A 226,309-nucleotide genomic window follows, 5' to 3' on the forward strand; every position below is an offset into this window, starting at 1 on the left:
GGATTACTGGTATGCGATGTCAGCGCGGCGGTTTTCGGCCCAAGCTGCTTCGTTGCTGCCGGTGGCCTTGGGCTTTTCCTTGCCAAAGCTCACGGTTTCAATCTGGGATTCTTTCACGCCCAGCGACAGCATCAGTGTTTTGACGGCGTCGGCACGGCGCTGGCCCAGCGCCAGGTTGTACTCGGCACCTCCACGGTCGTCGGTGTTGCCCTGAATCACCACTTTGCGGTTGGCATTCGCAGCCAAATACTTGGCGTGGTTTTGAACCACGGTACGGTATTCGCCCTTCACGTCATAGCTGTCAAAGTCGAAGTACACGCTGCGCTTGGCCAGCACGCCTTGTGGGTCGTTCAGTGGGTCCATGTCACCCGGTGTAACGGTGGGAACAGCACGGCTGTCACTTTGAGTGGTGCCAGGGGCTTTGCCGGTTTTGCTTTCAACAGGTTTGTCGTTCAGGGGAACGGCCGAGCTACAGGCTGCCAAAATGGCCACCAGAGCAGACAGGGCTGCATATTTTGCGAATGTGTGTTTCATGTGCTTCTCCAAAATCCAAAAGTGATAACAGTGTGTTCAAAAATCGGGTTTCCCAACGGGTTTAGTCGTTGGAGTACGGTCCCCAGGTGGGTTCCGCAATGTCGCCTCCAGTGCTGCTCAGCGTGTTTTTGACACGTCCATCCTTGGACACCATGGCCAGCGCACCCTTGCCACCAGCGCGGGTGGCATACAGAATGAACCGACCGTTGGGCGAGAAACTTGGGCTTTCTTCGCGTCCGGTGGAGGTCAGGACCATGTCCTGTCCGCCAGCCAGGTCCAACACAGCAATCTTAAACAAGCCATCCCGGCGAGTAACATAAGTTAACATTTTACCGTCTGGGCTGACTCTTGGCGAGATATTGTATGCGCCTTCGAACGTGACCCGTGTTGCATTGGCACCACTGGTGCTCATTCGGTAAATTTGAGGGCCTCCGCTGCGGTCAGACGTGAAATAGATGCTCTGACCATCCTGACTGTAATTCGGTTCTGTGTTGATGCCTCCGGTGTTGGTCAGTCTGTCCATGCCCGAGCCATCGGATGCGTTCATCGAGAAAATTTGTGACCCACCATCTTTGGTCAACACCACCGCCAGTTTGCGGCCATCGGCCGACCAGGCTGGTGCGCTGTTGCTGCCTTTGAAATTGGCCACAGCCCGGCGTTTGCCGGTGGCCAGCTCGTGCACAAACACCACGGGTTTGCGGGTTTCAAAGGACACATAGGCGAGTTGACGGCCATCCGGCGACCAAGACGGGGAGATGATGGGCTCCTTGGAAGCCAGCGCCACTTGGGGGTTTGCACCATCGGAGTCCGCAATGATCAGTCGGTAGCGGCCGGGTGATTTTTCAACATAGGCGATGCGTGTGGCAAACACACCTTTTTCGCCCAGCAGTTTTTCGTACACAAAGTCGGCGATTTTGTGGGCAGTCAAGCGCATGGCTGACGGGGCCACCACATAGCTGAATTTGCCCAGCGATTTTTGCTGTGCGGTGTCGTGCAGGTTGAATCGAATGTCTACACGGCCATCGGCGGTTTTGCGTACAGACCCCACCACCAACGCATCCACACCGACGGACTTCCAGGCGCTGGGGTCAATCAGCGTGGATTCGTTGAGGTCAATGTTGCTGGTGGTGTTGATGGCCTTGAAAAAGCCGCTGCGGGTCAAATCACTGTCAATGATGGCCTTGATGTCTTCCGGCAAACCCTGGTTGCCCTGGAACGGGGCTGCCGAGTAATTGATTTGATTGGCACCGACACCGGTGATGTCAATTTTCAGCTGGGCTTGCGCGGCAACGGGCAATACGAAAGCCACGGTGGCAAACAGTAAGCCGCCGAGGCGTTGCATCCAGCGAGAGCCGTGTCGGACCGAGCGAAGGCTGTGTGTGGTGTATTGCATGATGGTCGGGTTGAGATCAGTCATCGTTTTAAACTTTATTGAACGTCTTTTGGACGGAATGAGAGTACGAGCACGGGTTCAACGGAGCCATCCTCAGCCCTGGGAAGTGGACTGGCGCGTTGCAAGGCTCGCTCCACCGCGCTGTCCCACGCGGGAATTCCACTGCTTTGTTTTTGGGTAATCGACACAATCTCGCCGGTGGGCAACTGGCGAACTTCGAACACGGCTTGCGGGTTGCCATCGACACTGCTGGCCCCCGGAAACACGATTTTACTGCGCACATATTGCCGAATTCGGTCACTGTAGCCGGCCTTGTTGCGGCTGCTGCCTGCGCTGCTGCTGCCGGTGTTGGGCAGTCCGCCGGTGGCGCGGGCAATCTCTTCCTCGCGCAGTTTTTTCAGCAGTTCACTGTTGACTTGGGGCTTGGGTTCGGGCTTTTTGGGCTCGGGCTTCGGCTCCGGTTTGGGTTCGGGTTTCTTGGGCTCAGGCTTGGGTTCGGGCTTCTTTGGCTCGGGTTTGGGTTCAGGCTTGGGCTCAGGTTTTTTCTTGTCAGGCTTGGACAGTTCAATGTCCGCCTTTGGCGGCTTCACCGGCGGTGGTTCAACAGCCTTGGGTGGTTCGGGCACGGGCTCTGGCTTGGGTTGTTCCACTTGGGGTTCGGGCTGAACCTCTGGCTGCACCGCTTGCGCTGGGCCTTGCAGGTCGGAAAAAAGCACGGCTTCAAAGGGTGCGGGTTGTTCGGTCCGCCAAGCCAGGCCAATCACAAAGAAAGCAACCAGCAACAGGTGCGCCGCCAGTGACAGGCTCAATCCTGCCTTCTCGCCAGTGTGGTCCACCGGGGGTTCCAGTCGTTTGTCCAAACCGCTTTCGCGTGACATCTTCTCGAGCAGGGCCTGTTGGGCCTGGCTCAGTCGCATTTCTCCGCGTTGACGTGCAAGGTTCACGGCGGCTTATCCCTTGGGTTTGACCAGCAGCCCAACTTTCGGAATGGCTGCCCGCTGCAATGCGTCCATGGCATCCACCACGGCTTGGTATTGAATGGATTTTTCAGCGGAAATGACCACAGGGCGATCGGGTTCGGTGCCCTGCAAGCGTTTTACTTCATCGGCCAAACCGTCCAGTGTCACTTCCCGGCTTTCATTGGTTTTGAGGTCTTTCACCACCAGCTTGCCGACTTGGCGCACCGTCACCTCAATGGGGCGTATCTGCTTGGGCACATTGGTGTTGGTCATGGACGGCAGGTCGATCACCGAGGGGGTGACCATGGGCGCCGTCACCATGAAGATGATGAGCAACACCAGCATGACGTCAATGTAGGGCACCACATTGATTTCGTTGATGCCACGGCGGCTGCGTCGACCCAGTTCTTTCATGTCAGGGACTCCAGAATCAGTGCTGGCGCTGCAGGATGTTCAAAAACTCTTCAACAAAGCTTTCAAACTGGGTGGACAGGCGGTCGATGTCATTGGCATAGCGGTTGTAGGCCACCACCGCAGGAATGGCTGCAAACAGACCGATGGCGGTGGCCACCAAGGCCTCGGCAATGCCGGGGGCCACGGCGGCCAGGGTCGCTTGTTGCACGTTGGCCAGGCCGCGGAACGAGTGCATGATGCCCCACACCGTGCCAAACAAGCCGATGTAAGGACTCACGGAGCCCGCCGATGCCAGGAAGGGCAGATTGCGTTCAAGCAAATCGTTTTCGCGCTGAAAAGCCGCTTTCATGGCACGGCGTGCGCCGTCGATGATGAGGGCATAGTCTGTCAAGCCCTTTTTGTCCCGGGCTCGCAGGAATTCGCTCATGCCGGCTTCAAAAATGCGCTCCAGTGGGCCTGCTTCCATGCGTCGGCTGCTGGCGCGCTGGAAGAGGGTGTTGAGGTCGCCGCCCGACCAGAATTCTTCTTCAAACTTGTCGGATTGTTGCTTGGCCTTTTTCAGTACCGCGTATTTTTTAAAAATGGTGGCCCAGGACACCAGTGAAATAGACACGAGAATCAGCATGACGACTTGCACCACGAAGCTGGCTTCGGTGATGAGCGTGATGAAGGACATGTCGGTGGAGACTTGCATGGTGAAGAGGCCTGAAAAGAAAAAGGTCGAAAATGGACAATGTTTTATTGGGCTGTGGGCAGCAGGTGCCGAAGTTCTTTAAACACCTCGGCGGGTATGGGGGACGGGCGCAGGGTTTGGGTGTCGACACACCCCACCCGGGTTTGCCCTTCACACACCAGCACATCACCACAGCGAATCACCTGTTTGAAGACCGCTGAAACCCGTTTGAGTTCAATCAGCTCAACGGAAACCTCCAACAGGTCTTCCAGTTTAGCAGACCGGCGGTAGTCGATTTCGGTGCGACTGACCACGAACACCTTGTGATGGTGCTCCATCAGGGTTTTCATGCCGATGCTGCGTTGTAAAAACCATTCGCTTCGGGCCCGTTCCATGAACTTGAGGTAATTGCCGTAATAGACCACCCCGGCGGCATCGGTGTCTTCAAAATAGACTCTCAATTTGTATGTGAATGTCATAGGATGGCCGCGCTGGTAAACCCTTGGATCGTGGTATTGTAATGACGCTAACGGTCTTGGGCAGAGACAGGGTAGACAGGCTCAAGAATAAATACACACAAAAATGCACTCAGGAGAAGAGGGATGGCCAGAAACATTCCCGTTTTGGACGCGTCGTGGTTGTATGTGGAGTCGCGTGAAGCGCCCATGCACGTGGGAAGCATGGCGATCTTCACGGTGGAAAACGAACCGGTTCAGGATGCGATTGCCCGCATTTTGACCTGGCTTCGCAGTTCGGTGGAATTCAACCCACCCTTCAATTACCGATTGAACAGCCCCAAATTGCTGACCTTGCGCCCCAAATGGGTTGAAACCGACAAGGTGGATCTGGACTACCACTTCCGGCACAGCGCCTTGCCTTCACCCGGCGGTGAACGCGAACTGGGTGCCTTGATTTCTCGCTTGCACTCTCACCCCCTGGATTTTCACCGCCCCCTGTGGGAAATGCATTTGATTGAGGGCTTGCAAGGCAACCGCTTTGCGCTCTACACCAAAATGCACCACTCGCTGATGGACGGCGTGGGGGCCATGCGCCTGATGAGCCGTATTTTTGGCAAGAGCGCGAAAGAAAGCCTGGCCTTGCCTGCGCCTTGGTCGGTGGGCACGGTGCGCAAAGAGAAAAAATCCAAAACGCCACCACCCTTTGTGGACCAGGCCATGGAGGCCTGGAAGGCGGCCAAGTTGAACGGTGCTGCCATTTCCGTGGCGGGCAAAGCCCTGCGAGCCTTGTTTGATGAGGCTTTCAAGCCGACTGACACCGCCATCGCAACGCCATTCTCGGGGCCCAAGTCCATCTTGAATGGCCGGGTGGGTGGTGCACGCCGTTTGGCCACACAGACGTACCCGCTGGAGCGCATTCGCAAGTTGGCCGAAGCCGCCGAAGTGAGTGTGAATGATATTTTCCTGGCCATTTGTTCGGCTTCACTGCGCCGCTATTTGGTCGAGCGCAATGCCCTGCCGCATGAAAACCTGACAGCAGGTTTGCCGGTGTCGGTGCGGCCTGCCGATGATCTGGATGGTGGCAACGCGATCAGTTTCATTCTGGCAAACTTGAACACCACCGAAGAAGACCCATTGGTTCGGTTGCGCGAAATCAACCGCTCCACGCAGGTGGCCAAAGCCCACTTGCAGTCCATGCCCAAAGAGGCAATCAACAACTACACCATTATGTTGATGGCGCCCATGATGCTGCAGTTGGTGTCTGGTTTGGGCGGTTTGACTCGACCGATTTTCAACACCGTGATTTCCAATGTGCCGGGCCCGTCCCAGGACTTGTATTTCTCGGGCTGCCGACTGGCCCAGTTTTACCCCATCTCGCTGATTCCGCATGGTCAGGCGTTGAACATCACCGTGGTCAGTTACGCCGGCCAATTCAACGTGGCGTTCACGGGCGACCATGATGCATTGCCATCCATGCAACGCTTGGCGGTGTACACCGGCGAGGCGCTGGAGGAGCTGGAGGGCTTGTTGGGCGTGCCGTATGTGGATGAATCTGCCACCAAACCAGCGGCCGCCAAACCGGTGGCGAAGTCCAAAACAGCGTCGAAGCCTGCCCCTGCGCAAGCCAAGGTGGCCGCCAAGCGCAAACCGCGCGCAAAACCTGCGGCGAAAAACTCTGCTGCCAGGACTTCCGCAGGCTAAGCCATGACCAACAGCATGAAGTTTGTGGTGTTCAAGGGCGCTGCCGGTTGGGGCGATCGCCTTCAGTGCCTGTTGCAGGTGCTGAAATATGCCAAAGCGACTGGACGTTATTTGGTCGTCGATTGGCGTGACGAAGAATGGTCCCACGATGGTCAACTGGCTTTGGAAGACTACTTTGACTTCGTGGGTGTCAAATCTTTTCCTCTGCACGGTTTCCTGGAGCTGTTTCGGCGGGGCGTAACGGGCAGCAGTGTCCTCCCCAGACCTTGGGCAACGCACATGGACAATCTGGACATCCGCGCTCTGGCTTACACCGAACTGTTCCAGTTTCCAAACCATGGAGAGGCATTCAACGCGATTGCGGATTTCAAGCAGGAAGACTACGACGCAGATGTTGTTGTGTACGCTGGGGTTGGGTTTCGAGCTTTTCGTTATGCCGACTTTGCAAGCTTGCGTCCCAAGCACTGGTTCTCGAGGGATTTAAAGCGCTATGCACAAACCCGGGGCTTGAAGCCCCAACAGTACGATGTGATCCATTTGCGTGCGGGATCGAAATCGTGGGCGGGTGGCAAGGTCAGATTGAAATCGCTGGCTGAAAAGCTGGATGCGCAATTTCCGGATTTGGAGTCCTACATCACCCAGGTGCACCGGGCCTACAGCGCTGTGTGTCCAGACGCCGCATCTGCAAAGCCGGTGTGGATTCTGTCCGATTCCGCTTGGTTGGCCAGTCAATGGATAGAGAAGACCGGCATTGGTCAATTTCTGTCCCATGGCATGGACCAGAAAATGGTCGAATCAGGTATCCATGAATTGAAGGCGCAGGATCTTGAGGTACATGGGCTGACCAAGTTTGACTTGAATCTGGATAGCCTTCGAGATTTTGCAATCATGCTGAATGCACGTCACATCGTCTCTGATGGGCATTCCTTGTTTTCCTCAATGGCGAAGTCTTGCCAAGGCAACGCCCATTCACACTGGTCTTTTGTGTAAGTAATGCTGGGGTTTAACTATGGCGTTGCCCCAGCAACAGTGCCTTCATGTTGCCCTGGCTTTTGGATATTTCGATGAGCAGGTATGGGCACAGCACCATGGACCCGCCAAGGGCTGTGAATACACCGAGCAGTACACCCAGCGGGCTGTTTCCATGCCGCCATGACACCCAAATCCCCGACAGTGTGAGCAGTACCATGAAATCCAGGTTGAACTGACCGGACCATCCCATCGTGGTGATGTTGCCCACGAAATGGGAGACCAGATCAAACCCCTGGTTTTGGATAACCACCCCTGTATAAGCTGTCAGAAGCAGTAGTTCAATAACCAAGAGTGCTTTTAGTGCTTTCATGATGAACTCCTTTTAAGGATTGGACATTAGGAATGCGGCGTAGCCGGTTAGTGTTAAAACCACTGCCAGCCAGTCGATCGCAACCACCCTGGCGATGGCTGTGTTGTTCTGGCCTGTGGTGTAGGCCAGCACCAAAAACGATGTCACGCTGATGAATGCCGCAACATACGCCACCCGTTGCCAAGGGGTGTGCCATGCAGCCAGCAGCAGGTAGGCGCCCAACAAGGCAAACAAAACGGCCCTGTGTCGCAGCAGGATTTCCAGGTTGGGTTCATCCACAGGGACACCATACAGTTGCGTGAGGCGCGATGCGCTCAGCATGCCCACGCCCGGCAGCAGGTGGATGATGCCCAACAGCGTGAGGCAGATGGAGGAAATGACCAGGCTCATGGTGTGAGCCTCTTGGTCAAAGATGATTGGGCATTTAGGTCGAATTCCCCGGAAAGAAAGGCATGGTGTGCAGCCGCATTGACCGGGTACAACAGTTCAACTCGGAGCGACTCCACTGTGATGTCGATGGGCGTTCCGAAGGTGGTGATGGTGGTCATGAAAGCCAGTTCCTCTCCGGTTCTGGAGCGAAATCGAGTGACCAGAACCGGGGTGTCGATGGCGGGTAGTGCACGGGCCTTGGTTTGCCAATCATTGGAAATACTGGCCAAAAGCGCCCCCAGGTGAGGCAGGTGGGCAGCCTCGGATTGCAGGCGCCGGACCAAATACGGCAGCACTTCATCGAGGTTGATGATGTGTTCCATCAGGCCTTCCGGACTCATCATCCACACCAGCAAATTGGGTTCGTCTTGCAATGCACTGGCGGGTAGTCCCAGCATGTTGAGTAGTCGAAGCACCCCGCCATTGAAACGAAGCAAATTCCAGTCGGCATTCAGTACGATGGCGGGGTAGGGGTCATGCTTGCTCAGCATGAGATCAATCACCTGCGAAACAGGTGCCAGTGCACGGTCTGACAGTGGGCGCTGCGGATGCGCTGGCGCGTAGCCAAAATGGACCAGGCATTGGTTGCGTTCGCCCAACGGCAATTCAAGTGCATCCAGAATGGCGGTGAGCATGTCCCGACTGGGTTGTGCCTTTGCCGTTTCAATGCAGCTGAGGTGGCGTTGTGAAACACCCACCCGGTGAGCCAGCTCCGCCTGGCTGATTCGTTGCTGCTGGCGCAGGTGTTTCAGTGGGGAAGGTCGGGTGTCCGAACGCATGGGTCATCTCCTGTTTTTTGCCAGTGTGCCACCAACGAAAACTGAAGACGATGACCTGCGAGGTCAAATCAGATGTTCAAATCACCCTGAGCGGATTGACCCGGATTGAGCAAACCCTGCGACAGGTGGCTGGGCGCCACCAAACCAAAATGCTGGTAAGTGTTGAGTGTGGCAATGCGGCCGCGCGGTGTGCGTTGAATGTAGCCCTGCTGGATGAGGTAGGGCTCCAGAACATCTTCAATTGTGTCGCGTTCTTCGCCGATGGCGGCGGCCACGTTGTCCAGTCCAACCGGGCCACCATTGAAGCGGTGGATGATGGCTTCCAGCAATCGCCGGTCCATCGGGTCCAAGCCAATCTTGTCCACGTCCAGCATGCCAAGCGCTGCATCGGCCACATCGGCGGTGATGACACCTTGTGCCTTCACCTGCGCATAGTCGCGCACGCGGCGCAGCAGCCGGTTGGCAATGCGGGGTGTGCCGCGTGAACGGCGGGCAATTTCGAGGCAACCGGCTTCATCGAATGGCATGTTGAGCAACCCTGCGCTGCGTGCCACGATGCGGGCCAACTCGCCGGGGGTGTAAAACTCAAGACGCGAGACAATCCCGAAGCGGTCACGCAGTGGGTTGGTGAGCATGCCGGCGCGCGTGGTGGCTCCCACCAGCGTGAAGGGTTGAAGGTCGAGTTTGACGCTGCGTGCGCCCGGGCCTTCACCGATCATGATGTCGATCTGGTAGTCCTCCAGCGCGGGGTACAAAATTTCTTCCACCACCGGTGACAGGCGGTGGATTTCATCGATGAACAACACATCGTTGGCTTCGAGGTTGGTGAGCAACGCCGCCAGGTCGCCCGGGCGCTCCAGCACGGGGCCCGAGGTTTGTTTTAAGTTAACGCCCATTTCACGGGCCAGAATGTGCGCCAGTGTGGTTTTGCCCAAGCCGGGTGGACCAAACAGCAGCACATGGTCCAACGCTTCTTTTCGAGACCTTGCCGCCGCAATGAAGATGTCGAGCTGGTCGCGGATTTTTTGTTGCCCCACGTATTCGTCCAGGTGCTTGGGGCGCAGGGCGCGCTCAAACGCTTCTTCAGAAGACGTGGTTTTGGCGGGGTTGATGAGGCGGTCCGGCTCGATCATGCGTGGGCGAGAAGGGCAAATGTGGCGATATCAGCAGTGTAAACCAGTGGCATGCTGCTCAGCCTTTGGACAGGTTGCGCAGTGCCAGTTTCAGGCCGTCGGTTACCCCCATGCCATCGGGCAGGCCCTTGCAGGCAGCGGCGGCTTCTTTGTCGGAATAACCGAGCGCGCACAGCGCCGCAATGATTTCGTCTTGCGCGCTGCCAGCCACCGGCGAATGACCAATGGCCGACATGCTGACACCCATGGCCGGACCGAGCGTACCGATTTGCCCTTTGAGTTCAAGCAGCAAACGCTCGGCGGTTTTTTTACCGATGCCCGGAATTTTCACCAAGCGCGCGGTTTCCTGACTTTGAACCGCCAGCAAAAATTCTTGCGTGGAAATGGAGGACAGGATGGCCAGTGCTGTGCGTGGCCCAATGCCCGACACCTTGATCAAGGTTTTGAACAGGGTTTTTTCATCGGCTGACGCAAAACCATACAGGCTATGCGCGTCCTCGCGCACCACCAGGTGGGTATTCAAGGTGCAGGGGGCATTCAACTCGGGCAGGTTGAAAAAAGTGCTCATGGGAACTTGCAGTTCATAGCCCACGCCTTGCACATCGAGCACAATCCACGGGGCATTTTTCTCGGCCAGGGTGCCCTTGAGGCGTCCGATCATTGCAGTTCTCCAAGCGGTTGATGTCTGTCAGTATACTGGACAAAACCACAGTTACAAGGGAAATGCAGCGCAGTTCAGCGCCAACTGGTGCGCCCCTTCCGAGTGCGGGTGCGCAGGGCACCGGCGGGCAGTTGGCTGGCATGGCCCATGGCATTGATCATCTTGCTGCTTTGCGCGTGGGTGAGCGCCGCGGCCAGCGCATCTGCTGCGTCGGCCGAGGGGGCCGCCGGCAATTTGAGCAGGCGTTTCACCATTTCCTGCACCTGTTCTTTCTTGGCTTTGCCCTGGCCGACGATGGCCTGCTTGATTTGAAGCGCTGTGTATTCCATCACGCTCAAGCCCGCATGGGTGAGTGCGGTGAGCACCGCGCCGCGCGCCTGGCCCAACAACAGGGTGGATTGCGGGTTCACGTTGACGAACACGATTTCGACCACAGCGACCTGGGGTTTGTAGAGCTCGGTCAGTTCAGACAGGCCTTTGAACAGGGTGTGAAGGCGGTCGGCCAGTGGGGCATCGGCATTCGTGCGAATGACGCCACTGGCCACATAGGTTTGCTGCCCATCAACCACATCGACCACGCCGTAACCGGTGATGCGCAAGCCCGGGTCGATGCCAAGAATGCGCACGGTTGGCGAGGCCGGTTGAGTTAGTGGCGGAAGTGACGGATGCCGGTCAGCACCATCACGATGTTGCGCTCGTCTGCTGCAGCAATCACCTCATCGTCGCGCATGGAGCCACCGGGTTGAATCACGCAGCTGGCACCTGCATCCACCACCACATCCAGCCCGTCGCGGAACGGGAAGAAGGCATCCGATGCCACGGCGGAATCGGCCAGTGTGAGGCCAGCGTTTTGGGCCTTGATGGACGCAATGCGTGCAGAGTCGACACGGCTCATTTGGCCGGCGCCCACGCCCATGGTCATGCCGTCTTTGCAGAACACAATGGCATTGCTTTTAACGAACTTGGCACAGCGCCAGGCGAACATCAGGTCATTCCACTGCTGCTCGGTGGGCTGACGCTTGGAGACCACACGAATGTCGCCTTGCTGCACATTGTGAATGTCGGGTGTTTGCACCAGCAAACCGCCGCCCACGCGTTTGTAATCAAAGCGGTGGTTGCCTGCATCCAGCGGAATTTCCAGCAGTCGAACATTTTGTTTGGCTGCAAACACGGCACGGGCACCATCGTCAAACGACGGCGCAATCAACACTTCCACAAACTGCTTGGACACGGCTTCGGCTGTGGCCTGGTCCACGGCGCGGTTGAAGGCGATGATGCCGCCAAAAGCCGATGTGGGATCGGTTTTGAAGGCTTTGCCATAGGCTTGCAGCGTGTTTTCGGCCACAGCCACACCGCAGGGGTTGGCGTGCTTGATGATGACGCAGGCGGGCGCCTCAAAGGTTTTGACGCATTCCCAGGCAGCATCGGAATCGGCGATGTTGTTGAACGACAATTCCTTGCCCTGCAACTGCCGATAGTTGGAGAGCGAACCCACCGGTGCCTTGGCTTCGCGATAGAAGGCGGCGGTTTGGTGTGGGTTTTCGCCATAGCGCATGTCCTGCACCTTGTGGAACTGCATGGACATGACTTCGGGGTACTCGATGCGCGCGGGCACATCATTCAAGTCGCCATCGGTGCCTTGAAGGCTGGTCAAGAAGGCGGCAATGGCGCCGTCATAGCGCGATGTGTGCGCGTAGGCTTTGGCAGCCAGCGCACTGCGTGTTTTCAGGGTGGTGGCGCCATCGTTGGCTTTCAGTTCATCAATCACTTTGCTGTAATCGGTGGGGTCCACCAGAATGGTCACGCTGGCGTAGTTTTTGGCCGATGCGCGTACCATGGCCGGGCCACCGATGTCGATGTTCTCAATCGCGTCTTCAAGCTTCACATGCTCAGCAGCCGTGGCCTGGTCGAACGGGTACAGGTTGACGGCCACCAGGTCAATGGGGCCAATGCCGTGCTCTTCCATTGCATCCAGGTGTGTTTGCAAATCACGCCGGGCCAGAATGCCACCGTGAATTTTCGGGTGCAGGGTTTTCACACGGCCGTCCATGATTTCCGGAAAGCCTGTGTGGCTGCTCACCTCTTTAACGGCCACACCTTTTTCAGCCAGCAGTTTGGCTGTGCCGCCTGTGGAGAGAATTTCAACGCCGCGCTCGGCCAGCGCTTTGGCCAGTTCGAGAATGCCGGTTTTGTCGGACACGCTCAGCAGCGCGCGTTTGATGGTGTTGTGTGTAGTCATGACAGTGGGCTTGCCGAAGCAATGTGAAACATTAAAAAAATCAGATGAGACCGTGCTGTTGCAATTTTTTGCGCAAGGTGTTGCGGTTAATGCCCAGCATTTGGCTGGCAATGGTCTGGTTCATGTTGGCTTTTTCCATGACCACTTCAAGCATGGGCCGTTCAACGGCGGACAGCACCATGTCATACACCGCGTTGGCACTCTCGCCTTCCAGGTCATCAAAAAATTTGTCCAGGTTGCTCCGGATGCAATCGGAGATGGTCACTGGGGCCGAGTTACGATCGTTGATGCTCATGCTGCCAATCTTGTGTGTGTTGGTTCGTTGGAAAGGTTTGAATCACTGGGCGTGAAATAGGTTTCGCCCGTGTTTCTCCAGGACATGAAAAACTCATCCACGATGCGCACCTGCGCCTCGGTGGTTTGGGCGACCATCAATTGGTCGACGATGGGGTGGTTTTTACCGGCTGGGCCGCAAAGATACCATTGCAGGTGCTTGCGTGCGGTCAGCAAGCCTGTTTTTTCGCCATAAAAAGTGTGGTGGTCCCGCAGGTGGTGAAGCATCACGGTGTGGGCTTCTTCCAATGTGGGCGGCGGCAGATGCGCACCGGTGCGCAAGTAGTGCAGCACCTCGCGGAATATCCAGGGGTTGCCCTGTGCTGCACGGCCAATCATGAGGCCATCAGCACCGGTGTAGTCCAACACAAAGCGTGCTTTTTCGGGAGTGGTGATGTCGCCGTTGGCAATCACTGGAATATTCACGGATTGCTTGACAGCACGAATGGTGTCGTACTCGGCGTGGCCCGTGTAGCCACAGGCGCGCGTGCGGCCATGCAGGGTCAGCAGTGACACACCAACGGACTCAGCCATTTGCGCAATCGCAATCGCATTGCGATGCTCGGGGCTCCAGCCGGTGCGGTACTTCAGGGTGAGGGGCACACCGCGCTCTGCACACACTGCATGCACCGCGCGAAGAATTTTTTCAACCAGGGTTTCGTTTTGAAGCAGTGCGGAACCGGCTGCCACGGCACACACTTTTTTAGCGGGGCAACCCATGTTGATGTCGATGATTTGCGCACCCCGTTCAATGTTGTACGCGGCAGCATGCGCCATCATCTCGGGGTCTGCACCGGCAATTTGTACAGCCACGGGTTTGGTTTCACCGTGGTGGTTCAGGCGGCGGGTACTCTTGTCAGTTTTCCACAATTGCGGGTTGCTCGCAGCCATTTCCGACACGGCATGCCCAGCGCCCAGTTGTTTGCACAACTGGCGGAAAGGCCGATCTGTCACGCCTGCCATGGGCGCGAGAAACAGATTGTTTGGAAGTGTGAAATGGGCGAGTTGCACGATTGCACAAAATTTGAGCAATTTTCGAGCAGCCCATTTTAGCGAGGGTGGGGTGGAAATTCGACCCTGATCGCCCAAAAAAAAGAAAATTTTTTACTTGACTTTTGGGTGTCAAAATGGGCGCTCAAGCCTCACCGGGCTTGAGGCTGGATGCCCCAGAACGGAGCATCCAGTCCGATTGTGCACTTACAAAGTGCCGCGTTGAATCAGTTCGATTTTGTAGCCGTCCGGGTCTTCCACAAACGCGATGATGGTGCTGCCACCTTTCACTGGGCCTGCCGGGCGCGTTACTTTTCCACCAGCGGCGGTGATGGCATCACACTGCTTGTAGGCATCTTCCACTTCAATGGCGATGTGCCCGTAAGCGCCGCCCATTTCGTAACTGTCCACGCCGTAGTTGTAGGTCAACTCCAGTGCGGCCTGCTCAGACTCAGGGCCATAGCTGAGGAATGTCAGCGAATAGCCTTGGTCGGGGCGGTCGGTGGTGCGCAGTACATGCATGCCCATCACCTGGGTGTAAAAGTCAACAGAGCGCTGCAAATTGCCAACGCGAAGCATGGTGTGAAGAATTCTCATAGTCGGGGTACCTCAGATGGACTCAGTTGTGAGAGCGCTTTGTGGGGCTCTCGGTAGTTGGGCATTAATTGTTCAACAATCGCCCAAAAACGGGGGCTGTGATTCATCTCTTTGAGATGAGCCAGCTCATGTGCGATGACATATTCAATCATCGGCAAGGGGTAGTGTACCAGCCGCCAATTCAACCGGACTTCGCCACGGCTGTTGCATGAGCCCCATCGCGCATTGGGGCTGGACAGGCGAATTTGAAAAGGGGGCAATTCCATGCGCTGGGCCAGTGTTTGGGCCATGTGCGTGAACACTTCCTTGGCATGGGTTTTCAACACTTTTTCCAGCGATTTGAGTTGTGCTGGTGGTGAATGGCGAACGCTGCCGGGCAGGGTGATGTGCTGTGTCCAGGGGTTGAGCATGGGCCGTGCAGTGCTGGTGTGCACCACTTGAAAGGCCTGGCCTCGAACAGGGATGGCCTGCCCTTGGGCCAGCAGGTTTTCCAGATTGGTGCTGTTTCTTTTGCGGCTTTGCCAGCGCGACAGGCTTTTCTCAATCCAACTGGATTTGCTGGCAATGATGCGTTCGATTTCAGCCATCGCCACGCGGTGTGGCGCTGAAATTTGAAGCCCTTCATCGGTGATCAAGAAACCGATGCTGCGGCGTTTGCTGCGCTTGAGCCCGTAGCGGCAGGTGCCCCACGGCAACTCAATCGCACGTTGCTCAACGTCGGTGCTGCTGTCTGGCATTGCTCACTTTTTGTCCACCAAGGGTGTTTCGGCGCTGGTGTAACGGTGGGGAGAAATTTGATGCATCTGGCCTTCAATCCAGTCTTCCACGGCTTTCATCAGGCTGTCGGCATTGTGGCCTTCCGGTGAAATGGGCTTGCCAAAACGCAAGGTGACTGTGCCTGCTTTTTTGAAGAAGCCCTTGCGTTTCCAGTATTCGCCGGCATCGTGCGCCACAGGTACCACCGGTGTGTTGGTGGCGACTGCCAAGCGGGTGCCACCAGTTTTGTAACGGCGCTTGTAGCCCACCGGTACACGGGTGCCCTCCGGGAAGAACATCATCCAAGCCCCTTGGCGCATGCGTTCACCGGCCATTTTTTTCACAAACTCAAAGGCTTCAACCCCATTTTTGCGGTCCACCGGGACCATGCGAAGCACCCACAAGGCCCAACCAAAAAACGGTACATATTGAAGCTCGCGTTTGTAAATCAGGCAGAGGTGCCTTGGCAACAGCAGCACTGGAATGGCAAAGGTTTCCCAGGCCGATTGATGCTTGGCCAATACAATCGCACCGGTGTTGGGCAGGTGTTCCATGCCTTCAACCTTGAATTGAATGCCGCACAGCCACTTCAACATGTGGATGTTGATGGCATTCCACCAGCAGGCAAACACATAGCGATTGCGAATACTGAGCACAGGGCTAAGCAGCAACAGCAACGTGGCGTGGATGGGGGTGTAGATCACCACGTACAGAAAGAACAGGATTGAGCCAATGACAGACCTCACCACATGCCTCCGAACAATTGTTGTGTTTTATTTTCGATTGTTTGCAAACGGGTCAGCCGGTACCAAATGCGCAGCCAAGGCTGCAAGGTCGGCAAATACCAGTGTACCTGCGGGTAGCTCGTCCTTTTTCTCGGCAGTTTTTTTACCCTTGCCTGTTTTGACCAAAAAAGGCTTGCAACCCACAGCAGCGCCTGCCTGCAAGTCTCGCAGTGAGTCGCCCACCACTGGCACGCCCTCCATGGGCATGCCGAGGCGTGCCGATATTTCTTCAAACAAGCCAGGTTTGGGCTTGCGGCAATGGCATTTGTCTTCCGGTCCGTGGGGGCAGAAAAAAATGCCATCGATGTGGGCACCCGCTTCGTTGGCCAAATCATGCATTTTTTTGTGCATGGCTGACAAGGTTTCGAGGTCGAACATGCCGCGTGCAATACCCGACTGGTTGGTGGCCACCACCACGCGGTAGCCACCTCGGTTCAGCCGCGCAATGGCTTCCATGCTGCCGGGGATTGGAATCCATTCGTCCGGCGATTTCACATAATCGTCCGAGTCCTCGTTGATGACGCCATCACGGTCCAGCACGATCAGTTTGGTATGGGTGGGCATGGGCGTGCGCTCCGTGGGTTTACTGCGCCAGTTGAGAAATATCGGCCACCCGGTTCATCAGGCCATGTAACCACGACAGCAGGGCAATGCGGTTGTTCTTCAAGGCTTCATCGGGGTCGTTCACCATCACATGGTCAAAGAATGCATCCACGCTGGCTTTCAATGGCGCCAAGGTCAGCAGGGCTTGCTGGAAATCGCCTTGCTCAAAAGCTTGGGTGGACGCTGGGGCAACTTTGTTCACCTCTGCAAACAAGGTTTTTTCAGCATCCAGTACCAAGCGGGCTTCCACAAGCTCAACCGGTGAGCCTTCCACCTTTTTCAGAATGTTGGAAATGCGCTTGTTGGCAGCAGCCAGTGCGGTGGCCTCGGGCAGTTGCGAGAATGCGCGCACAGCCGCCAAACGTTTCGGCAGATCGGCAAACTCGCTGGGCTGGGTGGACAATACACTGTCCACTTCGGCGCTGGAGTAGCCTTGGTCTTTCAGGTAGCTGCGCAGGCGGTCCATCATGAAACCAGCAATGGCTTCGGTGCTGGGCTTGAAGTCTGGGTAAGCCGCAAACAGGCTGCTGCCTTGGTTCAGCATGGCATGCAGGTTCAACTGCAGGCCTTTTTCAATCACCATCCGAATCACGCCAAGGGCATGACGGCGCAACGCGAAGGGGTCTTTGTCGCCGGTGGGCACGAGGCCGATGCTGTAGATGCCCAGCAATGTTTCCAGTTTGTCGGCCAGCGCCACGGCCAGGCCAACCGGGTTGCGGGGCAACTGGTCGCCGGCAAAACGCGGGCTATAGTGGTCGGCAATGGCTTGTGCAACCTCGGCAGTTTCACCATCGTGGCGGGCGTAATGTTCGCCCATATTGCCTTGCAACTCGGGGAATTCGCCGACCATGTCGGTGAGCAAGTCGGCCTTGCACAGCAGGGCTGCGCGTTTGGCTTGCTCGACGGATGCACCGGTGATGGGCGCCAGCCACTCAGCCAGTTTCACGAGGCGTTCATTGCGGTCTTTTTGGGTGCCCAGCTTGTTGTGGTAGACCACGCTGGCCAAGCCGGGCAAGCGGCTTTCCAGGCTTTTTTTACGGTCTTGGTCGAAGAAGAATTTTGCATCGGCCAGGCGGGCGCGCAGCACGCGTTCGTTGCCGGAAGTGATGAGGTGCGGCGTATTGGTCAGCAAGTTGGACACCAGCAAAAACCGGTTTTTCATCTTGCCGTTTGAATCGGTGATCGCGAAGTATTTCTGGTTGGCCTGCATGGTGAGAATCAGGCATTCCTGCGGCACTTCCAGAAATTCTTTTTCAAAGCCCGCTTCGTACACCACAGGCCATTCCACCAGCGCACACACCTCGTCCACCAGGTCTGCCGGTTGAACAACCTGGTCACCTTGGGCCTGTTCGGCCAGTTGTTGCTCAATCGCGGCTCGCCGTTTGGCAAAGGATGGGATGACCTTGCCCTCTGTTTCCAGTTGCGCTTCGTAGCCGTCGGCTGTGGCAATCTCAATGGGCCCTTTGGACAAAAAACGGTGGCCCAGTGTGGTGCGACCGGATGTGAGACCCAGGGTTTGAGCATCAACCACAGTGCTGCCGTGCAAGGCCACCAGCTTGTGGGCCGGGCGCACAAAATGAACGGTGCTGCCATCGGGCCGCTGGTAGCTCATCACCTTGGGAATGGGCAGTTTGGTGGTGGCGGCTTCCAACGCTTTGTTCAGCGATTCAGGCAGGTGTTTGCCAGCCATGGTGCGTTCAATCACCAGCACATCTTGCTTGCCATCACTGATGGTTTTGAGCGTGGATACATCCGTGCCTTCCAAACCCAGTGAGACCAACTTTTTGAGCAATGGTGCGGTGGCTTGGCCTTGCGCGTCCAGGCCAATCTTCACGGGCAGCAGCCGCTCCTGCATGTTTTTTTCGGGCGATGTGCTGGCCACGTTGGTGATGTGGCAACCGAGACGGCGGGGGCTGGCAAATGCAGTCACCACGCTGTGTTCGTTCAGGTGGCCTTCGTCACGCAATGCTTGGCTCAGCAGTTGGCTGAAAGCTTCCCCCAGGCTGTTGAGGGCTTTGGGTGGGAGCTCTTCGGTAAAGAGTTCGACCAGTAAGGATGGGTTCATGGTGTGGGGTCTTGTTCGGTTATTCAGGCGGCCTGGTTGCACATGGGGAAACCCAGCTTTTCGCGGGAATCGAAGTAGGCTTGCGCCACGGCGCGGGACAAATTCCGGATGCGGCCGATGTACGCAGCCCGTTCGGTCACGGAAATGGCGCCTCGGGCGTCCAGCAGGTTGAATGTGTGCGCTGCTTTCAGAATCATTTCATAGGCAGGCAATGCCAGGTTGGCTTCGATGAGGCGTTTGGCTTCGCCTTCATATTCGCCAAAATGACGGAACAACATGTCGGCGTTGCTGTGTTCAAAGTTGTAGGTGGACTGCTCCACCTCGTTTTGGTGGAACACGTCGCCATAGGTCAGTACTTTCTTAACGCCGTTTTCTTCACGCTCGGTCCACACCAGGTCGTAGACGTTTTCCTTGCCTTGCAGGTACATGGTGAGGCGTTCAATGCCGTAGGTGATTTCGCCCAGAATGGGCGCGCAATCCAGTCCGCCCACTTGCTGGAAATAGGTGAACTGGGTCACTTCCATGCCGTTGAGCCACACTTCCCAGCCCAGGCCCCAAGCGCCCAGGGTGGGGTTTTCCCAGTTGTCTTCCACGAAGCGGATGTCGTTCTGTTTGGTGTCGATGCCCAGTGCTTCCAGGCTGCCCAAGTACAGGTCAATGATGTTTTCGGGCGAGGGCTTGAGCACCACTTGAAACTGGTAGTAATGCTGCATGCGGTTGGGGTTTTCGCCGTAGCGGCCGTCTTTGGGGCGACGGGAGGGTTGCACGTAGGCCGCGTTCCAGGGCTCGGGCCCCAGGGCGCGCAAAAAGGTGGCGGTGTGGCTGGTGCCGGCGCCCACTTCCATGTCGAACGGTTGGAGCAGGGCACAACCTTGTTGGTCCCAGTACTGTTGCAGGGTCAAAATGGCCTGTTGAAACGTCAGCATGCGTGCTGTCCTTCGCAATTAAAGCAGTGCAATCAAGAAATGGCCCTATTGTAAGGGCTACAGCCGCGTTTCTCGCGGGTGCAGCCCTTGCTTCGTTCCAATTGCATGCGTGGGGGCCTTCTGGCCCCCGTCAGGGAGATTATTGAACGCCGATGCAGAGGTATTTGATTTCCAGAAACTCTTCAATGCCCCACACCGAGCCTTCGCGGCCCAGGCCAGACTGTTTGACACCACCAAAGGGGCCTACTTCGTTGGAGAACACGCCCACATTGATGCCGACCATGCCGTAATCCAAAGCACGGGCCACCCGGAATGTGCGGGCGGTGTTTTCGGTGTAAAAGTAGGCCGCCAAACCATACGGGGTGTTGTTGGCGTTGAAAATGGCTTCGGCTTCGGTGTCGAAGGGGAAGACTGCCGCCAATGGGCCGAAGGTTTCTTCCTGGGCCACCAGCATGTCGTGGTTGGCATTGTTGATCAGCGTGGGCTGGAAAAACCGGCCACCCAAAGGGTGGCTTTGGCCACCCGCCAGCACCGTGGCGCCTTTGGAAACCGCATCGTCCACATGGCGTTTTACTTTGGCCACCGCCTGGTCGTCGATCATGGGGCCCACACTGGCGGAGGTGGCCAGCCCGTCACCCACTTCCAGTGCGGCAACCTTGGCTTGCAGCTTACTGGCAAACGCTGCCTGAATACTGCGGTGAACATAAATGCGGTTGGTACACACGCAGGTTTGACCCGCATTGCGGAATTTCGAGGCCATCAGGCCGTCCACCGCTTTGTCCAGATCAGCGTCTTCAAAGACGATGAACGGCGCATGGCCACCCAGCTCCAAGGAGAGCTTCTTGATGGTGGGGGCGCACTGTTTCATCAAAATGCGACCCACCTCGGTGCTGCCGGTGAAGGTCAGCTTGCGCACGGTGTCGCTGTCGCAGAGCACCTTGCCCACTTCAATGGAGCGGTCTGAATCCGCAGTGATCACGTTCAATACCCCCGCTGGAATACCGGCTTGGCGGGCCAGCTCAGCCAATGCCAATGCCGACAAAGGGGTTTGCTCGGCGGGTTTGATGACCACCGTGCAACCCGCAGCCAGTGCCGGGGCCACTTTGCGGGTAATCATGGCAATGGGGAAGTTCCAGGGCGTGATGGCCGCGCACACGCCAATGCCTTGTTTGAGCACCAGCAGCTCCCGCCCAGCTTGCGGGCTTTCCAGCACACTGCCCTCAATCCGTTTGGCTTGCTCGGCAAACCATTCCACGAAAGAGGCACCATAGGCCACCTCGCCTTTGGCCTCGGCCAGGGGTTTGCCCTGTTCCAGCGTCATCAGCGTGGCGAGATCCCCAGTGTTGGCCACAATCAGGTCGAACCATTTGCGCAGCAATTGCGCCCGGCTTTTGGCGGTGGTGTTTTTCCAGCTTTGGAATGCCTTGTCGGCGTGTTCAATGGCCTGGCGGGTTTGTTCCACGCTGGCGTTGCCCACCTCGGCGATGGTGGCACCCGTTGCCGGGTTGTCAACGGGGAAGGTGTGGCTGCAAGCCACAAACTCGCCATTGATGAACGGTTGGGTTTGAAAAAGGGCCGGATTGGACAAAACAATGGAGCTGGACATGGCGTGAATTCCTGTACTGCTTGGAATGGTGGTGTTGAGGAATTCTTTAGTGTAACCGGCCAACGGGGGCTGTGTGGCTTGGGGTCAACCCGCTTGTTGTTCCAGCATGCTCAGGTTGTGAATGTGGATGAGTTTGGCGGGCTTGCTGTTGTGCAATACATTGGTGATGAACAGTTCGGCTCGGCCCCGGCTGCCATCTTCCTTCTCCAGTTGCACATCCAAGCGTTCAAACTGGCCGCTCTCCTGGGTTTTTTGCAGTGCCGCCAACACGCGAATGCCATCATCGGGCGACACAAAGTCCACAATACTGGTTTCATCGAGTTCAATGCTGTGGGTGGACCCCAAGTCAATCAGGGCCTGCGCATTGCAGTACACAATGGTGCCGGCCTGCTCAATGACCGCACCAAATGGGCTGTTTTCAATCAACAGTTTGTGCTGCTCATCATTTTGCCGCATGGATTGCTCGGCCCGGTATTCCAGGCTGGCATCCCGGAAAATCAATACAGCACCCCGCACCTCCATGCGTCCGTCATAAATGGGGGCCGAGTTGTGGCGAACGATGCGGTTGCGTTCGCGATCCACTTGCAACTGCCAGTAGTCCGGGGAAATGACAGGCAGGCCGGAGGACAGGGTTTGTTCAACGATGTGCTGGTCCACCACGGGATGGCCGCTGGTGGGGCGCACCCGGTAGACATCGAGCAATGGTTTGCCGATCAGCAAGTCTTCCTGTCGGTTGAGCAGTCGCTCCGCCATCGCGTTGACGGAGGTGATCAAACCGGCTTTGTCACACGTAATCAGGCCTTCCCCGATGGAGCTGAGTGTCAGGCGCAACTGTTCCTCATGGTCTTTGAGGGCTTCTTCAGCCTGTTTCCGGGCTTTCAGTTCCTGTTCGAGGTCTTGGGTGCGCTCGCCCAATTTGCCCAGATACTCGGCGTTCCTGCTGGCACTGCCGAGCAAGGTGAGCACGGCCAGCAGTACCCCAAACACGCAGATTACGTAGGCAATCCGTTGTTCATTGCGTTGGGCGGTGCCCATGCCCGGTGGGTCCTGGGCCAGCTCCAGGGTCCACACCCGTCCGCCAAAATAGATTTTCCGGTTGAGTCTCACCGTGTCGCCAGATCGCAAGGTGCTGCGAATGATCAAGCGCCGATTCGGGCCTTCGGTCGTGATGTCGGACAGCCGGAAGCGGATGTGGCCATCCATGGCCTTTTTCTCCAACGGGTTGAGCAGGGTCCGAACGTTGAAGAATGCTGCAATGTAACCCTGAAGCTCAGGTTGTCCGCGTGTGCTGGTGGCTTTTTTGACCGGGATGAAAACGATGATGCTGGACTGATTGCTGCGGATCACTTGAACCGGGTTGGTCGCCATGGGCTCATTTTTGAGGTCTGCCAGTGACATGGCAAAACGCCGTTCGACACCGCTGGCATGGTTCAGGCCCAGCACGTCCACGCTGGGCTGGTTTTTTGATTCGGTGAACAGGGTTGGGTAGAGGTATTCAGTGGCTTTGGGGGTTTGTTGGTCCAGGTGCCAGATTTTGTAGGGGCGACCATACAGGGTTGAGGCCTTGGCTTCGAATGTGGCTTTGTCGGCATAGGGCACCCGCGGTAACCAGTCAATGGCGTCCACCGGGCCGTTGCTCACAAAAAAGCGGACGAAACGCTGAAACTCGTCCAACTCCACGCTCTGGCTGGCATTGAAAAACCGTTCAATCGCTTTGAGGGGTTCAATCGCTTGGGGCAGCGGTGCGAAGGTCAGGTCTGCCAGGTCGTCCATGTTGCGAACCTGTTGCTGGTTTTCCTGAAATTCAATGTTCTGCTGAATTTCCAGGTTGGCCAGCAGCACCAGACCACCAATCACCGTGACTGGCACCGCCATCCGCATTGCCGACTTATAGCGGAACTGCCATTTGCGATTGCCGGGCCACACGCTGTAGGCAATGGGGGCAATCAGCAACATGCCCAATGAATTGGCCATCCAGCATCGGGAGAATTCAATGGAGGCCCACAGGTCCATGATGGGAGGAAACCCTTTGTCCAGCCACAGGTTCAGGCTGCTTAGCAACAGCGAACCCAGCGGGCCGATGATCATCAATATCTTGAAGATCGTCCAATCGGGGTGGGTGCGGCGTTTGCCGAGCGTGTAGCGGGCCACCACCTTGACCAGCATGCTGATGTAAGTCACTGTGATGAGCGCGTGCAGCAGTTGGTGAATGCTCAGGCTTTGGTCTGTGGATGCATAGGGCGCGAGCCAGTAGGCCAGTAGCAAGCCGGGCAGCATTTTGCGGCCCAAGCGATAACAGGCCACGTAGGCCAACCCCAAAGAGGGGTTGATGTACAGGAGGGCCGGGTATGCATCACCATATTGCTGGGTGATCAGGTTCAAACCGGCAATCAGTAGGGCAGTGAAGGCGACAACGCCATATTGAGCCATGATGGCAGGTCCAGAGTCGTGCAGTATCGAATCAATGTCTCAGTGTAGCTGTAACTCAAACGTTGCAAAGGTTTAATTTTATGGGTTTTTTGGCCTTATTCGGGCTTTCGGGGTTTCAGCGGGTTTGCACACACCGTGTTCTGCACTTGTCCGGCTTGGTAGGCTTGTTGCTCGGTGCCCACTTGGCTGTAGCCGCTTCGCTGGATGTGGGGAAAATATCGCGCCGTGTGCAGTACGCGCCCGAGGCGGACCAACAGCTTGCCCTGTCCACCGCAGCGGTTAAAACCTTGCTTCGGGCCCAAGTGGATGGGGCCAAGGCCGATTTGATCAACTATGGGCAACTGACCACCGAAACACCGCAGGCCATGCAAAACGCGCTGGATGAACAGTTGCGGGGCGTGAAAGACTTGGACCCGGACGAAGCCAAAAAACTGCGCGATGAAAACCGGCGTTGGCAACAGGGCATGATGGACGCTGCCATCGAGCGCAGTCTGCAGTTTCACACCACCGCCCCCAATGGACTGAGCAGTCGATGGTTGTGGTTTTGGACCAACCACTTCAATGTGTATGGCCCGAAGGACAGGGTGAGAATCTTTCTGGCGCATTACGAGTCCCGCGCGATTGCTGCGCACGCGTTTGGATCATTCCGGAATTTGCTGAGGGCGGTGGTGCTGCACCCGGCCATGCTGGTGTACCTCGACAACCAGAACAATCAGCGGGATCGCATCAATGAAAACCTGGCCCGCGAAATTCTTGAATTGCATACCCTGGGTGAGGGTCAGGGCTACACCCAGTCAGACATCAAGGCACTGGCCAGGGCATTGACCGGATACACCTTGCCGCAGCCTGGTCGCCCCCGCAAAGCGGGGCCTTGTCGTCGGCAACATTGCGTTCAAATATCGGACTCAGGCTCAGTGTTTGAGCCCGATTTGCACGACATGGAAGCCAAGGTGTTTTTGGGCCACTACTACCCGGCCCGCAGTGATGGTGCTGAATTGTTTGACATGCTGGATGCACTGGCTGCGCACCCTGCAACTGCGCGGCACATCGCCACGCAATTGGCACAGTATTTTTATGGGGACGAGCCTCCTGCAGATCTTGTAGAGGCTGCACAAGCCACCTTCCTTCGGACAGGTGGGGCATTGGACGAAGTGCTTCTAAGGCTGTTGCAACACCCCCGCTTTCTGGATGCGCGCCAGCGCTGGGTGAGCGACCCTTTTGCACATTGGGTTGGCATTGTTCGCCAGCTTCGTGAGGCTGGTGTTGAGTTGCCGGTGGAGCAGTTGACCAAGTGGTTGAAATGGAACGGTGAGGGCCACTTCAATCGTGTTTCGCCCGACGGGTACCCGTTCATCTCCACCTTTTGGGACGGCGCAACGACACTGTCCACCCGATTGAACATCGCAGAGTCTGTGGCCTCCACTGTTCAACAACAGTTGAAGCAAGCCGACGGGGGGCTGGCCGGGCAAATGCCGCGCCTGGTGGCGCGGCTAAAGCCGAATTTGGGTCCCAACAGCGCGCAGGTCCTGGAGCCGTACGAAAAGACCCCTGTCCGCTGGTTGACCTTGTATTTCGTTAGTCCAGAAATGCTTTATCACTGATTGAGGTGGAACATGAGTCGCCGTGCGTTCCTGAAAACCGTGGTTGGTGGTGCTGCAGGCCTGGGCCTTGGACAGGTGCAATTTGCGCTGGGCCAGGCCAATGCCGTGCAACCCGTGCCCAAATTGCTGTGGGTCATGTTGCGTGGTGGCATGGATGCAGACAGTTTGTTGTTTCAACCCGACAACACTTACTACCATGACGTGCGCCCAACGCTGTCGCTGGGTCGAAACGGCCTGAGCGATGAAGCGCAGCGAATAGACGCCAATTGGGCAGTGCACCCGGCCCTTGAGCCTTTGTATCCCTGGTTGCAGCGAAAGCAATTGGCCTTCGTGCCATTCTGCGGCACTGGCGACAACTCCCGCAGCCACTTCAAGGCGCAAGAGGTGTTGGAACGGGGGTTGAATGACGGTGAGCGCTTGCAAACGCAGGATGGGCTGCTGAACCGGGTGGTCAAGGTGCTGGCCCGGGATTTTTCAGGTTTGGGTGGTGCCAACTTTGTGCAGGGGTCGCCCTTGATGTGCGCAGGCAGTCAGGACATCCCTTTTGTTGAATTGCGGCCTCAACCCACGGCCAAAGCCCAGCGAATGGATGACTACATGCAGGCATTGGAACGCATGATGCAGGACCCGGAAACCCGGGAGCGCCTAAAAATCATGTCGGCTCGACAAAGCGGCGCCCGCGAGGCGCTGCGGGGCCAAATGGACATGGATGCGCAACACGGCGCAACCGCGCGAAGCCAACCGGCGTTTGTCACCCAGTTTGAGCAAATGGCGCGGCTTATGCGGTCTGGCCCGGCGTACGCTGTGGGCTTCGCCGAAATCAACGGATGGGACACCCACCAAAACCAGGGCAACGAGAACGGCCAACTGGCGGGCAAGTTTTCCGCGATGGCGCAGGCATTGGCCGCTTTTGCACAAGGCATGGGGCCGGAATGGGCACGCACACAGGTGGTGTTGATGTCCGAGTTTGGGCGGACCTTTGCTGAAAACGGGACCCGAGGCACCGACCACGGGCACGCCACCACGGCCATCTTGATGTCGGGTCGCGGGTTTTCGCAGACGGTGCTGGGTGAGCAACAGGTGTGGTCACCCCAAAACCTGCATGAGCAGCGCGACCAGCCGGTGTTGAACCCCTATCGGGATGTGTTGCTGCGCCAGGTGTTCATGCCCATGGGGTTGTCACGAGGCGATGCACTGGCAGCCCTCAAGCCAGTCTAGCGTTCACGCCAGGGGTTCAAGGCCCAGCAAACCCGTGAGTTGGGCCAAGCAGGCCATGCCAAAGGTTTCCGTGCGCAACACACGGTTGGAAAACCGCAGGCATTGTGCGCCCAGTGCCATTGCTGTGTCGATTTCATCGGGCGTCCAGCCGCCCTCCGGGCCAACAGCAATCACCAATGGGGTGTTGCCCTGCGCTGCAGGCCCCGCCAGCCAGGTGCGCAGGTGGGTGTCAGCCTGTGGCGTAAACAGCAGCACCTGTGCATGGGGCAGTTGCTCGGCCAGCACCTGCAGTTGTGCGGACAATCCGCCCACCGGTGCAACCACCGGCAACATGGCCCTTTCACTTTGAACGCTGGCCGCCAATGCCACCCGGTCCCAGTGGGCATGCCGTTTTTCGGCCCTCTCGTCACTCAGTTTGACCACACTGCGCTGGGCCTGAACCGGAAAAAAGCCCTGAGCGCCCAGCTCGGTGCATTTTTCAATCACCCAATCCATCTTGTCGCCTTCGGGCAGCCCCTGCAGCACATACACAGCGCGGGTCAATTCACTGCCGGTGCAGGGGTGTGCAGGGCTGTTCAGGCGCACTTCACCCAGCTTTTTGCTGAGGTAATGCACGGTGCCATCAAATTCGGCACCAGCCCCATTCCATGCGCGCAGTGGCTCACCCTCGCGCAGGCGCAGCACCCGCGAGGCGTAATGCAACAAATCGTCTTCCAGCGGCAACACCTGGCCTTGGGCTTTGGCCTCTGGCAAGTAAAAACGGGGCACCCGGCGCGAGGCCACGGTGTGGTGGTGATCGGACAGCGGTGTGTTGGGTTCGGTCATAATTCGAGGGTTTGCTCGCTTGCGGGTGCGCGAGGGGCATTGCTTTGATAAAATTCGGTTTTTCCCGAACTTTGCCACAAGCAAAACTCAAAATCCCCAATCCTATGTCTTCTTCCTCCAAGAACATGGCCAACGCCATCCGCGCACTCGCCATGGACGCCGTTCAAGCCGCCAAGTCCGGACACCCCGGCATGCCCATGGGCATGGCTGAAATTGCAGTTGCCCTGTGGGCCCGCCACCTCAAGCACAACCCCCGCAACCCGCACTGGGCTGACCGTGACCGTTTTGTGCTGTCCAATGGCCATGGCTCCATGCTGATGTATGCGCTGCTGCACCTCACGGGCTACGACTTGCCGATTGAAGAACTGAAGAACTTCCGCCAACTGCACTCCAAAACCCCTGGCCACCCCGAAGTGGACATTACGCCGGGTGTTGAAACCACCACAGGCCCGCTGGGGCAGGGCATTGCCAATGCCGTGGGCATGGCGCTGGCCGAAAAGCTGTTGGCTGCCGAGTTCAATGAGCCGGGCTTCCCGGTGGTGGACCACAATACCTACGTGTTTTTGGGCGACGGTTGCCTCATGGAAGGCATTTCGCACGAGGCCTGTTCGCTGGCTGGTACGCTGGGCTTGTCCAAGCTCATCGTGATGTACGACGACAATGGCATCTCCATCGATGGCGAAGTGGAGCATTGGTTTGGCGACGACACCCCCAAGCGCTTTGAAGCCTACGGCTGGAATGTGATTGCCAATGTGGATGGCCATAACGTGGATGCGGTGGACGCCGCCATTGCGCAGGCCAAACAGAATGCAGCCTTGGACAAAGGCCCAACACTGATTTGCTGCAAAACAAACATTGGCCAAGGCTCACCCAATTTGGCTGGTACCGACAAAGTGCACGGTGCCCCCTTGGGCGATGCTGAAATTGCCGCCACCCGCGCTGCCATTGGTTGGGAGCACGCCCCATTTGTGATTCCTGCTGAGGTTTACCAGCAGTGGGATGCGCAAGTGGCCGGTGCTGCCCGCCAAGTGGCTTGGGACAAATTGTTCGATGCGTACAGCGCCAAATTCCCGGCCAAAGCAGCCGAATTCAAGCGCCGCATGGCCGGTGATTTGCCTGCGCAATTTGAGCAAACTGCTGCCCGCCTGTTGGCCGAAGTGGCCGCCAAAGGCGAAACCATTGCCACCCGCAAGGCCAGCCAAAATGCCATCACCTTGTTGGCTGCTGAGTTGCCGGAATTGCTGGGCGGCTCCGCCGACCTCACCGGTTCCAACCTCACCAATTGGCCCAAGTGCGTGGCTGTACGCCGCAACGCCGAAGGCTTCACCGCTGGCAACCACATCAACTGGGGCGTGCGTGAATTTGGCATGAGCGCTGCGTTGAACGGTGTGGCCCTGCACGGTGGTTACATTCCGTTTGGCGCCACCTTCCTGACTTTCTCGGATTACAGCCGCAATGCACTGCGCATGGCGGCCTTGATGAAAAAGCGCAATATTTTTGTATTCACCCACGATTCCATCGGTTTGGGTGAAGACGGCCCCACCCACCAACCTGTTGAACATGCTGCAACGCTGCGCCTCATCCCGAACATGGATGTGTGGCGCCCTGCGGATTCGGTCGAGTCCATGGCGGCCTGGAATGTGGCGGTGATGCGCAAGGACGGCCCCTCGTCCCTGTTGTTCAGCCGTCAAAACCTGCCGTTTGTGCCGCGGTCTGAAGCGGTGTTGAACAACATCGCCAAAGGCGGCTATGTGCTGCTGGACAAAGCCAATGCGCAGGTGACGCTGGTGGCCACAGGCTCAGAGCTTGAGCTTGCATTGGCAGCCGAAAAGGCTTTGGCCGAGCAGGGTGTGGCCGCGCGCGTCGTGTCCATGCCTGCCACCACTGTGTTTGACCGACAGCCAGCCGCCTACAAGGCCGAGGTGCTGGGCAACAAGCCCATCGCGGTGATTGAAGCCGGTATCACCGACGGTTGGTACAAGTACATGGTGCAAGCGGGCGTCAAGGGCACGGTGGTGGGCATGAACAGTTTTGGTGAATCGGCCCCGGCTGGTGCCCTGTTCAAGCACTTTGGCATTACAGCAGAACACTTCACCCAGGCCGCGTTGGCCTTGGTACAGGCATAACAGTTTACTTTCAAGGAGCTTTGTCATGACTATTCGCGTCGCGATCAACGGCTATGGCCGTATTGGCCGTAATGTGCTGCGTGCCCATTACGAAGGTGGTAAAAAGCACGACATTCAAATCGTGGCCATCAACGACTTGGGCGACCCCAAGACCAACGCCCACCTGACCCAGTACGACACCGCCCATGGCCGTTTCCCCGGCACCGTCACTGTGGATGGCGACTACATGGTTGTGAACGGCGACAAAATCAAGGTGCTGGCCAACCGCAACCCAGCCGAATTGCCTTGGGGCGAGTTGGGTGTGGACGTGGTGATGGAATGCACCGGCTTTTTCACATCCAAGGAAAAAGCCTCTGCCCACCTGAAAGGTGGCGCCAAGAAAGTGATCATCTCCGCCCCCGGCGGCAAGGATGTGGACGCCACCGTGGTGTTTGGTGTGAACCATACCGTATTGAAAAGCACCGACACCGTGATTTCCAACGCCTCTTGCACCACCAACTGTTTGGCACCACTGGTCAAGCCACTGAACGATGCCATCGGCCTGGAAACCGGCCTGATGACCACCATTCACGCCTACACCAACGACCAGGTGCTGACCGACGTGTACCACGAAGACCTGCGCCGTGCACGCTCTGCCACCATGAGCATGATCCCCACCAAAACCGGTGCAGCTGCGGCAGTTGGCTTGGTATTGCCCGAACTGAACGGCAAGCTGGACGGCTACGCCGTGCGCGTGCCGACCATTAACGTGTCGATGGTTGACCTCTCGTTTGTGGCCAAACGCGACACCACGGTTGAGGAAGTGAACAGCATCCTGAAAGCCGCGGCCGAAGGCCCGCTGAAGGGTGTGCTGGAATACAACGATGCACCCTTGGTGTCCATCGACTTCAACCACAACCCCGCTTCCAGCGCGTTTGACGCCACCCTGACCAAGGTCAGCGGCAAGTTGGTGAAAGTGTCCAGCTGGTACGACAACGAGTGGGGCTTCTCCAACCGCATGCTCGACACCACTGTGGCACTGATGAACGCCAAGTAAGCAATCCGCACTCAGCGGATACCCGAAAGCCGGTCCCTGTGACCGGCTTTTTTATTGCACCACTGGAATGCCCGTGCACCCCTATTTGTGGGGGTTGCCCCCTTTTGTGCACTCTTTAAAGCCCTCCACCAGCCGATCTTTCTGAGGTCGGTCCATTGCCCAATCACCAGGCCTTTAGAGCTGTGCTGAAAAGTAGACTCCGTTCTGCATTCTTTTCTCCGGATGGTGAATGCATCAAGACCGATAGCCTTGTTCGTAATCTGTCTTGAGAGTTCAGCAATGTTGACATTTCGCTCAGCCAAACATCATTTGAACTGGAATCGGCTCCTGGCCTTGGTGGCTGTGGTTCTTGCCTGGTTTCTGCTGGTCAGCAATGCCCATGCACAGCAGACTGGGGGCGCTCAGTTCATCATCAAACTGAAAAATGCGGTTGAGTTGAGCGCCACGCCGAGTGTGCGTCGACTTGAAAAAGACGGTGAGGCATTGTCTGCTGTGATGGCTCGCAACAACGTGGATGCGACTTGGGTGCGGGCCGGTACGGTGGGCACACAAGTCATGCGTTTTGGGCCCACTGTACGCCCATCCGATGTTCAAGCCCTGCTGAACCGCTTGGCCAGCGACCCCGATGTGGACATGGTCATGCAGGATCGGCCTGTGCGTATTCAAGCCACCCCGAACGAAAGCACCTACACCAACCAGTGGCATTTGCAAAGCACCAGTGGGCGGGGCGGCGCAAAGTTCAATCTGGCTTGGGACTTGATCAAGGGCAGCTCGAACGTGGTGATTGCCGTGCTGGACACGGGTGTGGTGTTTGAAACGCCGGACCTTGCCGGCCGCTTGCTGTCGGGTTACGACTTTGTGTCGGATGTAAACACGGCCAATGATGGGGATGGACGCGATGCCAACCCCGCCGACCCTGGCAACTGGATTACATCGGCCGAGTCTCAATCGGGCCCTTTTGCAGGCTGTGCGGTCAAGGACTCGTCCTGGCATGGCACCTTCGTCGCAGGCGAAATTGCAGCCAACACCAACAACAGCGCTGACATTGCCGGCGCAGACTGGAACGTGAAAATTCTGCCTGTGCGCGTGCTGGGCAAGTGCGGCGGTTATCTGTCGGATGTGTTGGACGCCATGTTGTGGTCAGCGGGTCTGGATGTGCCAGGTATTCCGCACAACAACACCCCAGCCTCGGTCATCAACCTGAGCTTGGGCAGCGCCAATACCTGCAGCTCGCTGGAGCAGGATGTGGTGAACCGCGTGACGGCTGCCGGTACTTTGGTGGTTGCGGCTGCTGGCAACGGTGGTGGTGTGGTGGACTCGCCCGCCAATTGCAGCGGTGTGATGGGCGTGGGTGCGATTGACCGGGATGGCAGCCGGGCTTACTACAGTGCGTTGGGCACCGGTGTTGCCTTGATGGCCCCGGGTGGTTATTACTACGGCTTGGTGGGGTTGGGCAATTCGGGTACTACCACACCCGCTTCGTCCACCTTGGTGTCCAAAACCGGCACCTCGTTCGCAGCGCCCTTGGTGGCGGCCACAGCCGGCTTGATGAAGGCCGTGAATTCAGCGTTGACGCCTGCCCAAATTGCCTCGGCCATCACCAGCACCACGGCCCCATTTTTGTCGCCAACAGGCCAAACCTGCCAAGCCAATTCCGGGTTTGCCACCTGCAATTGCACAACGTCCGTTTGCGGTACCGGCATGCTGGACGCCTACGCTGCGGTCAATTCCATTCGGGGCACCAAGCCGCTGGCCAATGCCTCGGTCACCGCCAATGGCCTGGGTACCAGTTCCTACAACGGCACTGCACCGCAGGAAAGTGCCAGCGCATCCAACCCTGTGTTGCTGCGTGGCTCGGCCAGCACGGCTCTGTCGGGCCGAACCATTGCGTCTTACTTGTGGGAGCAGGTGTCCGGTGCCCCGGTGATGAGTGGAACACGCTCCACGGCTGATGTGGATTTGCCGGCGGCCAACAGCACATCTGACCTGGTGTTCAAGCTGACCGTGACCGACTCTGTGGGCGAAAGCCGAAGCACTTTCACCGCAGTGCGCGTGGTGGCCAGCGGTGACAGCAGCAGCGCACCGACCAGCATGGGATCAACCACGCCCCAGAGCACAGGCTCAACCACGCCAGTGTCATCCGGTGGTGGTGGCGGTGGGGGCGGCGGTGGTGGTGGGCTGGGTTTGCTCGGTCTGCTCATACTGACCGCAGCAATGGCGCTTCACCGCGCGATACCCCGTCGAGCCAAGGCAGGGGCTGCTGCCCAATAAGCCAGCACACCTCCCAAAGCACCCCCCCGGTGGGCTTGTATGGCAATGTGGCCGCCCAACCAGGCATCGACCGGCATACCGGTGGATGCCTGTTTTGCTTCCAGGGCCAGTTTGATGAACAAGCCCACGGTGAGCAGCAGCAAGGGCCAGGGTGGGCGCGCGTTAACCAATGCAGCTTTTCCAGCCCGCCATTGTCGCCAAGCGCACAATAGCCCCACGACAAACACCGTGTGCAGCGCACCGCTGAGCCCCACATACCAATCCAGCGGTTCAACCCAGGTCAAATAAGCAGGCACAGCCAGCAGCCCCCACAGCAGGCCAAACCCCAACAACAGTGCAGGCGCAGTGCGCTCAAACCCCCAAAGCACCACACCCAAGCCAAGCAGGTTGAGGGTCAGGTGTGCCCACCCCAGGTGTACAAACTGCCCCAGCAGCATGTTGATAAAAAATGAATTCGATAAATCAAGGCCTTGCCCTTGTGCCGGCCCCCATGCCCATTGCGCAGCCAAAGCACACAAAGCCACGGCAAACCAGAGTGCCCACACTGTGAGCAAGGGCTTGACCGGTTTATAATTCGGGATTGTTTTCAATCAACCTTCCTTGCGAGTGTTCAAGCGATGCTGCGTTTTCTGCGTCTGACCGATCAAGCCGTCTCCAATCAACGTGTGCTGATCCGTGTTGATTTTAACGTTCCCGTGGATGCCGAAGGCAACATCACTGAAGACACCCGCATTCGCGCCTCCCTGCCCGGCATTGAATACTGCCTGAAAAACAATGCAGCCCTCATGCTGACCAGCCACTTTGGCCGCCCCACCGAGGGCGAATATGACGACAAGCTGAGCCTGGCCCCGGTGGCCAAACGCCTGGGTGAGTTGCTGGGCCGCGACGTGCGGCTGGTCAAAGACTGGGTCAACGGCGTCAGCGTGGCCGCTGGCGAAGTGGTGTTGCTGGAAAACTGCCGTTTCAACAAGGGCGAGAAAAAGAACAACCCCGACCTGGCCAAGCAAATTGCCGCCCTGTGCGACATTTATGTCAACGATGCCTTTGGCACGGCCCACCGCGCCGAGGCCACCACCCATGGTGCCGCCCAGTTTGCCAAGGTGGCCTGTGCTGGCCCTTTGCTGGCCGCCGAACTGGATGCCCTGGGTGCGGCTTTGTCTGCCCCCAAGCGCCCTTTGGTCGCCATCGTGGCGGGTTCCAAAGTGTCCACCAAGCTGACCATTCTCAACAGCCTGGCCGAAAAGGTGGACCAATTGATTGTGGGCGGCGGCATTGCCAACACCTTCATGGCGGCGGTGGGTTTGCCCATCGGCAAGTCTTTGGTGGAAGCCGATTTGGTGGGTGAGGCCAGGCTGATTATTGAAAAACTGAAAGCCCGAGGTGCAGCTGTGCCCATCCCCGTGGATGTGGTGGTTGGCAGCGAATTCAGCCCCTCGGCTGTGGCCACCACCAAGAAGGTCGAGGACGTATCGTCCACCGACATGATTTTTGACATTGGCCCCGAGACTGCTGAAGGTTTGGCCACCATTTTGCAAAACGCCGGCACCATTGTGTGGAATGGACCCGTGGGTGTGTTCGAGTTTGACCAGTTTGGCCACGGCACCGAGCGTCTGGCCCGTGCCATTGCAGCATCGTCGGCCTTCTCGATTGCTGGCGGTGGCGACACCCTGGCCGCCATTGCCAAATACAACATCGGTGAACAGGTCAGCTACATTTCCACGGGCGGTGGCGCATTCCTGGAGTTCCTGGAAGGCAAAGCCTTGCCTGCTGTTGAAATCCTCCAGCAACGCGCAGCCTGAGCCTCAACACCATGAGCACCCCCTCCATGACCCCATTCGCCGTTCGTCAAACCAAAATTGTGGCCACACTCGGCCCGGCCAGCACCTCCCCCGAAGTGCTGGAAAAAATGATTGCTTCCGGCATGAATGTGGTGCGGGTCAACTTCTCGCACGGCACGGCCGACGAACACATCGGCCGGGTAAAAACCGTGCGGGAGATTGCGGCCAAGCTGTGCAAGGACGTCGCCGTGATGGCCGACCTGCAGGGCCCGAAGATTCGCATTGGCCTGTTCGCCAACGGTTCAACGGTGCTGACGGAAGGGCAGGAGTTTTTGCTGGACGCCACCTGCAAGGAAGGTGACGACACCCGTGTGGGCCTGGATTATCCCGAACTCGTGAATGATGTGAAAGCAGGCGACACCCTGTTGCTGGACGACGGCAAGATCGTGCTCAAGGTGAAAAAGGTGGCTGGTTCGCAAATCACCACCGTGACCGAAGTGGGCGGCGTGTTGAAAAACCGCAAGGGCATCAACAAGCTGGGCGGGGGCCTGTCTGCCCCAGCACTCACATCGAAGGACATGGAAGACATTCGCACGGCGGTGGCCTTCGAAGCCGACTACATCGCGGTGAGCTTTCCCAAAAGTGGTGCCGACATGTACATGGCCCGTGAGTTGTGTCGTGCCGCTGGTGGACATGCCCTCATGATTGCCAAGGTGGAGCGCTGCGAGGCGCTGGAAAATCTGGATGACCTGATTCGCTCCTGCGATGGCCTGATGGTGGCCCGTGGCGACTTGGCGGTTGAAATTGGCGATGCGGCTGTGCCGGCTGCCCAAAAACGCCTCATACGCGCGGCCCGCGAACACAACAAACTCACCATCACCGCCACTCAGATGATGGAGAGCATGATTGAAAGCCCGGTGCCCACCCGCGCCGAAGTGTCGGACGTCGCCAACGCCGTGTTGGACGGCACCGACGCGGTCATGCTGTCGGCTGAAACCGCTGCGGGCAAGTTCCCGGTAGAAACCATCAAGGCCATGGCACGCACTTGTGTGGAAGCTGAAAAGTCTGCGCCAGTCAGCCTGGATGCCGATTTCCTGAATCGCAAATTCAAGCGGGTGGACCAGTCGATTGCCATGGCAGCGCTGTTCACCGCGCACCACCTGGAAGTGAAAGCGATTGCCGCACTGACGCAATCAGGTTCAACCGCGTTGTGGATGTCCCGCTTGAACTGCGGTGTGCCGATTTTTGCGTTGACGCCCGAAGAAAAGACCCGTCGCCGCCTCTCGCTGTACCGCGATGTACGCACGGTGATGTTGCAGTACGAAACCGAAGACCGCGAGCAGTTGTTGGCCAAGGCCGAAAAGGCGTTGCTCGATGCCAAGGTGGTGGAACTGGGCGACCTGATCGTCATCACCATTGGCGAGCCGATTGGCAAATCGGGCGGTACCAACACCATGAAAATTGTTCGCGTGGGCGAGCATATCGGACTATTGAACTGATTATTTTTGGAGACACACCATGCCACTCGTATCGATGCGCCAATTGCTGGACCATGCCGCTGAACAAGGCTACGGCATTCCCGCTTTCAACGTGAACAACCTGGAACAGGTGCAGGCCGTGATGGCTGCAGCCGATGAAGTCGGCGCGCCCGTGATTCTTCAGGCCAGTGCCGGTGCGCGCAAGTACGCGGGCGAACCTTTCATCAAGCACCTCATTCAAGCCGCTGTGGAAGCCTATCCACACATTCCCCTCGTGATGCACCAGGACCACGGCACCAGCCCCAAGGTATGCCAGGGCGCCATCGACCTGGGCTTTGGTTCGGTGATGATGGACGGCTCCCTGATGGAAGATGGCAAAACACCCGCCAGCTTCGACTACAACGTGAATGTCACCAAAACCGTGGTGGAGATGGCCCACAAAGTGGGTGTGACCGTGGAAGGCGAACTGGGCTGCCTGGGCAACCTGGAAACCGGTGAAGCCGGCGAGGAAGACGGCATTGGTGCTGAAGGCAAGCTGGACCACAGCCAAATGCTGACCGACCCCGAAGAAGCCGCCGTGTTTGTGAAGGCAACCCAACTGGACGCCCTGGCCATTGCCATTGGTACCAGCCACGGCGCCTACAAATTCAGCCGCAAGCCCACGGGCGACATTTTGGCTATTTCCCGCGTGAAAGAAATTCATGCCCGCATTCCAAACACCCACCTGGTGATGCACGGCTCTTCCTCTGTTCCCGCTGATTTGCTGGCCATCATCAACCAGTATGGCGGCAAGATGAAAGAAACCTACGGCGTGCCCGTCGAGGAAATTCAGGAAGCCATCAAGTACGGCGTGCGCAAAATCAACATCGACACCGACATCCGTTTGGCCATGACCGGCGCTGTGCGCAAGTTCCAAGTCGAAAACCCAGACAAGTTTGACATGCGTGAATGGATGAAGCCTGCCCGCGAAGCAGCCAAAGCCATTTGCAAACAGCGCTACCTGGAGTTTGGTTGTGAAGGCCAAGCCGGCAAGATCAAGGCGATCAACCTGGTGGACATGGCGGCCAAGTACGCCAAGGGCGAGCTGGCGCAAATCGTTCAGTAAATCCGGCACTGCCAGCCTGAATGAACACACCACGCGGGGTTACCCGCGTGTTTTACTTTTAAGATTCGGAAGTTTTGTACATGAGCACTGTGTTTGAAACCAAGCTGACCTCTCTGCCACTGCTTCACCGTGGCAAAGTGCGTGAAAACTTTGCGGTCGGTGACGACAAAATGTTGATCGTGGCCAGCGACCGTCTGTCCGCCTTTGACGTGATTCTCGACCAGCCCATTCCCGAAAAGGGCATGGTGCTCACGCAGATGGCCCAATTCTGGTTCGACATTCTGCACGACGTGGTGCCCAACCACCTGACCGGTATCAAACCTGAAGAAGTGCTGACACCCGACGAAGCCAAAATGGTGCGAGGCCGCGCCATGGTGGTGAAAAAGCTCAAGCCCCTCCCGATTGAAGCGGTAGTGCGTGGCTACATCATTGGTTCAGGCTGGAAAGACTACCAGGCCACCGGCGCTGTGTGTGGCATTAAGCTGCCAGCTGGACTGCAGATGGCAGCCAAGCTCGACGAACCCATTTTTACACCCGCCACCAAAGCGGCTGTGGGTGAACACGACGAAAACATCGACTTCGACACGATGTGCCAAACCATTGGCCGCGACTTGGCCGAGCAGGTTCGCCGTGTGTCGATTGCCCTGTACACCAAGGCCAGCGACTATGCGGCCCGCCAAGGCATCATCATTGCCGACACCAAGTTTGAATTTGGTCTGGATGAAGCGGGGCGCCTCACTTTGATGGATGAAGTGCTGACCGCAGACTCCTCGCGCTTTTGGCCCGCCGACCAGTATCAAGTGGGCATGTCCCCACCGTCCTATGACAAGCAGTTTGTGCGGGATTACCTGGAAAGCGTACCCGGCTGGAACAAGAAGGCACCTGCCCCCACATTGCCGCAGGACATCATTGACAAAACGGCAGCCAAATACCGCCAGGCCTACGAAGCGCTGACCGGCCGTGTTTGGCTGGGTTAATAACAATAAAACAACCACAGGGAACACTGCGCCATGGACGAAATGACCAAGATGCACACTTCAGACCATCCCAAAGTGGGTGTGGTCATGGGCTCATCTTCCGACTGGGAGGTGATGAAAAACGCCGTGCAAGTGCTGCGGGATTTTGGTGTGGATTACGAAGCCCGCGTGGTGTCCGCCCACCGCATGCCGGACGAAATGTTCACGTATGCAGAAACTGCGTTGGGGCGCGGCATTCAAGTCATCATCGCAGGTGCGGGCGGTGCGGCCCACTTGCCGGGCATGCTGGCTGCCAAAACCACACTGCCGGTGATGGGGGTGCCTGTGCCATCCAAGTATTTGCGCGGTGAAGACTCGCTGTTGTCGATTGTGCAAATGCCCAAGGGCATACCGGTGCACACGTTTGCCATCGGTGAAGCCGGCGCAGCCAATGCAGCCTTGGCTGCAGTGGCCATTTTGGCGCTCAACGACAGTGCCTTGCAGAAAAAACTTCAGGATTTCCGCGTCAGCCAGTCCAATGTGGCCCGTGAAATGGAACTGCCCCCTTTGCGGTGAGATGTTGGTATGAGCACACACAAATCGGTCGAGTTTAAAACGGCGCAACCCAACCAGTGGTTGGGTTTGCTGGGCGGTGGCCAATTGGGTCGCATGTTTTGCATGGCGGCGCAGCGCTTGGGCTACAAAGTGTTGGTGCTGGACCCCGCCACCAACAGCCCTGCAGGCTCAGTGGCCGATGGTCAGGTGTTGGCCGATTACCTGGACGATGCAGGCCTTGCCGAGTTGGCCCAGCGCTGCGTGGGCGTGACCACTGAATTCGAGAACGTGCCCGCACTGGCCATGGAAACGCTGGCGGCCAGCATTCCGGTCAGTCCATCTGCATTTTCCGTGGGTGTTGCCCAAAACCGGATTGAAGAAAAGTCGTACATCAGTGGTTGTGGCGTGCCCGTGGCACCGCATGCACCCATTCGCAAGGCCGAGGACATCACCAGCGACCTGGAAACCCTGTTGCCCGGCATTTTAAAAACAGCCCGCCTGGGCTACGACGGCAAAGGTCAGGTGCGGGTTAAAACCCTGGATGAGGTGAAAGCCGCATTTGCCAACCTGAACCAGGTGGAGTGTGTGCTGGAGAAGCGCCTCACCCTGTTGAAAGAGGTGTCGGTGATTGTGGCCCGCGACCACAAGGGCGAGTGCGTGACATTCCCGGTGGCCGAGAACCACCATCGCAAAGGCATTTTGGCCACAACGATTGTGCCGGCCCGCATCGATGATGTCATGGCCTCGCAAGCGCGCGCCAGCGCCATTTCCATTGCCCGTGCGTTGGACTATGTCGGTGTGCTGTGTGTGGAGTTCTTCGTGGTGGAAGGCATGGGTCTGGTGGTGAACGAGATTGCACCGCGCCCTCACAACAGCGGCCATTATTCGATTGATGCCTGCGTGACCTGCCAGTTTGAGCAGCAAGCCCGCATATTGGCTGGTTTGCCCTTGGGCGATACCCGCCAGCACAGCCCGTCTGTCATGGTTAACCTGTTGGGCGATTTGTGGTTTGATGCGCAAGGCAATGAGCGTGAGCCCAACTGGCCCGGTGTGTTGGCCATGCCCGAGGTGAAGCTTCACCTGTACGGCAAAGAGCAGGCCCGCGTGGGCCGCAAAATGGGGCACATCACGGTGGTGGCCCCCACGCTGGACCGCGCGCTGGAAGTGGCCGAGGCTGTGCGCAGCCTGCTCGGCATTGGCGATGACGACGATTAATATTCGGCACTGACACAGAACCCTCATGGCCAACCGAACCACATTGCTCAAGCCCACGCACGGCAACATTGAAGAATGTGCGCAGGCCTTGCGGGTGGGCAAGCTGGTGGCCTTCCCCACCGAAACCGTGTTTGGTCTGGGTGCCGCAGTGTCGTCTCGGGAGGGCATACGCGGCATTTTTGCAGCCAAAGGCCGCCCGGAAAACCACCCACTGATTGCCCATGTGGCGCCGCATGCCCGGCTGGATGGTTGGGTGGCAGAAGTGACACCGACCATGCAGCGCTTGATGGATGCTTTTTGGCCCGGACCGTTGACGCTGGTGGTGCCCAAAGGGCCGAACATGCCGCTGGAAGTCACCGGTGGACAAGACTCGGTGGGCATCCGCTGCCCATCCCACCCGGTGGCCATTGAACTGTTGAAGGCTGTGGGTGTGCCGGTGGCCGCTCCGTCGGCCAATCGTTTCGGAAAGGTCAGCCCAACCCGGGCCAGCCATGTGCTGCAAGAGCTCGACGGTCGAATTGCCTATGTGCTGGACGGTGATATTCCGGCCGTTGGCATCGAGTCCACCATCCTCAGCCTGCTCAAATCCACCCCGGCCATTTTGCGGCCAGGGGCCATCACGGCCGAGCAGATTGAACAGGTGTTGGGTGTGGCTGTGCAGCGCCATGCCCAGGCCTTGCAGGCCCCCGATGCCCCCCGCGTGTCGGGCGCGCTTGAAAAACACTACAGCCCGGACGCAAAAGTGCTGGTATTGCCGGCCCAAGCAATGGGCCAGGTGGCTTGCGAGCAGCCGACCTTGATTGTGGGCTGGGGCGAAGCCTTTCTGGATGAAATCTCAGAAGTGCAGTTGCGCAGCCCCGTGAAGCCGATGTTGCTGGCCTTGGCACCGCATGCGGAGCAGGTGGCGCAGCAGCTGTACCTGATTTTGCGCAAGGCCGATGAAGATGGCTATGCGCAGTTGATTGTTGAAGAGCCCGAGGCTGTGCCGGAATGGGAGGGGGTTGCCGACCGCTTGCGGCGTGCATCGGCTGGATAATTCCCGGCACATACCAACGGATTCATCATTTCATTCGAACTTCCAGTCGGGCCGATGGTACATAGGCGGTTCTCAGTTTATTGGAGTTTCGAATGCCAGCAGGTTCAGTTGCTTCCATGTCAAGCGCAGTCCAGCCCTTGAATGGGCAGGTTGACCCCGTCGCCGATCAGGCATCAGCGCCATCAACACCGAGGGGGCAGCCGGTTACTCCAACTCAACAGGCCGATACACCTTTGTTCAGCAAGAAAACAAAAACCATTGCCAAATGTTTGTTGGCGGCAGGGGGCGCTGTTGCTTTGGCGGTTGCCACCGCCAAAAGCACGGCCCTCGCCACAGCCCTATCGACGGCGGCCGATAAAGTGGGCGGCGCTTTTTCAGGTCTGTATGCCAGCGTGGGGGTCAATATGGCTGTTTTTGGTGGTGTGGCTGCGGTTGCGGGTCTTTTGCACACCATCCAAGGCGTGAATACATCCCGTCGCGGCAGCAAGGGGCTCGAACACCTGAAGGCAGACTATCGGGCCAACAGCGCCCAACGAGACCAAAACGCGTTTGGTCGTTTGAAAGTTTTGTACCGGCAGGTTCGTGCGCGGGGCCGTATCCAAGCTGCTTTGGGTGTTGGAATTGCCGTGGTTGGTGTGGTTGCGTTGGCAGGTGCCATGTCCAACCCCATTGGTTTGGGTGTGGTGTTGGGTACAGCCTTGGCCTTGGTTGTGGCTGTGTATGCCCACAAATGGTATATCAGCAGGAAAATGAAAATTGCCGAAAACCAGTACTATGTCCAAGGCGCCCAAAGGCCTCAGGCCGCGTTGATTCGTCCTTGATCGTTTTGGTCGAATTGCGTCGGCACGGGCGGCGGCACAACAAAAAAGCGCCTTTCGGCGCTTTGTTTACATCTGCTGCGTCGGGATGTGTCCGCGCTGCTCGTTCATCTGGTTGTTGTCATCGACAAACACCAGCTTGGGCTTGAAAGTTTTGCACTCCTCGTCGCTCAGGGTGCCGTAGGCGGCAATAATCACCAGGTCGCCTTTTTGGGCACGGCGGGCGGCTGCGCCATTCAGTGAAATCATGCCGCTGCCACGCTCGCCCTTGATGGCGTAGGTGGAGAAGCGTTCACCGTTGTCGATCACATAGATGTCGATGCGCTGGAATTCGATGATGCCGGACGCTTCCAGCAGGTTTTCGTCAATGGCGCAGGAACCCTCGTAGTGCAGCTCACAGTGGGTTACTTTTGCTCGGTGAATTTTTCCGAGCAACATTTCGCGTTGCATCACTCAATCTCCAGGTTGTCGATCAGCCGGGTTGTGCCCAGCTTGGCCGCAGCCAAAATCACCAGCGGCGTTTGATCGGACAGGTTTTCATCGGTGGGGCGCATCAGGTCAGCTTGCCTGCGCACCTCGAAATAATCGGGTTTCCAGCCCCTTGCCACCAAAGCCTCGTGGCATTGGCGTTCGAATTGTACCAACTGGTCCAGATTCGGGCGACCCGATTTGACCCGATTGGAGAGATCCTTCAAAAGTTGAAAGAGAAAGGGGGCTTCGGCCCGTTCCTGCTCGTTCAGGTAGCGGTTGCGGGACGACATGGCCAGGCCATCCGGGTCGCGGATGGTGGGCGCAGCAATGATCTCGATGGGCATGGCCAGCTGTTGCACCAGGCGACGAATGATCATCAATTGCTGGTAGTCCTTCTTGCCAAACACCGCGACCTTGGGCTGCACGCAGTTGAAGAGCTTGGTGACCACGGTGCTCACGCCCTCAAAAAAGCCAGGGCGGAACTCTCCTTCCAGGGTATTGCCCAAGCCATCGGGCGGGCGAATGCGGTAGTCCTGGGGCTCTGGGTACATGTCGCGCTCGGTGGGCGCAAACATCACGTACACGTTTTCCTTTTCGAGCTTTTGGGCGTCTTCCTGCATGGTGCGGGGGTATTTGTCGAAGTCTTCCGCCGGCCCGAATTGAAGGCGGTTGACAAACACGCTGGCCACCACAGGGTCGCCGTGCTTGGCGGCAATGCGCATCAGCGACATGTGGCCTTCATGCAGGTTGCCCATGGTGGGCACAAAGGCCACACGGTTTTGGCCGCGAAGTTGGTCCCGCAGCTCGGTGATGGAGGAAATCTGTCTCATAGCCCGATTTAAAAGGTGTGCTCAGGTCCAGGGAAGGTTTTGCCTTTCACAGCAGACACATAGGCCTGAACCGCCGCCTGGATGGAGGGCTGATTATCCATGAAATTGCGCACAAATTTCGGTTTTTTGCCCGGAAATACATTCAACATGTCATGCAGCACCAGCACTTGGCCGTCGCAATCAACCCCGGCGCCAATGCCGATGGTGGGCACCGTCAGGCTTTTGCTGATGTCGGCCCCCAGTTTGCCGGGAATCAATTCAAACAGCACCATTTGGGCACCGGCATCCTGCATCAGCTTGGCGTTGGTTTTCAATAGTTTGGCGGCTTTGGCGTCTTTGCCCTGTACCCGGTAGCCGCCCAGTGCACTCACCGACTGCGGGGTCAAGCCCAGGTGGGCACACACGGGAATATCCCGCGTGGTGAGGTAGTTCACGGTGTCGGCCAGCCAGGCGGTGCCTTCCAGTTTCACCATGTTGGCACCCGCGGCCATGAGGCGGGCGGCATTGCGGTAGGCTTGCTCGGGGCTTTCCTGGTAACTGCCAAACGGCATGTCGGCCAGTACCCAGGCGGTTTTGTTGCCAGCCGCCACACAGCGGGTGTGGTATTCCATCATGTCCGTCGTCACGGGCAGGGTGGAGGGCATGCCACCCAGCACCATGCCCAGTGAATCGCCAATCAGCAACACATCCACGCCGCTGGCATCCAGCACACTGGCAAAACAGGCATCGTAACAGGTCAGCATGGCAATTTTTTCGCCTCGCTTTTTCATGTCGAGCAGGTGAGGCAGGCTAACGGCTTTGCGGCTGCCAGTTGCAGTGGTGGTAGGCTGGGCACTCATGGTTTAAGGCTCCCTGGAATGGGCGTTACAACAAGACAGGCCAACTATTCAGACCAGTTGAAAAATTCACGGCGGCCCTTCATGGTTTCAATCTGGTTGAGCAGCAGATCAAAATCCTCCGGATGGTCCACCGGGTTCAAGTGTTCGGTATTCACGATCAACAGCGGTGCATCGTCGTAGTGGTAGAAAAAGCGGCTGTACGCATCACTCAACTGAGACAAATAGGCCTCGGTGATGTTCATTTCATAGGGTATGGCGCGTTTTTGCACACGCTCAATCAATGCTTGCGGTGAGGCTTGCAGGTAAATCACCAAGTCGGGCACGCTGGTTTGCGGGCTTTGGTGCTGGTATATCTGGTTGTACAGCTTCAGCTCTTCTTCATCCAGCGTGAGCGCCGCAAACATGCGGTCTTTTTCCAGCAGGAAGTCGCTCACCACCATGTTTTCAAAAAAGTCGCGCTGGGTCAGGTCGCGCAGTTGCCCAATGCGCTGAAACAGGAAAAACAACTGCGTGGGCAGCGCGTAGCGTGCAGGCTCGCGGTAAAACTTGTCCAGAAAAGGGTTTTCGTCGGGCTTTTCGAGCAACAACTCGGCGGTGAAACGCTGGGCAATCAGGCGGGCCAGCGAGGTTTTGCCCACACCAATGGGCCCTTCAATCACGATGTGTCTGTATTTGTTGGCAAGCATGGGCGGGTGTTTTGTGGGTGTAGGGGCACAGTGTAGCGCAGTGCCCGTGGGTGAATTGGAAAACAGGCTCAAATCCGCGTGCAGACTTGGTCTTGAGTATTTGGCAGAAACTGTTGGGCTGCGCCCAGGCCGGGTATTTCAATCCATGGGTTGAGGTCCAGCAAGGGGGCCAGCACAAAGCGGCGCAGGTGCATGCGGGGGTGTGGCACGGTGAGGTTGGGTGTTTGAATACGCTGTTGCCCAAACAGCAGCACATCCACATCGATGAGTCGGGGTGCGTTGCGCACGGTGCGCACCCGGCCTAGGGCTGCCTCGGTGGACATGCAGGTGGCCAGCAATTCGTCGGCCGTGCCTGTCCAGCCCAGCTCTAGCACCGAGTTGATGTAATTGGGTCCGCTGGAGTCCACCGGTGCGCTTTCATAACGGGGCGATTCCCGGTGGTGCTGGCAATGCGCATGCTGTGCAAAGTGGGCAATCACTTCGTCGAATAGGCTGACCGGGTTGCCCAGGTTGCCACCCAGGCCCAAGTAGCAGCGGGTGGCTGCGTTCAAGGGCTTATTCACCGGCCTGCTGGCCGCTGTTTGCAGCGCCTGTGGAGGCGTTGCCGTTCGGTTTGCGCTTGCGGCGGCGTTTTTTCTTGGGCGCAGCCTCGGCTCGGCCTGCCGGGGTTTCGCGCAGTTGGTCCATCAGGTGCTGGCGGTTGTTGCTTTCACCATCACTGAAAATGCGCCACCAGCGGGCCACCTCGGGGTCGGCATCGCCGGTTTCGGCGCGCAGCTCGTAGAAGTCCAGCGCAGCACGGAATTTCTGTTGCTCCAGCATGCGGAAGGGGGCTTTGCCCGCACGCTTTTCAAATCGGGGCTGGAAGGCCCAAATTTCACGCATGTCGCCGGTCAAGCGGCGGGGAATGGCGGTGCGTTCGGCTTGCTCGGCCAACACTTCATCCATGGCGGCAAACAGGGCTGGAAATTTGACTTCCCCACGCTCCACCTTTTTTTCCCAGTTTTCCAGCACCAGGTGCCACAGCAAACAGGCGAACAGAAAACCGGGGCTCAAGGGCTTGCCGTCTTTCACACGCTGGTCGGTGCGGGACAGGGCCTCGGCGAGGAAGGCTTCTCCGCGTTCCTGATCCATGATGGCGTCCAACAGCGGGAACACCCCATGGTGCAAACCGGCTTTGCGCAAGCCTTTCAGGCAGGCCAGGGCCGATCCGCTCATCAGCAGTTTCAACATTTCGTCAAACAGGCGCGAAGCGGGCACGTTTTTCAGCAAGTCGGCCAGGTCGGCAATGGGCGCGTAGGTGGCGGGCTCAATCGTGAAGTTGAGCTTGGCTGCAAAGCGCACCACCCGCAGCATGCGGACCGGGTCTTCGCGGTAGCGCTGGCTGGGTTCGCCAATCATGCGCAGTGTTTTGGCCCGCAGGTCTTCCATGCCGTGGTGGTAGTCCCACACGGTTTCGGTGCTGGGGTCGTAGTACAGCGCGTTGACGGTGAAGTCGCGGCGGGTGGCGTCTTCGTCCTGTCGGCCAAATTCATTGTCGCGCAGCACGCGGCCATGCTCGTCCACCTCGCTGCTGGAACTGGCCAGGGCGCGGAAGGTGGAGGTTTCGATGGTTTCCGGGCCAAACATGACATGCACAATCTGGAAACGGCGCCCAATGATGCGGGCCCGGCGGAACAAGCGCTGCACCTGCTCCGGGCTGGCGTCAGTCGCCACATCGAAATCCTTGGGTCGCATGCCCAGCACCAAATCGCGCACGGCACCGCCCACCACAAAGGCTTTGTAGCCCTTGGCCTGCAGGGTTTCGCACACGCGAATGGCGTTGTGGCTCACCAGGCGGCGGTCAATTTTGTGCTCGGCCAAGGTCCACACCTTGGGCTTGTGCACACCATAGGCCGAGGGGGTTTTGCCACCATGGTTCAGGTGGGTGTGGCTTTGCTTGCCGGGAATGTCTTTGCTCAGCGTGGGCTTGGCCAGCAGGCGTTTGAAAAATTTGCGGATCATTGGAACAGCTCCAGAATGGGCCACTGTCGCTCACGGGCAATACCGGCCAGTGTGGGGTCAGGGTTGGCAGCCACTGGGTGGCTGACACATTCCAGCAGGGGAAGGTCGTTGATGGAGTCGCTGTAAAAATGCGAGGTCTCGAAGCTTCGCCAATCCATGTCCCGGGCGTTTAACCAGTCGTTCAGACGGGTCACTTTGCCTTCCCGAAAGCTGGGCAATCCACTCACGCCGCCAGTGAACTGCCCATCCTTCACCTCGGGTTCGGTGGCAATCAGGTGTTCGATGCCAAATGCATCGGCGATGGGGCGGGTGATGAAACTGTTGGTGGCCGTGATGATCATGCACAGCGCGCCCTCGGCCTGGTGTTTTTTCACCAGTGCAACAGCGGCGGGTTTGATGTTGGGTTGAATCACCTCGGCCATGTAGCGTGAATGCCAGGCGTCCAACTGTTGCCGGGTGTGCATCTTCAGTGGTCGCAACTGGAATTCAAGAAAGGCGTCGATGTCGAGGCAGCCGGCCTTGTAGTCTGCGTAAAACTGGTTGTTGCGGGCTTCAAATTCACCACGGTCCAACACGCCCAATTCAATGAGGAACTGCGACCAGCCGTGGTCGGAGTCCATGGGGAGCAGGGTGTTGTCCAAGTCAAAAAGTGCAAGTTTCATGTCGATTGTCGTTATTGTTCTCGAATCACCAGGCTTTCCCGGCGTTTCATCCAGTGGCGCAGCAGGTTTACGCTCACGGGTTTGTGTTGTTCCAGCGAGAAGCGGTCCAGGCTGTCGATGACGGCCATGAGCGAGCCCATGTCACGCTGAAAGTACCGCAGCGCATAGTCCACCACTTCGGGGCTGAGCTCCAGCCCGCGGCTTTTGGCCACCGATTGCAGGGCATGGTGCTTTTCTTCGTCGCTCAAGGGCTGCACCCGCAGGCAAAGGCCAGCCTGAATGCGGGTTCGAAGGTCGTCCCGCAAAGGCAGTTCTGCAGGGTGGTGTTCGCTGGCCAGCACAATGGCTGGGGGTTGCCGGTCCGCCAGTGCCGAATTGAACGCATTGAACAGTTGCACCTGCGAGTAGGGCGTGAGCGCCTCGATGTTGTCGATGACGAGCGCTTGGTCGGCAGGCTTGAAGACAAAACGGGTTTGACCCGCCAGCACGGGTGTACCCAGCAGGCTGGCCATGCTTTTCAGCAGATGGGTTTTGCCACAACCAGCCGAACCGTACAGCAAAATAAAGGGGCTGGCCGATGTGCCGCGCACCAGGGCCTGCAGTTCATGGACCACCGGCGCATTTTGGCCCACGATGAAGTTCGCCAGGCTGGGCCTGGGTGGGGTGAACACATCGAGAAGCAGTTGTTGCATGAACATTGCGTGGGTGGACTGGATGGGCTTGCCTGCTGGGGATGTGTCCTTTTGCCTGGCGTCAAAAAGGCAACAAAAGGTCACAAAAAGGCCAAAACGGCAGCCTTCAATAATAACTCCGAAAGGCGCGATTGGGCTTGGAGTCGGTTAAAATACACGGACTTGTGAGCAGTGTGCGGTGCTTCGCCGCGTGAATCTGCCGCCCTTCTTGCCCATTTTTTCCGGATTGTGTAACCATGAATTCTCCCTTGACCTACAAAGACGCTGGCGTTGACATTCAAGCGGGGGACGACCTGGTCGAAGCCATCAAGCCGATGGCCAAGAAAACACTGCGCCCGGGCGTGCTGGCAGGCATTGGTGGTTTTGGTGCGCTGTTTGAGGTGCCCAAAGGGTACAAAGAGCCTGTGCTGGTGTCGGGCACGGATGGCGTGGGCACCAAGCTGCGCCTGGCCTTTGACTGGAACATTCACCACACGGTGGGCATTGACCTGGTGGCCATGAGCGCCAACGATATTTTGGTGCAGGGCGCCGAGCCCCTGTACTTTCTGGACTACTTTGCCTGCGGCAAGCTGGATGTGAAGACGGCTGCCAGCGTGGTTGGTGGCATTGCCACAGGTTGCGAACAAGCTGGTTGCGCGCTGATTGGTGGCGAGACTGCTGAGATGCCTGGCATGTACCCCGAAGGCGAATACGATCTGGCGGGTTTTGCGGTGGGCGTGGTTGAAAAGTCGGAGATCATCGACGGCAGCAAAGTGGCTGCAGGCGATGTGGTCATCGGCTTGGCCTCCAATGGCGTGCATTCCAACGGGTTCTCGCTGGTGCGCAAAATTCTGGACCGTGCTCAGCCCGACCTCAACCAGCCTTGCGATGGTGTGACTTTGCGTGAGGCGATCATGGCCCCCACCCGAATGTACGTGAAACCGGTGCTGGAATTGATTCGCAAGCTGCCTGTGCATGCCCTGGCCCACATCACGGGTGGTGGTCTGGTTGAAAACATTCCCCGCGTGTTGCCAGAAAGCCTGACCGCCGAGTTGAACCGCAGCAGCTGGCCCGAAACCGATTTGTTCAAGTGGTTGCAGCAAAACGGCCAGGTGCCGTTTGATGAAATGAACCGCGTGTTCAACTGCGGCATCGGCATGGTGATTGTGGTGCCGGCTGCACAGGCAGATGCGGCGCTGGCGCTGTTGGCGGCTGCGGGTGAAAAGCCGTACCGCATTGGTGCCATTCGCGGGCGGGCAGCGGGTGAAGCGCAGACGATTGTGAAGGCTTGAACCCGGCCTTTCGTTAGATCCTGTATTGGGGCACTGCGCAGTCAAGCCCCTTAGCCAAACTGGGTTGCGTCACTGCACGGTCACACCCCTTCGCGACGGCCAATCTGTTGTTCAAAACCTGAGCCTCGCGATCGCTGAGTCCGCCCCTCCAAACAGCGAGTCGGGATCGGCCTCTGGGTCAGCCAGAAGGCTGAGCCCACCGCGCCTGCTTGTCACGGTTTTGCAGATTGTCCTGACTGTCGCTGCAGGGGAGGTGAACCGCGCAGGCCGCCAACCGACTCGGTGCCATGCCCCCAGCAATACCGGTGTGCCCGGCGCCGAACAGTCAGCCCCCCGATCGGCTTGACCCGCACAGCATTCGAACACACGGACCGAGATGTTTGAGCGCCATAGGCGCGAGTTATCGGTCCAGTTCGAAAGCGCGGGGCAACCTTTACATTCTGGGGGCGTTCGGCACGGGCTACCGGTGTTGCTGGGGGCTATCAACAAGCACTTTGCCCCACTTCGATTACAATCCAACCAACACTCACCGCAGTTCAAACCCATGCCCAAAACCTGGTCCGCCGGCCGCTTCAAGCTCACGCCATCACCGCACAGCCCCTTGATCATGGGTATCGTGAACGTCACGCCCGATTCATTCTCGGATGGTGGTCAACACCACACAGCCAACGCCGCCATGGCCCATGCAGAACGCCTGCTGGAAGAGGGGGCGGACATTCTCGATTTGGGCGGCGAGTCCACACGGCCCGGCTCGCAGGGTGTTTCGGTGGAGGAAGAGTGGGCCCGCTTGGCGCCGGTGCTTCAGGCCTTGGTGGGTTTGAATGTGCCGTTGTCGGTGGACACTTTGAAACCCGAGATCATGCGCCGTGCAGTGGACTTGGGTGTGGACATTCTCAATGACGTGAACGGCTTTCGCGCGCCTGGGGCAGAGCAAACGCTGGCTGCTTCAAACGCAGGTGGTGTGGTCATGCACATGTTGGGTGAACCACGCACCATGCAGGTGGCGCCCCAGTACACCGATGTGGTGAGCGAGGTTACGGCATTTCTCCAAGACCGGTTGAGCGCCCTGCAACAACAGGGCGTTGACCCGCATCGATTGCTGGTAGACCCCGGTTTTGGATTTGGTAAAACCCTGGCTCACAACGTGAGCCTGATGCAGGCCACGGCTGCCTTGTCGGCACTGGGAGCTGGTGTGTTGATTGGCGTTTCACGCAAGCGGATGATTGGCGAAATCACCGGGGTTGATCGTCCGCAAGACCGCATTCATGGCTCTATCGCAGCCGCCTTGTTTGCAGCCCGTGAAGGCGCTGCCGTGGTTCGCGTGCACGACGTGAAGGCCACGCGGGATGCCCTGCTTGTGCAAGCGGCATTGCTGGCCAGTTGACACCACCTATCAAGGCCTTCAGCTATACTGGGCTCTGCACCCAGCGTTGACTGTTGTTGCCTTTATTGCTGTACCGAACCCGTTGCGTTTATTCAGGATTATTCCGCATGAAGATCATTCCCGTTGTGTTGTGTGGTGGTGCTGGTACCCGTTTGTGGCCAGTTTCGCGAAAAAACCATCCCAAACCATTCCTGAAGGTGGGCGGGGAGAGCCTGATTGCCCAAACCGTTCGACGTGCAGTGGCCGTGGTGCAGGGCGATGTAGCGGCCGATGTGCTGTTGGTCAGCAATGAGTCATATCAATTTTTGCTGCAAGACGAATGTTTGCCGGTATTGAACGCCGCCGCTGCAGGGGCACGGTTGCACCAAATTCTGGAACCGGCTGGCCGCAACACCGCACCTGCGATTGCGCTGGCTGCGTTGTGGGCACAGGCCTTGCACCCCAAGGAGCCTGTGGTGTTGCTGGTGTTGCCGGCCGACCACCTCATCAGCCCGGTCAGCACCTTTGTGGAAACTGCGCACAAGGCGGTGGCCAGCGCGCTGAAGGGCAATTTGACCTGCTTTGGTATTCAGCCCACCGCACCAGAAACCGGCTTTGGCTACATCCAAAAGGGCGCAGCATTGGCCGATTTGCAAGGTGTGCATGCGGTGCAGCGTTTTGTCGAAAAGCCCAGGCTGGACGTGGCCATGGAGTACTTGGCCAGTGGCGAGTACTTGTGGAATGGCGGTATGTTTGCCTTGGAGGTGGGCTCATTCCTGAATGCACTGGGAACATTTGCGCCCGACGTACACAGCACGGCGCAGGCCGTGTGGGCCCAGGCCAAGTCGCGAGACGACAAGGCGTCGGGTGGAAAAATCGTGCAGTTTGACGCAGCTGAATTTGCCCGCTTGCCCGACATCAGCATTGACTACGCCGTGATGGAAAAGGCGGCCAATGTCGCGGTGGTACCTGCCAGCTTCCAGTGGAGTGACATTGGCAGTTGGGCTGCACTGGCTGAGCAGGCCGAGGCAGATTCTGCAGGCAACACGCAACAGAGGGAAGGGCGTGGAGAGTTGATTTCGATTGAATCGCAGGGCACCCACGTGCGCGTGGGCGACCGCACCGTGGCCACATTGGGTGTCAGCAATTTACTCGTGATTGACACCCCGGACGCCTTGTTGGTGGCGGACAAAAGCCGACACCAGGACGTGAAAAAAGTGGTGGATGTGCTGAAGGCCAAAGGCAGTGAGTTGGTGAACGTTCACCCCACGGTCCACCGTCCGTGGGGCACTTACACCGTGCTGGAAGACTCGGCTGGTTACAAGATCAAACGGATTGAAGTGAAGCCCGGTGCATCGCTGAGTTTGCAGATGCACCACCACCGTAGCGAACACTGGATTGTGGTGACGGGAACAGCCGAAGTCACCAATGGCGAAGCCGTGTTTTTGGTTCGCAAAAACGAGTCCACCTACATACCCGCTGGCAACAAGCACCGCTTGGTCAACCCGGGCCGCATGCCCTTGGTCATGATTGAGGTGCAAAGTGGCGATTATTTGGAAGAAGACGACATTGTGCGTTTTCAGGACAATTACGGCAGGGCCTGAGCAGTCACATCCAGCGTGCCGGTGAATGTCTCGCCGGGCGCAAGTGTCGTTGGCCGGTGAGCAATCACCGGCTCAATGCACACAAAATGCTGCCAGTCGCCTTCGGGCAGGTCAGGCAGCTGTTGGGCCAGCAAGGGCCCCGGGTTCCACACCATCCATTCGGTAAAGCCATTGCAGCGCAGCGTCAGTTGGCGCTTCAATACCGGATCTTTTAACACCACCGTGGGGTTGCCCAGGTAAAGCCGTTCAAACTCTGCGGCTTTGAAACGCAAGGCCTGCTTGGGCGCGCGCAGCAACTCGGGGTCAAATTTGTCCACCACGGGCTGCTCGCCCAAGCCTTCGACTTCAATCTCTGTCAACTGGCCAATTTGAAAATACGGGTGCAGGCCACCGGTCCAGTCGAAGGCCTCGGTGCCAGTGTTGGTGACGCGAAATGTGCCGTGAATGAGCTGCGGGCCCTCGGATTCTTCCCATTCAAGCCGTGCTGCGTAGGGCCAGCCTGGCCAGTCCCCAGGCTGAACGTCCAAGTGACTGTGAGTTTGGGACTGCTGGAATACGGAGTCACGAGCAAACCCGTGCTTGCGCAGCGGACCGCGGTCTGCAAACTGTGGGAACAACAAGGGTATGCCACCCCGAAGTGGTTTGCCGGGCAGGCGAATGGGCGATTCGTACAACAAGGGGGTGGGGGCTGGTTCTGTGGGCTTGCTCATGGTGTTTGGGGTGATGTTCAACACGCAGCTTAGCATTTGTAAGACAATCACTATCAATAGAGCATCCACCCTACACACACCATGAGCAGACAATATTTCGGAACAGACGGCATTCGCGGCACGGTTGGGCAATCGCCCATGACGCCGGATTTCATTCTCCGTTTGGGGCAAGCAGCTGGTTTGGTGATTGCCCGGCATGAGCAGGGCAAGCGCCGCCCCACCGTGCTGATCGGCAAAGACACCCGCGTCAGCGGTTATTTGCTGGAGTCTTGTCTGGAAGCGGCTTTAACCTCGGTCGGCGTGGACGTGGTGCTGGTGGGACCCATGCCCACGGCTGGCATTGCCTACCTCACCCGGACTTTGAACCTGTCCGCTGGGGTGGTGATTAGCGCATCACACAACCCGTACCCAGACAATGGCATCAAGTTTTTTTCAGGCCAGGGCACCAAGTTGCCCGACGAGTGGGAGCTGGAGATTGAACAGCAGTTGCAAGGCGAGTTGCCCTGCAATTCTTCCGTGAACCTGGGCAAAGCCAAACGGCTGGACGATGCGGCTGGGCGCTATATTGAATTTTGCAAAAGCACCTTCCCTCGGGGGCTGGACCTGCGCGGACTAAAAGTGGTGGTGGATTGCGCCAACGGTGCTGCTTATCACATTGCGCCAGCCGTGTTTCGTGAGCTGGGGGCTGATGTGGTGGTCATGGCCGATCAACCCAATGGTCTGAACATCAACGACGGGGTGGGTGCGACGCACCCCGAATCAGTCTCGAAAGCGGTGCTGGCCCACAACGCCGATTATGGCTTTGCGCTGGACGGCGATGCAGACCGCTTGATTTGCGTGGACAGCAGTGGCCGAATTTTCAATGGCGATGAATTGCTGTTCGTGTTGGTGGCGCACCGCTTGGGAAAAGGTCAAGCCGTGCCGGGTGTGGTGGGTACCTTGATGACCAACATGGGCCTGGAGTTGGCGCTGAACCGCTTGGGTATTCCCTTCGAGCGGGCCAAGGTGGGTGACCGCTATGTGTTTGAAAAATTGCAGGAGCGCAGCTGGCAATTGGGAGGTGAAAGTTCTGGCCATTTGTTGGTCCTGGACCGCCACTCTACCGGGGACGGCATTGTGAGTGCCTTGCAAGTGTTGGGTGCTGTGCAAGCCTTGGAGCAGCCTCTGGCTCACATCTTGAGCCCGGTGGTCATGATGCCGCAAGTGCTTAAAAATGCACGTTTGCCAGCCGACTACGTGTGGACCGACGACAAGGCTTTGACCGCAGCCTGCGAACAGGTGCGCGCAGAGCTGGCTGGGCAGGGCCGTTTGTTGATTCGACCTTCGGGAACGGAGCCGGTGCTGCGGGTGATGGTGGAAGCCACGGACAAAGCGCTGGCTGAGCGAATGGTGGATCGTTTGTTGGCGGTACTGCCCAAACTGTAAAAATCCACAGGCCGATGGGCGAGGCTTTTCGTCATCTTCTGCGGTGCACGCCGGTGCGTTTTGAACTCATTCCGATGGAACCCCACCAATGTTCAGAGGGTGATGGTCTGAAGAGGGTTACTCACCTGAGGTTGTCCAAGCTCGATGCCGTCAGGTGCAGGCTTCCTGCGGCATTCACGCGCTAACATTTTTTTAGAAGAGTGAACATGACACGCAAAGTTTTGGTCGTCGGCGGCGCCGGCTACATTGGCTCTCACATGGTGAAATACCTGCTGGACCAAGGGTGTTCAGTCGTCACGCTCGACAACCTCTCCACCGGCCATCGCGATGCGGTACTGGGCGGTGAGTTCGTTTGCGGTGACATCGCCGATTCACGCTTGCTTTCCCAATTGTTTACGGCGCATCGGTTCGATGCTGTCATGCACTTCGCCTCCTACATCCAGGTGGGTGAATCGGTCGTCAAACCGGCCATGTACTACCACAACAATGTGGCCAATACCCTGAACCTGTTGCACGCCATGGCCCAGCATGGGGTGCCGCATTTTGTGTTTTCATCCACAGCAGCCACTTTTGGTGAACCCGCCTATGTGCCCATCGACGAGCACCATCCTCAGCAACCCATCAACCCTTATGGGCGCGGCAAATGGATGATTGAGCAAGCCTTGCCCGACTACCAGCACGCCTATGGCCTGACCGCTGTGTGCCTGCGTTATTTCAATGCCGCCGGGGCGCATCCCGGGGGGTTGCTCGGCGAACGCCATGAGCCCGAAACACACTTGATTCCCTTGGTATTGCAAGCTGCATCGGGTCGTCGGTCTCACATTTCGGTGTTTGGCACCGACTATCCAACCCCCGATGGCACGTGTATTCGCGACTATATTCATGTGACGGACTTGTGTGATGCACATTGGCTGGCCCTGCAGTATTTATGGAATGGTCAGCCAAGCCAAAATTTCAACCTGGGCAATGGGCAGGGTTTTAGCGTTCAGGAAGTGATCGACACCGCACGTGAAGTCACTGGCAAAGCCATCGAAGTTCAGGTTTCACAACGCCGGCCCGGCGACCCGGTCAGCCTGGTGGCTGACTCGTCTCTGGCGAGGGCTGTGCTGGGTTGGAAGCCGCAGTTCACCGACCTAAAAACCATTGTGAGCCATGCGTGGGTTTGGGAAACTCGCACATAGACCATGCAAGGGCGGTTTTACGCCGCCATGTCCAATCGGTTTTGAATGTGATTTCTGCGCGCCTGTACCGAAATTGACACGCAATCTGTGCATACTGCGACATCTTATTTAAAGATTTTTGCGAGTCGCATTCATGACCAAAATCGCCATCGCAGGCACCGGCTATGTAGGTTTGTCCAATGCTGTGTTGCTGTCCCAGAACCATGAGGTTGTTGCGCTGGATATTGTGCCCACCAAGGTTGAGCAATTAAACCGCCGGCAAAGCCCGATTGAAGACCGGGAAATCGAGGAGTATCTCTCGACGAAAGCGCTTAACCTGACCGCCACCACCGACCCGGTGCAGGCCTATTCGGGTGCTGAGTTTGTCATTATTGCCACCCCAACCGATTACGATGCTGAAACCAACTACTTCAACACCCGCTCTGTTGAGGCGGTGATTGAACAGGTCAAGGCCATCAATCCCGATGCGCTCATGGTCATCAAGTCGACCATCCCGGTGGGTTTTACCCGCCACGCCCGCGAAAAGTACAAAACCGCCAACCTGATTTTTTCGCCGGAATTTTTGCGCGAGGGAAGGGCGCTGTACGACAACCTCTACCCCTCCCGAATCGTGGTGGGTGAGCGGTCCGCACGCGCTGAACGCTTTGCTGCCCTGCTGCAGGAAGGGGCCATCAAGAAAGACTCGCCTGTGTTGTTCACCGGCAGCACCGAGGCCGAGGCCATCAAGTTGTTTGCCAACACGTACCTGGCCATGCGGGTGGCCTATTTCAACGAGCTGGACACCTATGCGGGCGTGCATGGGCTGGATGCCCGGCAAATCATTGATGGGGTGTGTCTGGACCCCCGCGTTGGACCGCACTACAACAACCCATCGTTTGGCTATGGTGGCTACTGCCTGCCCAAAGACACCAAGCAGATGCTGGCCAACTACAACGAAGTGCCGCAAAACCTGATTCGGGCCATTGTGGACGCCAACTCCACCCGCAAAGACTATGTCGCCTTTGACATCATCAAGCGCAATCCCAAAGTGGTGGGCATTTATCGCCTGGTGATGAAGGTGGGGTCAGACAATTTCCGCTCCAGCTCGGTGCAGGGCATCATGAAGCGCATCAAGGCCAAAGGCATTGAGGTGGTCGTGTACGAACCGGCCCTGCATGAAGCGCACTTTTACAATTCCAAGGTGTATCACGACCTGGATGCCTTCAAACGGGATGCCGATTTGATTGTGGCCAACCGCATCACGCCCGACCTGGCGGATGTGCTGGACCGTGTGTACACGCGGGATTTGTACCAGCGTGATTAATTTTGTCGCACCACGGTCCAAACCCGTGTGCCGGGCTTGACGAAACCTGCTACACCCCTTAGAATTCCGCTTCTTTGTCGGGGCATAGCGCAGTCTGGTAGCGCATCTGGTTTGGGACCAGAGGGTCGTGGGTTCGAATCCTACTGCCCCGACCACCCGGTTTCGATGCAAAATCCTGCGCCGGGCCCCGTTGAATGCGTTCAATGTGCTGCCCGTAGCTCAGCTGGATAGAGCATCGGCCTTCTAAGCCGAGGGTCGGGGGTTCGAGCCCCTCCGGGCAGGCCAAAAGAATTTTGAAAGGTTACCCTGTGGCGGGGTTAGCTCAGTTGGTAGAGCAACGGATTGTGATTCCGTGGGTCGTGGGTTCGAGCCCCATACCTCGCCCCAAATAAAACAAGGACTCAGCGTATTTCATCCGCTGGGTCCTTTTTGTTTTGGTCGCTCCAAAAAATCCAGATGTGCCCAAGTGCCTGTATCAGTCAAACACGGACAGCGCACGGCTTCATGAAAACTGACATCAACATGCGGGCATGGTATTGGCGCCACGGCTTTTTGCTCGGTGCCCACCGCTACGTGTTGAAGCGCAGCAAGCGGCCCTATCGGCGGTTTTCGGCCACCGTCATCATAGGGCTGTCGGGCGATGTGCAGGTGGAGATCGGCGACGGTGTGTCCATCACCACACGCGCCATTGTGCTGGCACCCAAGGTGATGCGGCTCAATACGGTTGCGCTGGACAGCGATGTGGTTATTTTGGACATCCATGTCTCCGCGGTTGAATTTCCCTTGTTGGAAGCTTTGCTGGGCGGGGAACAGTTCAAAGTTCTCGATCTGGCCTTGCTTGCTCCGGTTCAAACCGAGTTGATGGGCGCTGTGACAGGCGCTTTGCCTGCCGGCCGTGTGTACCCTTTGGTACAACAGGCTGTCGCTTTGCTGTGCGGGCAGCAGGCGCTGGTGCAGGTGGACTATCCTGCGCCTGTTAAAAAAGTGATCAGCATCCTTGAGGCAGGTCCCATGGACCAGGTGTCCGTCAAGGCACTGGCCCAGCAAGTGTGTTTGTCGGAATCCCGACTCAGGGCCGTGTTTTCAAAGCGGATGGGCTGCACCATCAGCGAATACATGCGGTGGTTGGCGGTCTGGAAAGCCATCTGGATGTGGTCGGCAGGCCAGCCCTTGATCGAGGTGGCGGTTGAAATCGGCTTTTATGATTTGGCTCACCTCAACAAGGCATTCAATGAAATTTTCGGCATGAATCCGTCGGATGTGTTTAAGTCCGAGCATGTCGAAGTACTGCGATGCGACGCATGAACCGCATTCGAGCGTTTTGTACAAGCATGCAAAGCCCGTTCCCTTGGATACTCGGTTCACAAAAAAACATCGAGACAATCATGAGACACGGTTTGGCCCTGTTATGGTTTGGGGCACTTTGCACACAGTTGGCGTCTTGTGGATGGGACGGTGGGTCGTCCTCCACCTCGTCCACCCAAACCAACCCGGCAGAAGTCAACTTTGTGCCCAGCGAAAACACCGTGGCCTTGCAACCCGGTTGCGACAGCCAGCCCGGGGCCACCCTGGCCCTGACCCCATCGGTTGTACCCCAAGCCTGCCAGGTCGATTCTTGGCTTGCCGGAAGCACAGCGATCTGCAAAGGGCGACTCATTTACCGGGACTACCTCTACGACGATCATGGGGCCGACACTGGTGGTTTGGTGGCCGACAGTGCATCGCCCGCTGGCGACAAAACATACCCCGCTGGCGCAGAAAACACCGCTGACCTGGTGCAACTGCAGCTGTGGACCCACAACAACCGACTGTATATTCGGGGCGAGCTCAACACTTTGCTGCAAGCCGGGCAAGCGCAATTGGCGGTGGCCATCGACACTGACAACAATCCGCGCACGGGGGGTGGGCAGTGGTGCAGTCTGCCTGTGTCCAGCAACGGTTGGGATGTGCTGCAGGTCTTTCGTCAGGGCGATGTTCAAAGCAACGTGATTGAGGGCAGCATGCCGATGCCCCAAGGCAACACCTGGCGCATTCAGGCGGTGGTTGCCCAGCAGGATGGCACGGTGATGAATGTGGCCTACCGGGGCATCAATGAACAGTCCGCCTGCAAAACCAACACAACGGGTGGCGGTTGTTTTTTTGAGGACAAACAGGCAGCTGCATTGGCCAAAGGCAACATCAGCGAATTTGGACAGGTGGTCTCGGTGGCCGATCTCCGCCCGTCCGTCAATCAGCCCGCAACCGTCATCACGCCGGGTTTGCATTCCTGGGTGTACCAGTCCAAGTTCAGCCTGGGTGAAGGCCTGGGCAGCATTGCCGGGCGTGGGGATGGCGCACTGGTGCCGGTTGCTGCGCAAAAGTTTGTGTTTTTGGGCAAATACCAACCCTACGGTATTTATGTGCCAACCCCCAAAACCGATCTGTATCCCTTGCAGATGGTGTTCCATGGCTCGGGCAATGTTCACAGCAGCCTCATCAGCCAGCCGGGCATGCAGCGCGCTTTTGGTGACCAGTTTGGTCGCTTGCTGGTGGCGCCGTTGGCCCGTGGGGCAGACGGTTACGGGTCCGACATTTCTGAACGCGACTTGTTGGACGTGATGAGCGATGTTCAAAAAAATTTCCGGATTGATCCGTCCCGAACCATCGCCAGCGGTTATTCCCAAGGGGGGTACATCACCTATCGGATGGCGATGCTGTATCCCGACAAGTTCGCTGGCTTTGTGAATTGGGTGGGCTTCACCGGCGATGTGGTCAACGGCCTTCTGGATGGTGACCCCATTCACGCCACAGCCGGGGCTGTGGGCAATGTGCGGGATTTTGTGGGCAACCTGCGCAATGTGCCCGGTGTCATGGTGGTGGCTGGTGCGGATGAACTGGTGCATGCCACCAGCACCTACAACATGCAGCAAACCTTTGCCAGCACGGACAACCGCTACAAGTGGTACATGCACCCGGTGGCCGATCATGCCATTTTTGCAACCTTGGACCAGTGGGACAAAGAGGCCGCCGATTCTGCCAACTGGACATTGGAAACCAACCCGGTTCGGGTGACATTCCGCCACGATCCCACCTTGGGCAATGTGGAATATGGCATTGCCCATGACAGGGCTTACTGGGTGTCCAACATTCAAAACAGGGTGGTGGGCAAAAGCCAACTGAACAAAGTCTATGGGGATGTGGACATCCTCAACCGGGCATGTGGTGGCTCTGTGGCGGTGAGTGAAAAGAGAAACAACACCGGAACTGGCCCGCTGCCTTGGTTCTCGCTGGAGCGGGTCCAGCTTGGGCAACAAGCGGTAATGGCTGACAAGTCCATTGAAGGCACATTGAAAAACATTGCCTCGCTGACATTGGATGTCGAGAAAACCTGCCTGAAAGGTGTGCCCGTCAAATACACCCTTTCAACCGACGGCCCGGCCAATGTGTTGTTGAGCGATGGTCGGCAATTGGTGCTACCGGCCGCCGGAAATTTCTCGGGCGTTTTGAACTGAAGAATGGGCTGACGCCTGCCTCATTCACCTTATTCGGCTTTCACCAACAGGCCATTGAATTTGTGCATGAGCGCGGTGAATGCATCGCCTTCCACCGATTCAACCCGGTGCGCCCGAAGATTGGCCACCTCTTCAAACGTGAGGGGCTCGGCCTCAATCACACCCATGGTCCAGTTGGGAAACAGGCGTGTGCTGGTGGGCGTGATGTGGATGATGCGGCTGTCCGTGTGCCGCTTGTCGTCCAGTATTTTGACATACAGGCGAAGCACCACCGCTTCCGGGCCCTCCAGCACTTGCATGAACATGCCGCCGCCGTGCACCAGCACACCGGTGATGTTCAAGGCTGCGTTGTTTTTTCTGGAGGTGAGCAGGATGTCCTCCAGCAGGTCGCTGTGCGTATCGGGTTTGGCTTGGCTGGAATACAGAAGTCGAATCATGTGACCTGTCATTGAAAGTTCATGAAGAACGCCCAACTGCATGCATCCAGTCTGTGCGTTGCCTGGGTATTAGTGTAGTCCTGAATCTCGGTGAACACCCATGCTTTTGTCCAAGTTTTCCCGGTTTGCATTCAATACCCTGCACCGCAGCCTTGGGCTGTTGGGCATGGCTACAGCACTCACTGCCACGCTGGGCCTTGCGGCCTGTAACAGCGATACCACCTCAGTGCCCAACGCGGTGCGAACTGCACCAGCGGGCGTGTCTGCCGGGGCTTCAGCCTGTGCCGCAAAAACAGTTGACCCCAACAACCCCATGAGCGCGGTGTGCAATGTGTTTGTGATTGTGCTGGAAAACAAAGACTTTGCTGCCACGTTTGGCGATGCCAGTGTGGCACCGTACCTGTCCAAAACATTGACCAGCCTGGGCGCCTTTGTGCCCAACTATTACGGTGTGGCCCACAACAGCAACCCCAATTACCTGGCCATGATCAGCGGGCAGGGGCCCAATCCACAAACCCAGGCCGATTGCCAGTTGTACAGCGACTTTGTTGGCAACAGCAACTTGGTGGACCCCAACGGACAGGCCATCGGCACTGGCTGTGTGTACCCCGCTTTTGTAAAAACGGTGGCTGACCAGCTGGACGAAAAAAAGCTGAGCTGGATGGGTTACATGGAGGACATGGGCAAAGACAAAAACCGGGAGGCGGCCACCTGTGCACACCCTGCCATCAATGCGCAAGACAACACGCAAAGCGCCACGGCGGCCGACCAATATGCCGCACGCCACAACCCCTTTGTGTACTTTCACAGCATCATCGACGACCAGGCCCGTTGCGACCAACACGTGGTCAACCTGGACCGCTTGGCTGCCGACCTTCAGTCGCCCGACACCACAGCCAACTTCAACCTGATTGTGCCCAACCTGTGCAATGACGGCCACGACACAGGTTGCAAGAACGGCGACCCCGGCGGTTTGGTGTCGGCAGACGCGTTCCTTAAACGGGTGGTGCCCACGATTTTGAATTCGCCGGCATTCAAGGCCGGTGGTCTGTTGATTGTGACCTTTGATGAAGCAGACCTCACTGGCAGCCCGTCCCCGGCTGGGTTCAATCCACTCACAGGCAAGGCTGCAGCCTGCTGCAGCACCGTGCCCAATGTGTCACTCAACAGCCCTTTGCCCGGCATTGTGGGCTTTGGCGGTGGTCAGGTGGGTGCGGTCATGGTGAGCCCGTTCATCAGGCCGGGTACTGTCAGTCAAACCGCCTATAACCACTACAGCCTGCTGCGCAGTGTGGAAGACGGCTTTCAACTGGCCCACCTGGGGTGGGCCGGGCAGGCCGGGTTAAGCACTTTTGGCAAGGATGTGCTTAACCAGGTGCATTAAATACTGGCACCCAAGCGCACACCCTGATTGATGGCCCGCCGGGCATCCAGCTCGGCAGCCACATCAGCGCCACCAATCAGCGTCACCTTGAGGCCGAGTGCCTCCAAGTCCGCTTGCAATTCGCGGCGTGGCTCTTGGCCGGCGCACACCACCACATGGTCCACCTTCAGTGTTTGCGGCTCACCGCCCACTTCAATGTGCAGACCTTCGTCGTCCACGCGTTTGTACTGCACGCCGGGCACCATCTGAACTTTCTTTTTCACCAGGCCTTCGCGGTGTATCCAGCCGGTGGTTTTGCCCAGGCCACTGCCCACCTTGCTGGCTTTGCGTTGCAGCAGCACCACCTGGCGTGGAGGCTCTTCCACATGCTCGGTGGTTAAGCCGCCCACATTTTTGTACGTGGGGTCGATGCCCCATTCCCGGTTGAATTTCTCCAGGTCCACGCTGGCCGATACGCCTTCGTGGGTCAAAAATTCCGACGTGTCAAAACCGATGCCGCCTGCACCAATCACCGCCACACTTTTGCCCACCGGTTTGCGTTCACGCAGCACGTCCAGGTAGCCCAGCACTTTGGGGTGGTCTGCACCGGGAATGTCCAGCTTGCGCGGCACCACGCCGGTGGCCAGCACCACCTCGTCATAGCCCCCTTCCTTGAGCATGGCGGGGGTGGCGCGGGTGTTCAGGTGCACCTTTACTTTTTTCTGTTCAAGCTGGCGCTCGAAGTAGCGAATGGTCTCGTGGAATTCTTCTTTGCCGGGAATGGTTTTGGCGATGTTGAACTGCCCGCCCACCTGGCTGTGTTCGTCAAACAAATGCACTTCATGACCACGTTCTGCGGCCGTCACGGCCAGGCTCATGCCTGCAGGGCCTGCACCCACCACAGCGATGCGTTTGCGTGTGGTTGTGGGCTCAATCACGATTTCTGTTTCGTGGCAGGCGCGCGGGTTGACCAGGCATGAGGTGATTTTCAATTGGAAGGTTTGGTCCAGACAGGCCTGGTTGCAACCAATGCAGGTGTTGATGTCGGCACTGCGGTTTTCCGCGGCTTTTTTCACGAACTCGGCATCGGCCAGGAATGGGCGGGCCATGGACACCATGTCTGCACAGCCATCGGCCAGCACTTGTTCGGCCACCTCCGGCGTGTTGATTCGGTTGGTGGTCACCAGTGGAATGTTCACCTTGCCTTTCAGGTTTTTGGTCACCCAGGCAAAAGCGGCGCGGGGCACTTTGGTGGCAATGGTGGGAATGCGGGCCTCGTGCCAGCCGATCCCGGTGTTGATGATGGTGGCACCCGCTGCTTCAATGGCCTGGCCCAATTGCACCACTTCGTCCAATGTGGAGCCGCCTTCCACCAGGTCCAGCATCGACAAACGATAAATGATGATGAAGTTGGGGCCAACCTGTTCCCGAATGGCGCGAATGATTTCAATCGGCAAACGGATGCGCTTCTCGAACGAGCCACCCCACTCGTCGGTGCGGTGGTTGGTGCGTGCGGCAATGAATTGGTTGAGCAGGTAGCCTTCCGAGCCCATCACCTCCACACCATCGTAACCAGCCTGCTGGGCCAGGCCCGCGCACCGCGCAAAGTCACCAATGGTGCGCAAAATGTCGTCGTGGCTGAGCGCTTTTGGGGTGAAAGGGTTGATGGGCGCCTTCACCGGGCTGGCCGACACCAGGTTGGGTTGGTAGCTGTAGCGCCCGGTGTGCAAAATCTGCATGGCAATGCGACCACCTTCGGCGTGTACAGCGTCCGTGATGATGCGGTGCTCGGCCACTTCGTGTTCATTGGTCAGCTTGGCGCCACCGGCAAACACCACGCCATCGTCGTTGGGTGCAATGCCACCCGTCACAATCAGGCCCACACCACCCCGCGCACGCTCTGCATAAAAAGCGGCCATGCGATGAAAGCCGTTGGGCGCCTCTTCCAGTCCCAAATGCATCGAGCCCATCAGCACGCGGTTTTTCAGGGTCACAAACCCCAAGTCAAGTGGGGCCAACAGGTGGGGGAAGGGTGTGCTCATGCGGTCTGCTCCAATGAATGTATTTTTGTGCAACTGGTTGCAATTTATAGCGTAGTTGGGTTTTTAATGCAACTGGTTGCATAAATAACTGCTCTGCACGTAAGATGAAGGCCTTGCCATTGATGACCTTCACTCCATCGTGTCTTTGCCCCATGCCTTGTTGACCTCGCTGCTGGAGAAGCCCAGCAGTGGCCTAGAGTTGGCCCAGCGCTTCAGCAAATCCATCGGTTATTTCTGGCAGGCCTCGCATCAGCAAATTTACCGCGAGCTGGTGCGCCTGGAAGAAGCCGGTTGGGTGCAATCCCATGCGGATGAAGGCGCACGGGGCCGCAAGCGAACCTACTCCGTATTGCCCGCTGGCAAAGCGGAACTGAAGCGCTGGATGGCGCTGCCTTCCGAGCACAAAAACCTGCGGGATGAAATGATGATCCGCGTGCGCGCTGCCGCCGTGGTGGGCGCCAAAGGCTTGTCAGACGGGGTACTGGAACGCTTGAACAGCCACCGCGAACAATTGGCGCTTTACAAAGCCATTCGGAAAAAAGACTTTGAGGGCAAGCCCGAAACCCGGTCCATGGCGTTGCAACGGCGCATTCTGGAGGCGGGCATTGAGTACGAACGTCTGTATGTGGCGTTTTGTGAGGATGTACTGAAAGAGTTGGAGTAGTTGCGCCGGTTAATGTGCCCAGCGGTATTGACCTTGGGTGTACTTTAAATAACTCGGGCCGGCCTCCGTGGGTAATTCAATCGCATACTCACCATTTTTGAACACTTGTTTCCACAAGCCCTTGCCCACTTGGTCAACCTGAAAAATTGCAATGTTGCTGACGGTTTCCCCACTGCTGTCATGGTCGGTCAACAGATCTCCCTGGGTTGAGAACACATCGGCGGTGGCGCAGTCGTAAATCAAGAGGCCGCGTAGACCATAGCTCAGCGTTTCAGGGCTAGCGTGTGCATGGAACACATTGTTGATACAGCGGTTGACCGTACAGGCTGCTTTGGGGTCTGTGATGACAACCTCATGAACACATTTCTCTGCACTTTGCGATGTTCTTTTTCCCAGTAGCAGGCTTTGGGGTGTCACGCCTGCAAACTTGGCAACACCGTAGCCAACAGCTTGCTCACTGGCCGCAGCAGCAAAAGCTGTGGTTGAGTTCAGGTAGGCCGAAAATGCCAGCGAAATGGCGGTGATCAGAGTCTTCATTCCGGCTTTTTAGCAGTTTCCACCGAGAATACAAAGCGAGCACTTTCTTGTGTCACTCACTTGCAGCATAGCGAGTGGACTAATCACTGACGGAACACCTCCACCAACAAATCCGCCATCAATCGCACCCGGGGCGAGCGCCGCACATCCGGGTGCATCACCAGCCAAACCTGTCGCTCAATGGGGCAAGGCAGGGTGCTCACGGGTTTCAAGCCTGGGTCGCTTTCTGCCAAAAAGTGGGGCAGCACAGCCAGGCCCAAGCCAGCCCGCGCGGCCTGTTGCAAGGCCATCAGGTCGTTGCTTTTGAACACAGAGGGCCGTTCCCCGGCCACCTTGTTCAGCCACTGTTGCTGGGGCACTTTCACGTCACTGTCGTCATAGGCCAAAAACTCCCAGTGCTGCTGTGCTCGCCGTGTGTAGGCTGGTGCAGCATACAAACCGTAGCCAATCAACCCAATCGGTTTGGCCACCAGGCCCGGTGCGCTCGGTCTGGACATGCGAATGGCCATGTCCGCCTCCCCACGGGCCAGGTTGGCGTCCCGTGCATCGCCCATCACCTCCAGGTCAATGTGCTGCCAACGCGCGCGCAAAGCCGCCAGCTTGGGCACCAGCAGGTGCCCGGCCATCACGGGCGGTGCCGAAATGCGGACCCGACCTTTCAGGGCCGCCACACCCATCACAGCCCGTGAAAAGGCCTGCACTTCCTGTTCAACCTGGGCCGCATGCTGCGCCAGCGTCTCCCCCTCGGGTGTCAACACCCAGCCTTTGGCGTAGCGGTCGAACAAACGGATGCCCAGCGAAGCTTCCAAGGCGTCGGTCCGCCTGGCCACCGTGGAGTGTTCGACACCCAGGCGTCGAGCCGCAGCGGACAGGCTGCCCGCCGTTACCAAGGCATTGAAATACCGAATGTCATCCCAATGCGGTGCCAAATGCTTGTCTGTGTTTTTTTGCACAATCTATGTCCATGAATAGGCGATGGTGGATTGATTCTGCGCATATTAAGCTCAAGCCTCAACTGTTTTTTCAGTGCCTTTAGCGGAGGTTGGTATGTCGCATTCAAGAAAGGTGGCCCTGGTCACCGGCGGTGGCACGGGCATTGGTCGTGCGGTCAGTCTCAAATTGGCAGCCGAGGGCTGCGCGGTGGCGGTGGTGTATTCCAACAGCGCTGCAGAGGCTGCGCAGACTGTTGAACACATCGTTCAACAAGGTCATGAGGCCATGGCCATTCGCGCCAATGTGGCCAGGCGCGACGAGGTGCAGCAGGCCCTTGCGCAGGTGGTATCCCGCTGGGGCAGTTGAATTACCTCATCAACAATGCGGCCATTACCCGGCAACTGCCGTTTGAAGAACTGGATTTGATCACCGACGAAGTGTGGGATGTTCTGCTGTCCGTGAACCTCAAAGGGACGTTTCACTGCTGTCACCTGGCTGCGCCTTACCTGCGCCAGCAGTCCGAGGCGGCCATTGTAAATGTGGGCAGCATTGCCGGTGAAACCGGGTTTGGGTCGTCTTTGCCATACGCTGTTTCAAAGGCGGCCGTTCATGGTTTAACACGTTCATTGGCCCGCGCCCTGGCTCCCCACATTCGGGTCAACTGCATTGCGCCGGGTGTGGTCGACACGCGGTGGTGGAATGGCCATGAAGACAAAATACAGAAAATTTCCGGCAACCTGCCGCTGCAGCGCATGTCCACCCCCGAGGATATTGCCGAGTCCCTGTATGGCCTGTTGACATCCCGCTCCATCACGGGGCAAGTGCTGAGGGCCGACAACGGTCAAACCTTGTAGGCCTGTTCAAACAAACCGGGCCAACACGACAGCGGCGACAACAATGTGCGCCAGCGTGACCACCACAGACAAACCGTGCAGCATTTTGAAGCGCGGTTTGTTGCCCGCATCCGTGGCGGCATTGATGGCGGGCATCAGCACTTGCCGGGTGGGCAGGGTGGTGATGGCAATTCCAGCCAGCAGGTAGGCCGACATTGGGTTGCCAGTCCACAGCAGCGCTGCACCCACGGCCGATGTGACCACGACAAACAAGTAGAAATGTGGGAACACGCGGCGCAGGGTTGCACCCGCCTGTTCCGGTGGCAGCGTGGTGAACAGGGCTGCTGCAAAGCCGAAGGAATACAGCACTGTGCCGCCAAACAGCAGGGCCACAGTGAGCAAAGCCAGGGTGTTCATGGTGCGTCACTCCGGGTGGTGTTGGTGTCCAGCCGGCGGGCCAGGTGTTGCAACCGTGGGCGAATTTTCAAAAACCCACGGTATGCAAATTCCATCACCGTCAGCATGCCCGGCAAGCGGGCAACAAAAGCCAGCCAGCGCCAACCAGGCAAGCGTTCCCACATGGCCACAAAAGCGGCTGCACCGCTGAGTCGTGTTCCATCGCTTAACTCAACATGAAAACGGGTCAGCAGGCGGGCTTGTTCGGCTGCCAATGCGGGGTCGGTGGGGGCAGGGGTACTCACGTCCTGAAAGCACAGGCCAGTGTTGCCCTGGCCATCGGCCAGTCGCTTCACATGGGCAATTTCCCGCTGACACAGCGGGCAGGCACCGTCGTACAGCACGGTGAGTGGGGGTTTGGGGGTTGTCATGTGGGGCACCTCGGTACTGCAACTACAGCACCAAGGTTACCACAGGGCGCCCCTGCTGTTCTTCAGGCTTTGTGGCCTTCAAAACTCAGTCCTTCGTCAGCCACCGGACCGTGTCGCAGCACCTTCTCGTCAAAGAAGTAGTTCATGTTCATCACCCAGGGGCGGCGCACGCCCTGCTTGGGCAGGGTCGGTAAGGCGCGTTGAATGTAGCCAGCGCCGAAGTCCAGAATCGGCCGGGTTTCCATGCCGTCTTTGGGCAGGCGTGGCGTGCACACGGCTTGGCCAGTCTCATCCATGTGGTTGAGCAATCGGCAAAAATGCTCGCACAGCAGCCCCACTTTCAGCGTCCACGATGAATTGGTGTAACCAATCGCGAACACGAAGTTGGGCACATCGTTCATCATCATGCCTTTGTAGGCCACGTGGTTGCCGGGTGACAAGGCTTTGCCGTCTACACTCATTTGCACGCCACCCATCAACTGGATGTTCAAACCCGTGGCCGTGATCACCAGGTCGGCCGGCAGTTTTTCGCCGGATTTCAGTTGAATGCCATCGGCGACAAAATGGTCAATGTGGTCGGTCACCACCGAGGCCTTGCCCTGCCGGATGGTGCGGAACAGGTCACCGTTGGGCACTGCACACAGCCGCTGGTCCCAAGGGTTGTAGGGCGGGTTGAAATGCTTGTCGATGTCAAAACCCTCGGGCAAGCGCTTGGCCACGTGTTTGCGGATGTATTTGCGCGCAGCATTGGGAAACTTTTGGCAGTACAACCAGAACAAACGCTGTAAGGTAATGTTTTTGCGGCGCACCCAGTGGTAGGCCATTTTTTCAGGCAACCATTTTTTGAAGAGCTCGGCCAAGGGGTCCTTGGCGGGCAGGCTCATGATGTAAGTCGGCGTGCGCTGTAACATGGTGATGTGCGCTGTTTTGTCGGCCATGGCCGGTATCAACGTCACGGCCGTTGCCCCGCTGCCAATCACCACCACCTTCTTGCCGGTGTAGTCCAGGTTTTCAGGCCAGTGTTGGGGGTGCACCACTTGCCCTTTGAAGTCGGCCAAACCCTTGAATTCGGGCGAGAAGCCTTCTTCATACTTGTAATAGCCTGCTGCACAAAACAGCCATTTGGCCCGCATGGTTTTGGTCGCGCCGTCGGCACAACGCACGTCCACCAGCCAGCGTTGCTCGGTGCTTGACCAGTTGGAGGCCAGCACCTTGTGCCCAAACCGAATGTGCTGGTCAATGCCGAATTCACGGGCCGTTTCGCGAATGTAGTCCAGAATCAGGTGCGCATCGGCAATCGACTTTTCATGTGTCCAGGGTTTGAACTCATAGCCAAACGTGTGCAGGTCGGAGTCGGACCGAATGCCCGGGTAACGAAACAAGTCCCAAGTGCCGCCAATGCTGTCCCGGGCTTCCAGAATGGCAAAGGTTTTGTGGGGGCAATCCCGCTTCAGGTAATAGCCCAGCCCAATGCCGGAGATACCCGCGCCAATCACCAAAACATCCAGGTCTACAGTCGTTACCGTGTTCATTGTCTACTCCGCAGTCTTGTTGTTGTGGGCTCACAGGGTGAGCCTGTGTGTTTATGTCAGGTCTTTGTAGGGGGCTGGGTCCAGCGCCGGTTTCATTTGCTGCCACAGCACATGCCGCATTTTCTTGAATGGCAGGAAGCGCGAGCCCCACCAAATGCGGGCGGCGTTGTTGCCATACACAATGCGGGGCTCGTTTTTCAAAATACCTTTGCGCACCTGGTCCACCATGTCTTCGGGGGGCGTGGTTAAAAACTTTCTGGCAAATTTTTCGTGTTTGGCTTCAGACGCAATGTTGGTGTTAATACCGCCTGGATGCACCAGGTGGACCTGAATGTTGCTGCTGCTGAGTTCAACAGCCAGTGACTCGGTAAACCCACGCACGGCAAACTTGCTGGCGCAGTAATCCGAATTGTTGGGGGTGCCCACCAGCCCGAATACGCTGGACACATTCACAATCGCCCCTTCTTTTTGGGCCATCAATTGTGGCAGGAAAGCCCGGGTGCCATACACCACACCCCAGAAGTTGATGCCCATGACCCGTTCATAGCTTTGATCGCTCATGGCCCACACGGGCGCCCCTTCGCCACTCACCCCCGCATTGTTGATGACCACGCAGGCTGGCCCTAGGGCATTTTTCACGTCATCGGCAAAGGCGTTCACGGCGCCTTTGTTCGACACATCCACCACGGCACTGTGAATGCGCACCCCGGGGGTCTGTGCCTTGGTCAGACGAACCGTTTCGGCCAAGCCATCGGCTGCATAGTCGCACAAGGCCAGGTGACTTCCTTCGCGCGCAAACATGAGCGCATAGGCGCGCCCCATGCCAGACGCAGCACCTGTCACGACCACCACCTTGTCTTTGAAATTTTTCATGTTTTTTGTCTCCGGTTATTGCCTGATTGTAATGACCGCCGCGCTGCGGGGTCTAGGCTTGTACACGCCAAGAAAGGAACAAAACACGACACAAGAGGCGTTATATGCATATTGCGGAACTGTTGTTCAGGGCTGGTCCATTCGGTGATAGGCTTGAACACCTGTATTTCTTGCAACACCGAACAAACGCCACACAGGAGGACACCATGGGCCTGAGAATCAACGACATTGTTCCAAACCTCGAACTGACCACCGACCAAGGCAGCTTCAAACTGCATGACTTCATCGGCGACCAATGGACCATTCTGTTCAGTCACCCCAAAGACTTCACGCCAGTCTGCACCACTGAATTTGGTGCGGTGGCTCAATTGGCCGATGAATGGAAAAAACGAAACACCAAGGTGATCGGCTTGTCGGTGGATGGTGTGGACGAGCACTGCAAGTGGAAGGGGGACATTGAGTCCTATTCGGGCGCCAAAGCCACGTTCCCGATTATTGCCGACAAGGATTTGGCAGTGTCCAAGGCCCTGGACATGCTGCCCGCCAATGCGTATTTGCCTGATGGTCGCACCGCTGCCGACACCGCCACGGTGCGTGTGGTCTTTATTGTCAGTCCCGACAAGAAGCTGCAATTGCAGATGACCTACCCGATGTCGGTGGGCCGCAACTTCGCCGAGGTGCTGCGTGCGTTGGATGCGCTGCAGGCGACCTATGGCAAACCCATCGCCACCCCGGCCAACTGGACCAGCGGTCAGGATGTGATTGTGGCCTTGTCGCTGGACAATGAGGCGGCCAAAGCAAAATTCGGCAGCATTGACATCAAGCTGCCTTATTTGCGCACCACGAAATACCCCGGCTAGACGCCTCCTGCACTGTCGGGTAACGCCACCCATCCCTGCCGATCTACCCCATGCAGTCTGCCGCAAGGTGGAATGATTCGGGAAATCCGGGATGGGTTTGAGTTGGAAAGAATGGAGGACATTGATTTGACGGCCTAAAACCGATATGTTACCGACACATATACTCGATAAGCGTGCACGTTCAATTATCAGGCCCGTGCCATACACCCCACATGATCATCAATGAATTGAGTCAGGATGTCCAACGCATGGGCAAAAGGGACTGGCTGGCGCTGGCGGGTGTGCTGCTGGTGTGTGCGTTGCTGTCGATCTTGGCTGTTCATCGGTTTCAGTCGGTGAACAATGAGCGCTTGACCGAATTTTTCGACACAGAGTTCAGCGATGTGTCAGTCGGCATCAAGGAGCGAATCGGGCTCTACGAGTATGGCATTCGGGGTGTGCGCGGCATGTTGGTCGCGTTGGAACCCGGGGAATATAGCCTGTGGTCGTTTCGCAATTACATGGCCACTCGGGATTTGGAACGCGAGTTTCCAGGTGCCCGCGGGTTCGGACTGATTTTCAATGTCCCCAGTGAAAAGCTGGAGCGCTTCCAAGCCACAATGTCGACTGAATACGGTGAATTGAAGCCCATTCGAAACCTGGACCTGGTTACCGACCAGCATTTTGTGATTCGTTACATCGAACCCCTGGAGCGCAACCGGGAGGCGGTGGGGCTCAACATTGCGTCTGAGCAAAGCCGCTATTCTGCGGCCATTCAATCCGTGATGGATGGACAGGCCCGGTTAACAGCACCCATCACAGCCGTTCAAAAATCCACCGATGCGCAGTCTGCATTCCTGATGTTGTTGCCGATTCAACGGGCATTCAAATCGGGTGACGATTTCAATGTTCGCTTGAAAAACACCGAAGGATGGGCTTATGCGGTGTTGGTGATCGACGAGATCATGTCCAAAATCAAGTTTGATCATCGCCACATGGCGGTGCGGCTGAGTGATGTGACGAATCCATCGACACCAGTGCAGTTTTATCAGTCAGCCCAAATGGATGGCCCCGATGCGTTGCAGCGCAAGTCGACAGTCTTGAACGTCTATGGACGGCAATGGCGGCTGGATGCGGCGTTGCTGCCCAGTTACAACAGCGATTTCAAGCCTTACAACATGGCCTGGATTGGTCTGTTGACCTTCACAGTGTCGTTGGGTGTGTTGCTACTGGCCGCTCAATTGATTCGTGGACGCAATCGCGACATGGTCGCAAAGTTATACCAACTGAAACTGACCTCGGCCATTATTGAAGGCTCTCCGTTGGGCAAGGTGCTGGCTGACTTGAACGGTCGCATCGTGGATGTCAACACGCGGTTGCTGGACATGTTCAATTACCGCCGGGAAGAGATTATCGGAGAGGCGGTTGAGGTGTTGGTGCCGGAGTCTGTCCGTGCGCGTCACCGTGAGCACCGCAAAAAATACGACTTTGCAATGCGCTCCATGAATGTGGGACGCATACTGGCAGGGCGGCGAAAGGATGGTTCGGAGTTTCCGATTGAGGCCACTCTGAACACGATTGAAGTCGGGCAGCGCCGGTTTGTTCTGGTGGGCATCAACGACGTCACTGAACGGGTGGGTTTTATTCAGGAAATTCAGCGCATCAACACGGAGCTGGAATCCACTGTCCAGCAACGCACGCAACAGCTGCGTGAAGCACAGGACACGCTGAACAAAATCGTCGATTCTGTGCCCGTCATGATCGGATACTGGAACCACCACCTTGACATGACCTATGCCAACCAGCGCTTGCGGGTGTTTGTCGATCAGTTGAAGAATACGGCGCAATATGAAGAGTTGTTTTCGGCGGACAGTGCGCATGTGCAGGCGGCACTGTCTGGAACAACCGAGCGATTTGAGTATGCGGTCGCTTTACCGGGCGCGGGTCAACAGTATTTGCTGATTGACTACATTCCGCACAAAGAGCAGGGCCAGCTTCGCGGCTTTTTCAGCTTGATTCAGGATGTTTCAGACCTGAAGCAATTGCAGATGAATGCGGAGCTGACATCCAAACAGAAATCTGCGTTTTTGGCCGTGATGAGCCATGAAATACGCACGCCACTGAATGGTGTACTGGGCTATGCCAGCTTGTTGCGTGACCGGGTAGAGGATGAAAGCTTGCGGGCGGATCTGGAGGTTTTGCACAGCAGCGCGCAAACCATGACCATGATTCTGAATGACATTCTGGATTTGTCAAAAATTGAAAGTGGTCAGTTCCGGGTTGAGAAAATTCCATTCGTGGTGTTTGACCAGATCAAGACTTGCATCACCTTGCACGCCATTCCAGCCCACGACAAGGGATTGCGACTTCTGGAGTCGTATCAAGGCTTGGGGCGCGATGATTATTTTCTGGGTGATCCCACGCGATTCAGGCAGGTCATTCACAACCTGATGTCCAACGCGATGAAATTCACGGAGTCTGGTGAGATTGAGGTATCCGTGTGTTACACACCCACCCATCAAGCGCAGGGCGTGTTGCGGGTGTCTGTTCGGGACACCGGGATTGGTATCCCGACGGACAAACAAAAAGACATTTTCAAACCATTCTTCCAAGCGGAGGATTCAACCTTCCGGAAATATGGTGGAACAGGGCTGGGCTTGAGCATTGTTCAGTCGGTGGTGCTGTCCATGGGCGGAAGTGTCTGGTTTGAATCGATGCTCGGGGAAGGCACCACATTTCACTTTGAATTGCCCATGGATCGGGCGCCGGTTCAAACCAACCCGGCCAAGGTTGGCCGCCAGTTGAAAGTGCCCAGTCAATCCATTTTGATTGTGGATGACATGCCCATCAATTTGAAAATATTGCGCAAACTACTGGAAAACGACGGGCACCAAGTCACCAGTGTGGCCAGTGGTGAGGCGGCTGTTGAGGCTTGTCAGTCTGCGGTGTTTGACCTGGTTTTCATGGACATTGGCATGCCCGGCATCAGTGGCTATGAGGCCACCCGACAGATTCGAATGACTTGTCCACTGAATGCCGAGACGCCCGTGGTGGCGCTCAGTGGACACGCATTTGACGAAGACATTCATCAAGCGTCCGAGGCGGGCATGTGCCTCCACCTGTCCAAGCCGTTGGACATTGAGCGGGTGAGGCTGGCGGTGGCCAACCATGCACGCAGCATTCCTCACGATGGCCTGGAGAAGTGACTGAGCAAAAGGTCAGCCAACAAAGGGCTGACCGACTGGGAAATGTAATGTCCCATGCCCGGTATGACCAAATGGCGAGCGCCATCAATCGCATCGGCCGTGGCGTGTCCACCACTGGGGTGCACCAGCGGGTCGCGATCACCGTGAATCACCAGCGTTGGCACGGTCACCTGTTTCAATTTGGCAGTGCGGTCGCCACTTTTCAAAATCGCCCCAATTTGGCGTGAAATACCGGCGCCAGCGCGTTTTCCTTCCAGTCGGTCCCAAGCCTTGCCAGCATAGTCCACGGCCCAGTCTGTTTCCACCGTGTAGCGCTTGCCTGCAATGTAGCGGGCCTTGTCCAGGTAGGCGGCAATGGCCTCGTCCCGCGTGGTGGGTGGTTTGCCCAAAATTTTGAGCTTGCCGCCCAGTGAGGGCTGTCCCACCTTGCGGTTGCCGGTGGTTGAGAAAATCGATGTCAGGCTCAGCACGCGAGCCTGATGGATACAGGCCATTTCCTGCGCAATCATGCCACCCATGGACATGCCAGCCACATGGGCCTGTGCAATCCCCAAGTGATCCATCAACGCCACGGCGTCATTGGCCATGTCGGTCAAGGTGTAGGTGGTTGCATGGGGTTTTGCAAACAAAATCTGTTTCATGCCCAACGGGGGGGATGGATGCCGGAATGAACGGCCAATGTCCCGGTTGTCCAGCACCACGACCCTGTAGCCGGCCTGAATCAAGGGCATGACCAGTTCCTTGGGCCAGTAATGCAGTTGCAGGGTCAAACCCACCACCAGCATCACCGTGGGGTGGTTGGGGTTGCCATAGCTGCGGTAGCACATGCTCTCGCCAGTGGGCAGGCTGAAAAAAGCATCCTCCTCGTGCATGAAGGGTGTGCTGGACAGGGCTGAGTGGGTGTGTGACATGGTGTTGTCCGGTCAAAAACAGTGATTGAGCATAAATCCAGCCAGCCCGTTTTGTACACCGTTCAGGCTGTTTACATGTCGGCTTTTTGGCTTTGGCGCATGCGCGTCAACCTCCTGGTGTGAATTTTTCAAGACAGTGCACTGTGCATAATCTTCCGTTAATTTTCACTGCCTACGCTGCGGGGCTGTTGATCATGATTTGGCATCCTGCATGCGTGCGATTGTTGAAACCCGGGCAAGCACTCAGGCCCCAACCAGTGTTTGGTTGTTTTGGGGCACGCTGGTCGCCTATTGGCTGGTTTCCCTGCAATTCAGGGCGCTGATTCACCCCGATGAAGGCCGCTACGCCACCTTGGCCATGGGCATGCTGCAAAGCGGCGACTGGATTACCCCCCGGCTCAATGGCCTGTTGTATTTCGAAAAGCCGATTTTTCAATATTGGGTGAGTGCCGTTTTTTTCGGGCTGATGGGTTTCTCGGAATTTGCCGCACGCCTTTGGCCTGGCTTGAGCGGGTTGATGACGATTGCAGTGGTGGGCTTTACCGCACGGCGGTTGTGGAGCCCGACAACAGGCCACCATGCAGCGCTGGTTTGCACGGGCACCCTGTGGATGTATGCCAACAGCCATTTTCTGACCTTGGACATGGGGGTGACCTTCTTCCTCACCTTGGCCTTGTGCGCATTCCTGTTGGCTCACCAGAGCACCACCGATCATCCGTCCAGTCGCCGCTGGATGTTGCTGGCCTGGGCCGCCATGGCAGGCGCCACGCTGTCCAAGGGTTTGATAGGTCTGTTGATTCCGGGTGGAACATTGTTCCTGTACTGCCTGACCACACGCGAATGGCGACTGCTTGGCCGCATGCATTGGTTGGCGGGTGTGGTTGTATTCGCACTCATCACGACCCCATGGTTTTGGTTGGTGAGCCAACGCAACCCGGGGTTTGCCCACTTCTTTTTCATTCATGAACACATTGAGCGTTTTCTGACCACCGAGCACCACCGGGAAGGGCCACCGTACTATTTCATTCCGATTGTGTTGGCGGGTTTTTTGCCTTGGACCAGTTGGTTGCCACGCATGCTGCGTTCTGCGTGGGCAGACCATTCGCACTCGATTCAGGTGGGTCGATTCCTCATCCTCTGGTCGTCGTTCGTGTTTGTATTTTTCAGTCTCTCAGGCTCCAAACTACCGTCCTACATTTTGCCCATGTTTCCTGCCATGGCCTTGATGTTGGCCCGCACGCTGGATGAAGCAAAGTCTGGCAGCATGCGCCGTCATTTGGTGTTGCCCGCTGCTGTGTGGGTGGTGTTGTTGGGCATTGCACCCATGGCCCACCGTTGGGCCAGTGCTGAATCGCCAGCCGCCGTGCTCAACGCCTTTGCTGTGTTTATTGCGGTGGCTGCACTCATTGGTTTGTTGGGCGTCGGTTTAACGTGGGGTTTCTTGCGCATTCAGAACACCACCGCAGCATTGCAGTCTTTGGTGTTGTCCACCGTGCTGGCCACCGGCATCGTGTTTTTGGGTCACGACCAATACGCCACCCTGAAAAGCAGCAAGGAAGTGGTGAGCTGGCTGCAGCAATACCTGGAGCCCGACACGGAAGTTTTTTCGGTGGGCATGTACGAGCACACCTTCCCCTTTTACCTGCGCAGGCCCGTCACGCTGGTCGCTTACGTGGACGAATTTCAGTTTGGGGAAACTGCAGAGCCGCAACGCTGGATTCCCACGTTGGAGGCCTTCAAACAACGCTGGTTGGCAACGCCCAAGGCCATGGCCATGACCAGCCCCGAAGTCTACAAAACCCTGTTGGCCTTGCAAGTTCCGATGCGGGTTATTTACCGCGATCCCCGCCGACTGGTCGTCATGAAACCGGAGTGACCCAGATGCAGACCAACCCCATTCCCATGACACGCCCCAGTGTGGACGAAGACACCATCGCAGCGGTGGCCGAAGTGCTGCGCTCTGGCTGGTTGACCACAGGGCCCAAATGCCGCGAACTGGAAAAGGCCCTGTCTGATCGCGCAGGCGGTCGACCTGTACGCCTGGTCAATTCGGCCACTGCAGCGCTGGAATTGGCCCTGCGGATTGCGGGCATTGGTCCGGGTGATGAAGTGATTACCACGGCGCTAAGCTGGGTGGCCACCGCCAATGTGATTTTGACGGTGGGTGCAAGGCCTGTATTTGTTGACATCGACCCGCGCACGCGCTTGATTGATCCGGATTTGATTGAAGCTGCCATCACGCCTCGCACCAAAGCCTTGATGCCTGTGGATTTGGCCGGTTTGCCTGTGGACCGTTCTGCGATTTATACCCTTGCGCAACGTCACGGCTTGCGCGTGATCGAAGACGCAGCACAGTCCCAAGGTGCCCGATGGAATGGCCATGAAATTGGTTCCATGGGCGACCTGGTGGCCTTCAGCTTTCACCCCAACAAAAACATGACCACGGGTGAGGGTGGGTGCCTGGTGATGAGCACCGAGGAAGAGACTGAACTGTTTGAGCGTCTGCGGCTGCAGGGCGTGAAGCGCAATGCAGACGGCACTTATGGCTGTGATGTTCTGGGCGGCAAAAGCAACATGACCGACATTGCTGCAGCCATTGGCTTGGGGCAACTCAAGCAGCTGGATGCGTTCAACGCGCACCGCAAAACCTTGGTGCGCCACTATTTCCAACGCTTGTCTGGCACTGGTTACGGGCTTCCAGTGGCCGACTTTGAGAACAGCAACTGGCACATGTTCCAAATCCTGATTCCGGAAAACTTCCCCATGGTGCGGGCTGAATTGATGGCTCGTTTGAAATCGGCAGGCATCACCACGGGTGTGCATTATCCGGCGATTCATCTTCTGGAACTGTTCAGGCAGCAGGGCTGGACCGAGGGCCAGTTGCCCCACACCGAGTCTGTGGCACGGCGCATTCTCACCTTGCCCCTGTTTTCCAGCATGACCCTGCAGGAAGTGGACCGGGTGTGCGATGCCGTGGTTCTGGAAGGAGGGGCGTCATGACTCAGCCCCTTGTGTCAGTGGTTATCCCGGTCTACAACGAAGAAGCGGGTCTTCAAGCCCTGTTTGACCGCTTGTACCCAGCCCTGGATGCGTTGGGTCAACCGTATGAAATCGTGTTTGTGAATGACGGCAGCCGAGACCGTTCTGGCGCGCTGCTGGCCAAACAATTTGAACGTCGTCCGGATGTAACCCGGGTGGTGTATTTTGCAGGCAACTTTGGTCAGCACAGGGCCATTCTGGCTGGCTTTGAACAGGTGCGTGGCCAGCGCATCATCACGCTGGATGCAGACCTTCAAAACCCGCCCGAGGACATACCCGTGTTGTTGGCGGCAATGGACCGTGGCTTTGACTATGTGGGTTCCATTCGCCGCCAGCGCAAAGACAGCCTGTGGCGGCACTGGGCCAGCCGGGCCATGAATGGTCTGCGTGAACGCCTGACGGGCATCCGCATGACAGACCAGGGCTGCATGATGCGGGCTTACAGCCGAACCATCATCAACCTCATCAACCAGTGTGGCGAAACCCACACCTTTATTCCGGCACTGGCTTACTCGTTTTCTGAAAACGCCACCGAGGTGGTGGTGGGCCATGAGGAGCGATTTGCGGGCGAATCCAAGTATTCGCTCTATAGCCTGATCCGATTGAACTTTGACCTCATGACAGGCTTCTCGATTGTACCGCTGCAATGGTTCTCCATGTTGGGCATGTTGGTGTCGATGGGCTCTGGTGTGTTGTTCCTCTACATGCTGGGGCGGCGCATCGTGATTGGGCCGGAGGAGGGCGGTGTGTTCACCCTCTTTGCGCTGGTGTTTTTCCTCATCGGCATTGCCTTGTTTGGCATTGGTTTGCTGGGCGAATACATTGGCCGCATTTATCAGGAAGTGCGACAACGGCCACGCTTTGTGATTTCGCATGTGCTTCAGCAGGCTGGAGAGCAGCGATGAGCAAAGTGGTGGTGTTTGCGTATCACGCTGTCGGTGTGCGCGGCTTGAAGGCTTTGCTGGCACTGGGTCTGGATATTCAATGCATTGTGACCCACCCTGACGATGCTGCCGAGACGGTTTGGTTTGACTCGGTGGCCCAGTTGGGGCGGGACTACAACATCCCGACCTTGTTCTCGGACTCGGTCACCGAACAGGATTTGATTGAACGCTTGCAGCACCTGCAACCCGATTTCATCTTCAGCTTTTATTACCGGCAGATGTTGTCACAGCGCGTGCTGGACTGCGCAGCGCGTGGGGCTTACAACCTGCATGGGTCGCTGTTGCCCAAGTACCGTGGCCGGGCACCCGTCAACTGGGCCATTCTCCACGGGGAAGCAGAAACCGGCGTGACCTTGCACGCCATGACAGCCAAACCCGACGCAGGCCATGTGGTGGACCAGGTGGCTGTGCCGATTTTGCCCGATGACAACGCACACGAGGTGTTTTCAAAAATTGTGGTAGCAGCCGAGCAATGCCTGCTGCGCGCGGTGCCTCGCCTGCTGAATGGCACTGCAGTGCTTCACCCCCAGAACCTGGCAGAGGGCCATTATTTTGGTGGCCGAACGGCTGATGATGGCCGCTTTAAGCTCAACTGGTCTGCCCAGCGCATTCACAACCTGGTGCGTGCGGTCACCCGGCCTTATCCCGGTGCATTCATCGACACACCTCAAGGGCGCCTCAACCTTTGGAAAACCCGTGCGCTGCCCGGCGAACTGCCCGTTGAATTGCCACAGCGCGACACGTTGATGGTTCAAAACGGCCAACTGTGCCTGCAACCGTCTGGTGGTGGCCTTCTTCTCATTCTTGATGCAGACCTCAACGGCCAAGCCTTGACCGCCACGTCTGCTGTTTTACCCATGGTGCTGACATGAAGAAAATTCTGATATTGGGTGTCAATGGTTTCATTGGCCACCACCTGACCCAGCGGATATTGAACACCACGAACTGGGAGGTGTACGGCATGGACATGCACACCGACAAAATCCGAGAATTTCTGGACAATCCGCGATTCCACTTTTTTGAAGGTGACATCACCATCAACCAGGAATGGATTGAATACCATGTGAAGAAGTGCGATGTGGTGTTGCCTTTGGTGGCCATTGCCACGCCGTCCGCCTACGTGAAAGCGCCGTTGAAGGTGTTTGAGCTGGACTTTGAGGCGAACCTGCCCATCATCAAATGGTGTGTGAAGTACCGCAAGCGCGTGGTGTTTCCGTCCACCTCTGAAGTGTATGGCATGAGCACCGATGAAGCCTTTGACCCGGAAAGCTCGGACTTTGTGTATGGCCCCATCAACAAGCCGCGCTGGATTTATGCCTGTTCAAAGCAACTGATGGACCGTGTGATTGCTGCCTATGGACAGCAAGAGGGGTTGGACTACACTTTGTTTCGCCCTTTCAACTGGATCGGCGCCGGGCTGGACAGCATCCACACACCCAAGGAAGGCTCAAGCCGCGTCATCACGCAGTTTTTGGGACACATTGCGCGGGGTGAGCCCATCAAGCTGGTGGACGGTGGTTCCCAAAAGCGTTCCTTCACATTCGTTGACGATGGCATTGATGCACTCATGAAAATTCTGGAGAACGCCAACGGGATTGCCACCGGAAAAATTTACAACATCGGCAACCCGGCCAACAATTATTCGGTGCGCGAGTTGGCGGAAATGATGCTGACCATGGCGGCCCAATACCCTGAATATGCCAGCCGTTTGAGTTCAGTCCAATTGTTGGACACCACGTCTGGTGAGTACTATGGGCAAGGCTATCAAGATGTCAAAAACCGCGTACCCAAAATCATCAATACCGAAGTTGAATTGAACTGGCAGCCAAGCACATCCATGCAGGACGCCCTCCGGAAAATCCTCGAGTTTTACCGCGATCAGGTTGCGGTCGTTCGGGATTTGACACCCGCATGAGCCGGTTTCTTGCCCTCAAAGTCGATGTGGACACCTGGCGTGGCACGCGCGAGGGTGTGCCGCAACTGATGAAGTTATTCGACACGCATGGCGTGCGCGCCACCTTTCTGTTCAGCCTGGGGCCAGACCACACGGGCCGTGCCATCAAACGGGTGTTCCGTCCCGGCTTTTTGGGCAAAGTGAGCCGCACCTCGGTGCTGGAGCATTACGGTCTGAAAACCTTGCTGTACGGCACGCTGTTGCCGGGCCCAGACATTGGCAGACGCGAGGCCGCGTTGATGCGGGGTGTGAAAGCCGCTGGCCATGAAGTGGGTGTGCATTGTTGGGACCACATTCGTTGGCAGGATGGTGTGGCACAGGCCGATACAGCGTGGACAGAGCGTGAATTCAACAAGGCCATGGAACGCTTTGCAGACATTTTTGGATGCCGCCCAGCGGTGCATGGTGCTGCTGGTTGGCAAATGAACGACGCAGCGTATGAACTGGAGCGGCGATGGGGGTTGTTGTACGCGTCCGATGGTCGGGGTACGCACCCGTTTCAGCCGGTGAATGCGCAGGGCATGCCGATGGGTGTGCCGCAATTGCCCACCACCTTGCCCACGCTGGACGAGCTGATCGGCCTGGATGGCTGGACTCCCGACAACGTGCATGAAGCCCTGCTGGGTGTAACGCGGGCCAGTGGTGATGCTCTGCACGTGTATACCCTGCATGCGGAGCTGGAAGGCTTGCGTTTGTTGGACGTGCTGGATCGGTTGCTGCACGGCTGGAAAGCCCAGGGCTACACGCTGGGCACCTGTCTGGAGGTCTTCCGTCAACTCAACCTGGCAACCCTGCCGCATCACACCGTCGATATGGGTGAAATTGCCGGGCGTAGCGGTGCGCTGGCACTGCAAGGGCGTGCTGTGGGTACTGCACTGTCGAGTTAGATCTCCACAACAATTCACAGCCTTGTGGCAATATTGGGTCGCCTGACCCATTTCGGTGTCATGTCCCTTGAATTGGAGACTTGTGGCATGCAGCCAGCCGTTGCCCCCGTCGTTGCCCCAACCGCACCTTACTCACCCGCTGAGGAATTGGCCAATGCACTCAGCCATGGCTTGGCCGCGCTGGCTGCTGCAGTGGTGGCTGTGTTGCTGGTGTTGAAATCGGCACCCGTGCTCAGCGCCAGTGAACTCGCAGGCGTGGTGGTGTATGGTGCCAGTCTCGTGCTGCTGTTTGCCGCATCAACCCTGTACCACGCCACCCGCAACGTGCAGGCCAAGGCGGTGTTCAAGCGCATGGACCATTGTGCCATCTACCTGCTCATTGCGGGCACCTACACGCCCATGCTGATGCTGACCCTGCACACCACCTCAGCAACGGTTCTGCTGTGGGTGGTTTGGGCGCTGGCCTGTGCAGGTATTGTGTTCAAGCTGTTTTTTATTCACCGTTTCAAAAGGCTGTCCCTCATCACCTACTTGCTGATGGGGTGGTCGTCGATTGTGCTCATTCGTGATTTGTGGGAGGCGTTTCCACGCGACGCCTTCTGGCTGCTGATTGGCGGTGGTTTGTGTTTCACAGTAGGGGCTGGCTTTTATGCCGCGAAAAAAGTGAAGTTCACCCACGCTGTATGGCACTTGTGGGTGGTGGCCGGTGCAGCGTGCCATTGTGCGGTCATTTGGTTTTATGTCATTCCATCCACCACAGCTTAACTGCCCGAAAGGGTTGGGAGAAAGACCATGGAACGCATCACGGTTGTTCAGCAGCAAGGCTTCCAATGCCAAACCCACTTTGGTGAAGGGCTTGCCCCCATCACCACGGATGAACCTGCACCGCTGGGCACGGGTACTGGCCCGTCTCCGGTCCAACTGTTGGCGTCCGCTGTGGGCAATTGCCTCACCGCGTCTTTCTACTTTGCCCTGAAAAAATTCAAGAATGAACCCCAGCCCTTGCGCTGCGAGGTACAAGCGGAGGTGGGCCGAAACCCGGACGGAAAAATGCGGGTGTTGTCATTGCAGGCTGCTTTGCACATTCAGGATGACCCGGCCACGCTGGAGCAACTGGACCGGGCATTGGCTCAGTTTGAAGGTTTTTGCACGGTGACTCAAAGCGTGGCGGCTGGCATACCGGTCAGCATTTCAGTGCACGGTCCAGCGGGTGAAAAGCTCAAGGGCTGAGCCTGTTTAAATCCCTCGACTTCAGGCGCTACCCAGCACGTTCAAGGGCACCTTCAGATAACTCACCCCATCGTCTTCCGGTGGCGGCATTTGCCCTGCGCGCACATTGATCTGGATGGATGGAATGATGAGCGCGGGCACTTCCAGCGTCGCATCCCGCGCCTTGCGCATGGCCACAAATTCATCTTCCGAAATGCCATCCCGCACATGAATGTTGTGTGCGCGTTGCTCAGCCACCGTGGTTTCCCAGCGGGTTTCACGGCCTTTGGGCGGGTAGTCGTGGCAGACGTACATGCGCGTGTTAGCGGGCAAGCTGAGTATCCGCTTCATGGACTGGTACAGGGTGTGTGCATCTCCACCCGGAAAATCAGCCCGGGCAGATCCTACATCGGGCATGAACAGGGTGTCGCCCACAAACACAGCACCGTCCAGCACGTACGCCATATCCGCTGGGGTGTGTCCGGGCACCAGCAGCGCGGTTACCACCGTCTCGCCAATCCGAAAGGTTTCGCCATCGACAAACAGGTGGTCAAACTGACTGCCGTCGGGCAAAAAGTTGCGTTCCAGGTTGAACAGTTTTTTGAACACCGCCTGCACCTGCCGAATGTTTTCACCGATGGCGATTTTTCCACCCAGGGTCTGCTGCAGGTAGCGTGCGCTCGACAAATGGTCTGCATGCGCATGGGTTTCCAATATCCAGTCCACGGTCAGTTGTTCGCTCAACACATAACCAATGATGCGGTCTGCAGACTGTGTGGTGGTGCGCCCGGACTTCACATTGAAATCCAGCACTGGGTCGATGATGGCGGCATGCCGTGTCGCCAAGTCCACCACCACGTAACTCACCGTCCAGGTGGTTGGGTCAAAGAAGGCTTGAACATGGGTCTGCATGGCGCTGGCTCCTGCGTGCATGGTGCACACCAAAATCAATCTATTGACTAATAGTATATAAAAATATATATTGATGTCAAATCATGTATAAGTGCGAAACACCACCATGAAAGTACACAATCTGGACCCGCAGCGCATGCGCGAGGCCGCCACCGAGGCGGTTGGCGTGCTGAAGCTGATGGCCAACGAAGACCGCCTGTTGCTGTTGTGCCAACTGTCGCAAGAGGAACTGTGTGTGAGTGACCTTGAAGCGCGTCTGGACATCCGCCAGCCCACCTTGTCGCAACAATTGGGTGTGTTGCGCAACGAGGGTGTGGTGGACACACGACGCGACGGCAAACGGATTTTTTATCGAGTGGCAGACCCGCGTTTGTTGCAAATGCTCGGGCTGATGTACGACCTTTATTGTCCAACCGGAGACAACACATGACCATCGACTGGAATTCATTCACACCGTGGGCCTCGCTGGCGGGTGGTTTGCTCATCGGTTTGTCTGCAGCCTTGTTTGTGCTGCTCAATGGCCGAATTGCGGGCATCAGCGGCATTTTGGGTGGCTTGCTTCGGCCCACGCCGGGTGACATGGCTTGGCGTGTGGCCTTTGTGGGTGGCCTGGTGTTGGCGCCGGTGTTGTATACCTTGTTTGTAGGCCCTGTGCACAGCCAGATTGATGTCGGTTTTGGTGCCTTGGTGCTGGGAGGGTTGCTGGTCGGCTTGGGCACACGTTATGGGTCGGGTTGCACCAGCGGTCATGGTGTGTGTGGTTTGTCCCGCTTGTCGCCACGCTCGTTGGTCGCCACGGTCAGTTTCATGGCTGCAGGCTTTGCCACGGTGTACGTGGTTCGTCATGCCTTCGGCCTTTAAGGAGAATTTGTCATGACTGCAGTTGTTTCGTTGCTGGTGGGTTTGATTTTTGGTTTCGGGCTGATTGTTTCTGGCATGGCCAACCCAGCCAAAGTGCTCGGTTTTTTGGATTTGGCTGGCCAGTGGGACCCATCCCTGGCCTTTGTGATGGGCGGTGCGATTGCGGTGGGCTTGATTGCATTCACGGTGGCACGCAAGCGCAAGGTGTCGTTCTTGGGTGCAGACATGCGCTTGCCCAAAGCCAGTGAAATTGACCGACGCCTGGTCATCGGCAGCCTCATGTTTGGGGTGGGTTGGGGCATTGCCGGTTTTTGCCCTGGTCCCGCTTTGGTTGCCTTGGGCTTGTTCGGTGTGGGTGCGGGTAGCGCCAAGGCGATTGTGTTTGTGGCATCCATGCTGGGTGGCATGGTAGTGTTTCAGCTTCTGGAGCTCGCTAAAAAAGGCCATTGAACTCAATCCTGCAGTTTATCGCCCCGCTGTCTGCCTGGTTGGTGATGTTCAACCTGGGCCTTAAAACACCCGCTGATTTACCGGGCTGGCGGACAAACCATGCCGTTCGATTCTGGTGGGCTCATTATGTGAGCCCATTGCTCGTGCTGCTCTTGCTTCAATCGCTGGGTGTTCTGTCGCTGCCGGCCTTGCTTGGCTTGTCGGTGTGCATCCTTGCTGGTACTGGAACTTCCTCGGTACCGATGGCCTTGGCCGTTGGGGCCAAACCCGGGGCAGTCTCTTCCCGACTGGTGGTCAGCGCTGTGGTGGCGCTGGTGTCCATTCCATTGGTCACATTTTTGTTGATGGACAACCGTCAGGCGCTTCAGCAGGCCTTGCTGGTTCTGGCTGTGTTGTTGTTTGCAGTGGGCCTGCCATGGGTGTTGGGGCAGTGGTGTTCCCGCCATCAGCACGTGCCAGCACCTTGGCGCACACGTCTCGAAGCGGCGGGCAACTGGAGTGTGGTCTTGTTGATCGTATTCGTTGCGGTGCGCGAGTTGCCCAAGTTGCCCCAGCATTGGGATTTGGCGGCAGCCTCCAGCCTGCTGGTGGTCACTTTGTGTGTGGGCGGTTTGTGGGCTGAAGGCCAGAAAGGCCTGGCCATCACCGCGCTGATCCGGAACCTCACATTGAGCATTTTGGTACTGAGCAGCTTGAACACCGATCCAGAAGCGTTCACGGCCATGAGTGTGTTTGGTGCTGTCATGTACCTGGCGGCCATTCCCTTGAATCGTTGGTCGCGGCGCAGGTTGCAGGCCTCGGCCGAGGTCATTGCATGAGCTTCACACCCAAAGGCCCCCAGCGCATTGTGTGCCTCACCGAGGAAACCACGGAGTGGCTGTATTTGCTCGGCCAAGAGCACCGCATCGTGGGCATTTCCGGCTACACGGTTCGCCCCAAGCGGGCGCGTCAGGAAAAGCCGAAAGTCAGTGCCTTTTTGAGTGCCAAAATTGATCACATTCTGGACTTGAAGCCCGATTGTGTTTTTGGCTTTTCAGACCTGCAGGCTGACATTGCTGCGCAGCTTATTCGCCATGGCATACAAGTCACCGTGTTTAACCAGCGCAGCATTCCCGAAATCCTGGACATGCTGTTTCAAGTGGCTTCCATGGTCAATGCACAAGCCCGTGGGCTTGAATTGCTCGCGGAAATGCAGCGCAACTTGGACACTGTGGCGGCCGAATCCGCCCGTTTGCCGCGTCATCCGCGTGTGTATTTTGAGGAGTGGGACACACCGGCCATTAGCGCCATTCAGTGGGTGTCTGAATTGATCAACCTGGCAGGCGGAACCGATATTTTTCCCGAGTTGGCCCGTGAAAGTCTGGGAAAAAATCGAATCATTGCAGACACCCGTGAGATTGTGGTCCGTCAGCCAGACCTCATCATCGGCTCTTGGTGTGGCAAGAAATTTCGTCCCGAGCAAGTGTCTGCGCGCCCAGGCTGGGAGGCGGTTCCTGCCGTGAAATCTGGCCATGTGTTTGAAATCAAATCTCCGCTGATTTTGCAGCCAGGGCCGGCCTGTCTCACCGATGGTTTAATGGCCTTGAAAAACCTCATCCACGGTTGGGCCTATAACACCCTCCACCCGGAGTCGCCATGAGCACACTGATTCACATCCCCTTGCGTGCAGCCGACCTGGGTGAGGGCTTTTTGGTTCGCCGTGCTTTGCCCAGCAAGTTGCATCGGATGGTGGGTGCCTGGTGCTTTCTGGACCATGCGGGGCCAGTGCGGTTTGCTCAAGGCAAAGGCATGCATGTGGGGGCGCATCCGCACATCGGGTTGCAAACCTTCACCTGGCTGATGGACGGTGAAGTGATGCACCGGGACAGCCTTGGGCATGTGCAGCCCATCAAGCCCGGACAGGTGAACCTGATGACGGCCGGGCGGGGCATTGTGCACACTGAGGATTCAGTGACGGATGGTACCAGCCTGCATGCGGCCCAGTTGTGGATCGCCCTCCCGGAACATTTGCAACACTGCGAGCCACGCTTTCAGCACTACGACAAACTGCCAGTGTGGACTGAGCAACAGGTGCAATTCACACTGTTGGTTGGGGAGTTGGCCGGGCATCGTGCACCGACCGAGGTCCATTCCCCCTTGCTGGCTTTGGAGCTGCGAAACACGGTGGCCTGCCCGATTGATTTGCCAACCAACGCTGCGTTTGAATACGCGGTGCTCGTGTTGGAAGGGGGATGTTCAGTGCAGGGGGAGGTTGTTGATTCTCAAACCTGTGTGGTCCTTCCCCGTGGGGGGAATGTAGAGGCTCAAACCTTGAGCCTGAAACTCAATGCCTGTTCCCGAATCCTGGTGTTGGGTGGCGAGCCCTTCGAACAGCCCGTCCAGATGTGGTGGAATTTTGTGGCACACAGCAAAGAAGCCATTGCACGGGCCCAAGCGGATTGGGAGCAGGGCACGAGCCGTTTTCCAGTTGTGTTGCAAGCCAATGGTGAGCCAGCGCCCCGCCTGCAGGCCCCAGCTTTGCCATGGTGATTGTGCGCTGCACAAAATTTCGTTAACATGACAGAAGTAGCCAGTCATGTAATCCGAAGAGGAGGCTCATTCCATGAACCTGTCAAACATTGTCATCGTGGGTGGTGGCGCTGGTGGCCTTGAATTGGCCTGCAAACTCGGCCGCAAGTTTGGGCCTGAACTCGGCCCCAAGTGCGTCACCTTGGTGGACGCAAAAACCTACCACATCTGGAAACCCTCGTTGCACGAAGTGGCTGCGGGCACTCTGGACATACACCAGGAAGGCCTGTCTTATTCCATGCTGGCCTACAACAACAGTTTCAATTTTGTGTTGGGCAGTCTGGATGGTTTGCAGACAGATACTCGACACATCACCTTGTCACCAGTGTTGGATGACGCCGGTGATGAAGTGCTGCCCAAACGAACCTTGCACTATGACCGTTTGGTGATTGCGATCGGAAGCCAGTCCAATTACTTCGGTGTGAACGGTGCAGCCGAGCACACCATCTCCCTGGACGGCCCCCAGCAAGCTGAAAGTTTTCGGCTGAAGATGCTCAAACAACTGGCCATGCTGGACCTGCGCAAGCAGGAAGACCCCTCAGCCAGTTTGAACATCGTCATCATTGGTGCCGGTGCCACCGGTGTTGAGCTTGCAGCCGAGCTGCGTGAGGCCAGCCATGTACACAGCCGGTTTGGGTTCCGCCACATTGACGCTGCGCGCGATGTGAACATCACCCTTCTGGAAGGCGCAACAAAAATCCTGCCGGTGTTGCCAGAGAATGTGTCCGACGCAGCAAAGGCACTGCTGGAAGCGCGCCATGTGAACATCGTCAACCAGTGCAAGGTGGTGGATATTTCGCCCAAGCAGGTGTTGGATGCTGCGGGCAATCAATACAAAGCGGATTTGTGTGTGTGGGCAGCGGGTATCAAGGCACCGGCTTTGTTGGCCACCCTGGGTTTGCCGGTGAACCGAAACAATCAGCTGGAAGTGGAAGCCAACTTGCAAGTCAAAGGGCATGCTGCCATTTTTTCGCTGGGCGATTGCGCAGCCTGTCCTCAACCCGACGGCAGTTGGGTGCCGCCCCGTGCACAGTCTGCACATCAGCAGGCAGATTACCTGGTGGCCCGCTTTGTTGCGGAAAGCAAAGGGCGTCCACCCAGTGGCAAGCCCTATTTGTACAAAGACCACGGGTCGCTGGTGTCCTTGGGCACGCGCAGCTCGGTCGGCAGCCTGATGGGCAATTTGTTCAAAGCCAGCAATGTGTTTGTGGAAGGGTTTTTCGCACGGTCCATGTACGTGAGTTTGCACCTCATGCATCACCATGCCGTGCTGGGGCCAGTCAAAACATTCTTGCTGGCCATGGCGCGATTTTTAACCAAGCGGGCCACCCCGCTGGTCAAGCTGCACTAGGTGTACTAAATACCCCCAAACCAGTTGTAGCCCTGGTCTTCCCAATAGCCACCGGTGTAGGCGTTGGCCACAAACAGGGTGGTGATGTGTTTGGGGTTTTTGTAGCCCAGCTTGGTGGGCATGCGCAACTTCATGGGAAAACCGTATTTGGGCGGCAGCACATCACCATCGTAGGTCAGTGTCAGCAGGGTTTGTGGGTGCAGGGCGGTGGGCATGTCGATGCTGGTGTAGTAGTCGTCAGCACATTTAAAGCCCACATATTTGGCCGTGGTGTCTGCACCAATCAATTTTAAAAAGCTAGAAAACCGCACACCACCCCAGCGGCCAATGGCACTCCAGCCCTCCACGCACACATGTCGCGTGATTTGTTCTTCTTGAGGCAGAGCGCGCAGCGCATCCAGTGTCCAGGCCTGTTTGTTGGCAATCAGCCCAGCCAGCTCCAGCCTGTAATCGGCCTCGTCAACCGTTACAACGTCTTCTTCACCGTAATAGGCATTGAATGGAAACGGGCGTGTCATGTCAGCGGGTGTGTAGGTGGGGGCCAGTGCTGTGGGCGAGAACAATGCACCCTGCACGCGGTCGTTGAACCGCGACACTGTCATCAGGGCCTTCTCTACGCTGGCTTCATCCGTCAGGCTGCAGCCTGACAACAGACTGAGCGTGCCCAACCCAGAGCTGAGTAAAAAGCCACGCCGCTGAAGGTTAGGCGCCATTTTTATCAAGGCCCGGTTGGCCTCCTGTTGAACCTCGGAATCAATATGGAGTTGGCGTTTTTTGTAGACCATCATTTTGCTCCCGTGTGTTTCAGGCCCAGCATGGCCAGCAGTGTGCGGGGCACGAAGGCCACCATGGCCAAGTGAATCAAGACGAACAATACAATCCCGCTCATGGCACCAAAGTGAATCCAGCGCGCTGTTTCATATCCACCCAACAAGTCCCGAAGCAGACCAAACTGAACCGACTTCCACAGCACCAGTCCACTCAAAATCACCAAACCAAGCAGGCCGAGTACACCCAAATAAGCCAGTTGTTGAATGGCGTTGTATTGCAGAGGGTTGGTGTGGCTGAGTTGACCACGCAGAAAGTCGCGGATATCTGTGCCTAAATTGCGAAATAATCCGACGATTAATGTGTGATGCAATCGCCCTGTGACGATTGAAAACCCGAGGTAGACCAGCAGGTTGGCCGCCAGCAACCACATGGCTGCAAAATGCCACTGCAAGGCACCGCCCAACCAGCCACCCAGCGTAATCCCGGGTGGGAAATACCATGCGAACAGCGGCGATGCATTGAAAATTTTCCAGCCACTGGTGACCATGACGACGACGGCCAGCGCATTCAGCCAATGCCAAATTCGGACCCAACGGGGGTGGATGGAAGGGATGGTGTGCGCCATGGGTAACCTCGATGGTGGTCTGTGTTCACGAATTCGAACCCCACCCGAGAAAAGTTACACATGGGGCTTACTCGGGCTGGACAGCACCGCATGCTTGTCTGATACTAAGGGCCTCGTTGCTGGTGTTGTGTTGATGAAAGCTGCCCGTTGGATCTATCTCATCGTGCTGTGCAGTCTGGTGCTGAAACTGGGCATGCAGGCCATGCCGTGCTGCATGGAATGGCCCAGCTTGGAGACACATTCTGCGCAGCAGTTCACGGGGCTTGCCAGCACCGCGGCGAAGTCAGGTGAATCCGAGGCCTGTGTTTTAAAAGTGGCCGTGGCATCTCCAGTACTGGCTGTGTTCAATTTCACCAGCACTCAATGTGTTCTTCAGCCCTTCCAGCAGGCTGCGCCCATGCCCTCCGACATTTGGCTGGATGCCGCCATCACAGTGCCATTCAAACCCCCCAAAGCCTGAAAGTCCTCCTGATTTGAATTGAAAGGGTGTGCCCCCAAACAGTCACTGTTGGGGCACTGGATGTTCTATTGTTGATGTATCGGAGAGTGGCCATGGCCCTTTTCAGCCGGCGGCAATGTGTGGTTCCGTTGCTGTTTTTGAGTATTCTTTGTGTCGTCCAGCCGCTACACGCGGCCGATGCCCAATACACCTTGAGCCAGGCGCAGCAAGCGTTGGGCAGTCAGTCATCCATCGGGCTGGATGAAGCCATTGAACGGGCGGTGGGGCGTTCACAAGCCTTGCAGGCGGCAGACAACAAAGCGCAGGTGGCACGTTTGCTGTCGCGCGCCAGCCTGGCCGGTGATGACCCGGTCTTGAACCTGTCGTTGACCAACCTGCCCATCAATGGCGCGGATGCATTCAGTGTTGGGCGCGACTTCATGACCATGCGCAGCATCGGCTTCATGCAGACCTGGGTGCGGCAGGCACGCCGACAGGCACAATCCACCGTGTTTGCCAGCGATGAAATGCTGGCCCGTGTTGAACGGGCCCAGCAGGTGAGCTTTATCAAAACTGAAACCGCCAAGGCCTGGTTTGGCCAATGGTTGACGGCTCAAATGTTGCGATCCGTAGAACAACAACAACAAGCATTGCAACTGCAATTGTTGGGTGCAAAAGCTGGCTTTGAAAGCAGCACACAATCGGCCACCGATGTACTGAACGCCAACATGGCGCTGCTGGAATGGCAACAGTTGTTGGCAAGCCTAGAGGCCCAACAGGACATTGCCCAACACGATTTGAAACGTTGGGTGGGCACCGAAACCCGCACAGCCGACTTCAATCCGCAGCGGTTGACCCACACCCAGTGGCGCATGGACAGCCTGATGACCGACATTGAGCAAGTACCGGAATTGACCATGGCCCAACAGAGCATTGCCAAGGCGCAGGCCCAACTGGCCCTCAGCCGGGAGAGTCTGGAACCCGACTGGACCTACAGCGTGATGCTGTCAGCCCGGGGACCTCAATATTCGGACATGCTGACCGTGGGCGCTTCACGTCCCCTGCTGTGGAACACCGATGAAAAGCAGGCCTTGGCAGTGGAGGCGCAGCAAGCCGGGGTGCTCCAAATGCAGGCGGAGTACTTGGAGCTGCAGCGCAGGCTACAGCACTCGGTGGAGCGTCGGCTGATTCAATACAACAGTTTGCTGACCCAGTGGACGATTGCGAAAGAGTCCATCCTGCCGCTGGCCAAGGCCGTGAGCCAACAGGCCCAAGCCGATTACGCCAGCGGAAAAATCACCCTGACCACCCTGGCCAATGCACGACGCGAAGCGTTGAATGCTGAGCTGAACAGTTTGCGCCAACAACTGGAACTGGCCTTGGCATGGGCTGAGCTTCAGTATCTGACTGCGCAGGAGTAAATCCATGAAACAGATGTACAAAGCAGCGATTGGTTTGGTGGTTGTTCTGTTGATTGCAGTCACAGCTTGGTGGTTGGGCATGCAACGGGGCATGTCCATGGCAGGCTCAGGGCATGAGCCTGTTTCGACACAGCACCCTTCGACCGACCCGGGCAACTGGTCGATTGAGCAAGGGGAGGAGGCCACTCGCCGGCACATCAGCAGCGGCTTGAAAGCCGGTGATGTAGACCCCGAAACTGGATTGAAAATCCAGTATTACCACGACCCGATGGTGCCCGGAAAACGGTTTGATGCGCCGGGAAAAAGCCCATTCATGGACATGATGCTGGTGCCGGCCTATCAGACCAACACGGGCGCAGACCCGGGCACCATCGCCATCAGCCCCCGCATCCAGCAGAACCTGGGCATTCGAACGACGGTGGCGAAGCGGGCCAGCCTCAACCCCACCGCGCTTGCGCAGGGCACCGTGCAGTGGAATGAGCGGCACCGGGTGGTGTTGCAGGCCCGGACTACGGGGTTTGTGGAGTCGCTGGGGGTGAAGGCCGCCTACGACCCCGTGCGGGCCGGGCAACTGGTCGTGCAGCTGTATGCGCCCGACTGGGTGGCTGCACAGCGCGATTACCTGGCGTTGCTGCAGGCCGGTGCCTGGGTGGACGCCACCTTGCTGGATGCGGCGAAGCAGCGCATGCGCCAGGTGGGATTAAGCCCTGCCCAAATTTCAACCGTGGTTCAACGCCAGCAGCTTGTTCCTGCTGTGGCCGTGGTGTCGCCCCAGACTGGTGTGGTCACCCAATTGATGGTGCGTGAGGGCATGACCGTGCAGGCTGGCACCCCTTTGGCGGAAATCAACACCCTGGACTCCGTGTGGCTGGATGTGGAGGTGCCTCAGGCCCAGCTTGGATTGATCAAGGTGGGTTTGGCTGCCGTGGTGAGCAACCCGGCTGAGCCCGGAACCACATTTCCGGCGCGTGTGCAGGCGGTGTTGCCCCAGTTGAACAACCAGACCCGCACAGCTGTTGTTCGACTTGAGGTGGACAACACCCGCCGCCAGTTGATGCCGGGTCAGTTTGTGTCGGCCCGACTGGCGGTGGGGCAGCGCCAGCCTGCTGTGCTGGTGCCGTCCGAGGCGGTGATTGACACCGGTCGGCGCACTGTGGTCATGGTCGACTTGGGCAATGGGCATTTCGCCGCCCAGGCTGTTCGACTGGGGCTGGAGGACAACGGTCAGGTGGAGGTGTTGTCCGGGCTTTCCGAAGGGCAATCGGTGGTGTTGTCGGGGCAGTTCCTGATTGATTCGGAGGCCAGTCTGCGCGGTCTGGAAGATCGGTTGAATGAAACTGCTGGAGCCAAACCATGATTCGCAGCCTGATTGAATGGTCGGTGCACAACCGGATGCTGGTGTTGCTGGCCAGCGCCATGCTCACGGTGGCGGGGTTGTTGACCTTGCCGCAAACACCGGTGGACGCATTGCCAGACCTGTCGGATGTGCAGGTGATTGTGCGCACCAGTTACCCGGGGCAAGCACCCCAGATTGTGGAAAAGCAGGTGACCTATCCACTCACCACCACCCTGTTGTCTGTGCCCGGAGCCAAGGATGTTCGGGGTTTCTCTTTTTTTGGGGACAGTTTTGTCTACGTGATTTTCGAGGATGGCGTGGACCTGTACTGGGCGCGTTCGCGGGTTCTGGAGTATTTGAACCAGGCGCAGTCCACCTTGCCTGCGGGTGCAAAAAGTACCCTGGGGCCGGATGCAACCGGGGTTGGTTGGGTGTATCAGTATGCGCTGCGAGACACCACACACCGCCTGGACTTGGCGCAACTCCGGTCCATTCAGGATTGGTACTTGAAGCCCCAACTGAAAACCGCCTTGAACGTGTCCGAAGTGGCCTCCATCGGTGGTTTTGTGAAGCAGTATCAGGTGGTGCTCAATCCGCTGGCCATGGCTGCGCGAGGCGTGTCCGTCAAGGACGTGGTGTCCGCCATTGAGTCGGCCAATCAGGAAGCAGGTGGGTCTGTGATTGAACTGGGCGAGGCCGAATACATGGTGCGTGCCACGGGTTATCTCGCCTCGCTGGACGACTTCCGGTCCATTCTGATTCAGGGCAATAACCGGGGTGTGCCCGTGGTGCTGAGCGACGTGGCCCGCATTCAACTGGGGCCAGACATGCGGCGCGGTGTGGGCGAGCTCAATGGCGAGGGCGAGGCAGTGGGCGGTGTGGTGGTGATGCGCAGCGGAAAAAACGCACTGGACACCATCGAGGCGGTGAAGGCCAGCATTGAAAAACTGAAACCGGGTTTGCCCAAGGGCGTCGAGCTGGTGCCCGTGTACGACCGGTCGACGTTGATCCGCTCGGCCATTGCCAACCTCACCCACAAGCTGCTGGAAGAAATGCTGGTGGTCTCGCTGGTGTGCGCTGTGTTTCTCTGGCATGTGCGCTCATCGCTGGTGGCGGTGGTGTCATTGCCGCTGGGTATCCTGGCCGCGTTCATCGTCATGCGGGTTCAGGGTGTGAATGCCAATGTGATGTCGCTGGGGGGCATTGCGATCGCGATTGGGGCCATGGTGGATGCTGCGCTGGTGATGATTGAAAACGCCCACAAACACCTGGAACGCTGGCAGCAGGAACATCCGGACGAAACGCTCGATGCCCCCACCCGTTGGCAGTTGATGCAGCAGGCATCTGTCGAGGTTGGCCCCGCCTTGTTTGCCTCCTTGCTCATCATTACCCTGAGCTTTGTTCCAGTGTTTGCCTTGCAGGCCCAGGAGGGGCGCCTTTTTGCACCGCTGGCGTATACCAAAACCTACGCCATGGCGGCTTCGGCGGTGTTGGCGGTTACCCTGATCCCGGTCTTGATGGGGTACCTGATTCGCGGGCAGGTGCCCGGTGAAGACCGCAACCCCTTGAACCGCTGGATGGTGGCGGCCTATCGACCCCTGCTGAACCGTGCCCTGAAGCACCCCCGGTTGACGGTGTTGCTGGGCGGTGTGCTCACCGTGCTCAGCCTGTGGCCGTTGTTGCATTTGGGGTCTGAATTCATGCCCCCGTTGGATGAGGGCGATGTGCTGTACATGCCCACCGCGCTGCCCGGTTTGTCGATTGGCAAGGCAGCCGAGTTGCTGCAGCAAACAGACCGACTGATCAAACAGGTGCCCGAGGTGGCCTCCGTCTATGGCAAGGCCGGGCGGGCCGAAACAGCCACAGACCCGGCGCCGGTCGAAATGTTTGAAACCGTGATTCAGTTCAAGCCCAGAGACCAATGGCGACCGGGCATGACGCCAGACCGATTGGTGGAGGAATTGGACCGCACTGTGCGTGTTCCCGGTTTGAGCAACATTTGGGTGCCACCCATTCGCAACCGGATTGACATGTTGGCCACCGGCATCAAAAGCCCGGTGGGCGTGAAGGTGACCGGGCCAGACCTTGCCACGATAGACCGCATTGCAGGGCAGGTTGAGCAGGCGGTGAAACCGGTTGCCGGTGTGACCAGCGCGCTGGCCGAGCGCCTGACCGGTGGCCGCTACATTGAACTGACGGTGGACCGCGCAGCCGCAGCCCGTTACGGCATGACAGTGGCCGATGTGCAAGCCTGGATCGGTGGTGCTGTGGGGGGGCAGGTGGTGGGTGAGACCGTTGAAGGACTGGAGAGATACCCCATTCAAATTCGTTACCCGCGTGAGCTTCGGGATTCACCCCGGGCGTTGGCGACCATGCCCATTCAAACGCCGCTTGGGCAACAAATCTTGCTGGGCGATGTCGCCCGCGTGTCGCTGACGGAAGGGCCACCCATGCTTCGCAGCGAGAATGCGCGGCTGGCAGGCTATGTGTATGTTGATATTCGTGGGCGCGACTTGGATGCTGCTGTGAAGGACATGCAACACGCAGTGGCTCAATCCGTGAGCCTGCCCCCCGGTTATTCCATCAGCTGGTCGGGGCAGTTTGAATACCTGGAGCGCGCCGCACAGCGGTTGACCGTCGTCGTGCCCATGACCTTGCTGATTATTCTCGTGTTGCTGACAGGCACCTTTGGTTCCTTGGGGCAGGGCCTGCTGATCATGGCCACCTTGCCAATCGCACTCACCGGCGGCTTGTGGTTGGTGTGGGCTTTGGGGTTCAACTTGTCGGTTGCTGTGGGGGTGGGCCTCATTGCCTTGGCGGGTGTGGCAGCAGAGTTTGGTGTGGTGATGTTGATGTACCTCAACCAGGCCTGGAAGGCCCGCTTGGCGGGGGGGCTTACCAGTGACGACCATTTGCTGGAGGCGATTGTGGAAGGGGCAGTTCTTCGGGTTCGACCCAAGGCCATGACCGTGTTCACCATTCTGGCGGGTTTGCTCCCCATTTTGTGGAGCAGTGGCACGGGCAGCGAGGTCATGCAGCGTATTGCAGCACCCATGGTGGGGGGTATGGTCACTGCCCCCTTGTTGTCGCTGTTCGTGGTGCCAGCCGCTTACTTTTGGATGAATCAAAGTTCAGCATACCGCCGCATCAGGTTGTGATACACACCGGTCAGCCGCACCACCTCGGGGTGTTGCTGACCCACTTCCTGTGTGAGCTGTTGAATGCTTTGGTCCAGATCAAACAGCAACTGGCGCACACCGTCGTCCCGAATCAGGCTTTGCAGCCAGAAGAATGCGGCCAGGCGTTCACCGTGGGTAACTGCGTTGACTTGGTGCAGGCTGCTGGCCGAGTACAGCACCATGTCCCCCGCGTTCAGTTTCACCTCTTGCGAGCCAAACTGGCTTTCAATCACCAACTCACCACCCTCATAGCTGTCGGGCTCCATGAGAAAGAGGGTGGCCGACAGGTCGGTGCGAATGAGTTGCGTGGTGCCGGTGATGGGCCGAATGGCATTGTCCACATGCACGCCAAAATGTTCACCACCCCGGTAGCGGTTAAACAGGGGCGGATAAATGCTTTTGGGCAAGGCAGCCGACAGAAAGAGGGGGTGAGCACCCAGCTTTTTCAGAATCAGGTTGCCCAGTTGCTGCGCCACGGGGCTCAGTTCGGGCAGTTGTTGATTCACCTTGACCGATGCGGACTGCGAACCCGCTGTGGCTTTGCCATCGGTCCAATCCGCAGTGTGCAAAGCAGCTCGGCATGTGTGCAGCGCGTCGGCATCCAACACAGCGGGAATCACGATCAGCATGGTCAAGGTCTCCGGGTGGATCAAAAGTCTTTGATCAGGGTCAAGGTTGCAGAGCGGCCTTCGCCCACGTAGGTGAAGGGCGATCCAGAGCGGTACAGCGCCGTGTAGTACTCGGTGTCAAACAGGTTGAGGATATTGAGTCTGACCTTCAAGTCTTTGGACACGGTGTACTCGGCCATGGCGTCCCACACGGTGCTGGCATCCAGTGAATTGTTCGTCACTGGCCCATTGGGGGTACCGCCGGATATCTTGCCCTTGTACGTCACCGTGCCGCCGATGGCCCAATGGTCATCCAGTTTGTATCGGGTTTGCACATTCGCACTGGTCTCGGCTGTGTTGGGGAAGGATTTGCCCACTTCGCTGGGCGTGTCGGACTTCACGATTTCTGTGTCCAACACGGCCAGGCCAGCGTTGATGTCCCAATCGTAATTGATTTTGCCACCCACACCCACTTCGAGACCGCGCACTTGCAACTCACCCACCTGCGTGAACACGCCAGGTGACAGCTGCGACAGCACGTTGCTTTTGGTGATGTCGAACAAGGCAGCCGTCAACAACAGCCGTTTGTCCACCAATTGCCATTTGGTGCCCACTTCAATGCTGCGGTTGCGCTCGGGTTTCACATTGCTGCCGCACAGGCCGCCATAGTCACAGGCAGTGGCGTCCAGTTGTTCGCCACTGGCATTGGACGAGGTGCTGTAAGTGGCGTACACGTTGCCATTCAGCCACGGCGCGTATGTCACACCCACATGGCCATTGAGGAACCCATCCTTGTACCCACCGCGTGAAGTGCCTTGGTAGTCATTCGGCCCGGTGTAATAGGCATAGTCAAAGGTGTCATAGCGCAGGCCACTGAACACCTCCCACTCGCTGTTGAGCTTGGCGGTGTCCAGCACATAGGCCGACAGGGTATTGGCCCGAATGGTGGTGATGTTGCTGCTGGGGGTATAGCTTCCGCCTTGTTGAAGCCAGGCGTTGTTGTTGGGGTTCAGTGGGTCCCCAGCGTTGGGTGTGCGCAGGCTGTCCACATAGGGAATGTTTTCCGCTTCTTCGCGTGAAAACTCCACACCCGCGACCACATGGTGTTTCACCTTGCCCCAATCCAGTTCTTTGATCCAGTTGGTTTGGTTGCCGATGTAGGTGTTTTGTTGATTGCGGTTTTGTGAGGTGGCCCGCACGCAAACGCCCGGTGTGCCCACGCCCACATTGGCGCCAGCAACACATGCACCGGCCCCGTTGACCACACCCAATCCCGGAATGGTCACGATGTATCGATTGGTGGTCACGCCATAGCGGGTGCGGTTTTCCAGGCGAGCACCGTCGCCCAGGTTGTAGTCCACCCCGAAGGTCAGAATATCCGCGCCGTTGTTCAGGAAGTCGCGCCCGTTCTGACCATAAAAATGCCGACCACTCACTGGCTTGCCGGCGGCGCTGTCCCAGGGCACGCCACCATCGGGAATTTCATCCGAACGGAAATAGTAGTAATCGGCACTCAGTTTGAGGTTGGTGTTGATGCGCTGGTCCACTGCGACCGCCAGTCCCTGGCGTTGCTGTTCAGCCCCATCTCGCGCCGGCACATCGCGGTCGGAATACAAGGCGTTCACACGGACTGCGGTGTCGTCGGTCAATTGGCGATTAACGTCCAAAGTGGTTCGCGATTTGTTGTCGGTGCCCACACCCACTTCCAGCGTGGTGAAGTCCACGGGCCCCGGTTTTTTCGTCACGTTGTTGATGGCACCCCCGGTGGTGCCCCGGCCAGCAAAGCTGCTGCTGGGGCCTTTGGACACCTCAATCTGTTCCACCGCAAAGGTTTCCCGGCTGGTCACGCCGGGGTCCCGAAGCCCATCGATGAACACATCATTGCGGGCTTCAAAGCCGCGAATGATGAACCGGTCTCCAAATGCGTTTCCGCCTTCTCCCGTGCTGATGGTAATGCCCGGTTGAACGCGAATCACGTCCTTCAGGTCTGTGGCACCCGAGTCCTTGATCGCTTCTTTGGTGATGATCTGAATGCTTTTGGGGGTTTCAGCCACGGGCCTCGCGAATTTGGATGACTCCATCAACTCGGCTTTGTAGGGTGAGTCGGGGTTGCCCAATGGGTTTTGACCTTTCACGGCTTGGCCCTCGACCACCACTGCATTCAGTTGTGGGTTGAGATTGTCGTCAGCGAAGGCCAATTGTGGCAAGGGCAGGGTAGCCAGCGTAATGGCTGCTGCCAGCGTGGGTTGTCGAAGGCTGTTGGGCTTCCTCAGGCCGCGTGTGGGCGGGGAGACAGGTTGCAGGGGCATGGCGGGTGATGTACCAAAGTTGAAAAGAGGTGTCATCTTGCCATCGGTAAAATAAAATGTAAATAACAATCATTCTCATTTATTAAAATGAATGCCGAAATGTCACCACGCACCGTGTGCGTTTAGGCCTGGATCTGTGTCGTTGTGAGTTGTCCGATCGCCAGCGCAGCACCTTCAAATCCTTGGGCGTTGGCGTGTTCAGTGGTGTGGGCAAGGCCGGTCACCAGTAGCCATTGACCATGCTCGCCCCCGAAACAGGGCATGGTTGGGCGCTTGAGTGGAACTGCCACGGCGGGCAATCGTTCACCAGTCATGGTGTACCGGTCCAGTCGTGCGCCCTCTAGGATGGCCACCCAGTAGTGGCCGTCGGGTCCGATGGTGGCGCCATCGGGCCGTTCGTTGCCCGTGGTGTATTGCGCAACCAGCCTGCGGTTGCCCAGCGCACCTGTGTCTGGATTGAATTCAAATCGCCAAATACAGCGCTGGCGCGTATCGGCCAGCCAAAGCTGCGTGCCGTCGGGCGAAAAGGCCAGCCCATTGCCGACCACCAATCCGCCCACCTTCAGTTCGGCGTGGTTTTGTTCAACGCGATACAAGCCGCCCGTGTTGGGCTGTCGGGCATCCACCAGGCTTGAAATCCACACGGCACCATCCGGGCCCAGTTGACCGTCGTTAAAGCGATGGCTGCTTGGGTCGTAGGGCAGGCGCATGTGGTGAGCCTGAACAGTGGGTTTGTTGGTGTTCCAATGGAGTGTGTAACCATCATTGCGGCCCAGCAGCAACCACACATCGGGTTGCGCGGTGGGCAATACGCAGGCCACTTCATCTGGCAATGGTGTGCACTCAATCTGCCGGGCATTGGCCGCCATGGCTGTTTGACAGCGGTACAGCGTTTTGCCGGGAATGTCCACCCACACCCATTGGTGGTGCGCATAGCGAGGGCTCTCCGTCAGCGTGGCACCGGTAATTGGTATGGGTGTCCACGCGATATTCATGCCTGTTGCCACTGTTTTAAGGCCTGGGATGCACGCTCAGCCACTGTGCGCTCAATCTCGCTCAGGTTCAAACCTTGAAGGTTGGCGGTAAGCCAACTCCCGCCCACACCCTGAACGCTGGGCAATGCTTTCCAGGCTGGCAAGTCTGCAAGTCCAATGCCGCCAGTGGGTATAAATGTCAAGTCGTGCAGTGGGGCTGACAAGGCTTTCAACGCACTGGGGCCACCGGCTGCCATGGCCGGGAAAAATTTCAATGTGTGGTATCCCCAGTCGCGCGCATTCATCATGTCGGTGGCGGTGGCCACACCCGGAATCCAGGGCAAGCTTTTGAGGTGGGCGTGTTCGGCCAAGCGGTTGCTCAGGCCGGGTGAGATCAGCAGTTGAGCCCCAGCCTGAACGGCATTGTCCATGTCGATCACCGACAACACCGTCCCCACAGCCAACAGGCACTGTGGTGCGTCTCGGGCGATGGCTTCACAGGCTTGAAGTGCGCTGGGTGTTCGCAGTGTGATTTCAATTTGGCGTATGCCGCCCAGCAGCAAACCGTTGGTGATTGCAAGGCCTTGGTCCACCGCATCGACGACCACCACAGGCATGATGGCTTGAAGGCTGGGCAGTGGAATGCTGTTGGTAGTTTTCTGGTTCATGGTCATGACACCGCATCCTCAGACCACAGCGCACCCGTGCGCAGAGCCATGGCCGTGGCCGCCGAGGGTCCATAGGTACCGCTGGTGTAGGGCACCGGCCCAAGGCCGTGTTGTTTCAGGTCTGCCAATATGCGGTCCACAAATTCCCACTGGGTTTGCACTTCATCTCGCCGCAAAAACAGGCTGAGCCGCCCCCGCAAAATGTCGGTGATCAAACGCTCATAGGCATCCCGAACAGGAATGCGCCATGTGTTGAAGAAGTCCAGGTCCAGCGACACGGGCTTCAAGCGCAAACGTTCCCCGGGTGTTTTGGCCAGCAGTTTCAATTCCAGTTTGTCATCGGGCTGCAGGTGTATCACCAACTGGTTCCCACTCCAGTGTCCACCCACCGGCTCGTACAGGGGTTTGGGTACATCGCGAAATTGGATGACGATTTCAGCAAACCGACGGGGCATACGCTTGCCGGTGCGCAGCAAAAACGGCACGCCCGCCCAGCGCCAGGTTTGCACCTCGGTGCGAAAGGCCACGTAGGTTTCGGTGCAGGACTGGGCGTGCACACCGGGCTCATGCAGGTAGCCCGGCACCGGTTGGCCTTTCACATAACCTTCGGCGTATTGTCCGGTGATGATCTCGGGGGTGCCCAGCACTTGCGGTACTTTCAGTGAGCGCAGCACTTTCAGTTTTTCATCGCGCAGGCTGTTGGCCTCCAGCGACACGGGTGGTTCCATGGCCACAATGGCCAGCAGCTGCAACATGTGGCTTTGGACCATGTCGCGTAGTGCACCAGCGTGTTCGTAAAACCCCGCGCGGTCTTCTACACCCAAGTCCTCGGCCACAGTGATTTGAACCGAGGCCACATGCTCACGGGTCAGCAGTGGTTCAAAAATGCGGTTGCCCAAACGCAGGGCCAGCAGGTTTTGAACCGCCTGTTTGCCCAAGTAGTGGTCGATGCGGAAAATTTGGTCTTCATTGAATTTGGCGGCGGCTGCGGCCTCAATTTCAGCGGACTCGCGCGCATTAAAGCCCAGGGGCTTTTCAAGCACCAGCCGCAAGCGTTGGGCAGACCGCTCTTCAGGCAAACAGGCAATGAGATCTTTAAACCGGGAAGAGGGCAGTGCCGCATAGTGCACCACCGGGTGTGGGCCTTGGGCGATGGCGGCATCCAGTCCGGCTTTTGCAGTGGGTTCGCCCAAGCGCACCGAGCAGGTGGACAGCAAGGGTGCCAGTGCTGGCAGGGTGGCTCGGGCTGCAGCGTCGCCGGTGCGCGCCAGGAAAGCATCCACTTCAGCCAGGGCTTGGGCTGGGCTCAACGCCTCCCTTTGTGCGAAGATGAGCCTTGCACCGGGCGAGAAATATCCCACGCTGGCCAACTGCGCCAAGGCCGGTATGATTTTTCGCTTGGCCAGGTCGCCACCTGCACCGTGCAGCACGAATGTGAACTCGCCCACCGGATTGGCGGCTGAGTCGCTGCCGCTGCCCAGGTTGCCCGATTGATTCATGCAGTCTGCTCCATGTTGATTGGAAATCCCATGTCCACCATCTTACATCCCGCTTTGCTGAAAGTCCGTGACGCCATTGAGGCCCGCTCAAAAAGCACTCGTTCTCGGTACCTGGGCACCTTACCGGCGGCAACGCAGAACCGCAGTGCGGTGGGTGCCGCGAACCTGGCGCACACCACCGCAGTGTTTGCACCGCCCACCAAGCGAGTCATAGCCCTGCACAAGGCCCCGCACCTCGGGATTGTGACGGCCTACAACGACATGTTGTCGGCCCACCAGCCCTTCGCTGATTACCCGGCACGCATTGCACAGGCTGCGCAGTTGGTGGGTGCCACCACCCAGGTTGCAGGCGGCACTCCCGCCATGTGCGATGGTGTGACGCAGGGGCGAGAAGGGATGGAACTGTCGCTGTTTTCGCGCGATGTGATTGCGCAGGCGGCCTGCATCGGTTTGTCGCACAATGTGTTTGATGGCGGCATTTTGTTGGGGGTGTGCGACAAAATTGCGCCCGGGCTGCTCATGGGCGCTTTGGCTTTTGGCCATTTGCCTTTTGTATTCATTCCGGCTGGCCCCATGGAAACCGGTTTGAGCAACCCGGAAAAAGCCCGCATTCGCCAACTGGCCGCAGAGGGCAAAGCTGGCAAAGATGAACTGCTGCAAGCCGAGGAACGGGCTTACCACAGCCCCGGAACCTGCACGTTTTATGGCACTGCGAATTCCAATCAATTGATGCTGGACTGCATGGGTTTGCAGTTTCCCGGTGCAGCGTTTGAGTCGCCTTTTGGCCCGCAACGAAACGCCGTGCTGACCGACAGCGTGCGTGCGCTGGCCAGTGCAACGCGCAATCCAGCCTTGGCACTTGGGCAATTGGTGAATGCCGCCAGTTTGATCAATGCCTTGGTGGGTTTAATGGCCTCGGGTGGATCAACCAACCACACCATTCACTGGATCGCCGTGGCCCGCGCGGCTGGGTACGTCATTGACTGGACAGATCTGGACGCCATTTCGGCGGTTGTGCCGCTGTTGTGTCGCGTGTATCCCAACGGTGTTGAGGACGTGAACGCATTCCATGCAGCAGGTGGCACCGCCAGCCTGTTGGCCACGCTCATGGATGGCGGTTTTGTCGATGGCAGTGCCCTCACCGTGTGGGGCAAAACGCTGGCCGACACCGTGGGTGAGGTGGAGCCGCACCAAGAAACTTTCTCGGTTCGAAAACCCCAGGCCACGCGCAATCCAGAGGTGCTTCGCCCCTGGGATCAGCCGTTTCAGCCCGATGGCGGCATTCGCCTCTTGACCGGCAATTTGGGCCGGGCGGTGTGCAAGGTGTCTGCCGTCAAGCACAGCCACCGCGTGGTGCAGGCGCCGTGCCGTGTGTTTACAGACCAGGCGCAGGTGATGGAGGCATTCAAGAACAATGCGTTCCAGACGGATGTGGTGGTGGTGGTGACGCACCAAGGGCCCCGTGCCAATGGCATGCCAGAACTTCACAAACTAACCCCAGTGCTGGGTGTGCTGCTGGACAGGGGCTTGAACGTGGCCCTGGTGACCGATGGCCGCATGAGCGGTGCATCGGGCAAGGTGTTGGCGGCCATTCATGTGTGCCCAGAGGCTGATAGCAATGGCCCATTGTCCAAACTGCGCGATGGTGACCTGGTTCGCGTGGATGCGGTGGCGGGTGTATTGAACACCGATGCAGATTTAGATCGCCGTGAACCCTCACCCAAACAGGCTCAAGCGGTGAGCCTGGGGCGCGGGTATTTTCAGTTGTGGCGCCAGCATGTGACCACAGCGGAAGAGGGCGCCAGCGTGTTGTTTGGCACGCCCGATGTGCAGTCTTGAAAATGGAGGTGATTGTCGGGTTTTTTGCTTGAGTTCGAGACAGCGCTCTGCCATCATGGCGATACCCCTACTCACATCAAGGATATTGCCATGACAGTTTGCCCCATCGCAGTGGCTGTTGGTTGCCAGAAATGCCCCGCGTTCAAGATTTGCCCAGCCAAAAGCATTCTGGGTGATCAGCCCAAGAGCACTGCGCCGGTGAAGGACGAGAAGAAGTCCTGATCGATTGCCCCCAGCAACACCGGTAGCCCGTGCCGGTTTATGGCTCCTTCGCAACACCGGTAGCCCGGTCCGAACGCCCCCCGAAGGCAAAGGTTGCCCCGCGCATTCTGAACCGGACCGATAACTCGCGCCGATGGCGCTCAGACATCTCGGTCCGTGTGTTCGAATGCTGTGCGGGTCAAACCGATCGGGGGGCTGACTGTTCGGCGCCAGGCATACCGGTGTTGCTGTGAGGCGCGGCACCAGCGCATTTTGGGCCTGTACGGTTCACCTCCCCTGCAGCGAGGGAAATACCAATGGGCCGTCGCAAAGGGGTGTGACCGTGCTGGCCGACGAACTGCTAGGCGAGATAAACCCGCGATGACTCAGTTCCACCAGCCTAAATAGAATGCCCGATCAGCTCTCGTTTTTATCCGCACACTCCCCCAAACCCGGGTCAAACTTGCACCGGATTTTTTTCAGCAGCTTCGTCATTTCTGCGTCGTAAAACCCCTCCTTGGTCATCTGGATTCTGGCTTCCCGCATCAGCACTTCATACTTGGCATGGTCGGCTGGCGGAATGTCCAGCCAGGCAGCGGTAGGCACGGCTTTTTCGGCGATGTCTACCAACTTGACCGCTCGATCAAATTGCTTCGAAATCCACACCCGTGATTTGGCGCCAAAGCCCTCTGGAAATTTGTCTTTGCGGATAATCAGGTTGGCCGTCAGTTGCACCAGCGGGAATCGATAAATACCCCCCTTTTGCCCAATGCCTTTGTAGAGTTCCAGTGGTTGATAAGCAATGGCGGGTGCGGCAATGATGTCGACCTGACCGTTGTTGAATTTGCTGCCGAAGTTGATCACTTCAGACGACACGGGTTGTGCGCCCAGTTGTTGCACCATCTTGGCCTGCGACTTGTCGTAGTCCAGCACCGCAATTTTTTTGCCAGCGGCTTTTTCTACAGAGTTGATGCTGCGGTCATTGACCATCACATACGCTGCGCCAATCGGCAAAATGCCCACCACCTCGAAATGCCCTTGAGTCATTTTGGGCGCCAGTTTGGGGTTGTTGGTCAGGTCAATAATGGCTTGCAGGTGTTTGTAAGTGGGCACAGCGCCGATCGAATCGATGCTGCCCACAAACTGGTTGAATTGCCGCCCCCGCAAGGCTGAAATGGCCACTGCGTCGCACTTGCCAGTTTTGAAGTCTTCGGCCACCAGGCGTTCATCCACGTAGGCTTGCAGTTCGATGTCGGCTCCCCATTCTTTGGCCGCCACAGCGTAATCACGGGCCTGGTTGAAGGCGGGGCCATTGCGTCCTGCAATGTCAAAAATGCACATTTTGGTGGGGGCAGCAAAAGCGCTGGGCGTAATCAACATGCCGGTGGTCAGCGCCAGCAGGGCGGCGGATTTCTTCATGGATATTGTCTCCGGATAACGATGGGTAATGGGCTTTTCGCCTCTTGTTGCCATTGGAGTATGGCAGCGCCATCCCCTGAAGGGCAAGTATCCGCCGCGAATCCGAATCATTTCAGATTGCGTTCACATTCAACGTCTACAATGGCGTCATTCCACGTTTTCTCCCACCCCATGAACCCGAACAACACCAAACCAGCGGCTAAACAAAAAATGGGTTACTTTGCCCGCCTGTTTGCCCGTTGGGCCGGTCATCAACATGCGCCAGTCTTGTTGGCCATCATCAGTTTCATCGAGGCATCATTTTTCCCCATCCCACCCTATGCCATGCTGATCCCCATGTGCATAGCCAAGCCGGAAAAGGCCAAGTGGTTTGCTTTGGTGGGGACGGTGGCTTCCACCCTGGGTGGTTTGCTGGGCTATGCCATTGGTCACTTTGCAGCCGATTGGTCGCGTGAGTTGATTGCGCAATGGGGTTACACCAGTGCTTTTGCAGCCACCGAAGCGTTCTTCAAGGAGTGGGGTGGTTTGTCGATTTTGGTCAGTGCCATCAGCCCCTTGCCCTACAAGGTCATGACGATTACATCGGGCTTGTTTGGCATGAACATCGCTGTATTTATTCTGACGTCTCTGCTGGCTCGGGGCCTTCGTTTTTATGTGGCTGCACTGACTGCGGCAAAGGCGACGGAAGTGATTCAGAAACGGATGGCGCTGGACCAGCCCCGGTCGGATAGCTGACCTCCACGGCATCCGAGGGCGCCCTGCGGGTTGCACCATCGCAAACGGTGTCGGTGCCCACCGAAAAGCGCTGCCCGGTGTGCGATTCAATTTCTTTAATTGCCGAACACACATCCATTTGGCGATTTGCCAAGTGATCAATGGCGGCCTCGTTGGCACGGGTTTCTGCAAGGCGCACAAAGTCCTGAAACTCTGGGTGGGTGGAATACCGGCCCAGCAGCGTCATGAAGCGCTGGTCGCCGTCACCGCCTTGTTCAGCATGAATTTTTTTCAACAGTTGGTGGGCTTGCCGCGGGTCCTGGAAGCGCACGTGGGTCAACTCATGCACCATGACAAACCGCATGGCTGCCTCCGTCAAGTGGCTTGCAAACGGCTCATCCATGACCACATGGTTGTTGGCCCTGGCGTAGGCATACAATTGGGTGTCTTCCAGCCCCAGGCGGGAATAGGGCACTTGGTATTCAGCCCGTAGGCTTTCAAACAATTGCACCATGCTGACCAAGTCCTGCTTGGGCTCGGGCTCCAGTGTGCTGCAGGCCGAGGTCAGCACGGCAAGGGCAGTTACATACAGGGCAGTGCGATTGTTCACGGCGCTTTCCGGTCAAAGTGCAACAACATGCAGGGGCATGTGTTGCAAGCAGTGTACGCAAAATACTGACCATTGTGTTTGCTGCGCTTGACCTTGCCATGATGGGAAGGCTGAAGATGAATCCACATTGTTGAACTCAGGAGAACACCATGCTTGTACTGACTGTGGACGGAATGACATGCGGCCACTGCGCCAGCCATGTGACCAAAGCCATCGTTGATCTCAACCCAAAAGCCAAAGTCCAGGTGGAGCTGGCCTCCAAAACCGTGACGGTGGATGGCGAGGTGGATGTGGAAGACGTGAGGGCCGCATTGGCTGAAGACGGTTACACCGTGACCGATGCAAAGCCACTGTAATCAAGGTTTCATGCACAAAAGCCAGAATTGCGGGTTGTTTTTCCCCCAGATGTGTTGATGGGGGCGTCAACGAACTGGCCGGGCAGGGCGTTAGCTTTGTCAGGTTCGATTCACTTCGCAGGTTTTTCCGCATGAAGCATGTATCCCTGTCTGCCCTGCTGGCGTCCAGCATGGCCATCACTGCCCCGGCCATGGCCGATGAGGGCTTGCCGGGTTTCATCAAGAAATCCAAATACACCGATCGACGTGAAGAAAGCTGGTTGGGAGCAAGCCGGGTAAAGGCCGACACCCCAGCCAGCGAAATGAAGCGGCTGCCCGGTGCATTGGCTTCGATTTCTCTGTTGACTTCCGAGGACAAATGGGCCAGCCCATTCCGTGAAGGAGGCTGTGCCGTCAACAGGGCGCCTGCAGAACGCTTGATCGAAGAACCGCACCACAGTTAACGCATCGCGTTCTTGACATTGCCACCGTGGCACACTTCAGGATGATGTTCCGTGTTGATTGATTCGGGAGAATTCCATGAAGCTGTACTACTCCTCGGGAACCTGTTCCCTGTCCCCCCGCATTGTGATTGAAGAGTTGGGCTTGCCCATCTCTGCTGTAGCGGTCAGCCTGAAAACCCACACCCTGGAAGACGGCAGCGACTACTACGCCATTAACCCCAAAGGCTATGTGCCGCTGCTGGAGCTGGATGGCGGTGAACGAATCAGCGAAGGTCCGGCCATTGTGCAATACCTGGCCGACCTGAAACCTGAAATGAAATTGGCGCCTGCAAACGGTACCCTGGCCCGCACACAACTGCAGTCATTGTTGAGTTTCATCAATTCTGAAATTCACAAGGGTTTTTCTCCACTGTTTGACCGCGAATTGTCGACCGAGATTAAGCCGCACTTTCGCAACAAACTCGGAAAACGCCTGACAGACATGGTGGAACTCTTGGGCAGCAACACCTATTTGATGGGCGAGCAATTCACCGTTGCGGACGCTTATCTATTTAACGTGTTGGGTTGGTGCGGGTTTGTGGGTGTTGACCTCGCAGGCGGTTGGCCTGCGCTGGAGGCCTATCGCCAACGCGTGGCGCAACGGCCCGCTGTGCAGCGCGCCATGAAGGCCGAGGGCTGGATCAAGTAAACCGCCGTTAACTGGCCATTCAAGCCGATGTTTTGCCGCCCCGTGCACCCACGGCGCCCAGTTCGTCCAGAATCGGGCAGTCGGGGCGGTTGTCACCATGGCAGCAGTGCTGCAGGTGCTGCAACTGCTGCCGAATGGATTGCAGTTTTTCAATGTCTGCATCCAGCTCGGCGATGTATTGCTGGGCCAGTTTTTTCACATCTGCACTTTTGCGCCCCTGGTCTTGCCACAGGGCGAGAAGGGTTTTGATGCGGTCGATTGAAAAACCGAGGTCGCGGGACCTGCGAATAAAACGCAGGGTTTGCACATCCCGTTCGTTGTATTGCCGGTAGCCTGAAAAGGTTCGGTTGGCCTCGCCAATCAACCCGATGCTTTCGTAGTAGCGGATCATTTTTGCACTGATGCCGGTGTGCTTGGATGCTTCTCCAATATTCATCATGTTGTTCACCTCCTTACAGATCTGCTTTGGGTTTCCAGCGCTTCAGCAATAGGGCATTGCTGACCACACTCACCGAACTCATGGCCATGGCCGCACCCGCCAACATGGGGTTCAACAAGCCCAATGCAGCCAGCGGAATGCCCACCGCGTTGTATACAAACGCCCAAAACAGGTTTTGGCGGATTTTGCGGAATGTGTGCCGCGAAATGTCGATGGCATCGCTCACCAATGCGGGGTTGCCGCGCATCAGTGTGATGCCCGCTGTGTGCATGGCCACATCGGTGCCGGTGGACATGGCAATGCCCACATCGGCAGCTGCCAGCGCGGGGGCATCGTTGATGCCATCGCCCACCATGGCCACCACTTGGCCTTGTTCTCGCAGCTCGCTCACCACAGCGGCTTTGTCCTGTGGCAGCACATTGGCGCGAAATTCCGTGAGCTTCAAGCCCTGTGCAACGGTTTGAGCAGCACCTGCGTTGTCACCCGTCAACATCACACTGCGCACACCCTGCCGCTGCAGTTGCTCAATGGCATTTGCAGCCTGAGGTTTCAGCGTGTCGCCCAGGGCAATCAGGCCCAGCAGTGTGCCGTCCAAGGCCAGCCACGACAACGTTTGCCCCGCTGATTCATGGGTTTGACCTTGCAGCTGGAGTGTGTTCATCGCAACGCCCTGTTCCTGCATCAGTCGGGCATTGCCCAGCAATACGCGTTGCCCATTCCATTGCGCCTCCACTCCACGGCCGGGTAGGGCTTTGAGGTTTTGTACGGCAGGCCATTGCAAAGCCTCGGCTTTGGCCTGCGCCACAATCGCCTTGGCCAGCGGGTGATCGCTGTGGGCTTGCACGGCGGCAGCCAGTTCCAGCACTTGGTGGGCATCCCAAGCCTGGGCGGCAGCTTCTACTGCGACCACGCGGGGCTTGCCTTCCGTCAGGGTGCCGGTTTTGTCGAATGCGACCACAGCAATGCGATGCGCCAGTTCAAGCGCCTCGGCATCTTTGATCAAAATGCCGTGTTGTGCAGCAACACCTGTACCCGCCATGATGGCGGTGGGTGTGGCCAAGCCGAGTGCACACGGGCAAGCGATGACTTGCACCGCCACGGCATTGAGCAGGGCCTGTTCCCAGTTTCCAGTCAGCCAGCCCCATGCCAGAAAGGTGATGGCCGACAACAGGAGCACCACCGGCACAAACACACTGCTGACCTGGTCCACCAGCCGTTGGATGGGGGCTTTTTTGGCCTGGGCTTCTTCCACCAGGTGGATGATGCGGGACAGCACGGTCTCGCTGCCGATGGCAGTGGTTTCAATCAGCAGTACACCATCGGTGTTGATGGCGCCACCCGTGACTGTGCTGCCCACGTGCTTGGTGACGGACAGGCTTTCGCCGGTCAGCAACGATTCATCCACGTGGCTTTCACCTTCCCGTACAACACCATCGACTGCAATGCGGTCACCGGGGCGCACCACCACCACATCGCCGATTCGTATCTCATGGACCGGAATTTCCGCCTCTAGGCCATGTCGTCGAACAATGGCGGAGGTCACTTTCAAGGCTTCCAGCGCGCGCAGGGCTTCCACGGTTTGTGCCTTGGCGCGGCTTTCCAGGTATTTGCCCAGCAGCACCAAGGTAATCACCACCGCTGAGGATTCAAAGTACAGGTGGGGGACCATGCCCTCATGTGCACTGTGCGCAAACACCAGGTACACCGACAGTCCGTAGGCAGCACTGGTGCCCAAGGCCACCAGCAGGTCCATATTGCCCGCACCCACTTTCAAGGCCCGCCAACCCGCTTTGTAAAAGCGGGCACCCAACACAAATTGCACCGGGGTGGCCAGTAACCATTGCAGCCACGCGGGCAACATCCAGTCCACGCCAAATGGCATCCACAGCATGGGCAACATCAGTGGAATGCTGAGTGCTGCAGCGGCACCCACCGGCCACCAGGCTGGCAGTCTTGATTGGGGTGGGGTGGTGGTGGGCTCAACAGTGTCACTGTGGACCGGGCTGGCTTCATACCCCGCCTTGTGCACAGCCTCCATCAATTGCGCCGGGCTCACCCCTTGCGCCTCAATCTGGGCCTTTTCGGTCGCCAGGTTAACAGTGGCGTCCAGCACGCCAGGCACTTTCTTGAGGGCTTTTTCAACCCGAGCCACGCACGAGGCGCAAGTCATGCCCTCGATGCGAAGTACGGTCGGTTCGGCGGTTTCTGTAGCGGTCATGGTGTTCTCCATCAGTCGATGGACTGACTTTGAACTTTACCATGATGTCAAGGTCAAGACATTTGTTGAGGTGTCCAGCCTGGGGGCAGCCACAGGCACTTCAGTTTATTGACAAGCCCCTGCGCCTTGCCCACTTTTTGCAGCAAATGCACCCAGCCCATCACGCCCTGTTTGAGCGGGTTGGTCGACAACACCGGGGTGAGGGTGCCATACACCGGTGCCACCCCGGGCTTAAAGTCGCGGTAGGTGCCAAACCAGCGGTCCCACACAATGAAAATACCCCCGTAATTGCAGTCGTGGTATTCCTCATTTTTGGCGTGGTGCAAGCGGTGGTGCTGCGGGCAATTGAAGATTTTTTCAAACCAGCCATGAACCTCAAACACTTCGCTGTGAATCCAGTACTGGTACAGCAGGTTGACGGAGTGGGCAAATGCCAGGGTCACCGGGTCGAAGCCCAGCCAGGCCAGTGGCAACCAAAACACAAAGCTGTAAAACGGCCCCAACACCGACTGGCGCAGCGCAGTGCTCAGGTTGTAATGCTCACTGGTGTGGTGGTTGGAATGCTCAGCCCAAAACAAAGCGCAACGGTGAGCAACCCGGTGGTACCAGTAATAGCAGAAGTCATCTCCAATAATCAGCAGGGGCAAAAACCACCAGCTCGACAGGCCCAGGTCGAACACGCGGTGCTGGAACAGCCAGGCCATCAAGGGCAGGCTCCAGATGAGCGCGATGCCCGTGGTGACCAATTTGAGAGCGCCCATGGCAATTGAACACAGGGAGTCTTTGAGTTCGTAGCCCTGAACAATGTCAATTGGGCCTTGTATGTCGGGTTTTTGACCCTGCAGGCGTTTGATGACCCGGTATTCCAGCCACATGGCTGCAAAAAAATAGGGAATGGCGACGGCATACAACAGTTGCGTGGCCAGTTGAAATTGACTGAGTTGGTTCAAGCTGCGGTCTCCCGGTGTTGTGTACTGCCCGGAAGCCCGCAACCAGCCTTGGTTTATCGACCCCGGTTGATGAAATGGTCGATGAGGTGTGCAGTGATCGGGTTCTCGGCCCGATTTTCCCCCGGTGGCAAATTGGGTTCAATTTGCTCGGCAATTACTTTACCCAATTCCACGCCCCATTGGTCGAATGGGTTGATGTTTTGCATGGCACCCAAGGCGCAGGTTCGGTGTTCCCAGAGGCTGAGCAAGGCACCCAGGCTGTAGGGGGTGAGTTCGTCCAGAAACACCATTTGCACAGGCCGTTGTCCCGGGCAGCTTTTGTAGTTCACGGCGGGGTCCGCCATTTCTTGTGGGCTGTTCAAACGGCCCACCGAAAAGGCCTCGGCTTGCGCCAAGGCATGCGACAACAGCACACGGTGAGAAGCGGCTTCGCTGTGGTTGGGTTTCAAAATCGCCACCAGCTCCACCGTGCTGGCATTGCGGCCCTGGTGCATCAATTGAAAAAATGCATGTTGGCCATTGGTGCCCACATCGCCCCACAACACAGGGCAGGTGGACCTTGGAATCGGCACGCCATCGATGCTGACCCCTTTGCCCAGTGATTCCATCCACAACTGCTGCAGATAAGGAATCAACATGCCCAAGCGCGAGTCGTAGGGGCTGAGCAGCAGCGAGTCAATGCCCACCTTGAGGTTGTAAAAATCCGAAAGGGCCAGCAGGATGGGCACGCACTCGATCGATCGGGTGTTGAGCACATGGTTGTCCATCAAGGCTGCACCGGCCAGCAAATCCTCAAACACGGCATTGCCATGCACCAGTCGAATGCTGATGGACACGGGCCCCCACAGCGAATAGCGGCCACCCACGGTTTCGCTGAATTCAAAGACGCGTTCGGGCGGAATACCAAACTCGGCCGCTTTGGCAGGCTTGCAAGTGGCCGCCAGCAGGGCATGTTCACGGTAAGCGGGCCCGGCAGCATCCAGCCACTTGAAAATATGCTGGGCGTTGTGCAGGGTTTCCTTGGTGGAAAAAGACTTGCTGGCAATCAACACCAAGGTGCGTTTTGGGTTGAGTGCCGCCAGCGCAGCTTTCATTTCATGGAAGTCCACATTGGCCACAAACCGAATGTTCAGCCGACCCTTGACACCGTTCAGTTCCAGCTTCGAGAACACGTCGTGCAACAGGCGTGGTCCGAGGTCGGACCCGCCAATGCCCAAGTGGAGGACGCTTTCGTAGGGTTCACCATCCGGGTTGGTGTACTGGCCTGTTTGAACCTGTTCCACAAACACATTCATGTGGTCTTGAACCGTTCGGGCCAGTTCCAGTTCGTCCCGACCATCCACCGTCAGTTTCACAAAGTCAGGGTATTCGTGCCGGCGGAATGCAGCGCGCAAGCTCCAGTGGCCAGCGGCCCGGTGCTCGGTCGGGTTGACGACCGCGCCGCGAAACAAGCCATCGATGAATTCGCGCAGGCGCAGGTTTTCCTGACTGGTTTCGAAATCCTGCAGCATTTGCAGGCTGTAGGACTGGCGGTCCAGGTTGATGTGGAGCGGTCCAATGCTCCGTGACAACTGGCCGGGCGACAAGGTGATCGGCATGGGCGAATGCAAAAAATTGGATCAATGTAAGGAATGATAGCCGGACGCATTCAATACAGCTGGCAGCGCCACCCGAAGAGTCTAACCCGTGCGCTGGTTCGGCAGCGTGCAATTAGACGGTTTTATCGAGCTTTCGGGGTCCGCCTGTGTCTATACTGCACATGGCGCGTTTTCCGCGCGCTTCTATTTGTTTATGTTGCGTTGTATCCAATCATAAAATTCAATTCGGAGACCCCCCATGAGCAATCTGTGGCAAACCATCAACCGCACCCCGGGCGTGCTGACCATCAAACTCCTGACCATTGGTTTTCTGGTGGCCGGCTTGGTGACCTACATCAACGGTGAAGAGTCTGCAGGTCCTTACTTGTTGGCCGCCGCCGCGTTGGTGGTCACCGAGGTGTTGCTGATCATCATTCAGTTGCTGCGAAAGTCTTCGGATTCGTCCACTGACCAATTGCCCCCCAAGTAAACAGTAACCATGGCGACTTCAAAAAAAGACCCCACAACCCTGGCTGATGCGTTGTTGGAGGCCCAGGTGGCCTTCTGGATGCAGCAACTCAAAGGCAAAAAATTTGTGGGTTTGGTGGAAGATGAGGTGGGTCGGTTCTATGACCGCCTTGATCACATTGCATTGAATGCCGCAGCAGACCGGGAAAAAGTGAAAGCCACAGCCCGCCGCTATGCGGTGGACATGGAAATTGGTGGCGCCATTCCCGAATTGTTTGGTGAAATTGCCCGCCTGATTTTCGAGTTTCCGGCCAGCCGCAGCACCCGGGTTGGCGAAGTGGTGTCCGATGCAGTGGCCACTGAATTCATCGAGAAAATTTTTGAACAGGGCGGGGTGCTGGACCACACGGTGACCAACATTCGCAACAGCGCCGCGTTCAAACATTTCCTCTCTGACGTGGTGTTCACGGTGCTCAAGGGTTATTTGCTGGAACAAAACAACCTGATGAAGTTTGGCTCAGTTGCCGCAGGAACACGCAAAGTGCGGGAATGGCTGAGCAGCAAAGCCCCGGAACTGTCCGATTCACTGGAAGACCGGGTGCGGCAGCTGATGGACTCGGGTGTGTCCGGTTCCCTGGAGATGGTGAACGAGGCACTGGACAATGAGCAATACCGCGAGACCGCGTTGCACAGCGCACTGAATTTTTGGGATGTGATTCGCGATTGGCCTTTGGCGGCTTACAAGGACTACATCACCGAGCAGGACCTGCAGGAGTTCATGGTGCTGGGTTATGAGTTCTGGCTGAATTTCCGGGACACCGATTACTTGAAGAGCTGCATTGACGCGGGTGTGGACTTTTTCTTTGACAAGTATGGCGAGCAAAGCCTGCAAGCCTTGCTGGACGACATCGGCGTGAGCCGCGACATGGTGGTTGAGGAAATTGCCAACTACGCGCCCGACCTGGCGAATTTGCTGGTGTCCGAGGGCTTGGCGGAGGACTTTATTCGCCGCCACCTGAAGCGGTTCTTCCACAGCAAAAAGACACTCGAACTCTTGGGCACTTGAAACGGTGGTTGAAACCCGCGCGCCTTGTCTTGTATTTGCGCTGGCTTTTGATACATTGTGAGCATCGACGGCCCGTAGCACGGTGTAGACACAGGCCCGGTGATGTGACTGAATACTCAAACCCGATCGATCAACGACAACAACATTCAGGACGAGACATGAAAACTCATTACATGGCAGTGGTGCTGGCTTTGGGCCTTTTTGGCTGTTCCGGTGCGCCCGGCGATTCCGATGTACAAACAGCCCTGCAAACCACCCTGCGAACCCAAGTGCAAGAGCAGATGAATGTCATGAGTGCTTTGGGCGGGAAAAGCGCTTCTGAGGCTGCGCAGTCCATGCTGGGCATGCCCAAGCCCGAAGACATTCACATCGAAGACATGGATGTGAGCGATGCGCAAAAGCAGGAAAATGGCGACTATGTTGTGAAGGCCAACTTCACGACCAAAGTGGGCGAGAAAAAAGAGAAGTCCGCTGCCAAATTGACGCTGTCCAAAGTCAACGGGCAGTGGAAAATTTCCGGTATGGAAAAGCTGTAAACGCAACCATGTTCAAGAAAAACCCCGGCTTGTCGCCGGGGTTTTTTTATGGCAGCGCCTTATTTGCTCAAACGGCGGCTTTGCGACACGGCATATGCACCAGGCCGAGCCAGTAGAATCGGGTCATCGGATGCCGCAACGCCCTTGGGAAGAACCAGTGGGTTGAAGTTGATGCCGTCACAGACGGTTTTGTCTTCCACCGACATGACTGCCAGATTGCCGGCCACCACGGTTTTGCGGTCTGCAGGCCAAAGCACAGTGGGGTTGTTGGTGGGGTCGCCTGCGGCAGCCAACTGAACCACCATGCTGAAGTTGACGGGAATTTGTCCCACCCGTCCTTTCAATTCATCGACCAGAAAGTTCGGTGGTGTTGTGGCCACATTCTCTTCCTTCAGAAATTCCTCGCCGCCCACCGGTTCAAATACCCAGCGCACCATCTGGCTTTGACCTTTTTTGTTGGTCATTTTGAATGCATTGACTCCCCAGTAATTGACTGCGCCATAACTGGCGGGTACCCCGCGGTTTTTCAAAAATTCAGGTTGAATCTTGTGATCGGGGTTGGCCGCTGTGGCAGCCGCAATTTTTGCAGGGTCTGGCTTACCCGTGGCTGGGTCTGGGCGTCGCGCATCCAGAAATGCCTGAAAACTCTCGGGCGTGGCTGCACCAAACACCGGGGTTGAAATATTCGCCATCAGCCACTGCTCATTGTTGGGCAGATCCATCTGAATGGCCATGCCACGGACTGACTTTGCATTTTCCGGGGCTTTGGGATTTCCGCCTCCCACCGAGAAGCGCAGAATGACTGGCACCGGTTTGCCGCTGAATGCCGAGGCAGACGACAACGCTGCGCCAGCTGGGGTTCCTGTGAACACGCCTTTGGCACACACGCCTTTGGCGCCAGACCGGCGAAAGCCGTCCTGTTTTCCAAAAACGCCCTCCAGCCCGTCAACCAGCGTCACAGCATTGGTTTCCTGCGCATGCACGGCAGGGGTCACGGCAGCCAGCAATAGGCCGCCCAGTGCGCAATTCAAAATTGTATTGTTCATGTGTTCTGCATCCTTGTCGGAAATGGGTGTTGCACGTGCGCGTGCACGCTGAACGGAGCCTCCCGCTCAACGCTCACCTTAAATCGGTTTGGACGACAGAATGGTTACCGCAATCATGAAATTTTTCTATTCACACTGATAGAAAAACACGATGGGTGGCAGGTGGATTTAGGGATGCGGATGGCTGGCTTTCAAGCCCTGAATAGCCCGCTTGACGCGCTCCAGGCTTTGCCGGTTTTCGTCCAGCACATGTTGAATGTCTTCGCGCAGGTGCGTCAGGTCCAAGCGATGAGCCAACTGGTCTGCGTCTGGGGTCTGGGTGTGTTCCAGCAGTTCGGTTCGGTAGGCATCGATCAGGCTAAACAAGTCATCGATGTAAAACCCAAGGTGGCCAATATTGGCCATCACAAACGAGACGGGGTTGTTGATTTCATGCACCACATGGACAGTCAAACCATCCGTCTGTGTCAGGGTTTGGGTATTGGGCGTGCCCAAGTGGGCCGCCGAAGGGGTGCTCATCACAGGCGCCTCGCAAAACGGGTTCATCTGCATTAACGGCAGATTTGGCCGTTTCTTGAGGCGCTGTTTGTCGGTTTTAAGCGGAGGGCAACATTTGGCGGATCACGCCTTTGGCGACGTCCATGGTCATGTAGCGGGGCACGGCATACGTAAAGCGTGCTTCGCCCAGGGCCGATTTGGCGATTTCAGGAATGTCTTCCGATTTTAGTGCCGCCAGCGTGGTGGGGATGCCAAACTTCGCATTCATGTCGCGAATGCGCTGAATGAACGCTTGGGCCACATGCAGGTCGTCGCCGTTGGCTGGGCCAATGTTGCAGTGGCGTGCCAGTTCGGCCAAGCGGCTCGCGCAGTTGGGCAGGGAATAGTCCAGCACGTGCGGCATCACGATGGCGTTGGCCAGGCCGTGGGGTGTGTGGTACATGGCGCCAAACTTGTGCGCAATGGCGTGAACATAGCCCACGCCCGCTTGCGTGAATGCAATGCCAGCCAGGTGCGAGGCACGGGCCATTTTCTGGCGGGCGACCACATCGCTGCCGTTGGTCACGGCTGTGTCCAGGTACTTCATCACCAGTTGCGTGGCTTCAATGGCCTTCACGTCGGTTTTGCGCATGGCGTTGTTGGACACAAAGGCTTCCACGGCGTGGGTCAACGCGTCCATGCCGGTGGCGGCAGTAATGTGGGGTGGCAGGCCAGTCATGAGGGCACCATCCAGCGCGCAGGCTGTGGGCATCAACTTCAGGTCCATGGCCGGCAATTTGCGCTTGTTTTCAGTATCGGTCACCACGGCAGCAATGGTGCACTCTGAACCTGTACCGGCGGTGGTGGGCACGGCGTACAGGGGCAGCATGCCGCGCCACACGCGGAACAGACCGGTCATTTTCACAATGGGTTTTTGGTTTTTGGCGCGTGCACCAATCATTTTGGCTGCATCGATGGGAGAACCTCCGCCCACCGCCAAAATGGCTTCGCAGTTGTTCTGCTTCAAAATGCCGTAACCGGCTTCAATTTGCTGCACGGTTGGGTTGGGCTCAACACCATCGTACACGGCATATTGAACGTTCAGGCGCTGCAGTTCAGCTTGCATTTTGTTCAAAATGCCCAGTTTTACCAACACCGCGTCCGACACAATCAACACCCGCTTGTGGCCTTGTGCAGCGATAAAACGCACCAGTTCCAGCGATGAGTCCGTGCCTTCAAATACTTTGGGCCACTTGAATGGCAACATGGCGGTCACGGCTTTGAAAATCAGCATGTAAAGGCGAAGGAATATCACCTCAAGTGCGTGCAACATGGTTCTGTCTCCCGGTGTTGTGATGGGCGGTTGTTTGGGCCCTTGTGTCTAGATTGTACAAAGGCAGGGCGCATCGTGGTTTCAAATTCGCCCGGTGTGTCTGCTTTTTTGCCGGATGATGCACCGGGGCGGTTGCCCGTGATTGTGCACGGGTTTGAGCCAATTTAAGTAACTTGGGGGTAACTTTAGAGTTGGGCCACCAAATTGCCCGGCTGAAATCTGCAACAATCCCGCAAACATTGAAACCGAGGCTGGCCCTCCACAAGACCAGCCCGCCACAATTTAGAGACATCACCGCCATGGCCAATTCCCTCAGTCTTCGTCGCATCAGTTCCATGTCCAACAATGGCTGGGACCGCCTGTTCAAAGCCAAAACCATGGTGCGGGCCGGTTTGCAGCCTTATGAGGTGGTGCACGAGCGCGGCATTCACCAGGTGCGCCATTACTTGCCGTTGACCGAGGATGAAATCATGGTGGGCGAGTCGGTGGTGCCGGTCAGCAAGACCCGCAACCCCATTCCCTTGGTGTTGGTGGCACCTTTGGCCGTCAACATGTACGTGTATGACCTGTTGCCCGAGCGCAGCCTGGTCCGTTACCTGATGGCGCAGGGCTTTGATGTGTACCTGGTGGACTGGGGTTGCCCAACTCGCAAACAGGCTGGGTTGACATTGAATGATTACATTGCCGATTTTTTGCCGGAATGCCTGAACGCTGTGCGTGAGCACTCCGGCTCCAAGAAGTTGAACCTGCAGGGTTGGAGCATGGGCGGTGGCATGGTGCTGGCCTACACCGCCTTGTTCAAAGACGCCGACATTCACAGCATTGTGACCTATGGCACCCCGATTGATGGCCATGCCAACGGCGCCATTGGCAAGCAGTACCAAAAGCTGGCCCATGTGCTGAAAACAGCCCGGTTGAATTTCCGGAAAGTACCTGCCAAGTTGTTGTACACACCGGGCTGGGCCAACGTGATTGGTTTCAAATTGCTGGACCCAGTGGGCAGCCTGAAAGGCTACTGGAGCCTGTTTACTCAACTGGACAACCGCGAGTATGTGGCCCAGCATGCCAACCAGGCGGCATTCATCGACAGCTTGGAGGCCTACCCGGGCGGCGCGCTGCGCGACTGGTTTTGCAGCATTTGGCTGGAAAATGAAACCGCCCGCGGGCAGTTCAAGGTGGGCAAGCAGGTGGCGTATTTTGCAGACATCAAATGCCCGGTGCTGGGTGTGGCTGGCAAGTCCGACAACCTTGCCAACGTGAGCTGCTGCAAGGCCATCGTGAATGTGGTGGGGTCGGACGTGAAAGAGTTTTTCATTGGTCCGGGTGGTCACATTGCCATCATGAGCGGCAAAGACGCACCCAACACCATTTGGGCCAAAACCGTGAGCTGGATCAACGCACAGTCCTGAAGCCGGTACACTCACCCCCATGCAATACACTTCATGGGCAGTGTTGGCCAGCCTGATGTGCCTGCTGCCCACGGGTGTGCAGGCCAACGGCTTTCAAAACTTTGACGACGCGGCACTTATCGACCAAGTGGCGGGCGCGGTGGCCCGTGGCTACGGCAAAATGCACGGCTACCGCGTGCAGTTCAAAATGCTCAATGAGTCCACCCCCTACGAGTCTGCGCTCATGACGCAGTACACCCCGGCCAACCGCACTTGCACTTTTTTCATCAATCCCAAAGACACGTCCTGGCACAGCTTCGAGCATTACCTGCAGTTTTTTGAGGGCCTGCCCAAGAAGGTGGTGTACGAGGCGTTTTTTGCCCATGAGTCTGGCCACTGCGTGCAATTCAAAGAGCAGATTGATTTCGGCCCGGTGCAACGCGCACAGCGACAAGAGTTGTATGCCGATGTGTTTGCGTTGTCGCATGTGGAGCGCTATTACCCAAAATATCGACCTGCTTTTCAGATGGGCCTTATCAAAATGCGTTCGGTGGAGAAGGGCACGCCTTACGATTTTTCGCGCCTCCTGCACAAGCTGTTGGGCCAACCTGATTTGTTGACTGCCCTCAAAGTGACTGGGCCGCAAGACCGGGCCTTCGCGATTGCGCGCGCCGTGGACCGTTTGTAAATCCACCGGTACTGGATTGTGTTACCGTTGGGCCATTCTGAAATGAGGATGCAATCCCACTGTCATGGCTGATCACGATCCCCTGTCGCTGGACAACCAACTCTGCTTTTCCCTGTACTCCACCTCGCTGGCCATCACGCAGTTTTACAAGCCCTTGCTGGAACCGATTGGGCTGACCTACCCACAATATTTGGTCATGCTCATTTTGTGGAAAGAAGATGGCCTGAGTTTGATCAATATTGCACGCCAACTGGGACAGCAGCCCGGTGCTTTAACCCCCGTGCTGAAGCGCATGGCAGAGCAGGGTTTGCTCACCCGGGAACGCAGCAACGAAGACGAGCGCCAGCTTAAAATCCACTTGACGGACAATGGCCGTGACCTGCGTGCACAGGCCTTGATGGTCAACCGTTGTCTGTTTGAAAAGTGTGGCATTAGCACCGCACAATTGCTGAAATTGAAAGCCGAGCTGGACGAACTGCGCGCGAAAATCCAATCCAGTTGATTGAAAAATTCCATGATGCACTGGCTTGCAGTTAATTCGTTATCGCGATAACATTTGTCCAGTCTGATCACCCACCCCACAGGAGCCACCATGCAAGTTGTTTATTCCACTCAAGCCACATCCACTGGCGGCCGCGAAGGCAAATCAGCCACCAACGACGGGCGCCTGTCGGTTGCCCTGAGCACACCCAAAGAACTGGGCGGCAACGGCGGCCCGGGCACCAACCCGGAGCAACTGTTTGCAGCCGGCTACTCGGCCTGTTTCATCGGTGCCATCAAGTTTGTCGCTGGCCAGGACAAAATCAAACTGCCCACTGAGCCTGAAATCACCGCGGTGGTGGGCATAGGCGGCAACCCCAAAGGCGTGGGTTTTGCCATTGATGTGGAATTGAAAATCAAGCTGGAAGGCTTGGACGCAGCAGCGGCACATGCGCTGGTTGAAAAAGCGCACCAGGTTTGCCCATACTCCAACGCCACCCGCAACAACGTGGACGTTAAGCTGACCCTGGTTTAAGCAGGTTCTTTTTTGACCTACCTCGCGCTGTTTTTTTCGGCCCTGGTGGCAGCTACCTTGCTGCCCATGGGCTCGGAGGCGGTGCTGTTTGCCCTCGTTCGCGAGGGCAAACCCATTTGGGCGCTGCTGTTGATTGCAACGGCTGGAAACACCTTGGGATCGGTGATCAACTATGCCTTGGGCCGTTGGCTGCTGCATTTTCAAGACCGCCGCTGGTTTGTGTTCAAGGCCCATCAGTTGGAGCGCATCACCCAAGCGTTTCATCGGTACGGGCGTTGGAGCCTTCTCTTGGCCTGGTTGCCTGTGGTGGGCGACCCACTAACGTTTGTTGCAGGTGTGCTGCGGGTCTCTTTCTGGCAATTTTTAATGTTGGTGGCTGTTGGCAAGGCGGCTCGCTACGGGGTGGTCATTTGTGCATCAAAATACAGCCTGAACTGGTTTTGACCAGCCCGCATCGGCACAATGTGCAAGTGCCATCACTGTGTTAACCAACATGCCCCTGATTGCCCAAGCCATTCGCTGGATTCAAGCCCTGACCTTCACTGTATTGCTGCTGGCCCCGCCCCATGCTTTGGCCGACACGGTCACGGTGGCCACCGCAGCCACGTTGCGATACGCCATGGACGCGCTGTCCACCCGGTTTGAACAGGCAACAGGCCACACCGTTCGCGCGGTGTACGGTGCCAGCGGCCAGTTTTACAGCCAAATACGGCAGGGCGCCCCCTTTGATGTGTTCATGGCGGCCGACCTGGAGTTTCCCCAAAAGCTGGTGACCGATCGGTTGGTGCCTGGCCCGGTGGTCACCTATGCAGAAGGGCGCTTGGTCTTGCTGCTGCCCAGGGCCCGTCCGGGGGCTGAGGTGTCCAGCCTGTTGAAGGCCGACCCAACCTTGGGTGATTTGAAAGCAGCCATCGCCGATGGCCGCTTGTCCCGCTTTGCGATTGCCAACCCGCAGTTGGCTCCTTACGGCATGCGTGCACAAGAGGCGCTGGAGAAAGCCGGGCTGTGGCACGCCATTCAGCCCAGGCTGGTGTTGGGCGAAAACATTTCCCAAACGGCGCAGTTTGTGTCCACTGGCGCTGCGCAGGGCGGCTTGGTCGCATTGTCATTAGCCATGGCCCCGCAACTGGCGCAGGCCACCCAGTACGTGTTGATTGATCGCAACCAGCACAAGCCCTTGCAACAGGGCATGGTGCTGCTTCGCAATACGCAGGCCAGCCGCGCATTTGCAGCCTTTGTACAAGGGGCTGAGGGCAAGGCTGTGTTGCGCAAGTTTGGTTACGAGTAAGCCGATGGATTGGTCCGCTTTCAGACTGTCGATTCAACTGGCGCTGGGCACCTTGCTGGTGCTGTTGCCCGTGGGGTTGCTGCTTGGGCGTTGGTTGTCGAAAACGCCATTCCGTGGTCGGGTGTGGATAGAGGCTGCCGTGTTGTTACCCTTGGTGTTGCCGCCCACGGTGATGGGGTATTACCTGTTGGTGGCCGTCGGTGGCGGCAGTGCGGTGGGGCAGTGGCTTCAATCGCTGGGTGTGTCGCTCACATTCAACTTTTCAGGGTTGCTCCTGGCCTCGGTGTTGTTCAACATACCCTTCATGGTTCAACCCATTCAGCGGGCTTTTGAATCCATTCCCCACAGTTTGAATGAGGCAGCCCAGGTCAGTGGTTTGTCGCAATGGCATATCTTTTTGCGCATTGAGCTACCCCTGGCTTGGCCCGGTATTCTTTCTGCCTTGGTGCTCACCTTCGTTCACACCCTGGGTGAGTTTGGCGTGGTGTTGATGATTGGCGGCAACATTCCAGGTGAAACGCGAACCTTGGCGATTGCCATCTACGACCAGGTGCAAGCGTTTAACCTCGCCTCGGCCAACCGCATGTCGCTGGTGCTGCTGTTGTTTTCCATGGTGGCGGTGGCTATGTCATTGGCACTGTCAGGTCGACGCGGGCGGCGCACCACATGAGCAGCGTGCAGCAGGGTCTCTTCATCGAGTTGAGTCAGGCTCATCCCATGCGCCTGCACGGCGCGTTCAGTTGCCAGCCGGGCGAGTTGCTGGTGCTGGTGGGCCCTTCCGGTGCAGGCAAGTCGTCGATGCTTCGGGTCATGGCAGGGTTAATGCGGCCTGATGCCGGGCACATGCGCGTGCAGGGCGAAGTCTGGATGGACCTGCAAGCGGGCGTGTTTAAAACGCCCCAGGCGCGTCGTGTGGGCATGGTGTTTCAACACTATGCGCTAATGCCGCACCTCAGTGCCATCGACAATGTGGCATTGGCCCTCATGCACCTGCCCAAGGTACAGCAGCGGGCTGAAGCCATTGAATGGCTAAGCCGTGTGAAACTCACCGGCGATGAAATTCACCGAAAGCCGGCTGGGCTTTCCGGTGGTCAACAGCAACGGGTGGCCATGGCCCGCGCGCTGGCCCGACGTCCGCAATTGCTCTTGCTGGACGAACCGTTCTCTGCCGTGGACTCGATGAACCGGCAGGCCTTGTATGCCCTGCTGGCAGACCTGCGCCAATCACTGAACATCCCCATGGTGTTGGTGACGCACGACCTGCAAGAGGCCCGGCACCTCGGCGACAAGTTGGTGGTGCTGGATGGTGGTGAGGTGCTGCAGGAAGGCGCGCCCGCCGAAGTTCACCAGCGCCCGCGCAATTCCCGTGTGGCCGACCTTGTCGGTATTCAAAACCGTTTTCATGGTCGGTGGTTGGGGGCAGGGCAGGCGTCAGGCACTGGGCTTTTGCAATGGCTGGAAAAGCCGGATGCGACCGAGTCAACCTCCGGGCCTGTGCTGCAGGTGTCGGACAAAGGAAAAATTCCCGCAAACTTCCCGGTCAGTTGGGTGGTTCATGCCGATGCTTTGGAGCTTCACCACACGTTGCCTGTTCAGCGTTTGGGCGATGCATCCACAGAGGTGTTGCCGGTGGAAGTGGTGCAACTGCGCGACCTGGGGGAGCTCAGCCTGGTGGAATTGGCGTTGGCCGACCATCCTGCGCTGCACTTCCGATTGGTGGTGTCTGGTCCGCAGCGGCCAGGACTGCGCCTTGGACTGTCCTTGTGGGTCTGCATGAACCTGCAGGCGGTTCACATCATGCCCAAGAAAAGTGGCCAAAACCCCGCCGCTGTGTCAAAGAGTTGACGTTCACAAGCTGTTGATGTGAATCGGGTTTTTGTCCTCTCCATGTACCAGTTCATGGAGACAACCCACCACACAACAACCATGACAAAACAATACCTACACGCTTGGGCTTTGGGCAGCCTGGTTTTACTCTCGGCCTGCATGGGCGATGGTTCGTCCATCTCGACCTTGTCCAGCAATGGCACACCCACCACACCCACTGAGAATGGTGGCGGCAACCCCACCACGCCGCAGGAGGAGCAGTTTTTTCCCGGCATCTTGGTGTTGTCCAACCGGTCAGACCTGATCAGCGGTGGCGATGCCTTGCTGGAGATCAAGGCCGATGACGTGGCTGATCTTCAGAATGTGAAGGTGATGGCGGGCACGGTGGATGTGAGTGACCGTTTTGCCCTGCGCAGCAATGGCCGTTACATGGGCCGCGTGGTGAATTTGCCGTTGGGTGAAACGCGGATTGTGGCCAAGCTCAAAAGCGGCAAGAACCTGTTGACCACCGTGGTGAACCACCCCAACGGCGGTCCGGTGTTCTCGGGTCCACAAGTTCAGCCGTGGACTTGCACCAATGAAAAAGCCATCAACGCCCAGTGCGATCAACCGGCGGAATACAGTTTCAAGTACCTGCCAGCGAACCAGTTGCAACACGTGTTGACTCAGTCAGACCCGGCTGCGCAGAAGTTTGCACCCACCTTCCTGCCCTACGATCCGAGCAATCCGCCAGCAGATTCCGACATCGCCACCACCACCACAGAAACCGGTGTGACCATGCCGTTCATTGTGCGGGTGGAGCGCGGCTTTCAAAACCGCGATCGTTACCAGATCATGTCGCTGTACAACCCCAAAGACGGCTGGGAGCCCTGGAAGGCGCAACCGCAGTGGAACCACAAACTGCTGATTCACCATGGTGGCAATGTGGGCGTAACCTATGGCCCGGGCAACCCGCCCAATGGCGATATTTCCGGCACTGCACCCGATGGACTGGAATTCGTGCTGGGCGACAGCATCACCGTGGCCTTGGGTCGTGGTTTTGTGACGCTGTCCACTGCACTGGCCAACCTGGGCCACAATGTGAACCTGGTCACTGCGGCTGAATCACTGATGATGGCCAAAGAGCGCATCATCGAACAGTACGGCGAGTTGCGTTACACCATTGGCACCGGTTGCTCGGGTGGTGCCATTGCCCAGCAGCACATTGCCAATGCGTACCCCGGCATTTACCAAGGCATCATCGTGCAGTGTTCATACCCCGACGTGTGGACAACCGCCACCCAGTTTGCGGAGTACAACCTGCTCAACACCTATTTTGGCCACCGCTACCCGGGTGCCAATCCACAGGAAGACTCCGCGCAGTTCCCCAACTACAACCGCAACTTCATCCCCATTGTTCAATACCCGGCCGTGTATGGCCACTTGCCCGTCAACCCGGTGGTGTCCGACCTCGCATTTTTCCCCAGTGCCTACCCCACACAAGCCGATTGCCCGGGCCTGCGGGGTGCTGCCAAGCAATACGATGCAGTCAACAATCCGGGTGGTTTGCGCTGCGGTCTCATCGATTACATGAACACCCAGTTTGGTACACGCCCACCCGAACGCTGGTCGGCCAATGAGAAAAAAATTGGGCGCGGATTCACGGGCCTGCCGCTGGACAACATCGGTGTTCAGTATGGTTTGGGTGCACTGAAGCAGGGCCTCATCACACCCGACCAGTTTCTGGACTTGAACAAGAACATCGGCGGCTTTAGCGTGGATGTGAAGCGTCAACCCGAGCGCACGCTGGGCGATGTGTTTGCCATCTCGAATGCCTACAAAACAGGGGCCATCAACACGGCAGAAAACCTGAGCAACATCCCCATCATCGACCTGCGGGGCGCCGACCCCGGCATTGCCCACGATGCTTACCACAGCTGGCAAATGCGCGCCCGCCTGAAGGCCAAGCAGGGCCATTTCAACAACCATGTGATTTGGTTTGGGCAAATTGTGTTGGCCGGTGACAGCACTTACAGCACCGAGGCCTTGTTGGTGATGGACCGCTGGCTGAGTGCCATCGAGGCCGACACCAGCAACAAGCCACTGCCCGAAAAAGTGGTGGCGGACAAACCCGCTGCTGCACGCGACAAGTGTCTGTCTGCTCAAAGCCTGTATGCCCAGGACGGTCCGTTTGTGCCGCTCAGTGGAAACCTGTTTTATCCCCGTCCGCTGATTCCAGGCACTGCGTCCAATCAAATTCCGACACCCCCACCCGAGGCTGGACAAATTGTTGATGCAGTGGCCAACCAGGTGTGTGGCGTCGATTTTTCGGCCTACGACCCGACAGGACAGTCCACCCAGGTGACCGGCCCGTTGAGCAATCTTCAGCACTTGATTGTTCAAACCCGGTTTGGAACCCCGCGCACTGTGGCGGGTGACAACATTCAGACCCTGACCAACAAGTGCCAGTTGAAACCGGTGGATGCCAAGGATTATGCCGGTGTACCAGCCATTACCGATGCGGCCGCATTTGCTGCCAAGGTGAAGGACATTTTCCCGCAGGGGGTGTGTGACTTCAGCAAGGAACCGGTGGGCGTGCGCCGCACGGAAACCTGGTTGAAGTACGGCACAGCCACCGAGAAAGTGGTGGCCGGTATGCCACTGCCGGCGCGCCCGGCGTTGTCTCAACAAGGCTGGTATTCGGCTGCATTTCGCTGATGACCTAGGTCAGTAATCACTGGGGTTGCGTGATGAACCCCAGTTTTTGAAGGCCGGCGCGTTGTGCGGCGGCCATCACTTGCACCACTTTTTCATACTCCACATGGCGGTCGCCCTGAATGCGCAACTCCGGTTGTGTGGTCTGGGCGGCCGCAGCTTTCAGGCGGACCTCCAGCGCGGGCAAATCCAGCGCATCGTCGTTCCACAACAGTTGCCCGTCCTTTTTCACAGTCACGGTCACCACTTCTGGTTTAACCTCGGTGGGCTGCTGGGTGGCTTGTGGCAGATCGACTTTCACCGAGTGCGTGATCACCGGCACGGTGATGATAAAAATGATCAGCAGCACCAGCATCACGTCCACCAAGGGTGTCATGTTGATCTCGCTGATTTCATCCTCATCGTAAGCATTCATGGCCATGTCTGTTCTCCGTTGACCCCAGTGACTTCACAGGTCATTCTTTAAGGGTGAGCCTGTCAGGAAGTAAGCGTGCAGTTGGCGCGAAAAACGGTTCAGCCGCCCGACAATGCTTTTGTTGCCTCGGGTCAGGGCGTTGTAGCCCAGCACGGCCGGAATGGCCACAGCCAAACCAAAGGCAGTCATGATGAGTGCCTCGCCCACTGGGCCAGCCACTTTGTCGATGCTGGCCTGGCCCGACACACCAATGCCCACCAAGGCGTGATAAATGCCCCACACCGTGCCAAACAACCCCACGAAGGGCGCGGTGGAGCCCACGGATGCCAGTATCGATAAACCCGATTGCAAGCGCTCGACGGCATCGTCCATGGCACCCCGCAGGGCTTCACTCAACCAGTCGGCCAGGTTCATTTGGCCATGCAGGTCGTCCCGGTTGTTGCTGTGGTGGTTGACCGCGGCCTGTGCTTCCAGCGCCAGGTGATGAAACGGGTTCCCGCCATCCGTTGTGGCCAGAACCTGCAAGCCTTCCGCAAAGCTGTGGGTGTGCCAAAACTGGTCCACTGCCGCAGCCGATTTTTTGATGCCGATGAGGCGCAGGCTGCGTGTGACAATCACTGTCCATGAGGCAATCGACATGGCCAGAAGCGCCATGGCCACGGCCTTGATGACCCAATCACCCTGTGTCCACATGGCTGCCAATCCGTAGGGGTTGCTGTCCATACCACTGTTTCCTTCTCGAATTTAATTGCTGTTCAGTACAAAAGACACCGGCTGCACATACCAAAATGCAATCGGCTGGTTCCCGCGTTTGGCAGGCACGTATTTCCATTTTTTGACCGCTGTCATGGCCGCATCGTCCAGCCGGGCAAAGCCGCTGGACTTGTTCAATTTCAAATCGCCCACACTGCCATCGGGCAAAATGTACACATCCACCAACACGCGACCTTGTTCGCCCAATCGCCGGGACAGGGCCGGGTAGGCTGGTGGCGGGTTGTTGAGGTGTGCTGCATCGGTTCGGGGTGGTGTGACGGCTTGCGTATCAGGCGCAGGGGGTGCATTGGTGGCGTTCGGCGTGACACTTGGGCTCACCGTTTGAGCCTGGGCTTGCGTTTGAGTCTGCGCTTGAACGGGTGTGGGTACCACAGGCGTTGGGGCTGGCGCAGCGGGCAGGGCGGCCGGCTGTGGCGTGACGGCTTTGGGCCTCTCTGTGACCACAGGTTTGGGCTTTGGCTTGGCAGGTTCCAGTGGTTTGGGCGCGGGTGGGGCCGGGGCTGGTTCGGGTGCAATGAGCACGCCCACCACGCTGGGGGCGATCACGGTGGGTGGCGCAATGTGAACCTGCCGCCCAATCCACAGCAACACCACAAGGTGGGCCACCACAACACCCCCCACAACCAGTGCTTGCGAGCGCTCGCGGTGCTGCGCAGACCCCGGGGCGGGATGTTGCTCAGGCGGCATCACAGGTTCAGGCATTGCAAACTGCATAGGGTCGGTGTGGTTGTTCAATGTGGGGCCAGTGGTGTGACTGAAGTCTAACAATTGCAAGGCTTGTGCCGATTGAGGAATGCCATGAAATTCCGGGTAAAACGGGGCAATCTGCCCAATTGCGTCAAAATGCCACAACCAAGGAGGGTTCATCCAAGGTGTTTATGATATTGCAAATAGTTCTCATTTGCAATAATGGACCAATCTGAATGGGACAGTTTGATGGTGGGGTGTGGCTGCCGGTACACTTCGGTTGTTCTCAATTGCCAACACACAAGGAATCATCATGAAAGGCTCAGCCAAAGTGATCGCCGCGCTGAATGCGCAACTGAAAAATGAACTCACCGCCATCAACCAGTATTTCTTGCATTCCCGCATTTTCGGAAACTGGGGTTTGGATGTGCTGAAGAAGAAGGAATATGAAGAATCCATTGGTGAAATGAAACACGCCGACAAGTTGATTGAACGGGTCTTGATGCTGGATGGTTTGCCCAATTTGCAAGACTTGGGCAAGTTGATGATTGGCGAAAACACACAGGAAATTCTGGAAAGCGATCTGAAGATGGAAACTGCGGCCCAGGCCACCATCAAAGACGGCATCATCACCGCCGAAGGCGAGAAGGACTTTGTATCCCGGGATTTGCTGAAGGAGATTCTGGAAGACACTGAAGAGCACATCGATTGGTTGGAAACCCAGCTGAGCCTCATTCAGCGTGTGGGTTTGCAGAACTTTGAGCAGTCCATGATGGGTGTTCAAGGCAGTTGAGCTGACCATTGAATTGGACCGTTGGGTGAAAAACTCTACTTTGGGTCTTGATTATAGTAATGCGAATCATTATTATTTAATCAAATTCCCCGAGTGGAGCCCAACGTGATTGTCTGTATTTGCGCCAATGTGAGTGACCGAACCATTGCCCAAGCCGTTCGCGAGGGTTGTCAGTCGGTGGAGGACATCACCATGAAAACCGGTGCCTGTTCAGGTTGCGGCCAGTGTCGAGGCCATTGCCAAGCCGAGTTGCAGGCCCATGCGGCTGTGGCGCAGGCCAAGTCGCTCACTGAACACTGCGCAGTCGATTGACTTCGCTGCTCGACACGGCGGAGGCCGAATTGCCCCAACTTTGCCGCACGTAACTCACCACGGCGGCCACATCACTGTCGCTGAGTTCGCCCCGATAAGGCGGCATGCCGTGGGGCACCGGGTTGTCTCGTGTGCTGGGCGCAAACCCTCCGTTTAGCACCATGCGAATGGCATTGGCCGGGTTGGGCGCAATCACACCACTGTTGCCAGCCAGCCGGGGGTAGGCGCCTGTTTTTCCCTCACCCTGTGGACCATGGCAGTCCACACACTGCTGCTTGTAAACTGCCTCGCCCTTGCGCAGCAAGGGCTCCAGGTTTTGACGGGCAACAACCGTGTTTGATTTCTCATCCGGTGACTGGGCCGGAAGGGATTTCATATACACCGCCATGGCTTCCAGGTCGGCACGCGTCATGAATTGCAAGCTGTGAGCCACCACCTCGGACATGGGGCCCGTCACTGCTCTGTCTTTGTTTTTCCCTGTGCTTAGGTATTCCACAATGTCGCTGACGGACCACTGGCCCAGGCCATCGCTGGGGTGTGAATTGAGCGCGGGGGCAAACCAGTTCAAGACGGGTATGGTGGCGCCACTGAGGTTTTTATCCGTTCTCAAAGCCCCCAAGGCATTTCGCGGGGTGTGGCAGGCCGCACAGTGTCCGGGGCCGTTGACCAGGTAGGCGCCCCGGTTCCACTGAGCGGTTTGTTTCGCATCGGGCACATATTCGCCGCCACTGAAGAACAGGGTGCGCCACACCGCCATCAGTTGGCGTTGTTTGAATGGAAACTTCATCTGCGCTTTGGGTGTGGCCTGTTCCACCGGTTTGATGCGACGCAAATATTGATACAGGTCATCCACATCCCGACGGGGCATTAGGGTGTAATTGCCAAATGGAAACGCCGGGTACAGGTAGTGCCCTTTCCTCGAGATGCCTTCGTGCATGGCCCGGTAAAAATCATCGGCCGTCCATTTGCCCAGCCCCGTGTCCTTGGCTGGCGTCAGGTTGCTGGCATACACCGTGCCGAAGGGGGTTTGAATGGCCTTCCCGCCCGCATAGGGCTTGTTGCGATCACTGGTGTGGCAGCCCATGCAGTTGCCAACGCGGGCCAGGTAGGCACCGCGTTTTTCAGCCTCTGTCAGCAGGGCCAAATCCACCGGTTCTGGCGACAGGGTGTGCGTGGTGGGTTTTGCGGTTTGGGTGTGGGTGCCGCACTCCATCGGGAATGACACACTGCCCGCCGGTGCCGCTGCGGCGTCTTTGGGAACGGGCAGTGACGCCAGATAGGCCGTAGCTGCGTTTATTTCCGCATTGCTCAAGGCTGTGATGATCGACCCCATGCAATCTGGCTCGGCCGCATGCCGCTGGCCATTCATCCATTTGCCAATTTGAGCGGTCAAATAGTCCCTCGGCAGGCCAAGTAGACCTGGGGTGTAGGGCTCCACGCCCATCAATCCTGACGCATGGCAATTCACGCAGGCAGGCACCTGTTTGCCCGGCATGCCCTGCGTCACGATCTGTTTGCCCAATTGCAATTCGGTGGCAGTGGCCTTGCTGGGGGCGGGTTGTGGGTAGGGTGGGTGTTGGGCTGAAAAATAATTGGCCATCTCCCACAACGCCGCATTCGACAACGGTTGCACAATGCTGTTCATGGCGGCATGCACCCGGCCACCGTCTCGAAATGCAATCAGCTGGTTGTAGAGGTAGCCAGCCGGCTTTCCCGCGATGCGCGGAAAATAACCCTCGGCGCTGGCACGGCCTTGGTCACCGTGGCACATCACGCAGGCCTGCACCCGGTCTTTGAGTTCGGCATCCGTCAATGTTCGGTTGTTGGCCCAGGTCGAGCCAGCAAAAAAACCAAGGAGCAGGACGGAAACAAGGCGGTGCATGGCGCAATCTGTAAGGTCAGGGGCCTCCATTGTATACGCAGCCCCGCGCATTCAATATTTTGATTTCATCGACAAACCACAGGGACTAACCCGAGCGATGTTCACTATCATTCAGGTTCATTCCTTGATCTCGCCGACCATGCCGACTGAGCGTACACCCCTGTCAAGAGCCGCATTGAGTGGCCTGCTGCTGGTGATGCTGGGCTGCTGCCTTACTGCGCAGGCTCAGGATGGGGAACAACCATCCCTGGTCCTGGTGCGGGGTGGGCTGACTGGCGTGGTTCAGCAAGCGTGGGGGCAGGCCGATCCTGCGGGTACAGACACCACGATCCGGGGGGACGTCGACATTGAACGCTCGCTGGTCTCTTTGGATGCCGACTGGTTCACCCACATTCGGTTTGGGCGAGGCGCCAGCCTGTCCAATCGGCTGCCCAATACATTCACCAGCGATGTCAATTCCGTTGCTTTTGGCCATCACAATGCACCCGACGAGTTTCAGGTGCTGCTGGCGCAATCCTGGTTGAAATTTGATCGACCCTTGAATGGCCTTGGTTCAACCGACAATCCTGCGATGGTCTCACTCACCATCGGAAAAATGGATCCCACCGTTTTTTTCGACACCAACTTCAAGTCCGACGAGGAGAGTGAATATTTTCTGAACAACGTCTTTGTGCACAACCCACTGCTGGATTCGGGTGGCGATGTGGGGGCCGACTTTTATGGTTTTTCTCCAGGCCTTCGGTTGGCCATCACGCCCAACCCGGCTGGCGAGCAACGTTCCACTTGGTCTTTGGGGTTTTTTGGCAGCGGCAATGGGCCCACCTTCAATGGCAGTCGTCGACGGCCATTCTCAATTGCCCAGTGGCAATACGAGGTGGGCGATAGCGCATCGCCCCAAGCCCGCTTTGAGGTGTATGTGTGGCAAAACCCCAGCGTACCCAACATGGTAACCGGTGTTCTGGAACGTCATCAGGGCGTGGGTTTGTCATTTCATCAGGCGTTGTCGCCAAACTGGACCTTGATTGGGCGCGCGGGGCAAACCGTGAAAGGCACTGTCCGTTTTGATCAGGTGCTGACCACGGGCATTCAGTCCGCGGGTGCATGGTGGGGGCGCCCCAAGGACCATGCGGGTTTTTCACTGGGGGGGTTACGGGCCAGCGCCGACTACGTGTCACAGGGGTTGGGGCAGGGCACGGAAGTGAATGCTGAGCTGTATTACGCCTGGCATGTTTTGGACAGCCTGCAGGTTTCGCCCCACATTCAATGGGTTCACAGACCTGCAGCGCAGGCTGCGCAACCCGACATTGTGGTGGCTGGTTTGCGCACCAAATGGTCTTTTTAGGGCTTTGGCAAGCTCACGATCTGGAGCGTCGGCCTATCCAGACATGGGTTAGCACCAAGCCGCACAATGCAGCACCCACAACCCAGTGGAGGGTGGACCACAGCGGGCGTGTTTCTTCAGACGTGAAGTAGTACAGCCAATAGCCGCTCAGGGTGAGCACTGACAACACCAGCACCATGGCCCAGCCACTGAACCGGTTTCGGCCCGACCGAATGGCCCGGCGAATGTGGCTGTGCAGTATGCTGCCCGTGAAAAACAAAGCGAACATGGCCGCAGCGCCATGCAGCTTCATGGACCACGGTTCAAGGGGGTGAACCAGTTCGCCAAACTCACCGGGCTTGCGCAACAGGTGGTGGGCAAGCAACCAGAGAAACCCGGTGCCAGCCAGTGCAAGCAGGCTGGTGTACACGGCCCGCCGGCTCCAGCCTGGAATGCGAAGATTGGTGGGCGTTGCGGTGGTGCGGGCCTTCGATTGGCTGGTCATGATACTGGCCGTTCATCTTTGGGTGGTTCAGGCAACAACAGCGTTTCAGCCCCCAGGGCCTGCATCCAGGGGTGTTGGGTGTGGCCGCTGGCCATCACCACTTTGGTCAAGGCATCGGCCAACATGCAGGTCGGCGCAATCACCGACGCGCTCTGCACCGTGTTGATGGCGCGCAACGTCATGGGCTCAACCAGTGCGCTCAGTGTCAAACCAGCCTCTTGTCGCTGGCTATAGTAGCAGGCCGAGGTTGCCAAGGCCTGATCGGTCAACTCAAGTGATCCAATCGGTTTGCCGGGTTCTGCCGGGTCTCGAATCAACACAGGGAAGCCAGGCAAGCCATACACTGCCAAGTCACCACCCGCATTCACCACGGCTCCGCTGCTGGTGGACTGTCGTGCAAAAGCATCCCGCAACACCAGCAAAGCCTGGTCCACCGCATACCCTTTGGCAATCCCGCCCAAGTCAATCCAACCCGGTGATTTTTTCGTCACCTGTTGCTGGTGAATATCGATCATGTCGGCCAGTGCGGTGCATGGCGGTATGCCGGGTGCGGGCTGCGGAATATAACCCCAACGCACCAACTGCGGTGCCACACCCGGATTGAACAGCCCGCCTGACAATCGTTCTATGTGCAAGGCGCACACCAACACCTGCGCAATGTCGTCCGATACTGCCCGTGTTTGACCTGGCTGAAGTTGATTGATCTGGTTCAGTTCACTCAGCGGGTCGTGGAACGACATCAAGCGCTGGATGTGCTCAATTCGCGCAAAAGCCGATTGGACCAATGCATTAAAGGCGTTGTCGTCCATGGACGATTGCACGCCAATCTCGACCAGTGTGCCCAGCAGTGGGCGCGCCCGGCGCCTCATTTGTGCAGCACGACCTGAGCCGTGGCGGCAATGCGGCGCACGCCGTCGGTAACGTGCGTGCATGACAGGGTTGCACCACTGATGTTGGCAATCCCATGGCCCACTTGAAGCTCACTCAGGGTTGTTTTGCCTGCAAACTGTGCCCGCCAGGCCGCGTTGCGAATTTCGAAACCGTGGCTTTCACGGTAAGTCAAAATCTCCAGCTGCCGAACGGCACCATCGGCATTGATGGCCACCGCATAATCGATCAGGTCGAATTTTCCGATGACGGAGTCCAGCACGACATAGCCCAGCGGATGCTCACCTTGTTTGGCCTGAAAAACCCGCAGGTGCAGTGCGCGCGGCAACTGTCCCGACTTTTTTTGAATCTCCTGAGCCTGGCCTGCAGTCAGCACCCAGTCTTCCTGTGCAAATGACGTGGCTTCCGGAAACAATGCCTTTTGGGCCTGTTCAATGCTGAGGTATTGCACCGCGTGCACCTGCTCGCAGGCAAACGCGCACAACAGGGCAGCGCCAGTGTGCAGTTTCACGTTGAGGTCCTTAGAAAGAATAACCAACACCCAAGTCAAAGCGATCCAGGTTCCGGTTTTGTGCAAAGCGTTGGTAATCGGCCTTCAACACCACACCTTCACCGATGCGGAAGTTGGCACCCACCGTGGTGACTTTCTGCTCTGCATCAGGCAGGTTGGCCAGCCCTGCCGGCATGGCTTCAAACGTACGACCGGTGTTGAAGCGCTCGTAGCGCACAAAGGGGCTTAAGCGGTAGTCTCCAGACTGCCACACCTGGTAGGCAGCTTGTGTGTACCAACCTTGAAAGGATGAAGGCACCGGCGTTGCACTGCCCGCATTCGCAAGATTTAGCGCGGCCGTGTCGCTGATGGTGCCGCGTGCAAACAGGGCCGACACATCGAGCGCGCCGGGGTTATAACGGCCGTGGGTTTCCCACAGCGTCACGCGTGCATTGCTGGCCGCAAACCCGGGTTGCGATTGTGCAGCCCCACCCGTGAACACCGAGCCACCCAGTTGCAAGCCTGGAACGCCACGCCAGTTTAATGCCCCGTACACCGCGAGGTCACCGGCAGCGGCCAGTTGACCCTCTTGGTGAACGCTGCCCAAGGGCGATGATTTTCCGTCCGATGCGCCGCTGAAATCCCACTTGTTCAAATTGAAACCGGTGGTGATGCCCACCTCGGTGCTGATGCCATTGTCAAACGAATTGCTCAAGCCCACACCCACCTCTCGCCAGGTGGTCGGAATGATGGCGGTTTCGACAAAGTTGCGCTCTACACCATAGTAAGCGGTGGGCTCGTGGTTGGTGTTCAGCAGGCCCGATGGAATCAAAAACAGGCCGGCTTTGGCCTGCATGCCGGGCGTTAGTTCGCGCTCCACATACAACTGCTCAACCGCTGTCTCGCCCTGGTCGCCACTGGATACGACCGCGTGTTCCCATTCCAGTTCGGTCACCAGTTTGGTTTTTTCATCAAACCGGTGTTGGAATCCAATCACGGCCCGGGCCACATCGGCCTGTGTTTTGCTGCGGTCGTGAATGGGGCGGTTGAAATTGATTTCACCGTAGCCAGTGATCACGGTGTCCGACGGTTTGGCCTGCTGCGCAGACGCCAGAACCGCTTGTGTCTCCACCTGGGTTTGAATCACCTGCTGCTGGCTTTGTTCCAAGGCAACCGCTTTTTTGCGCGTGTCGGCCAGCTCGGCCCGCAGGCTTTCAACCTGCGCTGCCAGTTTGTTGATTTTTTCCAGCAACTCGGCTTCGGATGCTTGCGCAACAGCCGGCAACAGGGCAGTCAAAGAAAGTGCAATCCAGGTTTTGTTCATGGCTGGTATCCGTCGGTGAGCGTGTTCAAGAATTGGATGAGGTCGTCGATGTCGGCCTCGGACAGGGCTGGTTGTTGGCCAGGGCCCCGGTTGTAAGGTGCTTCGGTCGTGTTCACATTGCCGCGGTAAGCCACCGGCAAATCATTGAATTTGTCGGGTACGCCGCCCACCAGCGGGTAAAACTCCTCCGGGTTGGTATCGCGCCGCACATAAAAGCGCAGGGCATCCCGAAGGGTTTTGAACTGGCCGTTGTGAAAAAACACGCGGCGGGTTGCCACATTGCGCAGGGTCGGCACCTTGAATGCGCCGCACAGGTCGGTGCGGCTACTCAGATCGTCTCGGCTGCACAGGCCCAAATCAAAATACGCTGTGTCGCTGTTGGCTGGAATGTCTGGGTTGCGTGGCACACCCAGGTTGTCGTAGGTGAAATCCGTGAATAGCGGAGGTGAGCCATCGGCACCCTTGGCGCTGGGGTGGCACGCAGCGCAATTGCCTTTGTTGGGGTTGTTGAACAACGCCAAACCCCGCAACTCGGCCGGGCTCAGGTTTGTCTTTCCAGCCAGAAAAAAATCATATTTGGAATCAAAGGGCGCAAAGTCCGGGTCTTCAATTTCATAGCGCTGAATGGCGAACAATGCCCGTGCAAACGCGTCGTCCGGGTTGTCGAATATGCCAGCACCAAACACCTGCCGAAATTGTTCGGCATAGGGCGTGACCTTCAGCTTGTTGATGAAGTCGGCTTTGCTGGCATTGGCCATTTCATTGGCCGCCAGAATCGGCCGTGCTGCCTGATCGGCCAGGGTTTGTGCACGCCCATCCCGATTGAAGCCACCCACCGGTGTGCCGTCGCTTTCGAAGTGAAAGGCGGGGGTTACCGTGCTTAAGTAGCGCAGGGACGGTACGGAACGCGCACCCGCCGTGGTCAGGGTGGGGCCGCCGAGCTGAACGGCCAGGTTGTTGGTTTGGGCGTGGGCGTTCGCAGGGTCATGGCAGGTCGCGCAGGACATTTGTCCCGATGCTGACAAACTGGGGTCGCGGAAGATCTGTTCACCCAGTTTGGCCACTGCGCTTAACTCATTGGCCTGCACCGCATTGCTCGGCGTGGTTGTGCCCGACGAGCCGCCGCCACAACTGGCGAGCAGCATCAAACCCAATGCTGCAGTTGCCCGCAGCGCGCATTGAAAGTGCGACCAGCGCCGTGCGGGCTGCATCTGCCGGATGCTGCCCACCTTGATTTGCCTTGAAAGCATGTTTGTTATAGTGCGAAGAATAACGCGAATGAGAATGATTATATTTTAAAATAATCAAATGTCGCAAGTTCAACGCGGTCGTGAAAGCTCAGCGCAGCTTCCAGGCCTTCACCGTGTGACCTTGTGTGTAGCCAAACAGCTTGTTGCCGCCAACGGCCACAGCAATATATTGCTCGCCATCCACGGTGTAACTCACCGCAGGTGCATTCACACCGGCGCTGTTGTTGGCTTCCCATAGGCGCTTGCCAGTGCTTGCATCCAGCGCAAAAAATTCTCCGCTGCCTTCACCTGAAAAAACCAAGCCACTGTCGGTGCTCAGCACGCCGCCGATCATTGGGTCTTTCACTTTGTGTTGCCACACCTTCTTGCCAGTGTCGATATTGATTGCGGTGAGCAAGCCATATTTCGAGCCGTCCTCCAGGGGGCTCATGCTCGAGTATTTCAGTCCAGGTTTTCCATCCCTTGGCGGGAGTTCATGCAGTTGGTATTTCACAGGCCAGTGTATGCCTGCGATGAACACCAGCCGCCGTTGTTCGTCCACAGAAACAGGCGACCAATTGCTGCCGCCCACCACGCCGGGGTAGATGACCGTTCCCTCCTTGGTCGGCAAGGCAAACATGTTGTTGTGCGGCACAAAGGGCTCACTTTTGTACAGCAGTTTTCCATTCAAGCGATTGAATGCATAAAACCAGCCTGTTTTCCCGGCCTGTCCTACGGCGGGAATTGGCTCTCCATTCACCCGCGCCGTGAACAGCACGGGTGGGCTGGCGACGTCGTAACCCCACAAGTCATGGGGTACTTGCTGAAAGAACCATTTCAACTGTCCGGTGTTGGCATCCAGCGCCACCAGCGAGGTGGTGTACAGGTTATCGCCGGGTCGGGATGAACCTTCCATTTGTGGTGAAGGGTTCCCCGTGCCAAAGTACAACATGCCGTTTTTGCGGTCGATGGCGGGCGTGCTCCAGGAAGAACCGCCGCCGTATTTCCAGGCCTCACTGTGCTGTGCCAACCGGGCTTTTTCCTCGGCGATGTTTCTGGGCAGTTTCACGCCATCGGGCGTGTGGGTCGCAAACCGACCCTCCCAGCCATGGTCGGGCACTGTGTCGAACTTCCAGACCAAGGCACCAGTCTCTTCGTCAAATGCCGCCATGAAGCCACGTCGGCCATAGTTGCCCGCAATGCCCACCACCGCACCCAGCGGCGCGTTGGGGTCTGGTGAATCGAGGTGAAGCCCGTAGCCAACGCCAGTGATACCAACAATCACTTTGCCGCCATACACCATGGGCGCCATGTTGATGCCCGCGCCCGAGGCACCTGATACCTCGCGTTTGCCCGGCTCGGTGGTGATTTGCCCCTGAAGTTCGCTCACGTCCTCCTGGATGCCTTGTTCACCCCCGGTGACGTCCACGTCCCACACTTTGCGCCCCGTGTGGAAGTCCAGCGCAATCAAGCGACTGTCCACCGTGCCCATGAACACTTTGCCGCCATGCACTGCAACGCCACGGTTCGCTGGTCCACAACACATGGGTCTCTTTTTCAGGCGTTCATGCGTGTATTTCCATAGAACCTTGCCAGTGGCTGCATTCAACGCCATGACATGGTTAAACGGCAACGACACCACCATGACACCATCCACCACAATCGGTGTGGCCTGAAAACTGGCGTCAATACCGGTGTCCACAGACCAGGCTTCCGCCAACTGGTTCACATTGACTGGTGTGATGGTGGATTGACGAACATGCCGCTGGTGTAGCCAGTCGCCGCCAAACATTGGCCAATCCGCGGATGGCGCCTGAGCATGTAGGGGCCCGGCAAGCAGGACTGCAAGCAGTGCGGTCAGCAATTGGGTAATCCGAGAGTGGCGCATGTGTTGAACTCCGACAAAACATCGAAGCATTCAATGCAATTCCCACTCCAGCCTTGCCATTGTGACGGTGTTTCAAATTGAGACAGTCGGTGTCGATGACGGTTGTTTGCGTGTCACAAAACTGTCACCGAAATGTCACGCTACACAAACTGCATCGCGTGTATATTTCGCGTAACTTGAAAACAGCGCAGGTGCACCATGTCAATCAAGCAGCAAGTGGATTTGCTCAAGGAAGTTGAGCTCAAATTGGATGAGATGGCCAAAGACAAAGAATTCAAGGAAAAATTTCCCTTGGAAGGCAAGGAACTCAAAGGCGTGCGCTTGGTGGTCTCCTCCATTATTCGCAGGCTGGAGTCGACCCATTAAGTCGACCCATGAAGTGGTCAAGGTTTTGTGCTGCCGTGGCTTACCATGCGGGCTGCCAAGGCAATAGCCAGCGCATTCATCACCACCGCGATCACTGCGCACGCCCAGTAATGTTCAATCAAGCCCTCCGCGTTGCGGGATATGACGTGCCCACCCACCAGTGCGGCCACGCCCATCGAGGCCGATTGCACCGATGAATTCAGCGTCATGAAGGTTCCGCGGTAAGTGGGGTTGGCCGCAGCCGTCACCAAGGCCATGCCTGGAATCATTCGCCCGCTGACCAGCACAAAAAATGCCGTACTGATTACCAAGAGTGCCCAGATCGGCAAACCGCCAGACACGGTTATGGCCACCATGGGCATCATGGACAGTACGGTGACCCGTGTCAGCATGGTGTGTTTGCCCAGTTTGTCGCACAGGCGTCCAATGACCTGCGCGCTCAGCAAAGTGGCAGTGCCCCCGGCAAGGTACATGAGCGGGATCTCGTCAGCGCCTAACCCACCGTTGCTGCTCATGTACAGCGTGATGTACGGAATGATCGAAAAACCGGCAAAGATCAGACAAAAGCTGAACGCAAAGGCTGTCCAGTGATTGCTATCTTTCAGCACGGCTGCAATCGCATGACCAACCCCTTGTGAGCGGTTGCCCGCCACGTGGCTGTTCATGGTGGGGATGGACTTCAGGCCGATGGCACCAAACACAGTGCTCAGCACCGCAATCAGGAAAAACGGCATGTGCCAACTGCTGTGGTTGGCAATGAACAGGCTGGCCGGCACCCCCAGCACCGTGGACACCGAGAACGACGTCATGACCACCCCCATGGCCTTGCCACGCCGTTCGTATGGAATCAGGTCACCGACGATGGTTTGCACCATGGCGGACAACACACCACCAAAAACCCCGGCCAATACACGGGCCACCATCAGGGCGTTGTAACTGGGGGCCAGACCGCAAGCCAGCGTGGCCAGGGCAAAGAGGCCATACAAAGTCAGCAGCAAACGCTTTCGTTCAAATCGGTCAATGTACGTGCTGGCGGTTAAGCCCGATACCCCGGCCGACAGGGTGTAGGCCGACACCAGCAGCCCAAACTGTGCATCGGTGATGTCGAAAGCCAGCTTCAGTTGAGGCCCCAGGGGCATCATGATCATGAAGTCGAGAATGTGCGTGAACTGGATGCCGGCCAGCACCAGCAACAGCGTGCGTTCCCAAGTGGTCAGGTTGTTGCTCTGCGGTGTTGATTGGGACGGCATGCGGATGCGACTCGATTCAATGCGTTGGATGGACTAGTTTACTCAATGACCCAAGGCACTCAATCCATACATGCCCAAGGTGACCGTGAAGATCGACAAAAAGGTGCTGAGCGCGATGATGTTGGCTGCCAAGCGGCCATCTGCACCCGCACCCATGGCCATCGAGAAGCTGCCGGCTGCCGTCGGGCTGGCCAGGAAAACCCACAGTATGACCAGCTCTCTGCCCTGGAACCCCAATAGCCAAGCCAGCAAACACCCGCCCACTGGCAACAGCAACAGCTTGATGACACTGGCTTGCACGGCGGCCACACCCGACTCACGCACGGCAAACCAGGACAAGGTGCCCCCCACGCAAATCAAAGCCAATGGCAGGGTAAGGTCTGCAAAATAATTGGCCGATTTATTGACCCACACAGGCAGTTCCAATTGGAACCAACTGGCTGCCATGCCCAGTACCACGGCCACCACCAGCGGGTTGGTGGCCAGCTCTTTCAGCACGTTGCGCCACCGAAATTCAAGGGTTGAGCTGTACACCGACAACACCAGCACCGAGAGCACATTGAAAATCAGAATGCTGAAGCCAGCCAGCACGCCACCCACGGACGAGCCAAAATCACCAAAATAACTGGAGGCCAGTGCGAAGCTCATCACCCCGCAGTTGCCCCGAAAACTGCCCTGAACAAACACGCCCCGTTGTGCCCGGGGAACCTTGCGCATGGCCCACAACCAACTGGCCACATAGCCCAGCAAGGTGCTGACGCCAAACATGGCCAGCAACTCAAACTGCACCGAGTGCCGAATATCGGATTTCCACAGGGACAGGAAGAACAGGGTGGGCATGGTGGCCTTGAACACCAGTGCAGAAGAAGTCTGAATGAAGTGTTCGTTGATCAATTCCATCCGTTTCAGTAGCAGACCCAACACCACCATGGAAAAGACGGGCGCAGTCACCGCGAGAATTTGAGACAACACCTCGAATTGAGTCATGAAACAGGGGTCAAAGGATTGCGGAAGGCCACCATTATTTCAGCGTTCACTGCCCTGTCAATCCTGATTCTCCCCGGTATTTCAAGGTCTACGTGTTTTACACAGTGTGGAAAGACACAGTTCGCGCCAAGCTGTGCTGCGAATAAGCTCCGGCTGTTGAATTGTCAACACCAAAGATAAGGAGCGAGTATGAATTCCAATAAAACATTCCTGTCCATGTTCTCGAAAGTGGCTGCTGTAGCCGTTCTCGGAACCATGGGTGCTTCGGCCTATGCCCAACAGCCCATTGTGATCAAGTTCAGCCATGTGGTTGCGCAAGACACACCCAAGGGTTTGGCCGCTGAATTTTTCGCCAAGCGCGCCGGTGAACTGACCAAGGGCAAGGTGAAGGTTGAGGTGTATGCCAACTCCACCCTGTACAAGGACAAGGAAGAAGTGGAAGCCCTGCAGGTGGGCGCTGTTCAAATGCTGGCTCCTTCGCTGGCCAAGTTTGGTCCTTTGGGTGCCAAGGAATTCGAAGTATTCGACCTGCCCTATATCTTTGACGACTACAAAGACCTGCATGCAGTGACTCAAGGCAAAGTTGGACAGGAACTGATGGCCAAGTTGGAGCCCCGTGGCATCAAAGGCCTGGCATTCTGGGACAACGGCTTCAAGGTTTTTTCTGCCAACAACCCCATGAAAAAGCCTGAGGACCTGAAAGGCAAAAAATTCCGCATCCAGTCCTCCAAGGTATTGGAAGAGCAGATGCGTGCACTGGGTGCTTTGCCTCAGGCCTTGGCTTTCTCGGAGGTGTATCAGGCTTTGCAAACTGGTGTGGTGGATGGACAGGAAAACCCCTATTCCAACATCTACACCCAGAAAATGCATGAAGTACAGAAAAACATCACTGAAACCAACCATGGTTACCTGGGTTATGCCGTGATTGTGAACAAGAAATTCTGGGATGGTTTGCCAGCCGATGTACGTGGCCAGCTGGATCAAGCCATGAAGGAGGCTACAGATTACGCCAACTCGATTGCCAAGAAGAAAAACGATGAGGACAAAAAAGCCATCATCGCTTCCGGCAAAACCGAGGTCTATGTTCCTACTGCTGCAGAGCGCCTCGCATTCAAGAAAGCCCTGGTCCCCGTGCACAAGAAGATGGAGTCCCGTATTGGCGCCGACATCATCAAACAGGTGTACGAAGCCACCGGTTTTGACCCCAGCAAGCTGTAATCACTCCATCAGAAGCGGAGATTCAAATGCTATCCAAGGTTTTTGACCACCTTGAAGAAGCCTTGATCACGTTTCTGATGGGCGCCGCCACGTTGATCATCTTCGTGGCGGTGGTTCATCGGTACCTGTCAGGTTTCGACATTCCCGTCGTTCAAGATTTTATTTTGTCCATCAACATGGCTTGGGCTCAAGAGCTCTGCATCATCATGTTTGTGTGGATGGCCAAATTTGGCGCTGCGTACGGTGTACGCACCGGCATCCACGTGGGTGTCGATGTGCTCATCAACAAACTCAGCACGCCATGGCGCAACAAGTTCATCGTGTTCGGCTTGTTGGCTGGAGCCTTGTTCACTGCTGTGGTGGGCACATTGGGCGCAACCTTTGTTTGGGACAACGGCGCTCACTATGCGTTCTACAGCTGGTTTGGCGGCAACATGGACGGCCTTTATGAAGGCCCAACCACCCCTGACCTGGAATGGAGAACCTGGACGGTATACAGCGCAATTCCGTTGGGCTCCTACCTCATGTGTACCCGCTTCCTGCAGGTGGCTGTTCAATTTATCAAAACCGGTGAATTGCCTCACCACGACCACGGCCATGTAGACGGTCTGGACGACGAAGACACCGCCGAGGTCAAATAACCATGAACGCATTCATCATTTTTGTATTGCTCTTGGGCCTGATGCTCACGGGTATGCCCATCTCCATTTCATTGGGTCTAACGGTTCTCACTTTTTTGTTCACCATGACCAATGTGCCATTGGAATCGGTGGCGCTCAAATTGTTCACGGGCATTGAAAAGTTCGAGATCATGGCAATCCCGTTCTTTATTCTGGCGGGCAACTTCCTCACACATGGCGGGGTGGCCAAGCGAATGATTCGATTTGCCACGGCCATGGTGGGCCACTGGTACGGTGGTTTGGGTTTGGGCGGTGTATTGGCCTGTGCGCTGTTTGCAGCCGTGTCTGGTTCCTCTCCCGCAACCGTCGTAGCCATTGGCTCCATCCTGCTGCCAGCCATGGTGAAGGCCGGCTTCCCACCTCGCTTTGGCGCAGGTGTGATTACCACCTCGGGCGCTTTGGGCATTCTCATTCCGCCTTCGATCGTGATGGTGATGTACTCGGTCGCCACCAATACCTCGGTGGGTGCTTTGTTCATGGCGGGTGTGGTTCCGGGTATATTGTTGGCCATTTTCTTGGGTGTTACCACCTGGTACCGTGCCTGGAAAAATGACTATCCCCGCCAGCCCAAGGCCACCATGGCCGAGCGCTTCAAGGCTTTCAAAGATGCTTTTTGGGGGTTGATGTTGATTGTGGTGGTGATGGGCGGTATCTACACTGGTCTGTTCACGCCCACGGAAGCGGCCGCCATGAGCGCTGTGTATGCATTCATCATTGCGGTGTTTGTGTACAAAGACATGACGATCAAGTCCATTCCGAAGATTCTGCTGAACTCAGCCAACATGTCTGCCATGTTGCTGTACATCATCACCAACGCTGTGCTGTTCTCGTTTGTGATGACCAATGAGCAGATTCCACAGGCTTTGGCTGACATCATCGTCAACAGTGGCTTGGGCGTTATCGGATTCTTGTTGGCTGTGAACATCATCCTGCTGGTGGCCGGCAACTTCATGGAGCCGTCGTCCATTGTGCTGATTTTTGCACCCATCATGTTCCCGATTGCCATCAAGCTGGGCATTGACCCTGTTCATTTTGGCATCCTGATGGTGGTGAACATGGAAGTTGGGATGTGCCATCCACCTGTGGGCTTGAATCTCTATGTTGCATCTGGCATCACCAAGATGGGTATCACCGAGCTGACGGTTGCCGTGTGGCCTTGGCTGTTGACCATGCTGGTGTTCCTGGTCTTGGTGACTTACTGGCCTGCACTGTCCCTGGCATTGCCGCGTTACCTGGGTATGATCTAGCGCATCTGACTTAGAACATCATTCAGTATTCTATTGAGGCTCACAGTGTGAGCCTCTTTTTTTACTTGCATACAACGCTGGTAGACCGTGCTGCCCGCATCGCCCCTTAGCAAAGCCGGCAGCCCGCTACCTTTTACAGCCCCCCAGCAACACCGGTAGCCCGGTCCGAACGCCCCCCGAAGGCAAAGGTTGCCCCGCGCTGATTGGGCAAAATCGCGAACCGGACCGATAACTCGCCACTGCGTGGCTCAAACATCTCGGTCCGTGTGTTCGAATGCTGTGCGGGTCAAACCGATCGGGTGGCTGACTGTTCGGCGCCGGGCATACCGGTATTGCTGGGTGCGTAGCGGTTCAGTGCGTGCGGACTGCGCGGTTCACCTTCCCTGCAGCGACAGTCAGGACAATCTGCAAAAACGTGACAAGCAGGCGCGGTGGGCAAGCTCAACGAGCTTGCTCAGAGGTCGATTCCCGACCGTCTCTTTTGGAGGGTCGACCTCAGCGGTCGCGAGGCCTAGGTTTTGAATCACAGATTGGCCGTCGCTAGGGGTAGGTGGCTGCGCAGTGCCGCAGACGTCAATTGATATAGCGAGGAGGGGGGTATACGCGCGAAGCCGGGGTACACCCAGCATCGCACGGTGTTTTAAGACAGGTTTACTTCACGCATTCAGCGATGGCTTTGCCCACATCGCTGGTGTTGGCATTGCCACCCATGTCGGGTGTTCGTGGACCTTCAACCAGTACGGTTTCAATGGCTTTGAGAATGGCATCATGCGCAGCTTTAAAGCGAGCATCGCCTTTGCCGATGGAGTCGAGCATCATGGCGCCGGACCAGATCATCGCGATGGGGTTGGCAATGTTTTTGCCATAAATATCCGGGGCGGAGCCGTGAACTGGTTCGAACAACGATGGGAATTGGCCCTCTGGATTCAAGTTGCCGGATGGTGCAATACCGATGGTGCCAGTACAGGCTGGACCCAGGTCGGACAGGATGTCGCCAAACAGGTTCGAGGCCACCACCACATCAAAGCGTTCAGGGCTCAGCACGAAGCGTGCTGCCAGAATGTCCACATGGTATTTGTCCCAGCGCACATCGGGATACTGTTTGCCCATGGCTTCAACGCGCTCGTCCCAATAGGGCATGCTGATGGCAATCCCGTTTGATTTGGTCGCGGAAGTGAGGTGTTTTTTCGGACGGCTTTGAGCCAAGTCAAAGGCATATTTCAGAATGCGGTCCGTGCCCTTGCGGGTAAACACCGCTTCTTGCAAAACGGTTTCGCGGTCTGTGCCTTCGAACATACGGCCACCCACAGACGAGTATTCACCTTCGGTGTTTTCACGAACCACGTAGAAGTCAATGTCGCCTACTTTTTTGTTGGCCAGCGGGCAGGGAATACCTGGCATCAGCCGAACTGGGCGCAGGTTGACGTACTGGTCAAACTCACGACGGAATTTCAGCAGCGAGCCCCACAGCGAAATGTGATCGGGCACTTTGTCAGGCCAACCCACAGCACCAAAATACAGGGCATCAAAATCAACCAATTGCTCAAACCAGTTGTCGGGCATCATCTTCCCGTGTTCGAGGTAATAGTCGCAGTGGGCCCAGTCAAAGTGGGTGAATTGAAGGTCGAGGCTATAGCGACAAGCTGCGGCTTCCAGTACACGCAAACCTTCCGGTGCCACTTCATTACCAATGCCGTCACCGGGCAATACAGCAATCTTACGGGTTGTCATGATTTTTCCTGATTTTGGGTGGATTGAACACCCATCCATCTTATCGATAAACCAAGGAGTTTATAAACAGATAAAATGTTGAACAATTAATAACCAAAAAGTTAATTTATGGGCCATAAAACGCCATCGCTGGATGAATTAGAGTTGATTGTTCGTCTTCGACAATTCGGCTCCTTGTCCGCCTGCGCAGACAGCATGGGTGTGTCTGCTGCATACATCAGCAAGCGGTTGGCGCAAATTGAAAGCCGATTGGGGCTCAAGCTCTTTCACCGGACCACACGGCATTTGTCGCCCACCGAAGTGGGCGAGACTGTGCTGGAGTGGGGGCAGCGTGTTTTGGATTCCGCACAGGATTTGCTCGATGCGGTGTCGGCTGAGCGTTTAATGCCCCGTGGCTTGTTGCGGGTGTGTTCCAGTTCAGGGTACGGTCGGGCACGTGTGGCACCCGCGCTGTCGCAACTGGTCAAAACCTATCCTGAGCTTCAGGTTCAGTTTGAATTGTTGGATAGGCGGGTGGATTTGCTCACCGAGGGCTTTCACCTGGATATTCGGGTGGGGGAAGCCACCGAGCCCGATCTCATGTCGCGGCAAATTGCCCGCAATCAGCGCATTCTTTGTGCAAGCCCCAATTACCTTCGCAAAGCCCCTTCAATAGAAAAACTGCTGGATTTACAACACCACGACTGTTTGGTGATTCGAGAACGCGATCAGCAACCCGGTCGGTGGGTGCTTGCAGGGCCAAACGGCGAGGAGACGGTGCGGGTTCAGGGGCCGTTGTCTTCCAACAATGGGGAGGCTGTGCGGCAATGGATACTGGACGGGCATGGCATTGGTTTGCGCAGCGTGTGGGACGTTGCGCCCTTGCTCCGCAGTCGGAAATTGGTTCGGGTGCTTCCCGCTTACAGCCAGGAAGCCAATGTCTACGCGGTGTATCCATCGCGTTTGGGAAGTTCGGCACGGCTTCGGGTGTGTGTGGAGTTTTTAACCCACTACTTGTCTTCCTGATGCCTGTTTGCCCCTCATTCAGACTTAGATAAATTGAACCACGGGTTTGTGAAGTGCCACTTAGCGGTCCTTTAAAACAAAGCATCCAAAGAGTGCACAATGACCAGCCTATCCATCCGTAGTCAAGCCTTTACACAACCCCCAGTCCAACAATCATTCGTCGCTGCCAGGCGAAGTCAACCCAATGCTGTCTTGTCCCGATTCGCCACTCGCCCCATGGGGCAGGTTCTGACCCGGTCGAATGCGCGTGACTGTGGGGCGTCTCTGAATATCGTGTTGGCGGAGCCCATGGGGCAAACCGCACTGGCTCGCATTCAACGGTTGTCTGCCCAAGAAGCCAAGGTGACTTCTCTGCCTGTCATCAAAGGCTCACCCGATGAGCTGACTGAAGCGGTGGTGAACGCGATGAAGGGTCAGTGCACGGACCTGCTGGTGGTGCGCGGCAACTGCAAAGTCAATCAGGATTTGATTGAGCGTTTGTCTGCCGAAGACCGGCCAAAGTTTGTGTTACGGGCAGGTACCGGCATGGACAATTTGAACATGGATTACCTGGATTCCCAAGGGATTGGTTACACCAATACACCCGATGTGAACACCCAAAGTACGGCAGAGCACGCCTTGGCTTTGATGTTGGCCGTTAAACGAAAAATTCCCCAAGCCGATGCCCGCGTCAAGTCTGGTGAATGGAATCGTTCGGTGTTGACGGGCTCTGAATTGGGTGGAAAAACCCTGGGTATCATCGGTGTGGGCCGCATTGGTGGTGTGGTGGGTACGGCTGCAAAAGCCTTGGGCATGACGGTGATTGGTCTGGCCTCAGCACGTCGCAAGGCTGCACCAGGAGAGTTGCCTGCCTATCTCAGTGGGTATGTATCGCTGGACGAACTGTGCGAGCGGTCGGACGTGCTCACCTTGCACGTGCCATTGGACAACACAACCCGCGGAATGATTGGTGAACGGCAGATCGAACAATTGTCGGGCCGAAATGCAGTGATTGTGAATGCAGCCCGAGGCGGTGTGGTGGCCGAAGCCCCACTATTGGCAGCGCTGGAAAGTGGCGCCATTGGCGGTGCTGGTATTGATGTGTTTGTTCAAGACCCCGCACCGGCGGGCAGTGTGAGCGATCGCCTGGCACGCCATCCGAATGTGGTGGCCACGCCGCATGTGGGTGGTCAAACCGTGGAAGCCAGCGAGAAAATGGGTGACGCAGTGGTTGAGCAAGCGCGCCGTATGTTGCAAGACCGCCCACAAGCCCGAGGCCAGTTCGATGCATGATGACCCGATACCGGACGCATTTGCCCGATTCATCGGTCAACTGGAGCGGGCTACAGGCAAAGCCGTCAGTGTTCATAATCCTGTTATCGATCTCGGTGATGCACGTCTTTGCTTGCACTGGGTTCAGGCCGAGGGCATGCCATCCAGCGTGGTGTTTGCGTTCACGTTGACGGCATTCGAAATTCAGGATGCGGCAACACTGGCTCATTTGCTGAGCCTGAACCGGGACATGCTCGGTACTTGTGCCTTGCCCGCCTGTTTTTGTCTCGATGAGTCAGGCCATCATGTGCAGTTTCAGCAGCGCATGTTGCTGGAAGATATGCCCATTTGGGCGCTGGAACGGTATATCCATGACACATTGGAGCGTATGCGTGAGCTGTTTGTGATCGTGGTCAAACCATAACCCGTTCAATCGGTGGCAAGTTTGAAAGCTCGTCATCCGAGTACAGTCTGGAGCGCGTCAAGAAGCGAAGGCCCGTTGGCCGTTCCAGACTGAACATGCCGCCATTGCCTTTCACCACGTCGATGGTGAGGTGGGTGTGTTCCCAATATACAAATTGGGATTCACTCATATAAAACGGCACGCCACCAATCTCGCCCAACTTGACATCGGACGGTCCCAAGGGGAACTCGTTGCGTGGAAACAGCATCGGGGCACTGCCGTCGCAGCAACCGCCGCTTTGATGAAATATGACTTCGCCGTGTTGGGCTTTCAGTTGAACAATCAACTGTTCAGCCTCTGGGGTGCAACTGACTCGTACAGACATTCACGGCCTCCGGAATAATGCATATGGACGACCGCCGAACCCGGGTAGGGCACGGCGGTTGATGACCCAACACAATCAGCGTGTGTGCTGAAAGTGCTTAGAAGAAGCCCAAGGCGTTGGGGTTGTAGCTCACCAGCAGGTTTTTGGTTTGCTGGTAGTGGTCCAACATCATTTTGTGGGTTTCGCGGCCAATGCCCGATTGCTTGTAACCACCAAAGGCAGCGTGTGCCGGGTACAGGTGGTAACAGTTGGTCCACACGCGGCCTGCCTGAATGGCGCGACCCATGCGGAATGCGCGAGATCCATCCCGGCTCCACACCCCAGCACCCAAACCATAGAGGGTGTCGTTGGCAATTTGTAAGGCTTCGGCTTCGTCCTTGAAGGTGGTCACCGACAACACAGGTCCAAAAATTTCTTCCTGAAAAATGCGCATCTTGTTGTGGCCTGCAAACACGGTGGGCTTCACGTAATAGCCGCCGGCCAAGTCGCCACCTTGTTTGTTTTGCTCACCGCCAATCAGGCATTTCGCACCTTCCTGTTTGCCCAGGTCGATGTAGCTCAGGATCTTTTCCAATTGTTCAGAAGACGCTTGCGCACCAATCATGGTGGACTCATCCAGTGGGTTGCCCATCTTGATCTTTCCAACACGGTCGATGGCACGCTCCATGAACTTGTCGTAGATGCTTTCCTGAATCAGCGCGCGGGACGGACAGGTGCACACCTCGCCTTGGTTCAGGGCAAACATCGCAAAACCTTCGAGGGTTTTGTCGAAGAATGCATCGTCGGCATCCATAATGTCTTCGAAAAACACGTTAGGTGATTTGCCACCCAGCTCCAGTGTGACTGGAATCAGGTTTTGCGCGGCATAGCTCATGATGAGGCGGCCGGTGGAGGTTTCACCCGTGAACGCAATCTTTGCAATGCGCTTGTTGGAAGCCAAGGGCTTGCCAGCTTCCAGACCAAAGCCGTTGACGATGTTCAACACGCCAGCGGGCAGCAGGTCTGCCACCAGGTCCATGAACACCAAAATGGAGGCAGGCGTTTGCTCGGCGGGCTTCAGCACCACGCAGTTGCCTGCTGCCAAAGCAGGGGCCAGTTTCCACGCCGCCATCAGGATGGGGAAGTTCCAGGGAATGATCTGACCCACCACGCCCAGCGGTTCCTTGAAGTGGTAGGCATAGGTTTGGTGATCGATTTCGGCGACGGTGCCTTCTTCCGAACGCAGGCAGGCCGCGAAATAGCGGAAATGGTCAATGGCCAGTGGAATGTCGGCAGCCATGGTTTCGCGCAGTGGCTTGCCGTTGTCCAGCGTTTCGGCCACGGCCAGCAGGCGCAGGTTCTGCTCCATGCGGTCGGCCACTTTGTTCAGGATGGTGGCCCGTTCGGTGGGTGAGCGTTTGCCCCAGGCGTCTTTGGCAGCATGCGCTGCGTCCAGTGCCAGTTCGATGTCTTCGGCTTGCGAACGGGCAATCTGGTTAATCACTTGCCCGGTGACCGGTGTGATGTTGTCAAAGTATTGACCACCCAGCGGGGCAACCCATTTGCCGCCAATGAAGTTGTCGTATTTGGATTTGAACGGGAAGGCCACGCCCAGTTTCATTTCATCAACCATGTTCATCAGTCCCTACTCCTGTTGTTGTGTGTGAAGGTGTGGGGCCTAGCGCAACGGGCATGCCAGCAAAACCCGGTACACACTTCGGAAGCGACGTTCAATGGATTGAGAGACGATGGACAAACAACCGGAAACGGATTGCTGAATTCTGCGAGGGGTGTGACGTTGTTTGCGGGTGTGTACGCATGAAATTATGCAGTGTCTTGCATAATTTTGTTGCGTTGCATCGTTTTGAAACAGCTGAGCTGAACGTGCACGGTGGAACTACACATCGTTTAAAAAACTTTCCAGCGGTGTGATGTGTCCCAGCCTGGGTGCTGTGTAGCCCGATGTGGATTGTATGACCTGTAACACTTCGTCGGACTGTAACCAAGGTAGCAGAATGTCCATGGCTGGGAAAGTCAAATCGTTGCTGTGCAGCACCAAAAAATAACGTTCTGTGGACACAGGTCTGAAGTGAAGCTTGTAATGATCTGCCGCCGCCCGAATGCCAAGCCCCAGGTCGCCATGCCCTGCGGCAATGGTGCAAGCCACTGCCAGGTGGGAGTTTTCCTCGTGGAAATAGCCGGGCAAGTCCTCTGGGTTTAAACAGGCCTTGGCAATCAGTGCGTTCAATTGGTGGTGCGTTGAGGAGGCGGAGTTTCGATTCACCAGCAAAGCCTGTTTCCGGGCCACATCGTCCAGCGTGGGGTGCCGGGTTCCGGCACGGCTCATCCAGCCCACTTCACGCTCAAACAATTCAACCACGGACAGGTTGGTGCCCCGCAGCCATTTCCGCATGATCTGGTGAACATGGGAATGTTCTTCCAGACCCACTGGCAAGTGGCAGCCCGCAACCCGAACCTCGCCACGGTGAAGGGCAGACAGTGCAGCAATGCTGCCCGACCATCGCAGCGACACCTGCAGGCGCTTATACAGCGCGGTGGTTTGAAAGAGGCTTTGCAGGGCATAGTCGTCGCTCATGGCCAAGCTGATCCAGGGCTTGTTCAAATCCACATCCAGCCATTCGGCATTCAGCTGCTCAACCACCACACCCAGGTCAGGGGCCATGCGGACCTGGCCCTGTTCAACCATCCACAGCACCTTGTGACCAAAGCGGGTCAGGCAAGCACCTGCGCGACCTTGTGTGGCAATCATGTCCTCGCCCAGCAGTGCATTCAAATGTTGCACCTGGGACCACAAGGTGCGGTAGGAGACCCCCAGCGCTTTGCAAGCCAGCGAGAGCGATCCATGGGTCTGAATGGCGTCCAGAACCTGCAACAGGCGAGCATCGAGTTCAATCCATTGGCCGTCGTCTTTTTTCCAGCGGGCGGCGACTTTCAAATTCAGCATGGGGCCTCAAGCAAGGTTTTGTCAGTTTAGGCATGTCGATTGCTTGCCTTTGGGCCAATACAATCAAAACAGCAGCACCCGTGGGGGCAGTCATCCATGAACAACAGCAACAGTATATTCGCAGAGCGTTTGGGTCTTGCCATGCAGCAAGCGCGCCGATGCGTCGTCTTTTTATGCATGCTTGCGATTTTCGGGCCAAGCCCTGTTTGGTCCATAGAATCCAATCAATCGGTGGACATTCAGCTCACCGGGGGTGATCCACTGGATTCCATGCAATGGCCCGACCTCAAAAACCAATATTTGGGTGTCAATGCGCGTTCGACATTTGACACCGCCATCAAGGTGACCGTACCGATGTTCGCCGAAGATGCGATGAACGTTCCTGTGAGTTTTGATGCCTCGGCCTTGGGCGAGGTGAAAAAAATCATGGTGTTGGTTGATCGCAATCCCATTCGGAAGGTGCTGGAATTCGTTCCAGTTAAAACCAAGGCTGCCTTGAGTTTCCGTTTTAAGTTGGAGCAGGCCAGCCCCATACGCGTGGCAGCCTTGACGCCGGACAATGTGTGGCACGTTGGCTATGCCTATATTGAGGCCTCGGGTGGCGGCTGTACCGTGCCCGGCGCTACACGGGCAGATGGCAGTTGGCCCAAGACCTTGAACCAGGTCGCTGGCAAATTGTTTGATCCCAATGAGCTGCGGCAAAGTGCGCGCTTGCGGGTGCAAGTCTCCCACCCCATGGACACCGGCTTGGTCGCGGGCGTGCCCGCGTTCTACATTGAAGAGTTGACCTTGCGGGACAGTCGCCAGCAGGTGTTGGCGCGTTTGTACCCGTTCGAGCCCGTGTCGGAAAACCCGCTGTTTTCGTTCGACTTTGACCAAAAACCCAATGGACCGATGACGCTTGTGGGGCGAGACAACAATGGCAACCGCATTGACGCACAGGTGCAGCCATGAGCCGTTTTGCCTTGCGCTTGACACACCTTGCTTTGCTGGCGCTGATGGGGACAGGGTCAGCATTGAATGCCCTTGCGGCCGATGGGCCGATGGTGTCGCTGCCCCAGGCAGACAAGGCCCGCCTGGACTACGGATTAAAAGCCACAGACCTTGGGCGCGGTTGGTATTTGATGGCTGGTGCGAATGACGACTTCAGCCAAAACAATGGTTGCAACATCATCAACACCGGTTTTCTGCAAACCGACAACGGTGTGGTGGTGATCAACACCGGCACATCCAGGTTATACGGCGAACAGCAACACGCACTGATTGACCGAGTTACAGGCGGAAAACCGATATTGCAGGTGATCGCGCTGAATTTGCACCCGGATTATTTCATGGGCAATCAGGCCTACGCTGCCAACACCTTGACGGCCACCCCGACCACTGCACAGGGTATTGCTGCCGAGGGCAAAGCCTACGAGGACAACTTGTTCCGGCTGTGCGGCGACTGGATGAAGGGCACGCAGGCGGTGGTCCCACAACCCAGCATTCAAAACACCGGGCTGGTGAATATTCAAGGTCGCAAACTGACCCTGCTCGAATTGAAAGGGCACACCGCATCGGATTTGGTGGTGTTTGACCCAGACAGCCGTTTGATGTGGGCGGGTGGCTTGGTGTTTCACAACCGGATTGTGACCACCCCACATGCACAGATTCAGCCCTGGATTGAAAGCCTTCAGCGGCTGAAGGCGCTGAAACCCTCGGTGGTGATTCCCAGCCACGGCCCCATTTCAAGCGGTACCGAGGCCATTGACCAGACGCTGGATTACCTCACGTGGCTGGATGGCCGGTTGAAGACGGCTGCGCAGTCCGGCGCGGAGATGAACGATGTGATGCAAGCGGGAGCCCCCGAGCGTTTTCGCCAGTTTGCGGCTTATCCCGCCGAGTTTTATCGCAATGTGACCAACCTGTACCCCGCGTATGAACGGGCTGCTTTGCGGAAGCCATGATGTTCCGGACGTATGTTGCAGGTGTCCCAAACTGAAACACATTGATCTCCGGTGGTGTCCCGTTCTGCTCAAGTTAGAGGAAATAGTCGGATTGGCACGAAGCTTGCGAAATGGTTCCACGGGTCGTCCAAGGTTGGTGAATACAGGACGGAAAACCTCAGTTAAGCAACAACAGCAAAGCAACGACGAGAGAGAGGAGAAATTCAAGATGCGCAAGACACTGATTGGCGCAATGGTTGCAGCCGCACTGGTTGCACCCGCAGTAGCCTCAGCCGGGGTTACCGATGCAATGATTCAAAACGATGCCAAATCCACCGAGGACATTCTGTCCTGGGGTATGGGCACAGAGGGTCAGCGGTATAGCCCCCTGAAACAGATCACACCCCAGAACATCAGCAAGCTGACACCCGTTTGGTCGTTCTCCTTCGGTGGCGAAAAGCAGCGCGGGCAGGAAAGCCAGCCTGTGATTCACAATGGCAAGATGTTTGTGACTGCGTCCTACTCACGCATTTACGCATTGAATGCTGAGACTGGCGAAAAAATCTGGAAATACGAACACCGTTTGCCAGAAGGCATCATGCCCTGTTGCGACGTGGTGAACCGCGGTGCAGCGCTGTATGACAACCTGGTGATTTTCTCGACGCTGGACGCGCAGTTGGTGGCGCTGGACCAGGACACCGGCAAGGTGGTCTGGAAAGACAAGATTGACGACTACGCTGCCGGTTACTCCAACACGGCTGCCCCCATCATCGCCAATGGCTTGGTGTTGACCGGTGTGTCGGGTGGTGAGTTTGGTGTGGTGGGTCGTGTTGAAGCGCGCGATGCCAAAACTGGCCAGATGGTGTGGGTACGCCCCACTGTTGAAGGCCACATGGGCTACAAGTTCGACAAGGACGGCAACAAGATCGAGAACGGTATTTCCGGTACAACCAACGCCAGCTGGAAAGGCGACCTGTGGAAGACCGGCGGTGCTGCCACCTGGCTGGGCGGAACGTATGACCCCAAAACAGGTTTGGCTTACTTCGGTACTGGTAACCCAGCCCCATGGAACAGCCACATGCGCCCAGGCGACAACCTGTTCTCCTGCTCCACCGTTGCGGTGGATGTGAAGACGGGCCAAATCAAGTGGCACTACCAGGGCACGCCCAATGATGGTTGGGATTATGACGGTGTGAACGAGTTCGTGACGTTTGACCTGAATGGCAAACGTGTGGGTGGCAAGGCCGACCGCAACGGCTTCTTCTACGTGATTGATGCGAACAACGGTAAGCTGGAAAACGCCTTCCCCTTCGTGAAGAAAATCACCTGGGCCAAGGGCGTGGACCTGAAAACTGGTCGTCCAATTTTTGATCCGGCCAACCGTCCTGGCGACCCCACGGTCAAAGATGGCAAGAAGGGTGAAACCGTGTTCTCCGCACCGTCCTTCCTCGGTGGCAAGAACCAGATGCCCATGGCCTACAGCCCCGACACCGGTTTGTTCTATGTTCCCGCCAACGAGTGGGGTATGGAAATCTGGAACGAACCCATCACCTACAAGAAAGGTGCTGCTTACCTGGGTGCCGGTTTCACCATCAAGACGTTGCCTGGCGTGGACTACATCGGCGCACTGCGCGCGATGAACCCCAAGACCGGCAAGATTGAATGGGAAATCACCAACAACGCGCCGTTGTGGGGTGGTGTGCTCACGACCGGTGGCAACTTGGTGTTCTGGGGTACGCCTGAAGGCTACCTGAAGGCGGCCGATGCCAAGACCGGTAAGGAAGTGTGGAAGTTCCAGACCGGTACTGGTGTGGTTGCACCGCCCGTGACCTGGAAAGGCAAGGACGGCAACCAGTATGTGGCTGTTGTGGCTGGCTGGGGTGGCGCTGTTCCCCTGTGGGGCGGCGACGTGGCCAAACGCGTGAACTACCTGGAGCAGGGTGGTTCGGTGTGGGTGTTCAAGCTGTCCAAGTAATTTTGCAGTAATTTCCGCAGCAATGCGGGGCGGCAACCTTCTGGTTTTTGGTTGAATCGGGGTTGCCGCTGTCGTGAAAGATGTTGTTTCACCCCCGAGTTTCTTGCCTGCTCCGCAGGAAACTTGCACGACGCAAACGTGTTCATCAAATTGCTCCTTGGGACCTTTCTTTGGTCATGATTGGGGATCAAAGAAAGTTGAAGCGGTTTGTGAGTCTCCTAAAACGAATGCGTCTTTAATGCCCGGCTTTCATGCCGGGCTTTTTTTTAGGCAGTTCGACTTTCGTCGCGCCGAAGCGGCACCAGCAGGGCTGTGCCCACCACCATCACGCCAGTGGCCACCAGCAACGAGCCAGAATAACTGCCGGTTGCTGCGGCAATGTAACCGGCCATGGCGGGTGCGGCAATTTGTGCCACACCATAACTCACCGTGAGCTTGGCCATGGCTTTGGCCGGGTTGGCCGGGAAATAACGCCCAATCAAGGTCAGGGTGAGGCTCACGATGCCCACAAAGGTTCCACCGAACAGAATGGCGCTGACGATATTCAAGGCCACGCCATCGGTCAGCACAGGCAAAATGATCGAGATGATTTGCAACACGTAGGCAATCAGCAAGGCGCCGATGACCCCGGTGGACCGGGCAACACGGTCCCACACAAAACTGGAGGGTGCTGCGGCCAAGCCCACAATGACCCACACCCAACTGCCACGCCCAGCCAACAGCGGCAACTTTTCCAGAATGGCCACAATGAAGGTGGCGCTGAGCACATAGCCGAAACCTGCGCAGAAGTAGGTGGCCAGCAGCAGGTTCAGTGTTTTACTGGAAGGGGGTGGTGGGCTCATGGCTTGAGCCTGGACCGACAGTGCCTGCGGCGCTGGCAACCAAAACCAGGCGGGGAAAAAAGTGAGGACAGCCAATACGCCAAAGGCAATCCATTGTTCATCCCATTGCAGGTGGGGAATCATGAGTCCCACTGCAGCACCGGACAGCATGATGCCCAGCCCGACGCCTGCAAAGTGCAAGCCCAGCTCGGGTTTGTGACCCTTGCGCATTAGCCAGTTGAGTACCAGTCCGGATGCCAGCAGCATGCCTGCGGTGCTGGACAGGCCCCCGATAAAACGCAGGATGGACCACAGAATGGGGTCGGTTGTCATGCCCATGGCAAAGGTACTGAGCACGCCCAACACCAGGCCGATGCGGTACAACACAAATTTGGTGGTGAGGTCGGCAATGTTGGCGGCCAGCAACGCACCGGCAATGTAACCCACATAGTTGAAGGTGGCCAACCAGCCACCGGCCAGATAACTCAACCCGGCCTCGTTGCGCATGACAGGCAGCAAGGGGGTGTAGGCAAACCGGGAAATGCCGACTGTGAGCAACAGTGCGCAAATGCCGGCAAACAACACTTGTGCGCGGTGGGTGGGTTGGAGGATGCCAGTCTTTGGCGGTGTGGCGGTGTTCATGGGGATGGTGTGTTGGTCGCGAGCACGCAGTGTACTGCACCATGCTGAAAATTTCCCTCAGGGTTTAACTGGTGCCTGGTGACGACACCCATAAAAAAAGCCCCTTGCGGGGCTTTTTTGGGCGCAGTGCGGTCTTAGAATTTGTAAGCCAATTGGGCTGACAACACGTAGGCATGGCCATCGGCTTCGCCCACGATGGTGTTCTGTTGGCCAGCAGCTGGATTGCCCTCCGTGCGGTTCACATTGGCGCTCTTGGGTTTCACGTACTGGAATGCCACATCCACTGTGGTTTTCTTGTCGATCAGGTATTGGGAACCCAAGGCCAGGGTGTAGCGGTCTTCATCCGGCAGGCGGACAGTGCGGCGTTCATCGGGCACAGGTGAAATGTCATACGCCAAGCCAGCTTTCAGGTTCACGTGGTCGTTGTACTTGTAAATACCGCCCACTGCAAAGCGCCAGGTGTTTTTCCATTCATAGTCTTGCGGGGTGAGTGCTGCGGCACCGGGGCCCGCATTTTTACGCTGGAAGTCCAGTTGCTGAATGGTGCTCCACTCGGTCCAGGTCGCATCCGTCAACAACTGCCACTTGGGGTCCAGTTGAGTCACGCTGGAAATGGCCAGGCTGGCTGGCAGGCGGATTTTGGAGGTGAGGTCGCTGTTGGAGAACACAGCGGCCACCGGTGCGGGCACGTTGCTGAAGGTGACATTCCCTTCCAGATCTTCTTCAATCGATGAACGATAGGCCACACCGACCCGGGTGTTTGGGGTGATCTGCCCCATGACTCCCAGGTTAAATCCGTAGCCCCAACCATCGCCCTCAATGGAGGTTAGTCCTTCAGTACCGCCAAATGGTGCAAAGTTGACCTTGGACGTCAATTTGGCATCCAGCTTTTGGGCTGACACACCGGCACCCACGGACCATTCTTTGTTGACCTGGTAGGACATGGACGGGTTGATGTTGATGGACTTGATGTCGGATGTAACGCCTTGGAAGCGACCGGCCCAGTTGGGGTCATAGTCGGTTTTCAGGCCAAACGGGGCGGTGACGGACACACCAAAGTTGATCTGGTCATTGTAGGGAACCACCAGGTGAAAATTGGGGATATAACCCACGTCACCAAAGCTGCTGCCCGCACCAGCTGGACGTCCGGGGGGTGGGGTGGAGCTGGTGGTGTTGAAGTCTGCATTCAGGTCCACATAGTGGGCGCCCAGCACAAACTGGCGCTCTTTGATGCGGCTCATGGACGCCGGGTTGAACCAGGCGGCGCTGGCGTCTTCACCGATGGCGGCTTTGCCGGCAAAGGCCACGCCGGCACCACTGGCGTTTTGTTCAAGCAGGGCAAAACCGGCGGCATGGGCTGTGCCGGCGGCACACAACAGGGCGAGGGCTGCTGGGATGGAGCGTATTTGGAATGGTCTCATGTCTTCCTCATTGAGGTGGATTTGGATGTGAGGCCATTGTAAGCAAAATTCCGAACGGTCGTGCGGAAAATGATCAGTAAATTATCTATTTTTTGTTAAATTGTTGTATTTGGGTAATTCAATAAATAGACGATCTGTCAATAAATTCAGCCGTGTTGAAGGGGTTGCACTGCGCCACCCTGTTGATATTTCCACAGCGCCAAACCCAGCAAAAGCGCGGTGCTGCCAACCAGCAGACCTGCGCTCCACAACACCGAATACTCAGCATGGCTGCCAAACGCGTGGCGGAGCAGGTCAACACCATAGGTGAACGGGTTCAGTTGGGCGATGGCGCGTGCGGCAGCAGGCATGCTGTGGGTGGGGTACAGCGCACCACTGAAAAAGAACACCGGGAAAATGACGAAATTCATGAGCACGGCAAAGCCATCAATGCTTTTGGAAAAAACGCCGCACACCACACCCAGACTGGCGCAGGCCGCAGCACACAGGGTGGTTCCCGCCAGCAGCAGCCCAAGGTGGGGCAGGGTGAATTGTCCTACCCAGGCAAACCAGGGTGTGAGCGACCAACCCAGCGGGTGCACCAGCCAATTCAGGATCTCCAGCAAGATGAGGATAAAGCCCAACAGGCCAGCTTGCAGCAAGGCACCCAGCATGGCGGCCAAGGCTTTTGACAACAGAACATGAATGGGGTGAACGGGGGCGGTCACCAGCAGGCGCATGGTGCCAGCATCTTTGTCCAGCGCAATCGACAAACCGCCGATCATGCCACCGAACAACAAGGTCATGGCCACAATGCCCGGCAACAGGCGCGTGCTGTAATCAGCGCCTGCCAGGGCTTGCAGGCCACCGCCGATGACCCACATCCACAACAGCGGACGCACCATGGCTGCCGCCAGTCTGTCCCGTTGGCGAAGCTGTTTGTGCATTTCACGGCGCAACACGGCAATGTAGAAATTCTTCATTCTCCGCTGTGGTCCTTCTGCAATGTCCACACAAACCAGTCGGTCAGGTTCACGGGTCGGGTGGCGGTAACGCATTGCGCAGGCATTTGTTGCAGGGCCTGGGCTGGTGTGCCTTGCCAGTGCACTCGGCCCTGGTTCAGGAATACAACCGCGTCGCAACTGCCCGCCTCATCCATGCGGTGTGTGGCCACCAGCAGCGTCAACCCGGCCTCCGCTTGAAGTCTGGTCAGGGTGCGCCAAACAGCGTCTTTGGATGGCACATCCAGCGCATTGGTGGGTTCGTCCAGAATCAACACGTTGGGTGTGTGGATGAGTGCGCGGGCGATGTCAACCAGGCGTTGTTGTCCGCCTGACAAACCAGCCACGGTGCGATTGAGCAATGGGGCGATGGGTACCAGCTCCATCAGTGCTTCTACGCGTTGGTCGCAGGCTTTGGCGCTCATGCCCTGAAGACCGGCTGCAAAGCGCAGGTTGTCTGTCACGCACATGAAGCGGTCCAGTGAAACAGACTGGAACACAAAACCCAGTTGCCCGCGTGCAGCAGGGCCCAGCGCGCCAATGTCTTGCCCTTGCAGTTCAACGTTGCCGTTGCCGGGTCTTAAAAGCCCTGCAATCAGGCTGATGAGGGTGGTTTTGCCAGCACCATTGGGGCCCAGCAAACCCACCAAGTGGCCTTTGGGAATCTGGAAGTCGACCTGTTGAAGCGCGGTTTGCTGACCCCAGGCGTAGCTGAGGCTGCGGCAAGCCAAGGCGGGCGCTGGCTGGGGCATCACGGTCAATCAGGTGCTGGACAGGTGACGGGAATTGGCATCGTTGCGGTACCACACCACGGGTGCCTCGGTCAGACCAGCGCCTGCCTGCTGTTCGGCTTTTTGTACTTTGTAAACCGGTTGGTTTGGGCTCATGGTTTGAGCCTGCTCCACAAATTGCACCACCTTCTCGTGGTGGGGGGATTTGTGGCACACCGGGTCGGCCTGGGCGGCATCACCCGTGATGAGATAGGCCTGACAGCGGCAACCACCATAGTCCTTGGCTTTGTCGGGGCAGGTGCGGCAAGGGTCCTTCATCCAGCTGTCCCCGCGGTAGCGTGTAAAACCGTCCGACTCATACCAAATGTGTTCAATGCTGTGGGTTTTGACATTCGGAAACTCAAAGCCGGGCAGCATGCGTGCGGCCTGGCAGGGCAGTGCCGTACCGTCCGGGCTGATGCTGAGAAACACGTTGCCCCAGCCACTCATGCAAGGCTTGGGGGTTTTCTCAAAATAGTCGGGCACCACAAACAGCAGTTTCATGCGTTTGCCCAGCTTTTCCCGCCACACCTGCACCCGTTCTTCGGCATGGCGCAATTGCGCGTGGGTGGGAATAAGCGCCGCCTTGTTTTGGTAGGCCCAGCCGTAATATTGGGTGTTGGCCAATTCCAGGTATTCCACGCCCAGTTTTTCGGCCAGTTCGATGATGGCGTCGATGTGGTCCAGGTTCAAGCGGTGCAGCACCACGTTCAACACCATGGGCCAGCCAGCGGCTTTCACGGCTTGAACAATCTCCAGCTTTTTGGCGAATGTCTTGGTGTCAGACAAGGCGTCGTTGGCCGCCTGGGTTGCGTCCTGAAAACTGACCTGAATGTGGTCCAGGCCCGCCTTTTTCAACGCCTCCAGCCGTGCAGGCTTCAGGCCGATACCAGAGGTGATCAGGTTGGTGTAGTACCCCAGTGAATGGCCATAGGCCACCAGTTCTTCCAGATCATCCCGCAACAGCGGTTCACCCCCCGAGAAGCCCAACTGCACCGCCCCCAAGGCGCGTGCTTGTTTCAGCGTGTCCTTCCAGGCTTCGGTGCTGAGTTCAGTGTCTTGCCGTGTGTAGTCCACCGGGTTGTAGCAAAACACACAGTGCAGTGGGCACCGGTAGGTCAATTCAGCCAATAGCCACAGCGGGCCAGCAGGGCGAGGCGTTGCCATGGTCACGATTTACTCAATCCAGTTTCGGCGCAGGGCTTCTTCCAGCATGCTGGTGATGTCGGCGCCCAATTCGGGGGTGTTGAATTTGGCTTCCAGCGTCGCGATGATGTCGCCCACCGTGCGTGAGCCATCGCACAGCAAGAGGATTTCACTGGCCGACTGGTTCAGTTTGACCATGCCCTCTGGATACAACAGCACGTGGGTGTTTTGCGCGGCTTCGTATTGCAGGCGAAACAGGCGGTTAAGTGTGGGGTGGGTGGGCAGGTTCATGCGGCTGCTTTCCTGTGCGAGGTTGATGTGTCGTTGGGGTATGCCGCGGCAATCGCGTCTGACATGCTCCACAACACATCCAGCTTGAACTGCAAAATCTCCAATGCGCGCATTTGCTCTGCCCGTGTTTTGAAATGGCGCAGCGTGACCTCAAGGCCATGCTCCACATCGCGCTCGGCCAGGCTGATTCGGGACCGGAAATAGTTCAATCCATCACTGGCCACCCACGGGTAGTCGGTGGGCCAATTGGCCAGGCGCTGTTTGTGAATTTCAGGTGCGAACATTTCAGTGAGCGATGAACACACCGCCTCCTGCCAGGGCGCTCGGCGCGCAAAGTTCACATAGGCATCCACCGCAAAGCGAACGCCGGGCAGCACCAAAGCCTGGCTCCACAACACACTGCGTTCAATGCCCACCGCTTCACCCAGTCGGCTCCAGGCCTCGATGCCCCCGGCATTGTCGCCAAAGCCATCGTGGTCCATGATGCGCTGAATCCAGCGGCGACGGGTTTCGCGGTCATCGCAGTTGGCCATGATGGCCGCGTCTTTTTGGGGAATGTTGAGCTGATAGTAAAACCGGTTGGCCACCCAGCCTTGCAGTTGGGCTTTGCTGAGTTTGCCCTCGCGCATCTGCACATTGAACGGGTGATGAATATGGTAGCGGTCACCTTTGCTGCGCAACTGGGCTTCAAATTCCGCGTGGGTCCAGGGTTGCTCGCTCATGCCACTATCTCCATGCCATCGTAGGACACTTCAATGCCATTGTCGGCCAGAATGGCGCGCTCGTCGCTGTGGTCGTACAAAATCGGATTGGTGTTGTTGATGTGGATGAGCACTTTGCGTTGATGCGCAAACTGGCGCAACTGGCTGATCATACCCGACCCTTTTTCACCCGGTTTGTCGGTTTGGGGCAAGTGGCCCATGTCGGCGGCCATTTTGCTGGAAAAGCCTTGGGTGATCATTTCATCTTCGGTCCAGAAGGTGCCATCAATCATCAACACATCGGCTGCCTGCATGTAAGGCAGAATGTTGGGTGTGATTTCTCCAAGACCCGGTGCATAAAACACGGTTTTGCCCGTGGACACGTCTTCAATCAGCAAACCGATGTTGTCGCCCACGCGTTGGGCGTAGCGGTTGGGTGAGTAGGGCGGTGCCTTGCTGACCAGGGGAATGGATTTGATTCGAATGGTGTCCAGCGGTGCAATGCTGAAGGGCTCGTCACACTCGGTGCACAGCGGGGTCCACTGCACGCCACAATAAAAGCCTAGGGTGGGCACCAGTGGCAAGCCATTGGTGAGGTCTTCCCACACAGCGGGCGTGGTGTACAGGCGCATGGGCGTTTTGCTTTCACGCATCATCAGCAGACCGGTGGTGTGGTCGATTTGTGCATCCATCAGGATGACTGCGGCAATGCCCGAATCACGCGGGCTGCGATTGGGTTGTAACTCGGGTGTGTTTTTGATTTGTGTCAGCAGGTCTGGGGAGGCATTGACCAAAATCCAGTTGGCGGATCCATCGGATATGGCAATCGACGATTGCGTTCTGGCTTTGTAACCGGGTGCACCTGCGCGCACCGCCTGGCAGTTTTTGCAGTTGCAATTCCACTGCGGAAAGCCACCACCGGCTGCGGATCCCAACACTTTTATTTTCATGGGTTTGTTTGCTTCAGGGTAAAAAAAACCCTGAGCCCCATGATGGGTGCCCAGGGTTTGTTCAATCGGCAATCAGCGATTGGCGATGTACATGGTGATTTCGAAACCGAAACGCATGTCAACGAATGATGGTGTAGTCCACTGCATGAAAATTCCTCCTTGTGCTTTTGAATAAAACCCTTCTGCTTCCGGGAAGGGGCTGAGTTTGAAGCAATTGGCTGTTGTCGAGCATTGCCATTCTCAAACCAGTTTTAGCAAAAGCCGTGCCGTGCGGTCCTTGGCTGTTCGATGTGTACCATTCTGCAACACCTTCGAATGTAAAAAGGCGCAAGCCTTGTGGGCCTGCGCCTTGGGAAGATCACCAACGGAGGGTGGTTGGGTGATCAGAAGAAAATGATGGCGCCCACTGCGAAGGTGCTTGCTTCACCCTTCTGTGAACGCTGGGCCAATGTGCCGCCCTGGTATTTCTGTTCAATGTTGATGTACTCGGCACCAATGGTCAGGCTCGGGGTCAGGTTGTGATACAGGCCCAACACGTACTGATTGGTTTGGTCCAGCATCAATGTGTTGGCGGCGGTGTCTGCACCGGTGGCATCGAGGCTGGAGGAACCATAATTCACACCGATTTTGGTTTTGGGTGTGATTTTGTAAGTGGCTTGGGTGAAGTAACCCTGAGAATCACGCTTGCCGCCGTTTGCATCGTATCCACCGAAACCGATCAGTGTGGTACCCACACCGCTGCCACCGAAGTAGTTGCCGGTCAGGCTGAGTTCACCGAAGTTCAATGTACCGCCGGCTTCGTAACCGTTCAGCTTGCGATCGGTGTTGGCCGTGGTGCTTTTCTGGGACTGATTGATGAACGAGGCCCACAGTTTGCCGGTGTTGCCCAGGCTGTACGTGGCCAGGCCCTGGAAGCCTGGTGAGCTGTTTTCGGCAGTGCCTGTGCCGCCCAGGTTCTTGGGCTGGAATACGCCTGCGGACAGGCTGAGGTTGCCAATCGCGGGTGTGGTGTAAGTGATTTGAGGTTGGAATTCGGTGTAAATGTAGCCTGCACCAATCGAACCCAGTGTGGTGTTCAGCACACCGTTGTAGCCGGATCCACCGCCCACAGCCAACAGGGACATGTCGTTCAGAATGGCGTTCTGACCAAACAAGCCGATGTCACGACCAGCCTTGATCGTTCCCATTTCAGCATTGCCGAATTGCAAATAGACGCGACGCTGGTCACCCACGGTTTGACCCACGCCGCCAGAGAATGCGCCAGCGCCAGTGTTGGTCGTGCCTGGGTCAATGGAGATCACGGCTTTCAGGTCGTAGCCTTCTTGTTTGGTGGAGGCGCTGAACACGATGAAACCGGGCAGAAGACCGTTTTGAATGGTCGTGCGGTCCTGGCCTGTGGCTGTGCTGCCGCACACGCCCAAGGCACCGGACGCGCCGGTTTGTCCAACGTTGTCACAGCTGGTGGTGTTGTAATACGCATTCACCGAACCAGAAATGTCCATTTCCCATTCACCGGCCTTGAAGCCGATTGCGTGGGCCGATGTACCCATGGCTGCCAGAATTGAAGCTGCTACTAATTTTTTGCTGATCATGTGATCAACCCTCCAGTTGTAGTTTTAAAAGTTGTTGCTTGTTGTCTTCCAAAGCCCGCCCACATCACGCGTGCGTTTTGTGGACTTGGAGGGCATAGGGCAAAAGGTATGCCAGTTAATAAGTTATTGAAAATAATGAGAAAAATAGAAAATGTAAGAAAAACCTGTACGTTCAAGGAAAACACTGTGACGTGACTCAAGCGCCTCTGGCTGGAGCAGGAATGACCCGCCGTGACGCAGGTGTGTGATGCAGAGCGGAGCAGGTGTTCTGACCTTGTTGCAGGGTGTGCAAGGTCAGCACAACAAAAAAAGCCACCCTTGGGTGGCTTTTTTCGGGAGGCTCATGCGGTGAGCCTGAGGGTGCGTTTATTTGGTATTCAAGCGCCGATAGATGGTGTTTCTGGAAATGCCCAACATTCGGGCCGCTGCACTCACATTGCCGCGGCAGCTCTCCAAAGCTTCTTGAATGGCTTTGGATTCCAAATCGTCCAGATTCATCGGGTGCTCGCTTGGCCGTGCCTGCATCGCCGTGTGTTTTCCGCCGAGGTAGCCTTGTGCTCGAGCATCATGCAGGTTTCGGCTGTCCACGCGATTGTCGTACCGGCTGTCTTGCACGGGGTCCTCAGCAAAATCATCCCGATAACCCATCCGTGCATTCACCGAGAAAGCACTGGGTTGGCGGGTGTCCATGGCTTGCCCCGGGTCTTGTCGACCTTGGTTGAACCAACCATTGAACCGACCTTCCCGAAATTTGCTGAAAGTTTGATCCAGACCACCGGTGGGTGCCGTGGGGCTGGATGCGACCGCTCGCGCTGCGGGCGCAGCGGCTTTGGCCGGTGTGTGCACTTTGACCTGAAACGGGAACTTCCGAACTGCTTGCGCTTGCCCCATGTTGCTGCGCACTTGGAAGGCTGGTCGTCGGTGCTCAACGTTGGACGTGTCGGGTTCGTTGTGCTGCGAATCGATGTTGTTCGACATTGCAGACGCATGCACTGGCGCACTGCTCACCGGTTGATTGGTATGCTCAGCAGCCGCGTGGGCTTTGTCCAGGCGAAGTGTCTCCCACTCATCCAGAAAGTCATCGGGCAGGTGGTCCCACTCAATCATTTCCCGGTCTTCTGCCATCACACTGGCTGTTCGCAAAATATTGGTCAATTGGCGAATATTGCCCGGCCAGCTGTGCGTTTGGAATGCCGATAGCACCTCATCAGAAACCCGGATTTCCGGATTGCTGGATTCATTTTCCAAAATGCGCTGGATGATGCGCGGCAAGTCTTTCCGCTCGCGCAGTGCAGGCAGTTTCACCACCAATCCGTGCAGTCGGTAGTACAGGTCTTCCCGGAAATCGCCGGTTGTAATCAAATCGCGCAGATTGCGGTGGGTTGCACAAATCACCTGCAAATTGACCGGAATACTTTTTTGGCTACCGAGTGGTGTCACCACCCGCTCCTGAAGCACCCGCAGCAAGCGGGCCTGCAGCGAGATGGGCATGTCGCCAATTTCATCCAGAAACAGCGTGCCTCCATTGGCCTGCAATATTCGGCCTTGCGATCCCTTTTTCTTGGCGCCCGTGAAAGCACCGTCTTCATAGCCAAACAGCTCAGACTCAATCAATGTTTCCGGGATGGAGGCGCAATTGACGGCCACAAACGGATAGTCATGCCGTGGTGAGTCGTTGTGAATGGCTTGAGCCAGTATTTCCTTGCCCGTGCCGGTTTCTCCCAAAATCAAAATCGGGATGTCTTTGTCAATGACCTTGCCAACCTTGTCGATCACTTTGGCAATTTGTGGATCACCGGTGTTCAGGTACTTGAGGCTGGACAGGTGGGTTTTCTTGCTGCACTGGGTGTGGCCCGACGACTTGGCTTGCGTGTGGTTGGTTGCCACACTGGGTCCATTGCTGTCACTGCTTTGCTTGGCCAGTCCCACTGCGTCAAAAAAGCGGCTTCGGCCCACCGAGCCCAGGCTGGCGCGCGCGGTGACCTGGTTCCCGTTGTGCAGGCAGAGAATCAGCGGGATGGGGTTGGCCGTGCGGTAATGGTCGATCAGGGACGACAGCGGCATGCCAAACAGCGAGCTGAAGGTGTGTGACTTCAAGGCATTGCTGGACATGCCAAATTGAATCATGGCGGCCCGGTTGGCCGCCAGAAACTTGCCGGCTGGCGAGAATGCGGCCGCGCCTTCCACCACCGACCCGAGGAATTCACCCCGTTGGTGGAAATGAAGAATGATGGCGTCCTGAAAGGATGAATTGAACAAGTGGTTTTCAATCATCTGCGCAGACATTCTGACCAGCCCCATCGTGTGGCGGTGGTAGCTGCGGTAGTCGCCTGTCACATCGAGTACACCGATGGGCAAGCCTGTCGGGTCGAAGATGGGCGCGGCAGAGCAGGTTAAAAACCGGTTCACATCCAAAAAATGGTCCTGACCATGAACCACGGTGGGCAGCTCTTCAATCAGTGCAGTGCCAATGGCGTTGGTGCCTTTGCTGCTTTCGCTCCAGGTCACGCCCGGTGACAGTGCCACTTTCTGGGCCTTGACGAGAAAGTCGTCGTCGCCCAACGATTCTATGATGGTGCCGCTGGCATCCGTCAGTAGCACCATGCTGTGTGTGTTCACCACCTGCTCGTACAGTGTCTCCATGAATGGCAGTGCGCACGAACGCAAACGGTTGTTCTTTTCCACCAATTCGCGCAGGGCGGCGCCCGGTGGCGGGGCCATTTCGACTTTGGAGCTGGTGTCCAAGCCTGCTGCGCTGGAACGCTGGTGGGCGCGCCGAATAAACTCCAAGTGCCCTTCCGTGCCGGGATCAATCAACTCAAGCACTTGGGCCCGTGAAGCGACGCCCCCAGTGTCCTTGTCGGATAGGTAAGTCATCCGTGTCTCCTGCTTTTTGTGGGTGCTGCGTTGTTATAGGTATCGTATTGCGATGCTACCAAAGCCCTGCGTGTCGGGTTCTTGTGACCCGTTCACCGGCAGTGTTGACCGCTGATGCAAACACTGTGCCAAGTCTCTGCAAGGTGTTGCAAAACTGAACACTTGACCTGTTCAAGATACCACACATTTATTTTGCTGGCTGTCAAAAAGGTCTTCTGATTTAATGGTGTTTAACAATCCTGTTTGCGTTGCAGCACGCCACTCTCGAGCGTCCTGAAAGCCCATTTTTTTCCTTGTTGGCATGCGCCTTGCAACACCGCCACTGTTCGATATTCAAATACAGATAGGAGTTGTGGATGTTTGCTCGTAAAGCCGCTCTGGCGATTGTGTTTGCCCTTGCATCGGGCGTGGTCATGGCCCACGGTGATGTGGTTCCACAGGCTGTGGATGTTTCAACCTTGAAGCCGCTTGGCGACAATATGCTGGACAGCAATCCGTATTCCGGCGACAAGGAGGCCATCCGCGTGGGTTCTTCGGCCTACAACCAAAACTGCGCGCGCTGCCATGGATTGGAAGCGGTCAGTGGCGGCATATCCCCAGACCTGCGCAAACTGAATGATGAATGCGCAACCCTGACCAACAAAAAGGCCAAGGCCCAATGCCAGGTTGACATTGACAGTTATTTCCGCAACTCGGTGCTGGGCGGAAAAGTGCGGGATGGACGGGTTTACATGCCCCCATTTGCAGGCATCTTTGGCCAGGAAGCGATTTGGGCCATCAAGTCGTACATTGAAACCCGCAAATACGAGTAACTCCAGGAGCCGTTCATGAATGTGTTGCGCCGTGCGCTGACCCAGCGAGTGGTCCAGCTTGGCTTGTTGGTTTTGACCGCGTTGTCCCTCCCTGCGTTGGCGCAGGAAGCGGAGGACTGGGAGCGGGTGAAGGCATCGGGTGTGCTGAAGGTGGCGGTATACAACCACCTTGAACCCTTCTCCGACCAGGGCAAGGGGCTGGACGTGGACATTGCCGCAGCGCTCGCCAAAAAACTGGGTTTGAAAATCCAGGTGCGCGCGTTCAATGAAGACGAAACCATGTCCGATGACTTGCGCAACATGGTGTGGAAAGGCCATTACCTGGCTGGTCCGCCTGCCGATATTTTGATGCATGCCCCCATTGATGACTATGTGATGCAGCAGGAAAAGCAGGTGCTGTTTTTCAACCCGTACACCCGGGATGACATCTTCGTGGCGCGCAATGTCAAGTCGCTACCGGAATTGACCAGCCTCGAGCCCTTCATGAAAGAGGGCAACAAGATTGGAGCGGAGGCAGCTTCGTTGCCCAGCCAGTTGTTGGCGGGTGCAGACAGCGGTTCGTACTCGTCCAATCTTGTGAACTTCAAATCGCCAGGCGAGGCTGTTGAAGCCATGCTAAAAGGTGAGCTGGTGGCTGTGATGGCAACACGCGCTGAGCTGGAAGGCGCGTTGGCCAAACACCCGGAGGCAAAGGGCAATTTTTATGTGTCACGAGTGCCGCACAACTCACTGCCGCCGAAGGGTTGGGTGGTTGGCATGGCGACCAAAAAGGGCAACCAGGTGTTGGCTGAAAAGCTGACCTCAGCGATGAATGAATTGAAAGAGTCTGGCGAGTTGGCCAAGCTGTTTCAGCAGTATGGGTTGACATACGTTCGGCCATAACCACTGTTGTTTAGTGTGCAGAGCCGTGCAGTGACCAAAGATTTTCGAAGGCTTCACTTGCGCCACTGCTCGGTTACCTCGCCCTTGGCGACGGCCAATCTGTGGCTCAAAACCTGGGCCTCGCGATCGCTGAGGTCGACCCTCCAAAAGTAACGGTCGGGAATCGACCTCTGGGCCAGCCGTAAGGCTGTGCCCACCGCGCCTGCTTGTCACGGTTTTGCAGATTGTCCTGACTGTCGCTGCAGGGGAGGTGAACCGCGCAGGCCGCAGAGACGGTGCCACCAAATTGCACCGAGTCTTTTTGCCCCCCAGCAATACCGATATGCCCGGCGCCGAACAGTCAGCCCCCCGATCAGTTTGACCCGTACAGCATTCGAACACACGGACCGAGATGTTTGAGCCACGCAGTGGCGAGTTATCGGTCCGGTTCGAGTGCGCGGGGCAACCTTTACCTTCGGGGGGCGTTCGGGCCGGGCAACCGGTGTTGCTGGGGGCTATAAATGGGACCGGGCAATCGGTGTTGCTGGGGGCTGTACACAGTCACGGGCTACCGGCGTTGCTGGGCGCAGACCAACGAACCGGGCTACCGGCATTGCTGGGGCGAATAACTGGCAGACCCGATAAATCGCTCCGGCGTGACACAGTTGCACCAAATTGCAACAACTGCTCCATCTGAATGAGAGTGGTTTTCAAAAACTCGGAAATCTGTTGCCGAATGAACCTTGAAAGCAGCACTTTGGTTGGCAGGGTTATTGCATAACAGGCTTTGAATGTGGGTTACAAACCCGCAAACCCAGAACAAATCCAACAAATCAATGCGAGGAACACGGGATGCAAAAGTCTCTTCACATCACGCCTGACAAGTGCACAGGTTGCCTGCAGTGTGAAATGGCCTGTAGCTACGAAAACTACCAGGTCTTCAATACCTCATTGTCGCGAATCAAGGTTTTCGACTTCCACCACACTGGCAAAAAAGTGCCCTACACCTGCACCCAGTGTGACGAGGCTTGGTGCTTGCACGCATGCCCGGTCGAAGCCATTACGCTGGACAAAACCAATGGCGTGAAAGTGGTGAGTGAGTCCGTGTGTGTGGGCTGCAAGGTGTGCACCATCGCTTGTCCTTTCGGCACGGTGAACTATGTTCAGGAGACCGGCAAGGTTCAAAAATGTGACCTGTGCGGCGGTGATCCAGCTTGTGCAGAAGCGTGCCCAACCGGTGCGATCACCTTCGTGGATTCCAACTGGACCGGACTGGACAAGATGAAGCAGTGGGCTGACAAGCTGGGCAACCAGACACACGCATAAGCAAGCAAGAGAAGGGAGAATTTGAAATGGCATGGACCAAAAAAGTATTGCGCGTGAACCTGACCGAAGGCACCTGCAAAACCGAAGACCTGCGCATGGATTGGGCCAAGACCTATTTGGGTCAGCGTGGCCTGGCCACCAAATATTTTGTGGAAGAGGTGGATGCCAAGGTGGATCCACTCTCGGTTGACAACAAGTTGATGTTTGCCACGGGCCCTCTGACTGGGACCATGGCCTCCACGGGCGGTCGCTATTCCGTGATCACCAAAGGCCCGCTGACTGGTGCCATTGCCTGTTCCAACTCCGGTGGTTATTGGGGCGCCGAGTTGAAAAACGCCGGCTGGGACATGGTGATTCTGGAAGGAAAGGCGTCCAAGCCAGTCTACCTGTTCATTGAGAATGAGAAGGCGACCATTCTGGATGCGTCGGACCTGTGGGGCAAAAGTGTTTGGGAAACTGAACCCGCCATCAAGACCAAACACCAGGACCCGCTCATTCGCGTGACATCCATTGGCCGCGCCGGTGAAAATCAGGTGTTGTATGCTGCGATTGTGAACGACTTGCACCGTGCTGCCGGGCGCTCTGGTGTGGGCGCTGTGATGGGCTCCAAGAACCTGAAAGCGATTGCTGTTCGAGGCACCAAGGGTGTGGGCAACATTGCCAACCCCAAGGAGTTCATGAAGGTCACTTTCGAGAAGAAAAAAATTCTGGCTGAAAACGCAGTGACTGGCCAGGGCTTGCCCACCTACGGCACCCAAGTGTTGATGAACGTGATCAATGAAATGGGCGCCATGCCGACCAACAACCACCGCGAGGTGCAGTTTGACGGTGCGAAGGACATTTCTGGCGAAAAAATGCACGAAAAGCGCCCCACGGATGGCAAGGCCAACCTGGTGACCAACCAGGCCTGTTTTGGCTGCACCATCGCCTGTGGGCGAATTTCCAAAATCGACGAAACCCATTACACGGTCGAGAACAAGCCGCAGTACTGGGGTGCCTCGGGTGGTCTGGAATACGAAGCGGCCTGGGCGCTGGGTTCGTCCAATGGTGTGAACGACCTTGAAGCACTGACCTACGTGAACTTCCTGTGCAACGAGCACGGCATCGATCCGATTTCGTTTGGGGCCACCGTGTCTGCGGTGATGGAACTGTACGAGATGGGTGTGCTGACCGAGCAGCAAATTGGCGTGAAGGCGCCGTTCGGTTCTTCTGAAGCGCTGACCAAGCTGGCTGAGTGGACCTGCAACGGCGAAGGTTTCGGCAAGGAAGTGGGGCAGGGTTCCAAACGCCTGTGCACAAAGTACGGTCATCCTGAACTGTCCATGAGCGTGAAGGGTCAGGAATTCCCCGCCTACGACTCCCGGGGCATTCAGGGCATGGGCTTGACTTACGCAACCTCCAACCGCGGTGCTTGCCATTTGCGTTCATACACGGTGGCCTCCGAGGTGCTGGGCATTCCAGTAAAAACCGACCCCTTGACCACTGACGGCAAACCCGGTTTGGTGAAGGCGTTTCAGGATGCAACGGCCATTTTCGACTCGGCGGGCATTTGCGTGTTCACGAGCTTTGCCTGGACGCTGGCCGATGTTCAGCCACAAGTGGCGGCAGCGTGTGGCGAAGAGTTTGACATGCCCAACCTGGAAACCATGGGTGAGCGCATCTGGAACCTTGAGCGCCAATTCAACCTGGCCGCTGGCTTTACCAAAGCCGACGACGACCTGCCCGCGCGTTTGAAAAAAGATGCTGCCAAGGTGGGGCCAGCCAAAGGCTTGGTCAACGGCATCGACAAGATGCTGCCCGAGTACTACGAGTTGCGTGGCTGGGACAGTGAAGGACGACCCACCAAGGCCACACTGGAGCGTCTGGGGCTATGAGCAATCGTTCCAACACAACGCGGCACGTTATTTTGGGTAACGGGCCTGCGGGAGTGGTCGCTGCAGAGCAAATTCGCAAGCAGCGGCCTCACGATTCGATTGTGATGGTGGGCTCAGAGCCTGAGCCTCCATACTCCCGCATGGCCATTCCCTACCTGCTGATTGGTCGGGTAGATGAAAGCGGTACCTATTTGCGCAAAGACCCAGAGCACTTCAAAAAGCAGAACATTGAAGAGGTAAGGGCCTTTGCCAAAAAGCTGGACACGGCCAACAAGGTGGTCCACCTGGACAACGGTCAGCAGTTGTCGTACGACAAGCTGTTGATCGCGACAGGTGCCCGGCCCATATCCCCGCCCATTCCTGGTGTGAACCTGCCGGGTGTACACCCGTGCTGGACCTTGGAGAATGCGCGTGAAATCATCGAGCTGGCCAAACCGGGTTCGCGCGTGTTGCAGATGGGCGCTGGTTTCATTGGTTGCATCATCATGGAAGCGCTGGCCTTGCGCGGTGTGAAATTGACCGTGGTGGAAATGGGCAACCGCATGGTGCCCCGCATGATGACCGAGGGCGCAGGTTCCATGATCCGTGACTGGTGCATCCACAAAGGCGTGAATGTGTACTGCTCCACCAAAGTGGAGGCCATTGAAGAAGGCAACCCACTGCGTGTACGCCTGTCCAACGGTGAAACGCTGGAATGCGACCTCATCATTTCTGCAACCGGTGTGAAACCCAATCTGGATTTTCTGGAAGGGTCCGGCCTGGAAGTGGACCAGGGCTTGCTGGTGGATGACCACATGCAAACCAATGTGCCGGATGTGTATGCAGCGGGCGATGTGGCACAGGTTCGGGATTTTTCAACCGGGCAAAAAACCGTCAACATGATTCAACCGGCGGCGGCCGACGACGCGCGGATTGCTGCACAGAACATGATGGGATTGGGAACCCGAACACTGGGCAGCCTGGCCATGAACGTGCTGGACACATTGGGTTTGATTGCTGCCAGTTTTGGTCAATGGTGGGGCGCTGAGGGCGGTGACAGTGTGGAGTTGAAAAACACCGACGGTTTTACCTATCTGCGCCTTGAGTTTAAAGACGATGTGCTGATTGGGGCCACCAGTTTGGGCCTGACTGACCATGTGGGTGTGATGCGTGGGCTGATTCAGGGCAAAATCCGGTTGGGTGAATGGAAACACCATTTGCTCAAAGATCCAACCCGACTGATGGAAGCCTACCTGGCTTGCGCACAATCCCAAAGCACATGGAAATTACCTTCAAACTCTTTGCAACACTGACCGACTACTTGCCGGCGGACCGTGTGGACAACGCGGTCCGTTTGCAGGTGGCTGATGGCAGCACCGTTCAACAACTCATCGACCAGTTTCATTTGCCCGAAAAATTGACCCACCTGGTGTTGGTCAACGGGGTGTATGTCGATCCCGCAGATCGAGCATCCAAAGTGTTGACCGACGACGATGTGCTGGCCATTTGGCCCCCCATTGCTGGCGGCTGATCGGCATGCCTGATTTTCAAACCCACAAGACGCTCGACATGAGTTGTACTGAGCGGGAATTGCTGCGCTGGCTGGACATGATTTCGGGTGTGGTGCCACGTGGATCTGTTGCGACGATGTCGCAGGACTTTCAGTTGGAAAGCGGTTTGGCGCGTGTTGCATGGAGCACGCTGCCAGACCGGGTCATCGCATTGGTGCGCATGAAGCGGCTAGAGGTGTTGCTGCAATTTACGCCAGGTGTTGAATTGGAAGCACGGGCGAAGTTCGTTAAAACCTTTGAGTTGTACACGCTGCGGGGCGGTGGGTGATGACCGCCGACATGGCTGTGATTGGCACTGCGCCACCGATGTAACCCCTGCCTGTAGATTGCCCCCCAAGCAACACCGGCAGCCTGTGCCGGTTTATGGCCCCCCAGCAACACCGGTAGCCCGTGCCGAACGCCCCCCCGACAGTAAAGGTTGCCCCGCGCTTTCGAACCGCCCCGAGAACTCGCGCCGGTGGCGCTCAAACATCTCGGTCCGTGTGTTCGAATGCTGTGCGGGTCAAACCGATCGGGGGGCTGACTGTTCGTCGCCGGGCACACCGGCATTGCTTGGTGGCATGGCACCGAGTCGGTTGGCGGCCTGCGCGGTTCGCCTCCCCTGCAGCGACAGTCAGGGCCATTGGCCCGAGCGTGCCAAGCAGGCGCGGTGGGCCAGGCCTTCAGGCTGGCACAGAGGTCGATCCCGACTCGCTTTTTGGAGGGGCGACCTCAGCGATCGTGAGGCTCAGCGAGGGGAATACCAATGGACCGTCGCAAAGGGGTGCGAACGCGCAGTGCCAAGAGGTGAACGCGCAGTGCCAAGAGGTGAACGCGCAGTCTCAACCTATGGCGCACTTCTGCCCGTTATCCAGACCGCAATATCCCCATTCGTAATTTCCCGTAGTGATCCCAAAATCCGGGTTTGCATCCTTGCGCATCCCTTGAACTTCAGTCCATAGTCTTCCGACAAGAATTCAATCAACAACCCCCAAGGAGGCGAAGAATGATGTTCAACCACGTGAAGAAGGCGCTATTGGCCAGTGCATTGTCGGGTCTGGCATTGGTGTCCATGCCAGCGAAGTCTGCTGAATTCATCAACATTCTCACCGGTGGCACCACGGGCATCTATTACCCGCTGGGTGTTACCCTGGCCAAGGTCTATGGTGATCACATACCGGGTGCCCGCACCCAGGTGCAGGCCACCAAAGCCTCAGTAGAAAACCTCAACTTGCTGGAACAGGGCAAGGGCGAGTTGGCCTTTTCGCTGGGGGATTCGGTGAAACTGGCCTGGGAAGGCGATGAGGAGGCTGGTTTCAAGAAGCCATTGAAGAAACTTCGCGGTATTGCAGCGGTGTATCCCAACTACGTTCAGATCGTGGCCGCCAAGTCCTCCGGTATCCAATCGTTGAAAGACCTCAAAGGCAAGAGTGTGTCCGTGGGGGCGCCCAAGTCGGGTACGGAAATCAATGCGCGCGCCATTTTTGAAGCGGCGGGCATGGGCTACAAGGACTTGTCCAAAACCGAATATCTGCCGTATGCCGAATCGGTCGAACTCATGAAAAACCGTCAAATTGATGCGACCCTGCAATCGGCGGGTTTGGGTGTGGCGTCGCTGAAGGATTTGTCAACCTCCATGGACGTGAACATGGTCGCGGTTCCGGCTGACATTGTCGCCAAAGTGGGAGCGCCCTACATCGCTGCCACCATTCCAGCCAACACCTACAAAGGGCAAGACAAAGACGTACCCACCGCAGCGATCGTGAACTTCTTGGTCACCCGCGCTGATGTGTCGGATGAAACCGCTTACCAAATGACCAAATTGTTGTGGGACAACTTGCCTGCGCTGCGCACTGCGCACAAGGCGGCTGAGGCGATGAAATTGGAAAACGCCTTGCAAGGCATGCCCGTGCCCCTGCACCCAGGCGCAGCCAAGTTTTACCGCGAAAAGGGTTTGTTGAAATAAGCTCACCGCATCGTCCAACCATTTTTTGCCGCTACACACCATGAGCGAACATTCTCAGGCGTCCCCGTCCTCGGGCTTTCACGATCCCACTGCTGAGGCTTTTCCGGCCACGTTAGAGGGGCGTTTGTTGTTCTGGATTGCCGTGGTTTTTTCCATGTTCCAGATCGCAACGGCTGCGCACTGGCTGGACTTGCCCAGCCAAGTGGTGCGGGCATGTCACGTTGGTTTTCTCTTGTTGCTCACCTACCCGCTGGTGGCCATGGGCAAGGGCGCTGTTTGGAAAACTGTGGCCTGGTTGCTGGCCCTGGCCGCGGTGAGTGTGGCGGTGTACCAATGGTGGGAATACAGGGACTTGCTGCTGAGGGCCGGCGATGCCAGCCAGCTGGATGTGGTCATGGGGGTGGTGGCCATGGGGACCATTTTTGTGGCCACTTGGGTGCTGATGGGGCCCGCCTTGCCGGTCATTTGTGGTTTTTTTCTGGCCTATTGCCTGTTTGGCCAGTACCTGCCTGACCCGCTGAACCACCGCGGCTATGACTTTGCGCAAGTGGTGGAACACATGGCATATGGCACCGAGGGCATTTATGGCGTGCCCACCTATGTGTCCTCCTCGTACATTTTTCTGTTCATCCTCTTTGGTTCCTTTTTGGAAAAGGCTGGGATGATCAAGCTCTTCACCGACGTGGCCTTGGGACTGGTGGGTCATGCGCAGGGCGGGGCGGCCAAAGTGGCTGTGGTGTCGTCGGCGCTCATGGGGACCATCTCGGGCTCGGGTGTGGCCAATGTGGTCACCACCGGGCAGTTCACCATTCCGCTGATGAAGCGGTTTGGGTACCGCGCGGCGTTTGCCGGGGGAGTGGAAGCCACGGCCTCCATGGGGGGGCAGTTGATGCCACCGGTGATGGGGGCGGTGGCCTTCATCATGGCCGAAACGCTGGGTGTGGAATACGCTGAAATCGTTCAGGCTGCCATCATTCCAGCCATTTTGTATTACTTTGGCGCATTCTGGATGGTGCACCTGGAGGCTGGCAAGCATGGCTTGGTGGGCCTGAAAAAGTCCGAACTGCCATCGGCATGGTTGGCCATCAAAACCCAGTGGTTCCTGATTATTCCTTTGGCTGCTCTGGTGTGGTTGCTGGTGGGCGGTTATACACCTTTGTTTGCTGGGACGGTGGGTTTGGCTTTCACGGTGGTGCTTATTCTTGGGGCCTCGATTGCCATTGGTTTGCCCTCCATGGCCATTCGGGTGCTGTTCTGGATTGGTTTGGGTGTGGTGTGTGCGGCTTTTCTAAAATTTGGCACTGGGATTGTTGCTGCAGCCATTATTGCTTTGATCGCCGTCAATGCGTTCAGTAAAGGGGGGCGTGAAACGGTGCTGGCCTGTCGTGACAGCCTCGCCGAAGGTGCCAAATCTGCACTCCCGGTAGGCGTGGCCTGTGCAATCGTGGGGGTCATCATCGGAACGGTGACGCTCACCGGGGCGGCCAACACCTTCGGCCAGTTTGTGGTGAGCGTGGGTCAAAACAGCCTGATTTTGTCGCTGGTGTTGACCATGGTGACCTGTATCATTCTCGGCATGGGCATTCCCACCATTCCCAATTACATCATCACCTCCAGCATTGCAGGCCCGGCGCTGGAACAATTGGGTGTGCCCCTCATCATCAGCCACATGTTTGTGTTCTATTTTGGCATTTTGGCAGACCTCACACCGCCTGTTGCACTGGCCTGTTTTGCTGCAGCGCCTATTGCGAAGGAGCGCGGGCTGAACATCTCAATCGAAGCAGTGAAAATTGCAGCCGCCGGTTTTGTCATTCCCTACATGGCTGTGTACGACCCGGCCCTGATGCTGCAAGTCAAAGGCGACTGGCATCAATACCTGCCCGGTGTGGCCTACATGGTGTTCAAGTCGGTGTTGGCGATTGCCTTGTGGGGCGTGTCGGTGATTGGCTATCTGGGTGTGCGCTTGCCGTTCTGGATGCGCCTCTTGTCCACTGCCGCCGCCTTCCTGCTGATTGCCGCCATTCCTGCCACCGATGAAATTGGTTTTGCGTTGTCTGCCCTGTTTGCCGTGTTGGTTTGGCGTATTCAAAAAACCAATGCCTTGTCGGGTGTTCAATCCGCATGAGTGTGTGTGCCCTGGCTGGCCCTGTGCTGGTGGCCTGCGTGCAGTCTGCTGCATTCAGCCTGGGTTGGACCCACTCGGTGGAGCGCGTTGAATGGCAGGAAGACTGGCGAGTAGAAGGGCATTCGATGATTCAGACCCAGGCCCGGGTCAAGGGCAGTGGTGCAGGCATGGACCCGGCCCCTGGCGCCGTGTGGAAAGATGGCTGGTATGTTTGGTCGCCAGAGCCTGCCCTGCACCTGAAAGAAATCCGGTTGGCCAATTCGGGTCAGACCGTCAGCGCATGGACCTTGTGCGACTTGCCTGCACGGGCGCATTGCGTGAGCCTGGGCCAAGCCCTCGGTGAAAAGCATCACCGGAACATGTCGAATCAGTTTTCTGACGGTTTCGTATTGCAGGTCATGCCGCCCGCACCGACACCCGCTGAAAAGCCGGGTGGCGCTTTGCCCAATCCCTGACTCCAAGCCCAGAAAGCGAGTTCGAAATCAGTTTGAACCCCCACCTTTTGCCGGATGGTGGACAAATTGTTGCTGACTGTTTTGGCACTGATGCCCAAAGAGACTGCTGCCTGGTCAATGGTGTACCCCTCCACCAGCAAGCGAACAATGTCCACTTCACGCGGACTCAGCAAACTGCTGTCCAAGTGAACATCGGAGGAGATGTGCCGACGACCTGTCAGCGCATGCCGAATGGCCTTCACCAGTTCTCCGGGTTCGCTGGACTTGGTGACATACGCGATGGCTCCGCTTTCCAGTGCCTTGCTGGCCACCACGGGACTGTCGTGCATGGACAAAATAACCACGGGTAAGTCGGGCCATTTCAGCTTCACGCGTTTGACCAACTCCAGACCGCTTTGGCCTGGCATGCTGATGTCCATCACAGCCACATCCACCCGGTTTTGGCTCAACCAAGCCATGGCCTGTTCGGCGTTGCTGGCCTCCTGAATCACCTTCAGCTCAGGGTCCATTTCAATGAAGCGCCGATAGCCAGCGCGCACGGCGGCATGGTCATCCACCAGCAAGATGGTGCATTCAATTGGCATGGTGCATTTCCTGCGTGCTTGCGTTCATCGGAATGCGCGCCGTGAGACAAAATTGACCGCCACTGCGTTCTGTTTTGACCTGCCCACCCAAGTGTTGCACGCGCTCCTGAATGCCAGTCAGTCCGAGCGAAGGTTCTATGGGGCCAGGTTCAACTTGGTCATTGTCCACGATCACCACCCATTCCCCGGTTTGTGCGTCCAGTCCGCCCAACACGCGCACGTTTTTGGAGGGAGCATGCCGTGCTGCATTCGTGAGTGCCTCCTGCAGCACGCGGTAAAGGGCGGTTTTTTGAGGCAGTGTGAGTTGTTCGCCTTCATTGGCCCAGGCAAAATCCACAAACCAACCCTTCCGCCTGGACCAACTGTCCACCAGGTCCAGCACGGCATCGCGCAGCGAAACCTCCAGAAGCAGATGGGGTTTAAGCTCACGCAGTGAGCTCCGGAGCCACAGCATGAGCTTTTGAACCTCAGCCTGAATAGCCTGCGCCGCTTCTTGTGCATGCCCCTGGCTGTGCCTGGACAAAAACGCTGAGTTCACTGAAATGGAGGTGAGCATTTGGCCCAGTTCGTCATGCAATTCCTGTGCGATGGTGGCACGTTCACGTTCCTGCATGTCAATCACCCTGCCCAACAGTTCGCGGTTGCGCAATTGTTCGCTTTCCAGCGTCTGCAACAGCTGTCGAACGCTGTCTTCAATGTTCCGAAGTTCAGTCAATTGGAATTGGGGTGCCGCATGCATGTCGGTTTTGTGAAGATTGCTGGATTGTTCGATGTTTTTCAACCAATCCACCAATTGCTGAAGGGGCGCATTCAGTGCACCTCGCAACGACCACCACACCACCACCCCGCTGCCCACGGCCATCAGCAACAGCATGAGTGATGTGACCAGCAATTCTCGGCGGGTTTCAGCCTTCTCCTGCTCTGCTTTGCGCAGGGCCAGTTGATCACGCAGGACAGAATGACTGCTTGGGTTCATGCCGCTGGACACAGCCAGTTCCGAGTAGAGGTCCTCGATCAGATCGTGGGCAGCGTCGTATTCGGTGGTGACATCCTGTCGGCCCATGCCGAAAACAATCACGCCACATACCACGGCCCACAAGCCCAAGGCAATCAGCAATCGTTTGATCAACAGCGTCTGAAGCTGCATGAGAAAAGTCCTGTGGACGGGGTATGTTGAATCTTCACTTGTTTAAACGGGAAGTACAAGGTGGCGTGTGCCCTTTGGGAAAACTTCCCTGTTAAAGCCCATCAATCGCAGACACACTGGGTGCATTGTAACCAGGCCATTGCTGCCGAATCGTGTGAGGTGTGAAGTGTCTGTTCCTGAAGTCCGATTGCATCCAGTCATAGCATGTTCGTGGGTTCTCCTCTCTCCACTAAGCCTGCTTCTGTGTTTGGTCTCATCGGCTTGGGCGCAAAGCCTGGAAGAGGTGAAAGTGATTTCTACATCTCCTCTTCCAGGGGCTGCGATACCCGAGGCACAGGCACCGTTCAGTGTCAAAAAGGCCAATCGTCTTGAGCAAAACGCCAGTCGCGAGTCCCTGTCGGAAGGTTTATTCCGAGGCATTAGTGGCGTGCAAGTGAACGACAACCAAGGCAATCCTTACCAGGCTGATGTGACCTATCGTGGATTCTCAGTCACGCCTTTGCTGGGTACGCCACCAGGATTGTCGGTGTATGTGGATGGCATTCGTCAAAACGAAACCTTTGGGGATGTGGTGCGCTTTGATGCCATTCCGCAATCTGCACTGAAGCAGGTCTCTGTGCTTCCGGGAACGCTGCCGCAGTTCGGTTTGAACTCACTGGGTGGCGCTGTGGTGATGCAAACCAAAAGCGGGCGAGATTTCCAGGGGCAGCAGCTGGACATTGAAGCCGGTGGCTTTGGACGCAAACGGCTGGGTTACCAACAGGGCTGGGTGGATGCATCCACGCAGCGGGACTTTTACATCAATTTGAATGCATTCGACGAACAGGGCTGGCGCGTGCAGTCGCCCAGCAATGTGCTGCAGTTGTTTGCAAAAATGGGCGTTACCGGGGCCGACAGCATGGGCAACTTGACGTTCAATGCGTACGACTCCAGTTTGAACGGCAACGGTGTGGTGCCGCGCAGTCAATTTGATCAAAGCCGGTCTCAGGCCTACACCTACTTCGACAACACGAAGAACACTGGTGCGCAGTTGGCCTTTGACTTTACCCGGTATTTGAAAAGCGGGGCAGAAGTGTCGGCCAATGTGTTTTATCGAACATCCCGGTCCCGGACATTCAATGGTGACGTGAACGAAAATGAGGATTACCGATTTGGTGTTGCACCGTTTGAGCCGGGCAATGGTGCCGGCCCCAATTACAACGTGACGTGTGATGCGCCACTGGCTCAAAATTCACCCAACGGACCGGGTGCTGCACCCACCGTGACCACCGACAATTGCACAGCATCCAACAACCGTGGTCTGCTGAATCAGGAGGCGCTGGGCCTTGGTGTTCAACTCACCCTGACGCCCAAAGGCATTCACACGGTGGCTGTGGGGGCACAGCTCGAGCTGGGGCAGTCTGACTTCCGTCGTTCGTACACGCTGGGTGTATTTGATGCCAATCGCACGGTGGTTGAACTGCAGCGGCCCATCGAGCAGGTGAATGTGGCGGCGCGCAACACACAGCTTGGCCTTTATGTTCAGGATGTGGTGACCCTCAGTGAGAAAACCTCGGTGTTGTTGGCGGGACGTTACAACCGTGCAACGGTCAAAACCAATGACCGGATTGATGTACCGCTGGTCAATGCTGCAGGCAATGCCAGCCCTGGCTTGAACAATGACTACACCTACAACCGATTCAACCCTTCCGTGGGAATCTCCCACCTGCTGAACTCCGGCACCACGATTTACGCCAGTGCAGGGACCAGCAATCGAACACCCACACCAGTGGAGTTGGCCTGTTCTGACCCCAATTTCCCGTGCTTGTTGCCCAATGCGATGGCCGCGGACCCTTATCTGAAACAGGTGGTGACCACGACCGTTGAGACAGGATTGCGCCGCAACTGGAAGCAGGGCGGTCTTGAATACACCACCGCATTCAATGTCTTCCGGGCTGAGAACAAAGATGACATTTTGTTTGTGACCGATGGTGCGGGTTCGGGCGGTTTTTTCCAGAATTTTGGCAAAACCCGCAGGCAGGGTGTGGAACTGGATTGGGGGGTAGAGTCCACTCGCTGGGACCTGTCGGCCAAATACCAATATCTCGATGCCACCTTTCAAAGCACCGGGCGTCTTGCTTCGCACGGCAACAGCAGTGCTGTAGATGCGACTGGTCAGGTTGCCGTGGAGAACGCATACATCACGGTGAACCCCGGGAACAAGATTCCTGGCTTGTCGGAGCACAATCTGAAACTGTCATTGGGTTTCAAAGCCAGTGCCAAAACCACCGTGTTTGGCGACATGCAGGCTCAAAGCAAGCAGTTCGCGCGGGGTAATGAAAACAACCAACACCGGGCAGGAACGTTCAACAACTCGGTGTCTGGCGACTCTTTCACCTTTCAGGACACAGGCGTTATCCCGGGCTTTGCCGTATTCAATGTGGGCATTAACCACAGCCTTGCCAAGGGCGTAACGCTACTCGCCCGTTTGAACAACGTCTTTGATCGACGTTACTTTAACGGGGGTGTGTTGGGTGGCAATGTGTTTGATCGGAATGGACAATTGGTCGATGATGAGGCCAACGTCCGCTATGAAACCTTTCTGGCTCCGGCCACACCGCGCAATGCATGGATGGGCCTGAATTGGCGGTTTTGATACAACCGACTCATTGTTGGGGAATGTCCACAATATTCAGCATGCCGGCAAATCGGCTATGCTTGTGGGTGTTGAATATCAGGCGGATTGGCAGGCATGTTGGGCAGCAAAGCGCGTACGGTGGTAAGGACATTGGCATTGGCAGGCTTGGTGTGGACCCTGCAGCCAGATGCACAGGCCGCCGTTGCTGGCCCGGACATTTGCTGGATACAGCACCGCGCGACCATTTACGAATACACCTGTGCCGGTCAATCATTGCCGGCCGACGGTCAGGACTATGCTTTGTCTCTGTGGGTGCTGACGGGAAACGACAGCAATGTCGTGATTGACACCGGCCCCACCACTGAAGTGGGCAAGGCGGCGGCGCACGCCATTCTCGAGAAGTTTGGCAACAAAACCCTGTGGCTGCTCAATACCCAACCCAAGCCGGAACACGTGTTGGGCAATCTGGGGTTTCGCCAAGCCTTGGGCAACCCGCCCGATTTTGGCAAGCAAGTGGTGGCCACCAAAAAAACAGCGGAGTTGATGCAGGCCCGTTGCGGCAAATGCATTGAAAACCTCGGAGCGCGTTTGGGCAAGACTGCCATGGCCAACACACAACCTGTTGTTCCTCAAAAACTGCTGCTCAAAACCAAAGGGACCCTGTGGATTTTGGGCAAGGAGTGGGGCAGTTGGGACTATTCCACCGAGGACAATCTGGAAAGCGAGCAGGCGTTGATGCTCAGCAACACCGGCTTGAATGTGATGTGGGTGGGGTCGGCTGTTCAGCCACGTCCAGCGCCCGATCTGTTTGACGGCAAGGTGGGCGACCGTATCAATTACCTGGCCAAGTTGCAAACCCAAATGAAGCCCGACACGCTGCTCATGAGCTCATTTGGTGCGCTCGACCCCAGCTGGGTGGAGCGCAATCTGACCTATTTCCGGAACTTGCAGACTCGCATTTTGTTTGAGCTGGACCTGGGCACCAATGAAGTGGATTTGATTGATGAACTGGGCAAGCCACCGGCCAATGCAGAGCCACCGGCCACACGCATCACGGCGCAGGGCAATGTGGACTTGAACCCCGCATGGACCGCCCGCGACATTGAAAACCACCAGTTGAACATTCAACGCATCATCCGGCAGACTGAGGGTCTGTTGTTTTAAAGGCCTCAGGCGGCCAGCAACTCCAGTTCGCGCTCCACGTAATGCCCAGCCATGTCCGCCAGGCCTTGGGCCAGGTCATCGAAACTAAAGCCCGGGTTGGGGTGGTTCAAATAGCGGATCATGGTGGACATGCCACTGTTGATGAAGATGTACGCCACCGTCTGCAGGCGGTTCATCCGCAAAATTTCGGGGTGTGCAATGGCATGCTGCACAAACAAATCACTCAAGGCCCGGTAAATGGGCACAAAGGGCACGTGCCGCTCCATTAGGGCCGATTCCCGCGCACAGCGTAGGTAGCGCTCATTGTTTTTGTTCAGGAATTGGGCGGTTTCCACGATCAATTGGTGAATGGCATCCCGAAGCGAAACCCGAACAATGTTGGGGGTTACCCGCTGGATCAGCTCCACCATTTCCTTTGAAAAGCGTTCGCCCATGGCCGCATAAATGGCCTCTTTGTTGTCGAAATATTCATAAATCGACCCCACGCCAACCCCTGCATATTCAGCGATTTGGCGCGTTGTGGCGCCCAAGGCACCGTGCTCGGCCACCGCAATAAAAGCGCCTTCCACAATGGCGTCCACCGTGTGTTTGGAGCGTTGCTGTTGGGGTTTTCTGGGCATGGTCAGGGGTCCTGAAAGGGGGTTGAATCCGAATTGAATCCGAACAAACGTTCGTCTTAATATGACATTGTTCAATGATACGGTCAAGAAGGAAAACGAATGTTCGGTAAAAAAATCAGCAAACAGGCCAACGCAGTCGTGACAGGCGCGGGCAGTGGTATTGGTCGGGCCTTTGCGCTGGAAGTGGTTCGCCGGGGCGGCCGGGTGGTGGTTGCAGACATCAGCCTGGACCGTGCGCAGGAAACCGTCGAACTGATTCGGGACCAGGTGGCCGGTAAATTGAAAAACCCGGACCTGGTGTTTGTTGACCAAGCCTGGGCGGTCCAGTGCGATGTGTCCAAGTTGAAAGACGTGGAGGCACTCGCACTGGAGGCCGAACGGTTGTTTGGCGGCACAGCAGAGCGCAGCGCCATTGATGTGGTGGTGAACAATGCGGGCGTTGGCTTGGGCGGTCTACCCGTGGGTGAAATACCCATGGAGGACTGGAAATGGGCCTTGGGCGTCAACCTGTGGGGCGTGATTCACGGTTGCCATGTGTTTGCCCCCCGTTTGAAGGCCCGCGGGCGCCTAAAGCGTGCCGGCATCATCAATGTGGCCTCCACAGCCAGTTTTGCAGCCGCGCCCCTGATGGGCCCTTACAACGTCACCAAGGCAGGCGCCTTGGCGCTCAGCGAAACCCTGGCGGCTGAACTGGCGGGCAGCGGGGTGAATGTGACCGCACTGTGCCCCACCTTTGTCAAAACCAACATCACGCGGGATGGCCGAATTGCCGGTGGGTCCAGTCAGTTTGCCGACAAGCTGATGCAGTGGACCGGTGTGTCGGCCGATGCCGTGGCCAAAGAAACCCTGGATGCCTTGGACAAAGGGCAGCTGTATGTGCTGCCCCAACTGGATGCCCGGATGATTTGGCGAATGAAACGCCTCATGCCCGGAAGCTACACCCGCGGTGCCGGTTTGTTGGCCCGCATGGCCGCCAAAACCCTTTCTTGATAAACGCAGCAACAGGAGTGCAACATGCCGCAATTGGATCTTGAAAAAACCCTTCGACGCATCAAGGAAAACCAGTGGGCGCTGGCCGATTTCGACTGGGACGCACCCGGTGCAGAAATGATTTCGGAAGAGCAATGGCCCAAACTCAAAGCCTTCATGGCCGACCTGACCTGGATTGAGCACATTGGTGCGCGCGGTTTTGCTGCCATGGCCAAGAAAGCCCCCAACGACACGCTGCGCGAAATTTACACCTGGTTTCACGCAGAAGAGCAGCGTCATGCCAACGCAGAACTGGCCTTGATGCGCCGCTGGGGCATGCTGAAAGACGGTGAAATTCCCGAACCCAACATCAACCTGCGTTTGACGATTGAATGGCTGGACAAATACAGCGACGAAATGCCGCTGAATGTACTGGGCAGCGTCATCCCCATGCTGGAGGTGACACTGGATGGTGCCTTGTGCAAGTTCCTGCTGGATGAGGTGAAAGACCCGCTGTGCCACCAGGTGTTCAAGCACATCAATGCTGATGAAGCCCGCCACCTGGGCGTGGACTTCCACGTGCTGGAAATGTTGGGACATGGGCCTACTTACCGCCTAGCACTCGAAACCCTGGCCACTGCCATCAACCCCAAACTGTTGCTGGGCGTGGCCGTGTACTTCCCGCTGCTGAACAAAATGCGGGACAACATTGTTGCCATGGGCTTGAAAGAAGAAAAGTTGTATGAGGCCATGGCCAAGTTTGAAAAATACGGTGGTGAAACACCGGAAGGGCGCCGCAACCCCTGGTTTCAGTTGATGCGCATGCATGGCCGCTGGGTGATTGACCGCAGCAACAAGCTGTACCACGTGCCGGTGGACGCTGCGGTGAAAGCATCGGGCTACATCCCGAAAAGCTGGTTGCCCAAAGTGCCCACCTGGGTCAACAAACTGACCTGGCAACCCACGGCTTGAACGTTTAAAAACCGATTGATGACGGACATTCACCCATGAAAACACCCACCAGCGCGGCTTTAAAAGCCAACGCACCCAAAACCACAGCCAAAAGCCGACGCGGTCCGTCCAGCATGGTGTATGACACCCTGATTGTCGGCGCAGGCTTTGCAGGCCTGGGCACCGCCATCAAGTTGCGTGAGAATGGTGTTCACAAACTGGCCATTCTGGAACGGGCCAGCGAGGTGGGCGGCACTTGGCGGGACAACCAGTACCCCGGTGCAGCCTGCGACATTCCGTCCAACCTCTACAGCTTTTCATTTGCGCCCAATCCAAATTGGTCCCGCAGCTACTCGGGCAGCCGGGAAATTCTGGCCTATGTCAAAACCCTGGTGAGTGATTTTGGTCTGGAACCGCTGATTCACTTTCAACAGAACGTCACGAGCCTTGAGCTGGATGAAGCCACCGGTGTGTGGAACCTGCACACGGACAACGGTGAGGTGTGGCGTGGCCGGGCGGTGGTCATGGCTTCTGGGCCGTTGGCCAATGCATCTCTGCCCAAGATTGAAGGGATCGACAGCTTCAAGGGCAAAAAAATGCACAGTGCCCGTTGGGACCATGACTATGACTTTTCAGGCAAGCGCGTTGCGGTGGTGGGCACTGGGGCCAGTGCCATTCAGATTGTGCCCGAGCTGGTGAAAAAGGCCGCCAAACTCAAGGTGTTTCAGCGCACGCCGCCTTGGGTGATGCCTCGGCCCGACTTTGCTTCATCGGGCTTGACCCGCAGGCTATTTGCCAAAATGCCGATTACCCAAAAGGCTGTGCGTGAAGCGCTGTATTGGACCCATGAAAGCATGGCGCTCGCCGTGATTTGGGACTCGCCCCTGAGCCGGGTGGGTGAACGCTTGGGCAAAGCGTTTTTGAATGCCCAGGTGAAAGACCCTTGGCTGCGCCGTCAGCTTCAGCCCGATTACACCCTGGGCTGCAAGCGCATTTTGGTCAGCAATGACTATTACCCAGCGCTGCAGCAACCCAATTGCGAACTGATCACCTGGCCGATTGCGCGCATTTGCGAGGACGGCATTCGCACTGCCGAGGGCATTGAACACCAGTTTGACTGCATTGTGTTTGCAACCGGTTTTGATGTGCCCAAGAGTGGCACACCGTACCCGGTGAAGGGCATCGGCGGGCGTGTGTTGGCACAGGAGTGGAGCAGGGGGGCGAAGGCTTACAAAAGCATCAACATCAGTGGTTACCCAAACCTGTTCATCATGTTTGGCCCCAACAGTGGCCCGGGCCACAACAGCGCTTTGGTTTATATGGAGCAACAAATTGGCTACGCCGTGAAGGCCATTCGCCACATTGTGGACGGGGCCCCCAAGCTGCTGGATGTGAAGCCAGAGGTGCAGGAGCGCCACAATGTGGACCTTCAGCGCCGCTTGGCCAAGACCAACTGGAACAGCGGATGCAAAAGCTGGTACCTCACCGACGATGGGTTTAATGCGACCATGTACCCGGGCTTTGCCACCCAGTACGCCCAGCAAATGGGTACGCTGGACTTGAAAGCTTACCGGGAGATGCGGGTTCAGGTGAGCGCAGTGGCCTGATGTTTGTTGGAGCGGGTGGCCTGAAATCGACATTCGGGCTGGTAGACTAGACTCAGTATTCTTCCGAGGCTGAGCATGTTGCCCACATCACCAGACCCAGGCTCAACGCCTGAGCCCGTATCGTTTCGCGAAGCCTTCTGGTTCTGGCTCAAGCTGGGCTTTATCAGTTTTGGTGGCCCAGCCGGGCAAATTTCCATCATGCACCAGGAGCTGGTTGAAAACCGCCGCTGGATTTCCGAGCGGCGTTTTCTGCACGCCTTGAACTATTGCATGGTGTTGCCGGGCCCCGAGGCCCAGCAATTGGCCACCTACATTGGCTGGTTGATGCACCGCACCTGGGGCGGTATTGTGGCGGGTGCCTTGTTTGTGTTGCCTTCGCTGTTCATCTTGGTGGCCTTGTCGTGGGTTTACATCGCATTCGGTGATGTGTCACTGGTGGCGGGTTTGTTTTACGGCATTAAACCAGCGGTGGCGGCCATCGTGGTGCAGGCCGCACACCGCATCGGTTCCAAAGCCCTCAAGAATGGCTGGATGTGGACCATCGCCGCTTTGGCCTTTGTCGGCATTTTTCTGTTCAACGTCCCGTTCCCTGTGATTGTGTTGGCTGCAGCCACGATGGGTGCGGTGGGTGGGCGCTTGAAGCCTGCCGTGTTTGCCATGGGCGGCGGGCATGCAGCTGCCAAAGCCAGCTATGGGCCAGCCCTCATCGACGATGACACCCCAACACCGCCGCATGCGTTATTTTCCAAAGGACGCTTGGCCAAGGTGCTGGCAGTGGGCCTTTTGCTGTGGCTATTGCCCATGGCGGTGTTGATGGTTGTGTATGGCTGGCAAGGCACCTTGACCCAAATGGGCTGGTTTTTTACCAAAGCCGCTTTGATGACATTTGGCGGGGCCTATGCCGTGCTGCCCTATGTGTATCAGGGAGCGGTGTCGCATTTTGAATGGCTGACGGCGACCCAAATGATCGATGGGCTGGCTTTGGGTGAAACCACACCGGGTCCTTTGATCATGGTGGTGGCTTTTGTGGGCTTCGTGGGTGGCTACACCCGTGAGGTGTTTGGGCCCGAGCACTTGTTTTGGGCGGGCGCTGTGGCCGCCACCGTGGTGACCTGGTTTACCTTTCTGCCATCGTTTGTATTTATTCTGACCGGCGGCCCGTTGGTGGAAACCACCCACAATGATCTGAAATTCACTGCGCCATTGACTGCGATTACCGCGGCCGTTGTTGGGGTGGTGTTGAATTTGGCCATTTTTTTTGGTTACCACGTGTTGTGGCCGCAAGGTTTGGAAGGGCGGTTTGACTGGGTGTCTGCCCTTATTTCCCTGGGGGCGGCAGTGGCGTTGTTCAAGTACAAACGCAATGTGATCCACGTGATTGCCGTGTGTGCATTGATTGGTTTTGCCATCCATGCGTTACCCGCGAAGGCGGCACCCACGCCAGTGGCCCAACGTGAAATCGAGCATTTGTTGGCGTTTGTTGAACAATCCCCCTGTGAGTTCAACCGCAACGGCAGTTGGTACACCACCAAAGATGCGGTGAAGCACATTCGCCGCAAATACCAATACTTGTTGGACCGTGATTTGACCGACACGGCGGAGCTGTTTATTGAACGGGCTGCATCTGAAAGCAGTTTTTCCGGTAAGGCCTACCAGGTGCGCTGCCCGGGGCAGGCGGTGGTGCGCAGTGGGGATTGGTTGCGGGCGGAGTTGGCACGGTATCGAGTCAAGCCCGGTGGCCACTGAGCTTGTGACGGTTTTTCTTGCCCGGCAATACCGGTAGCCCGGTCTGCTTTATAGCCTCCGGCAATACCGTAGCCTGGTCTGTTTTACAGCCCCCAGCAATACCGGAAGCCCGGTCCGAACGCCCCCCGAAAAGCAAAGGTTGCCCCTTGCATGTCGAACCGTCCCGAGAACTCGCGCCGATGGCGCTCAGACATCTCGGTCCGTGTGTTCGAATGCTGTGCGGGTCAAACCGATCGGGGGGCTGACTGTTCGGCACCGGACCACCGGCATTACTAGGGGCTCGGTGTAAGCGGCCTGCGAGGCCCAGGTTTTGAACAACAGATTGGCCGTCGCCAAGGGGAGTGACCGAGCAGAGCCTCAGCCTCGCCCCTCGCCCGGGGTTGTGACCCTGCAGAGCCGCAATTCAGTATCGGGTTGCCGCTCAAACCTTGATCATGCACAATGCCCATAATAATTACTTAAAAATACAAAAATGACAGAAAAAGGAAATACTCCGGTCACCAAAGACATGCTGAACCACTTCATGGAAACCCAGTTTCCACAAAGCCGCTGCGTGGTGGAAAAGGTGGATGCGGAGGAGGCGGTGATTCGCCACAAAATCGGTTTTAGCGAACTACGGCCCGGTGGAACGGTGGCTGGCCCGGTCATGATGCTGGTGGCCGATGCAGCCCTGTATGTGGCCATTTTGGGCCGTATTGGCCTGGTGCCGCTGGCGGTCACCACCAACCTGAACATCAACTTCCTGCGCAAACCTTCGGCTGAGCGGGACATCATCGGCAAATGCCGCCTCATCAAGCTGGGCAAGGTACTGGCCATTGGCGAGGTGTGGGTGTATTCCGAAGGCGACGATGAGCCAGTGGCTCATGCAACGGGCACGTACTCCATCCCCCCACAAAAGAACTAACGCAAACAGCACGCAAATATTTTTAACACAACCCTCAAGTTTGATTTTTCAGGGGCGTTAAATGCTTCACACGGCAGCGCACTGCTTGGCTCGATCCAGACAGGCAGCTGACCGAAATGAACCATAAAACACACTGCTTGGAGAAATCATCATGTTGGGAATCAATACAAACGTCGCTTCGCTGACCGCTCAGAAAAACCTGTCCATGTCCGGTGCCGGTCTGGACACCGCCATTGCCCGCCTGTCTTCCGGCCTGCGCGTGAACAACGCCAAGGACGATGCCGCTGGCCTGGCCATCGCTGAGCGCATGAATGCACAAATCAAGGGCTACGCTGTGGCCGCACGCAACGCCAACGATGGCACCTCGCTGCTGCAAGTGGCTGACGGCGCCATGGGTAAGATTGCCGACAACCTGCAGCGCATGCGTGAACTGGCTGTGCAAGCCAAAAACGGCTCGCTCAACCCCACTGACCGTGTGAACCTGAACCGCGAATACGTGGAACTGGCCAACGAAGTGGACCGCATCACCAGCGGCACCACCTTCAACGGCAACGCCGTGTTCAGCTCGGCCAACAAGAGCATGGCCTTCCAGATCGGTACCGGCAACGCCACCACCGACACGCTGACCGTGAACCTGACCGATGATGCCACCGGTGCCGGCAACGACCTGACCACCATCCTGACCAACGGTGCAGCCTCCATTCAGGCCAACCTGGGCGGTGTGGACACGGTGGCCAACGCCACCACGGCCATCACCCAGCTTGACGCGTCCATCGACGCCATCACCGGTATCCGTGCCGTGGTGGGTGCCGGTCAAAGCCGTCTGGAACAAGTGGCCGCTTTCGCCGATATCCAGAACACCAACCTGTCCACAGCCCGTGGCCGCATCATGGATGCCGACTTCGCCAAGGAAACCGCAGCGCTCACCCGCTCGCAGATTCTCCAGCAGGCCGGTACCGCCATGCTCGCCCAGGCCAACCAACTGCCCAACAACGTACTGAGCCTGTTGAAGTAAACCGAATTTTCGTCCAAGCATCCGGTTGAGGTCCAACACCTCGACCGGTTTACGGCAGACTGCACCGGCCCCATGGCTTGATGCACCTGCCTTTTTTGACGTTCTCGTTTTCCCTTGCTTTGCAGTTTGCTCTGCTTTTTTATGCTGACTTTTGCATTTTTTACATCTAAACTCAGTTAATACAAAAAATATGCAGGTTTGTGCCAACGGATAAACCCAAGCCAAGCCGCAAAACAGGTTGTCGGGATGCAGGACTTTCAACAGGCGTTTGTACAAGCCTTCACTTTGATCGGCTCAGCCGATCCAAAACTCGTTGAGATTATTTCGTTGTCGCTTCAAGTCACTTTGACAGCGGTGTCCGTGGCCTGCGTGATTGGTTTCCCGGTGGGGGCATTGCTGGCGGTGGCCCGTTTTCCCGGTCGGATGAGTGTCGTGGTCTTACTCAACTCGCTCATGGGCTTGCCGCCCGTGGTGGTCGGTTTGTGTGTTTATCTCATGCTGTCAGCTGCCGGCCCATTCGGTTATTTGCGCCTGCTGTATACGCCCACAGCCATGGTGATTGCACAAACCGTGTTGGTCACCCCGATTGTGGCGGCACTGGCCCGGCAGGTGATCGAAGACCTGCATGCGGAGTACGATGAATTGCTCCGCTCCATGAATGCCTCGCGCTTTCAAACCGTATGGACCCTGTTGGTGGATGCGCGCTACTCGCTCTTGACCGCTGCATTGGCCGGTTTGGGTCGGGCCTTTGCCGAAGTGGGTGCGGTGGTGATTGTGGGTGGCAACATCGACCGTGTCACCCGCGTCATGACCACCACCATTGCCCTGGAAACATCCAAAGGTGAATTGGCTTTGGCCCTCGGTCTGGGATTTATCTTGATCCTGTTGTCCATCCTGATCAATGGCAGCCTGTTTATCCTCAAGCAGGCGGCGGAGCGGATGTCCTATGCTTAAGGTCAACCCGGACATTCGCCTGCTGGCCCCGGCCGTCACTTCCGCAGATTTGCTGCCGTTGACGCTGCGTAACATCAGTCTGCGGTTTCGGACCAAAACCGTGTTCGACGACTTCAACCTGACCCTGGACAACACGGGCATCACCGCCCTCATGGGCCCCAACGGCGCTGGCAAAAGCCTTGCGCTTCGTCTATTGGCCGGTTTGGTCAAACCCGATTCGGGTTTCGTACTGGCCGGGTCATCCCGGTATTTACCCCGCAATCGATTCGCCATGGTGTTTCAACGGCCTGTTCTATTGCGCCGAACTGTGGAAGGCAACCTGTTGCATGCGCTCAAGGTGGCCGGTCTGGATGCCACCGAGCGACCAATCCGCTTGACTGAATTGCTGGCGTTGGGGCAATTGCAAAACCTGCTGAAATCGCCTGCAAGGCGGCTGTCCGGCGGCGAGCAGCAACGCCTCTGCCTGTTAAGGGCCTTGGCATCGCGCCCCAGCGTGTTGTTTTTGGATGAACCCACCGCAAGCCTGGACCCACAAGCCACTGCGCTGATTGAGGACTTGATTCGACGGATCTCGGCCTGTGGCGTGAAGGTGGTGATTGTGACCCATGACCAGGGACAAGCCGCGCGGATCGCTGATGAGGTGGTGTTTATTCACCAGGGCCGAATGCTGGAACAGGCGCCTGCCAGCGAATTTTTGCGGAATCCATCCACCCCGCAGGCCAAAGCCTATTTGGCGGGCGAGTTGCTGATTGATTGATTGATGACTATTGAACCGTTGAAAACCCAGGAGGTACACACCATGATGCACCGTTTTACCCGCGCGGTTGCCGCGTTTTCATTGGCAGCCGCCACCATGGCCACCGCCGGCCTGGTGCAGGCCGACGACAAATTCATCGTGGTGCAGTCCACCACCTCGACACAAAACAGCGGCTTGTTTGACTACCTTTTGCCCAAATTCACGGCCGAAACTGGCATTCAGGTGCGCGTGGTGGCGGTGGGTACGGGCCAGGCCATCAAAAATTCCATGAATTGCGACGGGGATGTGCTGCTGGCCCATGCCAAATCGGCTGAAGAAAAATTTGTGGCTGAAGGCTACGGCGTGAAGCGCACGGATGTGATGTACAACGACTTTGTGATCGTGGGCCCCAACAATGATCCAGCGGGCATTGCCGGTTCCAAGGATGTGGTGAAGGCCATGGCCACCATTGCGCAAAAAGGCGCCTTGTTTGCCTCACGGGGTGATGATAGTGGAACCTACAAAAAGGAAATGGAGGTGTGGCAAGCCGCCAAAGTGGATGTGAAAGCCGCCAGTGGCAAGTGGTACCGCGAGACCGGTTCTGGCATGGGTGCAACATTGAACACGGGCGTGGGCATGGGGGCTTATGTGTTGGCCGACCGGGCCAGTTGGCTGGCTTTTGGCAATAAAGCCGGTTACAAGATTGTGGTGGAAGGCGACCCCGTGCTGTTTAACCAGTATGGTGTGACGGTGGTGAACCCGGCGAAATGCCCCAATGTAAAAACGGATTATGCCAACGCCTTTGCCAACTGGTTGTTGTCAGCCAAAGGACAAAGCACCATCACTGGCTTTCAGTTGAACGGTCAGCCCATGTTCTTTCCCAATGCACCCAAAACCAAAGGCTAAGGCCGGGAAGGACCATACGCTATTCGGGCAGCCACACCACTGCGCCCAGCCCAGTGGTGTCGTAGCCTTTCAGTTGTGTAGCCTTGGCGCTGAAGGCGGGGCTGCGTGTAAATGCCAGCAGGGCTTGAAAAGGTTTGTCAAAATAACTGCGGCGGTCCACCAACAGGTCGAACCGCTCTTGCCGTGTGGGCACAAACCCCAGTCCAAACTGCAAGGCCAGGCATTGCAGCCCGGGTGCTGCGTCAGCCTCCCCGCTGGCCACTGCGGCCAGAGCCTCACTTTCTGTTCGGCATATCGCCGTGGTAAGAATGGATTCCCTGGCGATCTGCCGTTCGCTCAACAAAGTATTTAAAAGAATGCTGGCACCTGCGCCTGATTGGCGAATCGCAAGACGTTTGCCTGGCAAGTCAGCCACCCCTTGAATGTTCATGGGGTTACCCTGCGCAACGATCAATCCTTGCTGGCGCCATGCCCATTGAATGAGCACCACGGGCTGTTGGTCGAAACGGGTTGATACAGCGTGCTGGTTGAATTCGCCCATGTTGGAGTCAATGACATGCAAACCGGTTGCCATGGCTGAACCCTGTTCAAACACATCCAGCCCAGCCAGGCTGCCATCCAGCTGCAAAGCCAGGCCGCAAGCCGATTCCCGAATGGCCCATTCCAGCAGAGGGTCGTGACTACCAGCCAACACACTGGGGCGCACCGCATGAGCTTGTGGCGCAGTCGGTGTAACGCTGTCGTGACGAGACACCCAGTCCAGAAACGGTTGTTTGGGGAACAGCAGCTTGCCCGTGAGTTTCACGCAGGGAACCCGGCCTTCCGAGGCCAGTTCATAGATTTTCCGTTCCTTCAGGCGAAGTATGTCCGCCACTTCTTTGGTGGTGAAAAACTCGGGTGCTACTGGACTGTCGGTGGGACTGGGCATGGTGAATGGATACGGTTGGGCTACGGCATGCAATACGCCTGCAAAGATTAACAGATTCAACAGCCCGGTTTTTCCTAGGTGTTAAAGCCGGGTTGACGGCAGGGCAGGAATGTTTACACTGGCACGGTTTGTCAATGTTCAGGATGCAAGCTGTGCTCAAAACCTACGGTTTTTCATTGGTATTCTCGTCGGTGTGTACCGCCTTGGCCTTGTGGTGGGGGCATCACACGGGCATGGGCATGTTGCCTGCCCTGTGGCTGGTGGCGGTTTTGGGCATTCTGGAAATTTCCCTGTCGTTCGACAATGCGGTGGTGAATGCGGCGGTGCTTCGGCAAATGACACCGTTCTGGCAAAAAATGTTTCTGACGATCGGCATCCTGATTGCCGTATTCGGCATGCGCTTGCTGTTCCCCATCGTCATTGTGGCGGTCATCACCGGCCTGGATCACTCTGCCGTGGTTCAAATGGCCATGAGCAATCCGGATGAATACGGCAAAGTATTGACCGACGCCTACCCCATGATTGCCACCTTTGGTGGTTCGTTTCTGTTGATGGTGTTTCTGGGTTTCATGCTCGACCCTGAACGCGAGATTTTCTGGTTAACCCCGCTGGAAAGCCGCCTGATTGAACTGGGCAAACTGGATAGCATGAACGCGCTGCTGGCCCTGATTGTCGTGTCCATCACGGCGTTGATGGCCGACCCTGCGCTGCAATTCAAAGTCTTGTTGAGTGGTGTGTCTGGCGTTGTGTTGTTCGTAGCCATCAGCACGCTGGACCAGGTGTTTGAGCAGCGCATGGAGGCCATGACCGGTGAAAAGGCGGAAGGTAGCCTCACCAGCACCGTGGGCAAGATGGGTTTTTCAGCCTTTTTGTACCTGGAGGTGCTGGATGCCAGCTTCAGCTTCGACGGCGTGGTGGGCGCGTTCGCCATAACGCGCGATGTGGTCATCATCATGCTGGGTCTGGCCATCGGAGCCATCTTCGTGCGATCAATCACCATTGACCTGGTGCGACGCGGTGTGCTGGAGCAGTACGTGTACCTCGAGCATGGTGCCCACTACGCCATTGGCGTGCTGGCCGCCATCATGTTTGTGGGCACGAAGGTGCACATTCCCGAGGTGGTGACCGGGGTGATTGGCATTGCGTTTATTGTGGCCGCCTATTGGTCGTCGGTGCGTGCACGGCGGGGTTAGGTTGCCGTTGGTCGATTACTTCGCGTTCAAGTGCTTTAGCGCATACGAGTAACCCAGCCAACCCATCCCGCAAATCACACCCTCCGCAATGTCTGAAAGGTACGAGTGGTGCCGAAAGGCTTCCCGTCGGTGAATGTTGCTCAAATGCACTTCCACAAAAGGAATGGCCACGCCCGCCAGTGCATCGCGAATGGCAATGCTGGTGTGTGTGTAGCCGCCCGGGTTGATCACAATCCCGGTCACATCTTCCACCTTGGCTTTGTGGATGCGGTCGATCAGGTCGCCTTCGTGGTTACTCTGGTAAGTCAGGAGCTCGAACTTTTCCTGCTCGGCCTGCTGGTGCAGCGCTTTTTCAATGTCCAGCAAGGTCATGTGGCCATACACCCCGGGTTCGCGGGTGCCCAGCAGGTTCAGGTTGGGGCCATTGATGAGCAGCAGTCGTTTCACAGGAATCTCCGAGTCTGGTGGCGCACTTCTAATTGCAGTTCTTGCATTCTAGTGCATGCTGGCTTTGGGCTACACTGCTGTGCAACAACACAACACATGAGACAGACACCATGAGCACTCAAATTGATGCAGTCATCAACCTGTTTTCCGGCACAGTGCGCGGCTGGCGGGGCACCTTGGTGCGCGGACGTGCCCGCAAAGCACCTGAAAAAATGCTGAAGCTCTATGACATTGAAGTGAGCCCGTACTGTCGTCTGGTGCGCGAGGCCCTCTCTGAAATGGATTTGGATGTGTTGGTTTTGCCTTGTCCTGCCGGTGGCAAGCGGTTCCGTCCTGAGGCCAAAAGCCTGATCCCCAACACCACATTTCCCATGCTGGTTGACGACAACACGGGTGTTGTGATGAATGAATCGGCCAAGATTATTGATTACATCGCCACCACCTATGAGGGCAAAGTCCGTGCGCAAACAGGCCTTGGGCGCCAGTTGGCCGTGGGTACCTCCATGCTTTCCAGTGTGTTTCACGCCAGGCCGGGTGGTTTGACTGGCATGAAGGCACGCCCATCCAAAGCACCTGAGCAGCCACTGATTTTGTACAGCTTTGAAGCCAGCCCGTTTTCCAAGCCTGTGCGCGCACGCCTGTGCGAACTTGAAATTCCGTATGTGTTGAAAAACACGGCCAAGGGTGCCATGACCGATATGGGCCCACCGGTATTCCGTGACAAGCTATTCAAGGCACCGAAGGGCACCACACCCAACCGCCAGTGGTTGGCCGAACAGACCGGCAAGGTCCAAGTGCCGTACCTGATCGACCCCAACACGGGCGTGGCCATGTACGAGTCAAACGATATTTTGAAATATCTGGACAAGACCTACGGGGCTTGATTGGCGTGGGCGTTTTGTCCCGCGAGTAAGCGCTGTTTCAAACTGGGGATGTCTTGGGTCGAGACATCCCTGACCTTCCAAATGCGGAACTGTTTCACCACCTGGAGCGTGATGAATTCCGTATGACCTGACACATTCAATTCGACTTGAATGCGCTGAATTTTTTTTCGCGATGGCATCGATCGAATATTTCTGACCTCAACTGCACTCGGATCCTGACAGCTACAGAGTGGATCTGCTGAAAGTTGTCCCAGTTCACCGCTGGTGGCCTGTTTTTTTTGTTCTTGGAGAATCAGTTGGAGAAGTGGCTCGGCGTATATACGTTCGGGCTTGTCCAGTGACGATGCCGTCGAATCGCTACGGTAGATTTCTGAGTAATACGCTTGTATCGCTTGTACCGCGCTCTGGTCACGCTCGACGGCTTGAGTGGAAAACGAGGTGGACAAGCAAAGCATGAATACCAGGGCGCGGACGAGCGCTTGGATAGGTCTTTTCATGATGGATCGCCTGCGTATTTGAAAATTGCAACGTCTGGAGAAACCTGACGATACAATGGGCCACCCCACATATCGATTTGTTTGAAATCGGAGTACCAAAATTCGCCTGTGAACATGGCAATGTGGCCTTCAGAACGACCACCGGGAACGTTGGGGATAACGGCTATGTCACCTAGCTCAGGTTTGTATCGACGACAATCTTGATTGTCAATTAAGACCCCCTTCGTCAAGCGAATATTCTTGAAGCCGTATCGCTCAAGTACCGGGTTAAACAACTTGGCTTGACCAATTGTTGGCCTAATCATTACTCCACCTGCGTCCAGCGCAAGCCTGATGTGCAAAGCACACTTACTCTGGGTTGTTGCAGATGCCAAACTGATCAGGGTTGACACTGCTTTCTCAACATCGAACATTTTTCGCTCGCTCCATGGTTTCGGCGCGATATTCAAACACGTTCAATGTGATGAGTAGAAACACCCAGTCCGATGAAATGAACTCGGGGGATGCCCAGCGGAATCCGATTAATGTTTCCGCACAACAACGCTACCGATCGAGTAGCCGGCTCCGAATGAACAAATCACGCCGACATCGCCAGTGTTCAAATCTTTGTTGTGGCGGTGGAAGGCGATGATGGAGCCCGCCGAGGCGGTGTTGGCGAACTCGTCGAGAATGATGGGTGCCACGTCGGCTGAAAACTCTTTGCTGCCCAACAGCTTTTTGGCAATCAACTGGTTCATGCTGAGGTTGGCCTGGTGCAGCCAGTAACGGCGCACATCATGGGCAGAATTCAATCCCAGGGTTTCCAGGTGGGTGCTCATGTGCTCTGCCGCCATCGGGCACACTTCCTTGAACACTTTGCGCCCTTCCTGCATGAAGAGTTTGTCGCGGCCTTGAGGGTCGGCATCTTCCGAGCGATTCATGAAGCCGAAATTGTTGCGGATGTTGTTGGAAAACACCGTGGCCAACTTGGTGCCGAGCACTTCCCAGCTACCCGGTTTGGCGGTTTCCAGTCTTTCCACCAAAACAGCCGTGCACACATCACCAAAAATGAAGTGGCAGTCGCGGTCCAGCCAGGCCTGGTGAGCCGAGGTAATTTCCGGGTTGACCACCAACACTGCATTGGCCGTGCCGGTGCGCACGGCATTCACGGCTTGTTCAATCCCGAATGTGGCGGATGAACAGGCCACGTTCATGTCGTACCCAAAACCCTGAATGCCCAGCGCAGATTGAATTTCAACCGCCATGGCGGGATACGCGCGCTGCATGTTGGAGGCAGAACAAATCACCGCATCCACATCGGCTGCCGTTTTTCCGGCATCGGCCATGGCCTTTTTGCAGGCATCCACCGCAATTTCAGCCATCAGGGACAGCTCGCTGTTGGGGCGCTCTTTCAGGTAGGGGTGCAAACGGTCTGGATTGAGAATGCCTTCCTTCTCGATCACATAGCGTTGCTTAATGCCCGAGGCGCTTTCGATGAATGCAGCGGACGATTCGGACAAAGGCTGGAGTTCACCACGCTCGATCTCGGCGGCATGGGCCGCGTTGAATTTGACCACGTAGGCGTTGTACGACTGCACAAGCTCTTCATTGGTGATGATGTGATCGGGAACGAACATCCCCGTGCCGCTGATGGCCACTTTCTGCATAGCAAAGCCCTTGGTGGAAGACAGAGTTTTTGAAATCTGCCTGCAATAATAAAGCCAAAGACCAGCGAAGAGGGGGTTTTAAGCGGGGATTGGGTTGTTGAATTGGGCTGGGCTTTTTGGGCCGACCCAACTCAACGGGATGGATGTTCGCTCATTATTGGAGCGACAGAGCAGGGCTGTTTTGACCAACCTTGCGCAACTGCTGGACCACGATGAGCGCGACCTGACCAACCACGAGACAGGCTGCAGCCAGCAGATTGGGGCCTTCCAGGTTGGTGCCATTGATGAATTGAACGCCGGCGTTGACGGTAAAGCCTGTGGCGAGCATGGACATGAACAACACGCCAGGGGTGCGAACGATGGAGTCGAAGAACTGTTTCATGGTGTATCCCTTGTACTGTATTGCGGGAAAGTTCGGGGCCCCGCTTTTAACCCCGGCAAACGGTTTGTTGTTTGCGTGAGTTAATTGTGTACAATTGTACACTAAAAATCAATATGCAATGTTGCGTTTTGCTGGAATGATCGCTCTAATATTTTGCAAAGCATTGTTATTAAAAGGTTATTAAAAGTTTTTTAATTGTGAACGAAAGTGCGCTATCGTTCATTCTTGCTTGGGGCCAATCACTGCGCCTGCTTGTCATGGTTTTGCAGATTGTCCTGAATGTCGTTACAGGGGAGGTGAACCGCGCAGGCCGCGCCCTCAGAAATGCCGGTGTGCCCGGCGCTGAACAGTCAGCCCCCCGAGCGGCTTGGCCCGCACAGCATTCGAACACACGGACCGAGATGTTTGAGCCACGCAGTGGCGAGTTCTCGGGACGGTTCGACATGCGCGGGGCAACCTTTGACTTCGGGGGGCGTTCGAGCCGGGCAACCGGTGTTGCTGGGGGCTTGAAAGAAGCACGGGCGACCGGTGTTGCTGGGGGTCTGAAAGAAGCATGACCCACTGGCATTGCAGGGCGCAATCAAACAGACCGGGCATTGAAAAAAAACCAGGCTCAATCCATGAGCCCGGCTATTCACAACACCATCAAGCCTCGAAGAAAGCCTTCAACCGGTCGGCATAGCCCATTTTCTCGGCCACTGCTTTGCCCTGCGCACGGAAGGTCTTGTTGACCTTGTCTGTGAGCTTGGCCATGCGCTGCTGCGCTTTGGCATCCATTTCTGCTGTAATCAAACCCACTTCCACCAGCAGGTTCTCATCGGTGTAGGCAGCAGCGATGAGTTCCACCAGCTTTTCATCGCTCAGCATGGCGGCCATTTTGGCCACTCGGTCTTTGCGCTGGGCATAAAAGGAAATGTGGAGGTTGGCTGCCGGGTCGGTGATCACTTCCATGATCTCCAACGCTTTCTTTTCTGGAATGTAGTCGGTGAAGCCGCCCAGCACGTGGTACTCGCCCTGTTCAACCAGTTTGGCGGTCACGCGCTTGAGTTGGTCCACCGGCAACTCGGCCAACATGCTGACCGATTTTTCCGGAATCTGCTCACGGGCTACATCGGCCATGAAGTCGGCGTCAAACAGCTTGCACAGGCTGACGGCTTTGCTCATGGGGGTGAAGTACGACATGTTGGCCGTGATCATCGGCCCGAACACCTTGGTGCACAGGGTTGCTGAGATGGAATCCGGGGCGAGTTTGCCGGCACCGGCAATTTTTTCAAACACATGGCCAAACTTGTTCAGCAGCGAGTTTTGAAAGCTGATGCGGACCTTTTGCAAGGCCAGTGCATCCAGCTTGTCCAGATAGCCAAGGTCATCGGGTGTTTTGTGCAGGGCTTGGGCCAGGCGACGCAGTTCAGTGTTTCGATCCATGATTTACAGCCCCAGAATTTTTTTGACTGCACCGCGCAGCAGGAATGGAATATGGCCCATGGCATCGTCCATGCTTTTTTTCAGCGTGGCGTCGTGTTGTTTGTGGGCATGGGCCAAGTCGGCCGCCAGTTTTTTCTGGTCGGCTGCGCTTAGCTTCTCAAGCTCGGGCATCGGTTGTCCGATGGCCTCCAGCAATGCGGGGTCTAGTTTGGGCATGTGTGTCTCCGTGCCTTGTTGTGGTGTGACGTTTTGATGAATGATAACCGTGAATCCGCAGCCTGCCTCAGGCCAGCAGGCGATTAGAAGGGAAGGTCGAATTGCCCCGGCTGCATTGCGCTGCACAATCCACGTACACTGCGAAGCTGTTCAACCTGCATCCGCACAACCATGGCCCGCCTGCAACTGCAATTCTCGGACGACGCATTTATTTTTGAAACCCAGCTGACGGTTCGAATCACCGACATCAATGCGGGCAATCACCTGGCCAACGACTCGATGATCTCGATGATTTCGGAAGCCAGGGCGCGTTTTTTGTTTCACTTTGGCGTGGAGGAAATCACCGAAGACAAAACGGGCATCATCGTCACCGACCTCGCTACCATGTACAAAAGCGAGGCCCATGCCCGCGACCAACTGCGCTTCGAAGTTGGCGTGATGGACTTCAACAAGTATGGCTGCGACATTATTTTCCGGATCACACGGCCTGCTGATGGGCGTTTGATTGCCTTGGCCAAATCGGGTTTTGTGTTTTTCAATTACGACCACAGCAAAGTCGTTCCCATGCCATCGCAGGTGTTGGACACCTTTACCAAAGCACTCGCTGAGAAAAAGATTCGCTGAGCTTTGGGGCCATACCACTTCAACGGTTTGCGGGTGTTGTACAGTCATCGGGTTTTCAAACGATTGTTCGAACAGCCGCCATGTACAAACCCCAGTATCAACCGGAATCACGCTTTCTTGATTTGCGTGGCCTGAAGTCCCATGTGTTGAGCTGGGGGGAGCCCAGCAAACCTTTGGTGGTGATGGTGCATGGCTGGATGGACATGGCTGCCAGTTTCCAGTTTGTGGTGGATGCCCTGCTGGCGCAGACCGCTGGTGCCTACCGTGTGGTCGCTTTGGACTGGCGGGGGTTTGGTCAATCCGACTGGCCTGTGGCACAGGGCTGCCCGGGTGTGCGTTCGTACTGGTTTCCGGACTACTTGGCTGACCTGGATGCTTTGCTGGATCAACTGTCGCCCGATCGCCCGGTTCACTTGGTGGGCCACAGCATGGGCGGCAATATCGCGATGTTGTATGCGGGTGTTCGACCCGAGCGCATCAAGACCTTGGTGAATCTGGAAGGTTTTGGCATGCTCGACTCCCCAGCCGAGAAAGCACCCAACCGCTATGCGAAATGGCTGGATGAGCTGAAAACGCCCCATCAATTGCGCAACTACCCTGATTTGAACGCAGTGGCCGCACGCTTGCAAAAAACCAACGCGCGCCTGTCCAACGACAAAGCCCTGTTTTTGGCCCAGTATTGGGCCAAACCCGTGGGCGATGCCTACCAATTGCTGGGTGACCCTGCGCACAAAATCATGAATCCGATCGGTTATCGCCTGGCCGAGGCGCAAGCCAGCTGGGCGGCCATTCAAGCCCCGGTGCTGCATGTGGAGGCCGCACAAACCGAGGCCGGACTGTGGCTAAGCAAGGCGGGCGAGCCGGTGGACTTCAACGCATTTCGCAAGCGGTTTGACTGCGTGAAGAACTGGCAATGCAGCATTGTTCAGGAGGCTGGCCACATGTTGCACCATGACCAACCGGTTGAGGTGGCCAGGTTGTTGAGCGCGCATTTTGAACGCCGCCTGTGACCTTGGGGATTTTTGGAAAACGAAACCGTTCTGCTTGGCCGCGAGTAAAACCTTCCAGACCAGCAGATAAAAAAAAGCCGGCACCCCTTGAGGAGCCGGCTTAACCTTTCTCACTTGCGGAGAAGAGGAGACATGAGGTTGATCACTGTTACAGCGATCAATGTAAGTATTTTGTCTTCATCGAGCGTCGTCAGCAAGTGAATTTGTAGATGATTCATACTAGACAATTCTTTGAACTTTCATGGTGTTGTAAGAAAACATGCCCCATCTGATTGTGCACACCAGCGGAAATTTGAAAGGTCTGGATGAGTCCTGGCTTCTGTTGCAGGCCAACCGGGCGCTGATGGCCTCGGGATTGTTCATGGATGCGGACATCAAGTCGCGCGTGGTGCGTTGCGACAGTTTTCGGGTGGGGGTGGACAGCCACGAGGAAGAAACCCACGCATTTGTGGCAGCGCGCCTTGCCGTACTCAGCGGACGTGAGTTTTCCCTGCGTGAGCATTTGGGGCTTCTTTTGCAGAGGACGTTGGAGCGCTGCTTGGCAGGGTTTGACCACTTACAGGTTCAACTGACCGTTGAGGTGGTTGAAATCGAATCGGAGTTGTACTTCAAGTCGGTGATTGGCAAACAAACCCAGATTTGAAACCGACGTGGGTTTGTTTGACCGAATGCAGCGCAATCAGATGCCCAGCAATTGGTGGGGGTTGTCGATCTGGCATTGCCGCTTCAGGATCCAGGCCAGGCGAGGGTCGTCCAGCACCGCCATGTGGCCTGATGCATCAATGTGATGGTGTTGTGCCCCGGGCAGTTGGGCAAATTCGGGGCCCAGTATCAAAGCGTCGGGTGTGACCACAATGCTGCTCATGCGGTGGCGCTGGTGCCGGTCCTCACCGTTTAACTCGGTCAGAAATTCACTGCCGGGCATCATGTCCACCACGCAATCACCAATGCCGAGGTGGGCCATTTTTGTTCCGTTGTTCGGCGACGCCAAGGTGAACAGGTGTTGCACTTGGGCGTGACTGTCCCAGCGGGTTGACATGGCTTTGCGAACAATCAAACCACCCATGGAATGCCCCAGCAAGTATATGGGGCTGTTTTCGCATTCCGGTTTGGCCACCAAATGGTCCAAAAATTGACCGAAGTCGGCCGACATGTCCCGAACCGAGGCCAACACGTAGCGCGGCGTATACAGCGCCACGCGCATGCCTGAGAACACCAGCTCCTCGTACAGTGCGGCAAAGCAGCCCGGGCGCTCAATGTAACCCGGCACCATGACCACCAGCGGCAATTGACGATTGTGAAAGTTGGCACTGTAGGTTGGCAGAAGCTTTGGAACCCGTTGGCGAAACAGAAAGCTCAGGCCCATGAGGTAACCCTCGCGGACGGCGACTTTGGCTGCACCGCCCAATGTCAGGGGGCCGGTGTTTTGAACAGGTGGTCGAGCGGACATGCGGGTCTCCTTGCTTCAGGCGTGCTGTGCGCTTGTTGTTGTCTTTACTCTATGTCTGGTTTGCTCGATTCTTGTTCCTGAATAACGGCAGTTTTCGGGTTTAGTTGAGCATTTGCTCATATCATCAGCAAGTCTTGGGCCAGGTTTTGGTGTGGGGGTGTGGTTTTTCGGCACGTCGTGCATCTCACTAAAGGTATTTGTAGCGGCCTGCGCGGCTACCTCACCCTTCGCGACGGCCAATCTGTGTTTCAAAACCTGAGCCTCGCGATCGCTGAGGTCGACCCTCCAAAAGAGACGGTCGGGAATCGACCTCTGGGCCAGCCGGAAGGCTGTGCCCACCGCGCCTGCTTGTCACGGTTTTGCAGATTGTCCTGACTGTCGCTGCAGGGGAGGTGAACCGCGCAGACCGCAGCGAAGGTGCCACCAAATTGCACCGAGTCTTTTTGCCCCAAGCAATGCCTGTATGCCCGGCGCCGAACAGTCAGCCCCCCGATCGGTTTGACCCGCACAGCATTCGAACACACGGACCGAGATGTCTGAGCGCCACCGGCGCGAGTTCTCGGGACGGTTCGACATGCGCGGGGCAACCTTTGCATTCGGGGGGCGTTCGGACCGGGCTACCGGTGTTGCTGGGGGCTAACAATAGGCACAGGCAACAAAAAACCCAGGCTCACAGCATGAGCCCGGGTTTCACCAAAACACGCTTCAATCGCCGATCACACCAGCGTATCAGCCCAAATATTCTGAGCCCAGCTCCATGCATACTGACCTTCCAGTTCTGTGGGGCCAGTGGATACACCACCCGAGCCCTCAACCGTCAAGAAAGTTTTTTTCTCGGCGTTGTACGCATGCACACTGGCCACGTGAATGACCTCTTTGGGATTGATGTAGCTGTAGCAGGTGTTGTTCAGTAGCGGTGCAGGGTTGGGCTCCCAGCCGCTGAGTTGCGACACAATGGCTGCTGCCGCCACCTTTGCGTGGCTGTTGGCCATGTGGCCACTTTTGGGCATGAGGGGCGCCACCTGTATGGAATCGCCGATCACATGCACATGGGGCATCACCTTGGACTCAAAGGTTTGGTAATTCACCTCGGCCCAGCGCCCGTTCAAGTTGGCAACGCCCAGGTCTACGGCGAGCTTGCCTGCACGCATGTCAGGCAACAGGTTCAGCACCTCACCTTGCACCGGTTCTTCAAATTCAAATTTCACGGTTTTGGTGGCAGCGTCCACGCCCGTGACCTTGTGGTTGCCCCGGTATTCCAGAATGCCTTTGTACTGGCTTTCCCACACTGCTTTGAACAACTTGCCTTTGGAGGTAACGTCCGGGTTGGCATCCAGAATAATGACCTTGGATTTTGGCTTGTGCTGCTTCAGGTAATTGGCCACCAGGCTGGCCCGTTCATAAGGCCCCGGTGGGCACCGGTAGGGGGCCAAGGGAATGCTGATGATGAAGTTGCCACCGTCTCGCATGGCTGCAATTTGTTTGTGCAACGCAACCGTATCCGGCCCTGCCTTCCATGCTTGAATGGTTGCGCCTGTTGCATTCGCAGCGTCCAGGCCTTCAATGCTGTTGTGCATCAGGTCAATCCCTGGGGCCAGCACCAATTTGTCGTAGGGCAGGGTTTTGCCCTGCTTGAGTTTGACCAAGCGCTTGTCTGGGTCAATCCCCACTGCATAATCTTGAACGATTTTCACGCCATGGTGTTTGGTGAGCCCGGTGTAGGGGTTGGTGATCTCCTGAATTTGCCGCACGCCACCCACCACCAGGTTGGACATGGGGCAGGATACAAACTGTGCATTGGGTTCAATCAAGGTGACCTCCACCCGCCCTTTGGAAAACAGGCGAATGTACTTGGCAGCGGTTGCGCCACCATAACCCCCGCCAATCACCACCACTTTGCCTTTGGCTGAACCGGCAATGGCCGACAAGGGCAGGCTGCCCATCAAAGTGGCTGCGGCCAGTGCGCTGCCTTGCAGAAATTCGCGACGTTGCATGGTGCCTCCCTCAGTTCTTGTTGCCAAAGTGTTTGGCAATGGTTGTGGCAATCAGGTCGATTTGCTCGTCGGTGTAGCCCTTGGCCAACTGGTGCATCAGCGTGGCAGGCCGCTCGCCAGTCTTGAACCACTTCATGTTGGTGGCAATGTACTCGGCAGATAGGTTGGCCAGCCCCGGCACCGCAGAGCCAGGCGCGCCCTGGCCGTTGGTGCCGTGGCAATTGGCGCAAGTGGCCACCAGGCTGGCAGCACGAAGCTCGGCTTGCGCCTGTTCGTCGCTGTCCTTGGCAGCCATGGCGGGGTTCATCAGGGATACGAAAAGCCCGGCAAGTCCGATCCATCGGACCCCGGTGTGAATGAGGGTGTGCATGTGGTGCCTCCAAGCAGTCAGCCGGGTCTAGCGCCCGGTCGGAAAATTTAGCCCATTGAATTTGAATTAGTGTCAATTAGACGACATTGGTGGCAATCCAATGACGTCACATGCCGGTAACACAGTATAGGCGAGCAGTACCCATCCAAAAAGCAGCATTTCGCATAAGCATATTCAGACAAGAGGGTCAACATGTTCACACCAGCCTTTCGGGCTGCGGCACTGTTTGTTGCAGTGGCCGTGCTCAACGGATGCCTTTCATCCGGCGGAGACTCCCCAACGCTGACTGAATCGGGCGGCGGCACCACGGTGACACCAGCCGAGTCCACAGGTCGCACCTTTTTGATCAAACCGGGGCCCAACGCCACGGACGACATGACCAAAGCCATGGTTCAGCTCAAACCCAAGGACACCTTGAAGTTTGACTGTGGTTTTTTCGACCTCAAGACTGGCATTCAAATCACCGCCACGGAAGATGTGGTGATTGAAGGCTGCGGCATCAACGACACGGTATTGTCGTTCCGGGACAGCAACACCCAGGAAGGCTTTTTGGCATCCAACGTGATGGGTGTGACCATTCGTGACCTCACGATTGCAGACTCCCCAGGCGACGCTTACAAAATGAAGGGCGTGAACCACGGCAACCTGCTGCGTGTGCGGGCCATTTGGAGCAGCGGACGCAAAACCCCGCAAGAGGTACCCATCACCGCCGCCAACTTTAAAACAGCCGTGCAGGTGAAGTGCACCGACCCGGCTCGCCACAACCCCAACAACCCCAACCCCTTGGAGCGCGACAACACATCGCCCGACTACACGGTTTCTACCGCATCTGGACGCTACGGCATTTACCCGGTTCAGTCGCGCAACATTTTGGTGGACGGAGCGGAATCCATTGGTGCTTCGGACGCCGGTATTTATGTGGGCCAAACCAATATTGCGAAAATTCGCAACAGCCGTGCAGCCTTCAACGTGTTTGGTTTCGAGATTGAGAACGTGCAGGACGGTGAATACCTGCAGAACGTGGCCGAGTGCAACTCGGGTGGTTTCTTGGTGTACGACCTGGACAACTTGACGCAGTACGGCAGCCGTTCACGGGTGCACAAAAACATTGCCCGCAACAACAACACCTACAACTTTGCAGTGCCTGGGTCGATTGTGGCCAACGTGCCCCGTGGGTCGGGCTTGATTACCTTGGCTTACGACAAGATCGACATTTACGACAACGTATTCGAGAACAATGGCACGGCCGGCGTGATCCTTACCAGCTATGACATGTTGGGCGACCCCGGTGACCGCCGCATGGATGTGTATTCCGAAGCGGTGAATATTTTCAACAACACCTTCACCAACAACGGCAATGATTTGCCGCAACCCGACTTTGCCACCATCATTGCAACGCAGGGTGCGCAAATCAGCAGTGCCTTTCCCATGGTGGTGGGTTTGAAAAACGCGGCTGGCGGCAAGGGTTACAAAGGCGGCCACATTGTGTGGGACGGCTACCAGGACACCTTGAACCAGAACTGTGCCTTGCCCTTGGATAAAAACGGCAAGCCCGTGGCGGTGGACGCCGATGGCAAGCCCATTCAGGGCAACACCAACCCCAATCCGGCCTGCCGTTACAACGCTTACAAATTCAAACCGAACGGCGAGCGCAAAGTACCGGCCTGGTGGTTTAGTTGTATCAACCCCAGCAACAAATTCAATGCAGACAGCATTGCGTTTGCGAATTTCCATGGCACCCGCGGACTGGATGCATTGGTCAACCTGAACACCAATGACCCGAGCAAAAACCTTTCCGTGGAATATGTGTCGGCGATTGCGTCGGGTATTCCGCTGTTTGCCTCCGAATTTGATTTGAGCAAACACAACTGCGCAGCGCGTTTTGGCGCAGACCTGCCCAAGCTGCCCGACTTTGAGTTTGAGCCTTTTGTGCCCAGTGGGCAGTACGCGCCCGAGCCTGCCGCCGAGGCTGTGAAGGCTTTGTGTGAGGTGCCCTTGAAGGCGGGTGTGGTCAATGAAGCGGCTTACCAGGTGAACTGCAATGAGTTGTCGCAGTACAACCTGTTCTCCAAGGCCGATGACCCCACCAGCAAACCGAATGGCCAGGGCATGCCTTACACGCTGAACTCGAAGCTCTTCACAGACTACGCGGTGAAGCACCGTGTGATGTACATCCCGGAGGGCAAGAGCGCACGCTTCCTGCAAGACGAAAGCCGACGCGTCACCTCCACCATCGAGTTTCCGGTGGGCACCATCATTGCCAAAACATTCACCTTTGTTGACCAAACGGCCAAAACCGAAACCCCGTATGAAACCCGCCTGCTCATCAAGCGTGAGCGCAAGGATGGCCAAAAATACTGGGAAGGCCTGGAATACATTTGGCAGGATGGTGGCGATGGTAAGCGCAAGGCCGTGTTGACCCAGTCGGGCGGCACCGGGTCGGCCAAGTGGGACTATGTGGACACCGATTCCGGTGTGCGCCACACCGGGCAAACCAACGCCTACCTGTTCCCCAACGCCACGCAGTGCGCCATTTGCCATGCGAACAATGACAAAGAGCCAGGCTCCTCACCCATTGGCCCCAAGCCACGCAATTTGAACCGTGCCTACCTGAATGAGTCGCCCATGCCAACAGGCCAGGCCTCACATCCAGTGACTGGCAAGAACCAGCTCAAATTCATGTGCGACACAGGCCTCATGACCAATTGCCCGGACAGCTTCAACCTGGATGACAAGCAGGTGGCCAAGAATGTGCCGCACCTGCCCAAGTTCAACGTGCCCGGTGATTCCGGTCAACCAGCGAACTCCAAGGCTGACATTGAGGCCCGGGCCCGTGCGTGGATTGAGGTGAACTGTGCGCATTGCCACAATGAGAATGGCCAGGCGTCCAACACCGGGTTCTATGTGGATGCCTTCCGTGCAGTGGACAGCACCTACGGTATTTGCAAGAAGCCAACCGCCAGCGGTTCGGAAGGCCGAGGAAACCGCTTGTATGACATTCACCCAGGCCAGGCCAACGATTCGATTGTGCCCTACCGCATTGGGCCAGAAGCTGTTCAACTGGCTGCGAAAATGCCGCCCCTGGGCCGCAGTGTGGTGCAAGACGAGGCTGTAACCCTCATCACGCAGTGGATCAACACGGTGATTGATTCCAGTTACAAGAATGCCGATGCGTGTCAGGAGAACAACCAGTCGGGCGGTGGCTTGCCGCTGGTGGGTGGTTTGCCCTTGCTGCCGAAGTGATGGGTGTTTTCAGGCTTGCCCTGGCCCTGTGTTGTGTCATGGTCAGCCCGGCGCAAGCCGGGCAGGGCAGCGACAACCATGTGCATGGTCTGGGGGCGCTGGATGTCATTCGCGAGGGCAATGCGTTGTCGGTGGTGCTGTTTGCACCCTTGTATAACCTGTTGGGCTCGGAAGCTGCACCGACCACGGATGCAGAGCGTCAAAAGGTCAAGCGGGCCATTGCCTTTTTGCGTTCTGAGACTGCGTTGCGATTCAATCCCGAGGCCCGCTGCAAACGGGTCGACCAAGTCTTGGCCTCCGAGGTACTCAACCCCCACACCCACACCCCGGGCGATGACCACCAGGGCCATGTTGTTGGACCCCATTCGGATGTCTCGATGCGCTGGGAATACCAGTGCGACAACATATCGGCCTTACAGCAAGTCGATGTGGGATTGTTCAAGCTGTTTCCCTTCATGGCCGAACTTCGTGCTCAGGCGGTGTTGCAAAAACGTCGCCCTGAAACCAACCTGAACCCGGCCTCGACGGTGTTTCGTCTCCAATAAGTGCGCGCCAGGCCGCACTGGCCTTGGCTAGCCCCCACAATTAGTGAATACCCTCCGAAAAATTGGATTGACTTGAATGGGGTGAGCCATTACCTTTACATCCGTCAATGTTACATTCAATCTATCAAACAACTGTTTGGTTGATTGTATGCTTGCAAGTCAATGAATTGAACGGAGCGTTACCACATGGGCCACATGCCTGCACAAGCCCTGATGGGTTTGCACACCCTGGAACACGCGTTTTTGAACGATGTGGCGCCCAGCTATTTGCTCCATGCGCGGCCGCCCCACGGCTTGAAGATTCGCCAGTGGAAAAAACGCACTGCAGTGCCATTGATCAATACCCTGCACAAAGGGGTGACTGGCTTGCGACGCAAATCGGCTCCAGTCCTGGACCATGATTTGGTTTGGCTGGAAGGTGGTAAAGCCGACGGCCCAGCCGTGGTGTTGCTGCACGGTTTTGCATCCAACAAGGAAAACTGGCTGTCGCTGGTGCCGTTTTTGCTCAAAACCCACCGGCTGTTTGTGCTGGACTTGCCCGGTTGGGGCGAAAGCCAGTTCAATGCCAACCTCACGTACGGCCTGGACGATCAGGTGGCCCGCGTGGCAGCCTGGATGACTGCCCATGTGCCCACACCTGCCCATGTGGTGGGCAACTCGGTGGGGGGGCTTATCACCGCCTTGATGGCTGGCCGTCACCCTGAACTGTTCCAGAGCGCTTGCCTGATGAACCCAGCCGGTGGCAAGGGGGCAGACCACACGCGCTTTGAAGCGGGTTTGAAGCAGGGCAAAAACCCCATGATTGTGGAAAGCCTGGCCGGCGCACACACCCTGATGAGTCTCGCCATTCACAACAAGGCCATTGCCCTGGCCTTGGCCCCACTGATGGCACAAGACCTGATTAATCGCCGCCATGTGAATCGGCACCTGTTCCATCAAATGCTGGTGCACTCACCCAGCACCGAATTGCCCGGCATGGCGGCGAACCAGTCGCCCACACTCATCATGTGGGGCAAGGAAGACAAGCTGGTGCATTACACCGGCGCATTCACCTACGGCGAAATTATTCCCCACGCCGAGGTGTTGTTGTTTGACGGTGTGGGCCACTTGCCCATGGTTGAAACCCCCGTGCGCACCGCCAAAGCCCTTCAGCGTTTCTGGTCCTCCCTCGCTTAAAAACCGCCCCGGTCAGTTCATGACCGGGGATTGCCCACTTTTATTGGCTCTTTTCTCCCCTTTGCGGGTGAGGGCTTTCCCGCACACTGTGTCAAAGCACGTGGTGGGTTTGTGCCCCCGTTCACCCAAGGACCAGAAAACTCATGAGCCATTCGAATAAAAAAATCGACACTGTGGACAAATTGCTGCCCTGGGCAATGCACGGCAGCGCCGTGATATTGCTGGGCATGGGTGCCTTGATGGCCCAAAGCTGGTTGGCCTTGGGCTTTGGCCTGGCTGCTGTGGCATTTGCCGTGTTTGCCACGCGCCGAACACTGAAAGCCGAAAACCTCACCCTGCAACGCGCCATCACCAAGGCCCATGTTGCACTGGAAGAGCAGAAGTCCGAATTGCCGGACACCGCAGAATTGAACCGTGTGGCCGACACTTGGGTGCCTACGCTGAACAACCAGCTGACCACGGCCAACAAACAGATGGAAGACGGCATTGTGAACTTGGCACAGGCCTTTTCCGGTATTCATTCCCAGTTGAACGCCACCGTGCAAATTGCCTCTGAAGCTGCCAGTGTATTGGGTGGCGCCTCGGGTGGTCAGGGAGGCCTTGCCGGCAATGTGGAGCACACCTTGAATGCCATGTTGTCCAGCATCCGCAATTCGCTGCAGGAAAAAGCCACGATCATGGAGGAGGTGAAGGGTTTCATCACTTCCACAGATGAACTGGCAAAAATGGCTGCATCGGTGGAGTCGCTGGCTGCAAAAACCAACCTGCTGGCCTTGAATGCGGCCATTGAAGCAGCCCGGGCCGGGGAAGATGGTCGTGGTTTTTCGATTGTGGCCGATGAGGTTCGAAAACTGTCCATGCTGTCCGCCGACACAGGCGTCAAAATCCGTGAACGTGTTCAAGCCATTGCCCAGGCTGCCAAGAGGGCGGGCGAGGGCGCTGCCCGCATGCAGGTGTCCGACGAACAAGTGTTGGGCCAGGCCAGCGAGACCCTGACCGGCGTGGTGGCCCAGTTTGAGCAGGTAACCACCCCTTTACAACACGCCAGTGAACAGATTGTGGGCAACACCCACGAGGTGTCGGCCAGCCTGAACAATGCGGTGGTGCATTTCCAGTTTCAGGACCGTGTGTCGCAAATTTTGGGGCACGTGAAGGACAGCCTGGAACAACTGCAAAGCCAACTGCACAACGGCCTGAATGGTCTGAATGTGGGCGCCCTGATGGAAGAGCTGGAGCGCAACTACACCATGGCCGAAGAACGCACCAACCACGGACAGGGCCAGGCTGTTGCCAAGGCTGCCCCGGCCGATGAACTCACTTTTTTCTAATTTGAATAGACCACACGAGAACACACCATGAGCAAAACAGTTCTGATTGTCGATGACTCCACCTCCCTTCGCCAAGTGGTCTCGATGACCCTGAAAAGCCAGGGTTTTGATGTGCTGGAGGGGTGTGACGGGAAAGATGCACTGACCAAGCTGGATGGTCGAAAGGTCAGCCTGATTGTCAGTGACCTGAACATGCCGAACATGGATGGCCTGACGTTTGTCCGCGAGGTGAAGAAGCTGGCCAATTACAAGTTTGTGCCCATCATCATGCTGACCACCGAGTCGGACGACAAATTGAAAGCTGAAGGGCAGGCAGCTGGACTGAAAGCCTGGATGGTCAAGCCCTTCAAACCCGAGCAGATGATTGCTGCCGTGAACAAACTCGTGGCCTGACCGCAGACCGCACAACAAACAGGCCGAGGGAGGCGTTATGAACATGGAACTCGCAGTGAGCGAAACCGATGAGCACGCACAGCTTGCCACCGGCCCGGCAGACAACAGTGTGCTTGCCCTGGAAACCCTGACCATTGCGGACTGCGGTGGTTTGTTTGAGGCGATCAAGCAGAAATTGACGGCGGGTTTGTCGGTGCTGCTGGACATTAGCCAGTGCCAGGAAATTGACACTGCCGGTGTGCAATTGCTGGCCGCCATTCAAAACGACCCAGCTGTGAACCTGAAAGTGCACTGGACCAAACCCTCCGAGGTGGTGAGCATGAAGGCTCAACGCCTGGGCCTGCTGTCGTGGATCAACGCCGGATTCGTGGAGAACTGAACATGGCATTTGAATTGGATCTGGAAGCATCGCGCGGCATATTTTTCACCGAGGCACGCCAGTTGTTGGGCGAAGTGGAAAGCTATGTGCTCCAACTGGAGCAAAACCCGGATGATTCCGAAGTATTGAATGCCGCCTTTCGGGCAGCGCACACCATCAAGGGCAGTGCCGGTGTATTTGGCCTGCAAGTGATTACCCACTTCGTGCACAACCTGGAGACCGTGTTGGACCGTGTTCGCAATGGCGAGATCGGTTTTGATGCCAACATGAGCACCTTGGTGTTGGAATGCCGGGACCACATTGCCGAGTTGGTTGACAGCATTGAAGGCGGTGGCAGCGCAGAAAAAGTGGATGGTGACTTGGCGGTGATTGAAGCGGGTTTGACCACACGCCTGAAGGCCTATTTGCATGTTGAAGAAGCAGCACCGGTGTTGTCATCCGATACCAGCCCCGTGGTTGAAGTGCCCAGCGGTTTGCAAGCCTGGCACATTTCGCTGCGCCTGGGCCGTTCTACGTTGTGCGATGGTTTTGACCCTGCACCGATTTTGGCTTACCTCAGCACCTACGGTGAGGTTGAAGACATCGTGCCGGTCATGGACCACCTGCCGGCCTTTGCAGACCTGGACCCCGAAGCGTGCTACCTGGGTTTTGAATTGCGCTTTGTGACCGATCGGGATGAAGCGGCCATTCGGGATGCGTTTGAGTTTTTGACGGAAGACAGCGTGGTGCGCATTGTGCCCCACCAGTGCGACGCAGCCCAGTGGGATACCTTGTTGCAGGGGTATCCGGAAGGCGCGGAGCGCGGCACAGAATGGTTACAGCACCTGGGCTTCCTGCGTCCACAAGCCGAGCAGTCTGCGACGGCTGGTTCAGGCTCAGCAGTTGAGCCCGTGGTGGATGTGGTGTCTGCTGCAGAGCCCATGGCGAAAACAGCAGCCAAAGCAAAGTCTGCCAGCAAGGGGGCTGCCCCCAGTCAGTTCATTCGTGTGCCGTCCGACAAGCTGGACGCACTCATCAACCTGGTGGGTGAATTGGTGATTGCCAATGCAGGCACGGTTGAGCAGGCCAAGCACTTGAACAACACCTCTATGCTGGAAGCCACCAGTGCTGTGGCGGGTCTGATTGAAGAAATTCGCGATGGTGCACTGGGTTTGCGCATGGTGCAAATCGGCGAAACCTTCCAGCGCTTCCAGCGGGTGGTGCGCGACATTTCCATGGGGCTGGGCAAACAGATTCAACTGGAAATATCCGGTGAGGATACTGAGCTGGACAAGTCGGTGGTGGAACGCATTGGCGACCCCCTGATGCACCTGGTGCGCAATGCACTGGACCATGGCCTGGAAACACCGGAGGATCGTCAAGCTGCAGGCAAGCCAGCCACCGGTAAATTGGGCCTTCATGCCTATCACGACAGCGGTCACATTGTGATTGAAGTGTCAGACGATGGCCGTGGCCTTGCGCGCGACAAAATTCTGAAGAAAGCCATTGAAAAAGGCATCATCGCACCTGAGCAAAGCCTGACTGATGCAGAAGTCAACATGTTGATTTTTGCACCCGGGTTTTCGACGGCTGACAAAGTGACGGACATTTCCGGGCGCGGCGTGGGGATGGATGTGGTGAAGAAAAACATCGAAGCCTTGCGGGGTTCCGTGCAGGTACGTTCACGGCCCGGTCAGGGTTGCACCTTCGAGATTCGTCTACCGCTGACCCTGGCCATTATTGATGGCTTCATGATTGGTGTGGGTGGCTCTGCCTATGTCATACCGTTGGCCTTCGTTCGGGAATGTCTGGAATTGCCGGTGGGGGCACTGGGTGATGATGACGACCGCATGGACATTCATTACGACCTGCGCGGCGAGTTTTTGCCCTGTGTCCGCTTGCGCAAAGTATTTGGCAGCGATGCGCCCAAGCCCAAGCGCGAAAACATCATTGTGGTGAGCTCCGGTGGCATGAAGGCGGGCATCGTGGCCGACCAGTTGCACGGTGAATCACAAACCGTGATCAAGCCGCTGGGCAATATTTTTGAACAGAACAAGGCCATCAGCGGTGCCACCATCATGGGCAACGGCGATGTGGCCCTCATCATTGATGTACCCAAACTGATTGGTGAAGTGAGCAGTCTGACCAGTCAACAGATCGAACAGGCCCACGCCTGACCAAACCAGAGGACGAATTCACATGAACGACATCAACCATCAGATTGCCACTGCTCAAGAGGCCGACAGCGCCAGCCACCAGTACCTCACCTTCCAGGTGCGCAACCAGCGTTTGGCTGTGGAAATTTTGCGCATCAAGGAAATCATTGAATATGGTCGGATCACAGTGGTGCCCATGATGCAGCAGTGCATCAGCGGTGTGATCAACCTGCGCGGTTCGGTGGTGCCTGTGGTGGACTTGAGCGCCCGGTTCGGTCAAGGCCAAACCGCGGTCAACCGTCGCACCTGCATCGTGATTCTGGAAAGCCAGATGGGCGATGAAACCCAGGTGGTTGGTTTCATGGTGGACGCGGTCAATGCTGTGGTCGATATTTCGGGCGAGTCGATTGCACCTCCTCCCCAGTTTGGTTCCGGCGTCCGCACCGACTTCTTGCGGGGCATTGGCAAGGTGGATGAGGAATTTGTGCTGGTGCTGAATGTGGAGCGTCTGCTGGATTTCGAAATTCCAGCCGAGTTGGAAGCCTCTGTCGCGGCGTAAGTTGTAAAAGTCAAATTGATGCAAAGGTATATCACCTGGTAATCCCCATACCGGGTGTTTTTTATTCCAATGCCGTAGAGTGTCGAGGTTGTACCTTGACCTCTGTCTGGCATGTCAGCCCCGCAAAACCCGCCAGTTTCCCATTCGCCCTTTGAGTTGCACGACATGTTGGTTCGGTGTCGGCAGCGGGTGGCTTTTGCTGCCCTGGCATTGCTGTTGGTGTTGTTAACTCCGCCAGTTAGTCTGTTTGGCTCCTCAAGCCAAGCCGGTCTTTACCTCGGCTTCATGACGGTATATCTGCCGTTGTCCTTGTTTCAGTGGTCGCGTCTGCGGAAGCATCACCGCCGGCACTGGTTGGAGCGGGGGCTTTACCTGGCCGATGTTCCCGCCATTGGCCTCGGTCTCTGGTTGGTGCCTGTTCCGCTTGCATTTTCTGCACCCCTGGTGTCAGTGTTGGCGCTCATCCGCGGTATGCGTTATGGCCCCCAGGCCTTGGGGCTGCATTGCCTCATGGGCGGTGCCTTGTTTGTTGCCCTCTGGATGCTGCACCCGTATTGGCACGACAATGCCACACTGCTCATCAGCAACCTATTCTTGTTGTGCATATTGCCATTTCACTTTTATCGAATGAGCCGGAAAATCCACGAGAATTCACGCAATCTGTCTGAAGAAAACCTGATGGACCCGCTCACCCGGGCGTATAACCGCAAAGCGCTGGAGCAGGCTTTGTGGACTGCACTGGCCGAGCAAAAAACGTTTATTGTCAGTTTCATTGATCTGGACAATTTCAAGCAGGTCAACGACTCGATGGGGCACCATTGGGGTGACAAGCTGTTGCGGCGTGTCTGCGTGAGGCTTCAGTTGAAATTGCGCACCGAGGACCAGGTGTTTCGCCTGTCAGGCGATGAGTTTGTGGTGTTAAGCCAGGCAGTGACCCGGCCCGACACCGCCGCCTGCCTGGGGCAGCGCATTCGCAATGCGGTGGCTGAGGTGGTTGACCAGGTGGCCCCCAATTTGCCGGTGTCAGCCAGTGTTGGGGTGCTGGTACAAACCCGTCACCAGGGTTTAACCGCCGGTGATGTGTTGCGTGCAGCAGACGAATTGATGTACCAGGCCAAGCGCAACGGAAAAAACCAGGTGGTGGTCGCTGAGCACTGAGCCCCTGGGGTCAACTTTCCCGTTGATCCTGACAGTGCTTGTCCATCGCCGGGCGTCCCGGGGAGATGCAGTGAATGTCTTCCGTGGATTGAAGATTGTCGAAGGCTTTGCCGACCTGTGTCAGGATGAGGGTCACCAAACAAATGCCGCACATCAACCAAAACACGGGTTGGCTGGCTTTGAGAATGGCATGAAATTGCATGGCGTCGGGTGTCCCTTCGGTGGCCTTTAAGCGTCCAGATTGTCGGCGCCCAACAAGCCGATGACCCGCCCCAACACGGCGGCAATTTGATGTTGTTCCCAGGCTGGCAGGGTCGAAAATTCAGAGCTGAACCGGCCCTGGAGGCTGGATGGAGCCTGAACCAGCTCCTGGCGACCTTGCGGGGTCAACTGAACTTCCAGGCGCCGTTTGTCTTGCAGGCTGCGCACTTTACAAACCAAATTACGAGCCTCCAGCTTTTGTAGGATGACTGTGGACGTCACGGGAGACAGGCCCAGTGCTTTGGCCAGTTCGCCGGGTGATATGCCCGGATTGTCCTCAACCACCTGCAATGTGTGAAGTTCCGAGGTGGCCATTTCTGCCCGTTTGGCCAATGCGCGCGCGCTGGACTCCGTGGCACGGATGATGCGGCGCAGCGCAATCAGACTGTCTTCGAGGGCAGTGGACATTCCAGAAACCATTTACAAATCAACAAGAACCGCATTTTATAAACTTGTGGACACTTTGCGTACAAATATGCTTGCGTTAGAGTGAGTCCACCAATTTCACCCATCTGGGGTAGACAAATTGACGGCTTGTACTCCGTGAAATTCGTTCAAGATAAAAATGAAACATTGTCTGACAATTGTGCTTGCATTGTCGTGTCGGTACAACAGCAGACCCAGAGTTGGAGGTTGTCTTTCCCGTTTGAACAACCCAAACGGGTGAGATAATCCCAGTCATTCTGGGTTATAACAGACTGTAATATTTATAAGAATTTATACATCGCTGGCGCCACCCTTCGGGCCAGCACCATGCGAGCAGGGTGAAATGGGCGGTATAAACCAAGATTGGTTGGCGTATTTGAGCATATTGACTCAAACGCATGTGTCAGCACTGGTGTTGGGATTTTTTGCCTCACTCCTCACCATGGCCGTTGGCGTCGAGATGCGTTTGCGGACCACCCAACACATTCGTTTTCAGTCTGGCATCAACCGGCAAGCAGCCATCTGTAGTCTGTATGTGTTGTCAATGATGTTCTCATCCGGCTTCGTCGGCATGACGTTGCAGACTTCTACCTGGATTTCCTACTCCATCACCCGAACCGTATTGTGTTTTTGGATTGCGCTTGGCCTGATGATGGTGGCAGATTACGTCGTTCGGATGGCCTTGATCCGTCAGTTCCATTTCACCAAAGCCTATGCATTGGTGGGCACGCTGGTTCAGTTTTTTATTCACTCCCTCTTTGTGTATGGCATCAGCAATGCGGATGTCGTACGTGTACGTTGGGTGGTCGTCATTCCCAGTGTGGTGTTCGGTTGCACGGTGATGTATGCCTTGGGGGTGTTGTCTCAGACCGCGTTTACACGCAGCCATCGACAAACCCGTGACAGGGTCTTTTACATCCTGGGCATTACGGCGGTGAATCAGTGGGTGGCTCTGTCGGTGTTCAGTGTTGCAGAGGTAACGGTCACAGCGGGTTCGATTCAGTGGCAGCAGTTTTGGATTAGCGCGTCGGCATTCGAGTCATTGATGGGGGTACTGGCCCTGTTGATGATTCTCTCCTTGCTGGTGTACGTGTACACCATTCAGCAACGGGTGGTGGGTTTGTTGAAATTCGACAATCAGAAGCTGTCGGTGTTGACCCAAACAGCGTTTGATCAAGTCCGCCAGGCATCAGCCGAACTGGCATCAGAGCAACACCGGCGCAAACAGCTTGAGCATTCGATTGAATCAGTTCAGAAAGATCATCAGGTGTCGATTGAAGGTTTGGTGGCGGCTTTGTTTTCCCTGGAAGACGGTATGTTTGAATGGGACCTTGAGCAAGAGTTGCTGGATTTCAGTCCGCAGTGGCGGCGACTGTTCGGTTTGGACACACCCGTGGGGCATTTGGTACCCGCTGGCACGTGGCGCAGCGGTATTTTGGCTGAAGACCAAATTCAATTGAACAAGGCCATGCAGGAGTGTTTGACCGACCTCAACGCCAGCAATGTGACGCAAATCCGCTACCGGACTGCCTATGGTGCTTTGCTGAAAATCGAGATTAGAATTGTGGCCGTTCGGAATGCCTATGGTTTGCCCAGCCGTTTGGTGGGCGTTATGCACGACCGCACGGGAGAGATGGATCTGGAGTTGTCGATTCGTGAGGAATTGAACGAGGAACATTTGTTGTCCAGCCGCAAATCGCAGTTTGTGGATTACCTGGCCCATGAAATTCGAACGCCGATGACGGTGATTGGATCTGCCAAAGCGCTGATTGAAAACTGCATGAATCGTCCTGAACCCGATTCAAATCTGATTTTGAATTATGTGGATCAAATTGGTTGGGCATTGAAATCCCTGCGCGCGTTGGTGGATGAGACCCTGATGTTCATGGGCAGCGGGTTTTCACACAAAAACTTGTGCATTCAGGCGGTGCCAGTTCAAAAGGTGTTGACCGATTTTGTCACCGCACACGGTCGCTTGCGGGGCTCTGCCATTCAGGATGCCTTGAAGTTTTCTCCGGCGATGAAAGCCCGGGAGTTTTACACCGACGAATATGCTTTAACGCAAGTGGTGAGGCAGTTGATGGTGTGTATTCAGGACAAAGACATGCACTCGACGGAGGTTTTTGTAGACTGTACCGAATCAGGAGGGCTTCGACTTCGATTGAACTTGCGGCAATGGCCAGAGTGGGCCATTCCTTGTCACGGTGTAGACGCCAATGGCGACAGCACCGTCATTCCGTTCAAGGATGAGCACCTGCCGTTTTGCCTCTTGCTCACCAAGCGGGTGATACGATTTATTGGCGGGCGGATTATGATGGTTCTGGAAGGTGAGGAGTTGGCGCTTTGTGTCGACTTGCCATCGTTGAAGGAGGAGACATGCCCCGCGTGATGGTTGTTGAGGATCAGGAGGTGATCCTGGCGAATTTGGCTCAAATTCTGGAAATGGCCGGTCTGGATGTGATGCAAGCCAACAACGGCCTTGCTGCATTTAAGCAGTTGACTGAGGTGCGTGACAACCCCGCTGAGCAGCCGCGGTTGATCATCAGCGATTTGATGATGCCATTGATGGACGGATTCGAATTGCTGAGTCTGGTTCGTGGCGATGCCGTGTACGAGAAGTTGCCGTTTGTACTGCTGACTGCGCGCAGCGATGCCAGTGATCTGCGCAAAGCGCTGGCACTGGGTGCCAGCGACTACCTCATTAAACCGTTTGAGATTGAAGAACTGTTGGTGATGGTTAAAAACCAGTTGAGTGGAGATCAGCCCTTCAGCTCAGAACGACTGTCTGACGTGTTGTTCACTGATTCGGATTTTCAGCTGGAGTGATGGTCAGTTGGGTGTGTTCAACACCGAAATGCTCAGTAGTCGACCAATCGCGCCGTCAATGCCCGAAATGAAGTAAGGCAAACTCACCCACAACACCCACAAGCCCACAGTGATGGTGATGGAAAAGCCAATCGACATGATGTTGAGCTGGGGCGCAGCGCGCGCCAGAATGCCCAGCACGATGTTGCAAATCAAAATGGCGGTGAGTACCGGCAATGCAATCTGCAGTGACAGCATGAACATGATGCTGCCGGCGCTTGCAATGTTTTGCGGGTTGATGACCGACAGATTGCCCGATACAGGAATGAGCTGAAAACTTTGAACCGCGGCGGCAATGATGAGCAAGTGCCCATCCATGGCCAAAAACACCAAGGATGCCAACACGCCCAGGAAGCTGCCCAGCAGGGGGCTTTGCCCACCGCGAACCGGGTCGATGAATTGGGAAAATGCCAAGCCCATGGACAGACCCAGCAAGTCGCCAGCCATTTCAAAGGCCGCAAACACCAGCCGCATCGAAAAGCCCATGGACACACCAATCAGGATTTGCTGCAGCAACACCGGCAGCGCTTGCGCCTGGGTGAGTGTGGGGGGCGCAGGCAGCAGTGGCATCATCAGGATGGCAATGAGGGCCGCCAGGCCAACACGCAGGCGGCGGTTGATGCTTCGATTGTCAAACACAGGTGCAGTCGACAGCATGGCCAGAATGCGAATGAACGGCCAGATAAAGGCCGCGACCCACAACTCGATTTGTGCGCTGCTCAGTGGAATCATGCTGGCCGTGTGCCCACTTAGCCGATGACGTTGGGAATGCTGCTGATGAGGCGCTGGGTGTAGTCCACCAATGTGGCCAGCATCCAGGGGCCCAAGAGCATCATGGTGGCAAAAATGCCCAAAATCTTTGGAATGAATGAGAGGGTCATTTCATTGATTTGGGTGGCCGCCTGCAAAATGCTGATGAGCAAACCCAAAATGAGCGCCACGATGAGCAAAGGGCCCGAGACCATCAGCATGACCTGAAGCGCATCTTGCCCCAGGTTGAGTACGGTTTGACTGTTCATGACCGGTCGCCCTCCATTACACGGTGAAGCTGGCCACGAGCGAGCCAATCAGGAGTGTCCAGCCGTCGACCAACACAAAGAGCATGATTTTGAATGGCAGCGAAATCAGCATGGGCGACAGCATCATCATGCCCATGGACATCAAGACGCTGGAAACGATCAGGTCGATGATGAGGAAGGGCAAA

Annotated in this window: 219 protein-coding genes, 3 tRNA genes and 3 pseudogenes (1 of these 225 cut by a window edge); 119 read left to right on the forward strand and 106 right to left on the reverse strand. The window is 56.8% G+C overall.

What is annotated here, in order from left to right; genetic code table 11:
- Positions 1–3 precede the first annotated feature (3 nt).
- The 6 genes from pal to VGE55_RS05210 form a co-directional block, all read right to left on the reverse strand.
- Positions 4–534 carry a peptidoglycan-associated lipoprotein Pal gene (gene pal, locus VGE55_RS05185; protein WP_331130638.1) on the reverse strand — a complete coding sequence of 177 codons (531 nt, stop codon included), beginning with the start codon at positions 532–534 and terminating at the stop codon, positions 4–6.
- Between the two features lie 61 nt (positions 535–595).
- Positions 596–1,876 (reverse strand): Tol-Pal system beta propeller repeat protein TolB, encoded by a 1,281-nt coding sequence (gene tolB / locus VGE55_RS05190; protein WP_414674969.1) that lies wholly within the window; start codon positions 1,874–1,876, stop codon positions 596–598.
- 86 nt (positions 1,877–1,962) lie between these two features.
- Positions 1,963–2,871, reverse strand: a complete 909-nt coding sequence (locus VGE55_RS05195; protein WP_331130640.1) for an energy transducer TonB — start codon at positions 2,869–2,871, stop codon at positions 1,963–1,965.
- Positions 2,872–2,877: 6 nt separating this feature from the next.
- Positions 2,878–3,300: a protein TolR gene (gene tolR / locus VGE55_RS05200; RefSeq protein WP_331130641.1), complete on the reverse strand. Its 423-nt coding sequence runs from the start codon at positions 3,298–3,300 to the stop codon at positions 2,878–2,880.
- A gap of 16 nt (positions 3,301–3,316) precedes the next feature.
- A complete protein-coding gene (tolQ, locus tag VGE55_RS05205; RefSeq protein ID WP_331130642.1) occupies positions 3,317–3,994 on the reverse strand; it encodes a protein TolQ in 678 nt (225 codons plus the stop codon).
- Positions 3,995–4,038: 44 nt separating this feature from the next.
- Positions 4,039–4,452, reverse strand: coding sequence for a YbgC/FadM family acyl-CoA thioesterase (locus VGE55_RS05210; RefSeq protein WP_331130643.1), 414 nt, complete (start codon positions 4,450–4,452; stop codon positions 4,039–4,041).
- Positions 4,453–4,575: 123 nt separating this feature from the next.
- On the opposite strand from VGE55_RS05210, the gene VGE55_RS05215 reads away from it, so the two are divergent.
- Positions 4,576–6,132, forward strand: a complete 1,557-nt coding sequence (locus VGE55_RS05215) for a wax ester/triacylglycerol synthase family O-acyltransferase (RefSeq protein WP_331130644.1) — start codon at positions 4,576–4,578, stop codon at positions 6,130–6,132.
- Between the two features lie 3 nt (positions 6,133–6,135).
- The gene (locus tag VGE55_RS05220) at positions 6,136–7,122 is read left to right on the forward strand and encodes a hypothetical protein (RefSeq protein WP_331130645.1); all 987 of its coding nucleotides are present in this window, start codon (positions 6,136–6,138) and stop codon (positions 7,120–7,122) included.
- A gap of 13 nt (positions 7,123–7,135) precedes the next feature.
- Here the strand turns inward: VGE55_RS05220 and VGE55_RS05225 are convergent, their stop codons facing one another.
- From VGE55_RS05225 to VGE55_RS05305, 17 genes are all read right to left on the reverse strand, one after another.
- A complete protein-coding gene (locus VGE55_RS05225; protein ID WP_331130646.1) occupies positions 7,136–7,474 on the reverse strand; it encodes a hypothetical protein in 339 nt (112 codons plus the stop codon).
- Between the two features lie 12 nt (positions 7,475–7,486).
- Positions 7,487–7,864 (reverse strand): phosphopantetheine adenylyltransferase, encoded by a 378-nt coding sequence (locus VGE55_RS05230; protein WP_331130647.1) that lies wholly within the window; start codon positions 7,862–7,864, stop codon positions 7,487–7,489.
- Complete coding sequence (locus tag VGE55_RS05235; RefSeq protein ID WP_331130648.1) at positions 7,861–8,682, reverse strand: helix-turn-helix transcriptional regulator; 822 nt, start codon at positions 8,680–8,682, stop codon at positions 7,861–7,863. Before VGE55_RS05235 ends, VGE55_RS05230 begins: the two co-directional genes overlap by 4 nt.
- A gap of 68 nt (positions 8,683–8,750) precedes the next feature.
- Complete coding sequence (gene ruvB, locus VGE55_RS05240; RefSeq protein WP_331130649.1) at positions 8,751–9,815, reverse strand: Holliday junction branch migration DNA helicase RuvB; 1,065 nt, start codon at positions 9,813–9,815, stop codon at positions 8,751–8,753.
- Between the two features lie 58 nt (positions 9,816–9,873).
- Positions 9,874–10,476, reverse strand: a complete 603-nt coding sequence (ruvA, locus tag VGE55_RS05245; RefSeq protein WP_331130650.1) for a Holliday junction branch migration protein RuvA — start codon at positions 10,474–10,476, stop codon at positions 9,874–9,876.
- Between the two features lie 74 nt (positions 10,477–10,550).
- The gene (gene ruvC / locus VGE55_RS05250; RefSeq protein ID WP_331130651.1) at positions 10,551–11,102 is read right to left on the reverse strand and encodes a crossover junction endodeoxyribonuclease RuvC; all 552 of its coding nucleotides are present in this window, start codon (positions 11,100–11,102) and stop codon (positions 10,551–10,553) included.
- Between the two features lie 20 nt (positions 11,103–11,122).
- Positions 11,123–12,715, reverse strand: a complete 1,593-nt coding sequence (purH, locus tag VGE55_RS05255) for a bifunctional phosphoribosylaminoimidazolecarboxamide formyltransferase/IMP cyclohydrolase (protein WP_331130652.1) — start codon at positions 12,713–12,715, stop codon at positions 11,123–11,125.
- 40 nt (positions 12,716–12,755) lie between these two features.
- Positions 12,756–13,010 carry a Fis family transcriptional regulator gene (locus VGE55_RS05260; protein WP_256764619.1) on the reverse strand — a complete coding sequence of 85 codons (255 nt, stop codon included), beginning with the start codon at positions 13,008–13,010 and terminating at the stop codon, positions 12,756–12,758.
- Positions 13,007–14,059: a tRNA dihydrouridine synthase DusB gene (gene dusB / locus VGE55_RS05265; protein ID WP_331130653.1), complete on the reverse strand. Its 1,053-nt coding sequence runs from the start codon at positions 14,057–14,059 to the stop codon at positions 13,007–13,009. The genes VGE55_RS05260 and dusB overlap by 4 nt, the downstream gene beginning before the upstream one ends.
- Before the next feature lie 186 nt (positions 14,060–14,245).
- Positions 14,246–14,635 carry a lactoylglutathione lyase gene (gloA, locus tag VGE55_RS05270; protein ID WP_256764617.1) on the reverse strand — a complete coding sequence of 130 codons (390 nt, stop codon included), beginning with the start codon at positions 14,633–14,635 and terminating at the stop codon, positions 14,246–14,248.
- Entirely contained in the window at positions 14,632–15,372 is a 741-nt protein-coding gene (locus VGE55_RS05275; RefSeq protein WP_331130654.1) for a SprT family zinc-dependent metalloprotease, read from the reverse strand. Before VGE55_RS05275 ends, gloA begins: the two co-directional genes overlap by 4 nt.
- A 3-nt stretch (positions 15,373–15,375) precedes the next feature.
- Positions 15,376–16,137, reverse strand: coding sequence for a lysophospholipid acyltransferase family protein (locus VGE55_RS05280; RefSeq protein ID WP_331130655.1), 762 nt, complete (start codon positions 16,135–16,137; stop codon positions 15,376–15,378).
- 27 nt (positions 16,138–16,164) lie between these two features.
- The gene (gmhB, locus tag VGE55_RS05285; protein ID WP_331130656.1) at positions 16,165–16,740 is read right to left on the reverse strand and encodes a D-glycero-beta-D-manno-heptose 1,7-bisphosphate 7-phosphatase; all 576 of its coding nucleotides are present in this window, start codon (positions 16,738–16,740) and stop codon (positions 16,165–16,167) included.
- 19 nt (positions 16,741–16,759) lie between these two features.
- Positions 16,760–18,844 carry a glycine--tRNA ligase subunit beta gene (glyS, locus tag VGE55_RS05290; RefSeq protein ID WP_331130657.1) on the reverse strand — a complete coding sequence of 695 codons (2,085 nt, stop codon included), beginning with the start codon at positions 18,842–18,844 and terminating at the stop codon, positions 16,760–16,762.
- Between the two features lie 23 nt (positions 18,845–18,867).
- Positions 18,868–19,770 carry a glycine--tRNA ligase subunit alpha gene (glyQ, locus tag VGE55_RS05295; protein WP_331130658.1) on the reverse strand — a complete coding sequence of 301 codons (903 nt, stop codon included), beginning with the start codon at positions 19,768–19,770 and terminating at the stop codon, positions 18,868–18,870.
- A gap of 139 nt (positions 19,771–19,909) precedes the next feature.
- Positions 19,910–21,376 (reverse strand): NAD-dependent succinate-semialdehyde dehydrogenase, encoded by a 1,467-nt coding sequence (locus VGE55_RS05300; RefSeq protein WP_331130659.1) that lies wholly within the window; start codon positions 21,374–21,376, stop codon positions 19,910–19,912.
- Between the two features lie 84 nt (positions 21,377–21,460).
- On the reverse strand, positions 21,461–23,806 hold the full coding sequence (locus VGE55_RS05305; protein WP_331130660.1) for a CHASE domain-containing protein: 2,346 nt from the start codon (positions 23,804–23,806) through the stop codon (positions 21,461–21,463).
- 146 nt (positions 23,807–23,952) lie between these two features.
- Between VGE55_RS05305 and VGE55_RS05310 the strand changes: the two genes are divergently transcribed.
- Positions 23,953–25,407 (forward strand): DUF1800 domain-containing protein, encoded by a 1,455-nt coding sequence (locus tag VGE55_RS05310; protein ID WP_331130661.1) that lies wholly within the window; start codon positions 23,953–23,955, stop codon positions 25,405–25,407.
- Between the two features lie 12 nt (positions 25,408–25,419).
- On the forward strand, positions 25,420–26,625 hold the full coding sequence (locus tag VGE55_RS05315) for a DUF1501 domain-containing protein (protein ID WP_331130662.1): 1,206 nt from the start codon (positions 25,420–25,422) through the stop codon (positions 26,623–26,625).
- A gap of 3 nt (positions 26,626–26,628) precedes the next feature.
- Here the strand turns inward: VGE55_RS05315 and VGE55_RS05320 are convergent, their stop codons facing one another.
- The gene (locus tag VGE55_RS05320; RefSeq protein ID WP_331130663.1) at positions 26,629–27,450 is read right to left on the reverse strand and encodes a 16S rRNA (uracil(1498)-N(3))-methyltransferase; all 822 of its coding nucleotides are present in this window, start codon (positions 27,448–27,450) and stop codon (positions 26,629–26,631) included.
- Between the two features lie 104 nt (positions 27,451–27,554).
- Here VGE55_RS05320 and tkt point away from each other — a divergent pair, with 104 nt between their 5' ends.
- The 3 genes from tkt (at position 27,555) to VGE55_RS05335 (ending at position 32,883) form a co-directional block, all read left to right on the forward strand.
- Complete coding sequence (gene tkt / locus VGE55_RS05325; RefSeq protein ID WP_331130664.1) at positions 27,555–29,576, forward strand: transketolase; 2,022 nt, start codon at positions 27,555–27,557, stop codon at positions 29,574–29,576.
- A 25-nt stretch (positions 29,577–29,601) separates the two neighbouring features.
- Positions 29,602–30,612, forward strand: coding sequence for a type I glyceraldehyde-3-phosphate dehydrogenase (gene gap / locus VGE55_RS05330; RefSeq protein WP_331130665.1), 1,011 nt, complete (start codon positions 29,602–29,604; stop codon positions 30,610–30,612).
- A gap of 279 nt (positions 30,613–30,891) precedes the next feature.
- A complete protein-coding gene (locus tag VGE55_RS05335; protein ID WP_331130666.1) occupies positions 30,892–32,883 on the forward strand; it encodes a S8 family peptidase in 1,992 nt (663 codons plus the stop codon).
- On the opposite strand, the gene VGE55_RS05340 is transcribed toward VGE55_RS05335, so the two are convergent.
- The gene (locus VGE55_RS05340; RefSeq protein ID WP_331130667.1) at positions 32,835–33,473 is read right to left on the reverse strand and encodes a rhomboid family intramembrane serine protease; all 639 of its coding nucleotides are present in this window, start codon (positions 33,471–33,473) and stop codon (positions 32,835–32,837) included. The genes VGE55_RS05335 and VGE55_RS05340 overlap by 49 nt on opposite strands.
- 27 nt (positions 33,474–33,500) lie before the next feature.
- Here VGE55_RS05340 and VGE55_RS05345 point away from each other — a divergent pair, with 27 nt between their 5' ends.
- From VGE55_RS05345 to VGE55_RS05380, 8 genes are all read left to right on the forward strand, one after another.
- Entirely contained in the window at positions 33,501–34,682 is a 1,182-nt protein-coding gene (locus VGE55_RS05345) for a phosphoglycerate kinase (protein WP_331130668.1), read from the forward strand.
- A 26-nt stretch (positions 34,683–34,708) separates the two neighbouring features.
- Complete coding sequence (gene pyk / locus VGE55_RS05350; protein ID WP_331130669.1) at positions 34,709–36,160, forward strand: pyruvate kinase; 1,452 nt, start codon at positions 34,709–34,711, stop codon at positions 36,158–36,160.
- A gap of 19 nt (positions 36,161–36,179) precedes the next feature.
- On the forward strand, positions 36,180–37,244 hold the full coding sequence (gene fba, locus VGE55_RS05355) for a class II fructose-bisphosphate aldolase (protein ID WP_331130670.1): 1,065 nt from the start codon (positions 36,180–36,182) through the stop codon (positions 37,242–37,244).
- A gap of 80 nt (positions 37,245–37,324) precedes the next feature.
- Positions 37,325–38,221 (forward strand): phosphoribosylaminoimidazolesuccinocarboxamide synthase, encoded by an 897-nt coding sequence (locus VGE55_RS05360; RefSeq protein WP_331130671.1) that lies wholly within the window; start codon positions 37,325–37,327, stop codon positions 38,219–38,221.
- A 33-nt stretch (positions 38,222–38,254) separates the two neighbouring features.
- The gene (gene purE, locus VGE55_RS05365) at positions 38,255–38,776 is read left to right on the forward strand and encodes a 5-(carboxyamino)imidazole ribonucleotide mutase (protein ID WP_331130672.1); all 522 of its coding nucleotides are present in this window, start codon (positions 38,255–38,257) and stop codon (positions 38,774–38,776) included.
- 9 nt (positions 38,777–38,785) lie between these two features.
- A complete protein-coding gene (locus VGE55_RS05370; protein WP_331130673.1) occupies positions 38,786–39,970 on the forward strand; it encodes a 5-(carboxyamino)imidazole ribonucleotide synthase in 1,185 nt (394 codons plus the stop codon).
- Positions 39,971–39,995: 25 nt separating this feature from the next.
- Positions 39,996–41,006: an L-threonylcarbamoyladenylate synthase gene (locus tag VGE55_RS05375; protein WP_331130674.1), complete on the forward strand. Its 1,011-nt coding sequence runs from the start codon at positions 39,996–39,998 to the stop codon at positions 41,004–41,006.
- Positions 41,007–41,122: 116 nt separating this feature from the next.
- Entirely contained in the window at positions 41,123–41,827 is a 705-nt protein-coding gene (locus tag VGE55_RS05380; RefSeq protein ID WP_331130675.1) for a hypothetical protein, read from the forward strand.
- Between the two features lie 66 nt (positions 41,828–41,893).
- On the opposite strand, the gene panD is transcribed toward VGE55_RS05380, so the two are convergent.
- The 8 genes from panD to VGE55_RS05420 all read right to left on the reverse strand — a co-directional run bounded on the left by panD (position 41,894) and on the right by VGE55_RS05420 (position 48,008).
- On the reverse strand, positions 41,894–42,274 hold the full coding sequence (gene panD, locus VGE55_RS05385; RefSeq protein ID WP_256764598.1) for an aspartate 1-decarboxylase: 381 nt from the start codon (positions 42,272–42,274) through the stop codon (positions 41,894–41,896).
- The gene (gene panC / locus VGE55_RS05390) at positions 42,274–43,125 is read right to left on the reverse strand and encodes a pantoate--beta-alanine ligase (RefSeq protein ID WP_331130676.1); all 852 of its coding nucleotides are present in this window, start codon (positions 43,123–43,125) and stop codon (positions 42,274–42,276) included. The genes panD and panC overlap by 1 nt, the downstream gene beginning before the upstream one ends.
- Positions 43,126–43,133: 8 nt before the next feature.
- A complete protein-coding gene (gene panB, locus VGE55_RS05395) occupies positions 43,134–43,964 on the reverse strand; it encodes a 3-methyl-2-oxobutanoate hydroxymethyltransferase (RefSeq protein WP_331130677.1) in 831 nt (276 codons plus the stop codon).
- Positions 43,965–44,008: 44 nt separating this feature from the next.
- Complete coding sequence (locus tag VGE55_RS05400) at positions 44,009–44,650, reverse strand: deoxynucleoside kinase (RefSeq protein WP_256764595.1); 642 nt, start codon at positions 44,648–44,650, stop codon at positions 44,009–44,011.
- Between the two features lie 68 nt (positions 44,651–44,718).
- The gene (folK, locus tag VGE55_RS05405; protein ID WP_331130678.1) at positions 44,719–45,201 is read right to left on the reverse strand and encodes a 2-amino-4-hydroxy-6-hydroxymethyldihydropteridine diphosphokinase; all 483 of its coding nucleotides are present in this window, start codon (positions 45,199–45,201) and stop codon (positions 44,719–44,721) included.
- Between the two features lie 4 nt (positions 45,202–45,205).
- On the reverse strand, positions 45,206–46,654 hold the full coding sequence (pcnB, locus tag VGE55_RS05410) for a polynucleotide adenylyltransferase PcnB (protein WP_331130679.1): 1,449 nt from the start codon (positions 46,652–46,654) through the stop codon (positions 45,206–45,208).
- Positions 46,651–47,316, reverse strand: coding sequence for an HAD family hydrolase (locus VGE55_RS05415; RefSeq protein WP_331130680.1), 666 nt, complete (start codon positions 47,314–47,316; stop codon positions 46,651–46,653). Before VGE55_RS05415 ends, pcnB begins: the two co-directional genes overlap by 4 nt.
- Positions 47,317–47,327: 11 nt before the next feature.
- Positions 47,328–48,008, reverse strand: coding sequence for an HdaA/DnaA family protein (locus tag VGE55_RS05420; protein ID WP_331130681.1), 681 nt, complete (start codon positions 48,006–48,008; stop codon positions 47,328–47,330).
- 236 nt (positions 48,009–48,244) lie between these two features.
- Between VGE55_RS05420 and purM the strand changes: the two genes are divergently transcribed.
- The 3 genes from purM to VGE55_RS05435 all read left to right on the forward strand — a co-directional run bounded on the left by purM (position 48,245) and on the right by VGE55_RS05435 (position 52,246).
- Complete coding sequence (gene purM, locus VGE55_RS05425) at positions 48,245–49,279, forward strand: phosphoribosylformylglycinamidine cyclo-ligase (protein ID WP_331130682.1); 1,035 nt, start codon at positions 48,245–48,247, stop codon at positions 49,277–49,279.
- Between the two features lie 544 nt (positions 49,280–49,823).
- On the forward strand, positions 49,824–50,663 hold the full coding sequence (gene folP / locus VGE55_RS05430) for a dihydropteroate synthase (protein ID WP_331130683.1): 840 nt from the start codon (positions 49,824–49,826) through the stop codon (positions 50,661–50,663).
- Positions 50,664–50,770: 107 nt separating this feature from the next.
- Positions 50,771–52,246, forward strand: a complete 1,476-nt coding sequence (locus VGE55_RS05435) for a mannose-1-phosphate guanylyltransferase/mannose-6-phosphate isomerase (protein WP_331130684.1) — start codon at positions 50,771–50,773, stop codon at positions 52,244–52,246.
- On the opposite strand, the gene VGE55_RS05440 is transcribed toward VGE55_RS05435, so the two are convergent.
- Positions 52,231–52,956: a D-hexose-6-phosphate mutarotase gene (locus VGE55_RS05440; RefSeq protein WP_331130685.1), complete on the reverse strand. Its 726-nt coding sequence runs from the start codon at positions 52,954–52,956 to the stop codon at positions 52,231–52,233. The two genes, VGE55_RS05435 and VGE55_RS05440, sit on opposite strands and share 16 nt — an antisense overlap.
- 81 nt (positions 52,957–53,037) lie before the next feature.
- Here VGE55_RS05440 and glmM point away from each other — a divergent pair, with 81 nt between their 5' ends.
- From glmM to VGE55_RS05480, 8 genes are all read left to right on the forward strand, one after another.
- On the forward strand, positions 53,038–54,381 hold the full coding sequence (glmM, locus tag VGE55_RS05445) for a phosphoglucosamine mutase (RefSeq protein WP_331130686.1): 1,344 nt from the start codon (positions 53,038–53,040) through the stop codon (positions 54,379–54,381).
- Between the two features lie 206 nt (positions 54,382–54,587).
- Positions 54,588–55,562: a UDP-glucose 4-epimerase GalE gene (gene galE, locus VGE55_RS05450; RefSeq protein ID WP_331130687.1), complete on the forward strand. Its 975-nt coding sequence runs from the start codon at positions 54,588–54,590 to the stop codon at positions 55,560–55,562.
- 133 nt (positions 55,563–55,695) lie between these two features.
- A complete protein-coding gene (locus VGE55_RS05455; protein ID WP_331130688.1) occupies positions 55,696–56,865 on the forward strand; it encodes a nucleotide sugar dehydrogenase in 1,170 nt (389 codons plus the stop codon).
- 78 nt (positions 56,866–56,943) lie between these two features.
- Positions 56,944–57,020: transfer RNA gene (locus VGE55_RS05460), tRNA-Pro, on the forward strand.
- A gap of 53 nt (positions 57,021–57,073) precedes the next feature.
- Positions 57,074–57,150, forward strand: a tRNA-Arg gene (locus tag VGE55_RS05465).
- A 26-nt stretch (positions 57,151–57,176) separates the two neighbouring features.
- Positions 57,177–57,252, forward strand: a tRNA-His gene (locus tag VGE55_RS05470).
- 117 nt (positions 57,253–57,369) lie between these two features.
- Positions 57,370–58,170, forward strand: coding sequence for a helix-turn-helix domain-containing protein (locus VGE55_RS05475; protein ID WP_331130689.1), 801 nt, complete (start codon positions 57,370–57,372; stop codon positions 58,168–58,170).
- 80 nt (positions 58,171–58,250) lie between these two features.
- Positions 58,251–60,356 carry a prolyl oligopeptidase family serine peptidase gene (locus VGE55_RS05480; RefSeq protein ID WP_331130690.1) on the forward strand — a complete coding sequence of 702 codons (2,106 nt, stop codon included), beginning with the start codon at positions 58,251–58,253 and terminating at the stop codon, positions 60,354–60,356.
- 29 nt (positions 60,357–60,385) lie between these two features.
- Here VGE55_RS05480 and VGE55_RS05485 read toward each other — a convergent pair whose 3' ends face one another.
- Positions 60,386–60,793: a BLUF domain-containing protein gene (locus VGE55_RS05485; protein WP_331130691.1), complete on the reverse strand. Its 408-nt coding sequence runs from the start codon at positions 60,791–60,793 to the stop codon at positions 60,386–60,388.
- 100 nt (positions 60,794–60,893) lie between these two features.
- Here VGE55_RS05485 and VGE55_RS05490 point away from each other — a divergent pair, with 100 nt between their 5' ends.
- The gene (locus tag VGE55_RS05490; protein ID WP_331130692.1) at positions 60,894–62,177 is read left to right on the forward strand and encodes an alkaline phosphatase family protein; all 1,284 of its coding nucleotides are present in this window, start codon (positions 60,894–60,896) and stop codon (positions 62,175–62,177) included.
- Here the strand turns inward: VGE55_RS05490 and VGE55_RS05495 are convergent.
- Positions 62,174–64,198, reverse strand: a complete 2,025-nt coding sequence (locus VGE55_RS05495) for an NADPH-dependent 2,4-dienoyl-CoA reductase (protein WP_331130693.1) — start codon at positions 64,196–64,198, stop codon at positions 62,174–62,176. The genes VGE55_RS05490 and VGE55_RS05495 overlap by 4 nt on opposite strands.
- Before the next feature lie 139 nt (positions 64,199–64,337).
- Between VGE55_RS05495 and VGE55_RS05500 the strand changes: the two genes are divergently transcribed.
- The gene (locus tag VGE55_RS05500) at positions 64,338–64,862 is read left to right on the forward strand and encodes a PadR family transcriptional regulator (RefSeq protein WP_331130694.1); all 525 of its coding nucleotides are present in this window, start codon (positions 64,338–64,340) and stop codon (positions 64,860–64,862) included.
- A gap of 9 nt (positions 64,863–64,871) precedes the next feature.
- Here the strand turns inward: VGE55_RS05500 and VGE55_RS05505 are convergent, their stop codons facing one another.
- Positions 64,872–65,399, reverse strand: a complete 528-nt coding sequence (locus VGE55_RS05505) for a hypothetical protein (RefSeq protein WP_331130695.1) — start codon at positions 65,397–65,399, stop codon at positions 64,872–64,874.
- 83 nt (positions 65,400–65,482) lie between these two features.
- On the reverse strand, positions 65,483–66,352 hold the full coding sequence (locus tag VGE55_RS05510; RefSeq protein WP_331130696.1) for a LysR family transcriptional regulator: 870 nt from the start codon (positions 66,350–66,352) through the stop codon (positions 65,483–65,485).
- 127 nt (positions 66,353–66,479) lie between these two features.
- Between VGE55_RS05510 and VGE55_RS05515 the strand changes: the two are divergent.
- A pseudogene (locus tag VGE55_RS05515) lies at positions 66,480–67,186 on the forward strand (SDR family NAD(P)-dependent oxidoreductase); the annotation flags it as partial.
- Between the two features lie 6 nt (positions 67,187–67,192).
- Here VGE55_RS05515 and VGE55_RS05520 read toward each other — a convergent pair.
- The 4 genes from VGE55_RS05520 to VGE55_RS05535 form a co-directional block, all read right to left on the reverse strand.
- Entirely contained in the window at positions 67,193–67,582 is a 390-nt protein-coding gene (locus VGE55_RS05520; RefSeq protein WP_331130697.1) for a DUF4149 domain-containing protein, read from the reverse strand.
- A complete protein-coding gene (locus VGE55_RS05525) occupies positions 67,579–67,992 on the reverse strand; it encodes a DUF393 domain-containing protein (protein ID WP_331130698.1) in 414 nt (137 codons plus the stop codon). The genes VGE55_RS05520 and VGE55_RS05525 overlap by 4 nt, the downstream gene beginning before the upstream one ends.
- 62 nt (positions 67,993–68,054) lie before the next feature.
- Positions 68,055–69,524: an NAD(P)/FAD-dependent oxidoreductase gene (locus VGE55_RS05530; protein WP_331130699.1), complete on the reverse strand. Its 1,470-nt coding sequence runs from the start codon at positions 69,522–69,524 to the stop codon at positions 68,055–68,057.
- A gap of 51 nt (positions 69,525–69,575) precedes the next feature.
- Positions 69,576–70,397 carry an SDR family oxidoreductase gene (locus tag VGE55_RS05535; RefSeq protein ID WP_331130700.1) on the reverse strand — a complete coding sequence of 274 codons (822 nt, stop codon included), beginning with the start codon at positions 70,395–70,397 and terminating at the stop codon, positions 69,576–69,578.
- Between the two features lie 206 nt (positions 70,398–70,603).
- On the opposite strand from VGE55_RS05535, the gene VGE55_RS05540 reads away from it, so the two are divergent.
- Together VGE55_RS05540 and VGE55_RS05545 are read left to right on the forward strand one after the other, a co-directional pair.
- Positions 70,604–71,257 carry a peroxiredoxin gene (locus tag VGE55_RS05540; protein WP_331130701.1) on the forward strand — a complete coding sequence of 218 codons (654 nt, stop codon included), beginning with the start codon at positions 70,604–70,606 and terminating at the stop codon, positions 71,255–71,257.
- A gap of 212 nt (positions 71,258–71,469) precedes the next feature.
- Positions 71,470–74,442 (forward strand): CHASE domain-containing protein, encoded by a 2,973-nt coding sequence (locus VGE55_RS05545; RefSeq protein WP_331130702.1) that lies wholly within the window; start codon positions 71,470–71,472, stop codon positions 74,440–74,442.
- Here the strand turns inward: VGE55_RS05545 and VGE55_RS05550 are convergent.
- Positions 74,421–75,353: an alpha/beta fold hydrolase gene (locus VGE55_RS05550; protein ID WP_331130703.1), complete on the reverse strand. Its 933-nt coding sequence runs from the start codon at positions 75,351–75,353 to the stop codon at positions 74,421–74,423. The genes VGE55_RS05545 and VGE55_RS05550 overlap by 22 nt on opposite strands.
- A 211-nt stretch (positions 75,354–75,564) precedes the next feature.
- Between VGE55_RS05550 and VGE55_RS05555 the strand changes: the two genes are divergently transcribed.
- The 8 genes from VGE55_RS05555 (at position 75,565) to VGE55_RS05590 (ending at position 83,407) form a co-directional block, all read left to right on the forward strand.
- Positions 75,565–77,229 (forward strand): glycosyltransferase family 39 protein, encoded by a 1,665-nt coding sequence (locus VGE55_RS05555; RefSeq protein ID WP_331130704.1) that lies wholly within the window; start codon positions 75,565–75,567, stop codon positions 77,227–77,229.
- Positions 77,226–78,353 carry a DegT/DnrJ/EryC1/StrS family aminotransferase gene (locus VGE55_RS05560; protein WP_414674963.1) on the forward strand — a complete coding sequence of 376 codons (1,128 nt, stop codon included), beginning with the start codon at positions 77,226–77,228 and terminating at the stop codon, positions 78,351–78,353. The genes VGE55_RS05555 and VGE55_RS05560 overlap by 4 nt, the downstream gene beginning before the upstream one ends.
- A complete protein-coding gene (locus tag VGE55_RS05565; protein WP_331130706.1) occupies positions 78,350–79,297 on the forward strand; it encodes a glycosyltransferase in 948 nt (315 codons plus the stop codon). The genes VGE55_RS05560 and VGE55_RS05565 overlap by 4 nt, the downstream gene beginning before the upstream one ends.
- Positions 79,294–80,208 carry a formyltransferase gene (locus VGE55_RS05570; RefSeq protein ID WP_331130707.1) on the forward strand — a complete coding sequence of 305 codons (915 nt, stop codon included), beginning with the start codon at positions 79,294–79,296 and terminating at the stop codon, positions 80,206–80,208. The genes VGE55_RS05565 and VGE55_RS05570 overlap by 4 nt, the downstream gene beginning before the upstream one ends.
- The gene (locus tag VGE55_RS05575) at positions 80,205–81,251 is read left to right on the forward strand and encodes a bifunctional UDP-4-keto-pentose/UDP-xylose synthase (RefSeq protein ID WP_331130708.1); all 1,047 of its coding nucleotides are present in this window, start codon (positions 80,205–80,207) and stop codon (positions 81,249–81,251) included. The genes VGE55_RS05570 and VGE55_RS05575 overlap by 4 nt, the downstream gene beginning before the upstream one ends.
- Positions 81,248–82,177 carry a polysaccharide deacetylase family protein gene (locus VGE55_RS05580; RefSeq protein ID WP_331130709.1) on the forward strand — a complete coding sequence of 310 codons (930 nt, stop codon included), beginning with the start codon at positions 81,248–81,250 and terminating at the stop codon, positions 82,175–82,177. The genes VGE55_RS05575 and VGE55_RS05580 overlap by 4 nt, the downstream gene beginning before the upstream one ends.
- 87 nt (positions 82,178–82,264) lie before the next feature.
- Positions 82,265–82,942 (forward strand): PAQR family membrane homeostasis protein TrhA, encoded by a 678-nt coding sequence (trhA, locus tag VGE55_RS05585; RefSeq protein ID WP_331130710.1) that lies wholly within the window; start codon positions 82,265–82,267, stop codon positions 82,940–82,942.
- Between the two features lie 27 nt (positions 82,943–82,969).
- On the forward strand, positions 82,970–83,407 hold the full coding sequence (locus tag VGE55_RS05590) for an OsmC family protein (protein ID WP_331130711.1): 438 nt from the start codon (positions 82,970–82,972) through the stop codon (positions 83,405–83,407).
- A 21-nt stretch (positions 83,408–83,428) separates the two neighbouring features.
- Here VGE55_RS05590 and VGE55_RS05595 read toward each other — a convergent pair whose 3' ends face one another.
- Positions 83,429–84,319 carry an MBL fold metallo-hydrolase gene (locus tag VGE55_RS05595; RefSeq protein WP_331130712.1) on the reverse strand — a complete coding sequence of 297 codons (891 nt, stop codon included), beginning with the start codon at positions 84,317–84,319 and terminating at the stop codon, positions 83,429–83,431.
- An 85-nt stretch (positions 84,320–84,404) separates the two neighbouring features.
- Here VGE55_RS05595 and VGE55_RS05600 point away from each other — a divergent pair, with 85 nt between their 5' ends.
- The 7 genes from VGE55_RS05600 (at position 84,405) to VGE55_RS05630 (ending at position 89,528) form a co-directional block, all read left to right on the forward strand.
- Positions 84,405–84,728 carry a metalloregulator ArsR/SmtB family transcription factor gene (locus tag VGE55_RS05600; protein ID WP_331130713.1) on the forward strand — a complete coding sequence of 108 codons (324 nt, stop codon included), beginning with the start codon at positions 84,405–84,407 and terminating at the stop codon, positions 84,726–84,728.
- Positions 84,725–85,159: a YeeE/YedE family protein gene (locus VGE55_RS05605; protein ID WP_331130714.1), complete on the forward strand. Its 435-nt coding sequence runs from the start codon at positions 84,725–84,727 to the stop codon at positions 85,157–85,159. Before VGE55_RS05600 ends, VGE55_RS05605 begins: the two co-directional genes overlap by 4 nt.
- 12 nt (positions 85,160–85,171) lie before the next feature.
- Positions 85,172–85,609, forward strand: coding sequence for a YeeE/YedE family protein (locus VGE55_RS05610; protein WP_331130715.1), 438 nt, complete (start codon positions 85,172–85,174; stop codon positions 85,607–85,609).
- A 128-nt stretch (positions 85,610–85,737) separates the two neighbouring features.
- Positions 85,738–86,427, forward strand: a complete 690-nt coding sequence (locus VGE55_RS05615; RefSeq protein WP_331130716.1) for a hypothetical protein — start codon at positions 85,738–85,740, stop codon at positions 86,425–86,427.
- Positions 86,424–87,248: a cobalamin-binding protein gene (locus VGE55_RS05620; RefSeq protein WP_331130717.1), complete on the forward strand. Its 825-nt coding sequence runs from the start codon at positions 86,424–86,426 to the stop codon at positions 87,246–87,248. The genes VGE55_RS05615 and VGE55_RS05620 overlap by 4 nt, the downstream gene beginning before the upstream one ends.
- Positions 87,245–88,138, forward strand: coding sequence for a pirin family protein (locus VGE55_RS05625; protein ID WP_331130718.1), 894 nt, complete (start codon positions 87,245–87,247; stop codon positions 88,136–88,138). The genes VGE55_RS05620 and VGE55_RS05625 overlap by 4 nt, the downstream gene beginning before the upstream one ends.
- A 73-nt stretch (positions 88,139–88,211) precedes the next feature.
- Complete coding sequence (locus tag VGE55_RS05630; RefSeq protein WP_331130719.1) at positions 88,212–89,528, forward strand: NAD(P)/FAD-dependent oxidoreductase; 1,317 nt, start codon at positions 88,212–88,214, stop codon at positions 89,526–89,528.
- 5 nt (positions 89,529–89,533) lie between these two features.
- Here the strand turns inward: VGE55_RS05630 and VGE55_RS05635 are convergent, their stop codons facing one another.
- Positions 89,534–90,316, reverse strand: coding sequence for a molybdopterin-dependent oxidoreductase (locus VGE55_RS05635; protein ID WP_331130720.1), 783 nt, complete (start codon positions 90,314–90,316; stop codon positions 89,534–89,536).
- Complete coding sequence (locus VGE55_RS05640; protein ID WP_331130721.1) at positions 90,313–90,924, reverse strand: cytochrome b/b6 domain-containing protein; 612 nt, start codon at positions 90,922–90,924, stop codon at positions 90,313–90,315. Before VGE55_RS05640 ends, VGE55_RS05635 begins: the two co-directional genes overlap by 4 nt.
- Before the next feature lie 133 nt (positions 90,925–91,057).
- On the opposite strand from VGE55_RS05640, the gene VGE55_RS05645 reads away from it, so the two are divergent.
- The 4 genes from VGE55_RS05645 (at position 91,058) to VGE55_RS05660 (ending at position 97,278) form a co-directional block, all read left to right on the forward strand.
- Complete coding sequence (locus VGE55_RS05645) at positions 91,058–91,384, forward strand: hypothetical protein (protein ID WP_331130722.1); 327 nt, start codon at positions 91,058–91,060, stop codon at positions 91,382–91,384.
- 92 nt (positions 91,385–91,476) lie between these two features.
- Positions 91,477–92,784 carry a TolC family protein gene (locus tag VGE55_RS05650; protein WP_331130723.1) on the forward strand — a complete coding sequence of 436 codons (1,308 nt, stop codon included), beginning with the start codon at positions 91,477–91,479 and terminating at the stop codon, positions 92,782–92,784.
- A 4-nt stretch (positions 92,785–92,788) separates the two neighbouring features.
- Positions 92,789–94,141, forward strand: a complete 1,353-nt coding sequence (locus VGE55_RS05655) for an efflux RND transporter periplasmic adaptor subunit (protein ID WP_331130724.1) — start codon at positions 92,789–92,791, stop codon at positions 94,139–94,141.
- Positions 94,138–97,278: an efflux RND transporter permease subunit gene (locus VGE55_RS05660; protein ID WP_331130725.1), complete on the forward strand. Its 3,141-nt coding sequence runs from the start codon at positions 94,138–94,140 to the stop codon at positions 97,276–97,278. The genes VGE55_RS05655 and VGE55_RS05660 overlap by 4 nt, the downstream gene beginning before the upstream one ends.
- Here VGE55_RS05660 and VGE55_RS05665 read toward each other — a convergent pair.
- The 5 genes from VGE55_RS05665 to zwf form a co-directional block, all read right to left on the reverse strand.
- On the reverse strand, positions 97,245–97,928 hold the full coding sequence (locus tag VGE55_RS05665; protein WP_331130726.1) for a Fe2+-dependent dioxygenase: 684 nt from the start codon (positions 97,926–97,928) through the stop codon (positions 97,245–97,247). The genes VGE55_RS05660 and VGE55_RS05665 overlap by 34 nt on opposite strands.
- 20 nt (positions 97,929–97,948) lie before the next feature.
- Positions 97,949–100,252 (reverse strand): TonB-dependent siderophore receptor, encoded by a 2,304-nt coding sequence (locus tag VGE55_RS05670; protein WP_331130727.1) that lies wholly within the window; start codon positions 100,250–100,252, stop codon positions 97,949–97,951.
- Between the two features lie 86 nt (positions 100,253–100,338).
- A complete protein-coding gene (locus tag VGE55_RS05675; RefSeq protein ID WP_331130728.1) occupies positions 100,339–101,211 on the reverse strand; it encodes an SMP-30/gluconolactonase/LRE family protein in 873 nt (290 codons plus the stop codon).
- Entirely contained in the window at positions 101,208–101,858 is a 651-nt protein-coding gene (locus VGE55_RS05680; protein WP_331130729.1) for a bifunctional 4-hydroxy-2-oxoglutarate aldolase/2-dehydro-3-deoxy-phosphogluconate aldolase, read from the reverse strand. The genes VGE55_RS05675 and VGE55_RS05680 overlap by 4 nt, the downstream gene beginning before the upstream one ends.
- A gap of 2 nt (positions 101,859–101,860) precedes the next feature.
- Positions 101,861–103,357: a glucose-6-phosphate dehydrogenase gene (gene zwf, locus VGE55_RS05685; RefSeq protein WP_331130730.1), complete on the reverse strand. Its 1,497-nt coding sequence runs from the start codon at positions 103,355–103,357 to the stop codon at positions 101,861–101,863.
- Between the two features lie 30 nt (positions 103,358–103,387).
- Between zwf and edd the strand changes: the two genes are divergently transcribed.
- Positions 103,388–105,196, forward strand: a complete 1,809-nt coding sequence (edd, locus tag VGE55_RS05690) for a phosphogluconate dehydratase (protein WP_331130731.1) — start codon at positions 103,388–103,390, stop codon at positions 105,194–105,196.
- A 90-nt stretch (positions 105,197–105,286) separates the two neighbouring features.
- Complete coding sequence (locus VGE55_RS05695) at positions 105,287–105,418, forward strand: hypothetical protein (RefSeq protein WP_331130732.1); 132 nt, start codon at positions 105,287–105,289, stop codon at positions 105,416–105,418.
- Positions 105,419–105,814: 396 nt separating this feature from the next.
- Here VGE55_RS05695 and VGE55_RS05700 read toward each other — a convergent pair whose 3' ends face one another.
- Positions 105,815–106,816 (reverse strand): putative solute-binding protein, encoded by a 1,002-nt coding sequence (locus tag VGE55_RS05700; RefSeq protein WP_331130733.1) that lies wholly within the window; start codon positions 106,814–106,816, stop codon positions 105,815–105,817.
- Between the two features lie 171 nt (positions 106,817–106,987).
- Between VGE55_RS05700 and VGE55_RS05705 the strand changes: the two genes are divergently transcribed.
- Positions 106,988–107,551 carry a YqaA family protein gene (locus VGE55_RS05705; protein ID WP_331130734.1) on the forward strand — a complete coding sequence of 188 codons (564 nt, stop codon included), beginning with the start codon at positions 106,988–106,990 and terminating at the stop codon, positions 107,549–107,551.
- Positions 107,552–107,657: 106 nt separating this feature from the next.
- On the opposite strand, the pseudogene VGE55_RS05710 reads toward VGE55_RS05705, so the two are convergent.
- Positions 107,658–108,044: pseudogene (locus VGE55_RS05710) on the reverse strand (M48 family metalloprotease); the annotation flags it as partial.
- A gap of 245 nt (positions 108,045–108,289) precedes the next feature.
- On the opposite strand from VGE55_RS05710, the gene VGE55_RS05715 reads away from it, so the two are divergent.
- The 3 genes from VGE55_RS05715 (at position 108,290) to gstA (ending at position 109,627) form a co-directional block, all read left to right on the forward strand.
- On the forward strand, positions 108,290–108,496 hold the full coding sequence (locus tag VGE55_RS05715; protein ID WP_331130735.1) for a heavy-metal-associated domain-containing protein: 207 nt from the start codon (positions 108,290–108,292) through the stop codon (positions 108,494–108,496).
- A gap of 131 nt (positions 108,497–108,627) precedes the next feature.
- On the forward strand, positions 108,628–108,939 hold the full coding sequence (locus VGE55_RS05720; RefSeq protein ID WP_331130736.1) for a hypothetical protein: 312 nt from the start codon (positions 108,628–108,630) through the stop codon (positions 108,937–108,939).
- Positions 108,940–109,015: 76 nt separating this feature from the next.
- On the forward strand, positions 109,016–109,627 hold the full coding sequence (gene gstA, locus VGE55_RS05725; protein ID WP_331130737.1) for a glutathione transferase GstA: 612 nt from the start codon (positions 109,016–109,018) through the stop codon (positions 109,625–109,627).
- A 19-nt stretch (positions 109,628–109,646) separates the two neighbouring features.
- Here gstA and cueR read toward each other — a convergent pair whose 3' ends face one another.
- From cueR to VGE55_RS05745, 4 genes are read right to left on the reverse strand one after another with little or no spacing between them, the layout of a single operon-like run.
- On the reverse strand, positions 109,647–110,063 hold the full coding sequence (cueR, locus tag VGE55_RS05730; RefSeq protein ID WP_331130876.1) for a Cu(I)-responsive transcriptional regulator: 417 nt from the start codon (positions 110,061–110,063) through the stop codon (positions 109,647–109,649).
- Between the two features lie 16 nt (positions 110,064–110,079).
- Complete coding sequence (locus VGE55_RS05735; protein WP_331130738.1) at positions 110,080–112,284, reverse strand: heavy metal translocating P-type ATPase; 2,205 nt, start codon at positions 112,282–112,284, stop codon at positions 110,080–110,082.
- Between the two features lie 53 nt (positions 112,285–112,337).
- Positions 112,338–113,234 carry a sterol desaturase family protein gene (locus VGE55_RS05740; RefSeq protein WP_331130739.1) on the reverse strand — a complete coding sequence of 299 codons (897 nt, stop codon included), beginning with the start codon at positions 113,232–113,234 and terminating at the stop codon, positions 112,338–112,340.
- A 53-nt stretch (positions 113,235–113,287) separates the two neighbouring features.
- Positions 113,288–114,832, reverse strand: a complete 1,545-nt coding sequence (locus VGE55_RS05745; protein WP_331130740.1) for a glucose-6-phosphate isomerase — start codon at positions 114,830–114,832, stop codon at positions 113,288–113,290.
- Between the two features lie 238 nt (positions 114,833–115,070).
- On the opposite strand from VGE55_RS05745, the gene VGE55_RS05750 reads away from it, so the two are divergent.
- The 3 genes from VGE55_RS05750 (at position 115,071) to VGE55_RS05760 (ending at position 116,881) form a co-directional block, all read left to right on the forward strand.
- Positions 115,071–115,301: a hypothetical protein gene (locus tag VGE55_RS05750; RefSeq protein ID WP_331130741.1), complete on the forward strand. Its 231-nt coding sequence runs from the start codon at positions 115,071–115,073 to the stop codon at positions 115,299–115,301.
- A gap of 9 nt (positions 115,302–115,310) precedes the next feature.
- Positions 115,311–116,345 (forward strand): hypothetical protein, encoded by a 1,035-nt coding sequence (locus VGE55_RS05755; protein WP_331130742.1) that lies wholly within the window; start codon positions 115,311–115,313, stop codon positions 116,343–116,345.
- A 158-nt stretch (positions 116,346–116,503) separates the two neighbouring features.
- Positions 116,504–116,881 (forward strand): hypothetical protein, encoded by a 378-nt coding sequence (locus VGE55_RS05760; RefSeq protein ID WP_331130743.1) that lies wholly within the window; start codon positions 116,504–116,506, stop codon positions 116,879–116,881.
- Between the two features lie 59 nt (positions 116,882–116,940).
- Here the strand turns inward: VGE55_RS05760 and VGE55_RS05765 are convergent, their stop codons facing one another.
- The 3 genes from VGE55_RS05765 to VGE55_RS05775 all read right to left on the reverse strand — a co-directional run bounded on the left by VGE55_RS05765 (position 116,941) and on the right by VGE55_RS05775 (position 119,737).
- Positions 116,941–117,927 (reverse strand): catalase family peroxidase, encoded by a 987-nt coding sequence (locus VGE55_RS05765; RefSeq protein WP_331130744.1) that lies wholly within the window; start codon positions 117,925–117,927, stop codon positions 116,941–116,943.
- A 168-nt stretch (positions 117,928–118,095) separates the two neighbouring features.
- Entirely contained in the window at positions 118,096–118,446 is a 351-nt protein-coding gene (locus tag VGE55_RS05770) for a hypothetical protein (RefSeq protein ID WP_331130745.1), read from the reverse strand.
- 76 nt (positions 118,447–118,522) lie between these two features.
- Positions 118,523–119,737 (reverse strand): iron-containing alcohol dehydrogenase, encoded by a 1,215-nt coding sequence (locus VGE55_RS05775; protein WP_331130746.1) that lies wholly within the window; start codon positions 119,735–119,737, stop codon positions 118,523–118,525.
- Positions 119,738–120,036: 299 nt separating this feature from the next.
- Here VGE55_RS05775 and VGE55_RS05780 point away from each other — a divergent pair, with 299 nt between their 5' ends.
- The 9 genes from VGE55_RS05780 to VGE55_RS05820 all read left to right on the forward strand — a co-directional run bounded on the left by VGE55_RS05780 (position 120,037) and on the right by VGE55_RS05820 (position 128,640).
- Entirely contained in the window at positions 120,037–121,146 is a 1,110-nt protein-coding gene (locus VGE55_RS05780; protein WP_331130747.1) for an alpha/beta fold hydrolase, read from the forward strand.
- Positions 121,147–121,165: 19 nt separating this feature from the next.
- Positions 121,166–121,813, forward strand: a complete 648-nt coding sequence (locus tag VGE55_RS05785; RefSeq protein ID WP_331130748.1) for a hypothetical protein — start codon at positions 121,166–121,168, stop codon at positions 121,811–121,813.
- 64 nt (positions 121,814–121,877) lie between these two features.
- Complete coding sequence (locus tag VGE55_RS05790; RefSeq protein ID WP_331130749.1) at positions 121,878–122,315, forward strand: MarR family transcriptional regulator; 438 nt, start codon at positions 121,878–121,880, stop codon at positions 122,313–122,315.
- 90 nt (positions 122,316–122,405) lie between these two features.
- Positions 122,406–122,828: an organic hydroperoxide resistance protein gene (locus VGE55_RS05795; protein WP_331130750.1), complete on the forward strand. Its 423-nt coding sequence runs from the start codon at positions 122,406–122,408 to the stop codon at positions 122,826–122,828.
- A gap of 66 nt (positions 122,829–122,894) precedes the next feature.
- Entirely contained in the window at positions 122,895–123,272 is a 378-nt protein-coding gene (locus VGE55_RS05800) for a YqaA family protein (RefSeq protein ID WP_331130877.1), read from the forward strand.
- 49 nt (positions 123,273–123,321) lie between these two features.
- Positions 123,322–124,116 (forward strand): molybdate ABC transporter substrate-binding protein, encoded by a 795-nt coding sequence (gene modA / locus VGE55_RS05805; RefSeq protein WP_331130751.1) that lies wholly within the window; start codon positions 123,322–123,324, stop codon positions 124,114–124,116.
- Positions 124,117–124,120: 4 nt separating this feature from the next.
- Positions 124,121–124,786 carry a molybdate ABC transporter permease subunit gene (gene modB, locus VGE55_RS05810; RefSeq protein ID WP_331130752.1) on the forward strand — a complete coding sequence of 222 codons (666 nt, stop codon included), beginning with the start codon at positions 124,121–124,123 and terminating at the stop codon, positions 124,784–124,786.
- Complete coding sequence (locus VGE55_RS05815; protein ID WP_331130753.1) at positions 124,783–125,961, forward strand: ABC transporter ATP-binding protein; 1,179 nt, start codon at positions 124,783–124,785, stop codon at positions 125,959–125,961. The genes modB and VGE55_RS05815 overlap by 4 nt, the downstream gene beginning before the upstream one ends.
- Positions 125,962–126,042: 81 nt before the next feature.
- Positions 126,043–128,640, forward strand: a complete 2,598-nt coding sequence (locus VGE55_RS05820; RefSeq protein ID WP_331130754.1) for a DUF6351 family protein — start codon at positions 126,043–126,045, stop codon at positions 128,638–128,640.
- 16 nt (positions 128,641–128,656) lie between these two features.
- Here the strand turns inward: VGE55_RS05820 and VGE55_RS05825 are convergent, their stop codons facing one another.
- Genes VGE55_RS05825 through VGE55_RS05835 form a run of 3 tightly spaced genes read right to left on the reverse strand, consistent with a single transcriptional unit; the run spans position 128,657 to position 130,693 of the window.
- Positions 128,657–129,058, reverse strand: coding sequence for a biopolymer transporter ExbD (locus VGE55_RS05825; protein WP_331130755.1), 402 nt, complete (start codon positions 129,056–129,058; stop codon positions 128,657–128,659).
- A 27-nt stretch (positions 129,059–129,085) separates the two neighbouring features.
- A complete protein-coding gene (locus VGE55_RS05830; RefSeq protein ID WP_331130756.1) occupies positions 129,086–129,775 on the reverse strand; it encodes a MotA/TolQ/ExbB proton channel family protein in 690 nt (229 codons plus the stop codon).
- Between the two features lie 21 nt (positions 129,776–129,796).
- A complete protein-coding gene (locus tag VGE55_RS05835) occupies positions 129,797–130,693 on the reverse strand; it encodes an energy transducer TonB (protein ID WP_331130757.1) in 897 nt (298 codons plus the stop codon).
- Between the two features lie 133 nt (positions 130,694–130,826).
- Between VGE55_RS05835 and bfr the strand changes: the two genes are divergently transcribed.
- Positions 130,827–131,306, forward strand: a complete 480-nt coding sequence (gene bfr, locus VGE55_RS05840) for a bacterioferritin (RefSeq protein ID WP_331130758.1) — start codon at positions 130,827–130,829, stop codon at positions 131,304–131,306.
- 105 nt (positions 131,307–131,411) lie between these two features.
- Positions 131,412–131,618, forward strand: coding sequence for a (2Fe-2S)-binding protein (locus tag VGE55_RS05845; protein ID WP_331130759.1), 207 nt, complete (start codon positions 131,412–131,414; stop codon positions 131,616–131,618).
- Here the strand turns inward: VGE55_RS05845 and VGE55_RS05850 are convergent.
- Positions 131,593–133,500, reverse strand: a complete 1,908-nt coding sequence (locus tag VGE55_RS05850; RefSeq protein WP_331130760.1) for a c-type cytochrome — start codon at positions 133,498–133,500, stop codon at positions 131,593–131,595. The two genes, VGE55_RS05845 and VGE55_RS05850, sit on opposite strands and share 26 nt — an antisense overlap.
- Before the next feature lie 97 nt (positions 133,501–133,597).
- Between VGE55_RS05850 and VGE55_RS05855 the strand changes: the two genes are divergently transcribed.
- The gene (locus tag VGE55_RS05855) at positions 133,598–134,842 is read left to right on the forward strand and encodes a carbohydrate porin (RefSeq protein WP_331130761.1); all 1,245 of its coding nucleotides are present in this window, start codon (positions 133,598–133,600) and stop codon (positions 134,840–134,842) included.
- A 13-nt stretch (positions 134,843–134,855) separates the two neighbouring features.
- On the opposite strand, the gene VGE55_RS05860 is transcribed toward VGE55_RS05855, so the two are convergent.
- The 6 genes from VGE55_RS05860 to VGE55_RS05885 form a co-directional block, all read right to left on the reverse strand.
- The gene (locus tag VGE55_RS05860; RefSeq protein WP_331130762.1) at positions 134,856–135,326 is read right to left on the reverse strand and encodes a DUF4405 domain-containing protein; all 471 of its coding nucleotides are present in this window, start codon (positions 135,324–135,326) and stop codon (positions 134,856–134,858) included.
- Positions 135,323–136,258: an FAD:protein FMN transferase gene (locus VGE55_RS05865; protein WP_331130763.1), complete on the reverse strand. Its 936-nt coding sequence runs from the start codon at positions 136,256–136,258 to the stop codon at positions 135,323–135,325. The genes VGE55_RS05860 and VGE55_RS05865 overlap by 4 nt, the downstream gene beginning before the upstream one ends.
- A complete protein-coding gene (locus VGE55_RS05870; protein ID WP_331130764.1) occupies positions 136,192–136,725 on the reverse strand; it encodes an FMN-binding protein in 534 nt (177 codons plus the stop codon). Before VGE55_RS05870 ends, VGE55_RS05865 begins: the two co-directional genes overlap by 67 nt.
- Before the next feature lie 10 nt (positions 136,726–136,735).
- Positions 136,736–138,028 (reverse strand): hypothetical protein, encoded by a 1,293-nt coding sequence (locus tag VGE55_RS05875; RefSeq protein ID WP_331130765.1) that lies wholly within the window; start codon positions 138,026–138,028, stop codon positions 136,736–136,738.
- On the reverse strand, positions 138,025–139,278 hold the full coding sequence (locus VGE55_RS05880) for a cytochrome-c peroxidase (RefSeq protein ID WP_331130766.1): 1,254 nt from the start codon (positions 139,276–139,278) through the stop codon (positions 138,025–138,027). Before VGE55_RS05880 ends, VGE55_RS05875 begins: the two co-directional genes overlap by 4 nt.
- Before the next feature lie 88 nt (positions 139,279–139,366).
- On the reverse strand, positions 139,367–141,049 hold the full coding sequence (locus tag VGE55_RS05885) for a pyrroloquinoline quinone-dependent dehydrogenase (RefSeq protein WP_331130767.1): 1,683 nt from the start codon (positions 141,047–141,049) through the stop codon (positions 139,367–139,369).
- A gap of 294 nt (positions 141,050–141,343) precedes the next feature.
- Between VGE55_RS05885 and VGE55_RS05890 the strand changes: the two genes are divergently transcribed.
- Positions 141,344–141,511 (forward strand): hypothetical protein, encoded by a 168-nt coding sequence (locus tag VGE55_RS05890; protein ID WP_331130768.1) that lies wholly within the window; start codon positions 141,344–141,346, stop codon positions 141,509–141,511.
- A gap of 17 nt (positions 141,512–141,528) precedes the next feature.
- Here VGE55_RS05890 and VGE55_RS05895 read toward each other — a convergent pair whose 3' ends face one another.
- A complete protein-coding gene (locus VGE55_RS05895) occupies positions 141,529–142,761 on the reverse strand; it encodes an MFS transporter (protein WP_331130769.1) in 1,233 nt (410 codons plus the stop codon).
- Positions 142,762–142,803: 42 nt separating this feature from the next.
- Complete coding sequence (locus VGE55_RS05900) at positions 142,804–143,748, reverse strand: AEC family transporter (protein WP_331130770.1); 945 nt, start codon at positions 143,746–143,748, stop codon at positions 142,804–142,806.
- Positions 143,749–143,964: 216 nt separating this feature from the next.
- Between VGE55_RS05900 and VGE55_RS05905 the strand changes: the two genes are divergently transcribed.
- Genes VGE55_RS05905 through VGE55_RS05915 form a run of 3 tightly spaced genes read left to right on the forward strand, consistent with a single transcriptional unit; the run spans position 143,965 to position 146,893 of the window.
- A complete protein-coding gene (locus VGE55_RS05905) occupies positions 143,965–144,966 on the forward strand; it encodes a TRAP transporter substrate-binding protein (RefSeq protein WP_331130878.1) in 1,002 nt (333 codons plus the stop codon).
- Between the two features lie 26 nt (positions 144,967–144,992).
- Positions 144,993–145,607, forward strand: a complete 615-nt coding sequence (locus tag VGE55_RS05910; RefSeq protein ID WP_331130771.1) for a TRAP transporter small permease — start codon at positions 144,993–144,995, stop codon at positions 145,605–145,607.
- A gap of 2 nt (positions 145,608–145,609) precedes the next feature.
- Positions 145,610–146,893 (forward strand): TRAP transporter large permease subunit, encoded by a 1,284-nt coding sequence (locus tag VGE55_RS05915; RefSeq protein ID WP_331130772.1) that lies wholly within the window; start codon positions 145,610–145,612, stop codon positions 146,891–146,893.
- A 651-nt stretch (positions 146,894–147,544) separates the two neighbouring features.
- Here VGE55_RS05915 and VGE55_RS05920 read toward each other — a convergent pair.
- A complete protein-coding gene (locus VGE55_RS05920) occupies positions 147,545–148,624 on the reverse strand; it encodes a tartrate dehydrogenase (protein ID WP_331130773.1) in 1,080 nt (359 codons plus the stop codon).
- A 108-nt stretch (positions 148,625–148,732) separates the two neighbouring features.
- Between VGE55_RS05920 and VGE55_RS05925 the strand changes: the two genes are divergently transcribed.
- The 3 genes from VGE55_RS05925 to VGE55_RS05935 all read left to right on the forward strand — a co-directional run bounded on the left by VGE55_RS05925 (position 148,733) and on the right by VGE55_RS05935 (position 151,304).
- On the forward strand, positions 148,733–149,629 hold the full coding sequence (locus VGE55_RS05925; protein ID WP_331130774.1) for a LysR family transcriptional regulator: 897 nt from the start codon (positions 148,733–148,735) through the stop codon (positions 149,627–149,629).
- 288 nt (positions 149,630–149,917) lie between these two features.
- Positions 149,918–150,901 carry an NAD(P)-dependent oxidoreductase gene (locus VGE55_RS05930; RefSeq protein WP_331130775.1) on the forward strand — a complete coding sequence of 328 codons (984 nt, stop codon included), beginning with the start codon at positions 149,918–149,920 and terminating at the stop codon, positions 150,899–150,901.
- Positions 150,894–151,304: a hypothetical protein gene (locus VGE55_RS05935; RefSeq protein ID WP_331130776.1), complete on the forward strand. Its 411-nt coding sequence runs from the start codon at positions 150,894–150,896 to the stop codon at positions 151,302–151,304. The genes VGE55_RS05930 and VGE55_RS05935 overlap by 8 nt, the downstream gene beginning before the upstream one ends.
- Here the strand turns inward: VGE55_RS05935 and VGE55_RS05940 are convergent.
- From VGE55_RS05940 to VGE55_RS05950, 3 genes are all read right to left on the reverse strand, one after another.
- Positions 151,294–151,668 (reverse strand): DUF779 domain-containing protein, encoded by a 375-nt coding sequence (locus VGE55_RS05940; protein ID WP_331130777.1) that lies wholly within the window; start codon positions 151,666–151,668, stop codon positions 151,294–151,296. The genes VGE55_RS05935 and VGE55_RS05940 overlap by 11 nt on opposite strands.
- Positions 151,669–151,765: 97 nt before the next feature.
- Positions 151,766–153,286, reverse strand: coding sequence for an aldehyde dehydrogenase (adh, locus tag VGE55_RS05945; protein WP_331130778.1), 1,521 nt, complete (start codon positions 153,284–153,286; stop codon positions 151,766–151,768).
- Positions 153,287–153,544: 258 nt separating this feature from the next.
- A complete protein-coding gene (locus VGE55_RS05950; protein ID WP_331130779.1) occupies positions 153,545–154,612 on the reverse strand; it encodes a substrate-binding domain-containing protein in 1,068 nt (355 codons plus the stop codon).
- A 96-nt stretch (positions 154,613–154,708) separates the two neighbouring features.
- Between VGE55_RS05950 and VGE55_RS05955 the strand changes: the two genes are divergently transcribed.
- The 3 genes from VGE55_RS05955 (at position 154,709) to VGE55_RS05965 (ending at position 158,512) form a co-directional block, all read left to right on the forward strand.
- Positions 154,709–155,566, forward strand: a complete 858-nt coding sequence (locus VGE55_RS05955; protein ID WP_331130780.1) for a quinoprotein dehydrogenase-associated SoxYZ-like carrier — start codon at positions 154,709–154,711, stop codon at positions 155,564–155,566.
- Positions 155,563–156,558, forward strand: coding sequence for a quinoprotein relay system zinc metallohydrolase 1 (locus VGE55_RS05960; RefSeq protein ID WP_331130781.1), 996 nt, complete (start codon positions 155,563–155,565; stop codon positions 156,556–156,558). The genes VGE55_RS05955 and VGE55_RS05960 overlap by 4 nt, the downstream gene beginning before the upstream one ends.
- Before the next feature lie 208 nt (positions 156,559–156,766).
- Entirely contained in the window at positions 156,767–158,512 is a 1,746-nt protein-coding gene (locus VGE55_RS05965; RefSeq protein WP_331130782.1) for a PQQ-dependent methanol/ethanol family dehydrogenase, read from the forward strand.
- A 266-nt stretch (positions 158,513–158,778) separates the two neighbouring features.
- Here the strand turns inward: VGE55_RS05965 and VGE55_RS05970 are convergent, their stop codons facing one another.
- The 11 genes from VGE55_RS05970 to VGE55_RS06020 all read right to left on the reverse strand — a co-directional run bounded on the left by VGE55_RS05970 (position 158,779) and on the right by VGE55_RS06020 (position 170,703).
- Entirely contained in the window at positions 158,779–159,975 is a 1,197-nt protein-coding gene (locus tag VGE55_RS05970; protein WP_331130783.1) for a YbfB/YjiJ family MFS transporter, read from the reverse strand.
- Positions 159,976–160,109: 134 nt separating this feature from the next.
- Positions 160,110–161,396 carry an OmpP1/FadL family transporter gene (locus VGE55_RS05975; RefSeq protein ID WP_331130784.1) on the reverse strand — a complete coding sequence of 429 codons (1,287 nt, stop codon included), beginning with the start codon at positions 161,394–161,396 and terminating at the stop codon, positions 160,110–160,112.
- Positions 161,397–161,542: 146 nt separating this feature from the next.
- Positions 161,543–162,358: an ABC transporter permease gene (locus VGE55_RS05980; RefSeq protein WP_331130785.1), complete on the reverse strand. Its 816-nt coding sequence runs from the start codon at positions 162,356–162,358 to the stop codon at positions 161,543–161,545.
- Positions 162,355–163,128 (reverse strand): ABC transporter ATP-binding protein, encoded by a 774-nt coding sequence (locus tag VGE55_RS05985; RefSeq protein ID WP_331130879.1) that lies wholly within the window; start codon positions 163,126–163,128, stop codon positions 162,355–162,357. The genes VGE55_RS05980 and VGE55_RS05985 overlap by 4 nt, the downstream gene beginning before the upstream one ends.
- A 9-nt stretch (positions 163,129–163,137) precedes the next feature.
- Positions 163,138–164,313, reverse strand: coding sequence for a pyrroloquinoline quinone biosynthesis protein PqqE (pqqE, locus tag VGE55_RS05990; RefSeq protein WP_331130786.1), 1,176 nt, complete (start codon positions 164,311–164,313; stop codon positions 163,138–163,140).
- Between the two features lie 9 nt (positions 164,314–164,322).
- Positions 164,323–164,583: a pyrroloquinoline quinone biosynthesis peptide chaperone PqqD gene (gene pqqD / locus VGE55_RS05995; RefSeq protein ID WP_331130787.1), complete on the reverse strand. Its 261-nt coding sequence runs from the start codon at positions 164,581–164,583 to the stop codon at positions 164,323–164,325.
- Entirely contained in the window at positions 164,580–165,305 is a 726-nt protein-coding gene (gene pqqC, locus VGE55_RS06000; protein WP_331130788.1) for a pyrroloquinoline-quinone synthase PqqC, read from the reverse strand. Before pqqC ends, pqqD begins: the two co-directional genes overlap by 4 nt.
- Positions 165,302–166,234 carry a pyrroloquinoline quinone biosynthesis protein PqqB gene (gene pqqB / locus VGE55_RS06005; RefSeq protein WP_331130789.1) on the reverse strand — a complete coding sequence of 311 codons (933 nt, stop codon included), beginning with the start codon at positions 166,232–166,234 and terminating at the stop codon, positions 165,302–165,304. The genes pqqC and pqqB overlap by 4 nt, the downstream gene beginning before the upstream one ends.
- 72 nt (positions 166,235–166,306) lie before the next feature.
- The gene (gene pqqA / locus VGE55_RS06010; protein ID WP_083797182.1) at positions 166,307–166,381 is read right to left on the reverse strand and encodes a pyrroloquinoline quinone precursor peptide PqqA; all 75 of its coding nucleotides are present in this window, start codon (positions 166,379–166,381) and stop codon (positions 166,307–166,309) included.
- Between the two features lie 236 nt (positions 166,382–166,617).
- On the reverse strand, positions 166,618–167,826 hold the full coding sequence (locus VGE55_RS06015) for a porin (RefSeq protein WP_331130790.1): 1,209 nt from the start codon (positions 167,824–167,826) through the stop codon (positions 166,618–166,620).
- 366 nt (positions 167,827–168,192) lie between these two features.
- Entirely contained in the window at positions 168,193–170,703 is a 2,511-nt protein-coding gene (locus tag VGE55_RS06020) for a sigma 54-interacting transcriptional regulator (RefSeq protein WP_331130791.1), read from the reverse strand.
- A 356-nt stretch (positions 170,704–171,059) separates the two neighbouring features.
- Here VGE55_RS06020 and pedF point away from each other — a divergent pair, with 356 nt between their 5' ends.
- The 10 genes from pedF to VGE55_RS06070 all read left to right on the forward strand — a co-directional run bounded on the left by pedF (position 171,060) and on the right by VGE55_RS06070 (position 181,651).
- The gene (pedF, locus tag VGE55_RS06025) at positions 171,060–171,515 is read left to right on the forward strand and encodes a cytochrome c-550 PedF (RefSeq protein WP_331130792.1); all 456 of its coding nucleotides are present in this window, start codon (positions 171,060–171,062) and stop codon (positions 171,513–171,515) included.
- Positions 171,516–171,530: 15 nt separating this feature from the next.
- On the forward strand, positions 171,531–172,397 hold the full coding sequence (locus VGE55_RS06030) for a substrate-binding periplasmic protein (RefSeq protein ID WP_331130793.1): 867 nt from the start codon (positions 171,531–171,533) through the stop codon (positions 172,395–172,397).
- Between the two features lie 831 nt (positions 172,398–173,228).
- A complete protein-coding gene (locus VGE55_RS06035) occupies positions 173,229–173,702 on the forward strand; it encodes a 4Fe-4S dicluster domain-containing protein (protein WP_256764469.1) in 474 nt (157 codons plus the stop codon).
- Positions 173,703–173,728: 26 nt separating this feature from the next.
- Positions 173,729–175,576: an aldehyde ferredoxin oxidoreductase family protein gene (locus VGE55_RS06040; protein ID WP_331130794.1), complete on the forward strand. Its 1,848-nt coding sequence runs from the start codon at positions 173,729–173,731 to the stop codon at positions 175,574–175,576.
- Positions 175,573–176,868, forward strand: coding sequence for an NAD(P)/FAD-dependent oxidoreductase (locus VGE55_RS06045; RefSeq protein ID WP_331130795.1), 1,296 nt, complete (start codon positions 175,573–175,575; stop codon positions 176,866–176,868). The genes VGE55_RS06040 and VGE55_RS06045 overlap by 4 nt, the downstream gene beginning before the upstream one ends.
- The gene (gene thiS, locus VGE55_RS06050; protein WP_331130796.1) at positions 176,835–177,086 is read left to right on the forward strand and encodes a MoaD/ThiS family protein; all 252 of its coding nucleotides are present in this window, start codon (positions 176,835–176,837) and stop codon (positions 177,084–177,086) included. The genes VGE55_RS06045 and thiS overlap by 34 nt, the downstream gene beginning before the upstream one ends.
- Before the next feature lie 5 nt (positions 177,087–177,091).
- Positions 177,092–177,394 (forward strand): hypothetical protein, encoded by a 303-nt coding sequence (locus VGE55_RS06055; RefSeq protein ID WP_331130797.1) that lies wholly within the window; start codon positions 177,092–177,094, stop codon positions 177,392–177,394.
- Between the two features lie 717 nt (positions 177,395–178,111).
- On the forward strand, positions 178,112–179,071 hold the full coding sequence (locus VGE55_RS06060; RefSeq protein WP_331130798.1) for a TAXI family TRAP transporter solute-binding subunit: 960 nt from the start codon (positions 178,112–178,114) through the stop codon (positions 179,069–179,071).
- A gap of 40 nt (positions 179,072–179,111) precedes the next feature.
- Positions 179,112–181,196 carry a TRAP transporter permease gene (locus tag VGE55_RS06065; RefSeq protein WP_331130799.1) on the forward strand — a complete coding sequence of 695 codons (2,085 nt, stop codon included), beginning with the start codon at positions 179,112–179,114 and terminating at the stop codon, positions 181,194–181,196.
- Complete coding sequence (locus VGE55_RS06070; protein WP_331130800.1) at positions 181,193–181,651, forward strand: DUF1850 domain-containing protein; 459 nt, start codon at positions 181,193–181,195, stop codon at positions 181,649–181,651. Before VGE55_RS06065 ends, VGE55_RS06070 begins: the two co-directional genes overlap by 4 nt.
- On the opposite strand, the gene VGE55_RS06075 is transcribed toward VGE55_RS06070, so the two are convergent.
- A complete protein-coding gene (locus VGE55_RS06075; RefSeq protein WP_331130801.1) occupies positions 181,564–182,235 on the reverse strand; it encodes a response regulator transcription factor in 672 nt (223 codons plus the stop codon). The genes VGE55_RS06070 and VGE55_RS06075 overlap by 88 nt on opposite strands.
- Positions 182,225–183,382, reverse strand: a complete 1,158-nt coding sequence (locus VGE55_RS06080) for a sensor histidine kinase (protein ID WP_331130802.1) — start codon at positions 183,380–183,382, stop codon at positions 182,225–182,227. Before VGE55_RS06080 ends, VGE55_RS06075 begins: the two co-directional genes overlap by 11 nt.
- A gap of 289 nt (positions 183,383–183,671) precedes the next feature.
- Between VGE55_RS06080 and VGE55_RS06085 the strand changes: the two genes are divergently transcribed.
- Entirely contained in the window at positions 183,672–186,017 is a 2,346-nt protein-coding gene (locus VGE55_RS06085; RefSeq protein ID WP_331130803.1) for a TonB-dependent receptor, read from the forward strand.
- A 96-nt stretch (positions 186,018–186,113) separates the two neighbouring features.
- Positions 186,114–187,163 (forward strand): hypothetical protein, encoded by a 1,050-nt coding sequence (locus VGE55_RS06090; protein WP_331130804.1) that lies wholly within the window; start codon positions 186,114–186,116, stop codon positions 187,161–187,163.
- A 5-nt stretch (positions 187,164–187,168) separates the two neighbouring features.
- Here the strand turns inward: VGE55_RS06090 and VGE55_RS06095 are convergent, their stop codons facing one another.
- Complete coding sequence (locus VGE55_RS06095) at positions 187,169–187,783, reverse strand: TetR/AcrR family transcriptional regulator (RefSeq protein ID WP_331130805.1); 615 nt, start codon at positions 187,781–187,783, stop codon at positions 187,169–187,171.
- 99 nt (positions 187,784–187,882) lie between these two features.
- Between VGE55_RS06095 and VGE55_RS06100 the strand changes: the two genes are divergently transcribed.
- The 10 genes and pseudogenes from VGE55_RS06100 (at position 187,883) to VGE55_RS06145 (ending at position 197,571) form a co-directional block, all read left to right on the forward strand.
- Complete coding sequence (locus VGE55_RS06100) at positions 187,883–188,773, forward strand: SDR family NAD(P)-dependent oxidoreductase (protein WP_331130806.1); 891 nt, start codon at positions 187,883–187,885, stop codon at positions 188,771–188,773.
- A 24-nt stretch (positions 188,774–188,797) separates the two neighbouring features.
- On the forward strand, positions 188,798–189,724 hold the full coding sequence (locus tag VGE55_RS06105) for a hypothetical protein (protein WP_331130807.1): 927 nt from the start codon (positions 188,798–188,800) through the stop codon (positions 189,722–189,724).
- A 35-nt stretch (positions 189,725–189,759) separates the two neighbouring features.
- Positions 189,760–191,310 carry an NAD(P)/FAD-dependent oxidoreductase gene (locus VGE55_RS06110; protein ID WP_331130808.1) on the forward strand — a complete coding sequence of 517 codons (1,551 nt, stop codon included), beginning with the start codon at positions 189,760–189,762 and terminating at the stop codon, positions 191,308–191,310.
- 75 nt (positions 191,311–191,385) lie between these two features.
- Positions 191,386–192,720, forward strand: a pseudogene (gene chrA / locus VGE55_RS06115) (chromate efflux transporter); the annotation flags it as partial.
- Between the two features lie 33 nt (positions 192,721–192,753).
- Complete coding sequence (locus tag VGE55_RS06120) at positions 192,754–193,056, forward strand: DUF5329 domain-containing protein (protein ID WP_331130880.1); 303 nt, start codon at positions 192,754–192,756, stop codon at positions 193,054–193,056.
- 472 nt (positions 193,057–193,528) lie between these two features.
- On the forward strand, positions 193,529–193,960 hold the full coding sequence (locus VGE55_RS06125) for a PaaI family thioesterase (RefSeq protein WP_331130809.1): 432 nt from the start codon (positions 193,529–193,531) through the stop codon (positions 193,958–193,960).
- A 151-nt stretch (positions 193,961–194,111) separates the two neighbouring features.
- A complete protein-coding gene (locus VGE55_RS06130) occupies positions 194,112–194,975 on the forward strand; it encodes a flagellin (RefSeq protein WP_331130810.1) in 864 nt (287 codons plus the stop codon).
- A 246-nt stretch (positions 194,976–195,221) separates the two neighbouring features.
- The gene (locus tag VGE55_RS06135) at positions 195,222–195,929 is read left to right on the forward strand and encodes an ABC transporter permease (protein ID WP_331130811.1); all 708 of its coding nucleotides are present in this window, start codon (positions 195,222–195,224) and stop codon (positions 195,927–195,929) included.
- Complete coding sequence (locus VGE55_RS06140; RefSeq protein WP_331130812.1) at positions 195,922–196,686, forward strand: ATP-binding cassette domain-containing protein; 765 nt, start codon at positions 195,922–195,924, stop codon at positions 196,684–196,686. Before VGE55_RS06135 ends, VGE55_RS06140 begins: the two co-directional genes overlap by 8 nt.
- 3 nt (positions 196,687–196,689) lie before the next feature.
- Positions 196,690–197,571 (forward strand): substrate-binding domain-containing protein, encoded by an 882-nt coding sequence (locus VGE55_RS06145; RefSeq protein WP_331130813.1) that lies wholly within the window; start codon positions 196,690–196,692, stop codon positions 197,569–197,571.
- 19 nt (positions 197,572–197,590) lie between these two features.
- Here VGE55_RS06145 and VGE55_RS06150 read toward each other — a convergent pair whose 3' ends face one another.
- Positions 197,591–198,559 carry a helix-turn-helix transcriptional regulator gene (locus VGE55_RS06150; protein ID WP_331130814.1) on the reverse strand — a complete coding sequence of 323 codons (969 nt, stop codon included), beginning with the start codon at positions 198,557–198,559 and terminating at the stop codon, positions 197,591–197,593.
- A 74-nt stretch (positions 198,560–198,633) separates the two neighbouring features.
- On the opposite strand from VGE55_RS06150, the gene VGE55_RS06155 reads away from it, so the two are divergent.
- Positions 198,634–199,692 carry a DUF475 domain-containing protein gene (locus tag VGE55_RS06155; RefSeq protein ID WP_414674964.1) on the forward strand — a complete coding sequence of 353 codons (1,059 nt, stop codon included), beginning with the start codon at positions 198,634–198,636 and terminating at the stop codon, positions 199,690–199,692.
- 15 nt (positions 199,693–199,707) lie between these two features.
- On the opposite strand, the gene aroQ is transcribed toward VGE55_RS06155, so the two are convergent.
- Positions 199,708–200,139, reverse strand: coding sequence for a type II 3-dehydroquinate dehydratase (gene aroQ / locus VGE55_RS06160; RefSeq protein ID WP_331130815.1), 432 nt, complete (start codon positions 200,137–200,139; stop codon positions 199,708–199,710).
- A gap of 110 nt (positions 200,140–200,249) precedes the next feature.
- Here aroQ and VGE55_RS06165 point away from each other — a divergent pair, with 110 nt between their 5' ends.
- Entirely contained in the window at positions 200,250–201,023 is a 774-nt protein-coding gene (locus VGE55_RS06165; protein ID WP_331130816.1) for a glutathione S-transferase N-terminal domain-containing protein, read from the forward strand.
- Here the strand turns inward: VGE55_RS06165 and VGE55_RS06170 are convergent.
- The 6 genes from VGE55_RS06170 to VGE55_RS06195 form a co-directional block, all read right to left on the reverse strand.
- Entirely contained in the window at positions 201,011–201,520 is a 510-nt protein-coding gene (locus VGE55_RS06170) for a hypothetical protein (protein ID WP_331130817.1), read from the reverse strand. The two genes, VGE55_RS06165 and VGE55_RS06170, sit on opposite strands and share 13 nt — an antisense overlap.
- Positions 201,517–201,969 (reverse strand): hypothetical protein, encoded by a 453-nt coding sequence (locus tag VGE55_RS06175; RefSeq protein ID WP_331130818.1) that lies wholly within the window; start codon positions 201,967–201,969, stop codon positions 201,517–201,519. The genes VGE55_RS06170 and VGE55_RS06175 overlap by 4 nt, the downstream gene beginning before the upstream one ends.
- Positions 201,970–202,041: 72 nt before the next feature.
- Positions 202,042–203,166, reverse strand: coding sequence for a beta-ketoacyl-ACP synthase III (locus VGE55_RS06180; RefSeq protein WP_331130819.1), 1,125 nt, complete (start codon positions 203,164–203,166; stop codon positions 202,042–202,044).
- 154 nt (positions 203,167–203,320) lie between these two features.
- A complete protein-coding gene (locus tag VGE55_RS06185) occupies positions 203,321–203,548 on the reverse strand; it encodes a hypothetical protein (RefSeq protein WP_331130820.1) in 228 nt (75 codons plus the stop codon).
- Between the two features lie 645 nt (positions 203,549–204,193).
- Positions 204,194–204,973, reverse strand: a complete 780-nt coding sequence (locus VGE55_RS06190; RefSeq protein ID WP_331130821.1) for a hypothetical protein — start codon at positions 204,971–204,973, stop codon at positions 204,194–204,196.
- Positions 204,974–204,976: 3 nt separating this feature from the next.
- Positions 204,977–205,189 (reverse strand): hypothetical protein, encoded by a 213-nt coding sequence (locus VGE55_RS06195; RefSeq protein ID WP_256765599.1) that lies wholly within the window; start codon positions 205,187–205,189, stop codon positions 204,977–204,979.
- Between the two features lie 171 nt (positions 205,190–205,360).
- Between VGE55_RS06195 and VGE55_RS06200 the strand changes: the two genes are divergently transcribed.
- From VGE55_RS06200 to VGE55_RS06210, 3 genes are all read left to right on the forward strand, one after another.
- On the forward strand, positions 205,361–205,813 hold the full coding sequence (locus tag VGE55_RS06200; RefSeq protein WP_331130822.1) for a thioesterase family protein: 453 nt from the start codon (positions 205,361–205,363) through the stop codon (positions 205,811–205,813).
- A gap of 80 nt (positions 205,814–205,893) precedes the next feature.
- Positions 205,894–206,823: an alpha/beta hydrolase gene (locus tag VGE55_RS06205; protein ID WP_331130823.1), complete on the forward strand. Its 930-nt coding sequence runs from the start codon at positions 205,894–205,896 to the stop codon at positions 206,821–206,823.
- 259 nt (positions 206,824–207,082) lie between these two features.
- A complete protein-coding gene (locus VGE55_RS06210) occupies positions 207,083–207,466 on the forward strand; it encodes a 5-carboxymethyl-2-hydroxymuconate isomerase (protein WP_331130824.1) in 384 nt (127 codons plus the stop codon).
- A 36-nt stretch (positions 207,467–207,502) separates the two neighbouring features.
- On the opposite strand, the gene VGE55_RS06215 is transcribed toward VGE55_RS06210, so the two are convergent.
- The 3 genes from VGE55_RS06215 to VGE55_RS06225 all read right to left on the reverse strand — a co-directional run bounded on the left by VGE55_RS06215 (position 207,503) and on the right by VGE55_RS06225 (position 210,637).
- Positions 207,503–208,273, reverse strand: coding sequence for a lipase family alpha/beta hydrolase (locus VGE55_RS06215; protein ID WP_331130825.1), 771 nt, complete (start codon positions 208,271–208,273; stop codon positions 207,503–207,505).
- 716 nt (positions 208,274–208,989) lie between these two features.
- Complete coding sequence (locus VGE55_RS06220) at positions 208,990–210,267, reverse strand: NAD(P)/FAD-dependent oxidoreductase (RefSeq protein ID WP_331130826.1); 1,278 nt, start codon at positions 210,265–210,267, stop codon at positions 208,990–208,992.
- Positions 210,268–210,277: 10 nt separating this feature from the next.
- Positions 210,278–210,637 carry a c-type cytochrome gene (locus VGE55_RS06225; RefSeq protein ID WP_331130827.1) on the reverse strand — a complete coding sequence of 120 codons (360 nt, stop codon included), beginning with the start codon at positions 210,635–210,637 and terminating at the stop codon, positions 210,278–210,280.
- A gap of 192 nt (positions 210,638–210,829) precedes the next feature.
- Between VGE55_RS06225 and VGE55_RS06230 the strand changes: the two genes are divergently transcribed.
- From VGE55_RS06230 to VGE55_RS06270, 9 genes are all read left to right on the forward strand, one after another.
- The gene (locus VGE55_RS06230) at positions 210,830–213,880 is read left to right on the forward strand and encodes a parallel beta-helix domain-containing protein (RefSeq protein ID WP_331130828.1); all 3,051 of its coding nucleotides are present in this window, start codon (positions 210,830–210,832) and stop codon (positions 213,878–213,880) included.
- On the forward strand, positions 213,880–214,425 hold the full coding sequence (locus VGE55_RS06235) for a ZrgA family zinc uptake protein (RefSeq protein ID WP_331130829.1): 546 nt from the start codon (positions 213,880–213,882) through the stop codon (positions 214,423–214,425). Before VGE55_RS06230 ends, VGE55_RS06235 begins: the two co-directional genes overlap by 1 nt.
- 186 nt (positions 214,426–214,611) lie before the next feature.
- A complete protein-coding gene (locus tag VGE55_RS06240; RefSeq protein ID WP_331130830.1) occupies positions 214,612–215,601 on the forward strand; it encodes an alpha/beta hydrolase in 990 nt (329 codons plus the stop codon).
- A gap of 143 nt (positions 215,602–215,744) precedes the next feature.
- On the forward strand, positions 215,745–216,929 hold the full coding sequence (locus VGE55_RS06245) for a methyl-accepting chemotaxis protein (RefSeq protein WP_331130831.1): 1,185 nt from the start codon (positions 215,745–215,747) through the stop codon (positions 216,927–216,929).
- A 27-nt stretch (positions 216,930–216,956) separates the two neighbouring features.
- A complete protein-coding gene (locus VGE55_RS06250) occupies positions 216,957–217,322 on the forward strand; it encodes a response regulator (protein ID WP_331130832.1) in 366 nt (121 codons plus the stop codon).
- Positions 217,323–217,359: 37 nt separating this feature from the next.
- Complete coding sequence (locus VGE55_RS06255; RefSeq protein WP_331130833.1) at positions 217,360–217,701, forward strand: STAS domain-containing protein; 342 nt, start codon at positions 217,360–217,362, stop codon at positions 217,699–217,701.
- Positions 217,702–217,703: 2 nt separating this feature from the next.
- Positions 217,704–219,857, forward strand: a complete 2,154-nt coding sequence (locus VGE55_RS06260; RefSeq protein WP_331130834.1) for a chemotaxis protein CheA — start codon at positions 217,704–217,706, stop codon at positions 219,855–219,857.
- Positions 219,858–219,879: 22 nt separating this feature from the next.
- Positions 219,880–220,395, forward strand: a complete 516-nt coding sequence (locus VGE55_RS06265; RefSeq protein WP_331130835.1) for a chemotaxis protein CheW — start codon at positions 219,880–219,882, stop codon at positions 220,393–220,395.
- A 165-nt stretch (positions 220,396–220,560) separates the two neighbouring features.
- Entirely contained in the window at positions 220,561–221,553 is a 993-nt protein-coding gene (locus tag VGE55_RS06270) for a GGDEF domain-containing protein (RefSeq protein ID WP_331130836.1), read from the forward strand.
- Positions 221,554–221,563: 10 nt separating this feature from the next.
- Here VGE55_RS06270 and VGE55_RS06275 read toward each other — a convergent pair whose 3' ends face one another.
- Both VGE55_RS06275 and VGE55_RS06280 read right to left on the reverse strand, forming a co-directional pair.
- A complete protein-coding gene (locus VGE55_RS06275) occupies positions 221,564–221,755 on the reverse strand; it encodes a hypothetical protein (RefSeq protein WP_331130837.1) in 192 nt (63 codons plus the stop codon).
- 26 nt (positions 221,756–221,781) lie between these two features.
- Positions 221,782–222,222, reverse strand: a complete 441-nt coding sequence (locus VGE55_RS06280) for a MarR family winged helix-turn-helix transcriptional regulator (RefSeq protein ID WP_331130838.1) — start codon at positions 222,220–222,222, stop codon at positions 221,782–221,784.
- Between the two features lie 361 nt (positions 222,223–222,583).
- On the opposite strand from VGE55_RS06280, the gene VGE55_RS06285 reads away from it, so the two are divergent.
- Complete coding sequence (locus VGE55_RS06285; protein WP_331130839.1) at positions 222,584–224,629, forward strand: sensor histidine kinase; 2,046 nt, start codon at positions 222,584–222,586, stop codon at positions 224,627–224,629.
- A complete protein-coding gene (locus VGE55_RS06290; protein ID WP_331130840.1) occupies positions 224,617–225,066 on the forward strand; it encodes a response regulator transcription factor in 450 nt (149 codons plus the stop codon). The genes VGE55_RS06285 and VGE55_RS06290 overlap by 13 nt, the downstream gene beginning before the upstream one ends.
- 3 nt (positions 225,067–225,069) lie before the next feature.
- On the opposite strand, the gene fliR is transcribed toward VGE55_RS06290, so the two are convergent.
- The 3 genes in view from fliR to fliP are tightly spaced (at most 17 nt apart) and all read right to left on the reverse strand, a layout consistent with a single transcriptional unit that may run on beyond the window.
- The gene (gene fliR / locus VGE55_RS06295; protein WP_331130841.1) at positions 225,070–225,837 is read right to left on the reverse strand and encodes a flagellar biosynthetic protein FliR; all 768 of its coding nucleotides are present in this window, start codon (positions 225,835–225,837) and stop codon (positions 225,070–225,072) included.
- A 17-nt stretch (positions 225,838–225,854) separates the two neighbouring features.
- Positions 225,855–226,124: a flagellar biosynthesis protein FliQ gene (fliQ, locus tag VGE55_RS06300; RefSeq protein WP_331130842.1), complete on the reverse strand. Its 270-nt coding sequence runs from the start codon at positions 226,122–226,124 to the stop codon at positions 225,855–225,857.
- 16 nt (positions 226,125–226,140) lie between these two features.
- On the reverse strand, positions 226,141–226,309 hold the end of the coding sequence (gene fliP, locus VGE55_RS06305) for a flagellar type III secretion system pore protein FliP (protein ID WP_414674967.1). It continues 614 nt past the right edge of the window; 169 of the gene's 783 nt are visible here — the last part of the coding sequence; its start codon lies beyond the right edge, outside the window; it ends in the stop codon at positions 226,141–226,143.

The organism is Limnobacter sp. (assembly GCF_036405155.1).
In the GTDB taxonomy this organism is placed as follows: Bacteria; Pseudomonadota; Gammaproteobacteria; order Burkholderiales; family Burkholderiaceae_B; genus Limnobacter.

What these genes read in the sequence shown, in the direction of transcription:
- pal (WP_331130638.1), bottom strand. Translation starts at nt 534, where the DNA reads ATGAAACACACATTCGCAAAATATGCAGCCCTGTCTGCTCTGGTGGCC.
- tolB (WP_414674969.1), bottom strand. Translation starts at nt 1,876, where the DNA reads ATGCAACGCCTCGGCGGCTTACTGTTTGCCACCGTGGCTTTCGTATTG.
- tolR (WP_331130641.1), bottom strand. Translation starts at nt 3,300, where the DNA reads ATGAAAGAACTGGGTCGACGCAGCCGCCGTGGCATCAACGAAATCAAT.
- tolQ (WP_331130642.1), bottom strand. Translation starts at nt 3,994, where the DNA reads ATGCAAGTCTCCACCGACATGTCCTTCATCACGCTCATCACCGAAGCC.
- VGE55_RS05210 (WP_331130643.1), bottom strand. Translation starts at nt 4,452, where the DNA reads ATGACATTCACATACAAATTGAGAGTCTATTTTGAAGACACCGATGCC.
- VGE55_RS05215 (WP_331130644.1), top strand. Translation starts at nt 4,576, where the DNA reads ATGGCCAGAAACATTCCCGTTTTGGACGCGTCGTGGTTGTATGTGGAG.
- VGE55_RS05220 (WP_331130645.1), top strand. Translation starts at nt 6,136, where the DNA reads ATGACCAACAGCATGAAGTTTGTGGTGTTCAAGGGCGCTGCCGGTTGG.
- VGE55_RS05225 (WP_331130646.1), bottom strand. Translation starts at nt 7,474, where the DNA reads ATGAAAGCACTAAAAGCACTCTTGGTTATTGAACTACTGCTTCTGACA.
- VGE55_RS05230 (WP_331130647.1), bottom strand. Translation starts at nt 7,864, where the DNA reads ATGAGCCTGGTCATTTCCTCCATCTGCCTCACGCTGTTGGGCATCATC.
- VGE55_RS05235 (WP_331130648.1), bottom strand. Translation starts at nt 8,682, where the DNA reads ATGCGTTCGGACACCCGACCTTCCCCACTGAAACACCTGCGCCAGCAG.
- ruvB (WP_331130649.1), bottom strand. Translation starts at nt 9,815, where the DNA reads ATGATCGAGCCGGACCGCCTCATCAACCCCGCCAAAACCACGTCTTCT.
- ruvA (WP_331130650.1), bottom strand. Translation starts at nt 10,476, where the DNA reads ATGATCGGACGCCTCAAGGGCACCCTGGCCGAGAAAAATGCCCCGTGG.
- purH (WP_331130652.1), bottom strand. Translation starts at nt 12,715, where the DNA reads ATGACTACACACAACACCATCAAACGCGCGCTGCTGAGCGTGTCCGAC.
- VGE55_RS05260 (WP_256764619.1), bottom strand. Translation starts at nt 13,010, where the DNA reads ATGAGCATCAACGATCGTAACTCGGCCCCAGTGACCATCTCCGATTGC.
- gloA (WP_256764617.1), bottom strand. Translation starts at nt 14,635, where the DNA reads ATGAGAATTCTTCACACCATGCTTCGCGTTGGCAATTTGCAGCGCTCT.
- VGE55_RS05275 (WP_331130654.1), bottom strand. Translation starts at nt 15,372, where the DNA reads ATGCCAGACAGCAGCACCGACGTTGAGCAACGTGCGATTGAGTTGCCG.
- gmhB (WP_331130656.1), bottom strand. Translation starts at nt 16,740, where the DNA reads ATGCCCACCCATACCAAACTGATCGTGCTGGACCGTGATGGCGTCATC.
- glyS (WP_331130657.1), bottom strand. Translation starts at nt 18,844, where the DNA reads ATGAACCCATCCTTACTGGTCGAACTCTTTACCGAAGAGCTCCCACCC.
- glyQ (WP_331130658.1), bottom strand. Translation starts at nt 19,770, where the DNA reads ATGCTGACGTTTCAACAGGCCATTTTGACCCTGCAACAGTACTGGGAC.
- VGE55_RS05300 (WP_331130659.1), bottom strand. Translation starts at nt 21,376, where the DNA reads ATGTCCAGCTCCATTGTTTTGTCCAATCCGGCCCTTTTTCAAACCCAA.
- VGE55_RS05305 (WP_331130660.1), bottom strand. Translation starts at nt 23,806, where the DNA reads ATGGCTCAATATGGCGTTGTCGCCTTCACTGCCCTACTGATTGCCGGT.
- VGE55_RS05315 (WP_331130662.1), top strand. Translation starts at nt 25,420, where the DNA reads ATGAGTCGCCGTGCGTTCCTGAAAACCGTGGTTGGTGGTGCTGCAGGC.
- VGE55_RS05320 (WP_331130663.1), bottom strand. Translation starts at nt 27,450, where the DNA reads ATGACCGAACCCAACACACCGCTGTCCGATCACCACCACACCGTGGCC.
- tkt (WP_331130664.1), top strand. Translation starts at nt 27,555, where the DNA reads ATGTCTTCTTCCTCCAAGAACATGGCCAACGCCATCCGCGCACTCGCC.
- gap (WP_331130665.1), top strand. Translation starts at nt 29,602, where the DNA reads ATGACTATTCGCGTCGCGATCAACGGCTATGGCCGTATTGGCCGTAAT.
- VGE55_RS05335 (WP_331130666.1), top strand. Translation starts at nt 30,892, where the DNA reads ATGTTGACATTTCGCTCAGCCAAACATCATTTGAACTGGAATCGGCTC.
- VGE55_RS05345 (WP_331130668.1), top strand. Translation starts at nt 33,501, where the DNA reads ATGCTGCGTTTTCTGCGTCTGACCGATCAAGCCGTCTCCAATCAACGT.
- pyk (WP_331130669.1), top strand. Translation starts at nt 34,709, where the DNA reads ATGACCCCATTCGCCGTTCGTCAAACCAAAATTGTGGCCACACTCGGC.
- fba (WP_331130670.1), top strand. Translation starts at nt 36,180, where the DNA reads ATGCCACTCGTATCGATGCGCCAATTGCTGGACCATGCCGCTGAACAA.
- VGE55_RS05360 (WP_331130671.1), top strand. Translation starts at nt 37,325, where the DNA reads ATGAGCACTGTGTTTGAAACCAAGCTGACCTCTCTGCCACTGCTTCAC.
- purE (WP_331130672.1), top strand. Translation starts at nt 38,255, where the DNA reads ATGGACGAAATGACCAAGATGCACACTTCAGACCATCCCAAAGTGGGT.
- VGE55_RS05370 (WP_331130673.1), top strand. Translation starts at nt 38,786, where the DNA reads ATGAGCACACACAAATCGGTCGAGTTTAAAACGGCGCAACCCAACCAG.
- VGE55_RS05375 (WP_331130674.1), top strand. Translation starts at nt 39,996, where the DNA reads ATGGCCAACCGAACCACATTGCTCAAGCCCACGCACGGCAACATTGAA.
- VGE55_RS05380 (WP_331130675.1), top strand. Translation starts at nt 41,123, where the DNA reads ATGTCAAGCGCAGTCCAGCCCTTGAATGGGCAGGTTGACCCCGTCGCC.
- panD (WP_256764598.1), bottom strand. Translation starts at nt 42,274, where the DNA reads ATGCAACGCGAAATGTTGCTCGGAAAAATTCACCGAGCAAAAGTAACC.
- panC (WP_331130676.1), bottom strand. Translation starts at nt 43,125, where the DNA reads ATGAGACAGATTTCCTCCATCACCGAGCTGCGGGACCAACTTCGCGGC.
- panB (WP_331130677.1), bottom strand. Translation starts at nt 43,964, where the DNA reads ATGAGTGCCCAGCCTACCACCACTGCAACTGGCAGCCGCAAAGCCGTT.
- VGE55_RS05400 (WP_256764595.1), bottom strand. Translation starts at nt 44,650, where the DNA reads ATGCTTGCCAACAAATACAGACACATCGTGATTGAAGGGCCCATTGGT.
- pcnB (WP_331130679.1), bottom strand. Translation starts at nt 46,654, where the DNA reads ATGATCCGCAAATTTTTCAAACGCCTGCTGGCCAAGCCCACGCTGAGC.
- VGE55_RS05415 (WP_331130680.1), bottom strand. Translation starts at nt 47,316, where the DNA reads ATGAAACTTGCACTTTTTGACTTGGACAACACCCTGCTCCCCATGGAC.
- VGE55_RS05420 (WP_331130681.1), bottom strand. Translation starts at nt 48,008, where the DNA reads ATGCAACAACTGCTTCTCGATGTGTTCACCCCACCCAGGCCCAGCCTG.
- purM (WP_331130682.1), top strand. Translation starts at nt 48,245, where the DNA reads ATGAATTCTCCCTTGACCTACAAAGACGCTGGCGTTGACATTCAAGCG.
- folP (WP_331130683.1), top strand. Translation starts at nt 49,824, where the DNA reads ATGCCCAAAACCTGGTCCGCCGGCCGCTTCAAGCTCACGCCATCACCG.
- VGE55_RS05435 (WP_331130684.1), top strand. Translation starts at nt 50,771, where the DNA reads ATGAAGATCATTCCCGTTGTGTTGTGTGGTGGTGCTGGTACCCGTTTG.
- VGE55_RS05440 (WP_331130685.1), bottom strand. Translation starts at nt 52,956, where the DNA reads ATGAGCAAGCCCACAGAACCAGCCCCCACCCCCTTGTTGTACGAATCG.
- glmM (WP_331130686.1), top strand. Translation starts at nt 53,038, where the DNA reads ATGAGCAGACAATATTTCGGAACAGACGGCATTCGCGGCACGGTTGGG.
- galE (WP_331130687.1), top strand. Translation starts at nt 54,588, where the DNA reads ATGACACGCAAAGTTTTGGTCGTCGGCGGCGCCGGCTACATTGGCTCT.
- VGE55_RS05455 (WP_331130688.1), top strand. Translation starts at nt 55,696, where the DNA reads ATGACCAAAATCGCCATCGCAGGCACCGGCTATGTAGGTTTGTCCAAT.
- VGE55_RS05475 (WP_331130689.1), top strand. Translation starts at nt 57,370, where the DNA reads ATGAAAACTGACATCAACATGCGGGCATGGTATTGGCGCCACGGCTTT.
- VGE55_RS05480 (WP_331130690.1), top strand. Translation starts at nt 58,251, where the DNA reads ATGAGACACGGTTTGGCCCTGTTATGGTTTGGGGCACTTTGCACACAG.
- VGE55_RS05485 (WP_331130691.1), bottom strand. Translation starts at nt 60,793, where the DNA reads ATGATTCGACTTCTGTATTCCAGCCAAGCCAAACCCGATACGCACAGC.
- VGE55_RS05490 (WP_331130692.1), top strand. Translation starts at nt 60,894, where the DNA reads ATGCTTTTGTCCAAGTTTTCCCGGTTTGCATTCAATACCCTGCACCGC.
- VGE55_RS05495 (WP_331130693.1), bottom strand. Translation starts at nt 64,198, where the DNA reads ATGAGCACACCCTTCCCCCACCTGTTGGCCCCACTTGACTTGGGGTTT.
- VGE55_RS05505 (WP_331130695.1), bottom strand. Translation starts at nt 65,399, where the DNA reads ATGAAGACTCTGATCACCGCCATTTCGCTGGCATTTTCGGCCTACCTG.
- VGE55_RS05520 (WP_331130697.1), bottom strand. Translation starts at nt 67,582, where the DNA reads ATGAACACCCTGGCTTTGCTCACTGTGGCCCTGCTGTTTGGCGGCACA.
- VGE55_RS05525 (WP_331130698.1), bottom strand. Translation starts at nt 67,992, where the DNA reads ATGACAACCCCCAAACCCCCACTCACCGTGCTGTACGACGGTGCCTGC.
- VGE55_RS05530 (WP_331130699.1), bottom strand. Translation starts at nt 69,524, where the DNA reads ATGAACACGGTAACGACTGTAGACCTGGATGTTTTGGTGATTGGCGCG.
- VGE55_RS05535 (WP_331130700.1), bottom strand. Translation starts at nt 70,397, where the DNA reads ATGAAAAATTTCAAAGACAAGGTGGTGGTCGTGACAGGTGCTGCGTCT.
- VGE55_RS05540 (WP_331130701.1), top strand. Translation starts at nt 70,604, where the DNA reads ATGGGCCTGAGAATCAACGACATTGTTCCAAACCTCGAACTGACCACC.
- VGE55_RS05545 (WP_331130702.1), top strand. Translation starts at nt 71,470, where the DNA reads ATGATCATCAATGAATTGAGTCAGGATGTCCAACGCATGGGCAAAAGG.
- VGE55_RS05550 (WP_331130703.1), bottom strand. Translation starts at nt 75,353, where the DNA reads ATGTCACACACCCACTCAGCCCTGTCCAGCACACCCTTCATGCACGAG.
- VGE55_RS05555 (WP_331130704.1), top strand. Translation starts at nt 75,565, where the DNA reads ATGCGTGCGATTGTTGAAACCCGGGCAAGCACTCAGGCCCCAACCAGT.
- VGE55_RS05565 (WP_331130706.1), top strand. Translation starts at nt 78,350, where the DNA reads ATGACTCAGCCCCTTGTGTCAGTGGTTATCCCGGTCTACAACGAAGAA.
- VGE55_RS05570 (WP_331130707.1), top strand. Translation starts at nt 79,294, where the DNA reads ATGAGCAAAGTGGTGGTGTTTGCGTATCACGCTGTCGGTGTGCGCGGC.
- VGE55_RS05575 (WP_331130708.1), top strand. Translation starts at nt 80,205, where the DNA reads ATGAAGAAAATTCTGATATTGGGTGTCAATGGTTTCATTGGCCACCAC.
- VGE55_RS05580 (WP_331130709.1), top strand. Translation starts at nt 81,248, where the DNA reads ATGAGCCGGTTTCTTGCCCTCAAAGTCGATGTGGACACCTGGCGTGGC.
- trhA (WP_331130710.1), top strand. Translation starts at nt 82,265, where the DNA reads ATGCAGCCAGCCGTTGCCCCCGTCGTTGCCCCAACCGCACCTTACTCA.
- VGE55_RS05590 (WP_331130711.1), top strand. Translation starts at nt 82,970, where the DNA reads ATGGAACGCATCACGGTTGTTCAGCAGCAAGGCTTCCAATGCCAAACC.
- VGE55_RS05595 (WP_331130712.1), bottom strand. Translation starts at nt 84,319, where the DNA reads ATGCACGCAGGAGCCAGCGCCATGCAGACCCATGTTCAAGCCTTCTTT.
- VGE55_RS05600 (WP_331130713.1), top strand. Translation starts at nt 84,405, where the DNA reads ATGAAAGTACACAATCTGGACCCGCAGCGCATGCGCGAGGCCGCCACC.
- VGE55_RS05605 (WP_331130714.1), top strand. Translation starts at nt 84,725, where the DNA reads ATGACCATCGACTGGAATTCATTCACACCGTGGGCCTCGCTGGCGGGT.
- VGE55_RS05610 (WP_331130715.1), top strand. Translation starts at nt 85,172, where the DNA reads ATGACTGCAGTTGTTTCGTTGCTGGTGGGTTTGATTTTTGGTTTCGGG.
- VGE55_RS05620 (WP_331130717.1), top strand. Translation starts at nt 86,424, where the DNA reads ATGAGCTTCACACCCAAAGGCCCCCAGCGCATTGTGTGCCTCACCGAG.
- VGE55_RS05625 (WP_331130718.1), top strand. Translation starts at nt 87,245, where the DNA reads ATGAGCACACTGATTCACATCCCCTTGCGTGCAGCCGACCTGGGTGAG.
- VGE55_RS05630 (WP_331130719.1), top strand. Translation starts at nt 88,212, where the DNA reads ATGAACCTGTCAAACATTGTCATCGTGGGTGGTGGCGCTGGTGGCCTT.
- VGE55_RS05635 (WP_331130720.1), bottom strand. Translation starts at nt 90,316, where the DNA reads ATGATGGTCTACAAAAAACGCCAACTCCATATTGATTCCGAGGTTCAA.
- VGE55_RS05640 (WP_331130721.1), bottom strand. Translation starts at nt 90,924, where the DNA reads ATGGCGCACACCATCCCTTCCATCCACCCCCGTTGGGTCCGAATTTGG.
- VGE55_RS05645 (WP_331130722.1), top strand. Translation starts at nt 91,058, where the DNA reads ATGAAAGCTGCCCGTTGGATCTATCTCATCGTGCTGTGCAGTCTGGTG.
- VGE55_RS05650 (WP_331130723.1), top strand. Translation starts at nt 91,477, where the DNA reads ATGGCCCTTTTCAGCCGGCGGCAATGTGTGGTTCCGTTGCTGTTTTTG.
- VGE55_RS05655 (WP_331130724.1), top strand. Translation starts at nt 92,789, where the DNA reads ATGAAACAGATGTACAAAGCAGCGATTGGTTTGGTGGTTGTTCTGTTG.
- VGE55_RS05660 (WP_331130725.1), top strand. Translation starts at nt 94,138, where the DNA reads ATGATTCGCAGCCTGATTGAATGGTCGGTGCACAACCGGATGCTGGTG.
- VGE55_RS05665 (WP_331130726.1), bottom strand. Translation starts at nt 97,928, where the DNA reads ATGCTGATCGTGATTCCCGCTGTGTTGGATGCCGACGCGCTGCACACA.
- VGE55_RS05670 (WP_331130727.1), bottom strand. Translation starts at nt 100,252, where the DNA reads ATGACACCTCTTTTCAACTTTGGTACATCACCCGCCATGCCCCTGCAA.
- VGE55_RS05675 (WP_331130728.1), bottom strand. Translation starts at nt 101,211, where the DNA reads ATGAATATCGCGTGGACACCCATACCAATTACCGGTGCCACGCTGACG.
- VGE55_RS05680 (WP_331130729.1), bottom strand. Translation starts at nt 101,858, where the DNA reads ATGAACCAGAAAACTACCAACAGCATTCCACTGCCCAGCCTTCAAGCC.
- zwf (WP_331130730.1), bottom strand. Translation starts at nt 103,357, where the DNA reads ATGAATCAATCGGGCAACCTGGGCAGCGGCAGCGACTCAGCCGCCAAT.
- edd (WP_331130731.1), top strand. Translation starts at nt 103,388, where the DNA reads ATGTCCACCATCTTACATCCCGCTTTGCTGAAAGTCCGTGACGCCATT.
- VGE55_RS05695 (WP_331130732.1), top strand. Translation starts at nt 105,287, where the DNA reads ATGACAGTTTGCCCCATCGCAGTGGCTGTTGGTTGCCAGAAATGCCCC.
- VGE55_RS05700 (WP_331130733.1), bottom strand. Translation starts at nt 106,816, where the DNA reads ATGAAGAAATCCGCCGCCCTGCTGGCGCTGACCACCGGCATGTTGATT.
- VGE55_RS05705 (WP_331130734.1), top strand. Translation starts at nt 106,988, where the DNA reads ATGAACCCGAACAACACCAAACCAGCGGCTAAACAAAAAATGGGTTAC.
- VGE55_RS05715 (WP_331130735.1), top strand. Translation starts at nt 108,290, where the DNA reads ATGCTTGTACTGACTGTGGACGGAATGACATGCGGCCACTGCGCCAGC.
- VGE55_RS05720 (WP_331130736.1), top strand. Translation starts at nt 108,628, where the DNA reads ATGAAGCATGTATCCCTGTCTGCCCTGCTGGCGTCCAGCATGGCCATC.
- gstA (WP_331130737.1), top strand. Translation starts at nt 109,016, where the DNA reads ATGAAGCTGTACTACTCCTCGGGAACCTGTTCCCTGTCCCCCCGCATT.
- cueR (WP_331130876.1), bottom strand. Translation starts at nt 110,063, where the DNA reads ATGAATATTGGAGAAGCATCCAAGCACACCGGCATCAGTGCAAAAATG.
- VGE55_RS05735 (WP_331130738.1), bottom strand. Translation starts at nt 112,284, where the DNA reads ATGACCGCTACAGAAACCGCCGAACCGACCGTACTTCGCATCGAGGGC.
- VGE55_RS05745 (WP_331130740.1), bottom strand. Translation starts at nt 114,832, where the DNA reads ATGCCGATCACCTTGTCGCCCGGCCAGTTGTCACGGAGCATTGGACCG.
- VGE55_RS05750 (WP_331130741.1), top strand. Translation starts at nt 115,071, where the DNA reads ATGAGCAATCTGTGGCAAACCATCAACCGCACCCCGGGCGTGCTGACC.
- VGE55_RS05755 (WP_331130742.1), top strand. Translation starts at nt 115,311, where the DNA reads ATGGCGACTTCAAAAAAAGACCCCACAACCCTGGCTGATGCGTTGTTG.
- VGE55_RS05760 (WP_331130743.1), top strand. Translation starts at nt 116,504, where the DNA reads ATGAAAACTCATTACATGGCAGTGGTGCTGGCTTTGGGCCTTTTTGGC.
- VGE55_RS05765 (WP_331130744.1), bottom strand. Translation starts at nt 117,927, where the DNA reads ATGAACAATACAATTTTGAATTGCGCACTGGGCGGCCTATTGCTGGCT.
- VGE55_RS05770 (WP_331130745.1), bottom strand. Translation starts at nt 118,446, where the DNA reads ATGAGCACCCCTTCGGCGGCCCACTTGGGCACGCCCAATACCCAAACC.
- VGE55_RS05775 (WP_331130746.1), bottom strand. Translation starts at nt 119,737, where the DNA reads ATGTTGCACGCACTTGAGGTGATATTCCTTCGCCTTTACATGCTGATT.
- VGE55_RS05780 (WP_331130747.1), top strand. Translation starts at nt 120,037, where the DNA reads ATGGCCAATTCCCTCAGTCTTCGTCGCATCAGTTCCATGTCCAACAAT.
- VGE55_RS05785 (WP_331130748.1), top strand. Translation starts at nt 121,166, where the DNA reads ATGCAATACACTTCATGGGCAGTGTTGGCCAGCCTGATGTGCCTGCTG.
- VGE55_RS05790 (WP_331130749.1), top strand. Translation starts at nt 121,878, where the DNA reads ATGGCTGATCACGATCCCCTGTCGCTGGACAACCAACTCTGCTTTTCC.
- VGE55_RS05795 (WP_331130750.1), top strand. Translation starts at nt 122,406, where the DNA reads ATGCAAGTTGTTTATTCCACTCAAGCCACATCCACTGGCGGCCGCGAA.
- VGE55_RS05800 (WP_331130877.1), top strand. Translation starts at nt 122,895, where the DNA reads ATGGGCTCGGAGGCGGTGCTGTTTGCCCTCGTTCGCGAGGGCAAACCC.
- modA (WP_331130751.1), top strand. Translation starts at nt 123,322, where the DNA reads ATGCCCCTGATTGCCCAAGCCATTCGCTGGATTCAAGCCCTGACCTTC.
- modB (WP_331130752.1), top strand. Translation starts at nt 124,121, where the DNA reads ATGGATTGGTCCGCTTTCAGACTGTCGATTCAACTGGCGCTGGGCACC.
- VGE55_RS05815 (WP_331130753.1), top strand. Translation starts at nt 124,783, where the DNA reads ATGAGCAGCGTGCAGCAGGGTCTCTTCATCGAGTTGAGTCAGGCTCAT.
- VGE55_RS05820 (WP_331130754.1), top strand. Translation starts at nt 126,043, where the DNA reads ATGACAAAACAATACCTACACGCTTGGGCTTTGGGCAGCCTGGTTTTA.
- VGE55_RS05825 (WP_331130755.1), bottom strand. Translation starts at nt 129,058, where the DNA reads ATGGCCATGAATGCTTACGATGAGGATGAAATCAGCGAGATCAACATG.
- VGE55_RS05830 (WP_331130756.1), bottom strand. Translation starts at nt 129,775, where the DNA reads ATGGACAGCAACCCCTACGGATTGGCAGCCATGTGGACACAGGGTGAT.
- VGE55_RS05835 (WP_331130757.1), bottom strand. Translation starts at nt 130,693, where the DNA reads ATGAACCCTCCTTGGTTGTGGCATTTTGACGCAATTGGGCAGATTGCC.
- bfr (WP_331130758.1), top strand. Translation starts at nt 130,827, where the DNA reads ATGAAAGGCTCAGCCAAAGTGATCGCCGCGCTGAATGCGCAACTGAAA.
- VGE55_RS05850 (WP_331130760.1), bottom strand. Translation starts at nt 133,500, where the DNA reads ATGCACCGCCTTGTTTCCGTCCTGCTCCTTGGTTTTTTTGCTGGCTCG.
- VGE55_RS05855 (WP_331130761.1), top strand. Translation starts at nt 133,598, where the DNA reads ATGTTCACTATCATTCAGGTTCATTCCTTGATCTCGCCGACCATGCCG.
- VGE55_RS05860 (WP_331130762.1), bottom strand. Translation starts at nt 135,326, where the DNA reads ATGACCAGCCAATCGAAGGCCCGCACCACCGCAACGCCCACCAATCTT.
- VGE55_RS05865 (WP_331130763.1), bottom strand. Translation starts at nt 136,258, where the DNA reads ATGCACGCACGTTACCGACGGCGTGCGCCGCATTGCCGCCACGGCTCA.
- VGE55_RS05875 (WP_331130765.1), bottom strand. Translation starts at nt 138,028, where the DNA reads ATGAACAAAACCTGGATTGCACTTTCTTTGACTGCCCTGTTGCCGGCT.
- VGE55_RS05880 (WP_331130766.1), bottom strand. Translation starts at nt 139,278, where the DNA reads ATGCTTTCAAGGCAAATCAAGGTGGGCAGCATCCGGCAGATGCAGCCC.
- VGE55_RS05885 (WP_331130767.1), bottom strand. Translation starts at nt 141,049, where the DNA reads ATGTTTGGCGGCGACTGGCTACACCAGCGGCATGTTCGTCAATCCACC.
- VGE55_RS05890 (WP_331130768.1), top strand. Translation starts at nt 141,344, where the DNA reads ATGTCAATCAAGCAGCAAGTGGATTTGCTCAAGGAAGTTGAGCTCAAA.
- VGE55_RS05895 (WP_331130769.1), bottom strand. Translation starts at nt 142,761, where the DNA reads ATGCCGTCCCAATCAACACCGCAGAGCAACAACCTGACCACTTGGGAA.
- VGE55_RS05900 (WP_331130770.1), bottom strand. Translation starts at nt 143,748, where the DNA reads ATGACTCAATTCGAGGTGTTGTCTCAAATTCTCGCGGTGACTGCGCCC.
- VGE55_RS05905 (WP_331130878.1), top strand. Translation starts at nt 143,965, where the DNA reads ATGTTCTCGAAAGTGGCTGCTGTAGCCGTTCTCGGAACCATGGGTGCT.
- VGE55_RS05910 (WP_331130771.1), top strand. Translation starts at nt 144,993, where the DNA reads ATGCTATCCAAGGTTTTTGACCACCTTGAAGAAGCCTTGATCACGTTT.
- VGE55_RS05915 (WP_331130772.1), top strand. Translation starts at nt 145,610, where the DNA reads ATGAACGCATTCATCATTTTTGTATTGCTCTTGGGCCTGATGCTCACG.
- VGE55_RS05920 (WP_331130773.1), bottom strand. Translation starts at nt 148,624, where the DNA reads ATGACAACCCGTAAGATTGCTGTATTGCCCGGTGACGGCATTGGTAAT.
- VGE55_RS05925 (WP_331130774.1), top strand. Translation starts at nt 148,733, where the DNA reads ATGGGCCATAAAACGCCATCGCTGGATGAATTAGAGTTGATTGTTCGT.
- VGE55_RS05930 (WP_331130775.1), top strand. Translation starts at nt 149,918, where the DNA reads ATGGGGCAAACCGCACTGGCTCGCATTCAACGGTTGTCTGCCCAAGAA.
- VGE55_RS05935 (WP_331130776.1), top strand. Translation starts at nt 150,894, where the DNA reads ATGCATGATGACCCGATACCGGACGCATTTGCCCGATTCATCGGTCAA.
- VGE55_RS05940 (WP_331130777.1), bottom strand. Translation starts at nt 151,668, where the DNA reads ATGTCTGTACGAGTCAGTTGCACCCCAGAGGCTGAACAGTTGATTGTT.
- adh (WP_331130778.1), bottom strand. Translation starts at nt 153,286, where the DNA reads ATGAACATGGTTGATGAAATGAAACTGGGCGTGGCCTTCCCGTTCAAA.
- VGE55_RS05950 (WP_331130779.1), bottom strand. Translation starts at nt 154,612, where the DNA reads ATGCTGAATTTGAAAGTCGCCGCCCGCTGGAAAAAAGACGACGGCCAA.
- VGE55_RS05955 (WP_331130780.1), top strand. Translation starts at nt 154,709, where the DNA reads ATGAACAACAGCAACAGTATATTCGCAGAGCGTTTGGGTCTTGCCATG.
- VGE55_RS05960 (WP_331130781.1), top strand. Translation starts at nt 155,563, where the DNA reads ATGAGCCGTTTTGCCTTGCGCTTGACACACCTTGCTTTGCTGGCGCTG.
- VGE55_RS05965 (WP_331130782.1), top strand. Translation starts at nt 156,767, where the DNA reads ATGCGCAAGACACTGATTGGCGCAATGGTTGCAGCCGCACTGGTTGCA.
- VGE55_RS05970 (WP_331130783.1), bottom strand. Translation starts at nt 159,975, where the DNA reads ATGAACACCGCCACACCGCCAAAGACTGGCATCCTCCAACCCACCCAC.
- VGE55_RS05975 (WP_331130784.1), bottom strand. Translation starts at nt 161,396, where the DNA reads ATGAGACCATTCCAAATACGCTCCATCCCAGCAGCCCTCGCCCTGTTG.
- VGE55_RS05980 (WP_331130785.1), bottom strand. Translation starts at nt 162,358, where the DNA reads ATGAAGAATTTCTACATTGCCGTGTTGCGCCGTGAAATGCACAAACAG.
- VGE55_RS05985 (WP_331130879.1), bottom strand. Translation starts at nt 163,128, where the DNA reads ATGCCCCAGCCAGCGCCCGCCTTGGCTTGCCGCAGCCTCAGCTACGCC.
- pqqE (WP_331130786.1), bottom strand. Translation starts at nt 164,313, where the DNA reads ATGGCAACGCCTCGCCCTGCTGGCCCGCTGTGGCTATTGGCTGAATTG.
- pqqD (WP_331130787.1), bottom strand. Translation starts at nt 164,583, where the DNA reads ATGAACCTGCCCACCCACCCCACACTTAACCGCCTGTTTCGCCTGCAA.
- pqqC (WP_331130788.1), bottom strand. Translation starts at nt 165,305, where the DNA reads ATGAGCGAGCAACCCTGGACCCACGCGGAATTTGAAGCCCAGTTGCGC.
- pqqB (WP_331130789.1), bottom strand. Translation starts at nt 166,234, where the DNA reads ATGAAAATAAAAGTGTTGGGATCCGCAGCCGGTGGTGGCTTTCCGCAG.
- VGE55_RS06015 (WP_331130790.1), bottom strand. Translation starts at nt 167,826, where the DNA reads ATGATCAGCAAAAAATTAGTAGCAGCTTCAATTCTGGCAGCCATGGGT.
- VGE55_RS06020 (WP_331130791.1), bottom strand. Translation starts at nt 170,703, where the DNA reads ATGACTTACCTATCCGACAAGGACACTGGGGGCGTCGCTTCACGGGCC.
- pedF (WP_331130792.1), top strand. Translation starts at nt 171,060, where the DNA reads ATGTTTGCTCGTAAAGCCGCTCTGGCGATTGTGTTTGCCCTTGCATCG.
- VGE55_RS06030 (WP_331130793.1), top strand. Translation starts at nt 171,531, where the DNA reads ATGAATGTGTTGCGCCGTGCGCTGACCCAGCGAGTGGTCCAGCTTGGC.
- VGE55_RS06035 (WP_256764469.1), top strand. Translation starts at nt 173,229, where the DNA reads ATGCAAAAGTCTCTTCACATCACGCCTGACAAGTGCACAGGTTGCCTG.
- VGE55_RS06040 (WP_331130794.1), top strand. Translation starts at nt 173,729, where the DNA reads ATGGCATGGACCAAAAAAGTATTGCGCGTGAACCTGACCGAAGGCACC.
- VGE55_RS06045 (WP_331130795.1), top strand. Translation starts at nt 175,573, where the DNA reads ATGAGCAATCGTTCCAACACAACGCGGCACGTTATTTTGGGTAACGGG.
- thiS (WP_331130796.1), top strand. Translation starts at nt 176,835, where the DNA reads ATGGAAATTACCTTCAAACTCTTTGCAACACTGACCGACTACTTGCCG.
- VGE55_RS06055 (WP_331130797.1), top strand. Translation starts at nt 177,092, where the DNA reads ATGCCTGATTTTCAAACCCACAAGACGCTCGACATGAGTTGTACTGAG.
- VGE55_RS06060 (WP_331130798.1), top strand. Translation starts at nt 178,112, where the DNA reads ATGATGTTCAACCACGTGAAGAAGGCGCTATTGGCCAGTGCATTGTCG.
- VGE55_RS06065 (WP_331130799.1), top strand. Translation starts at nt 179,112, where the DNA reads ATGAGCGAACATTCTCAGGCGTCCCCGTCCTCGGGCTTTCACGATCCC.
- VGE55_RS06070 (WP_331130800.1), top strand. Translation starts at nt 181,193, where the DNA reads ATGAGTGTGTGTGCCCTGGCTGGCCCTGTGCTGGTGGCCTGCGTGCAG.
- VGE55_RS06075 (WP_331130801.1), bottom strand. Translation starts at nt 182,235, where the DNA reads ATGCCAATTGAATGCACCATCTTGCTGGTGGATGACCATGCCGCCGTG.
- VGE55_RS06080 (WP_331130802.1), bottom strand. Translation starts at nt 183,382, where the DNA reads ATGCAGCTTCAGACGCTGTTGATCAAACGATTGCTGATTGCCTTGGGC.
- VGE55_RS06090 (WP_331130804.1), top strand. Translation starts at nt 186,114, where the DNA reads ATGTTGGGCAGCAAAGCGCGTACGGTGGTAAGGACATTGGCATTGGCA.
- VGE55_RS06095 (WP_331130805.1), bottom strand. Translation starts at nt 187,783, where the DNA reads ATGCCCAGAAAACCCCAACAGCAACGCTCCAAACACACGGTGGACGCC.
- VGE55_RS06100 (WP_331130806.1), top strand. Translation starts at nt 187,883, where the DNA reads ATGTTCGGTAAAAAAATCAGCAAACAGGCCAACGCAGTCGTGACAGGC.
- VGE55_RS06105 (WP_331130807.1), top strand. Translation starts at nt 188,798, where the DNA reads ATGCCGCAATTGGATCTTGAAAAAACCCTTCGACGCATCAAGGAAAAC.
- VGE55_RS06110 (WP_331130808.1), top strand. Translation starts at nt 189,760, where the DNA reads ATGAAAACACCCACCAGCGCGGCTTTAAAAGCCAACGCACCCAAAACC.
- VGE55_RS06125 (WP_331130809.1), top strand. Translation starts at nt 193,529, where the DNA reads ATGACAGAAAAAGGAAATACTCCGGTCACCAAAGACATGCTGAACCAC.
- VGE55_RS06130 (WP_331130810.1), top strand. Translation starts at nt 194,112, where the DNA reads ATGTTGGGAATCAATACAAACGTCGCTTCGCTGACCGCTCAGAAAAAC.
- VGE55_RS06135 (WP_331130811.1), top strand. Translation starts at nt 195,222, where the DNA reads ATGCAGGACTTTCAACAGGCGTTTGTACAAGCCTTCACTTTGATCGGC.
- VGE55_RS06140 (WP_331130812.1), top strand. Translation starts at nt 195,922, where the DNA reads ATGCTTAAGGTCAACCCGGACATTCGCCTGCTGGCCCCGGCCGTCACT.
- VGE55_RS06145 (WP_331130813.1), top strand. Translation starts at nt 196,690, where the DNA reads ATGACTATTGAACCGTTGAAAACCCAGGAGGTACACACCATGATGCAC.
- VGE55_RS06155 (WP_414674964.1), top strand. Translation starts at nt 198,634, where the DNA reads ATGTTCAGGATGCAAGCTGTGCTCAAAACCTACGGTTTTTCATTGGTA.
- VGE55_RS06165 (WP_331130816.1), top strand. Translation starts at nt 200,250, where the DNA reads ATGAGCACTCAAATTGATGCAGTCATCAACCTGTTTTCCGGCACAGTG.
- VGE55_RS06170 (WP_331130817.1), bottom strand. Translation starts at nt 201,520, where the DNA reads ATGAAAAGACCTATCCAAGCGCTCGTCCGCGCCCTGGTATTCATGCTT.
- VGE55_RS06180 (WP_331130819.1), bottom strand. Translation starts at nt 203,166, where the DNA reads ATGCAGAAAGTGGCCATCAGCGGCACGGGGATGTTCGTTCCCGATCAC.
- VGE55_RS06185 (WP_331130820.1), bottom strand. Translation starts at nt 203,548, where the DNA reads ATGAAACAGTTCTTCGACTCCATCGTTCGCACCCCTGGCGTGTTGTTC.
- VGE55_RS06190 (WP_331130821.1), bottom strand. Translation starts at nt 204,973, where the DNA reads ATGGATCGAAACACTGAACTGCGTCGCCTGGCCCAAGCCCTGCACAAA.
- VGE55_RS06195 (WP_256765599.1), bottom strand. Translation starts at nt 205,189, where the DNA reads ATGCCCAAACTAGACCCCGCATTGCTGGAGGCCATCGGACAACCGATG.
- VGE55_RS06200 (WP_331130822.1), top strand. Translation starts at nt 205,361, where the DNA reads ATGGCCCGCCTGCAACTGCAATTCTCGGACGACGCATTTATTTTTGAA.
- VGE55_RS06205 (WP_331130823.1), top strand. Translation starts at nt 205,894, where the DNA reads ATGTACAAACCCCAGTATCAACCGGAATCACGCTTTCTTGATTTGCGT.
- VGE55_RS06210 (WP_331130824.1), top strand. Translation starts at nt 207,083, where the DNA reads ATGCCCCATCTGATTGTGCACACCAGCGGAAATTTGAAAGGTCTGGAT.
- VGE55_RS06215 (WP_331130825.1), bottom strand. Translation starts at nt 208,273, where the DNA reads ATGTCCGCTCGACCACCTGTTCAAAACACCGGCCCCCTGACATTGGGC.
- VGE55_RS06220 (WP_331130826.1), bottom strand. Translation starts at nt 210,267, where the DNA reads ATGCAACGTCGCGAATTTCTGCAAGGCAGCGCACTGGCCGCAGCCACT.
- VGE55_RS06225 (WP_331130827.1), bottom strand. Translation starts at nt 210,637, where the DNA reads ATGCACACCCTCATTCACACCGGGGTCCGATGGATCGGACTTGCCGGG.
- VGE55_RS06230 (WP_331130828.1), top strand. Translation starts at nt 210,830, where the DNA reads ATGTTCACACCAGCCTTTCGGGCTGCGGCACTGTTTGTTGCAGTGGCC.
- VGE55_RS06235 (WP_331130829.1), top strand. Translation starts at nt 213,880, where the DNA reads ATGGGTGTTTTCAGGCTTGCCCTGGCCCTGTGTTGTGTCATGGTCAGC.
- VGE55_RS06240 (WP_331130830.1), top strand. Translation starts at nt 214,612, where the DNA reads ATGGGCCACATGCCTGCACAAGCCCTGATGGGTTTGCACACCCTGGAA.
- VGE55_RS06245 (WP_331130831.1), top strand. Translation starts at nt 215,745, where the DNA reads ATGAGCCATTCGAATAAAAAAATCGACACTGTGGACAAATTGCTGCCC.
- VGE55_RS06250 (WP_331130832.1), top strand. Translation starts at nt 216,957, where the DNA reads ATGAGCAAAACAGTTCTGATTGTCGATGACTCCACCTCCCTTCGCCAA.
- VGE55_RS06255 (WP_331130833.1), top strand. Translation starts at nt 217,360, where the DNA reads ATGAACATGGAACTCGCAGTGAGCGAAACCGATGAGCACGCACAGCTT.
- VGE55_RS06260 (WP_331130834.1), top strand. Translation starts at nt 217,704, where the DNA reads ATGGCATTTGAATTGGATCTGGAAGCATCGCGCGGCATATTTTTCACC.
- VGE55_RS06265 (WP_331130835.1), top strand. Translation starts at nt 219,880, where the DNA reads ATGAACGACATCAACCATCAGATTGCCACTGCTCAAGAGGCCGACAGC.
- VGE55_RS06270 (WP_331130836.1), top strand. Translation starts at nt 220,561, where the DNA reads ATGTTGGTTCGGTGTCGGCAGCGGGTGGCTTTTGCTGCCCTGGCATTG.
- VGE55_RS06275 (WP_331130837.1), bottom strand. Translation starts at nt 221,755, where the DNA reads ATGCAATTTCATGCCATTCTCAAAGCCAGCCAACCCGTGTTTTGGTTG.
- VGE55_RS06280 (WP_331130838.1), bottom strand. Translation starts at nt 222,222, where the DNA reads ATGTCCACTGCCCTCGAAGACAGTCTGATTGCGCTGCGCCGCATCATC.
- VGE55_RS06285 (WP_331130839.1), top strand. Translation starts at nt 222,584, where the DNA reads ATGGGCGGTATAAACCAAGATTGGTTGGCGTATTTGAGCATATTGACT.
- VGE55_RS06290 (WP_331130840.1), top strand. Translation starts at nt 224,617, where the DNA reads ATGCCCCGCGTGATGGTTGTTGAGGATCAGGAGGTGATCCTGGCGAAT.
- fliR (WP_331130841.1), bottom strand. Translation starts at nt 225,837, where the DNA reads ATGATTCCACTGAGCAGCGCACAAATCGAGTTGTGGGTCGCGGCCTTT.
- fliQ (WP_331130842.1), bottom strand. Translation starts at nt 226,124, where the DNA reads ATGAACAGTCAAACCGTACTCAACCTGGGGCAAGATGCGCTTCAGGTC.